Here is a 230,686-nt window from a genome sequence, read left to right on the forward strand (position 1 = left end):
CACCTGGTACCCAAACGACGGTAATGTTGTCATCTTTAACCTGGCCGATACGTTTCAGGGCGTCAACCGCACCTTCCAGCAGGCTATCGTTGATGAAGTTGTTGAAACGCGCAATGGTGATGGCGACGCGAGCGTCCGGGGTAGCTACAGCAGCTTCAATAATGTTCATACTCTTCCTTTACGGGTTCATTTGGCCCCGCAGGGGGGCGGATTTTATCATAATACTTTGCGCACTGCTTCCCTATTTCAGGAGCAATTACGCTGTCGTTAAATGGAGGCAGACATCCGGGCCTACCGGACGAATCTCGCTGAATGAGAGTTGCGGCGCATCGGCCAGTTTTTCAAGGCCGGGCAGCACAAACAGGCCGCGCGCGTCATTACCTAACAGTTTAGGCGCAACGTAGACGAGAAGCTCATCCACCAGCCCCGCCTGAAGCAGTGCGCCGGCGAGCGTCGGACCGGCTTCAACCCAGATGCTGTTGACCTGCTGTTTGCCGAGCAACATCATCAGCACCACGAGATCGAGATGCCCGTTATGTTCCGGCACCATAATGCTGCGCACGCCTTCCGGCCACTCGCGCGTATCTTCTTTGGTGCGGGCAATCCAGGTTTCACCCGGCTGCTGCACGATGCGGTGCTCCGGCGTCACGCGGTTCTGGCTATCAACAATAATGCGCAGCGGCTGACGCAGATTCTCCTGCGGATAGAGCGCCTGCGTATCCGCATTCAGCTCTTCCCAGCGCACGGTCATGGCCGGATCGTCAGCCAGTACCGTTTCACTGCTGGTGAGAATAGCATGGCTTTGCGCGCGCAGACGTTGCACATCGCGCCTTGCCTGCGGCGAGGTGATCCACTGGCTCTCGCCGTTCGCCATCGCCGTGCGGCCATCCAGTGACGCGCCAAGCTTAAGCTGGATAAACGGGAAGCCGGTGCGCATACGCTTCAGGAAGCCTTTGTTGATGTTTTCGGCATCCTGCATCATCAGGCCGTGGCTGACGTCGATGCCTTCCTGTTGCAGACGATACAGCCCGCGGCCCGCCACCTGCGGATTAGGATCCTGCATGGCGGCGACAACGCGCGAGACGCCCGCCGCAATCAGCGCCTCACAGCACGGCGGCGTACGTCCGTGATGGCTGCATGGCTCCAGCGTCACATAGGCCGTCGCGCCACGCGCTTTCTCACCCGCCATGCGCAGGGCATGCACTTCAGCATGCGGCTCGCCTGCGCGGTAGTGAAAACCTTCCCCCACGATCTCGCCATCTTTAACAATGACGCACCCGACATTGGGGTTAGGGTGAGTGGTAAACCGGCCGCGCTGCGCCAGCTTCATGGCGCGCGCCATGTACATCTCATCGTGCATGGGCTTAATCCTGTAAGCGGGCGATCTCTTCGCCAAACTCTTTAATGTCTTCGAAGCTGCGGTAAACGGAGGCAAAGCGGATATAGGCGACTTTATCGAGCTTCTTCAGCTGTTCCATCACCAGATTGCCGATCATTTTGCTCGGCACTTCGCGCTCGCCTAACCCCCGCAGATAAGATTTAATATGGTTTAACGCCATTTCGACGTCATCGGAGCTGACGGGCCGTTTTTCCAGCGCCTTGAGCATCCCGCTACGCAGTTTCTCTTCATTGAACGGTTCGCGCACATCGTTACTTTTTACCACGCGCGGCATTACCAGCTCTGCCACCTCAAAGGTGGTAAAACGCTCGTTGCACACCAGACACTGCCGACGACGACGCACGGAAGACCCTTCGCCTACAAGACGCGAGTCGATGACTTTGGTATCCACAGCGGAGCAAAATGGGCAATGCATACGATGTCCCTGTTATCTGGTTAACTGATTTCTATTTTACCCTGAACTGGCCCGACAACAAAGGAAGAGCTTTTTGAGACAAAGGATCTATGCCTGACGGCACTATCCTGTCTACCATTGCAGCAATCTGTGATTTCAAGGAATTAAACGCAATGACAAGACGTTACCTGAAAATAGTGCTGGTGGGGAGCCTGTTCACGCTCAGCGCCTGCGCACAGCAAAGCGAAGTCCGCGAGATGAAACAAAGCGTGAATACGCTTAACGTGGCGATGGACAAACTTAACAAAGAAACCGTGAAGATCACCCAGCAGAACGCGCTCAATGCCAAATCCAGCAATGGCGTTTATTTATTGCCAGGTGCAAACACGCCCGCGCGTCTGAACAGCCAGATTGGCATGCTAAAGATGTCTGTGGTGAATGTTGCAGCGAATGCCGATGGTACTCGCGCAACATTACGCATTCAGGGTGAGTCCAACGATCCGCTTCCCGCGTTCAGCGGCACCGTAGAGTGGGGCCAGATTCAGGGCACCACGGAGAGCTATCAGGAAGTGAACGTGAAGAATCAGCTCTTCACCGCCCCCGCCAGCACGCTGGCGCCGAGCGATGTTGATATCCCGCTCCAGCTGAGCGGACTGACCCCAGAACAGCTGGGCTTTATCCGTATTCACGACATTCAACCCGCCGCGCAATAACCCGCCCTTCTAGCGGAGTGAAATGTCACTCCGCTAACATTTACATTTCGTATGGATTGGCAACATAAATGATTGCCGCTACAATCCCGCCCGTCTAAAGTACGCAAACGTGAACGCAATCGATTACGTATGTGAGAGATATGTGAAACAACACATATTTTTGTGAGCAAGGATTCCTATAATAGGCTCCGCAGAAATACGAAATATTTAGAAACGCAATTCGCGCATTTTTCACTCCCGGAAGGGAATTTCAATCAGTGGCATGATTATGAAAAAAACATTACTCGCAGCCGGTGCAGTTCTGGCACTCTCCACCTCTTTCACTGTTAACGCAGCGGAAAACGACAAACCACAATACCTCTCCGACTGGTGGCATCAGAGCGTTAACGTTGTAGGCAGCTACCATACCCGTTTCGGACCGCAGATCCGTAACGATACCTACCTCGAGTACGAAGCATTCGCTAAAAAAGACTGGTTTGATTTCTATGGCTACATGGACGCACCGGTATTCTTCGGCGGTAATACCGACGCGAAAGGTATCTGGAACCACGGTTCCCCACTGTTCATGGAGATCGAACCCCGCTTCTCTATTGATAAACTGACCGGTACCAGTCTGGCGTTTGGTCCGTTCAAAGAGTGGTATTTCGCAAACAACTACATCTACGACATGGGTCGCAACAAGTCCGGTCGCCAGAGCACCTGGTACATGGGTCTGGGTACAGACATTGAGACTGGCCTGCCGATGAGCCTGTCCATGAACGTCTACGCAAAATACCAGTGGCAGAACTACGGCGCCGCGAACGAGAACGAGTGGGACGGCTACCGTTTCAAAGTGAAATACTTCGTGCCAATTACCCAACTGTGGGGCGGCAACCTGAGCTATATCGGCTTCACCAACTTTGACTGGGGTTCAGACCTGGGCGATAACGATTTCCGCGACCTGAACGGCAGAAAAGCGCGCACTAACGACTCCATCGCGTCCAGCCACATCCTGGCGCTGAACTACGATCACTGGCACTACTCTGTTGTTGCGCGTTACTGGCACAACGGTGGCCAGTGGAACGACGACGCCAGCCTGAACTTTGGCAACGGCGACTTCAGCGTTCGCTCTACCGGTTGGGGTGGTTACCTGGTCGTGGGTTACAACTTCTAATCAGTGCGGATTCCGCCCGGTGGTGCTACGCTTACCGGGCCTACGATCCGAATGTAGGCCGGGTAAGGCGTAGCCGCCCCCCGGCTTTTTACTGCCTCACCTTGCGCAAAAAATCTGCCAATGACCTGTCCGCACTCTCGCTAAACCGCCTCTCCGTCTGCACAATATTGAGGCATCGGTCGAGCCGGAAACAGCGGTAGTCATCGCGTCGCTCGCACCACGCAGCCAACAGCCAGTGCTCCCCCCAGAAGAACAGCCCAAGCGGCTGCACCTCACGCCAGGTTAACTGCCCGGCCTCATCACGATAATGCAGCGCCAGCACGCGCTGCGCAGATATCGCCTGATGAATCACATCAAATCCGCTGCGGGAATGGGGCTGAAGCGCAATATCCGGCGCATATATACGCGTCTGCTCCGCCTTGCGGCGGCTCTCTTCTGGCAGGATCGCCAGCACTTTTTCCTGGGCCGACTCCAGCTCGCGCGACAGCGATTCCCCGCCCCAGGTTTTGAGCAGGCGAATCGCCACCATCAGCGCCTCGGACTCTTTGTTGGTCAGCATCAGCGGGGGTAAATCAAAACCCGACATCAGCCGATATCCGCTTCCCGCCTCGCCTTCCACCGGCACGCCGGAAAGCGACAGGTCGCGGATATCGCGGTACACCGTGCGCTCGGACACGCCAAGCCTTTCCGCCAGATGCGCTGCCGTTGTCAGACGCCTGCCCCGAAGGATCTGCACAATCTGGAACAAACGGTCAGCGCGTCGGGTCATCGGTTTACTCTCATACCGGTTGATGGAGGCCGACGCGATTACCTTCGCTGTCGGTAAACAGGGCTATAGTGCCAATGCCTTGCGGCAGTTCCAGCGGGCCAAACACGCACTCACCGCCCGCAGAAGCAATACGATCGAGCGTGGCCGCCAGATTGTCAGTATGCAGGTAAATAATAGCGCCCTGCGAAGACGGTGTAACGCCGTCAAATTTCGCCAGCGCGCCGCCGGTGGCCGGATCCTCGTGCGGGAAAATCGCCAGATCAGCCACGTCCATCTTCTCGCGCCGCAGCGCGACCTGCATCACCGACTCATAAAATTTGATGGCGCGATCCATATCGGCGACCGGAATTTCAAACCAGTTAATAACACTTTTCATACGTCCTCCTGCCTGTTGTTAGGGTTCAGAAGGAGTCTACGACAGGGCTCCTGACAGCATACTGTCAGGAGTGTTTGTGAGATGCAGACAAAAAAAATCCCGGCCAACAGGCCGGGATTTCGATACTACATAAGACTCTTACGGCAGAATGGACGGCTGATCCGCCCCTTCTTTCTCGACTTTCTGCTGGATCAGATGCTCGCGCTTCATGCCCAGCTTCAGCGCCAGTGCGGACGCGACGTAGATAGACGAGGCCGTACCGATAGACACACCGATCAGCATGGTCAGCGAGAAGCCTTCCAGCACCGGGCCACCGAACAGGAACAGCATCAGGATCACCATCAGGGTGGTGCCGGAGGTGATCAACGTACGGTGCAACGTCTGGGTCAACGACACGTTAAAGATTTCGTACGGCGTGCCGCGACGGATCTTACGGAAGTTTTCACGAATACGGTCAGATACCACGATACTGTCGTTCAGTGAGTAACCGATAACGGACATCAGGGATGCCACAATCGTCAGGTCAATCTCAATGTGGAACAGAGACAGTATGCCCATAGTGATCACCACGTCGTGCGCCAGGGCGATAACCACGCCTGCCGCCAGTCGCCACTCAAAGCGGAAACCGACGTAAATCAGGATCGAGATCAGCGCCACCAGCAGCGCCATCGCACCGGTCTGCGCCAGGTCAGCACCAACGCTCGGGCCGACAAACTCAATACGCTTAACCGTTGCATCCTGGCTGGTCGTTTCGTTAATAACCTGGACGACCTTGCTGCCCAGCTCCTGGCTGCCGTTGGCATCGTGTACCGGCGGCATACGCACCATGATGTCGCGGCTGCTGCCGAAGTTCTGTAGCAGCGGCTCTTCAAAGCCCGCTTTTTGCAGAGACTCACGCATCTGGTCCATATCGACCGGTTTTTCCAGGGTAATTTCAATCACCGTACCACCGGTGAAATCCAGACCCCAGTTAAAGCCTTTCACGCCCATAATGACGATGGACAAGATCAGCAGAAAACCTGAAATGCCGAAGGCCCAGTAGTCCCAGCGCATAAAGTCCCAGACTTTACGGCCGTGGTTCAATTGTTCAACAGTATATTCCTGTGCCACAACGCACTCCTCAGATAGACAGCTTTTTGACGCGCTTGCCGCCGTACAGCAGGTTCACGATGGCACGGGTGCCGACAATAGCGGTAAACATCGACGTTGCGACACCGATACCGGTAGTAATCGCAAAGCCTTTGATCGCGCCAGTACCCACTGCATACAGGATAAGAACCTTAATCAGTGTTGTTACGTTCGCATCGAAGATGGAGCTGAACGCCCCTTTGTAGCCTTCTTCAATCGCCTGCTGTACAGAACGACCGTTGCTCAGCTCTTCTTTGATACGTTCGTTTATCAGTACGTTGGCGTCGACCGCCACCGCAAGGGTTAGAACGATACCCGCAATCCCCGGCATGGTCAGCGTCGCCCCCGGCAGCAGGGACATGATACCGATGATCAGCACCAGGTTGGCAATCAGCGCGGAGGTCGCAATCAGGCCGAACTTCTTATAGAAGAAGATCATGAAGATGATGGACACCGCCAGACCGGCCAGACACGCTTCCAGACCCTGTTTGATGTTCTGCATACCCAGGGTTGGACCAATGGTACGTTCTTCAACAATCTGGATTGGCGCAATCAGCGCACCGGCACGCAGCAGCAGAGAGAGCTGACGCGCTTCGTTCGGGTTGCTGATACCGGTAATACGGAAGCTGTTACCCAGACGAGACTGGATGTTGGCGATGTTAATCACCTCTTCCTCTTTCACCAGCACGGCACGGCCATTGGCGTCTTTCTTACCGCTGTCTTTGTACTCCACGAACAGGGTCGCCATCGGCTTGCCGATGTTGTCCTTGGTGAAGTTAGACATGATGTTACCACCCGCGCTATCAAGCGAGATGTTAACCTGCGGCTGGTTGTATTCGTCCTGGCTGGAAGTGGAGTCGGTGATATGGTCACCGGTCAGGATCACGCGTTTGTACAGCACAACGGGCTGGCCTTCGCGGGTCTGTTTCACTTCAGAATCGCCCGGCACACGGCCTGAAGCCGCAGAAGCCTGGTCGACATTGGAGTTAACCAGACGGAACTCCAGGGTCGCCGTCGCGCCCAGAATCTCTTTCGCACGGGCGGTATCCTGGATACCCGGCAGTTCGACCACGATACGGTCAGCACCCTGACGCTGTACCAGTGGCTCAGCCACGCCCAGCTGGTTTACACGGTTACGCAGAATGTTAATGTTCTGCTGAACGGCGTATTCACGTGCTTCACTCAGACGCGCGTCGGTCATTACCGCACGCAGCTGGTTGCTGCCCTGAGAGGTGATCACCAGATCGCGGTGACGCTGAGACAGATACGTCACAGCCTGATCGCGTGCCGCGCTGTCGCGGAACGTGATGCTCAGGCCGTAGTTATCTTCTTTACGTACGGTGGTGTACGGAATGCCCTTATCGCGCAGATCGCTGCGCAGGCTGTCGATGTTCTGTTCCTGTAGCTTGCCGAGCGCGGTATCCATATCCACTTCCATCAGGAAGTGAACGCCGCCACGCAGGTCAAGACCCAGTTTCATTGGCTCTGCGTTCAGCGCAGCCAGCCAGCGTGGGGTTGCAGGAGCAAGGTTAAGCGCCACGACATATTTATCACCCAGCACGCCCATCAGCGCTTCACGTGCGCGGAGCTGCGTGTCGGTGGTGTCGAAGCGAGCAAGAATTGCGCCCTCTTCCAGTGCCACAGACTTAGCGGTAATTTTTTCTTCTTGTAACGTTTTCTGGACCTGGATCAGCGTTTGCTCACTGGCGGCGACACCGCGCGCGCCAGTGATTTGAACGGCCGGATCCTCACCATACAGGTTGGGAAGCGCGTACAGCAGGCCGACGATAATCACGACGACCAGCATGATGTACTTCCACAAAGGATAACGGTTTAACACGGCAGTTCCCTTTGGGAAAAGTTGGGATTACAGCGCCTTCATGGTGCCTTTCGGCAGAACGGCAGCTACGAAGTCACGTTTGATAACCACTTCAGTGGTGTCGTTGAGGGCGATAGCAATGTAGCCGTTTTCCGCTACTTTGGTTACGCGACCCACCAGGCCACCATTGGTCAGGACTTCATCGCCCTTCGCGATGGAGTTCATCAGGTTTTTGTGCTCTTTAGTACGCTTCTGCTGTGGACGCAGGATCATGAAGTAGAAGATCAGGCCGAACACAACCAGCATCAGAATCAGAGACATCGGGCTGCCCTGCGCTGGTGCACCCGTTGCTGCTACCGCATCAGAAATAAAAAAGCTCATTCAAATTCCCTCATTATTAAAATTAATCAACGTTCAACGGTGGAACATCCCGCCCCTGACGTTGGTAGAAATCGGTCACGAAGCTCTCTAATTTACCCTCTTCGATAGCCTTACGTAAACCAGCCATTAAGCGCTGATAATAACGAAGATTATGAATGGTATTGAGACGCGCCCCCAAAATCTCGTTGCAACGATCGAGATGATGCAGATACGCGCGAGAATAATTGCGACAGGTATAGCAATCGCACTCGGAATCGAGCGGGCTGGTGTCACTTTTATGCTTCGCGTTACGGATTTTCACCACGCCATCGGTAACGAACAGATGACCGTTACGCGCGTTTCGGGTTGGCATAACGCAGTCGAACATATCAATGCCGCGACGTACGCCTTCCACCAGATCTTCTGGTTTACCCACACCCATCAGGTATCGTGGTTTATCCGCCGGGATTTGCGGGCAGACATGCTCCAGAATGCGGTGCATATCTTCCTTCGGCTCACCCACAGCCAAACCGCCGACAGCGTAGCCATCAAAGCCTATCTCTACCAGACCTTTAACCGAGATATCGCGTAAATCTTCGTAAACGCTGCCCTGGATAATGCCGAACAGCGCATTTTTGTTTTGCAGGGCGTCAAAACGGTCGCGGCTACGCTTCGCCCAACGCAGGGACATCTCCATAGAACGCTTGGCGTAGTCCCAGTCCGCCGGGTATGGCGTACATTCGTCGAAGATCATCACGATATCGGAGCCGAGATCGTACTGAATCTCCATGGATTTTTCCGGATCGAGGAAGATTGGATCGCCGTTGATCGGGTTGCGGAAGTGTACGCCCTGCTCGGTGATCTTACGGATATCGCCCAGGCTGAAGACCTGGAAACCGCCGGAGTCGGTGAGGATCGGGCCTTTCCACTGCATGAAATCGTGCAGGTCGCCGTGGAGTTTCATGATCTCCTGGCCCGGACGCAGCCACAGGTGGAAGGTGTTGCCGAGGATAATCTGTGCGCCAGTGGCTTCAACTTCTTCCGGCGTCATTCCTTTTACGGTGCCGTACGTGCCCACAGGCATAAACGCGGGGGTTTCTACCACGCCGCGATCAAACACCAGACGACCGCGACGCGCGCGGCCATCGGTGGTATCAAGTTCAAATTTCATTTTTTCTCCGACGTCAGAAAAACAGTCCAACGTTGTAACACGGTGCCGCGGACTTATTCCCCGACACGCTCATTCAAAGCCTGCGGATTGTACGTGATAAACATCGCGTCACCGTAGCTAAAAAAGCGATATTTTTGTTCTACCGCAGACTTGTAGGCGTTCATCGTATGCTGATACCCCGCAAACGCGGAAACCAGCATAATCAACGTTGATTCAGGCAGATGGAAGTTGGTCACCAGCGCATCAATGACTTTGTACTGATAGCCCGGGTAGATAAAGATCTGCGTATCGCCAAAGAACGGCTCAATCAGCCCGCTTTTCGCGGCCTGCGCAGCGCTCTCAAGGGAACGTACCGACGTTGTACCGACGGCCACGACGCGATTGCCGCGCGCTTTCGCCGCCAGCACCGCATCCACAACCTCCTGTGGCACTTCGGCATACTCAGAGTGCATGATGTGGTCTTCGATGCTGTCCACGCGCACCGGCTGGAAGGTCCCCGCGCCGACGTGCAGCGTCACGAACGCCATCTCAATGCCCTTCGCGCGCAGTTTTTCCAGCAGCGGCTCATCAAAGTGCAGACCTGCCGTTGGGGCCGCCACCGCGCCAGGCTTCTGGCTGTAGACGGTCTGATACAGCTCGCGGTCGGCCTCTTCGTCCGGGCGCTCAATATACGGCGGCAGCGGCATGTGGCCGATAGCGTTCAGGATGTCGAGCACCGTGCGCTCGTCGTTGAATTCCACTTCAAATAGCGCGTCGTGGCGCGCGGTCATGGTCGCTTTGATGCTCTCGTCATCGCCCAGCAGCAGCTCAGCGCCCGGCTTCGGCGCTTTGGAGGCGCGAATATGTGCCAGAATACGTTTATCATCGAGCATACGTTCGACCAGCACCTCGATCTTGCCGCCGCTGGCTTTACGGCCAAACAGACGCGCCGGGATCACGCGGGTATTGTTAAAGACCAGCAGATCGCCAGGGTTGAGCTTGTCGAGCAGATCGGTGAAAGTACCGTGCGTCAGCGCGCCCGTTGGCCCGTCCAGTGACAGCAAGCGACAGCTGCTACGCTCAGGCATGGGGTAGTGAGCAATCAGGGATTCAGGTAGTTCAAAGGAGAAATCGGCGACGCGCATGACGTATACTCGTGACTTAAAAACAGGCGGCATAGTCTAGTGCTCACACCCTTTTGCTGCAACAACTAGCCGCCACCGGACAACGAAAACGCATGAATTTTCTCGCTCACCTGCATCTCGCTCATCTCGCGGACAGCTCCCTCTCCGGTAATTTGCTGGCCGATTTTGTACGCGGTAACCCCGCGGAAGCGTACTCCCCTGAGGTTGTCGACGGGATTTTTATGCACCGCCGCATCGACGTGCTGACCGATAACCTGCCGGAAGTGACGGAAGCCAAAGCCTGGTTCCGCCCCGAAACGCGACGCGTGGCGCCGATCACGCTCGACGTCATGTGGGATCATTTCCTGTCGCGCCACTGGTCCCGGCTGTCGCCTGATATGTCGCTGCCTGAGTTTGTGCGCTACGCCCACGCGCAGGTGTCGATCATTTTGCCGGACTCCCCGCCGCGCTTTGTGAATCTGAATAACTATCTCTGGTCTGAACGCTGGCTGGAGCGATACCGCGAGATGGATTTCATTCAGAACGTCCTGAACGGCATGGCGAGCCGTCGACCGCGTCTGGACGCGCTGCGCGACTCATGGCATGACCTGGATGAACATTATGATGCGCTGGAAACCCGCTTCTGGCAGTTCTACCCGCGTATGATGACGCAGGCGAAAAATAAAGAACTGTGAAGTCGGTTCGATTGATAGGTAAAAGCTGGTGGAACGATTGTTACCACCTCTTTGTCTTATTCCCGTACTGCCTCTATACTGGCCCGCGTTGCGTTCCAAATAACCTTAGTATCTACAGGAGAATCATATGGTTCTGGTAACTCGTCCGGCTCCGGATTTTACAGCTGCCGCCGTTCTGGGCAATGGTGAAATCGTTGAAAACTTCAACTTCAAACAGCACACCAACGGTAAAGCGACCGTTCTGTTCTTCTGGCCAATGGACTTCACTTTCGTTTGCCCGTCTGAGCTGATCGCGTTCGACAAACGTTACGAAGAATTCCAGAAGCGTGGCGTGGAAGTGGTTGGCGTCTCCTTCGACTCTGAATTTGTACACAACGCATGGCGTAACACCCCTGTCGAAAACGGCGGCATCGGTGCAGTGAAATACGCGATGGTTGCGGACATCAAACGCGAAATCCAGCAGGCTTACGGTATCGAACATCCGGACGCTGGCGTTGCACTGCGTGGTTCTTTCCTGATCGACGCGAACGGCATCGTTCGTCACCAGGTTGTGAACGATCTGCCGCTGGGTCGTAACATCGACGAAATGCTGCGCATGGTTGACGCGCTCCAGTTCCACGAAGAGCACGGTGAAGTGTGCCCGGCTCAGTGGGAAAAAGGTAAAGAAGGTATGGCGGCTTCCCCAGACGGCGTAGCTAAATACCTGTCTGAGAACGTATCCAGCCTGTAATCGGCACGGTTTACGAAAAAACCCGCGAATACGCGGGTTTTTTTATGGCTTATGCTGCGCCGTCTTTTTTTACCTCGCGCCAGATACGCCATGCCATACCCGCAAGCACCATCACCCCCGCAATCAGTACGCCCCAGACCATCAGCGTTTTCATTCTGCTTTCCTGCTCAGCCGCAGACGTCGCGGTTAAACGCGCCTCGCCACCCAGCGGGACAGGTTCCAGCGTATCCGCCATCGGCAGGGCTGCCAGATCGTAGGTTTTACGCAGTTCGGTCGGGATCAGCATATCCGTCTCCACGCTCGCCGGTTTCGCAGCCCCGTTCCCCCACGCGAGCAGGTACGGCCCCTTCCCCTGCGCGTTAAACACCAGATCGTAGCGCACGCGTTGCCCGGTCACGCCAGGCAGGTTCTCAGGCAAACGCGCATTGAGGGTCTTGATTTTTACCGCCTCGACCAGTCCGCCAGGGAGCGGAACAGGTTCAGACGTTTTGCCGCCGAGCTGGTAGATCACCTCTTTTTTCAGCGTATGCCACCGATCCTTATCCGCCTCCCGCCAGGCTATTTCTGCCGGGAGAACACCGTCGCCATTCAGCATGAAGCCGATCGCACTCAGAGGCTGCGGATGTTTCCAGCGCCACACGGCTTCGCTTTCGGATAACCGCTCCCCCTCTCCCGCCAGGCTAATGTGCTCAGATTCCGGCTGTTCAGTCGCGTTAATCGCGTTGACGCCGGTTAACGTCAGGGCAGAACGCCCCGTGTTCAGCACCAGCAGCAGATAACGATTCGCCTCAGGCGATAACACCAGATCGGTATCGATGCGGTCGAGCTTCAGGCGATCCTGTCCACTCATCACGTCCAGCAGGGGCATCTCTTCGCGCAGGGTATACCAGTTTTTCAGATCCTCGCTGTAATAGACCGATGCCGTCCCCTGCCACGAGCCCTGCGGCGTGTCCCAGAAAAGCTGGAGCTGAGAGAGCGGAACCTCCGTCGCGTTTTCCGGCAGGGTCAGCAGATAGTGCTGTCCGGCAGCCGCTGCGTGTTGCCCTTCCAGCACAATTTCCACGCCGTTTCTGGCCCGTAGCATAATTTTATCGCCGCTGTCCTCTTCTCCGCCCGGCGAGGCGTTAAGCGCAAAGAGGCGCAGCGCCGTGGTGGTCGGTGCCGGCTGCGGACGCGTCGTGGTAACCAGGCTGAACGGTACCGGCTCGCCCGACTGATTAAACACGCGCACGTCGCGCAGATCGGGCGATGTGCTCTGCTGATAAACCGCCAGCGGCAGCATGACCCGATACCACGGCGAAGAGGCAGAGGTATCAAGGGACAGGCCATAGGCATAATCCCGCGGGGATTCCGCTGGCGCGCCCTCGCAGAATGCCGGACCGGCCACGGCCAGCAGTGCCGTACAAATAACCGCGTTCATCCATTTCATTTTTCTTCTCCTGCTTTAGGCGGTAGCGGCGAGAAATAGCCCACAATCAGGACCAGGATCGCCACGCCAATAAACGCGACGGCGCGCGCCAGGCCGCCACCGCCCGCGCTGTCCACCAGCATCAGTTTGAGCATGACCACCCCCAGTAGCGCCGCACCGCCAAGCCACTGCTGACGGGAGGCGTGACGGGTGGCGCGGATCATGACCACCAGCGCGCACAACATCCAGAACAGGGCAAAGGTGGTCTGGATAAGCCGCGAATGCCACAACGACTCCCAATTCCAGGCCACCTCGCCGTACCACGCCAGCGCGCGCAGCAATGCGCCGTTAAGCCACCAGAAACCCAGGGCCATCAGCACAACGGCGGGCCACGGACGGGACTGCGCAAACGATGCCGGATAGTAGCGATCCACTTCCCGATAAAACACCACCAGCCCCAGCAGCGCGAACGCCGCCCCTTCCTCAAGCGGGTTCACCAGCGGCAGCCATGTCTGTTGATAGACCACACCGTCCTGCAAATTGGTCACGACCAGCAATACCACCAGCGCCACAACCACAGGGATCGCGGCAAGGCAGGCGTAGAGCGCAGGCCATACCCGGAACGGCCACCCGCGACGCCGTACGGCCGCGGAGAGCGCCATAATCACCCCACCGCCAACAGCCATCGCAATGCCGCTTCCCCAGGCCGCCATGCCCCACGGCAGGGAGCGGGCAAACCAGTAAAGCTCGGCGGCTATGGCGAGTAAAATCATCCACACCAGCGACAGATGCAGTCCCATTGAGATGCGCGGCAGAAGTTTATCTTCGTCGCGCCGCAGCAGCATCAGGGCGGCAGGCAGCGCAATAGCCCAGGCCAGATTTGCCCAGCTGGCCGCCAGGATTTGCTGTTGCCAGATCTGATACAGCACCATCAGCAGCATCACCGGCCACAGCAGCCATTTGCTGGCATCCAGCTCCCGCCACGCCAGACGAGCGGCGGCCTGCCGCCATCCCCAGGCCGACGCCGCCGTCAGCGCCAGCACGCCTGCCAGAACCGATAACTCCTGCTTCAGGAACAGCTGAGATGCGCCCAGCTGCGCCACTAACCAGAACAGCAGCCCACCGCCCAGCAATGCCCAACTGCCCGGCTGCGCGATTTTCTGCCACAGCCAGGCCGCAGCAAGCCAGCAAAGACTGAGCACTGCGAAAATAAGCAGCAGGCTCAACGAGGTGACGCCGTCCATTTGCGCCCATATCGCGCTGCCGAGCGCCAGCACCAGCAGCGCCGTCCCGCTATAGCTCATGCGCCGCTGCTGCTGTTGCACGCCCAGCCAGAGAATACCCAGCCCTTCCAGCGCCCAGGCCATCGCCGTCCAGCGCGCTGAAAGCGCCAGCGGAATGGCAAGCGTGGCAAACCCGCCGCCGATCGCCAGCGCCGCCATAACCAGTGGCCGCCCGACAGACGGATAACGTCGCAGTGCGAGAAACGCCAGTGAGAGATAAAACGCACCATAGCCCAGCGCGCTGAGCGCCGGGCCGTACGTCCAGTGAGACGTCATGCCATACTGCATCCCAAAACCAATCAGCGGCGGAGCAAACAGCAGTACGCCGTCAATAATCTGTTTGCCTTTTTCCTGCGCCCGCAGCGACAGCGCCACGCTAAACACGCCAAAAATAAGCGTATTGGCAATCAGGAACAGCTGACAGATAACATAGTCTTCAGGCTGGTAGTCGCTCAGCCCCCATACCCCGCCAACGCCAAACGTGAAGAGCAGCCCGAGCAGGTTGAGCTCGCGCCAGTGCTGCCAGATGCTGATGGCGAGAATGCCGATGGAAAGCATGAGATAGAAGGAGAACAGCGCCACAACGCTGCCGCCTCCGGTAGACAACAGCAGCGGCGCAAGGTATCCGCCGAGGCTCGCCAGCATGGCAAGGCTCAGCGCCTTTTGCAGCACGGCCAGCCCGACGCTCGCCGCGCAAATCACCACCAGCAGCGCAAACGCCAGCGTCATCGGCAGCATTTGCCACAGCCGGAATGCGCCAAAGACGGTCAGATAAAGCACGCCGGTCGCCCCGCCCTGGAGGATCAGCGCGTAGATCCGCTGCCTATGCCGCAGCCGCCATCCAACGGCCAGCAGAACCATGGCAAACAGCGCCGTGGCGGCAAGACGCAGCTCAATCGGAAACAGTGAATGTTCAACGGTATAGCGCAGCAGGAAAGAGAGGCCGAGGAAGAGCAGTACAATCCCCAGTTTTGCCAGCGGATTGCCCTGCATAAACCAGCGCGTCAGCGAGGACAGGATGCCGCCAAAGGCGGAAGGCCGTTTTGCCGCCGGTACAAGCGCTGGTTCTGCTTCAGTGACGGGCGGTTCGGGACGCCAGGGATCGACAGGTGGGGTAACGGCTTCTGCCACCGACGCTGGCGTCTCCACTGGCGCGGCGGTCTGCACCGGCTCCGGCGCTTTCTCAGCGACACCGCGCTGCTCAAGCGCCTCAATGCGCTGGCGAAGCCGGGCAATCTCCTGCCGCGCCGCCGTGCTTCGGTTAAAGCCTATCACCGCGAGCACGGGTGCCACGACCAGCGCAAAAACCAGGAACAAACAGCCAAGGATGTAAAGCTCGTCCATGTTTCCACCTTCACCGTAAACGATCCGCTAAGATTGACACAAATCGTTGCATTTGTGCCATCTTAAAAGGTGAAAACCATTCTGCCTGCGCTTAGCTGCCGAACCAGACCGCAGCGGAAATCGCGGGCAGCGTGAGCACGCTCTCCTGGAACGTCGCTTTACCCTCTTTGATCTTCCACGTTTTACCGGCCAGCAGTGGTGAATCTTCCAGCACCACTTCACACGCCTCGCCCCGGTTGATCGCCACCAGCACGCGCTGCTGGTTATAGACGCGGACAAAGACCACTACGTTATCGTGGGCATACATCACCTGGCAGCCCCCGTAGCGCAGGGCCTGACTCTGCCTGCGCAGCTTCGCCAGCCGCTGGTACAGGCTGAACAGATCCTGATCCTGCTTTTCAGGCTCCCACGGGAAGGTTTTGCGGCAGAACGGATCGTTGTTGCCGTCCAGCCCCACTTCATCGCCATAGTAGATGCAGGGTACGCCCGGCCAGGTAAAGAGCCAGGTCACCGCCAGCGGCAGACGTGCCACATCCTTACCCAGTAACGATTTAAAGCGCGCGGTATCGTGGCTGTCGAGCTGGTTAAACATCCGCAACTGCTGCTGATGTGAGAGGCCAGCGCGATAGTTTTCCATCCACGCCATGCAGGTTTCGGCGTCAATATGCTGCGGATCGTAAGAGATATCGGTGTTAGCGAGGAACCCCCACAGCGGGAAGGTGAAGCCGCGATAGTTCATCGCCGCGTCTTCTGCATCAGCCTGCAACCACTGACGCGCGTCGCCAAAGTGCTCCCCGAAGACGAATGCTTCCGACCGGGCCGCTTTTGCCGACCGGGTAATGGCGGCGACATGCTGAAGGTTATTCCGCGCCCCGCCTGCTTCACCCAGCATATGCACCACGTCCAGCCGCCAGCCGTCCATGCTCCACGGCGCTTTCAGCCAGTGGCGCACGATGCTGTCGTCGCCGCCGTAGATCTCATTCACCAGCGATGGCGACTGGAAATCGAGCTTCGGCAGACTCGGATAGCCCAGCCAGTCCAGGGCGCGGCCATGCTCGTCAAAACTGTACCAGTCACGCTGCGGTGAGTCCGGATTATGGCATGCGCCGCCCATCGACTGATTGTGACGGTCAAACCACGCGTGAGAATCACCGCTGTGATTGAACACGCCATCAAGGATCAGGCGCATACCCTCTTTTTGCGTGTTGTGCCGCAGCCGCAGCAGCGCCTCGTCACCGCCAAATTGCTCGTCAACGTGGCGGTAGTCCTGCGTATCGTATTTGTGCACGCTTGGCGCTTTAAACACCGGGTTCAGGTACAGCGCCGTGACGCCGAGCTTTTTCAGGTACGGCAGCTTTTCGCTGATACCGTCGAGATCGCCGCCGTAAAAGGTCGATCCCCCCGCCTGGGCGGTCAGCGGCTCGTCCCATTTTTTTAGAATGATGTCGTGACCGACCGCATGATGGTAATAAACCTTGTCCTGATCGGCGGTGCGCTTTTCGCTGCGCGCAAAGCGGTCCGGGAAAATCTGGTAAAAGACCTGATCGTTAACCCACTGCGGGCCGTTATCCGGGTGATCCACGGCAAACTGCTCCAGCCTGGCCGGAGGGAATCGGCTGAAGCCCTGCGGGGTAAACCACAGCTGGCGGTCGTTCCACAGCAGCTTGAAGCCGTAGCGGCGACGCGGCTGCCCACTGCGCAAATCGATATTTGCCCGCCACGCCGTGACGCCCGGCTGCGGCTGACTGCGCACTTTGTGCATTTTCAGCGACGTTTCTTCGTTATCCACTTCGGCGCGCAGGGTCACGCGTTCAGGCTGATTGTCCCCTGCCAGCCAGAGCGTAATCACAAGGTTGTCTTTGTTTTGCTTAACAAATGGGGCAACCGGAAGGTGCCAGGCGTTTAACATCACGAATCCCCTTTGATGAAATTGACGTCACCTTGCCACAGGGTGATTAAAGATAGCTCATCGTGTTCGGGATTATTGGGGGAGGAGAACGGAGGAGGAGATTTTTTCCAGGGCAAAAGGGAGTGTAGGCCGGGTAAGCGCAGCGCCACCCGGCATTTTTACCTTACTGTGCTTCCGCCAGCTGACGATCGCGGCGACATTTAAACATCCAGCCCACCAGCAGCAGGACGATCCACGCGAAGCCCACGTACAGGGAAATACGGGTATCCGGGTGATAACCAATCAGGCCAATGATGAAGACCAGGAAGATGAGACCGACAATGGTCGTTGGCACGCCGCCCGGCACTTTAAACTTCAGCGCTTTGGCCTCTTCTGGCGACAGGCGGCGACGGAACGCAATCTGCGACAGCAGGATCATGATCCACACCCACACCGTCGCAAAGGTCGCCAGTGACGCAATCACCAGGAAGACGTTCTCCGGCATGATGTAATTCAGGTAAACCGAGAACAGCAGCGCCACGGTCATGACCAGCACCGTTACCCACGGGGTGCCGCGACGCGACGTTTTGGCAAACACCTTCGGCGCACTGCCCTGCTCCGCCATGCCATGCAGCATACGACCCACGCCGAACACGTCACTGTTGATGGCCGACAGCGAGGCGGTCAGTACCACAAAGTTGAGAATGCTGGCGGCAAACGCAATGCCCATATGCTGGAAAGTCAGGACAAACGGGCTGCCGTTGGTGCCCACCTGGTTCCACGGGTAGATGGACATAATCACAAACAGCGTGCCCACGTAGAACACCAGAATACGCATCGGCACCGAGTTGATGGCGCGCGGAATGGACTTCTCCGGATCTTTCGCTTCCCCGGCGGTGATGCCGATAATCTCAATACCGCCATAGGCGAACATGACCATCTGAAGCGACATGACCATCCCGAGCCAGCCGTTGCTGAAGAAGCCGCCGTTGCTCCACAGGTTATGGATGCCGGTTGGCTGCCCACCGTTGCCGATACCCCAGATGATGATGCCGAAACCGGCGAGGATCATGATGATAATGGTCGCGACCTTGAAGAAGGAGAACCAGAACTCCAGCTCGCCAAACACCTTCACGCTCATCAGGTTGACGGCGCAGATGATCAGCACCACGCTCAGTACCCAGATCCAGTGCGGCACGGCGGGGAACCAGACCCCCATATAGATGCCAAACGCCGTCACATCGGCAATGGCGACAATCAGGATTTCGAAGCAGTAAGTCCAGCCGGTGATAAACCCGGCCAGCGGGCCTAAGTTCTCTTGTGCGTAGCGGGAGAAGGAACTGGCAGACGGGTTGTGAACCGACATCTCCCCCAGCGCACGCATGATGATATAGGCCGCCACGCCGCCGATGATGTAGGCCAGCAGAACGCTTGGACCGGCCATTTTGATGGCATCTGCCGAGCCATAAAAAAGACCGGTGCCGATAGCCGAGCCCAGCGCCATAAAGCGGATGTGGCGGGTGCTCAATCCACGTTTAAGTTTGTTAGTGCTTTCCATTAAAATCTTGCCATTCAACACGAAAAAAACAAAAAACCACGGGGCCTTAAGCCCCGTGGTTAAACAATTTGTTGCCGTTGATTAATGGGCGTTGGATGTCACCTGACGCCCTGCCGCACGGTCCCAGATAATCGCCAGAACCAGCGCTACAACGGAAGGCATCAGCCAGGCCAGGCCCTGCTCGGACAGCGGCAGACGCTGTGTCCAGGCTGGCAGGATTTCTGCAAATGCTGATGCTTTGATCCCATCAAGGATACCAAAAATCAGGCTGATAAACATGGCCGGCGCAATAATTCGCGTCGAGTTATGCCACCACGGGCGGGTGAAGCTCAGCACCACCAGCACGATACATGGCGGATAGATCGCCGTCAGCACCGGAATTGACACCTGAATCAGGTGGCTCAGACCGAGGTTTGACACCGCCATGGAGAAGATGCCGAGGATAAACACCAGCGTGCGGTAAGAGAGCGGCAGATACTGAGCGAAGAACTCCGCGCAGGCGCAGGTCAAACCCACCGCCGTCACCAGACAGGCCAGGAAAATCAGCGCCGCCAGCAGCATGCTGCCTGCACCACCAAAGGTATGCTGCACGTAAGCATGCAGGATTGCCGCGCCGTTTGCGCTCTGATCGACCAGCGTTGCGCTATCTGAACCCAGACGGAACAGCGCCAGATACAGCAGCGTCAGGCCGACACCGGCCATCAGGCCAGCCCAGATGGTGTAGCGAGTCAGCAGACGCGCTTCGGTCACCCCGCGGGAACGCGCGGCGTTAACGATAACGATACCAAACACCATCGCACCCAGCGTATCCATTGTCAGATAGCCGTTCACGAAACCGTTTGAGAACGCCGCGTTCTGATAAGCGTCCATCGCGGAGCTGATGGGCCCCGCAGGCCAGACGATGGCCGCAACCGCCAGCACGATCAGCGCCACAATTTTCAGCGGAGCCAGGAAGTTACCCACGGTATCCAGCAGTTTGCCGGGATAGAGAGAAACCAGAATCACGATGGCGAAGTAAATGAGGCTGTAAATAAACAGCGGCATCGCGCCGTCACCGGTCAGCGGGGCGATACCCACTTCAAAGGAGACGGTCGCCGTACGCGGGGTCGCGAACAGCGGGCCAACGGCCAGATAGCAGACGGTTGCCAGCAGAACGCCAGCCACTTTGCCAATCGGGGTGCTGAGGCTGTCCACACCGCCACCGACTTTCGCCAGCGCGATAACGGTCAGTACCGGCAGGCCCACGGCAGTAAGCAGGAAGCCAAACGCAGCCGTCCAGACGTGTTCACCCGCCTGTAAGCCAACCATTGGAGGAAAAATGATGTTACCTGCGCCAACGAACAGCGCAAATGTCATAAAGCCCAGCGCGATAATGTCACGCGATTTCAAGTGATGGGTCATAAAACCTTACTGCCTGTGGATGTGGTGTTGAATACGTTGAGATTTTCGCCATCCCGCACGGGACGATACAGCGGAAAATTTGCTCAATTTCAGCGGGATATGCTCCCGTCCTGGCGTGGCGAAGAATAGTTTTTCGATTTACCACGCAAATACAGTCGGTCTGACAGTATATGGGGGGCAATTTAAACGCTTATAACGTTTAAAGGCAAGAAGGGATCGTAAAACCAGAACAATATGCCAGCATGAAAATTCAGACCAAAATAATATGCCATGTATAAGAAAAACTCATGGCTAATCATGCGAACAAAAAAGCACCAGCCGTATAATATTCATCCGCGTTTCGCTTGACTGCAAAGCAAACGGGCCAGCAATCGCTGGCCCGTGGAAAGGTAGCCTGACACATCTGCCGTCAGGCGCTTTTTTTGGCAATTAATCGTTCCGGAATCACGAAGCTAAAGCGCGTGCCCTTACCCAGGGTGCTTTCGATATTGAGCCGGCTTTCGTGGTGGCTGACGGCATGCTTCACAATTGCCAGTCCCAGTCCGCTCCCGCCGGTCTGCCGCGAGCGCGCCTTATCCACCCGGTAGAATCGTTCGGTGAGACGCGGGAGGTGCTCGGGCCCAATCCCCGGCCCGTTGTCCTCGACGCTAAACTCAGCGCCCGCCGGGGTATGCTGCCAGCACACCGCGATATGCGTCCCTTTCGGGGTATGATTCACGGCGTTATAGACCAGGTTTGAGATAGCGCTTCGCAGCTCATCTTCACTGCCGAGCACTTTCAGCGTGTTATCAACGTCAAAACTCAGGGTGTGCTGATTATGACTCAGCGTTTGGGCTTCGCGCTCCACCACCCGCAACATCATCGGCACATCAATGATGTCGTTTAGCGCCAGCGACGGGGCAGCCTCAATCTTTGAAAGCGTCAGCAGCTGTTTGACCAGCCCTTCCATGCGGAACGTCTGCTCCCGCATGGTATGCAGTGCTTTCTCACGCGGCGCCCCCTCAAGCGTTTGCTCCTGCATCATCTCCAGGTAGCCCTGAAGCACCGTCAACGGCGTACGCAGCTCGTGGCTGACGTTGGCAAAGAAGTTACGTCTCGCGCCCTCAAGCTGGTGCATCTGGGTAACGTCCCGCGCCACCATCAGCCACTGCCGATCGCTGTAGGGCATCACGCGGATTTCCAGATGGCGACCGTTATTGAGCTTCAGATTGTGCGGGCGCGAAAAATCCCGCTTTTTCAGATACAGCGTGAACTCGGGATAACGCAGAAGGTTCAGGATGTTCTGACCATTATCATCCGGCCAGCGCAGGCCCAGCAGCTGTTGCGCGAGGCCATTACACCAGAAGATTGTCCCTTCTTCTGTCGTCAGGATCACCGCGTCCGGCAGCGACTCCGCACCGCTACGAAAGCGTTTGATCAGGCTTCCCAGCTCACGACGGCGCTTTTTGTTACGCATCTGCATCTGGTGCAGGCCGTAGAGTAGCGGTTCCCAGCTCCCGCTTCCCGGCGGGGGTGTCATACTTCTGTCGACCCACAGCCACCAGGAGAGACGCAGTAAATTCCAGAAATGCCAGACGAGCAATCCCGTCACGGCCACCAGTAAAAACCACGGCAGATAGCCAAAGATAGCCCCCAGAATGAGGGCCGGAATACAACATAAGATCAGTTCAAAGACGAGCCTTTTCCATGACAGACGTTCCAGCACGCGTCACACTCCTGTCATTGTTCAGAAACGGGTCGAGAAACGATAACCCGTGCCGCGGACCGTCTGTACCATGCGATCGTGGCCGCTCAGTTCCAGTGCTTTACGCAGGCGGCGAATATGGACGTCAACCGTTCGGTCTTCGACATAGACGTTAGTTCCCCAGACGTTATTCAGCAACTGTTCGCGGCTGTAAACGCGCTCCGGGTGGGTCATAAAGAAGTGCAGGAGTTTAAATTCGGTCGGTCCCATATCGAGGGGATTTTCACCGGTCATGACCCGGTGTGAGGTAGGATCCAGGCTCAGCCCCTGCATCTCAATCACCTCTTCCACCGCCATCGGTGAAATACGGCGCATCACGGCTTTGATACGCGCCACCAGCTCTTTCGGGGAGAACGGTTTAGTGATGTAATCGTCCGCGCCGGTTTCCAGACCGCGCACGCGATCCTCTTCCTCGCCGCGCGCCGTCAGCATTACCACCGGGATATCGCGGGTCATCGCCTCGCGTTTGATATGCTTGATAAACTGCAATCCGGAACCGCCAGGCAGCATCCAGTCCAGCAGGATCAGATCGGGCCAGGGTTCATTCAGCTGGTTCACCGCGCTGTCATAATCTTCCGCTTCAACCGGCTGGAAGCCATTTTGTTCAAGCACGAAGCACACCATTTCACGGATCGGAGCTTCATCTTCTACGACCAGAATACGTCTCGCCATACTTTGCCCTGTCTTATCGTATTTAAGTTACAAGTCTGTAATGCGGCGTCATTATGCGTCAGATTTATGACAGATTTATGAAAAACATTACCACTATAAATAGCAAACTGTTGTTTTATTACAGCGGTTATTTTCCGTTCCCCGAACGTTTATAATCCTGCTTTCTTATTATTGCCACGGATCTTTTATGCGCATACTTCACACCTCAGACTGGCACCTGGGTCAAAATTTTTACAGCAAAAGCCGCGCCGCGGAACATGAAGCGTTCCTGAACTGGCTGCTGGAGACGGCTCAGGCTCACGAGGTGGACGCGATTATTGTGGCGGGCGACATTTTTGATACCGGATCGCCGCCGAGCTATGCGCGTGAGCTGTACAACCGTTTTGTGGTCAACCTCCAGCAAACCGGTTGTCACCTTGTGATTGTCGCCGGAAACCATGACTCGGTGGCGACGCTGAATGAATCCCGCGATATTCTGGCGTTCCTCAATACCACCGTGGTGGCCAGCGCCGGACACGCGCCGCAGATCCTGAAAAAACGCGACGGCACGCCGGGCGCAGTGCTGTGCCCAATTCCGTTTTTACGCCCGCGCGATATCGTGCAAAGCCAGGCAGGTCTGTCCGGCAGCGAAAAACAGCAACATCTGTTGCAGGCCATCACCCGCTATTATCACCAGCAACATACGGAAGCCTGCGCCCTGCGCGGCGATCAGGCCATTCCGATCATTGCCACCGGACACCTCACCACCGTCGGAGCCAGTAAGAGTGATGCGGTGCGCGAGATCTATATCGGTACGCTGGACGCGTTTCCGGCGCAAAACTTCCCCCCCGCCGACTACATTGCCCTCGGGCATATTCACCGGGCGCAGATCATCGGCGGCTGCGAGCATATCCGCTACTGCGGCTCGCCCATTTCGCTCAGTTTTGACGAAACGGGCAAAGCCAAATCCGTGCATCTGGTGAGCTTCACCGGAGGCAAACTCAGCGCCGTTGAGACGCTTGAGGTGCCGGTCACCCAGCCGCTGGCGGTGCTGAAAGGCGATCTGGCCGCCATTACCGCTCAGCTTGAGCAGTGGCGCGGCGCAGCGCTTAATCCCCCCGTCTGGCTCGATATCGAAATCACCACCGACGACTACCTGTACGATATGCAGCGTAAAATACAGACGCTGACGGAAGACCTTCCCGTGGAGGTGCTGCTGGTACGCCGCAGCCGCGAGCAGCGCGAGAAAATACTGCTCAACGCCCAGCGTGAAACGCTTAGCGAACTTCGGGTTGAAGAGGTGTTCGCGCGGCGGCTTGCGCATGAAGAGGTGGACGAGGCCAGACGCACCAGGCTTAACGAGCTGTTTGCCCAGACCCTGCATTCCCTCCATGACGAGGACGAAAACGCATGAAAATTCTGAGCCTGCGTCTGAAAAATCTGAATTCGCTAAAGGGTGAGTGGAAAATTGATTTCACCGCGGAGCCGTTCGCCAGCAACGGGCTGTTTGCCATCACCGGCGCAACCGGCGCGGGTAAAACCACGCTGCTGGATGCCATCTGCCTGGCGCTTTACCACGAAACGCCGCGTCTTAATAAGGTCTCTCAGGCGCAAAACGACCTGATGACGCGCGATACCGCCGAATGCCTGGCGGAAGTAGAATTTGAGGTCAAAGGTGTTGCTTATCGCGCTTTCTGGAGCCAGAACCGCGCCCGCAACCAGCCGGACGGGAACTTACAGGCACCGCGCGTTGAGCTGGCCCGCTGCGAAGACGGCAAAATTCTGGCCGACAAAGTCACGGATAAGCTGGAACAAACCGCCACGCTTACCGGGCTGGACTATGGTCGCTTTACCCGTTCGATGTTGCTCTCTCAGGGGCAGTTTGCCGCCTTCCTGAATGCTAAACCGAGCGATCGCGCAGAGCTGCTGGAGGAACTGACCGGCACGGAAATTTACGGCCAGATTTCCGCCATGGTTTTTGAAAAACACAAAGCGGCACGTAACGCGCTGGAGATGTGCGAAGCGCAGGCCGCAGGGGTTGTGCTGCTGAGCGAGGAACAGCAGCAGCACTTGCAGCAAAGTTTGCAGGCACTTACTGACGAAGAAAAAGTCCTGCTGGCACAGCAGCAAAGCCAACAGAAAGATTTTCAGTGGCTTACGCGTAACGACGAACTGATACGTGAGCAGCAGCGTTCAGCCGCTTCGCAGCAGCAGGCGCAACAGGCTCTGACAGACGCCGCGCCCCAACTGGCGAAACTCCAGCTGGCGCAGCCCGCCGCCCAGCTACGTCCGCTATGGGAGTATCAGCAGGAGCAGACCACCCGCCTGGCGCAGACAACAGAGCGAATTGTTGAAGTAAATACTCGCTTACTCGACAGAGCGGTGCAGCGCTCGCGTATTCGCAACGGTGCACTGCGCAACCGTGAACAGTTGCAGACAGAGCACAAGGCACTGACGCAGTGGCTGACCGAACACGATCGTTTCCGTCAGTGGGGGCAGGAAATTGCCGGCTGGCGGGCGCATTTTACGCAACTGGGTCGCGATAAAAATCAGCTTGTTGCCCAGTCAGCGCGCATGGCTGAGCTTCGTCAGAAGCTGGCTGAGATGCCTGAAAGTACGTTGACGCTGACGGCTGAGGATCTCGCGACGGCAATGGAGCAACAGGCACAATCGCGGGCGCTCCGCCAGCGTCTGACAGCGCTTCACGCTCGCTTTCAGCCGCTGCAAAAACGGCTGCGCCAGAATGCGGAAAGCGTGCAGAAAGCGCAGGCTGAGCAGGCTAAGCTCAATGAAACGCTGATCCTGCGGCGTCAGCAGTTCAAAGAGAAAAATCAGCACTATGCCGACCTGAAAGCGCTCTGTGAGCGTGAGGCGACAATCAAGGATCTTGAGAACTATCGTGCACAGCTCGAAGCGGGTAAGCCTTGCCCGCTCTGCGGTTCACGCGAACATCCGGCAGTTGTGCAGTATCAGGCGCTTGAACTGACTGACAATCAGCGCCGCCGCGACGCGCTGGAGAAAGAGGTTGCCGCGCTAAAAGAGGAAGGATTGCTGGTGCTCGGGCAGGTGAATGCGCTGACCCAACAGATCCAGCGCGAGACTGAGGAAGCACAGGCTCTCTCTGAGGAAGAGCAAGCACTTACTAAGGAGTGGCTGGAGGTCTGCGCCTCCCTGAACATAGCGCTGAATATTCAGGATGATATAGCCCACTGGATGAGCGAACAGGAACAGTATGAACGCCAGCTGTATCAGCTCAGCCAGCGTCTGACGCTGCAAAACCAGCTCAATGAACAGGAAGGTCAGGCGCGCCAGTACCAGCAGCAGCTGACGGCGACGCGTCAGGCGCTGGCGGCCTCGTTACAATCGCTGTCGCTTAGCGTGCCCGATGAAGGGGCTGAAAGCGCCTGGCTGAGCGCGCGCGAAAGCGAATATACCCTGTGGCAGGAAAAACAGGCCCAGCACGGTACGATTCAGGAAGGTATTAACGCCCTGATGCCCATTCTGGAGACGCTGCCGGTTACCAATGATGCAGAAGCCGACGCGGTTATCCCTGAGAACTGGCGCGGCATCCACAACGAATGCGTGTCGCTGCAAAGTCAGCTCACCACCCTACAGCAACAGGAGACGCTTGAGCGTGAACGGCTCCAGCAATCACAGGCTCAGTTCAACGCCGCGCTGACCGCGAGCTGCTTTGCCGATCGGGACGCATTTCTCTCCGCCCTGCTGGATGAAACGTCGATCCGCCAGCTTGAACAACAAAAGCAGACGCTGGAAAACCAGCTCCAGCAGGCCACGGCGCTTTCGGTGCAGGCAAGCATGCAGCTTCAGGCGCATCAGGCACAGCGCCCCGAGGGGCTGGAAACCGATGCCGCAACGCTTCAGGCGCAGTTACACCAGCTGGCGCAACAGCTTCGGGACAACACCACGCATCAGGGGGAGATCCGCCAGCAGCTCAAACAGGACGCCGATAACCGTCTGCACCAGCAGGCGCTTATGCAGCAGATTGAGGAGGCGGCGCGTCAGGCCGACGACTGGGGCTATCTCAACGCGCTGATAGGCTCCAGCACCGGCGATAAATTCCGTAAATTCGCCCAGGGGCTGACGCTGGATAATCTGGTGTGGCTTGCCAACCAGCAGCTCAACCGTCTGCATGGCCGCTATCTGCTTCAGCGTAAAGCCAGCGACGCGCTGGAGCTGGAAGTGGTCGATACCTGGCAGGCCGATGCGGTACGCGATACCCGTACCCTTTCCGGCGGGGAGAGTTTCCTGGTCAGTCTGGCGCTGGCTTTAGCGCTTTCCGATCTGGTCAGTCACAAAACGCGCATTGACTCGCTGTTCCTGGATGAAGGATTCGGCACGCTCGACAGCGAAACGCTGGACACCGCGCTGGACGCGCTCGACGCGCTGAACGCCACCGGGAAAACTATCGGCGTGATCAGTCACGTAGAGGCAATGAAAGAGCGCATTCCGGTGCAGATCAAAGTGAAGAAGATCAACGGGCTGGGATATAGCAGGCTGGACAGGGAGTTTGCGGTGCAGTAAATGGGGGGATGATGCGCTCTGGTGCCCTCACCCTGGCCCTCTCCCACGGGGAGAGGGCACAAACATCAAAAACGGTTTTGCGTTTATTCCGGCCAGAGCCACGCCGCGCCGCGCACTCCGCTGGAATCTCCGTGGACGGCTTTGCGGATCGGCGTTTCGCACTCGCCGCCAAATACCCACTGTTTCACCAGCGTTGGCACCGTGGCGTACAGCCGGTCGACGTTGCTCATGCCGCCGCCCAGTACAATCACGTCGGGATCAAGAATATTGATCACATGCGCCAGTGACTTAGCCAGCCGCATTTCGTAGCGGCTGAGCGCCAGTTCAGCCACCGGATCCTGCTCCTCAACCAGACGCATAATCTCGTTACCTTTCAGCGGCTGACCGCTCAGACGATGATAATCGGTGGCAAACCCCGTGCCGGAAATAAAGGTCTCAATACAGCCCTGCTTGCCACAGTAGCACGGTACTTCGGCGCGGTATTTGAATTCATCTTGATCCATCCACGGCAACGGATTGTGCCCCCACTCGCCCGCGGTGCCGTTGCCGCCAATATGCGAGCGCCCACCGAACGCCACGCCCGCCCCGCAGCCGGTGCCGATAATGACCGCAAATACGGTCTGCGCGCCAGCCGCTGCGCCATCCACGGCCTCAGAGACCGCAAGGCAGTTAGCGTCATTCGCCAGACGCACCTCCCGGTTCAGGCGTTGGCTTAAGTCTTTATCAAACGGCTGACCGTTGAGCCAGGTGGAGTTGGCGTTTTTCACCACGCCGGTATACGGCGAAATGGAGCCGGGGATCCCCATCCCGACCGTGCCCGTCTCGCCCGTTGCCTGCTCTGCCATATCGACCAGGCGGGCAATCGTCTCTATGGTCTGGTGATAATCATCGCGCGGCGTAGGCAGACGGTGGCGAAACAGTTGCTCCCCCTGCTCGCTCAGCGCAATAACTTCTGTTTTGGTGCCGCCCAAATCAATCCCAATACGCACAAGACACTCCTCATTATTTTGATTATCAACAGAGTAGAAGCCCGCTTCCCGATTAGCAATGCAAGCGATGCGACAATTCGTTATCATGCCCGCTGATTTAACGACAAGGCCGTGGAAATTATCATGCTGTGGTTCAAAAATTTGATGGTTTACCGTCTCAGCCGCGACGTTTCGCTGCGTGCAGAAGAGATGGAAAAACAGTTAGCCGCTTACTCCTTTACCCCTTGCGGTAGCCAGGATATGGCAAAAACCGGCTGGGTTCCGCCAATGGGTTCTCAAAGCGATGCGCTGACCCACGCCAGCAGCACGGGGCAAATCATCGTTTGCGCCCGTAAAGAAGAGAAGATCCTGCCGACGCCCGTGGTTAAGCAGGCGCTCGAAGCGAAGATCTTCAAGCTGGAAGCTGAACAGGGCCGTAAGCTTAAAAAAACCGAAAAAGATTCGCTGAAGGATGAAGTGCTGCACTCGCTGCTGCCGCGCGCTTTTAGCCGCTTTAGCCAGACCATGATGTGGATCGACACTGTTAACGGGCTGATCATGGTGGACTGCGCCAGCGCCAAAAAAGCGGAAGATACGCTGGCGCTGCTGCGTAAGAGCCTTGGCTCATTACCGGTGGTACCGCTGGCGCTGGAAACGCCGATTGAGCTGACCCTGACCGAGTGGGTGCGCAGCGGGACTGCCGCGCAGGGCTTCCAGATCCTTGATGAAGCAGAGCTGAAAGCGCTGCTGGAAGATGGCGGCGTGATCCGCGCGAAGAAACAGGATCTGGTGAGCGACGAAATCGCCGTGCACATTGAAGCGGGCAAAGTGGTGACCAAACTGGCACTCGACTGGCAGCAGCGCATTCAGTTTGTGATGTGTGATGACGGCTCCGTGAAGCGCCTTAAGTTCTGCGATGAACTGCGCGATCAGAACGAAGATATCGACCGCGAAGATTATGCTCAGCGCTTTGACGCAGACTTTATCCTGATGACCGGCGAGCTGGCGGCGCTGATTCAGAACCTGGTGGAAGGTCTCGGCGGCGAAGCGCAGCGCTGACAGGCAAAACGTAGGCCGGGTAAGCGAATGCGCCACCCGGCATGCTTTTATTTCAGATAGCGGCACAGATAAGAGGTTGGCTCTGCAACCTGTAAATGGAACTCGCTGTGGCCCGGCACGTTGAAGACCTGCCCGGCACTATAGACTTTCCACTCCGTTTCACCCGGCAGCAGGACGTTCAGCGCGCCGCTGACCACCGTCATCTCTTCCGCTTCTGCGGTGCCAAAGGTGTATTCCCCTTCCGCCATTACGCCGACACTGGCGCGGCCAGTGCTGCTGCTGGTAAAACCAATGGATTTCACTTTACCGGAAAAGTATTCGTTACTTTGAAGCATGAACTGGCCCTTATATTTATTGAGAAAAATCCACTATAGGGGCCATGCTCATGACCTGTCACGCAAAATCATTACACCAGTAATTCTGACGCCAGGCGCGCCATCAGGACGTTAGAGAGCAGCACCGGAACATCCAGCGCCTTTTGCAGTAAATCACGATGCCGCTGATGGAAGCCCAGGCAGTCGAGCATCAGGACATCCGCCCCTCTGTCGATCAACTCCTGCCCGGCCGCAATCAGCTTCGCTTCGCTGTCCCAGAACGGGTTTGCCAGCGCGTACAGCGGGGTGTGCTCCAGCGCGGCCCACTTCACCGTCTGGTTATCCAGCAGTTCCTCAACGGGAACGATGACCCCAACCTGATGACCATCAACAATTGAGGCCACCAGCGGGGGGATAATCCGCATCGGTTCGAGCAGAATGGCATTACGCGCGCTGAGGCCTTTAACGGGTGCCGTGCTCATCAGCAAAATAACGTCATAGTCCTGATTGTCGAGCACTTCGATCACGCCCTGTAGCGCGCGTTCGATTTTCTGGCGCGACACATGCGCCAGTTTACCGTCACTGAGTAACGTTGCCAGGGGATCTTCCCCCTCTCCGACCGCGTAGTCTTCCATGACCTCTTCCCGACTGAGCTTCCCTAACAGACTGAGATGCGTAATTTGTTGTTCAGAGACATGCTCGGTTAAGAGCGGTAATACTTCGCTTACAGGCACCACACCAATCGTGAGGATCGCCAACGTCGCCTTCATTTTGATCGCCTTCCGTTACTACCACAACTGCCACATAAGTACAGGCTCACTACGCTGCACTGTTCATTTTTTCAACAAAACAGCACCAAGGGTAGCAGGGGATCTCTACACCGTAATGTAAAGATCGACTGGCCTTTCCGAATCCACCTGTAATAACTAAATATTAACTGCTGCTTAACATCAGCGATATGTTAAAAGTGTGATTCAGGCACGGTTGTAACGAATTCGGATTCCTGTCAGGACTTCTCAGGATCCTCATAGCGCCGTTTCGCATCCAGCGCTTCCTGTTCGGTTTCATGTTCGCTGATCAGCGAATCAGGTTTAGGGTGATCGGCACGCAGCTGGTACCAGGTTACGGTCTGATCGCCGTTACCTTTTTCAACGGTAACGATGCGGGCTTCACGTGGATAGGGAGGTCTGGTTGGCATAGCTCATCCTTTTTTATGTCTGAGCTATGAGTATAGACGGCTGTTAGCTGGCGCAAGCCAAACGCAGGGCGGTAATAATCTGAATCGCAACTTTCTCGGGTGACGCCGACGCATCCACAACGTGGTGTGCCGCCTCACGGTACAGTGCATCGCGTTCGGCGAGGACGTCGCTGACCTCTTCACTCAGCGGTTTCGCGGTCAGCGCCGGGCGCTGTCCCTCTTCCGGAAACGCCTCCAGCCGCCCCACCAGCGTAGAGACCGGGGCACAGAGGTAGATCACGACACCCTTTTCGCGCATAAACTGGCGGTTATACGGTGCCAGAATAATGCCCCCACCGGTCGCGATCACGGTTGACGGCACGGTCACCGCTTCCAGCGTGGCCGTTTCACGCGCACGAAAGCTCTCCCAACCCTCATCTTCAACGATATCGGCGATGGTCTTACCGGCATTCTCCTGGAGCCAGTGGTCAGTATCGACAAACTGACTCTGGCACAGACGCGCCAGCTCCAGACCAACGGTGGTTTTCCCACAGCCGCGAGGGCCAACTAAAAAGATGGGTGGGTTCATAACCAGGTGTTCCCCTTGCTGCCGGATAACTGAAGGCTGTAAAGAAATGATTGCAGTAGATGTTGCGCTAACTTTACTGCAAAGCGGTACGGAATGACAAGCCTGTGGAAGCCACACTGTACCACAAAACCGCCCGGAGGTGGGCTACGCCGGGCGGCGCTTCACTTCCAGCAGCCATTTATCCAGCTCGGCGGCAAACTGCTGGCGATCGCGCTGCGACAGGCTGTCCGGCCCACCGGTTTGCACGCCGCTGGAACGAAGCGTATCCATAAAATCACGCATGGTGAGCTTCTCGCGGATCGTTGCCGGCGAATAGCGTTCTCCGCGCGGGTTCAGCGCCGCCGCCCCTTTCGCCAGTACATCGGCAGCCAGCGGGATATCCGCGGTGATCACCAGATCTCCTGCGTCACACAGGCGTACTATCTCGTTATCCGCCACGTCAAACCCGGCCGGAACGCGCAGAGAACGGATGTATCTGGAGGGCGGCACGCGGATATTCTGGTTCGCCACCAGCGTCAGCGGCATCTGCACGCGCTCGGCAGCACGAAATAAAATCTCTTTGATGACATTCGGACACGCGTCCGCATCAACCCAAATCGCCATAGTCTCTCCCCATTATGATTCTGGTGACTATTGTCGCCTGCATTTCGTTGTTAAGCTATCAATGAGAGATAACAACGCATAATAACGGAGAGACGTGATGGATAAGAAAATCGGGTTTATCGGCTGCGGAAATATGGGCAAAGCTATCCTCGGCGGACTGATTGCCAGCGGGCAGGTGCTGCCGGGGCAGATTTGGGTCTATACCCCATCCCCGGATAAAGTCGCGGCGCTGCGTGATGAGTATGGTGTCAACGCTGCCGAAAGCGCACAGGACGTGGCTCAGGTGGCGGATATTGTCTTTGGCGCCGTTAAGCCGAATATCATGATTAAAGTCCTGAGCGAGATCACCTCCAGCCTTAACAAAGAGACCCTGGTGGTATCGATTGCCGCAGGCGTGACCCTCGATCAGCTCGCCCGCGCGCTGGGCCACGACCGTAAGATTGTTCGCGCCATGCCAAACACCCCGTCGCTGGTGAATGCCGGTATGACATCCGTTACCCCGAACGCGCTGGTCACATCTGAAGACGTGGCGGATGTACTGAATATTTTCCGCTGCTTCGGCGAAGCGGAAGTGATTGCCGAACCGATGATCCACCCGGTAGTCGGCGTGAGCGGCTCTGCCCCGGCGTATGTCTTTATGTTTATCGAAGCCATGGCCGATGCCGCCGTACTGGGTGGAATGCCGCGCGCGCAGGCCTACAAATTCGCAGCGCAGGCGGTGATGGGTTCGGCCAAAATGGTGCTGGAAACGGGTAAACATCCGGGCGAACTGAAAGATATGGTGTGCTCACCGGGGGGCACAACCATTGAAGCCGTGCGCGTGCTGGAAGATCGCGGGTTCCGCTCCGCCGTGATCGAGGCGATGGAAAAATGCATGGAAAAATCAGAGAAGCTCAGTAAGTCCTGATGCGCTACGCCGGGCGTCAGGCGGCCACTTCGGTGCGGCCCCGTCCGGCATTTTTGGCTTTATAGAGGGCCACGTCCGCCGCCTTTAGCCATTCACGATAGTGGGTGAACTGCGCCCCCCAGGGGGCAACCCCAACGCTGATACACAACCTCGCCATAGGTGCTCCGTGCAGCGGCATGTTGACCAGCCGTTCGTGGACGCGCGACATCGCTGCAATCGCGCTGTCGGCAGGCGTGCCGGACATGATCACCGCGAACTCATCCCCGCCAAAACGGCCAATATAATCGCCTGAGCGCAGGGTCAGCTGAAGCTGGCGCGTGATGGCGACAATCGCTTCATCCCCCACGTCATGCCCCCAGGTGTCGTTGATCGTCTTGAAGTGATCGATATCGATGAGCAGTATCGTCGCCTGTCGATGGCTGCGACGGCAGGCCTCAAATTCGTTACGCAGCAGCGTTTCCCAGTGACGGCGATTGAACACGCCGGTCATTCCGTCGCGGGTACTCATCAGCTCAAGCCGACGCTTATGCTCTGCCAGACGGATCGCCGTGCGGTGGCTGAGCCAGGCAAACAGTATGGGATAGACCACCAGCACGGGGAGCGTCAGCCACAACGCCAGCGGTTCAGAGGTCAATACCACAGGAGTACCCATGGATTGCACGGTCAACAGGGCAGACAGGGCAAGTAGCGCGAGTCCTGTCAGAAATAACCGACATCCCCCCGATCCCATCATATTCATGCCAATCATCACGATCAGCGCCGCCGTTGGTAGCGCATTGAACCCTGTTAGCCCCATCCAGACACCGGCAATAATGGCATCGATTTTCAGATTAACAATTTCACTGCTGTGGGGTTCAGCCGAACGAAAAGCCAGCTGCCAGGCCAGATGGGGCCAGACAAAGACCCAGCCCACCAGCAATAACCACCAGACGCCGGAAAGAAACTGGCTCACCAGAACGCTGGCAAGCGGAACAAATAGCGCCGCCAGACCAACGATGCGTGCCAGCCGTATTCGCCGGGCAAATCGCAGACCGGAACGGTATGAATCATCCTGAGAAAGCTGCTGGTGCCACGCTTCCCGAATGTTCTCGTGATTGTCATAAAACTCATCATTCATCATTTTTGGGAATATTCTGAAACATTTTCCCAAATTATAGAGAGGGGGGTAGCGGGGAAAGTATGAAATTTTGGGTGAGCCACAGCCGTGACTCACCCGTTAGCACTACGCCTGTTTTTTGAGGCACGCGCTCATAAACTTGCTGCGATCGTCGCCTTTCAGCATCTGCTGTGTCGCCTGGGCGTTGCACTCACGCATTTTTTGCTGCTGTGGGGTCAGGCTTTTTTCACCGGGTTTAGCCGCACCATTTTTAAGGCAGTCGCTCATGTACGTTTTACGGGCATCCCCTTTCAGGCTTTGCGATGTCGCCTGTTGGTTACAGGTCGTCATGCGCTGCTGCTGGGGCGTTAACGTTTTCTCTTCCGCGTGTGCTGAGGCGATCAGACACAGGCCAGAGAGCAGGGTAACCAGTATTGTTGTTTTCATTGCACCATCCTTTATGTGAAGTTCCACGTTAAGTCTGGCTCGTTACGGGAAAAAAACCACCCTGCGACTCTGATTTTCGCCGGGCTCTGCGGTTATTTCAGCCCTGTATCGGCACAATATTCATTAACCGGTTTGGCCGGGTGGGAGGCGGTAATTAATAACAGAAATTATGCGGTGAAAGGTGTGCTCTGTCTCAATTTAATTTTCCCTGCATAAATGTGTAAAAATAAAAACAGAGCGACGCCAGGCATCCTGCATGACAATTCTGTGACACGTCATTTCACCTCAGGCAGGTTAGCTGCGAGGATGCCTTAAAAGCTTCTTTACGTATTGCTGAAGCAGCTCCGCATCTTCCGCAGGCACCTGGGAATCAGGACGCGCTTTTTCCAGCGCACCTTCAACGTTGTCGATCAACGCCTCCTGCTCCGGTTTTGCCATCTGTCGCAGCAGCGCCGTCACAACGATTTCCAGCGCCTCGACCTGGGCAACCAGCTCTTTCGACTCTTCTTCCTTTTGGGCAAGCTTAACCAACAACTCAGCAATGAGATTTTTCATGGTGCTATTTCCTTATGTGATTTCCCCTGAAATTAACACCCTCTCTGAATAATGAAAAGCATGGATTAGCTTTATCTTATGCAAAAGTGACATCGCTGCCAAAAAAGATATTTCAGCGCGAAAGCGAAACGTTTTCCTGAAAGAAAGGCGCCGCATTTCGTTATATAAAAATGCGGCGTTCATAAGAATAAATAATATATTATCGTGTTTACCGGGCCGACTTTGCCTCAGCGATTCGCCTGCGGCGTCGCAAGGCAAAGGCCAGTTGAATAATATTCAGCAGGACCACCACCGCCGTCGCGGCAAATACCCAGCGGAAACCCGCCATCGCCGAGACCGAGGCGCCGATAAGCGGGCCCGCTACGTTGCCTAAATACATGAACGACTGGTTGTAGCCAAAAATGCGGCCGGTTACCTGGTCACTGGAATATTTCACCAGCAGCGTCTGAACAGCGGGCAGCATGGCGCCATCTGCGAAGCCAAGCAGGAAGCGCAGGATGCCGAGCTGAAGAGGTGTGGTGACGAATGACATGGCAAAGAAAAGGATCACCGCAATGATGAGCGTTGCCATCAGAATACGTGCCGTACCGATCCTGTCGCCCAGTTTCCCCAGACGCGGAGCAGACATCAGCGCCGACACGCCCGGCACCGCGGCAATCATCCCGCTCAGAAAAGCAATGTTGCTGCTGTCCGGCGCCATCGACTTGATAAACAGCGCCAGAATCGGCCCTACCGAACCGTTACAGAGCTGGATCACCATCGTCGTCACAAAGAGGCTAATCATCAGGCCAGGATAAGGCAGCGAGGCGAAAACCGCTTTTCCGCTCAGGCGTTCGGATTTACTGACAACAGGCCGCCCGCCCTCTTTAATCAGAAAAAGGGTGACCAGAAAGCTGATCGTTAGCAGGATCGCGGTAATGATAAAGACCGCACGCAGCCCGACATGGTCCGCCAGGAAGCCGCCGAGCAGCGGGCCGCCAATGACCCCGCTGATCTGGGCCGTGGAAAGCGTGCTGAGCGCCCAGCCGCTTCGCTCACGCGGTACCTGTGAGGCCACCAGCGCCATGGCATTCGGAATGTAACCGGAGGTCAGCCCCATTATCGCCCGCAGAATAAACAGCTGCCAGACGTTGGTGGCGAAGGCCTGGAGCAAAATGGCTATCGCCATCCCCAGCGAGGCGCGGAGCAGCATCAACTTGCGCCCCTTGCGATCCGCCAGGCTGCCCCACATCGGCGACACAATGGCGGAGACCAGAAACGTCACGCTGAACGTCAGGCCGGACCACATCGAGAGCGCTTCATGGGAAGTCACTCCCAGCTGCGACACATACAGCGGCAGGAAGGGCAATATTTGGCTGATAGCCAGTCCGGTGAAGAAGCAGCCGAACCAGACTGAAATGAGATTAACTTTCCAGGATTCCATAACAGAAATAGTCTTCATTTTTAGGCGAATTCGCCGACAGATTAGCAAGTTACGCGCAATGACATAGCGCCAGAGATGCGGCCTTGCAGACTTTGGTGTTTTATCTTCCCAGTCATCATATTTGTGAAATAAGTCACAATTTATCCAATTTTTGGCGGAAGATTATGCTTCATCGACATAATCCATAGCCGCGCATCCCCAGATGGAAATGGTTGGCATGGGCGGCATTATAGTCCGGCCCCAGACCGTTACCGTAATAGCCACAGCTTGCCGAGAGCAGGGCCTGTAGCCAGGGCTGCGTCTTTTCCGCTTTCCAGCCGTTCAGGACGGTAACGCGCTGTCCATTTGCCAGCCTGAAAGCGCTGATATCCAGCGCATCCGCCGTGGCATGTTCGCTGCGCCGCGCATCCGGGCGGCTGTAGATATTGCGGCAGGCGAAGCTGCCCAGATGTTCAATACGCGTAAGCTCGCTTCCGGTCCAGGTTTTGGTGAGCGGTCGGGCCTGCTGGCTGACAAACAGCGCCGAACTTAACGCCAGCGGACAACTGGCCAGAAAGCTGCTGTTCAGGCTCACCGGGCCAAAATCGCGCACGCGCACCACGTTACTCAGCGGACACTCACCGGCGCTGTCAGCGACAGCCTGGGTACGGATAAGCTGGCGTTGATTCGCCTGCGCTAACAGGCTTTCGCATGCCTGCGGTGTTAAACGTCGAAGTTTAAACTGGGTTATTTTTCCGGGCGGATCGTCAAGCGTAAGCGGCACGAAAGGATTGTAATACGGCGGCAACCAGCGGTAGCCCACCGTGGCGATCCCGGCAATAACAATAAGAATAAGCAGACCTTTTCCTTTCACGCGCCCCCCTTCAGCATCCCCAAAACATTATGGCAGAAGGCCGCGAAACCCGCCGGGCATCGTGGTATGTTATGGGCTTTTCGTCAGACTGGAAGAGAGTGAGATGGCAAAGCAGCGCGTAGGTATTGTCTTTGGGGGAAAATCGGCAGAGCACGAGGTGTCATTGCAATCGGCTAAAAATATCGTTGATGCGATTGATAAAAGCCGTTTTGACGTGGTGCTGCTGGGCATTGATAAACAGGGCCAGTGGCATGTTAACGATGCCAGCCAGTATCTGTTACACGCTGACGATCCGGCGCACATTGCCCTTAATCCTTCTGATGTCAGCGTCGCAACGGTTCCAGGCGTGGAACAGGGACAGCTTATCGATGCCGGGAACGCGCAGGCGCTGGCACAGATTGACGTAGTATTCCCTATCGTTCACGGCACGCTGGGCGAAGACGGCTCCCTGCAAGGCATGTTGCGGATGGCGAACCTGCCATTTGTCGGTTCCGATGTGCTGGGCTCTGCCGCCTGCATGGATAAAGACGTTACAAAACGTCTCCTGCGCGACGCCGGTCTGAATATTGCGCCGTTCGTGACGCTCACTCGCGCCAACCGCGATAAACACAGCTTCGCGCAGATCCAGGCGCAACTCGGCCTGCCGCTGTTTGTGAAACCGGCGAATCAGGGCTCGTCCGTCGGCGTCAGCAAAGTCACCAGCGAAGCGCAGTTTAACGATGCCGTTCGTCTGGCCTTTGAATTTGACCATAAGGTGGTGGTTGAGCAGGGAATTAACGGTCGTGAAATTGAGTGCGCCGTACTGGGCAACGACTTCCCGCAGGCGAGTACCTGTGGTGAAGTGGTACTGAACAGTGACTTCTATTCCTACGACACCAAATATATTGACGACAAAGGTGCCCAGGTTGTGGTTCCCGCCGCGCTCGATCCTGACGTTAACGACAAGATCCGGGCGATCGCCGTTGAAGCCTATCAGGCGCTGGGATGCTGTGGGATGGCGCGCGTCGACGTGTTTCTGACGCCGGATAACGAGGTGGTGATTAACGAAATCAACACTCTGCCGGGCTTTACCAATATCAGCATGTACCCGAAGCTGTGGCAGGCCAGCGGGATAAGCTATCCGGAACTGATCACCCGCCTGATTGAACTGGCGCTGGAACGTCACGCCGCTGACAGCGCCCTGAAAAGTTCCGTTAACTAACGGTTAGTCAGCTTTCTCTGCCGTCGTCGTCTCATCGGGACGACGGCGGATAATAAATCCCGCCAGCCAGAAACTGATTACCCAGGTTACCAGCCCAACCGCATAGGTTTGCCAGCCTTTCGCTTCAAATCCCAGCAGCCCGACAACACCGTTGAGAATAAAGATCAGCCCGATCGCAAAGGCGTAGTAATGCCAGTCACGGCGTAATTTGGAAGTGAGCTTCATGACAACTCCGGCAGAAAAAAACTATCCTCTCACAGTTTGATAATGGCGTCTGTGGCGGATACGTAAATTCTGAAATGCAGCGCAGTTTCACTTATGTTATCAATTTGTGACATGATGCAGAAATCGACAATCCAGGAGAAATCCTGAGCCGAATTTCCCACGATTCTGATATTGACAAATGCTATGACCTGTCACACTCACCCTGTACGACGCGTATTAAAACAGAGTGATATTTTCGGGAGGTCTTATGGCAGACTTTACATTGTCGAAACCGATTTTTGGCGGAAAACAACCAAAAACCTCCACGGCGGGGAATATTGCCTATGCCCTGTTTGTTCTGTTTTGTTTCTGGGCAGGAACCCAACTGCTGAATATGCTGGTGCATGCCCCTGGCGTGTATGAGCATCTGATGCAGGTGCAGGATACAGGCCGCCCGCGCGTTGAAATCGGTTTAGGCGTGAGCACCGTATTTGGACTCATTCCCTTCCTCGCGGGCAGCATGGTTCTGGGCGTGATTGCCCTTGTCCTGCGCTGGCGCAACCGCCACTGATTACAGTCCCATACAGCGTGCCCGACGATCGTCAACGCGTTTCGCGAACCAGGCGGTCGTCAGGTTACGCGTGATCTTCGGGCTTTCCAGCTGAATGCCTGGCAGAATGGCTCTGGGTAATGCCTTTCCACTTTTCTTCTCGGCCAGCGCAAAGACCTGCTTATACAGATCCGTTTTCTCAAACGCCAGGCTGTCGCCCTTCTCCAGCTGTCGGCGAATGTCGCTGTTGCTCATCTCCAGCTTCGTCGAGAGTTTTCGCACCGCACGTTCGGTGGTCCCGGCCTCACTGCTGCCGTAAGCAATGAGATCGCCGTCCAAAGCGAGCTTCACACCGCTGGCGCGGCTTACCGCATTCTGGAAGGCTGCATTTCGGCTGGCATACCAGCCCGCGTTAAAGTCGGCAAAGCGATACAGCGGTTTATCGTAGTTGGCCGGATAATTCAGCAGGTGATACGTCCCAAACCACAGCCCACCGCGCAGGGAGAAGACCTCCTGACGTACCGTACCGTCGATATCCCACGGATAGCCGTCGGTATGCTTTTCCGCAAATGCGATACTGACCTGCATCGGACCGCCGGTATGCACCGGATTCAGTGAGCCAAACAGCTTCTGCCCCATCGGCACCATATTGATGAAATCATCGAAAATGGCGCTAAGCTGTTTCTCGGTTTTCACCGTATCCAGCCGTTCACTGTAGCTTTTACCGTTTGGCGAGGTGATTTTAAGGGCGGTATGCACCAGGAAAACCGGGATATGCATCGATTCGGCCCGGCGGTCGATCTCCTTCCAGGCGATTTTGTTCAGGCCAGGCACTACAGGATCTGACTGATACATCGATTCCTGCTGCGCCACCGCGAGCACCGAGCAGATATTCTCCTCGGTAGGCGCGATCTTCTGGCTTTTGAAGGTCGCTGCCAGCGCATCAGCCCACTCACTGCGATCCTTCACGCTGGCGGGCATCTTTTGCCGCACCACGCTCGCCACATCAACGGGCTTCTCCCCTTCTTTGAGCGGGGCAGCCCCTTTTTCGGCACAGCCCGCCAGCACAAAAGCGGCGAGTAACGTCAGCGGTAATGCACGTGGTACGGCAAATGGCATAGCAATTCCTTTTTAACCTAATGTATGGGTGACTTCCTGCACGTCCTTATCGTCCAGCTCACGCTCGAAACTGCGTAAACGTTTGTAGATGGACATCAGCTCCACCAGCGTAGTCCAGGAGCTGATCAGATACTGGAACGAACCGCGAACCTGACCAAAGACGTTGGTGATTTGGGTCATCAGACCGAGCGTAATCGTACCCGCAACGATGGACGGGAACAGCAGGAACAACCCGAAAACGTTATCAACCTGAAGATAAAGAATGCGCGCGATATTGAAATACATGTAATGGAAATAGAGGCGGAAATAGTTACGACGTACGGCGCCGAACAGCTCACGCACGGTAGGCGGTGACGCACGGTTGGCATCGTCTTCGCCATACACCAGTTCTTTACGGTAGGCCGCTTCCACGCGCTGGTTTTTAAACTCCAGCCCCGGCAGCTTGATCCCCACCACCGCCAGCAGCCCCGTTCCCATCAGCGACCAGACAATCGCAGCAATCACCAGGCCGTATGGCAGATGGCCGACAATCGGCAGCTCCGGAACGTGCGACGAGAGCGTCACCAGCACCGGCAGGAAGGCGATCAGCGTCATGATGGCGTTGATAAAGCTCACGCCCATATCTTCCAGAGTAGAGGCAAAACGCATGGTGTCTTCCTGCACACGCTGTGCGGCACCTTCGATATGCCGCAGGTGCTGCCAGTGCGCCATATAGTGTTCGTTCATCGCGGTACGCCAGCGGAATACATAGTGGCTGACGAAAAAGTTATTCATCACGCCAATCACCACGGCGATGAGGGCGATGCCGAGGAAGATCCCCACCTCATGGTAGAACTGGTTAATGGTCACTTTATGCGGCGAACTCAGCGCCGTCTGGATCAGATCGTAAAACGGCGCATACCAGGCATTGACCGCTACGCCCACTTCCACCAGGAACCAGGTGACAAAGATGATTAACGACGTGCCGAGAATCGACCAGTATTGCCAGCGGTGAGGAGAATAGACGAACCAGAACATGGCGAAAAGCCCTACGCAGAGCACGTAATAAGCGTAGAAAAGCAGATAGCTCATGGACCAGAAGCGCGCTGCGCTAATGGGAATATCGCCCGTTGCCCCCGTAAGACGGGTCAGCCACGCGCCGCCACCGGCCTGCCAGAAAATGACAGCCAGCAGTGCCCAAATAAATGCCGACAGGAAAAAGGGCCCCGGCTTTGGGAAAAAAGACTTAAACATTGTGCTTCCTTCTTGTTGTTATGGCTGTTGCTGTGTTCAACATATCGCCACACGAAACCTTGCCTGTGCCAGCCTCCCGGCTCAGGCAAAAAAGTGAGACCTGCGGGTGAATTATTAGTTCGCTTCACAGTTTTCAGGAATTGTTTCGGTGCGTTTCATTCGCAACAGCGATCGTAGCGTCTATCATACGGTCGATGTCACAAAATGGGAGCCACGCCGCAAGTAAATTGTTCAAATTTACCCACGGTTACGTTTTTCTCGCTATCGTTATGCAAATCGGGCCATTGCCCGACGCCGATTAGTAGTATAACTACCCGTAACTTTCCTTATTCACTTGATGGATGCTTTTCGTTGAAACGTTGTCTGCTCTCTATCGCCGCGCTGTGTGCGGTGAGCCTGTCCACCGCCCAGGCAGCACAGCCTCTGACGGCCCCGGTTCTGGCCTCTGACATTGCCGATCGCTACGCGAACCTTATTTATTACGGCAGCGGTGCGACGGGAATGGCGCTGGTCGTGATCGACGGTAACCAGCGGGTGTTTCGCAGCTTCGGTGAAACACGACCGGGAAATAACGTTCGTCCGCAGCTGGATTCCGTTATCCGTGTCGCATCGATAACCAAGCTGATGACCAGCGAAATGCTGGTGAAACTGCTCGATCAGGGCGTGGTGAAACTCGACGATCCACTCAGCAAATATGCACCGCCCGGCGCTCGCGTTCCGACATATCAGGGAACGCCGATCAGACTGGTGAATCTGGCGACCCATACCAGCGCCCTGCCGCGAGAACAGCCCGGTGGCGCTGCGCATCGCCCTGTCTTTGTCTGGCCAACCCGCGAGCAACGCTGGAACTACCTGAGCACAGCAACCCTGAAATCGGCCCCGGGCTCGCAGGCCGGCTATTCTAACCTGGCGTTTGATCTGCTGGCCGACGCTTTAGCGACGGCGTCGGGTAAGCCCTACCCTCAACTGTTTGAAGAGCAGATCACGCGTCCGCTCGGGATGAAAGATACCACTTACACCCCCTCCCCGGACCAGTGCAAGCGTCTGATGGTGGCGGAAAAAGGGGCCAGCCCGTGCAATAACACGCTGGCCGCCATTGGCAGCGGTGGCGTTTACTCTACGCCTGGCGACATGATGCGCTGGATGCAACAGTTCCTCTCATCGGATTTTTACGCGCGCAGCAATCAGGCCGACCGAATGCAGACGCTCATCTACCAGCGTGCTCAGCTACGACGCGTCATTGGCATGGATGTTCCAGGTAAAGCCGATGCCCTCGGCATGGGCTGGGTGTATATGGCGCCAAAAGATGGCCGACCGGGGATTATTCAAAAAACCGGTGGAGGTGGCGGGTTCATCACCTACATGGCGATGATTCCGCAATCAAACGTAGGCGCTTTTGTGGTGGTCACCCGGTCGCCAAATACACGCTTCGTGAATATGAGTGATGGCGTAAATAATCTGGTGGCCGAGCTGAGCGCCAATAAAGCGCAGGTGCTTACGGCCTCTAACTGATCTCAATAGTCCGTGGGCAAACGGTTGATACTGATCAGTTTGCCCCGGCTCATATTGATGTAGTTCCCCTGTCGCAGCGCCGCCAGAACCTCAGCAACGACCGAACGAGAAATACGAGTGCTACGCTGAATATGATTCATAACACCAATTTTTGAACGTAGCGTGTCATCCCACTCGGCCATATTGATCAGCATCGCCCGGATTTGGCTATAGGAATTATTTCCGACCAATTGCATGTCACGTTTTCCCAATAAATGGTTAAGCCATGACAGCCAGCAGAAAGCCTCTTGCCAAAGTTGCGCGTCCTGAATAAGCTGGTACGCGTCAGATGCCGGTAAATAAAATCCGGTACAAGGCGTCTGTGCCATCAAAGAATATTCAAGATAGTTTTCATTTATCCATGCGCTTAAACCGTGGATATACGGTGCCCGCGCAATACCCATAAGTAATTCGTCTGATTTACGGTGGACGGCCGTCAGGCCGGATTGTATGACAACGGTCAATGGTTCATCATCATTATTGCCGGTAGTTATTAATTGTTGTGGTTCGATCTTAAATGGGGTACCGGCGACTTCCAGACACTTTATGAGCCGGCTTAATTCAGAAAGTGGCTTCGCATTAACGTTCATGCATACCTCAAGTCATCTGTATATGTCGGTTCTTTATAATTTTTAAAACACATAAAAAAGCGGGGGAAAAATCCCCCGCGCTTTCTATATTACCAGGTGTATTTCACACCCAGGTTTGCTCCCCAGTTCTGGTCAACGTCGCCGCCGCCCAGATAAGTCGCATCAGTGTAAGCACTGAAGTTTTTCGTGAAGCTGAACTGAGTGCCCAGTCCCACGCGAACCGCAGAGCCTTCCACGCCGTTATCAATGCTGTCATTGTTGATATCAGCATTGTTGTCGGCATCGTCATACACGTAAGCCAGTTTGAAGTAAGGCGTTAATGCCTGCTCGCCGCCGTAGTTGAAGGTATAACCTGCATCCACGCCGAGTTCATAACGCATACTGTCGTAAGACTGACCATCGATACGCATGTCGTTGCTTAGCTGGTAGTCATCACCGGACTGGAACAGGCCAGAGATCGCCGCGTAAGGCGTGACGTAGCCAGACAGGTTTGGTTTCCAGTCATAGCCCAGTTTCATCCCGAAACCAACGGCGTCAGTCGTGGTATTACCGTCAACATACTGACCGTTGCTCATGGTAGCAGAGAGGTCGTTGTTGAAGCGGGTGTAGCTCAGGGAGCTGTCGAGGAAGATGTCGTTCATGAACTTCGCCGACGCGTAGATCATCGCAGTCTGGCTGTCCTGATCGACCTGACCAGTACGATCGCTGATATCACCCTTCGCGAAACCAGCCGCACCACCGACAATCCACTTCGCGTTATTACCGTCGATCTGAGTATCCAGACCTACCATAATGCCGCTTACGTCCTGATCGTAGCTAACGGTGCCATTATCCGCGTCAAAGTTGCCGCCGAAATAGCTCACCCATGCGCCGCCGTTATCTGCCAGGCCATGACGGCTGTTGGTCAGACGGGTACCCACGGTATCCTGTTGCAGATTCCAGATGTTGGTATTAGCAGAAGGAATGCTCAGCGCCATATTGGCGTAATCAGTCAGCTCTTCCTGCTGGAGAACAACGGTGTCGCCCTTCTGCTGCGCCTGATAGGTGTATGCACCTAAATCAGCTTTGTTTGCCGCAGTAAAGCTGGCAGCGGTATCCGCGTTATTGTCATAGACGCGAACGATCTCTTTGTTTTCGTAGTCAGCTACGGAGCCTGCGCCGGTCGCATCGTCGATGCGCACTTTATAGTTACCGGCAACGTCACCGTTCACCGCCAGATGGCCGTCAGAGTTCAGCGCGACAACACCATAGTCGTAATCCGCTTTAGAGCGATCGTTGGTGATATAGCGTGCGTTGTTCAGGTCGCTGTTCAGCACATAATCACGGCTGGCAACGTTAAGCACACCGCCATCGGTCAGCACCATATTGTGCGTATCAACCTGTCCCAGACCCAGCGCCAGCTCTGCACCGTTGTCCACGGTAATGGTGTTGGCATACAGCTCAGCTGTCTCTTCAGTGAGTGCAGCACGGCTGTAGCTATCCAGATACAGGCTGTCGGTAGCCACACCACCGCTGTCGCCAATATTCAGGCTAGACGCATTGGTCAGGGTGATGGAATCTGCCAGCAGGCCGGAGTTTTCAACATTGACCTGAGACTGGTTGTTCACCGTCAGCGCGTCGATGTTGGAGATCTTACGGGTATCCCACTCGGAACCGTTATCCAGCGCCACGTTGAACAGGCCGCTCTGATAAACTTCTTCACCTGCAACATGACCGTTGCTGTCAAAGGTAGAATCAGGCCAGATGCTGTTTGGAGAAAGCGTGTGCCAGTCTACATCGCTGTAGCCTTCACCATACATCTGCGCCGTGCCGATGGCTTCAACGCTGGACTGCGCGGCACCCACCCATTTACTGCCGTTGGTCAGCGTGACATCCAGCTTGTCGGTATCATCCCAGCCGTTGGTAGTTGGGTTATAGACGCCGTCATCGGTGGTATCCGTTGCCGGATCGCCATTCTCGTAGAAGTTGTTATCAAAGGTGCTGGCGAAAAGGATGTCGCCGGTAATGGTAGAGTGATCGAAGGTAGCGGTGGTCTGCATAGCGTTATCAGACGCGCCAGCAACAACGATCAGCGCCGCATCATCCGCAGCCGTGGCGTTGGTTTCACCGTAGTCGCTCGGCTTCGCCGTTTGACCGTAGAAGCCACTGGTACCCAGATCGCTGTACGCACCAGAGGTCAGCACAGAATCTTTCACCACCAGCGTATCGGTAAAGATATTGCTGCTGTTAGCAACGCCTTCAACACCGTCGTATGGCGTGTTATCCAGCTCCTGATAACCCTGCGTCAGCGTGATGCCCGCGATATGGGAGTTGTTCTGAATAACGATGTCAGATTCAACGTCCAGCGTGATCGCGTTACCCAGACCATAGGTGTCCAGATAATGCGTTTCAGTGGTTTCACCATTGACGACATCGTAGGCGTAATGCTCGTAGGTATCGTTGATGGTGGAGTTATCAACAGTCAGGCTAAAACGATCATACTGGGTATGAGTGGTACCGTCAGTATCCACACCATCTGCACACGTCGTGGTCATACACTCTGACGTGATCATGCCGTTAATGGTGCTGTTAGAAATACTCAACGCGTTCGCACGGCCATTGACACCATCATCCAGATAGTATGTCGAAATAACTCCGTTTACGGTTGATTTATTGATGACTGGATAAATGTCACCATCATGTGTGGCATCTGAATAATCCCAGTCAGCATAACCATAATACCAGGGCGTGGACGCGGTATTGTCATAGCCAAAAGTATTATATGTTGTGCCGGATATATCTTTCGCATTGGCCTGAGAAGCGATAGCCAGTGTGCAGGCTAATGCAAGTTGTGATACAACCAGTTTCTTTTTCCATGTTTGCATTGGGTCATCCCTCCTCAGGGACGTAAGCAAGTTTGTCCATCAAATCATTTAGCAACATTAAATTGCGGAAGGAATTATGCAGTTTCACTTCGAAAAGGTTCAATGAATGATTCCATTAAGTCCGTATTCAGACAAATAAGCTTGTAAACCCAGGGCAATATCAATCATTATGAATAAATATTATAAATCCAACTGATTGCAAACCACTTTAGTTGCTTCGGCACATATAATAAAAAGCAATAAATCATTTATATTTATAATCCCGAACCAACATAGAAACCTCACCAATATTAAACACCACGCTGAACACCATAATAAGTTTTATAATATAGACAAAATACATACAGCGAATATTAGTCGATTTCGAAAATCTAAAAGACAACTTTAGTAAAACACCGCTCCCCGCTTTCAGGTACACTATACCTCTTTGTTCCACAAACATCAGGCATACCATGACCGATTTAATTGCACGTCCCCGTCGCCTGCGCAAGTCTCCCGCACTGCGCGCCATGTTTGAAGAGACAACACTGACCTTAAACGATCTGGTGTTGCCGATTTTTGTTGAAGAAGAGATCGATGACTACAAAGCCATCGACGCGATGCCGGGCGTGATGCGCATTCCTGAAAAGCATCTGGCCCGCGAGATCGAACGCATCGCGAATGCGGGCATCCGCTCGGTAATGACGTTCGGTATCTCCCACCACACTGACGCGACCGGCAGTGATGCCTGGAAAGAAGACGGCCTCGTCGCCCGCATGTCGCGCATCTGCAAAGAGAGTGTGCCGGAGATGATCGTCATGTCCGATACCTGCTTCTGCGAATACACCTCTCATGGCCACTGCGGTGTGCTGTGCGATCACGGCGTGGACAACGATGCGACCCTGCTGAATCTGGGCAAGCAGGCAGTGGTTGCCGCCGCTGCGGGTGCGGATTTCATTGCGCCTTCTGCGGCAATGGATGGGCAGGTACAGGCGATCCGCCAGGCGCTGGACGCTGCGGGCTTCACCGACACCGCCATCATGTCCTATTCCACCAAATTCGCCTCCTCTTTCTACGGCCCGTTCCGTGAAGCAGCCGGCACGGCGCTGAAAGGCGATCGTAAAACCTATCAGATGAACCCGCTGAACCGCCGCGAAGCGATTCGTGAGTCTCTGCTGGATGAAGCCCAGGGTGCTGACTGCCTGATGGTGAAACCGGCTGGCGCATACCTGGATATCCTGCGCGACATTCGCGAACGCACCGAACTGCCGCTAGGCGCCTACCAGGTGAGCGGCGAGTACGCGATGATCAAATTCGCCGCGCAGGCGGGTGCCATCGACGAAGAGAAAGTGATCCTCGAAAGCCTGGGGGCGATCAAACGCGCGGGCGCGGATCTGATCTTCAGCTATTTTGCGCTGGATCTGGCTGAGAAGAAAATTCTGCGTTAATCCGCTTTAGCGCCGGGTGGCGGCTTCGCCTTACCCGGCCTGCTCTCTGCGCTAATCTTCACCAAACTGCAATACAAACGACATCTCCTCCTTCTACTGTCTGGGCAAGACGGCAGGAGGAGTGATCAATGTTTAGTCTCGACAGCGTTCTTGATGACCTTTGGCCTCAGGCGAGGCCCGCACCCTGGCAAAAAAGTCTGTTAAAAAGACTGCTTCACGAAGACGAATTTCAGCAGTTTGCCGCCAGCCACCGTCACCTGAAAGGGCTGGATATGGTGGAGCAGGTTCTGGAACACCTTGATATTCACTGCTCCGTTTCCGCCCGCGACCTCGAACAAATCCCCGAACACGGCCCACTCATTGTGATAGCGAACCACCCCACCGGCACCCTGGATGGGCTGGCGCTGCTGTATGCCGTTTCCCGCGTGCGCCGCGACGTCAGGGTTGTTACCAACAGGATGCTGTCCCACCTTGAGCCCCTCAGCTCATTATTTATTCCCGTGGATAATATGGGCGGCAGAACCGCAAAAGCCTCGCTGATACAGATGGAGCAGCACCTGCAAAACGCCGGCGTGCTGATCTTCTTTCCGGCGGGCGAAGTTTCCCGCCCAACGCGCAAAGGCATCCGCGATAAAAAATGGCATCCGGGCTTTATCAAGCTGGCCGGCAAACTACGGGTGCCGCTACTCCCGGTACATATCCAGGCGCACAACAGCCTGCTGTTTTATGCCAGTACCCTGGTCTCGCCAACGGTATCCATGCTGCTGCTGATGCAACAGATGTTTCGCCGCCGTCACAGTCAGTTGCCGATCAAAATCGGCCAGCAGATTGCCTGGAATGACCGGTTTAGTTCTACCCTTTCATCGCGTGAGATGGCCGAGCAGTGTCGTCAGCACGTGATACGTCTTGGCAAGGGATTGCCTGGCGTCTTTAAAACCCAGTGCGCCATTGCCCGCCCGGAAGACAGGGCGACGCTCAAGCGCGAACTGGCGCAGGCCGAGTGTCTGGGCAAAACCAGCGATGGTAAGGCCATCTATCTTTGGCAGCGCAACGGGCAGGAAGAGGCGCCTCTGCTGCGCGAGCTTGGGCGGCTGCGCGAGATTGCCTTTCGTGCCGTGGAGGAAGGCAGCGGGAAGCGCCGGGATACCGACAGCTACGATGATGACTATCTGCACCTTATTCTGTGGGATGACGATGACCTGGAGATTGTCGGCGCGTACCGCTTTATGCCAACGGCCATGCAGGTGGAAAAGCGCGGCGTCGAGGGGTTGTACAGCTACAGCCTGTTCCACTACGACGAAAAAATGCAGGACATACTTGAGCACGGTATTGAGCTGGGGCGCAGCTTTATACAGCCGCGCTACTGGGGGCGTCGCGGTCTGGACTATCTGTGGTCAGGCATTGGCGCCTATCTGGCACGCTATCCCCATTACCGTTACCTGTTTGGTCCGGTGTCCATCTCCGGCGGCTTACCGCCTGCCGCACGGGATCTGCTGGTGGCGTTTTATCGTCTCTGGTTTCCGGCCAGCCATCCCTTAGCCGCCTCGCGTCAACCCTACCCGGCCTCACTTCCGGACGTGCTGGCACAGTTTGGCGGAGTGGATTACGTGGATGACCTGACAAAGCTGAAATCCCTGCTCGGCAACCTGGGTTGCGGCATCCCACCGCTCTACAAACAGTATTCCGAGCTATGCGAGCCAGGCGGCGTGCAGTTTATCGATTTCGGCAGCGATCCGGCGTTCAATAACTGTATCGACGGGCTGGTGCTGGTGGATCTGTGTTATCTGAAGGCAAACCGCTATCAGCGGTATATAGAAGCACACCTCTAGCTCCGTTGCCCGGTGGCGCTGCGCTTACCGGGCCTACAATTAAACGTAGGCCGGGTAAGGCAACGCCGCCACCCGGCAATCAAGGCGCACGGTAAAACGGCTTATCCCCCAGGATCGTCGCCCGCTGCATAATCCTTCGCTGCGGCAGGTAATCCGCATTAGCGTAATGCTGCGTGACGCGGTTATCCCAGATCGCCAGATCGTTCTCCTGCCAGCGCCAGCGCACCTGGAACTCCGGTTTGGTGATGTGCGCGAACAGGAAGCCGAGCAGCGCCTCACTCTCTTTTTCCGCTACGTCCACGATGCGCGTGGTGAACCCTTCATTCACAAACAGCGCCTGCTTTCCGGTCACCGGATGGGTACGCACCACCGGGTGCAGCAGCGGGGGATGTTTTGCGACCGCATCCAGCCAGCGCTGGTGCTCCTCTTCGCTTTTGCGGTACTTGTACTCCGGGAACGATTTTTTGAAGTCATGCTCCGCCCGCAGGCCGCTCAGCAGAGTCTGGAGCGGCGCGGAGAGCGCCTCAAACGCGGCAATCCCGCTGGCCCACAGCGTATCCCCACCCGTCTCCGGCAGCTGTTTTGCTGCCAGAATCGCCCCGGCTGGCGGTGTGTCGATAAAGGTAACGTCCGTGTGCCAGTTGTCATTATCGGGCGGGTTATCGTTATGGGTGTCCAGCACGATAATTTCCTCCACCCCTTCCGCATGCGGGTAGACCGGGTGGATATGCAGGTCGCCAAAACGCAGGGCCAGCGCGCGCTGCTGCTGCGGGGTAATGGCCTGTTCACGCAGGAATACCACCTGATGACGCAGCACCGCGTGGTACAGCTGCTCAAACTGGTTATCGCTCAGCGGACGGGTTACGTTCAGGCCCGACACCTGCGCGCCAATATATGGCCCCAGCGGGGTAATGGTCAGTCGTTCACTCATTGTATTTCTCCATGCCAGGGCGTCAGGCGACGCTGTAGCGCGCGCAGTCCCAGTTCTAATCCAAAGGCAATCGCGGCGATCACCGCGATCCCTGCCAGTACCACGTCAGTCGCCAGGAACTCTCCCGCCGACTGCACCATAAACCCAAGGCCGCGCGTGGCGGCTATCAGCTCTGCCGCCACCAGCGTAGACCAGCCCACCCCAAGGCCGATGCGCAGCCCGGTCAGTATCTCCGGCAGCGCGCCTGGTAAAATGACGAACAGCAGTATCTGCGCGCGGCTGGCGCCGAGCGACTGCGCCGCACGTATGCGTACCTGCTGCGCACTTTTTACGCCAGCCAGGGCCGACATGGCTACCGGCGCAAATATCGCCAGGTATATCAGTAAGATCTTTGACGTCTCGCCGATGCCAAACCAGATCACCATCAGGGGCAGGTAAGCCAGCGGCGGGACGGGACGGTAAAGCTCTATCAGCGGGTCGAGAATGCCGCGTACCGTCGGGCTCAGTCCCATCGCGATCCCCACCGGAACGCCAATAATGACCGCCGCCAGCAGCGCCACCAGAATACGCATCAGACTGGCGCCTAAATGCTGCCAGAGCGTGGCATCCATAAAGCCCTGCGGCCCGGCGATAGTAATTAGTTTTTCCAGAACCTGGCCTGGCGGGGGCAGAAACAGCGGGCTGACCCACTGCTGCGCGGCAACCGCCCACCATACCGCCAGCAGCACCACCAGCGTGCTGAGGCTTAAGGTGAGCTGGCGAGAGAACGGCCAGCGTAAGGCAAGGCGCGTCCGCCGCGTTTTTTCACTGAAAACAATGCTCATGAGAACGCCTCCCGTTGCTCAAACACGCGGCTTAAGACGTATTCACGCTGTTCAATAAACAGCGGATCGGATTTGATGCTGCGTACCGGCTCTCCCGCCACATAGCGGCGGGCAAACTCAAGCGGCAGGCGCTCCAGCACGCGTCCCGGCCCCGGTGAGAGCAGCACCAGCTCCGTCGCCATAAACACGGCCTCTTCGATATCGTGGGTGATTAACAGCACCTGCTTGCCGGTTTCGTGCCACAGGCGCAGCAGCAGGGTTTGCATCTGCTCGCGGGTGAAGGCATCCAGCGCCCCGAAAGGTTCGTCCAGCAACAGCAGCTGTGGGTTAGCCGCCAGCGCGCGGGCGATCCCGACGCGCTGACGCTGCCCGCCTGAAAGCTGCCAGATAAAGCGTTTTTCAGCTCCCTCCAGCCCGACTTTTTTCAGCATATCGCGCGCCGTATTCAGGCGCTGTTCACGCGCTACACCTGCCAGTTGCAGACCAAACGCAACGTTTTCCTGAACGTTTCGCCACGGGAGTAATCCTTCATTCTGAAAGACCACGCCGCGCTCTGCGCCCGGCCCCGTTACCCGTTTTCCTTCCAGCTGGATCGTGCCGTGCTGATACAGTACAAACCCCGCGATCAGGTTCAGCAGCGTCGTTTTCCCGCAGCCGGACGGCCCCAGCACCACCAGCAGTTCACCGCTGTCCAGCGTCAGGTTGATCTCTTCCAGGGCGGGTTTGCCGCCGTAATCGGCAGACAGGTTTGTAATGTTCAGCATTGCAGCCCCCTTATTTCACAAAGCGATCGGTCACGAACTGGCTGTAATCCGCCGCCACCGCAGGCACTTTGCCCTGCTCTTTCAGGAACGTGGCAGTGTCGACAATCGCTTTGCTCACCGGCCCGTTCAACTGCTGGACCTGCTGCGCAGGCGTCAGATAGGTGTTGCCTTTTACCAGCCCCGGCACGTCAGCTTCCGGCACGCCGCTCAGACGTGAGAGCTTCTCCAGGTTGGCGGGATGTTTCAGCCATTCATCCGGGTTGCTGATGTATGGCTGCTGTGCGTCGATGGCGCTTTTGGCGAAGGCTTTCACCACTTCAGGGTGTTTCTCGGCAAAGTCCTTCCGTACGACCCAGACGTCAAGGGTTGGCGCGCCCCACTGCCCCACTTTTTCGGAGTCGGTCAGCACGGTGCCCTCTTTTTCCAGCTCGTTGACGGCGGGCGCCCAGACGTATGCTCCGTCGATGTCGCCACGCTGCCAGGCGGCAATAATCGCCGGAGGTTGCAGGTTAATGATCTGCACCTGGCCCGGCTTAATGCCCCAGTGTTTCAGCGCTGCCAGCAGGCTGTAATGCGTGGTGGAGATAAACGGCACCGCGATGCGTTTGCCGATCAAATCTTCGGGTTTCGTGATGCTTTTCTTCACCACCAGCGCTTCGGAATTTCCGAGCTGCGACGCCAGCAGGAAGACTTCAATCGGCACCTGCTGGCTGGCGGCCACCGCCAGCGGGCTGGAGCCCAGGTTGCCAATCTGCACGTCGCCCGAGGCTAACGCCCGCACAATCGCCGCGCCGCTGTCGAACTTGCGCCAGTCGACGTTCGCCCCGCTCGCTTTGGCAAAGGTGTTGTCCGCCTGCGCAACTTTCGCCGGCTCAGCGGAAGTCTGATACGCGACGGTGACGTCCACCGCCTGCGCCTGAAATGCCCACAGCGCCAGTGCGCCGAGAAGTGTGATTCGCGATGAAATTGCCATAGTGCCTGCTCCCCTTGTTGTTATAAGGGCAGTATTTCCGGCGCGAGAAATTTGATAAAGGAATAAAAAAGAATCGCTAATGACGATTCGTTTTTAGAAAAAAAGCGGGAAAGGATAGTGAATTTTGTGCGGTTGTTTCTCCGGGTGGCGCTGCGCTTACCCGGCCTACGGTTCGTGCAATTTGTAGGCCGGGTAAGGCGCAGCCGCCACCCGGCAAAGACCTCAGCGCTGAACCGTCAGCGCAGCAATATCCTGCGGCGTGGTGCGACAGCAGCCGCCAATCAGCTTCGCACCGGCATCCAGCCACTGCGGTAAATACCCCGCCAGCGTCTCGCAGGCTTCACCGTGGTGATGCCAGGTTTTGCTCACCGCATCATAATGCTCGCCGGAATTCGGATAGACCACCAGCGGCAGCGACGTCAGGCTGTGCAGATGCGTCAGCGCCGCGGTGGTGTTTTCCAGCGCGATACAGTTGATCCCCAGCGCGACAACCTGCGAGTAGTTTTCCAGCGCAGAAACGACATCCCGCAGCGGCGTCCCGTCACTCAGGTGCTCGCTGTCACGCAGGGTAAATGAGAACCATGCCCGGGCGCGAGGATACGCCGTCAGCATCGCCGCCAGCGCCTTAATCTCCGGGAAAGAAGGCAGCGTTTCACAGGCCAGCAGATCCGCGCCCGCATCCAGCAGCGCCTCCACGCGGGGACGGTGGAACGCGGTGAACTCTTCAGCGCGACGCACATAATCGCCGCGATATTCAGATCCATCGGCAAGGTACGCGCCGTACGGCCCTACCGACCCCGCCACCAGCAGCGTGCCCGCCTGCGCATTCTCTGCCAGGTACGCTTCCCGCGCTTTGCGTGCCAGCTCTACGCTTTTGCCAATCAACGCCCGGGATTGCGCCTCGTCCAGCCCGCGTGCGGCAAAGCCCGCAGGCGTGGCCTGATAGCTGGCGGTGATCGCCACCTGTGCCCCCGCGCGGTAATAGTCGAGGTGCACGTCCCGGATCAGCTCCGGGTTTTCCATCAGCACTTTGGCCGACCAGAGGCTGTCGGCAAGGTTACAACCGCGCGCTTCCAGCTCCGTTGCCATCGCCCCATCCAGCACGACAAACGGCTGGTTTTCAAGGAGGGCGGTAAGCGGATTATTCTGCGACATGTTCAGGCTCCTGCGTGGTCATGTTTCGGGTCAGGTAGTACGCACCATAACACAGGGCGACAAACGGAAGCCCGCAATAAAGGGCAATACGCTGGCTGGGGTCAAACCACAGGCCGACGCAGGCCACCAGACAGAGGATAAAGCCAAGCACGGGCACCAGCGGATACCATGGCGCGCGATACTGCAACGCCGAAAGTGGCTGCCCGGACTGCACGTGACGGCGACGAAACACGAAGTGTGACGCGCAGATGCTGATCCACACCGCCACCACCGCAAAACCGGAAATGGCTGACAGGGCCACAAACACCGTATCCGGCGCGACCACGCTGGAGAACAGCGCCAGCACGCCACCCAGCATGGAAACGGAGAGCGCCGTCAGCGGCACGCCGTTTTTGTTGACGCGGGCAAAGCAGCGCGGCAGCGTTTTCTCGTTAGACAGAGACCACAGCATACGGCCAGAGGCGTACAGACCCGAGTTCGCCGCCGAGAGGATCGCCGTCAGGATCACGAAGTTAAAGATATCCGCCGCATACGGAATGCCGACCTTTTCAAACACCAGCACGAACGGGCTTTTCTCCACGCCAGCCTGCTGCATCGGGATCAGCGCCGCCAGCACAAATACGGTGCCAATAAAGAAGATGATGAGCCGGGCGATGGTGGTGCGAATAGCAACCGGAATAACCTTGTGTGGGTTTTCCGTTTCTCCTGCCGCGATGCCGATAAGCTCCGTTCCGGAGAAGGCAAAGTTGACCGCCACCATGGTCATCAGGATCGGCAGACCGCCGTGCGGGAACCAGCCTTCGGCAGTAAGGTTGCTTAAGCCCGGCGCCGGTGAACCGTCCTGCATCGGGATAAAACCGAAGATCGCCGCCCCGCCGAGAATAATGAAGGCGATGATGGTGATGACTTTCACCAGCGAGAACCAGAATTCCCCTTCGGCGAAGAAGCGCGTGGAAATGACGTTAAGAGCAAAAATCACCACGCAAAAGACGACGCACCACGTCCAGACGGGAACCTGCGGGAACCAGTACTGCATACAGAACCCGGCTGCGGTAAAGCTCGATCCCAGCGCCACTGTCCACGTTAGCCAGTAGAGCCACGCCACGGTATACCCTGTCGCCGGGCCGAGATAACGAGCGGCGTAGACGTGGAACGCGCCGGTTTCCGGCATCGCCACGGAAAGTTCCCCCAGGCATTGCATAACCAGCCAGACCACCAGCGCACCAATAAGATACGCCAGCAGCGTGCCCGCCGCGCCGGTTGTCGAAATGATGTATCCGGTATTGAAGAATAACCCTGTGCCGATAACGCCCCCCAGCGAGAGCATAATCAGGTGACGGGTTTTCATGATGCGCTTAAGCTGCCCGTTTTGTTGTTCTGTTTGCATATTACCTTCTAAACGTATGGACATCTAAACATCCAAAGAAGTGTGTTATACCGCGATTGTTAACAAAAAGCCACCCGGCACGACTTCGGCGCAATTATTGGTAAATCTTTAAATCAGTTCTATAGTCGACACAGTTTCTTCTTCACCTGGACTCACTATGCGATTTAACGGACTGACCAAAGGTTTCTTTATTCTCATCCTGGCCCTTGTTACCTGGGCTTTCTTTGACGTGCTGTCACCCTATTTCTCGGCGATTCTGTGGGCCGCGATCCTGACCATCATTTTCAACCCGGTGAAAAACAAATTGCGTACCGCGCTGGGCGATCGCAACGGGCTGGCTTCCCTCCTTACACTCGGCATTATCTGCCTGATCGTGTTTATTCCGTTGATGGTGATCCTTTCCTCGCTCGCGGTGGAACTGAACATGGTTTACACCAAGCTGCAACAGAACAACACGCAGTTCCCGGAAGTCATCGCCGGTATTTTCAACCGACTGCCGGACTGGGCCAGCGGCTTCCTGGCGGATCACAACCTGACCAACGCCGCGCAGATTCAGAAAAAGCTTTCCGATGTCGCGTTACAGGGTGGACAGTATCTGGCGGGAAGCGCGTTCCTGATTGGTAAAGGGACGTTCGGCTTTGCTATTAGCTTCGGCATTATGCTGTACCTGCTGTTTTTCCTGCTCAAAGACGGGCCCTATCTGGTGCGCCAGATCCTCGACTCGCTGCCGCTGTCTGACTTCGCCAAACAGCATCTGTTCGCTAAGTTTGTCGGCGTCTCACGAGCCACGGTAAAAGGTACGGCGGTCGTGGCAGTGGTTCAGGGTACGCTTGGCGGTATCGCCTTTGCCATCGTCGGTATTGACGGTAGCGTACTGTGGGGAGCGCTGATGGCGTTCCTCTCCCTGGTGCCCGCCGTCGGCTCGGCTATCGTCTGGGTTCCCGCCGCGATCTTCCTGTTTGCCACTCACCAGCTGTGGCAGGGTCTGTTCATTGTGGGCTTTTTTGTCATTATCGTCGGGCTGGTGGACAACCTTTTACGTCCGCTGCTGGTGGGCAAAGACACCAAAATGCCGGACTACCTGATACTGATCACCACGCTCGGCGGTATGGAGCTGTACGGCATTAACGGTTTTGTTATTGGGCCGCTGATTGCCGCCCTGTTTATCGCCTGCTGGAACCTCTTCTCCGGCCGCGACCACGCAGGCAACGCCGAGGAGCTGGACGCAGACTTTATTGAAGAGGGAAAAAACCCTCCGGATCTCTAACGAAACGCGTTTTGTCAGGCGGCCCTGTGCCGCCTTTTTTTTCGCGATAAATCAGGGGTTTTCTATAATCTGAAATGAACGCTCTTCCACATTTGTCGTAGAAGGATCCAACAGGTGCGAATCGCCACGATCACAAACTGGGCCTATGGTGTCACGGTGTGCCTGACCATTGCCTCCGGTATCGTCATGCTGATGGCTTCCCATGCCGACAACGTAGAGCGTCAGGCTGTTAAGCAACGACAAATTTTTGACCAGCTTACGGAAGAGATTGAGGCAGAAACCTGGATGCTCTCCGATTTAGCGCGCCTTTACGCCATCAAAAAAGAGCCCGATGTGCTGAAAGCGTACCAGGCGAAAGAAGGTGAACTGAAGAATATTGAACACAAAGTGGGACAGTTAAAAGATACGGGCGCAACGGGCGAAGAGCTGGCGCTGCTGTATGAAGGGCTGAAGATTGTTGATGGCCTACAGGATGAACAGCAGGCAGCAATTGCCAGCGTCGCCCGGGGTGAGGAACAACAGGCCATTGCGTTACTCTTCGGCAAAATCTACGAACTTGAAACGGAACGTGCCCAGAGCAAGATTGACCATTTTCGTATGCTGCTGGATAAGCGCATTATTGCCGATGTCCAGGCAGCGACCAACACGTCGAAAACGCTGCGTACCGCCTCAGAGGTGATGGTCGGCCTGACCGCCCTGCTCTTCTTATTCGTGATGGGCTTTATTCTCAAGCACCGCGTGCTGCGCCCGGTAGTGCGCCTCAGCGATGTGGTTCACCGCCTGGCCTCACAGGATTACGGCGTCGAAACGCCCAATTTCAACCAGGTCGATGAGATAGGCGATATGGCGCAGGCCATTCGCATTTTCCGCGAGAACGGGCTGGCAAGGCAGCGGCTTGAAAAAGAACGCGACGCAGACTGGGCCATCCGCGAGCTGCTCGCGCGAATGACCCAGCGCTTGCAGGGGTGCGAGAACGTCAGCGACGTGATTGAGGTGGCAGAGCTGTTTGCTCCCAACATTGCGCCGGGTATCGCCGGACGTCTGTATATCCTGGATCGAAACCCGTGGGAGATGCGCTGTGCGGCGGAATGGTTATCTCCACAGGGAGAAAAAAATGCTTTCCACCCCGATCAATGCTGGGCCATACGCCGTGGTCAGAGCCATCCACCGGTCAACGGCGAGCCGGATATCGGTTGCCAGCATCTGCCTGAATCACAAAAAGACAGCTCACTGTGCGTGCCGCTCATTGCGCAGGGGGAAGCCATTGGTTTGCTGTCGTTTCAAAACATCACGCCTGAAACGGCACCGTCCCGCGCATATCTCGAATTAATGGCGGAAGCCCTGGGTCTGGCGCTGGCCAACCAGCGTCTGCGCGATGCCCTGCTGGAAAAAGCGCTATTCGACCCGCTCACCGGCTTGCGTAACCGTCACCACCTGGAAGATACCCTGCGCACTCAGATAGCTCAGGCAATGCGCAATGATGAGCCGGTGAGCTGCATGATGATCGACATCGATCACTTTAAAAGCATTAACGATCGCTTCGGCCATGAGGCTGGCGATCATGTGATTAAGAGCGTGGCGACAATTGTTCAGCGTGCCGTGCACGATGCCGGCCTGGCCTTCCGCTTTGGTGGCGAAGAGTTTCTGGTGCTGCTAACGGGTGCGGATGAGGAAGCGGCTCACGCCTGCGCAACGGAGATTTATAACGGCGTCCATACGCTGTCGCTGCGCTATGGGCTTGCTGAGATTGGCCCGGTGGATGTGTCGATCGGGATCGCCAGTTACCCGCAGCACGCCCAAAGCGACGACCTGCTGCGCGCAGCAGATGTGGCGCTTTACCGGGCGAAAGAGCTGGGGCGCTCGCGGATCGTCAGTTTCAGTATGCTGGAGACGGGTTAACCGAAAATCCCTGCCAACGACGTCAGAGGTATGCGCACTCTCTTATTCCCTCACATTGAGGGTGCGTTATCATTCTTTGTACAAATAAATTCATCTTAACGATGCCACCATTGATAAAAAATGGGGGTGCGTAAATATATCAATAAATCAAAGCGATCATTTTTTAAACCCGGGTGGCTAATTACACTGAGTTTTTATGTTTTAAAAAACCTAAACTCCAGCCAGAGGTCTGCAATCACGGGGCAAACAACGATTATCCATTTGATTTTAATACATTTAATGAAGTATCGTTTGCAAAAAGCCATGGCGTTCAACAAAATAGACAAACTTATAGGATAAATAACTTATAATTCTTATACTTCTGTTAAAAAGAGGAGGCCAATATGCGAATAATCCTAATGCTGTGCTGCTTTTTGGTACAAAGTTTAAGCTGGGCTGGCGAACTGCCAAAGCCTGTGGGCAAACCCATCTTAACCATTACCGGTAATATAGAAAATACGAACGAAAATGGAAAAGCCGTTTTTGATATTGCCAGCCTGGAAAAACTGGGGATGGTGAGTTTCCAGACGACCTCTCCCTGGTATAATGGCCGCACGAAGTTTGAGGGTATCCCGATGCGCAAACTCATGGAGTATGTGGGGGCTAAGGGTTCTGTTCTGAATGTGGTTGCACTCAATGATTATACTACCGTCATCCCTCTCAGCGACTTCCAGAAATACAACGCCATCCTGGCGTTAAAGGTCAATGGCGAATATATGCGCATCCGCGATAAAGGTCCGTCATTCATCGTCTACCCTTATGACAGTCTTCCTGAACTCAATAATCAGATTTATTACTCGCGATCGGCCTGGCAGGTCAGCAAAATGAAGATTGAATAGTAGTTCAGGAGAACATAATGAACAGGATACTGGTTGGTATCATTTTTTCTCTTTTTATCACTACGGGATATATAGCCTTTCTTGTCTACGACCGTCAGCAGGAGTTGCAAAAATTGACTCACTACACTGAGTCCTGGTCTGTAGCCCAACTGGTATCTGAATATTACCGATTTGAATCATGGATTGGACTGTACGCAACCGAGACTGATGACGTTACGGTAGACCAGGTTCGCATGCGCCTGGAAATCATGCTGAGCCAGAATGATTTATTGAAAGAGGGCGGCCTGGGTCGTTATATAAACAGCGCGAAAGCGCATCAGGCGCTCGCCTTACGCCTGGAAAATATACTGAACTATCTGGATGGTCATCTTGAGAAAATGAGCCGTTCAGAGTTAAAGCTCTATCTGAAAAATATGCATTCACTGGATGCCCCGCTAAGCCAGCTTTCATCAACGGCTTTAACAAAAGATGTTAATACAATCAATGAAACTAACCTAAAAATACAGGTTCTGTATTATATTTATTCAGCACTTTCGCTGTTACTGGTTATTTTAAGCTTCATACTGGGCTTTTTGATTATCTATCAAAATAAAAACATCCTCAAAGCACATACACAGGTTAAAACGTTGGCTGAAGAACTTCAGCTGTCCAAAGAAACCCTGCAAATCCAGAATACAAAACTGGAATACGATGTTTATCATGACTCCCTTACCGGCATGAAAAACCGTCTTTTCTTCTGGGATGATCTCAATAAACTTAATCTACAGGCTGAGGAAAAACATATTTCGGTCACGGTGATGTTATTCGATTTAGACCGGTTCAAAGAGGTGAATGATACCTACGGTCATGATGCTGGCGATTTACTGTTACGTGAGGTATCCACGCGCCTTAACGCTTTGAGCCGCTTTTCAGAGACATTTTATCGTTTGGGCGGCGACGAATTTGCGTTTCTCTCCAGTGGCTTAACCGAAGCCGCAGCCGTTTCACGCGCGCGAGAAATCAGTGATAGCATCAGCAAGCCCTATACAATTAATAATCAACTTATAAAAATAGCCACCTGTGTGGGTATTGTTTTATCGGATAACGAACGACGTTCAGATTACCTTTATAAATTTGCCGATCTGGCGCTCTATGAAGCCAAAAAAGAAGGTTCTCAGCAAATCAAAGTCTTCCGCCAGCGAATGCTACAGAAGTTGCAGGAAAGCAGAACCCTTGAAAATGATATGGCAAGAGCAATAGAGAATGATGAGTTTATTGTTTATTACCAGCCTATTGTGAATTCAGTCAGCAAGGAAATTTACGGCTATGAAGCGCTTATTCGCTGGATGCACCCCGTCAAGGGGATGCTCTCCCCGGATAGCTTTATTTTCGCCGCTGAAAAAACAGGCATGATCAACGAGATAGGTAAAACTGTACTTAAACTGGCGTGTAGGGAGGCGGTCTCCTGGGCTGTTCCGGCCAGGATCTCCGTCAACGTCTCGCCTGTTCAATTGGGCAGCAAATCATTTATTAATACGGTGCAGTCCGTTCTGGCTGAGACCGGGCTCCCGGCTAACCGTCTTGAGTTAGAGGTCACAGAGTCTTCCCTCTTCAGTGACAGAAATAACCCCATTGCGATCCTCAAAAAACTACGCTCACTGGGCGTAAGAATTTCTATTGATGATTTTGGCACGGGTTATTCGTCGCTCTCCAGACTCAGCGAACTGAATTTTGATAAAATCAAGATCGATAAATCTTTTGTCAATCCGATATCTACGCAGGAAGATGCGCTTAATATTGTGAAGCTGATTACCGGTATGGCTAAAAGCCTTAATATGGGCGTCATAGCCGAGGGCGTTGAGACCGAAGAGCAGCTTGAGCGGCTTCAGGCTCTGGGTTGCGAGCTTGTGCAGGGATATCTTTTCAGCAAACCACAGCCTCAGGTCGACAGCAAAATTAAGAGCGGCCAGGAATGATCCCCTCTCCTCAGCCCGATACCAACCGGGATCACATTTTTCACCCCTGGGTATTCACTGACAATAACCAGGTGTTATCATTCACCCCGTAAATACCTATCAACTCAAACCGAGGCTTTGATGCTGGAGAATGTAATCATCCGATAATCAGCTTCCCGACCTTTCCAGGCCGGACTGATTATCAATGCGCCGAAATCGTATGCGGACACCGCTGTGTGTTTGCACGTTTTGCACATGATGATTAAACAGGTTTTCCAGTATGAATTTATCCCGTCAGGAACAACGTACCTTACACGTTCTCGCCAAAGGTGGCCGTATTGTGCACGTCCGCGATAACTCTGGCCGCGTCACCGCCGTTGAATGCTATAGCCGCGAAGGGCTACTGCTGGCTGACTGCACGCTCGCCGTTTTCAAAAAGCTCAAAACCAAAAAGCTGATCAAATCCGTTAACGGTCAGCCCTACCGCATTAACGCCACCGGGCTGAACAATGTTCGCGCTCAGCCTGATAATCGTTAAGGAGAGGATGATGGATATCCCACGTATTTTTACTGTTAGCGAAAGCGAACACCGCATTCATAACCCCTTTACACCAGAGAAGTACGCGACGCTGGGCCGCGTGTTACGCATGAAGCCAGGCACACGCATTCTCGATCTCGGCAGCGGCTCGGGAGAGATGCTTTGTACCTGGGCACGTGATTACGGTATTACCGGTACCGGCATCGACATGAGCCCGCTCTTCACCACGCAGGCCACGCGGCGCGCAGAGGAACTCGGCGTCAGCGAACGCGTCCATTTCATTCATAACGACGCGGCCGGCTACGTCGCGAATGAAAAATGTGACGTGGCGGCCTGCGTTGGCGCAACCTGGATTGCGGGGGGCGTAGCCGGGACAATGGATCTGCTGGCAAAAAGTCTCAAGCCCGGGGGAATAATGCTCATCGGCGAACCGTACTGGCGTCAGGTACCTGCGACGGAGGAGACAGCCCAGGCCTGCGGCGTCTCGTCGATCGCAGACTTTCTCACTCTGCCCGGTCTGGTTGCGTCTTTCGATCAACAGGGCTATGACCTGGTTGAAATGGTGCTGGCTGATCAGGAAGGCTGGGACAGGTACGAAGCCGCAAAATGGATGACCATGCGGCGCTGGCTGGAGGAAAACCCAGATGATGACTTCGCGCAGGAGGTTCGGGCGGAGCTGACGATAGCGCCTGAACGTCATGTGACGTACACGCGGGAGTACTTTGGCTGGGGGGTGTTTGCGTTAATGGCGCGATAATATGGCGCTGGCGGTATAGCCTTTAGGGTTATGCCGCCGTTCAACTTCTTTGAGGTACAAAACGATGACGCGAAAATGTGCAGCCATTAGCAATATTTGCTGCCATGATCTGAGAATGAGATTTACTGGAATGGAGGATAATAGGAACACAACAAGACATATAAAACCTCTGAAAATAATAAACTTTTTCATATTCGACCTTCAAACATGCCCCCTTTAATGCCCCCACATTGATTTTTACCACTTCAGCAGGGGCTTTTTCGTGGATATCTTGCACAACGAATCACCAATCGAAATGCTCCACTCCAGGCAGCACATCTCCCGCAGCATCGAGATGGATAGAGGTGATCGCATACTGGTGGGATAACATCAGGATCAATCGACGACACGCTTTCGACAGGCCTAGTCGTTTCAATCTGAGCACTGGGTATTGCCAGGCACTGAGCCGGAGCAAGTAGCCCGTTCCGGTAAAGTGAATCCACTCCGCATCACTGTATTCAGTCTGATCATGCGACAGTTGATAAAACCGTTCGTTGTCCTGATCCGTTATGTGAGCAGTACTGCACTGTATGCTGGTAAAGATGCAGTGCAGCGGGACGATGCAAGAGCCAACCGACTTAGTAGTCGGTTCAGTTAAAAACTGCATAAAATTAACTCCTGTTTAAATAAAGTTAAATACAGCTAATTCGGATTTTTACCCGTAAAGTTTGCAGGCAACCACGAAATCTTTATTACTGGTTTCAAACCAGGTCCAGATATCGAAAACAGGTGTTCCGGCGGGGAAGTGAATAAAAGGCTCGCTGATGACCAGCGTCCCCTCTTCTTCCCTGACGGCCATGTTTCCCAGTTCCCGCCATAAGCTATTCAGGCGTTCCACATGTACAGGCATCGCTGCCTCCTTTATGCTGACGGCGGAGTTGGATAAACGGAGAGGTACACGTAGCCACAACTCTGGACTGACCCCGCCCCGGTAGACGATCCTGCCCTATAGTTGGACTGACCCCGCCCCGGTAGACGATCCTGCCCTATAGTTTGAGCATAGGAGGAGCGTATGGGCACACCACGATTTACACCTGAATTTAAGGAAGAAGCCGTCCGTCAGATAACGGAGCGCGGTTATTCCGTTGCCGAAGTATCCGACCGTCTGGGCGTTTCTGCGCACAGCCTCTACAAGTGGCTACGGGCTATCAAGCCTGATAACAGCGAACAGCATGCCCGGGATTTACTGGAAGCCAAAAGCGAGATCCTGAAGCTCAGGGCACAGCTGAAGCGCACTGAGGAAGAACGGGACATTCTGAAAAAGGCCGCGCGGTACTTTGCAAGGGAGCCCGACTGAAGTACCGCTTTATCAATGAGCACCGCACTGTATGGGGTGTCATGACGATGTGTCGGGTGTTGTGCGTTGCCCGGGCCGGGTTTTATGCGTGGCTGCATAATCCGGTCTCTGCGCGGGATAAAGATAACCAGCGTCTGCTGACGCTCATCCGCGATTCATATTCCCTGAGCGGTGGCGTATATGGCTATCGTCGGGTTCATGGCGATCTGAATGAAATCGGTGAAACCTGCGGCAAAAACCGGGTGGGTCGTATTATGCAACTGAACCGAATTAAAGCCGTACGTGGCTATAAAGCACCGCGTCGTATCGCCGGCCGACCTTCAGTGGTTGCCCCTAATCGCGTGCAGCGGCAGTTTACTGTTGTCCGGGCCAATCAGGTCTGGGTCACCGATATTACTTATATCCGCACCTGGCAGGGCTGGCTGTATCTGGCGGTGGTTATCGATCTCTTCGCCCGTAATGTGGTCGGCTGGTCGATGAAACCTACGTTGTCGCGGGAGCTGGCGCTGGATGCGCTGATGATGGCAGTCTGGCGACGTAAACCCGACGGCGAGGTTATCGTACACTCAGACCAGGGCAGTCAGTACGGCAGCGACGACTGGCAACGGTTCTGTCGCGCCAATAATCTGGCACCCAGTATGAGCCGACGTGGCAACTGCTGGGATAATGCGGTGGCCGAATCGTTCTTCAGTTCACTGAAAAAAGAACGGATCAGAAAACGCATCTATAAAACCCGGGATCTGGCCCGGGCCGATATCTTCGATTACATTGAAGTCTTCTATAACCGGTCCCGGCGTCACAGTCATCTCGGCGGCGTCAGTCCGGAGGCCTTTGAACAGGTCTCGTCGTGAGGACAGAATTTGTCTATGGGCGTGGGGTCAGTCCAACTATAGGGCAGGATCGTCTACCGGGGCGGGGTCAGTCCATAATGTCGGTTGGTTTTTCTTCATATTTCCCGTTTCGCCAGCCCGCCGCAAATTCAGCCGGAGTCTGGTAGTTCAGCGATGAATGTGGGCGACACTCGTTATAATCCAGCCGCCAGTCATTAATCGTTTTCCTGTGAGCAGCTCCCCGTTTATCAATATAGTCTGAAATTAGCAACTTCCGCTTATGGCACAGAACGGACAAGCTAACTGAGTTGAAGGTCCGCTGTGAGCGAAAAGCGGAAGTTAAACTAAAATCAAAAATGGCATGGATGCAGCCCAACTAACGAAATGCATTTATATTGAAGTAATGCTTATTTGGATTTTTGCGAGATAATCTATATTTTTCATTGTGTTATTTTCTTTAGCGGGTACCAAAATAATTACATCCCATTCCAGAAAATCTCTCGACGACGATAACAGTTATGAGTTAAAATCACTGTGCAATTTAATAGTTAAAATGCAAACTAAACACTCAGTTAAGATTACTGAATAAATATTGCTGTTGAAAAAATTGACGATACGGATACTAATATGAACAAATATAAAGAATTGGATCGTAGATATAGTGAACTTTTTGAAAAACATAATTTAATGATTAATGAACAAGCAATGAAAAGCAAGGGCAGAAAACATCAAATTGTAGCGATGTATAATCAACTGAATCTAATATTCAAAGCTGTCTTAAATAAAAGCTCACCATTTCTATTTAAATATGAAAGTGAAAAAATAGAATTTAAACCCTCCATACTGAGCGAGGGGGTTATTGTTTCTTTTCCAGTGATTACTCATGGGGAAATATCATTAAGCATCAAACCACAAGTCTCTCCAAAAAATACCTCATCCATGTGTATTACATGCAACGGTAAAGAGTCTGAACATATTAACTCTTTCTTTAAATTGAAATACGACACCCTTGAAAAAGATAGATGTGGCGATAAATACTGGCAATTAAAGGCCGACCCTGATTCTGGTAGTTTGTATACCAAACTTGATGAATATGCAGTAAAAAGAATATTAAGCTATGTGATTAAAAATCACACAGATCTTGAGAATTAATACCAGCCAAAAGGATTTATAGCCTAAATTATTTTTATACATATAAAAATTATTAACCTAATGAAGTCTTTTACTTATGTGGTTTCAAAAGGAAATTTAGTATATAAATAATTTAATATTTCTTCTTGTAGCACTCATCTGACTTAGATGCGGTTTGATGTTAGATTCTAGCAAAGTGGAAGTGTCTTTCTGGATTGTATGGAATCCAGAAAGACACTGATCCGTTTAAAGCTAGTAAGTACTGGAGCTGTTGTTAAATATTATACATTTGAATAGTTTGGATGACTTCGAACCAATGAAGAGAAATGGTCGTTAATCTTCTCTAAAATAGATGTCTTTAGTATTTTTGAAATATTATTAATTGTTTGAGGATTGACCCCATCGACATGGGCACTTAACTCACCATGGCCAAAAGCATGGCGAATACTCGATAAAAGATAGATAGGGTTGTAATTATTTCCACTCAAAAATCTTGAACATTCGTTCGGTGTTTGACTTCAACATTAGGACTAGAAGAAATATATGTATAAAACCTTAAAAGGTCAGAGCCATTTTTTTTAAGCGTAGTAGTTAAAGCATTTTCTTCTGAAAAAGCGTAACTTAAATAGTTATATTTCCCACCAGATCCTGTTGGTAATACGTAGTAATAACTCTCTACTGCACTCCAAACAAGTAAGGACCTCATTAATGCTTCATAACCGAGGTTTGTTTGTTTAGTAGAGTTCTTTATCATAACTCCCTCGAAGTCCGCAGCCAAGGCATATCTGGCGGCGAATCGGTTCAGATCGCCAATAGTGATTCCGGCTCTGAATCTATAATGAGTAAAGCCACCATAATTTCTTTCAATTTTGCAAAACTTATCCCATGAATCTGGATATTCTCGTCCCATTAGTCTAAATCCTTATTTATGAATATGGTGTAATCTACTACCTTCTAGACAAAATATCATGATAGGCTTGATGTCTGCTATTGGCACGAAGGGGACGTCCTAGCTGGGCTAAAGGTCCGTTGTGAGCGAGGAGCGGACATTGGTAGCCTCGACAACATGATTCGCATTGAGGTGTATTAATCAGCGAGAAACAGGTCAGTTTATTGCGCCAGCCCGACCTTTACGAAAGGGCTGCCATGACTACGCGATTTTTTGATTAGTTTGCCTACGTATAATTCTCTGATTTCTGGTGATGCGATTCGTCCAACAAACTCTGAACGGTTGGTTTTAGGGGGGATAACCAGTTCCCGGGTAAAGTACTGCTGAGAGCCTGCCTTTAACCAGCACTGTATCTCATAAACTTCCATCACCAAACCGCCGTAGGTGGCGTATGCAAATTGTAGGTTTTCATCTTTTGGTACTTTTGCCCAGACGCCACGCGTAGCTTCATATAATGCAAGAGCACTCATGCCAGACTTGTAGGTGCTGTTTAGCAGAAAAGCGAGCCCGGCATGTTCAGGTGCGATTTCCGTCTCTTGCTTAAGAAGGAGATGGTTGAGCTCATCCAGAGTAATTCGCCCCATAAGGGAGCTGCTTCCTCGTACTTTGTTGGTCAGTTCTCCAACACCTAAGAGATCAATACATGTTGCTTCAACAAGCTTCGCGGTTGCCTCATCCATGCCATGGCGTAGTATGTCGATACCCAGATTTCCTGTTTTTAACAGATGATTAATTCGTTCTGATTTCTGAGAGCCATCATTATACTTTATATGATCAAGGCAGCGTTCTGACTTGCCTTTGCCTATATAAAACGGCTTTTTATCTGCATCTTCAGTGTCATAAAATGCATAAACATAGAACTTAGCCATACCTAACGCTTTTGAGTATTTTGAATATTCTTTCAAACCTTGCTTCCTTAAGGCAAAAGTACTTAATTTTATTATCGGCACTATGGCTCAGAACTTAAGCGCAAAACAATTAGCGTATAGATTGCTCTGCGCCCATCGATGAAAATGGGCCAAAGTTAGCAAAGACAACTATTGGCAGGGTTGCTGTTGCAACCCTGCCAACCTTCCTTAGACTTCAATCGATTCAGAGATCTCTAACGCATCATCGACTTCAATGGCCAGATAACGGACTGTGCTTTCCAATTTCTTATGGCCCAACAGAAGTTGGCATACCCGGAGATTTTTGGTTTTCTTGTATATCAGGTAAGCTTTCGTTCTTCTAATGGAATATGTGCTGTAAAGCGAAGCTTCGAGACCAAGCTTTTCTACCCACCCATGAAAACTTCGGCTGTATTGCCTAGTTGATTTGTGCCGGTTAGTTCCAATTCGAGACTGAAACAAGAAGTCTTTACTATTCAAATTGCCAAGCTTTATCAATGCTGACCTGCCCCCAAGATTGATACTACCATCACCCAGTAATGTCGGTTGTTTTTTCTCCATATTTCCCGTTTCTCCAGTCCGCTGCAAATTCAGCCGGAGTCTGGTAGTTCTGCGAAGAATGAGGACGGCACTCGTTATAATCCTGTCGCCAGTCATTAATCGTTTTCTTGGCATGAACAATATCGCTGAACCAGTGCTCGTTCAGGCACTCATCTCTGAATCGTCCAAAACTCTCATTAAATCCGTTCTGAGTCCGCTTGCCCGGCTGTATAAGCCGTAGGACCACACCATGCTCAAGGCCCATTGTTCGAGTGCGCGGCAAATGAACTCCGGTCCCTGATCGGTTCTTATCGTAGTAGGATAACCACGAAACAGCGCGATACTGTCCAGAAAACACGTGACCTGCACGCCTGAAATCCCAAATGCGGCGGTAATCGTCAGGCACTCCTTCGTGAAATCATCCACGCAGGTCAGGCTCTTGATTCTGCGACCGTTGGCCAGAGCGTCCATGACGAAATCCATCGACCAGGTCAGGTTCGGCGCATCCAGGCGAAGAAGCGGAAACCGTTCGGTCGCCAGCCCTTTACGGCGTCGTCTGCGTTTTACGCCCAGCCCTCTCAGATGATAAAGGCGGTACACGCGCTTGTGATTAACATGAAGGCCTTCACGGCGCAGTAACTGCCAGATACGGCGGTAGCCAAAACGTCTGCGTTCAGGTGCATGCTCAATAATACGCCCTGATAAATGTGCATCAGCAGCTGGGCGCTGAGCATCATAACGGCAGGTCGACAGGGACAAACCTGTAAGCCAGCAGGCACGACGTTGCGACAGATCTGTCACATCACACATCAACACCACGGCTTCCCGCTTCTGGCATGTCGTCAGTACTTTCGCCCCAGAGCCAGCTGAAACGCCTTCTCATCCAACATGGCTTCGGCAAGCAGCTTCTTGAGCCTGGCGTTATCTTCCTCAGGCGACTTCAGGCGCTTAACCTCGGGCACCTCCATACCGCCATACTTCTTACGTCAGGTGTAAAAGGTAGCGTCGGAAATGGCGTGCTTACGGCAGATTTCCCGGGCAGAAACCCCGGCTTCAGCCTCACGGAGAATACTGATGATCTGTCCATCGGAAAAACGCTTCTTCATAGGCATGCCCTCACGTTGCTGATGAAAACATTACTAACATCACGGTGTATTCATCAAGGGGGAACAGTCATCTACGCCGTCACGATGCGGCATCACAGCCTGGAATCCCAGAACGTCAGGCATGACGGCTATCAATCGTTACCAGGTTTCAGGTGCCGAAGGACTTGTCATCCGCAAATGCGGTCAGCCCACCAACCGCCGATTTACCGAATCTCTCAAACTTGAAGCAACCCAAGGCATGTTAAAAATCTGCATAGGATCACGTTGAACTGTTACTCCACTCATTCACACCATCACTAACTCAACTGGCTGATTCATAAATTAGTAACCTGCATGTTTCACACTTTTCAAAAATGCTTTCATATTTTCATTAGGTTGCTCAATTTCGAAGTTACTTCCGTATCGCTCTTGTAATTTTGGCCATAACTTACTTAATAACCCTCCCCTGCGATAAAATGGATGTATCCAAACGGTAGATAGGTACGGGTAATTTGCGTTTGAAATGTTTATTGTGACTAGCCCAACTAAACATTGGCGATAACCACTATTATCAAGTGATTGTATTTCTTTGATGAACGGATACGCAACAACATCAATCCAGCCATTATTGGTTGTATCCCATTGCATTCCGTCATGACATTCTTTTGACTGATAGCGGCGTAACGCTACACACGCGAGCTTCTGCCAATATGGAGAATTAATTTTGATCTCTTCATCATATGACTCGCCTACTGGAGCGGGTATTGGTCTGATTAAACCAGCATGGCATTCATCATAGAACTTCATGTCTGCCTCAACAACGTTGTTTGCGTTGGATTGCTCCGTGTGCGCGCCATTCAAAAATAGTTCTGATAGTAGTGTGTCTACGCTGTACTCTTTATTGATGATCGTCGGCTGAGAGTTTTTCTTATTAAGGCCGCGAGTGACGGTTTTTTGATCAATGTTAACAACATGGAATAACCCGTCGGGGAGGCTAGCAAACCACGATGGGGCATCTGACCAGAATAATATGCCTTTTGTAACTCTTAAGAGTTTAATTAAATTAATACAGGCTTCTTCACTAGTTCTACCGTTAATGTGAAGCATGTTAGGAATAAAGTAATATTTATCCGTATCAGGGTACGCAGCTTCACAAAATTCCTGTACATACTTCAGCACCTGGTTCCTACAGAAGTCATCATAGCTGGTAATAACTAAGGGGGTATCCTCACTACTATTATCATTATCAATCATGCAATCTATAGCAAGACTTACTGCTTTGCGTATCACTTCAGTTGAATCTAACGAATCTAAAAAATTTTTCTTGCGTGAACGAATATCCATGTATGACCTGCGCTATTAAAATTCAAGTATGAACGGATTGTGATCTTCTTTTAACATGGTGGTTTTATTCGTTGCTATAATGATTTTTGCAACAATTGTACCACGGCGGAATACAGGGCATGACCTGCACCTTTTAACTAACATACCATGTGCCATCAATGTCCGCTATTGGCACAAAACGGACGCCCATTCTCACGCGCAACCCTTCAAAACATTCATCACGAGAATGCTCTGCCCTTCCCTCGCCAGCAACCAAACAGCTCACACAACAGATTATGCTGGTGTCATGCACGCTACCCTGCCCTGGTTTATTGAACCTAACCCGTCCGCCCGTTGTACGGGATCTTAATTCCGCTATCCTTCACACCGTTTACAATTTGCCATGAAACGCCCGACAGAGTCGCTGGAGGTATTCCGGACACGAATCAACGCTGCAGCAGAGACAAGTGATGTATCATCGGCATCGGGGAGCGACAACAACTGGCTTCTGGTGTACCGCCAGCGTCATAAAGGGTCTTTGAATCAGGATATCTGGCGAGGCACTGCTGGCGAACTGCGGTTACCTCGCCGTTTACCCGGACTAGGGCTGATGGAAAACACCACATTATTTAAAACACATGATTCTGAAGCGTGATACGCCGTGCCGGTCTGCGGACGCCGATTAAATGTCTTCACTCAAATCGCTGTTCACCTTTACGATCTTCCTGCTGTTCCCGATCCCGTTGACGCTCAATCATAAGCATTAAGCGCTCATGGATGTCTCTTGCAGCGTCTGAAATGCCAGCCCGCGGGTGATGGATGAGTTCACCGAAAGCGTCAGCACGTGCTTGCCATATGTTTGCAAGGCTGCCACTCCAGCTTGTGGGGCTCGTTAAGTCAGCAAAGGATTCAAGGACCACGGAAGGGTCAGGTGCAGCCTCGAGGAACTTGACTGCATTTTTGTGTAAGACCGTCCCGCCTGAGTCAGAAACACTTACCCAGAGTTCTAACCCCTGCGGTACAGATGCCCACACGCCCGGATCGTCACTGCAGGAGCACCAGTTAATCAGGGTTTCGATGTCAACGCCTGAAAGCAGCGGAGTATCCCGAAGGCTTCCTCGCATAAAGAACAAGCGCATAACCCTTTGGTCTTCAGAACCGGCAAAGAGACGGGAGAGAAACGCTTCAGGGATAAGTTCCACGGTTGTCTGTATTGTTTTACGATAATCATGCATATAGCTGTAGTGTTTATCAATCGCAGCGAAGACAGCATCCAGCCACTGATGTTTGAGCCCGTCGTGATCGTCTGACTGCAGTGCCGCCGCCACGACCGATTCCATATCGACATCAACGAGGCTGCCAATGATGTCAGACCCTTTCTGTAAAACCAGTATGGCGGCCCTGAGACCGATGTGAAGAAGCTCGGGACCGGGCATGTCCTCTGTCGTCTTTATGTCAAAAAGTCTCATTCCAAGCCCGTTCAGAATCGCTGCCTCGCCGCTTTCCAGAGCCAGTAGTCGTTCGGCCAGTTCGAGCACCCGGGAGGCTGGCAGATACTGGCATTTTTTATCCCACAAAAAGGTGTCAAACATAAATGGGCGGATATCCGGTTTATCCAGAAGCGACATGCATCGATTCAAATCCGTTTCGGTAAAATCGCGCTGAGGATGAATTTTAACCAGGACCCGACTCAGTGATGGATGCACTGCGCACTGATCCAGAAACTCATGGGCCAGGGGTTCATTAATACGATCCACACCGTCGATAAAGCCCAGAAATACCGAAAAATCCTTATTTTCAGTAGTGTCCTGGTCCAGCTCGCTTAAAAGTAAATGCCAGTGCTCACGAGGATCCACAGCGCCCTGAGCCAGCCCCTGCCCGAATGCGCGCCGGTAAGGCATCCACTCAGAAGAAAACAGATTGGGTCTCAGATCAGAAAGACAAAGCCTTGATGCGGCAAACTCACGCCCCAGTTGCTCTGCTCTGGCCGTCAGTCGCTGCTCTGCCTCAGCGTATCGGTCATGGCCATGTCGGTTAAATTCGTCATCAAGCACCCAGTTGTGCTGGCCTTTGCTCAGGACATAAAGCCGTATGGCAGAAAGCAAATCATTCGGCCTGAGCTCCTTTTCAAGTGCATCAAGCGTGTCCAGCAGCAGGTGCGAGACCTGAGGATCCTTTCGCAGAAAGTGCAGTCGGGTCCGAATCGCCTTCCAGCCCTCTCCCCAGGGAAGACGGGTATGCAGTGCACGGGCGGCATCAACCAGCACGGAGCCCATCTTCTTGTCGCTCCACAGGCCGCTGAGTGAATTTGCCAGAATAGTCCGTGCACCGCTGGCAAGATGACTCTCGCTGTCGTTTCCTGCGCGAACGGCAATCGCAATGAACGCACGTCGCCACGTCATCAACGCCTCATAGTCTGGTTCTGCCCCGTAATCCCTCGGGCGGGCACCAAACTCACAGATCCCCGAGCCTGTCCACGTCGAACCGCTAAGTCCGGCAGATAGCATTTTCAGTCCGAGCGCCCGACGCTGTGGCACAGTTGATAAGAGGCATTTTTCCAGAAGCGTAATCCGCTGTTCAAGAGACGCATGTGTGCCTGACAGGTAGGGCTGACAGAACAGGGTCAGTTTGTCCCGTGCATTCTGCTGACCAGACTTATCCGTTTCGTGATCGGCGATGTGCAGAAGAAGGCTGGCGCACCGGTCAAAGTATGATGCCTCCCAGGCCAGAGCCTGCAAGAGGTTGAGGATAGTGTTCCAGCGCGGATCGTAATGTCTCTCCCGGCTTTTAAAGTCTGAGCTCCTGAGGACCTCGTCAATCCGGTTAAGCAAAACGTCCGGCACCACCGGCGCAATGTACTCCAGCATACGAACCGGCTCATCCTCTAAAGCCAGCAGATTACCCAACAATGCTTCAGGCTGAAGCCACGCGGCAGAAATCGCCTCTGCCACCGGATGATCGTGTAAAAGCCCCAGCCGGTGAGCAAAGGACATAAGCAGGCGCTCGCGTCCCGGCGCTTCAAAGGCAGACCTGAGACACGCGACCGGAAAGCTTTCCAGCGCGGAGGCGGCCAGCCTGTTCGCAATAGCATGGGGTAAGATGGCCCGCCAGTGCGACCTGGCCTGAAGAATGTGGCGATAGGTCAGCTTGTTAAGCGTCCGGTAGAGCTGGTGATGTGAATAACCCGCGAGCGAGCCCAGGATCCCCAGCTCACTGTCGCTGGCTTCAGAAACGTCACTCGAAAATGAGTAGACCAGCGAAAGGAGTTCGGCCTGCTCCCGTAATCCCTCGTCCGGCCCGTGTCGCTGTTCAAAAAGCCGGTTGAAGAGTTGTGCATCAGACAGAACGGCCAGCGACTCTCCCTCCTCCACTCTCTCGGCGATAGCCAGTGAGACTCTGGCATTCCCGTCAGCGAATTGCGCGATCCGACGGGCTTTCAACTGTCCGATACCGGGGAAACGGCGCAGCAGAAGTTTTTCCGCAACGTCCGGCCCTACCGCCTCGATGTGGATCACTTCTGTGGTCTGGGGTTTGTCTTCCCGAATATCATACTCAACGGTGATAAGTTTGATCCTGCTTCCGTGAGAGGTGACTTTTGCCGCGAGGGAGGCATGAAGTTCAGGCGGGCAGTTATCGAGAACCATTATTGCGCTGCGCTGGTCAGCGATGAGGCGTTCCAGCATGGCTGCGGCAGAAGGGTTCGGATCGTCACCGGTATCGGCATACACCGCCAGGGTGCGGTCCAGGGCATCAGTACCGATGGATCTCTCAAACAAGGCCTGAACGATCCTCGTTTTACCCACGCCCGATAAACCGGTAATACGCACGGCTTTCCGGGTGGTCCGGATAAGCTGACGTATCGGCCCGATGGCATCCTGAATACTCAGAGGGCGAGCTTGCTCCGACGGAAGTGAGATCGTGATACCGGAGGCGGTAATCAGGGTATCGTCCGCCCCCTCAGGAGGGCAACTCCATGCGCCATAGGGCTGCCAGCCGGAATATCCCCGCCCCAGTATTCTGTTCACCCAGAGCATCACCGACGGATATTGACGTATCCACTGCGCGAGTTTAGCGCGATCATAGAAGGCCAGATGAAGATCTGCATGACAGGGATCGTGCCTGACAGCCTCCTGCATCGCTCTGACGCGTTCGGCAAGCATGGAGGGGGAGCAGTCCTCGTCCAGACTGACAATGATATAGCTTCCCCCCTTTGCGGCCTGCACGGATATCATGGAAGAAAGGACGCCAGAAGGTGCCATCTCTCGCAGAATATCTGCCCTTCGCATCTTATGCTTTTTGGCCTGGAAGACGGTATCCGGTCGTTCTATATATCCGGAGCTGAATTGTTCGACCGGCAGCTGCACGTGGACATCCACTCCCCCATCAGGTGCATTGATCGATCCTGCCCAGCGCACCCGCGCCGGGCTGTGACCGCAGGCCGCCACGTCGGCCTCAGCAAGGCGAGCAATTAACTCTTCGAGAAGAGTATCCGAAAGTCCGAGTAATTCATCTTTTTCGATATCAAAGATCGCCATAGCGCATCGTCCTGAGAAACAGTCAAATGATTTACAACCGTTGTTCAGGATATTATGCAATCTGAGCCAGATTGTCCCGGACTAGCCGCCCGTTAGCATAAGCCAGGCGCGAGTCTTCTCTGGTTTGGATACCGTGCCTTTTGCGTTGTTCCGGGAGGCCATCACTGATTTGTGCAATTTATTCTTCCAGACGACTCCAGTCAGGGCCGATGACAGCCAGCAGATGGTCGCAGTCAGTGATCCTCAACGTTTTTCCTTGCCGCAATGACCGAATTAATTTCCTGGCTTCACGGCTGGGCCGGATATTTAAGTTACCCGTGACGTTCTCTCGTCCGGTGTAACACTTCAGACCCTCTAACGTTGCCAGCATTTCAAATCGCACATGATGACCTTCGGACAGAAAAGCGGCGTGTCGCAAAGGACTGCTCCAGTAAAGCGTCTCAAGAATATCTTCCCAGGCCCGGCGCAGAAGATGCAGCGACGCGTTCAGCCCATAAACGGGGCGACTGTAATCGGGGGCTCCCCGGGCGTTACGCTCCTGAAACTTCCATACCGCCTCGTGATGAGCCAGACGGTTTCGCATATCACGAATGCGACTGAACTTCTGCTCAATATGATGGCGCTTTACGTGTGCAGGACGTGAGGGAAAGACGTCGGAGGTCAGGTGTGGCCATAGCAGAGAGAGCTTCCTTGATTCTTCATATTCGGCCGTAAGCAGATTTGTCCAGAATCCAAAGTCCAGGCCGGAGATCACGCGCTCAGGGGTCAACGGTTTACCAGCATCGATAATACGCTTCGAGACCTTGCGTACACAGATCTCTTCCCAAGCGGTGAAATGATACATCGGGCTGCCGTCGGGAAATGTCCGGGGGTTTCCCTGCCCGTCCGTTTTGAATCGCTTACCCTGCCGGATGTACGTTTTGTCTCCGATATAACGAGGCAGGTCATAGATCCAGTAAGCATCCGTTCGCCATAAGCCTGTTGCTCCCGGCGGCGGATTGTGGCGGATGGCATAATCAATGGCGTTTCGGAATGTGACTTCAAGGCAATGGAGCAACGGCTGCATCGCAGCTGACAGAGCCTTATTTCAGTTATATCCGCCGAGCATCTCTTCAGGCTTTAACTTGAGAATGTTCGTATAAATATTCAGGCGCTCGGATGAAATGTAGTCTTACAGTTGCATGTCGCCCTTCTCGACGCTTTGCTGCATAAGGTTGACGCTTTTGTCAGATATAGGTACTTTGTCATTGTCCAAGCGCGGATTTCTTCGGACCCGTGCGTTTAAGTTAGTACCGGAAAAGCCATCCTACAGGGTGGCTTTTCTCGTTTCAGCGTCCGATCATGCATAAACGCTTTCTCCTGGCACACGATGACATTGACGCCATGGTAATCCTGTCATGGCCAGCAAGACAAAATCTCATGGATGGCCTGAGCAATCATCGTCCATCACTGCCAGCAATATTATCCAACAACAATGCTGTCAGATACGAGCTTCGGTGAATCAGAACCTACTCTTAGACGGTGATCTAATAATCGAAGTGGCATTTTTCAGTGCCAATGCTCAATGCTTCGGTTAACCGAGTTGAGTGCATTCGCTGAATCATTTACCCAACAGTGAGATAAGGCTTACTTTCGCTGACAGCAGGGCACCAATAGCGGCCGGATATAACAAAATGGAAAGTTGTAAACGTCTCACCTTGTTAGTTGACGCGACGACTTTAATGACTCTGGCCACGCTAAAAATGCACAAGAAGAATCCCACCGTAGCAACCAGGGCTGCCGCTAACATAAACCAGTACTGTACGCCGGTTTGCTGTGACAGACTGGTGACGGCCCCTGCCATGACCAGGCACTGTATCAGTCCAAACGATAAGGCCCCCGAACTGCCCTCTACCACTTTGCCAAAGTCTTTCAGAAAATCGTCCATCCACTTCTCCCTCATCGCGAAATCGAACAGCAACATTATACCGCTTAGAATCACGGGTTAACATGGCAGTTGCAGCGCCCTCTCCCACAGGTTAATGCAACAGGAGATTGTGCCTGCCGGGAATCTGAACGAAGGGGTTAAACGTTTTCAACGCCGAAAATTCATCGGTTTAACACTTTGCACATTACGAGCCTGAGCACCAGCCTCATCTCTTTTCCTAACCCCTCCCACAATAATTTGAGGTTCTCTCTGGTGGGACGTTTCAGCAGATATGCCATCCGCATGACTAAGGGACAATGGTCGGCATCATGCATTCAAACCATATTTGGATAGCCTGGTTTCCACTTTCTTTCTCTATCCCATGCACATAATTCACCAATAAATCTTAAGAAACCCTGCAGGCTTATGTCCCGATGATATGAGTGACTGGTATGAGTGACTAAGAATAGGAATATCCGAATATGATCAAAAAGAAAGTGGTTATGGTAAAACTGGATGGATTAAAGAAGTTGTTCTTAACAGATATGCGGCCTTACGGCCGCATCAGGCGCATATTTACTACAAAATCATGGATAACACGATTATCCCCAACATCACAGTTGCAAAGATCACAGTCAAAACCTGTGTAACCACTGGTGCTTTTAGAAAAGCGCCAAAAACTTCTGCCATAAGTGCTCCTTTACTAAAAGGCGTAGGAACACCGCCGTACAATCGGTTGACGCGGAATTACCCCACGGGTAATATCTGATTTGACTTTTATGTCACCAATTTTCAAGCGGTGCATAATTCCGGGAACATGAGTTGTTGTTCTCGAAGTTGAAAAAGAATCTGATTGCCCTCAGGTTCTTTTTTTTCGCCTTAACGTAATATTAAGGACGTCATTCATCGACACTTTAACGCTTAGTCGAGGAATGAGCAGAGTTTACCATTTCCCATTCTGCTGATGCATTGCCAAAACAACGTAAAACAAGCATAGCCACCATAACCCATTAATAAACAAGAATTTTATTAATGTTATTTTTATACACCTTGCGAGTTTTAGTGTTAATTTCCTTTAGGTTTGCCATTTATCCGTGGTCAAATGGCCTCAATAGTCAGCTTGTTGATTAGTTTTGCCAGAGACTTCAACTCACAGTTATTAGGCATACGGAAACCAGGGAGCCGGGTCTTCATCATCTTAAAAGCCATCGGCCTCGGCTCTCGCTACAAATTGGCAGCAACGCTGCGGAAAGGATTAATGCTGGAGATGGATCCGCCCGTAAATGAAATTTCATACCGGCGAAAAGGGCTTTTGAAGTATGCGTATACCACATCCAGGGTTATGGAGCCGACCCCGTCTGTCGTTGGGACCACGTCTGAACCCAGCACTTCTTTGAACCGTTCAGGGTTTTCAAGAAACGTCACAGGAAGCTGCAGGAGGCATTTAGAGGGGCGTATTAACGGCGCCACAGAAGGAGCGAGGCTGTTTAATCGAAAAATATGGCTCACGGTTTGCAAACAGCGACAAAAAGTAACTTTGGATGAAGATATCTGGCGGGACACTGCGGCATAACAGGCAAACTGCGGGGGCCTCCCCGTTTCCCGGGCCAGGGCAGGTGGAAAACACGACGCGTTCTGGAACGCTATGCTTCTGAAGCGCGCTAACAGCCTCATCCTCTCCGTTCAGCTGCCAGAAATTTAACAGCCGCCCCCACCTGTCTGTTATCTGATAAAGCAGCCTTTACTCATCAGTTCGGCAGACAGGAGCGAGAGCACATGCACGTACCATCAGATTTTTTCCTCTCGGAAGACGCTTTTTTGGTAGCATTACCCGTAAATATTTCAGGGCTATTTTTTCCAGCTACGGGATTGATACCCGTGCCCCACTTTTTCAGGGACGATAATTCATGAACATGCTCCACCTGTCCGTCGCGGCGGCTATTGTTGCCGTAATGGCTGTCTTTACCATTTTCGTTTTACTCTCCAGATTGCGCGTACTGAAACGCGCAGACGCCAACAAAGCAGCTCAACTCCAGCGTTACGCGGTAATTACGGATGCCGAAGCCGAGGCCACACGACTTAGGCAGGAAGCTGAGCAGCAGGCCCGGGCAACAACCGAAAATGCCCGTGTGGTGGCCAACGCCCTGGAAGAGGAAGCCACCGCCTTACTGAGTGAGGCGCAGTCAACCTCTCTCTCGCTGCAGGAACAGATAGCCACATTGCGCACATCGTATTCAGAGAAAAAAGGAATCTATGATGCGCTGGAAAAAGCGATTGCCGTGTATCGCGAGGAGGAAGCGTTTACAGAGATGGGCATGTTTGAACCCCATTTTGATTTCGATACCTCAGAAGAATTTAAAGACGCCGTAAAAGCTAACCGGGCGGAACAGAAGGCGCTGCTGCGGATCAAGACCCGGAGCGGCGCAATCTGGTGCGGCACGGACTGGACGGTTCACAACTCGCGTGCTGAAGGAAAAAAAATGACAACCCGCGCCATTAATCTGACCGCCCGGGCTTTCAACGGCGAATGTGACGCAGCAATCGCTAACTGTACGTTCCGAAACTGGTCCGTTATGCACGATCGCATTCAGGCCGCGTTTGATAAGATCAACGCCCTGAATGAGGTGAATGATGTCCATATCAGTCACGATTATCTGACCCTGAAGCTCAAAGAGCTCGACCTCGTACATGCATACCGTATAAAAAAACAGGCAGAGAAAGATGAGCAGCGTGAAATCCGCGCTCAGATGGCCGAAGAACGTAAAGCGCAACAGGAGATAGAGCGAGCCATCAGAGAGGCGGAAGCGGAAGAGTTGCGGGCGCAAAAAGCACTGGATAAAGCCCGTAAGGAGATGGACGCAAAACTCGCGCAGATGACAGCCGAACAGGCGGCTCTCTATCAGACGAAAATTGATACCTTACAGGAAGCATTAACGGAAGCAGAACTTAAGGGCCAGAAAGCCCTGAGCATGGCGCAGCAGACCAAACGTGGCCATGTCTACATTATCTCGAATGTGGGCTCATTTGGTGAAAATGTTTACAAAATTGGCATGACGCGTCGCCTTGACCCCCAGTACCGCGTGGATGAACTCGGCAGCGCTTCCGTTCCGTTCCTGTTTGATGTGCATGCCATGATCCACAGCGAGGATGCACCGGCCCTGGAGACGGCACTCCATCAGGCCTTTGACGCCAGACGAACGAATCTCGTGAACCGTCGTAAGGAGTTTTTCAGCGTCAGTCTCCAGGACATAAAAAAAGCCGTATTTGAGCTGGCGGGCAACGATGTCGATTTTGTTGAAACAGTCACCGCACAGCATTACTACGAGACGCTGGCGCTGCGTAAGAAACAAAGCGGAAATACGAGCACCGAAAAGTCCGTGATTGTCAGCCAGCCACGGTTTGCCGAATCACTTTAAGTCACTGACAGCATTCAGGAACGTGGTGACTTAGCGGCTCAGTAGTAAGCGTATAGCTACCACAATACGTATACTACTGAGCCGCTCCTTGATGAAGGCACCGCGATGCGTTTTTCTTGTTCTGTTGGTGCGCCTGGAGCGGGCTCTCCCACAGGGTTATAACTTAATCCCCGCCCTCTTCCCTCAGATCGAGCCATACACATTTGTGTTCAAAGCACCAGGTATTCAATAGCAGGCAATACTGTCATTCATACCGCATTTCAAGGGCGTCAACATTATGACCGAACACTCCGTTCAAAGACCGGCTGTTCACAAGCACCAGAGACCCAAACGTCTCCTTCTAACTGCGAACCAATCCTCTCATGCATCCATTTTATATGGCCGTTTTGCGCGAGTAGCAGACGCTAACAACTCAATAACCACGAGGATTAGTGATATTTCGACAGTGAATGAACAAAGCGCAGATTAGCCATACTAAGGGGTGGCCCACAATGCCTCTTCTTGCGCGATGAGTGCCCTTAATGCATCAGGCTGTAGGTTTTTTGCGGCCAAACGGCGCTTCTCGATCATTTCAGGTGTCATACAGGAACGTAGTTCCCCCTCGAGGCATTCGATGAAGATCGCTCTAAACTCTTTTTCATTCTGGCGAGCAACTTGTACTCGGTGCTCCCGGTCATCAATGACCATCATCTTTACCGGGCTGAGCTGTAATAATTCACGCCAGCGACCATCATTAGTGACGAAATAGGGAATAAAGAAGGATCCATTCTGAGTCGCGGTAGCAGCCTGCTCTAGCAGACGCAGCAAAACCATATCCCATGCCATGCCGCGAATTGCCTTAAGCATGTCGCGAGACTTTCCTGTTACAGGGCCAAAAAAGGGCGCTACTGGCGATGAGGTCATGCCTCTCCAGATGAGCTGCAACTCCGTGAGCGGTATCGCCCCAAGTTTCTTAACAGAATAGATGAAGAGCTCACGCATGATCAGCTTGTAATCAGGCTTGCTATCACGGTGCCAGAGTGTGGCAAAGCGTAACAATAGAGCCTGATTGAATATGCTCTTAGCTTCCTGCTGTGCTATGAAGCCGTTACTGTAGAGTTTTTGCATAAACGCTTTCGCATCTTCAAGAAGTTCGGACCGAAGAGTTTCTGCAGGCTTACTAAAAACAAATGTGCCTGGCGATTCTCTGAAACGCTCCCAGTTCAGGTAATCGAGCATGCGGAAGGCAATAAGCGTATTAAGCGGACGTATGTTCTGCGGATTATCACGCGAAAGGCGAACATTTTCGATGAGAAATGGCATCAAATCAAACTGCACTCTGGGGTTGTATGCCTTCAACATCAATATTTCGATAACGCGTTTTCGTTCAATTTCCTGAATATTCTCTCCTGATACGACTGCGCGCATTTTTTCAGCAAAATTGGAATCAAAGCTGAGTGAATAATCAAACAATACGTTGCTTTTTCCGCCCGTCAAATATGCCTGAAGACTCGCACCTGCAGACATAAAGTAGGCGCGGGGGCCTTCAAAAAAAGAAATAATCTGTTCGTTCTCTGCCAGTCCTGGCCCAAGTCCGAGATTAATATCAACCGCTCCAGGTTCATTGGTGCAAAGGATAGTGCGTAAGTGAATCATGTCCTCTGGTCTCTCTTTACCGATGGCATCCAGCGCTGCCAGATCGCCGTGAAGAAGGGCAAAGTAAAGAACATCAGATATAGGGGGGCGCAACATGCTGACTCCTTTATTTTTATACTGGTAAGACCTTTTCTGGCTGGTGGTCTGTATCTGAATCATCATAGTGTCAGGCCGCATATACCCGAGATCATAATGTGTGATTGCAAGAAGTTGATGGCCTGCTGTTAGCCGCTCGATACGCCTCTGCGCGTTCTTTTTTCTAAGCCATATCGTACTTCAGATCGCGTCTTCATAATGGTAAAAGCTTTACCGTCCGGAATTGAATAGACTGTGCGAAAAAGGATCATTCACGACCACGTTCTTAGCCGGTGCTTCATCTTCAAAATATCACACTATCAGATTCTGTTAGTGACTGTCTCTTATTTGCCTCTCGCTTAATCACCATTGCTCCCGAATCACCGGTTTCACTTTGTAGAACACCCTCAGGCAGACTGACCAGAAAGCTGGCCATACGGACGATGAACGGGATACAGGTTTGTCCTTCAGGATTGGCCTCACATAGCCAGAAATGCTTCCTTGCTCCCCGAAGGCGGACACTTCAGTACTTTTGGTCGCGACAGGCTGAACTTCCTGCTCCAGCGAAAGTTGATCCTCAGCAGCGATGTTGTCGCCCTCTGCTTCTGTCTCATCCTGGAGTTGAATCCCCTGCGTCCCGAGCCATGAGATATCCAGTTGCCAGGCATGACGAGAGCGTTCCCGCCACACGTCAAAGGCCTCACCCACATAGCCAAATGCGCCCTGAAGAGACCAGCCGTTGGCGAGCGCCAGATGAGCCACCGCTTCGTCCTTTTTACCCCGTAGCTCGCTGAACCCCATGTGTTTGACTTCATGGCATGAAGGGCATAACGCGATGAGCCCTGTGAGGGTCTGACACTGACTGTCATCATCGTAATGCCATATTTCATGGCACTCCACAGGCCATCGGGGGCCCCTTTCCGCCGCAGATCTGGCATTTCCACCCTGCTGCTCTGGCCGTTTGTTTATATAACCGTACTTTGTTCGATAAAGAGAACGCACTTCTGATTTCCTCAGGCCTCTCTCAAACCCGCTGATGGTTTACAGCCAGGATAAAGCGGGTAAACTAAAGGTTCTATTACTGTTCACCTGAAAACCTGTGTCACAGCTTGATTTTGGTAACCAGAACCCTTTTGAACGTGCGATTTCTCCTTTTGAAGAAATGGCGGCGTAAGAAGCGCTGTGGGCCGAAAAAGGGGCGACGTTCAAGACCATTGCCGATAAGTTTCGCCAGGCTCCGGAAGGTGCAGTGCCTTCTGATTTAGTCTCCGGCAAAACGATTGCAACCTTCAAGACCAGACTGAAAGAAATCATGTCCCGCTACGCTGTCGAAAATATCGGTGTCCGGGTTCATGGTGCCGGTGAGTATCCCGAGAAGCTGAGAGATGCCCGTCACCCGCTCGAAGTCCTCTATTATCAGGGATGGTGGGATCTGGTTAACACCCGCTCAGTCGCAGTTGTCGGCTCAAGAAAAGTATCGGAAGACGGCGCTCGTCGTACCCGTCGACTGGTAAAATGCTTAGTGGAAGATGGCTTTACTATTGTCTCAGGGCTTGCCGAAGGCGTGGACACTAACGCTCACCAGACCGCACTGGCGCTTGGTGGCAAGACTATTGCTGTGATCGGTACACCGCTCTCCCACAATTACCCGAAGCAGAACAGCGAGCTTCAGCGCACTATTCGTGATAATTTCCTGCTCATCAGTCAGGTGCCATTCCAGCGCTATCTGGACCAGGATTACCGTAGCAACCGAATTTTCTTCCCGGAACGGAATATCACCATGTCCGCGCTGACTGAAGCGACGATCATAATCGAAGCCTCCGAAACGTCAGGTACGCTGACTCAGGCTCGCGCAGCTCTCGCTCAGGGCCGTAAGCTGTTCATCCTCGAATCCTGTTTCCAGAACCCGTCTATTACATGGCCTGCAAAATTTGAGGCATTGGGAGCTATACGAGTGAAGGATTACGAAGACATCATGAAAAACCTGGGATGACATTCAGGCTGACGCAGATTGATGAGTTGAATAGGGTCCGGGAGCAACACCTTTCCCCTGAAGAAGCGAATGGGTTTTATTTACTCGACGCATACCCAGGCAAGGTTATGGTTACAGTGACCCTTTTCGGCTGATTTACAATCTCAACAACGGTAATGACCAACATGGACTCGCCGGATAACGCTACAAAGAGGCTGCTATTAAGGACGTAGTACCCTTCGTGACTGAGACCATAAGAAACCTGATCGTTTGATTGCATAACCGTTCCTTGTCCGCTGAGGAGACCACACTTCTGATGTTATCGAACCAGCGTATCCGGGGCACCAGCTCAACCGTCAGTCATGGTGGGTAAAAGCTGACCTCAGATGCACCTTCCAGAGCGCTCCGTACTCCCCGGGGAAGGCAATACTGATGGACATCAAAAAGGTAATTTTCCTGCACGTCTCTGAAAACTATTTAAAGTGACGCTGAAAGCTCATTTAAATCCCTGGCGATTCAGTTCACACAGGGACTACATCAGGATTGTTCTCCGTAACGTCGCAAATTTCATGAATTTTCCCGAAGGAGGTGTAATCTAGGCGGAAAAATGAGTTATGTTACTGTCAAACAAAACTACAATACTCGTGGCATGGATTACCTATGAAACCAGAGCTTGAAACCATTTTGCCTGAATTTGGTGAAGCAATTCGCCCACACGTTTATAGTTACGTTACAGCCAATAAACACGCAACCGCGAAGCAAGTTTTGTTCATGGCCGGGTCGCCTGCTGCAGGTAAAACCGAACTCTTGAATCGTCTTATCGAACAACATGGTCTTACCAATATTGTACGAATTGATGCCGATGATTTTCGTTGGTGGTTTCCCTACTACAATGAAGAGAATTCTGTTGAATACCAGAAACCAGCGTCAAAGATGGTTGATTTTATTTATAAAAAGGCTCTATCTGAAGGATATCCAATCGTTATGGACTCCACGTTTTCCAGTATAGGAATTGCCGAGCAAAACTTTGATCGCGCCCTTAGAGCGGGTTATCAGGTGATGCTGAATTATGTCTATTTCGACCCTACGCATGCATGGGTTTATGCTCAGGCACGTTCACGTAAGGTACCGCTGGAAGTCCTTAAGAAGAATTTTTTCAAGAGCAGAGAAACCATTGAACATATGCTCACGAAGTATGCAGGTCAATTTACGCTGAATGTTTATCATCGGCGGGAAGACCCTGAAAATGTGGGACAGTTCCTGGTTGACTATACTTCCAACGTTACATTAGCAACCTGGACGACCTCCCATCATTGCCCATATTCAGACGTTAGCGATCTTGCTCACATAGGTGTATAATAAATGTCCGATTTGAGGAGTGCATATGTCTGTTAAAACTGAAGCCAAAAAACCAGCCGCTGAAATTTCGTTGTTCGATGCATTCGGACCAGACGTTAGCGAGCAGGTTCAAGCTATCAACCTGAGAGCCGCTGAGCTTTCCATGGATGATATGGCTCGGGTAATGTGTGTTGCAGACAGGAGCATTGAAAAGAACGTAAAAGTTGGAGCGCTTTGCACTGCTGAATTTCCTGAAATTACGCCCCCTCTGATTGAACATGGTGAAGAGATCTTGAGGCAACTCGAAGGTATCAGAAGTGGATATTATGGTTTACCTGATCATAATGACCACCTCGTTCAACCTAAAGGTCTGAATATACACCCGACCAGGATTGCACCATTGTGGCTTTCTCATGCATCAAAAGCCACGAGTAAGATTCAGGATGCTATCGAATCTGCCTCATCGAACATGAGGCGCTTACTTGATGTTGGCGTTGATGAGCGAACAATGGTCATTGCAATTAAATACAGTGACCCGCAGACGGGTGTCCAGCGTACTCTCACGCTTGACGATGAAGTAACGTCTGGGTCACGAAGTACAGTTAGGGTTGTTACAGGCAATAGATTACGGTTCAAAAAAACACGCAGAAGTGTCCGTGAGACACCCTTCATGGCCGTCACTAGCAAAAAATAGTCTTCCACAAACCTCGCTATCACAGCGGGGTTTTTGTTTTTACGCGTAAGACGCTAAAGGAATAGATAGGGGCACCGTATTTAGATGCCGCCTCATAACTTTTCTCAAATAGCTGCTTTCGTCAGATTGTCTGTGATTATGACACTTCTCAGTACAAAAAAAGTCTAAAACTAATGGGTAGCAGGCTTGTGTTGCTTAAAGATCGCTAATAACAAATCCTTTATCCCGCATGCAGGAAACCCAAGCTGATTTAGGAACCCCTTGGTCAGCTTTTACTGAAGTGGAAAAAGTAATTTCTGTTCCATCGAGACCATTCAATTCAGTTACATTACCATTAATGATCATACTCACCTTAGGTGAACCATTAGTAATCTTTGTATTAAACTGGCCGCTTGCATTCCCGTTATTTCCAGCTTTCAAAGGTACTGATATAATCGACGAAGCGCATTCAGACGCAGACGATTTTAGCAATACCTTTTGTTGTTCATTGCCATTTTTTGATGAGCATCCTGAGATGATGAGGAGGGAAGCCAAACTAAAAAATAAAACGCAAGATTTTTTCATCATTATTCCTGATAATTATTCTAAGGGAAAGAGGATCAATTATATCCATTAAGCGTGCGCATTAATCAAAGTTTTTTTACTCGAATGAGTTTATCATCACATAAACGCCTTATCGCTGTGATGCTCAACTTTTTAGCTTTCAGAATTTTTGACTTCAGAGTGAGATCTCAGTAATTACAGCAAATATCTTCAAATATCTTGACTATCATGTATACCACCTCACGCGATGATTGGCAGAGTGAACGTCTCTTTTCCAATGATACCAAGCTCATACCACGCTAAGGACCATTGGACCTCCTTCTGAAGCAGATTCGGCATACCCACCTTGCTTTTCTGAGCGCTGTTTTATGTAATCAAGCTAGGTTCGAAAACGAGACCGAACTCTAGCATTGTCGAACCAGCTTGTCTTGGACACGATTTAAATCACAAGACGAGTGGGTAAAACCAGAAATCTGATTCACCTTGCAGGGCATACAGTACTTCCTGCAAAGTAATCCTTAACGACATTGACCTGCTCCCCATAAATTGATGCAGATACATGTTAGCAACGTCTGCTCCTGGCACACTTCTGCCGCTGCCCCTTCAGCCTCACGACTCCTTCAAAATCAATGTTGGTAGGTTGAAGATTTAAGCGATACTAATCTAAGCTAGCCTTCGGGATTTTAAATATAGGGATTTTGCTATGCCAGTATCGAGGCATCTTGGCTGGGGCGGGATTGTCATGTTTGGTGCCGTGCTGTTGGGAGGATGTATTCCGTATCCACGGGAAAGGCCCGGGTATATCGACCTTTGTGAAAGCGAGTATACATTCACTGTCAATAGCCCAAACGGAAAGCAAGAAATTGTGCTGGAAACCTATCTCTATGATCACGGTATGCCTGGTAACTATATCCCTGCAAAACGAAGCAGCTTCACTATTCCGCATGTCCAGGGGCCTGAGGCGAGGCCGGAATTTTATATCCAGTTGATTGCCTATAACAAAGGACGTCAGCGCCCTTCTCGACCGGGAACTACCGGGCTGCCAGCAGTACCGATTTTTATCGACACTCGTAATGCCTATATCGACTTGGGCGATGGTAACCAGGTTAGCGCGAGGCCAGAAATTTATCTCGGAACCACATCCTTCCCTTATGATTTCCCGGAAGACAGAAAGGAATATGCAAGGCCATCGCCTTACGACCTCAATAGTGATGAGATACATCGCAACGTCCCCCGAATTACGAATAACGATGACTACGGTTCAGCGTACGTGGTCTTTAAAATTTATGACGGCAACGCGAATACGAAATGGTCTGTACATTTAGGCGATCTTGACGTTAATGGGGTGAAAGTGGCAGTACCCCCGATGAGACTTTGTTATCAGCCAACGCTGAAGTGGATTGGTATTGAGCCGCTCATGCGCCCATAAATATCAAACAGGATAACTGGATGATATCCGCTAGTGTTTCAGGGATGTCCACTTCCACAAGGCATTTCCCGATTTTGCGACCGTGCGGATCCTGGCATAAAGCAGATAGGCTAACTGAACTAAAGGTCCGCTGCGAGCGATCAGCGGACGTTCCTAATTCCTTTAAAAAATCCTCCAGGGAGGATATGATAAAAATATACAGCTATAAAGCCTAAAGGGAGTGGACATGACATTGTTTGAGGAATGTAAGGAGCTGCTCAAGACAGATTTTAATGTTATGGAAGGGGATGATTTGAGTGCGGTAATGGATATTTTTCATCAATATCCATGGCATAGCGGTGATCTCAAATGGGCGGAAATGGACTTTAGCGATTATGAACTTAGTCATGAGATGTTTAACTTGAGCGACTTAGGCAATGAAACTGTATTTGTCGTAGCGGATGATGCGAATGTGCCCGTGTTCAGAACCCATCTACAACTCATTGTCGATAATATCTACGATGTCATCGCCCTGTCACCTAAACTATTTATTTTTAACGATAAGATAATGATTAAGCCTTTATTCCCTCATGATCTTATAAGGGTTGGTCTGCGAAAGTGATGAGTAGATATGCTAACCAGCTCCCCGTTGCTCAACTAAGACTGTTGTTCTCCACGTCCGCTCCTGGTACGGAGCGGACTAACTGACTGACTGAGCAAAAGGTCCGCTGTGAGCGAGCCGCGGGGTTAGCAATGCATACTTATAACAAGATGCCTTGAGACATAGAGAGCTGGCCACCTCAATACAAGCCAAGACTAGTCAGGTATGATGATTTTAATTATGTCTTCGTGCTAAATTAAAATATATTGCAAAAAGACAACTTAAGTAATTGGTGTTTGGAAATATAAGTACTTTTACCTAGTCATAATCATATGGAATTGTACCAATTTTGGGAGAATCGGCAAATGTATTTTGTTCGAAAGATACAAATCCTGGTCTATTAATTGTACTACCTCTTGAGGTATCATAGTGAACCGATAATATGCTCTGAAGTATTCTCTGCAACGTGATATGAGGTCTTTTTGTACAATCCACACCCACATATTGAGCATGACCTTCTACAGTCGTGTTGTCCTTTCTAAGTTTAAATATACAAGTCTTATTTGCAACTATAACTTCGTTAATAAGAGTGGAAAAAGACCCTCCATTCTCCTTTGAAATGCTTGAGAATATTTTCGCATTGAGACCTTTCAATGTTTTGATGTCACTATCAAAAGAAAAAATAGCTGTGTGAGGCGTTCTCTTTTTATTTCCAGAGCATAAGTTGGCAGCATCTCTTAATGCTTTAACCTCATGGTGAATGTCATTTGTCTTTAATTTCTTTTTTACGGATATTATACTCACAACACCTTCAGGTGGGACAATACAGAATTCTTCAAATTTTTCATAGATTGGATAATTGGCAACATCATACACTATAATATCTAATTGCCTTGAATGACGATCTGGAAAGTTTTCAACACGAGTAATATCCTCTATTCCTGTTTTAGTTGAGGGGCTAAGAATAAATCCTGACATGGCTTTTAGATTAGAGGGAAGATGGCTATTAAGAAACGATCTTAACAAGGATTCAATATAACGCCCTTCCTCACCTCGGTGATAAGCACCTTTGGAATTTGTATTAGGCAATAAAGTTTCTATCACACGATATCTTTCCATGATTTCTTTAGCTTCTATATCAAAAAAATTACGAACCCTTAGACCTTTACTATTTTTTTCCACAGTGCGTTACTCCTTTCAAAAAAGTGGTTAATAATATCAAATTATAAATCGTCCATTTCACTCAATGTGACTATACAAAGAGTGGGATACGAAAGCAATAATCATTCAAATTGATTCGTATAAAATATAAATCCCCAGACATAACTTAGATAGTTTTGCCTTTATTAATAATATTGACCTTCTCCCCTTAGATTGACACAGTATAGAGTTAGAACATCAGCTTCTGGCACATAGCGGATGGACATGTGTGGAATGTTCGCTATGAGTGGAGTGAGGGAAAAGTTGATGCTGCGCAACATATCATCCCATAATGATTGAAAGGTAACGACACCAGGCGTATCAAAAGAGACGGCAACTTTGCCATTCTTTAAGGAAACAGATATATGGCGGACAGAAGGCCTCTTAATCCAGGCGTAGTTGTTCCTAAACCCGGCGGTGGTACGCAGCCCCGTGATCGTAACAATGATGGTAGAGTTCGAGAGAAACGCTCGGATGCCGGGAAGCCACGCAAATAATGACAAGCCGCCTCAGGGCGGCTTAATCCGCCATACCGTGTTGTCTAACCGGTGCCTGTCGCACCAGTAGGCTCTGAACGTTTTGAGATAACAACACCTAACTTTGCAGATACGCATCGTCAGTTCAGTAATGAGCATCCAGAAGACATTCATAATTAGGTCGCCATGGATGTCGCTAAAAGCGCCGTTTGTCAATCAACGGAGAACAGGTCAGGCGCTCTATGTCATATATGCTATACGTGAATATTTCCTTATTTAGATCCTTTCATTACAATACGTTTAGTCAGTTTTTTGTATCTCGATTGAGGTAAGTAGTTATTTTCTTTATAGCAGACCAATACATACCCGCAAAGTTATCATCAATCACATCAACTGTAATAACCTCAACACCGAATGCTTCAAGCAGTCCTTTTTTCTCATCACTGATAGCATGAGTGTAAAAATATATTTTGTTATTAATTGTTGCTTCAGATAAAAAGCGAGCACGCTTATTTAGCACCCACCAGATGTCAGTCTCGCTATAGTCTAATGAAAATCCGATAATGTGTACATTGCTTGAGAAAAATAGATCCACCCATGATGTGAGACAAAATGAAGCATCTCTAAGTTTTTCTAACATAGGTTTAACAGAAACGTCAGCACCATTAATTTTATGCGAGTAGTTACCTTTGACATATGCATCGATTTTGCTCACTGAACCACAATAATGATCTAAACCAAGCATAATAGATTTGGGGTTGTCTATTTCACCGTGTATATTCCACAGGAATTTTGTATTATTCTGTGATTCATACATTCGTTTTCTTCTCAAGCTATAAATATCTTCTGAACTTAGCTTTACTGGCGAGATATCAAGCGCCTTTTCTAAGGCGTAATCATAATTAGTAGTAAGATAATGCTTGAAAGGTAGCGATGCTAACTCCTCAAGAACATCATTTGATCCTTGTTCTCGTAGTTCGTTAGCTATAACTTTTTTTATTTCAAGCTCATCTTTTTTTTCGCTTCTATCTGGTGCATGTTTTTCTAGATAGATTCGCTCATACACCATAGTGTTTGGCAACTGCCCGCTTTCGAACTTATTGATACCTTTTATGTTATCGAGTAAATTACTCCAGGTGACGTGATTTTCAGAAAGTCTGTTTATTCCATTACCAAAAAAAAGAGTGTTTGTCATATGTACCATTTGATTTTAACTCGTAAAATATATTGTTAATTTTATGTGCTAAAACTCATTCACGATCATTGTTGCTCATTTGTAGAGTGAAGAGATCGAGTGCTCGTTCGTAATTAATTATATGTTTTGCGTGTGGTGTCGCCTCGATGAACATCCGCATCTCCTGAGGAGAGAAAGAGAATTTCTTCGGCAGTTTAAGCCTCCTTTTTACTGTTCCATCCGCAGAATTACACTGACCACAAATTAGTGTTTCAGGATACCGAGGCTCTCCTAAGTTCATGTAATCATTAGAATGGTCGTGATGTTTGTGCAATGCAGCAACCCAATCCATAAAGGCGTCCGGCGTATTCGGGAACCGGAGGGTCCATCTCATGATCTGAAATTTGCTGCGTCCACATCCTGGGCAGATCCAGGTATCTCCCGTTGCTTTCCAGAGTTTATGATAATGGAGTCCTGTGTGGTTCAGATATTCTTCATATGTAGGCGTTTTTTTCATGAAAATTTCACGTGCTCCATTCTACGGCACTCCTGCAGTTAGGGTGCTATTGAGGATGGCTTAATCTGTATCAATAACCCACATGTGAAAACAATTATGACGACTCCAGAACCGTCCTAATTTATCATCTATTATGGCTATACACTCGATGACATTGAGCAAGACGGGCCTCTTTGCTACCAATTGAAACCCACAATACTATAAATTGCGGCTCTTCCTGGGCAAGGATTTGTCCCGGGTTAACGATACGCATCCAACTAGTCAGTGGTTTTTTACATAGGTAGCGAATAGGTATAGCAAAATTTTATGTCGGTTTCACTATAGCTATACAAATCGACCACTGAAACGATCGCGTCTGTATTGGACCTGCTTGCAAAGGCAGCTTCCCTTGCCAACAACCAAACCGTTTGCCCTGGAGGCAGCGCGGGTGTAAAACATGGCGCACTTTGAACCGCTATGTTTCGGAAACAGCCCCATCACTCCCGGCATATGTGCTCTTAGTAAAGCAAACCATATTTCCATCTGAAAAAATCGGTGTGCACATGCCTGAATGATTCGCTACCGAAAAATTCAAACGCGAATACCACGAAGTACATTAAGGAGCGCAGGCTCACGCTCAATAAGCCACAGCATTTTTAATGCAATACCTGAAGGTACGCGCCGCTGTTGTTCCCAGCTACGAACCAAATCGACACTGGTGCCCACAGCCTCAGCAAATTCTGCCTGCTTCATCCCCGCATGTTTGCGGATGGCCTTCACGTCCGGCAAGGGGTGACGGTGAACATTTTCAGCTGCAGGCTGGATCTGACCGCTTTCTATGGCCACCATTTCCTGCATACTGTTGATCAAAGCGTCAAAAAGTTTCTTTTCCATAAATTTATCCTCGTTACGGAGAGGCCTGCCATCGCAGGGTTACGACTATTTTAGTTGCTGCGCTAGTGCCTTCATCACAGCTTTTTCATTCTCGCTAAGATCGTCTTTAGCGTTCTTTGGATATATCAGCAACAGGTATAACCTGCCGCTGGCAAGGCGAAGGTAGTAAATAACCCTTACCCCACCCCGCTTTCCCATTCCAGGGCGACTCCAGCGGATCTTTCTGCATCCCCCGGTATGACTGATTGTGTCTCCACGATCATGAGCTTCCAGCAAATATGTCTGCAACTCCCGGAATTCATCATCATCCATGAGATCCTTACGCAACATACTGAAAGCGCTGGTTTCGATAAACTCCAGATAGTTCATTCCACAGGCCCCTTATGTTTTCTGAAGACAGAATACTCGTACTACGTACTACAAGCAATATGCGTTTAGTACCCTGTACGAAAAGAATCCGCCATACGGTGTTGTCTAATCGGTACCCGTCGCACCAAAAGACTCTAAACGTCTTGAGATAACAACACTTAACTTTGCAAGTACGCATCGCCAGTTCAGTAATTAGCGTCCTCCTGACGTTAATAATTAAGGTGCCATGGATGACGCTAACAACGCCGTATGTCAATCAACGGGAAACAGGTCAGGTGCATAAGGTTCTATATCTGCTGGCTGCGATGATACAATTCGGCAATCCAAGGTGAATGTTTACCCTTTTCATAGACCATGTGCAGCTCTTTTCGGGGACGGGTGACACCTACATAAAAGAGTCGACGGGCCTCGCGAAGGGCATTATCTGAAGCTAGATCTAGCTTACTCGGGAAGTCATATTTATTTACCCCAAACATTATGGCTACATCAAATTCTCGGCCTTTTGCACTATGAAGAGTGCTAAGGGTGATGCGTCCAGTTCCCTCTACTTTCCCAGCGAATATATCCAGAGCCACATCCAGTCCCCTAAGGGGATCGGTTCGTTTCAGTAACTCAGAGATGACATCCCATTCCTGCTGAGTGTTCTGTGAGATAGCCATCCAGCCGGTGATGATCTCATCATTTAAACGTCTCAGCCACTCGTGGGCACTTTCCGCTTTATCAATTCCGTTTCGTAAAACAATGATCAGCTGTACGGTCAGTAATTGTTCTTCAGCACGGCTTGCGCGGCGGCCATAAACAAGAAAGAGCGCCTGACTCAGTAAGAGGTTAAATGGTGGAGAGGCTTCTTTCCATCCCCCAGTTACCCACTGACTGCAGGCTTCGATGAAACGGGCAAGACGAGAATTGCGCTTAATGAGAGCATTACTGTCAGCACGTATTATGGCAATATTTCTGGCCTTGAACTCATCCGCAACTTTATCGCCAAGCCAGGCTGCCCGGTAAAGAACCCCGATGCGTTCAGGCTGAAACCCTCTTTCAAACAACGAGGGAGTTAGATCATCAGCGATAAAATGCGCCTGTGCGTCATAATCGCCTTTAATTCCATGGAATCCTAACTCTCCCTCAGGATTACCATCGCAGCCAATATAATCGCGGTCTTCTCCCAGCGCCCCTAGTGATGCCCTGATAATTTTCGCGCCAGATCGATAGTTGAAGCGAAGACGGAACGGTCTTACATCTGCCCGTGAAACAAGACTATCCAGTAGCCCTGGATTTGCACCATTAAATCCGTAAATGGACTGATCTGCATCACCTACCGCAAATAATCGAATTCCACCATTAAAGCACAGCAGCAGAACCAACTCATGAAGAGCGTGGCCCAGATCCTGGTATTCATCAACAAACAAAACAGGATAGCGCGACCGGATAGCACTACGTACCCATTCATGCTCGCTAATAATACGAAAAGCGATGAGTGGCATATCATCAAAGTCAATCAGTCCTAAACGCCTAAGTTCTGCCTCATAACCATCAATAAAATCTGCCAGCTCTGGATTGTTATTCCGCCAAGCCGGTAGGAGTCGGCTCACATCCCGGCGTCGTTTCTCTTCTGCAAATTTCCACCGAGCATGAGGATCTCCGACAGCTCCGAATCTAGCGCGGTAAGCCACTTCAACAGCTGCGCGAATCTCCTCTATTGTCGCCACACGAAAATCATCCGGCAGCAAACCGGGTATACATCGTGAATATGGGATTAAAACCTGATTTAATGCAAAGCTATGCACGGTACCAATAAAGTTCCGATCATCGCCAGTGACGTTAAAGCATGCCAGACGCCCTTCAAGTTCAGAAGCGCATTCATTGTTGTAAGTAATACAGGCCACGCCTCGGGGGTCAGGGACATCTTCAATCAGGGCACGTGCCATAGCAGTCGTCAGTGTTTTGGTTTTCCCGCTGCCTGGCCCAGCAATAACTACGCAGTGGCCGGGATATGTGGCCGCAGCGTACTGCTCTCTGTTCGGCAATAGCTCATTCAGAGCCTCTGAAAGTGCGCGCCGGTCAGACATTCGACACCACATACTGAATAGCTGAAGCAATATACCCCGGCGGCGCAAGCCCAGGTGCTTTTTGCTTCAGCTTGCCAGCCAATCGTCCTTTACCTATGTCAGATATCATCGCGAGAAGTTGCGTCGGGTCTGGAACCATACCGGCACGCCATGAAGCAATCCTTGATGAACGTAACACGCCAAATCCCTGTTCATCGAGGATATCCAGCAGCGCTTCTTTGAGGCCAGTCGTATTGGCCACGGCGACTTCAAACGTCTGATCGTTTAAAAAAATGCCTATCCTTTCAAATACAGGCTTACATGCTTCATAAGAACTGTTATTCAACCAAATAATATTAACAGGGAGCAGTTTTTTCAGTTTTCCCGATACCTCGCTAAATGCCTGCCAGATACCAATTGAACGTGTTTTACCCATCGGTTGTTTCGTGCCATCCAGTGGGTCCCAGTCGGTTACGACGGAAAAGGGTAGTCCGAGGCTGGCTGCCAGCTTCACGTATGGTTCAAAATTAACTCCCGCTACGTTACATACTGTAATCCCAAGCTGGTCGAGATTGATCCCCATGGCCTGTGCGAAACCCGGAAGTAAAACCTCCTCAGCATCGCCCTCAACAAAAATTACACCGTTAGCAAAAAGCAGTTCGGATCTGGTTGCTGTTAAATACCGTTCAATGTCGTCGAGTTCTTCACTGGTTACTGGCAGTTCAGCCAGGGAAAAAGCTCGCGATCGCCCTTCGGGATCCCTGCAAATGCGAACGATAGAACGAAGAGGAGCAATGGTTGCCAGTGTGGGAGAATGGCTCGTTACAATCAATGACTGATCTTTGTCGGCATTATGGAAGAGTTTGTCAAAAACAGCGCGCTGAAGCTGTGGGTGAAGGTGTGCTTCGGGTTCTTCAATACAAAGCAGGGAGAAATTACGTTCGTTTTTTTCACGTCGCCATGCAAACTCTGCTAGCTTGAGTGATATCAGAGCCACGTTCGCAGAACCTAGGCTAGCTTCAATAATGCCTCTCTTTCCATCATCAATGAACATAGAGATAGAACGCATCAATCTGAGCGGGTCAGCAGGTGCAAAACGGAGGCGGGCATCTAAATCGTGAGCAGTTCCAGCCAGGTCAAGAATACCATCGCGCAGAGAATCTTCGAGCTCCTTAATTGATGGGAACTTCTCCATGGTTTCCGTTGCTGTCTGAAGCTCAGTTGCTACGCGATCCAAATCGGCTCGGCTTAGTGAAGAGAATGCATCTTCCAATAAGGGACGTAGCGGGGAGTTTCGCCAGGAAGCAAGTTGTGCTTCTGCATCGCGTAACGCGTCCAGCATATCAATGGAGATCCGTCGCCTTACGCGTCCAGGAATGGTTCGCGATTCCTGACCTCCGCCAAAAACAATAAATTCGCAGTCCTCACCCGAACGTGGAGCCCCATCTACTTCTTCTTTTTTACGAAAAATGTAGCTCAACCTTGCTACGGTAGGATCCTCTGCTATATGAAAATCGGTCAACAGAGCTTCGAGGGAAGGGTCACTGTCGAAATCGGTAAATTCAAGGTGCACCTCAATTTGAGGGTTTGATTCAAGGCCACAGCCATCCCAGAAATCTGACAGCTTAAGCTGCCTGGCTGAATCAGGCAGAGTGGGATCAATAACCAGTCGAATTGCGAAAAGCAGATTACTTTTACCGACACGACTTTCCCCTAATAACACAACATTACCTGCAAGGGGAATATCAACCGCCTCAAAATTTCTGAAGTTGCGGATTCCGAGTTTTGATAAATACATAAAACTCCCTCTTAATGCATTACATAGACTTTGGAAAGGCGTCTTCTGGCAAAAAGTTCATAAAATTTAACAGCGAAGGCTCTGCGCAATTTTACTTTATTCTTTTCTTATCGTCGGCCGTTAATTGCAAGAGTTCAACACTTGCATTTAAAACTTACTGTAGTGGGAGCAGCTCACTACACCTGCTTTTGGCACAAAGCGTACAGCCTAAAACACCGTAAGGTCTGTTCAGAGCGATCTGCGGACATAGCTAAAAGCATTCAAAGGGGAGCAAGTCACAAGGCTGTCTAACCTTATACACAACTCAAAAAATAATGGCTCTGTCGCGTTAGACGCCACGCAATTTCGCCCTGTCAGGGAGTTAAATTTTTCCAGATGTCATAGCCGATATAAGCTAGCGTTGAGGTAGCAAACAGGGCAAAAATGATGACAACGTAGCGGAATCTACCCTGACTTGCGGCAATTTGCGCCTCCAGATAGCTCTTTTGCTGGCTCACTGCCTCGGTCAACGCCTGCTGGCTGGTTTGCAGAGACTCAATTGCCTGGGTTAGTGGGGTCAAATGCTGCACCAGTGCTGCCGGGACGTCGGAAGACAACGTTTCAAGGCTGCTTAATACTTGCCTCCGATCGCTTTCCTGCCGTTCCGCGAGCATGGTTCGCGTCGTTTGCACTCCTTGGCTCACGCCCTTGAGCTGCTGGTCAAGTTCGCTTATCGACTGCTTTATTTGCTGCTGGGCCTGCATGATACTTTCCAGCCGTTCAGCCAACCGCTGGTCACGCTCTCGCGTCGACTGTTGCTCGCTGGCATTCGCAGCGCAGGTTTCCTCCAGGAAGCGGTTAGCATTCAGCAGTTGCTGCAATAAGGCCTCAGCACTGTCGATACCCGTTTGCTGATACTGCTGTATTGCTGCCTGGACACTCTCATTTTGCTGGCCAAGAACATCCGACAGTTTTTCAAAGACCTCACCGGTCGCGGCTTTCAGCTGGCTATCATAGTGTGCCGATTGTTGGCTAAGCGCGGCACTAATATTCTGTTTTTTTTCTTCAACCTGCGTCGAAATAAAATCTCTCAGCTTACTTATCGCCCCAGGGACATCGTCGTCTTGCAGCTCACGTAACGATTTTTTCAGTGGATTAATGATTTCTTCGGTGTTTGCACCTACCGCGTTAATGGCATCATTGATTTCTTCAACCTTATCTTTGGTGTCCAGAACCTCTGTGTTGAGTTTTATTAACGAACTCTCAAGGGGATTGAGCGGCTCCTTGAGTATTTTTACCATTAACTCGGCGAGCGATTTTTCTTTATTTTTTATTTCACTGGTCACGTTCATGCCTTATCCAGAATACTTTTCAGTTAAATTCATTAAATCTTCCCGCTGATTTTTCAACGCAACGCAGGAGAAAACTTGTAATAACGCATCACAATCATCACGTTCCTGAAAGACTGAATCCAGACGCGTACTTAATGTTTTGAGATACTCTTCATCAAGAAAGTGAACAAACTGCTCGCAGCGGACAAGATCCTCTTGTGATTCAACGGCAATTTTCTTTAACTCGTCTTCCCACGATACGGCCTGTTCCTTAAGTGATATCTGTTTCTGAAGGGATTTATTCTGCTCTACCCGCAACTCCTCGAGAATTACCCCATCTTTGGTGAGTTCGCTTTTGTATTGATTATGGACGTTCTCTGCGGCAGCCATCCATTGTGAGGTCCACAACCGAATGACTTCCACTTTGGCATTATCAGCGGCATGGATGACACTGTTTTTATCCGATAAATAATTCGCAGAACTAAGATAGGTGTCGATCCAGTAGTCATTGAGCCTATAGCGAATAGCACTGAAGTTTTCATCAAGAATATCCTGAACCGCCTGTCTCGTAGGTTCAACTTTGTTGCGGGCCACTTTTTTCCAGTAGACCGTCTTATTTTTCACAACCAGCTGGATATTCTTAATTTTAGAGCAATAGTGGGCGATCATGCTATGTAAAGTGGTACATTTTTCGCTGCTGTAACTTCCCTTCAATTTAAAGTTTGCGGCCTCTTCCGCAGCTTTATCGATAAGCCGTCGGCTGACAGGTAAAGCGTTATCTTTTAATAACCTCTCCGTTTTTTTTAATTTCTGCTGCGTCTGAGTAATAGCGTTTTTCCAGACTGTCAGTTTATCTTTTGTCTCTTGTTGCTGTTTTTTTAGCCCCAGCAGTTCTCTTTCGATTGCCGCCGTTTTTTCATCCTGGATATATTTAACGCTGAGGTGAGTATCCAGGGTACTTCGCAGCCGTCCGAGTGGGCTTGTCGATGTTGCAATTTGTTCCAACAGTTCGCTACGCAAGCGGCTGACCATGGGGGCAACGCGGGCATAAAGGGCGGTATCGTTTTCGGCCGTACTCAGCCAACTGCTGCCAAACTCGAGCGGAAAGTAGAGGTTCCGCTCTTTCGCCGCGTCGCTCAGGTTGCTAAAGCGTTCAATTTGTTCAATAAGGCGCTGACGTAACTGCGCGATATCGAAAGCCGGATCGTTGCGAATCAGCGTCTTAACCGACTGCGCTGAGTAAGAATAGGTCGTCACGATACGAAACCGATGCGGCATCGCCTGCCAGTCCTCAATACCCGGCAGGGTGATAACCTGTGGCTGCAGGAAGCTCAAATCGTCGCCACGACCAATCAGCAGGACCAAATCAGCGAAGGGAAGATAGGTCTTCGCCATGTGATTTACATGCTTTTGCTCTTCCATATTGGCGGGATTATCACCAGGCAGATCCAGAATACGCACGCCGGGCGCTCCCGAAGTTTTTATCCTGAAAAAACGCCTCGGAATATGCACAATACAGGGAGAATCAACAACCAGTTCACCCCGTTCCATCTGCTTTCTGAGCTGCGCTAAGGTCTCTGTCATATCGTCGTCAGAGGCAAACCAGTGCGTTTTCGATTGCACAAACAATCCCCAGCGCTGGTCCGTTGAACGACGATATTCCATGGCGGTGGCGGTGGATGATTTTCCGGCTTCCCGCCCGCCGCGTAGCACGTGCGATAGCGTTGCCATCTGCTGCAGATCGATATCCATCAGATCGAGCAGTAAGGTTGTTTTGCCGACCTGCGTCTTACCAAATATGACCACGTACGGTTCGGCATCGCTTTCCTTAAGTTGTATCCTTTCCTGAACGTCATGACTTAATGTCTTAATCAGCCGATCGTAGGCGCGAAAAGCCCACTCCGACTGCCGTGACTCTAACCGCTGCCAATAATCAATAACTTTCCCGGACGTCATCTCACTCACCACGGCTGGTGATTAATACTTGCAGGCCCGTAGCCGATGAACCCAGCTCAGTGCGCAGGTCGTCGATAAGGGCATTCACATCGGCGATGGCTTTCGCGAGCCGATCCTTGCGCATCAGCATTTCGTCCATGTGATAACGCGCACGTAACGTTTCGCTAATCCGCTTACGCGCCGCGCTCATCGTGTCATCGAATTGATTGCGTAAATGCTCAATATGGTGGTCATGAACACTGGCAAGCATGACGTGTGCCTGGCTGCTCGCTTTTTTCTCAAAGGTACGCATTCGCGTTACTGCAGCCGCGGTCACGTAGGCCGCCGCCACAACAGCTGTTACCGCAACGGCAGCAGGATGCATCATCACCGGTGCGGGGGGAAGAGGTGAACCCGTCGGGTCAGCAGAAGGCTTATCCTGGCCAAAGAGCGCGCCGAGGATATCGGAATCGCCATCGCTGACAACGTCAATCGCCAGCACCGCGGCCAGTGATTTTATTGCGGTCTTGCCAAGATCAACCCCTGCGTTGAGAGTTTGAACCCCTTCTGCCGCGACGTTACCCGCGGATGTCTCGCCATCGTCCTGCTCAAGCGTGACGTAGGGCCGCAACTCTTTGCAAATCTCAGGCATGGCGTACACAAGGCGGGTGTACTCTAGCGAGAGCACCGGGATCAATTCCACGCTCTTCCTCAGCTGTTTATTCACCACTGGGGTGTTTTCCGCATTCGACGTGGCACCATGATTTAGCAACATTTTGATATTACTGATTTTTTCCGCATCCAGCTGTTCGTGTTGTACGGGCTGCCCGGCGCTATTCATATAGCCAAGTGCTACCAGCTTCTCCAGCTTCGGTGATGCAGGCAAGTTTGGGCGATCGTTGCCGTTTGGAATGGGCTTGAGTTTCGCCGCCGTCAATTGTTGCAGACTGTTCACATAGTCGTCGAAGAAATCAGCTGATGCGTCCTGCCATGAATCCTGAACCAGTTGCTGCAATTTGCCTTTTGTCTCACTGGTGGTATCAAATGCATTCGATATCCAGTTGGCAAATCCCTCATGCTCCTTGACCAGCCTGCGGTCCATATTAGCCTTCGCCGCCTCAAAAGTTTTAGCGATGCACATTTTTACCTTTTTGGTATGCTCCTCCCGCAGTTCCTGCACGGCAGTGTCAAACACTTCCAGAGCTTCGGTCAGCACCTGGCTGCCATCGTCCTGGCCGCCTTTGTCACTGTGGTAATACAGACGTGACTGGGTGCGGATCATATTCATGACGCGCGGCAGAGCCTTACTAACAATCCCAGTAAGGTGGGTTAACTGGAGATAACGGTTGGTTTGTCCGGAAAAGTTAAGGTCGTCAATGGCCCGACGAAGGTGCGGCATCCATTCTGTTACGTATTCCGGATCGTCGGTGCCGGTTAAAATAATGTTGTTATCGGCATATTCGGCAGCGACATTGAAGGTTTCGGCCGCGCTTTTTCTTAATTCAGCCTGACGTTGCGGATTGTGGCGAAACGCTTCTGTCTTGGAGATAACAATATAAGGTTTACAATTCTTAAGCTCTTTTTCCAGCATATCTTTGACGATTTCGAGCTGCTGCTGGTTTGCCAGTCGCGTCTCATCGGTCACGATAATACAACCGCCTGCCGCTATCATCGCCTGACGCATCAGTTCCTGCCACTCACGATTTTCACGCTCTTGTTTTTCATAACCAGGAAGCAGTAACCAGGCCTGGTTATTGCGGGTAAAATAACGCTGCGGTACCTTCAGTATCGGCAGTAAATCCCCGGCATCAGGATCGCAGACCGCGCGCTGAAACTCGTTGACGTCGACGCCGATATCATCCAGCGTCAAACCATTTCCAGTTTCGACCAGGCGGCGGACATAACCCTGCGCTACTTTAGTCTCACGACTCTCGAGGATCAGTACCGGCATTTTCTCGCCGCGTCCTTCATTACTGCGTAACCAGCCGCTATTGTCATGATGCAGGTTATACAGGCTCGCCATCAGCGTCGTTTTACCTGCCCCCTGCGAGCCACCTATCGCCACAATCCAGGTATCGGCGAGCACCTCAGCAAGCAGCAGTCGTCGCATGACCTCAAGTAATTTTTCATCAAGCTCCTCACCGTCCAGTGCGGAACAGGCCCCACGTAAACGACGCAAAGCATTATTCAGAGCCTTGAGCTGAATTTCAGGTGATTCCATCGGCATTTCTTATCCTCAGCAGGTCTTAATTTTCCATCCTTATCGGTCGGCCCGGAGCCTGGTAGGATAAGAACAACGGCGGTTGGTTTTGAAGTTGGAGTGAGTAACGCCCCTTTCAAAGAACCTTTTGGCCCAGCAGCATCCACGACAGTTTCGGAAAAGGTCACCGGTACAGCCGCCAGTCGTACAAATGTACACGCGCTTAAAAAAGCAATGGAGGCGGTAATATGTATCGGTGATGTTCCTGTAAAAATTAGTGCACCAGTCAATTTATATTAAAAATATGACCTGCTCTTCATGGATTAATACATCAGCGGCGTTAGTAAAGTCCGCTCCTGGCACACGTCAAAGGTCTCATCCACATAGTCAAATGCACCTAGAAGGGACCAGTCGCTCACAGGCTATAATTAGAAGCTTGTGTGTAGTCACTGTAGTTGCTTCAACGGATAAGCATTGGAGTTGCTGGAACCGTCGCTGTAGGCCTCAGTAATAATGATTTTTTTACCCTCAACAGCATATCTGACCGTGCTGTCTGCCGGATCATCCCGCCAGCGACCGGTACTGTCAGGGTTGTCAGATGCCCACATCACTTGATTGCCGATAAGTTTGCACTTGATGGCCCAGCGGGTGCCATCGTTCTGTCGGATATAATGTACGTAAGCAATACCTGACTCGACTTTGTCCAGCTGCATGATTTTGTGGTCACGACCGAACATTGCCGCAGAAGCAGCCTTGCAAACCTGACCCACCGTCACTTCAGAAGCCTGCACCGGAGCAGCAAACACGAGCGGAACAAAAAGCAGCAGTTTCTTCATATGGATCCATCCCTTTTAGTTATGTTCATGAATAACGCTTATCGTATATTTCGGCAACCTGAAGCATTTCTTGACGAATATTTAGCATTAGGATGACAGGACTGACTAATAAAATCCCTGACGCAATCTCAAGCACTCCCTGACGGTTAGCCCTGCTCCTGCTGTACATCCTCAGCGAGGTACGCGAATAAAACATCTGGCATGAGACCCGTTTTTTCTACCATCGCCAGCACGGACTGCGTTGAAGCCTCGGAGATGACCTTCATCGCCTCATCACGAATTTCGACATACGCTGGGTCTTCACGGGGCACGAAAGGCTCAAGGAGGTGGGCAATGGCTTTACCATTAACAGACAGGCTGAACGTGCCAGTGGCACGATCCACATTCCAGATGTAGATGAGCGGCCATAAACCCAGATCGTCGCATTCGGCCTCACTGCGGATCCCCGGCAGGTACACGGGCATAGACAGCTTTTCATCACTCAGCGTCAACGCGATAAACTGTTTTGCCGTCAGTCGGGAACCCTGCCCGGGCTCAGCGTCAGTTTTTTTCTTTTTAAAGAATCCGAACATGCCTTTTCCTTATAAGTGATGAGTAAGAGAGGCAATCAGCAATCTCGTAATGCTAAACATTCTGTGCTACCAGTCACTAAAATAGCTCCAGCCTCTGTCTTTTGCGATACCTCTCTTCTCTCCGGTACTTTTACACATTTAATACCCTCTATAACAAGCGCGGGTTAACGTTTTCTCTTGTCAGATAACCCATTGAGACTCAGAAAATTGATGCCGCGTCCATTGGTAATGAATCTACTGACAAAAAGTGTCATCCATTAGTAACACTTGCGCTAAATGACGTGCCTTTAGTGGTCTATCGCGAATACTGGTGAAACACTATTTATACTTCTTATTGACCTTAATCGGCGACTCTTGCGCATCGTATTTACCTACAATACCTTCTAGCGTTAGTCTCTCGAGCAGTGCCAGATCTGCAGGAGTATTTGGAATTCGGGGTTTGTCATAACCAACGTTCGTCAAGCTAGGGTAATCCCCATCAAGTAATCGCAGCATAGAAAACAGCTGTTGGCGGCTAATCGATTCCAGGTGCGGTTGTAAGAGAGGGATAACCAGCTCCGCCACCATCCCCTCCTCTGCCATCTTCTGAACTACTGACAGATCACAGGCATAACCATGGTGTGTTACATATTTTGCCAGTTGATTAAGACCAGCAAAATCTGCTAATCCTACGTATAATGTTGCGTCATCTACTATTTTTGATTTTATCGATGCATTGATAACATCGCTGGCCAAAATCTCTGCCAAGTCAGCGCAGACAAGTTCAGGCGCCATATATTTTTCAAAATCCGCTGACTCACTAATGAATGCCTGCCGGGTCGGCCAGTCAGTCCCAGCAAGATGTTCGTATGATTCCGAGTCATCCTTAATGAGGTTGTGCCTGAGCAATAGCGCGAAAAGATCCCCTACTTCCGCGAAAACATTACTGATATCAAGGTAATTCTCAAGGTTTAAACTGTTCACCAGCTCTACCCGCAGAGATGCAGGAGAAAGATATTCTCTGGCTGCGAGGATTGCTGTCGCCAGGGACGTCTTTTGTTCTTCTTCCGCTGCTTCAGCCTCAATAATCGTGCCGCATGAAGAAAGCACATGGGACAGGTGCGCATCGACAGCACCAAAGACTGCAAGATAGCGACTGACATTATTAAATGTTGCGGGGAACCGGCAAAGTTCAGCGAGTGGCTGCCAGGCAGCCTCTGACACCTGCGTAAGATCTCTTACATGACAATCAGTATGAGCATGCCGAATTACGTCATTAAGATGAGATGCATCCTGAGCAAGCACCTCTTCGATTATGGTGATAAAAGAATCGGGGACATCAATTGTAAAAGATTTGCCTTCAATGGCCTTAAGATACGTGCCCAGATTTGTAAGAACGTAGCTAAAGACTGTCTTACTCGCAGTGTTTATTTTGTCCAGCGCGACACTTTTTGCACTATCAATAGCAGTTAACAGATTCTCATAGGTGATCTCATAAATACTTTGGGACTGGAAAGCCTGACAAACCTGTCTACCCAGAGGCTGCAAACGAGGCACTATAATATGTGCTTCTTTGAAAAGCGTTCCAATGCGTTCTGCCTGAGACATAGAAATGGCATCTGAGGTAAGGGCAGTGAGCTCAGCGTAATGAGTTAAGAGGTACATAGATGAAACTGAATCAGTCCGTTGTTTAAGTTTTGGAAGATGAGTCAGGGCAATATCTACAAACTCCAAGCGGGAGACGTCATCCAGAGCCGTCTGGTTCACCACATAAGGAATGATCTCTGGAAACCTATTAGTTAACCTCTCAATAAAACGGGGTCGCTGTCGCCCCGAAGAAAGGTATGCTTGTATGAACTTTTCTGCATTCTCTCTGAAATCTAATAACGAATGAACCATAATGTCAGCTAAGTTGATATCTTTAACAAGTAGGCGGTCCAGAATATCGATATTGTACAAGGCTGACTCTTTCAGAGCTTCTTTGCCTCGCTCACGAACGATGGCATCAACATCCTTAGTTGATAATTTGAAATAAACATCCATCAGGTCACGTTCAACATGATGAATAATGAAGTTTGTGGCAGTCGGGCTCACACGCGTGCCATGAAACGTTGACGTGTAAAGGGTAAAATTACGGTTAATGTATCCTGCGCGAACCAGTTGGTAGGCCATACCTGACTTCAACAGAGACCGTGCAATTAACTCAAGAGGTTGATCATTATTTTCATACGTCACCAGAAACTCCGGGCGTTTAATAAGATCATTGAGATCTGCGCTTCGCAGAAATTGGATATCGGAACTTTTTACTTGAACGTTATTTTTGAGAGATTCGCGTTCTGCCTCGCTCCATAACTCCGCATCCAAAGGATCCCCAAGGGCATCAGCAAGGTTATCTCGAGTAAAATCCATAGTATAGTTATACCGATTACGAACCTGTAATACGGTATCACCGTCAGCTAATGCCAAGTCTTGCCAGAAAGACTCTCCTTTGAGATCGTCTTCAGAAAATCCCTGCCCATTGAAAATATAAGTAGCGGACTGTAACTGGAAATTAACTGCTTTTGCTGTTCTCTTGACATGGGCAAGTAGTCTCTCACCTAATTGTTCGCATTCTAAGGCCACACCATTGATATGTTGCAGCTTCCTACGAATAGTGTTGCGTTCATCCTCAAGCTTTTTGATGTTGCTGGCCACCAACTCACGGCTGATTTTATATAATTCATCGAGTTTGCTCTTGCCTATCCTGATTGTCTCAAAATCGGTAAGGTGGGTATTTTTATAGAGCATCATCGCAAACAAATCGGTTTTATTAAGATTGAGCTGTTCTCCATCACCAGAAAAAATTCTGTCATGAAAAACTATATACTCGTTGCGAATATTTTTGAGCAACCTCATATCCGGGACATACTGAGATGCCAGGTCGATAAGTTCAGATGATATCTGGTTCTTCATGTTCCCAAGCTGTTTCAGCACGAGATTACGTGCACTTCTGTGAGTAATGAAGGGAACAACCGGGATGATGAGGTCGAAGAACTTTGTCCGGTTCGCACGAACCACCTCAGCGAGCGCTGGGTCGCCGTTTTCAAGTATCGCCTTTTCAATCTTACGCCCTTCCTCATTCAGGGCAATATTGTCGAAGATACTGTCTTTGACGGCATAAATGAAACAGACCGGCCTTTTGATCTGAGGCGATGCATTGAGTAATGTATTCAGTGCACGTAGCGTTTCAAATATGTGCGAATCGTTAAAACGGTCAATATCCTCAAAAATGACGATATTGCGATCAGAAACTTCAAAAAAATACACGATCTCATCTAAATACTGGTCGAAGTACGATACCGAATTGTCATCGAGTGTGACCGTCGCGGCACCAGCTGAAAATTGCTTAATATGAAGCTTACCGTAGAACCGCCAGCGAATCAGAAAGGCAATACCTGATGCCACACTAAAGGTCCCTGCATGTATCCAGGCACCAAGAGCTTTCAAGGAAGGGATCGCTGATACAATTTGGGTCGTCCATCCCGACAAGAGAAAAATGACAGCGACAGCGAATCCCAGCAAGCAAGCCGACACTGTTTCCCATTGCCATCGAAACCGCTCAATTCGTTTAAAGCGAGAGCCCGGTGTTTTACTCGGTTCTTCGCGGTAAAGCAGTTGTTTAACGATTTCCTGCTGAATGCGGTTCGTTGGCGTCGTTGCCTGCTTTGGTACCGATTCGTCCAGCTTTGATACTTCAATAGGTGACAGGGTTGATAAAGAAATTTCGACTACATGATCTTCCTTTCTTCGAGCAACTTCTTGCAAGATGCTACTCTTACCCACTCCGTAGTTACCCGAAAGAGCGATGTTACGGATCTGCTTATCAGCAAGAGCAGCTTCAATTGCCAGAACATACCCAACATGTTCTTCCTCGATATACTCCGGTGTAAGCGATACGAGTCTCGAGTTCTCATCAACATCAATAGGCTGATTTTCGATCATATGGATCTATTCTCTCCCTGTAAAAAATAGTGTTGTACTACTTTTTCGATACACAGCACTATCATAGCGCGTCGTCAACAATGATTCATTGCAGTTCATTTCATTCCGGCATAAAAATATTGCCCCATAAAGGACTTTTATTCATCAAAAAGGGACGAATATTTGATTGATGTCATTTACGTTCTGACTCCAAAATTTCTTCTACAGATACCATCCATAGACAAAGGAGTTGAGTCAATGAGACAATAAAATGGATACAACAACCTATTCCATTTAAATCATTGTTGGCGTAAACGCCTGCTGTCAGATTCTGCCAGGTAGTAATCCTCACCTCACTCATGGTGATTCACCACTGCTCCCATACCACCTTTTTCACCTGATAAAACACCCTCTGGCAGACTGACCAGAACGCTGGCCATACGGACGATGAGCGGGATACAGGGTTGTCCTTCAGGATTTGCCGCACATCACCGGAAATGCTTTCTCGCTCCACGATGGCGGGCACTGCAGTGCTGTCCGCCGCGACAGGCGGAACCTCAAGCTCCAGCGAAAGCTGATTGTCCGCAGGAATGTTCTCGCCCTCTGCTGCTGTCTCATCCTGGCGTTTAATCCCCTGCGCTTCGAGCCACGAGATATACAGCTGCCAGGCATGACGAGAGCGTTCCCGCCACACGTCAAAGGCCTCATCCACATAGTCAAATGCGCCCATATCTCTTCTTGATGCCAGCTAATTCAGTCATCCATCCATTTCATATGGCAACTTTGAGCGAGGAGCGGATGTTCACAACTGTCATCGCCATTGATAATGCTCAGCTCATCTTCCCGTGTGTTAACCGACAGAGAGCAGGTCAGTTATTCCACAGTGGTATATCCAGGAGTGAAGGGAGAGGGAACGGTTCAGGATTTTGTTTGATGATGCCGCGCCGCAGTATTATAGTGTTGTATCCCACGGGTGTTAAGTCATGCCCGAGTTAATTACTAACAAAAGGAATATCGATTGTTTAATATGATAATGGAAAGTCATAATACTGACTGGATAATGGTTGAGGGCGACCGGGGGAGTTCAAATTTCCCGCTATCTCGTTTTCTTGAATCAACACCTTCAGATATTTCGCAGAAAATAGTCCCTGTTACAGACGACTCACTGAAAATACTGGAGGAAACATATGTATTATTTATCAGCGAACTTCACAGTAGACAAATAGAGGAATCGGAAGAATATTTTGATTACATTGATATCAAAATCGGGAAAATACATAGATTAAGCCTTTCCAATAAAATGGTGCATTACGAGTTTACATTACTTCAAGATTACGGCGAAAGAAATGTGTGTAGTGAAAGTAAGCTTAGCGAAGCTTTAGATGTCGATATTAACAACTTCGGACTTACCAGAACTCATTGGTCCATAAAGAATAAAAACCTTCGTGAAGTTTTAGATAAAGTAAATGAATCTCTTGAGCTACCAATAGATATCCCTCTCGCCCTAGTGATTACAAACACCAAGTTAGATACGATTGGGAGTACAAGAAAGAATGAAGAAAGCATAGACAATCTCCAGGATTATATTAAGTTAATTCTGGAAATTGAATCCAGTGATGAAGAAGAAACATTTTATCGTGGACATTCAAATCACGAATACCGGCTCGAGCCTTCTATTTTGAGGAAGGATAAGAAGACAGGCGAATACACGCATTATTTTAACGAAAGAAATTTAAACAGTGAAATGCTAACCGTTCAACCCGGCGAGTTTTCATCAGATAAATACATGTTGGATAAGTTAGTGAGGATGCAGCATTTCGGGCTTCCTACCAGACTGCTAGATTTGACTTACAACCCCCTAGTCGCTCTGTATTTTGCATGCTCTTCAATAAAGAAAGATAAAGATGGAAAGGAAATAGATGGTGAGGTCATCATTCTAAAAACTAATAAATCACAGGTTAAATTTTTTGATTCTGATACGGTCAGCTGCATTACGAACTTATCAAATCTGAGTAAAGAGCAGAAGAATGAGTTGACCAAGGCTATTGATATATCGAAGGATAAGGTTAAAGCTCACTACATCGGCCGAGAAAAAACCGACACTTATCGTGAGGACGTTATAGACAAATTTAATGAGATAGGAGTCTGTGGTCATCTTCTTCATTGTATTAAAGATGAGAAGCCTTACTTTAAAGATATAATAAACCCATTAGATTTAGGAAGGATATTATTTGTACGCGGTAAAATTTCGAATACGCGCATTGCATCCCAGTCGGGTGCATTTTTACTTTTCGGAATGGATGCTGCATTACAGGAATCTGGGGACAGTGAGGTTTCCGTGAGGAGGATACCTGTAACCAACAAAAAACACATTATGGAACAATTGAGCATCCTTAATATACACGCCAGCACAATTTACCCGAGTCTTGAAAAATCTGCCGAAGAGATCAAAAACAAGTACCATATGAAATAATTAATTTAAGTCGGAGCGGTCTGTCTGATTTATTATTATGATTTTTGTAGGAACATGACAGAAATAATAATAATTACGAGTGTGAACATGATCAAACCTACAACCAATGAAATTTATGACTTCCTTAATGAAGTATCTGGATTAGTGGTTCATTTTTCAGGGTGTCCAAAAGGTATAGGGCGTGGAAGAGGTCTTTATTACCCCGATGATTTAAATAAAATAATCAAGGGTGAAGTGCATGGCGGAATATCATGTTCATTAATTATACCAGGAGATAATTACTGTTTTTTCTCGGATGAAACCAAAGCTATCGGGGCTATTGGTGTCATCGTCGGCTTTGATGAGGATGGGTTAGTAGCAGTATCGTCTAAAGATTGTGGAAGTTATACAGATGATGATTACATCCGACATACTGATAAAAAAGATATAAGGATAGAAGATCTTAGAAATTCTTTGACTGAACGTCAAACTTACAACGAATGGATCATCCAACAAAATAAAATACTCGGTATATTTGTATTTAATACTACAGACGTTCCTGTTACCGGATATGAGAAAATTGAAGGGTGTGATGAATGTGAAAATGTAATCATGTATCCACAATTTGATGAAATAAAAGTTACATTCTTAAGTTTGAAAATATATACATTTTTAAATGGGAGTATTGTACAGCTAGACCGCGACACCGGAGAGTTTATTAAGATAAATCAGGAAAAAATTTATCGTTAACTGCGGCATTCTAGTAATTACGAGGATTTTCTTCAAGTTCGAAGACGGTATTGTTCCACTGTCGTTAGCAGGTATTGTTACATTATTCTGCCCGAATCGGGCTGGGCCGGTGAACGTGGCCCGCCTGACGGAGGAGCAGTGTGATTTGTTGTTCACGCACAGAAAAACCTCACACTGATGGTGTTCGGCTCGGTCAGTAGCATATTTTAAGATGCTTCCGTGCAGCCCGTTCATAAGGTCAGAAAACTCACGCTGCTATATCAACCGGTCAGTCATTTTAGTTCCTTTTGATGAATGAATTTCGCTATCCATTATATCGGTAACGTCCGGCTCAGCATAGTGCGCCTGTGCGTCAGAATACATAGTTTATGCATAATAGGCGTTTTACCGAATACTCGCAAAAAGGGAGAAAAAGCCACCTCGCGGTGGTATTAAAGCAAAGTACAATCGCTAGTGTCCGCTCCTGGCACTAAGCAGACAGTCAGACGCAAATGTAAATCATTACAAAAATTACTGGGGTTGAACTCCTCCAAAAAGGAGGAGCCTAGCTTTAGATTTCACGCTACCTACTAATAAAGGACCAATATAAGGTTCGTATCATAAGGCCATGATTATCTTATATTTTCCAATGTTATCAATATAATCCGCATACCACTGCATCATCTCCCTACGCCCTTCCAAATATAACGCATGGTTATACGTCCCACGAATCGCATTCTTATCGACATGCGCAAGTTGGGTTTCAATCCATGCCGTATTGAACCCTTCTTCATGCAAAATCGTACTCATCGTGTGCCGAAAACCATGTCCAGTAACCTTTCCCGTATACCCAATCCGTTTGAATACCTGATTAATACTCGCTTCACTCATCGTCTTGCGGGGATCATTACGCCCTGGGAACACAAGAGGATATTGCCCAGACATCACTTTGAGTTGCTGTACGATTTCCAGCGCTTGGGTAGAGAGGGGCACCAGGTGAGGCCGTTTCATCTTCATACGCTCTGCAGGTATTTCCCACACCGCTTTTTCAAGATCAAACTCACTCCAGAAAGCACCTCGAAGCTCACCGGTACGAACTCCCGTAAGGATCAGCAAACGTGCGGCAAGAACAACTAACGGGCTCCCTGTATAGCCAGAGAGAGCTTTAAAGAAGTCTGGTAACTCCTCAACGGTAAGGAAGGGATAATGCTTCGATTCATGCCCTGACATAGCACTGGTTAGATCCGCTGCAGGATTGTATTCCGCACGGCCGGTAACTATGGCGTAACGAAAGACTTCACTGCAGCGCTGGCGAACCTTCTTGGCCTTCTCTGTCGCGCCACGGCTTTCCATTCGACGCAGCACATTCAGCAGAACCAGCGGTTTAATTTCATTTACCGGCTGCTGGCCGATATAGGGAAAAATATCTTTATTGAATGCTTCGATGATATCGGAGGCATAGCCTTCTGACCATCGGCTCACCTTCGTTCCGTGCCATTCAAGCGCAACTGCCTGAAACGTATTATTGAGCTGCACATCGCGAACCAGTTTTTCTTCTTTCTTGGCAAAGGATGGATCGATACCCTCGGCCAGCTTTTTCTTGGCTTCATCACGCAGTGCCCTCGCTTGTGCAAGAGACACTGCTGGATAAACACCAAAAGCCATACGCTTCTCTTTTCCATTGAAGCGATATTTCATTCGCCAGTATCGAGAACCAGAGGGAACGACTTCAAGATACAAACCAGCACCATCTGCCAGCTTGTAGGCCTTCTCTCTGGGTTTAGCGGCGTCTACCTGTCGTGCATTTAGCTTCATTGGGGGCATCTCCCTGGACCGAACACAGAATGCCCCCACTTATGCCCCCAACTGTAACTTGATTCCGGTTGAGTCCAGTTGATAAAAGGAGATAAAATACGGGCCATAAACCGCAGTATACGGGCTTTAAGTTGATTTCGGTAGACTTGAGAAGAGTTTGAAATGGTGCCGATAATAGGAGTCGAACCTACGACCTTCGCATTACGAATGCGCTGCTCTACCAACTGAGCTATATCGGCCCTGAAAGGCCGGTTACGAGCGTAACCACGGGGCAAAAGAGTAGATCTAACCGGGTGATGCGTCAATGCCCTTTTGAATCAAACGGCTATTTTTGCATCACCCGTGATTATTTACCCACGGATCGTATCATCACCGAAGCCGATCCACTTGTAGGTGGTCAGCGCTTCAAGCCCCATCGGACCCCGGGCGTGCAGCTTCTGAGTGCTCACAGCCACCTCCGCGCCCAGACCAAACTGGCCGCCATCGGTGAAGCGCGTCGAGGCATTCACGTAAACCGCAGACGAATCCACTTCATTCACAAAACGATCGGCATTGCGCAGGGTGCGCGTCAGGATCGCGTCAGAATGCTGGGTTCCGTGTTCACGAATGTGCGCAATAGCGTCATCGAGATCCGCAACCACCTTCACGTTCAGATCCAGCGACAAATACTCATCGTCGTACTGCTCCGCGTTAACCGGAACGACCTTCGCCGGACCGTCTTTCAGCAGGGCGAGAGACTTCTCGTCCGCATGCAGCGTGACGCCACTTTCCGCCATCTGCTTGCTCAGCGCTGGCAGGAAGGTACTGGCGATGCCCTGATGCACCAGCAGCGTTTCTACCGTATTACAGGTGCTTGGACGCTGTGTTTTAGCGTTGACGATAATCTTCAGCGCAGGTTCTACCTCCGCGGTGTCATCCACCACGATATGGCATACGCCAATACCACCGGTGATCACCGGAATGGTAGATTGCTCACGGCACAGCTTGTGCAAGCCCGCGCCGCCGCGTGGGATGAGCATGTCGATGTATTTGTCCATGCGCAGCATCTCGTTGACCAGCGCACGGTCGGGGCTTTCAATCGCCTGCACGGCACCCGCCGGTAAACCACACTCCTCCAGCGCCTGCTGAATGACGTTTACCGTCGCGGCGTTGGTGCGCCAGGTCTCCTTCCCGCCACGCAGGATCGCGGCATTACCGGTCTTCAGGCACAGGGAGGCGACATCCACCGTCACGTTTGGACGCGCTTCGTAAATCACCCCAATGACGCCAAGCGGCACGCGGCGACGCTCAAGGCGTAATCCGCTGTCGAGCACCCCACCGTCAATCACCTGCCCTACCGGGTCGGCGAGGTTGCACACCTGACGGACGTCGTCGGCAATACCTTTCAGACGCGCCGGGGTCAGCGCCAGACGATCGAGCATCGCTTCACTCAAGCCGTTGCGACGCGCTTCCAGCAGATCCTGCTCGTTGGCGAGCAAAATTTCCTGCGACTGAGATTCCAGATAATCAGCGATTTTTTCCAGCACGCGATTTTTCTCGCGGCTGGAAAGGAGCGCCAGTTTATAAGAGGCGGCTTTCGCGGCTGCGCCCATTTGTTCCAGCATGTTCTGGCTCCTTAACGAATAATCATGTCGTCACGATGCACGGCAACCGGGCCATATTCATAGCCCAGGATGGCGTCGATCTGCTGGGAATGGTGACCAGCAATCCGACGCAGCGCGTCGCTGTTATAACGACTTACGCCATGAGCGATGTCGCGACCTTCAAGATTACGGATTCGGATCACTTCACCACGCGAGAAGTTGCCTGTCACGCTTTTAATTCCTTTTGGAAGTAACGAGCTTCCTCTTTCCAGAATAGCGGCGGTCGCGCCTTCATCCACGGTCAGTTCGCCAGCCGGGGGCGCACCAAAGATCCAGCGTTTTCGGTTTTCCAGCGGGGACGCCTGGGCGTGGAAGCGAGTGCCCACAGAGATGCCTTCCATCACATCACCGATCACGCCCGGACGGCTGCCCGCGGCGATGATGGTGTCGATACCGGCCCGGCACGCCACGTCCGCGGCCTGTAACTTGGTGCCCATGCCGCCGGTCCCCAGACCAGAAACGCTGTCACCCGCAATGGCACGCAGCGCATCGTCAATGCCGTGAACGTCTTTGATCAGTTCAGCCTGTGGATTAGAGCGCGGGTCAGCGGTAAACAGCCCCTGCTGATCGGTCAGAAGCAGCAGCTTATCGGCCCCTGCCAGGATCGCCGCCAGCGCAGAGAGGTTATCGTTGTCGCCCACTTTGATTTCAGCGGTGGCAACAGCGTCGTTTTCGTTAATGACCGGAACGATATGGTTATCCAGCAGGGCACGCAGCGTATCGCGGGCGTTCAGGAAACGTTCTCTGTCTTCCATATCCGCACGCGTCAGCAGCATCTGCCCGACGTGAATGCCGTAGATGGAGAACAGTTGTTCCCAGAGCTGTATGAGTCGGCTTTGTCCCACGGCGGCCAGCAGCTGTTTGGAGGCGATCGTCGCGGGGAGTTCGGGGTAGCCCAGGTGTTCACGCCCGGCGGCAATCGCCCCGGAAGTCACAATCACAATACGATGCCCTGCGGCATGCAACTGAGCGCACTGACGTACAAGCTCAACGATATGGGCACGATTCAGGCGGCGCGATCCGCCTGTTAACACACTGGTACCGAGTTTTACCACCAGCGTCTGGCTGTCACTCATGATTCTCTGCCGTTCAACAATAAGGGAAAATGATGTCAGTCAGACGTTTTAACAGGTGTCAGCTCCGTTGCCAACTGCCTTAGCGTATGACCCGTCACTTTGTTGCGCGGGATCAGGAAGCGTAGCGGCAGATTTTGACAATTTTATTACCGAAAAATTAAAACATACTTTTTTAGACATATTCTTACTTTGTCATAAAACTTTCACCCACGAACGATAAAACCCTTCCTGTTTTTCACGGGGTAATAAGTCGAATCTTATTACTCAGCGAATATTAGCGCGTTTTTATAAAATCAGGATTGAAAATGAAAAAGAGCACTCTGGCATTAGTGGTAATGGGCGTAGTTGCTTCCGCATCTGTTCAGGCAGCAGAAGTTTATAATAAAAACGGGAATAAACTGGACGTGTACGGCAAAGTAAAAGCAATGCACTACATCAGTGATGATGACGCTAAGGATGGTGACCAGACTTACGTTCGTTTCGGCTTTAAGGGTGAAACGCAGATTAACGATCAGCTGACGGGCTACGGACGTTGGGAAGCTGAGTTCGCAGGTAACAAAGCTGAGAGCGACTCTTCTCAAAAAACACGTCTGGCATTTGCCGGGCTGAAACTGAAAGACTTCGGCTCACTGGATTACGGCCGTAACCTGGGCGCGCTGTATGACGTCGCCGCATACACCGATATGTTCCCGGAGTTCGGCGGTGACGGCCTGGCGCAGACCGATAACTTCATGACGAAACGCGCCTCCGGTCTGGCCACATACCGTAATACCGATTTCTTTGGCCTGGTTGACGGCCTGAACATGACCCTGCAATACCAGGGCAAAAATGAAAACCGCGACGTGAAGAAGCAAAACGGTGACGGCTTCGGTACCTCCCTGAGCTATGACTTCGGCGGCAGCGATTTTTCTGTGATTGGTGCGTATGCCAGCTCCGATCGCACTAACGATCAAAACCTTCAGGCACGCGGCGAAGGTAAAAAAGCAGAAGGCTGGGCAACCGGTTTGAAATATGATGCCAACGATATTTATCTGGCCACTATCTATTCCGAAACCCGCAATATGGCCCCTATTTCCGGTGGCTTTGCAAATAAAGCGCAAAACTTCGAAGTGGTCGCGCAATATCAATTTGACTTTGGTCTGCGTCCATCTCTGGGTTACGTGCAGTCTAAAGGCAAAGATATCGAAGGTATCGGCGATGAAGATATCGTGAAATACATCGACGTAGGTGCGACATATTATTTCAACAAAAATATGTCTGCGTTTGTTGATTATAAGATCAACCAGATCGATGACGATAATAAACTGGGCGTAAGCAGCGATGATATCGTTGCGCTGGGCATGACCTACCAGTTCTGATGTTGTGGTAATAAAAAACCGGCGCTGAGCCGGTTTTTTTGTGCCCGGTGACGCTATGCTTACCGGGCGTACGGGATAGTAAATTTTTCATGCCGGGTAAGGCGTAGCCGCCACCCGGCGCTGTGACATCATCAGGCTCTCAGTTTCACCGCTTCGCTGGAAAAATCGTCCGCAGGCTCCAGCTTCAGATCCAGCGTTGCCAGCAGGTCGCGAGCTTTGCCGTGAAATTCTTTTAGCGTATGCTCCAGGCGATCGATCACTTCCTGATCTTTGATGCTCGTCGCCTGCCAGTGCCCGTCTTTATTAAACAGGCCAAACTGATAGCTATAGGTAAAACGGTTTTCCTGTGCTTCCATTTCCATCCACCAGCCCCAGAACTCACGTTTTTCGGGTGCAGGCTTCACGTTGACGCAAACAGCCAGGCAGTCGAAAAAAAAGCGATTCTCTTCACACTGCTCTTCTCGAATATACGGGCCAAGAGCCATGAACTTCTTAATCAGTCTACTTTTCGGGTGTCCACTCGGTAACGTCATTGCGATCTCCTTTTGTGAAGCACTGTTTTACCAAACCAACGAAATTTAGCAAACTATTAACACAATCTCTGCGTGATCCAGCGTGTGATCTCTTTCAGCGCTTTGTCAAAATTCTGGTACACCGGGCTGAAGGGTACCTCCAGCAATTTACCATCAGAAGATGACGACGTGATTAAGCGTGACTCCTCTTCCGGGCTAAACGGATCGTTCTCCCAGAAACCGGACATCATCGGGGTTGGGCAGCGGCGGCCGAGTAAGCCCTGCGTTTTTAATGAATAACGATTAAGTTCAATGCGCAACGCTTCGTCTGAAGCATCATGCATGCCAAGTCGGCTCGCCAGCACGTCCAGATACATCTCAGGAACGCTACCCTGACGCGCAGGATCGCTTAACAGAGCATGCACCACCGGGCCAAGACAGGCGACGGCCTTCAGGCGTGAAGATTCAAGGTAGGCAAGCCGTACCGCGACGTTAGCGCCAAAGCGGAAGCCAAACGCGCCTACCCGGGTGTGGTCAACCCAGGGGATATTCTCCAGCGCTTTTAAAGCATGCTGGTGCAGCAGGCTGGAGTCTTGCGTAAGTTTCCATTTGGATGAAAAACCAATGGAAGGCATATCAAGCGTCAGCATGGCGATTCCGTTTGGGGCAAAGTAGCGCTCATACAGGCTGTAATAGTCAATTTGTAACGAGTCCAGTCCACCGCACATCAGAACCGCCGGGAACGGCCCTTCCCCCTCCGGCATATGCAGGAATCCGGTCACCGGGCTGCCACCGGGAATGGCGAACTCAATTTCACGCATCCGGCCAGGCAACCGCTGGGCGGCCTCTTCATAAGCCCGGTTTGCCAGCGCCTGGGCCTGCTCTGCCAGTTCGTCGCCTTTCAGATGCGGGTATGCAGCGATGCTGTAAAGGTTTGCCGCATGCAGCCAGTGCTTGCCGCTGAGAGTGGCATCTTCTTCCTGGCTCGCTTTTTGCTGCCAGGGCATGGCCTGCTTTGACCATTCGTAGATCCAGTTTCCACCACGGTAGCCCACCACCGTATCGTAGAGATCGCTGTCGGTACGCTCGGACTCGCTCATCACGATACGCGCCTGCACGTCGAGGATTTCACGCGGATCGATGCCGCGCCAGATCCACATCAGGCGGTTAATCATTCGATACCAGTGCGGCACGTTCTTACCGTCTAACGCTGACTGAACGGCAGGCATTGTCCCCGGATTAAACCGACGCACCAGCGTCGACGTTTCAGGGTGCTTGAAACGGGGTTTGAAGAGAGTTTCGGTCAGATTCGCCTGCGTCATTGCGTTGCCTCCATGGATACGTCATATGAAGACCATTGTAACGCGTGGCAGGCTAAAAAGAACAACGCCCGGCATAACCGGGCGTGTAAAGTTACGTACTGAAATTAACGGCCAGAGATAGGCGGTACGAAGACCACGCCCATATCCCATGGCTGTTCAATCCAGGTATCCTGCGGGATATCAATAACGTAATCATCAACCAGTGGGCGACCCGCTGGTTTCGCAAAGATAGTGACGAAGTGCGCTTTTGGATACATTTCGCGGATAGCCACCGCGGTACCGCCGGTATCCACCAGATCGTCGATAACGATAAAGCCTTCACCGTCGCCTTCCGCGCGTTTCAGCACTTTCAGTTCGCGCTGGTTGTCGTGATCGTAGCTGGAGATACATACGGTATCGACATGACGAATACCCAGCTCACGTGCCAGCAGCGCCCCCGGTACCAGACCGCCACGGCTGACGGCAATAATGCCTTTCCACTGTTCGGAAGGCATCAGACGCGCAGCCAGTTTGCGTGCGTGAATCTGCAACATGTCCCAGGTGACGACGTATTTTTCGCTCATGTGAAGTGTCCCAGCCTGTTTATATACGGCTTAAAAAAATGAGGGTGAACCAGGTTGCGCGAGATTATAGAGATCTGACGCACTAAAAACCAGTGTTACGCGCCATGAGCCTGAGTTTTTACATGCTTAATGCTACCAGCCACGGGAGAAAGTGGTATTCTCAGTTGCATCTCGCAAGCCTGACTTGTGGTAACAATCAACCTGCTAACCCTGTGACCTGCAACATTGTTTTGCAGCGCATCGACAAGGAGACCTATCGTGTCTGAACTGTCTCAATTATCTCCACAGCCATTGTGGGATATTTTTGCCAAAATCTGCTCCATTCCGCACCCTTCCTATCACGAAGAACAGCTTGCCGAACATATTATGGGCTGGGCAAAGGAAAAAGGTCTGCACGCTGAGCGCGACCAGGTTGGCAATATTCTTATCCGCAAACCTGCCACCGCAGGTATGGAAAACCGTAAGCCAGTGGTATTGCAGGCGCACCTGGATATGGTTCCGCAGAAAAACAACGACACCGTTCACGACTTCACAAAAGACCCGATCCAGCCGTACATCGACGGTGAGTGGGTGAAGGCGCGCGGCACGACTCTGGGCGCAGATAACGGCATTGGTATGGCTTCCGCGCTGGCCGTGCTGGCTGACGACAGCGTTGAACACGGTCCGCTGGAAGTGCTGCTGACCATGACTGAAGAAGCGGGCATGGATGGCGCGTTCGGTCTCCAGGCAAACTGGCTGCAAGCGGACATTCTGATCAACACCGACTCCGAAGAAGAGGGTGAGATCTACATGGGCTGCGCGGGCGGGATCGATTTTATCTCTACCCTGCCGCTGTCCCGCGAAGCGATCCCTGCCGGATTCGAGACCTTTAAGCTGACGCTGAAAGGGCTGAAAGGCGGTCACTCCGGCGGTGATATTCACCTGGGCCTGGGCAACGCCAACAAACTGCTGGCGCGTTTCCTGGCGGGCCATGCCGCTGAACTGGATCTGCGTCTGGTGGACTTCAACGGCGGTACTCTGCGTAACGCGATCCCTCGCGAAGCCTTCGCTACCGTGGCGGTGCCTGCGTCGAAAGCGGACGAGCTGAAAAACCTCTCCAGCGTGTATCTGGAGATCCTGAAAAACGAACTGTCTGCAAAAGAGAAAAACCTGACGGTGGTGCTGGAGTCCGTTACGACGGATAAAGCCGCGCTGACCGCACAGTCTCGTGACACGTTCGTCCAGCTGCTGAACGCAACGCCAAACGGCGTTATTCGCAACTCTGACGTGGCGAAAGGCGTGGTGGAAACCTCCCTGAACGTGGGCGTGGTGACCATGGGTGACGACAGCGCAGAGATCATCTGCCTGATCCGTTCCCTGATCGACAGCGGTAAAGAGTACGTTGTGAGCATGCTGGAATCTCTGGGTACCCTGGCGGGCGCGAAAACGTCTGCAAAAGGCAGCTACCCGGGCTGGCAGCCGGATGCAAGTTCTCCGGTCATGGCACTGGTGCGTGAAACTTATCAGCGACTGTTCAACAGCACCCCGAACATTCAGGTTATTCATGCGGGTCTGGAGTGTGGTCTGTTCAAGAAACCGTATCCGGATATGGACATGGTCTCCATCGGGCCAACCATCACCGGGCCACACTCCCCGGATGAGCAGGTTCACATTGAAAGCGTCGGTCACTACTGGACGCTGCTGACTGAGCTGCTGAAAGCAATTCCTGTTAAGTAATTAGCCGTTTGATGCCCGGTGGCGCTACGCTTGCCGGGCCTACGATTAGCGTAATCTACAGTCCCAACACCAGTTGACGCTCCAGCTGCGGATCCAGCAAGGTGACGTGCAGCCCCACCAGCCTCACCCCTCGTCCGCCCCGCCGTTCTTCCCACGCCTTTTTCGCCGTCGCGATAAGATCCTCTTTGTTGAGGCGTGGCCAGACGTGCTCCTGCGTCGTCTGCTGAAAATCGTTAAATTTCAGTTTGATGCCCTGTCGGGCAATAAGCAGATCCGGTTTGACCTTCAGTAAGCGTCGTTCAAGCTCAGGATAAAGCTGTTCCGTAATAATGGTTTCACACTCGGTCCAGTCATGGATATCTTCGCTCAGCGTGCGTTCAACGCCGACCGATTTACGCAGCCGTTCGTTGTTCACATCCCGGTCATCAATGCCCTGACTGCGTTCCCACAGTACGCGGCCAAACTTGCCAAAACGCTTAAGCAGCAGCGCCAGATCGCTGCGCTGAACGTCTTCGCAGGTGCGTAGCCCCATATTTTCCAGCTTCGCGGCGGAGACTTTGCCCACGCCGGGGATTTTGCTGAGCGGCAGCGTCTTTAAAAACGCCGGAACCTCTTCCGGAGTGATGACGTACTGGCCGTTGGGCTTATTTAAATCGGAGGCGATTTTGGCGAGAAATTTGACCGGCGCGACGCCTGCCGATGCCGTCAGGTTCAGCTCGTTAAAAATAGTCTGGCGGATCTCCTGCGCCATGAGGGTGGCGGAGCCGTGGCAGTGCACGCTGTGGGTGACATCCAGATAGGCTTCATCCAGCGATAACGGTTCAATCAGTGAGGTGTAGCGGGAGAAGATCTCCCGAATGTGGCTCGATGCTTCTTTATAGGCATCAAAACGTCCGGGCAAAAGAGTGAGATGCGGGCACAGTTTCAGCGCCATCGCTGTCGGCATGGCGCTGCGTACACCGTATTTGCGAGCAGGATAGTTGGCGGTGCTGATGACACCGCGCTGAACCCGGCTGCCGCCAATGGCGATCGGAATATCCCGCAGCGCCGGGTTGTCACGCATCTCCACTGCGGCAAAAAAGCAGTCCATATCGACATGGATTATTTTGCGCATAGTAAGCCCTCACTTATTACTGGATAAGTATACAGTAAACAAATGAGGGTTGAGAAGTGCGCGCAGGAATTGTCGGGTGGCGGCGTTGCCTTACCCGACCTGGAAGACTAAATAATGCGTTGCTGCTCGCGAGCCATCCGCTTTTTCCGCGCATCGCACGGTTCCGGACAATCGCACACTTTTTCCATTCCGATGGAAGAGATGCCTCCGCAACTGCCTTGAATGCTTTTACGCTTGATGATCCAGCCTAAGGACATGCCGAAGATCACCAGCACAAACACCGCAAAGGTCGCCAGAAAAGTCAGCATAATCAGCCTCCGAAATCATCAAGCATGATGTTCTCATCTTCCACGCCAAGATCTTTTAGCATCTTAATCACGGCGGCGTTCATCATTGGTGGACCACACATATAGAACTCGCAGTCTTCCGGTGCCGGGTGCTGTTTGAGGTAATTTTCATACAGCACGTTGTGGATGAAGCCCGTATAGCCTGTCCAGTTATCTTCCGGCTGCGGATCGGATAGCGCCACATGGAAGGTAAAGTTAGGGTTATCACGCGCCAGTTGTTCAAACTCATCGTCATAGAACATTTCGCGCAGTGAACGCGCCCCGTACCAGAAGCTGATCTTACGCTTGCTGCCAAGTCGTTTGAGCTGGTCAAAAATATGCGAACGCATCGGCGCCATACCCGCACCGCCGCCGATAAAGACCATCTCCGCGTCAGTATCTTTGGCAAAGAATTCGCCGAACGGGCCGGAAATCGTCACTTTGTCGCCAGGCTTGAGGGACCAGATATACGACGACATGACGCCAGGAGGGGCATCAGGCACATTCGGTGGCGGCGTGGCGATACGCACGTTGAGCATAATAATGCCCTTCTCTTCCGGATAGTTAGCCATGGAATAGGCGCGAAGCGCGGGCTCTTTTACCTCGGAAACAAAGCGGAAGAGGTTAAATTTATCCCAGTCTGCCCGGTACTCCTCAGGCACATCGAAGTCAGCATACGCGACGGTGTGTGCCGGACAATCAATCTGGATATACCCACCCGCACGGAACGGGACGCTCTCCCCTTCAGGGACACGCAGCTTGAGCTCTTTGATGAACGTGGCTTTGTTATCGTTAGAGATAACTTCGCATTCCCATTTTTTCACGCCGAAGATCTCCTCCGGCAGCTCAATCTTCATGTTCTGGCGCACAGCGACCTGGCACGCCAGACGGCATCCCTCTTTCGCTTCACGCTTCGTGATATGCGACAGTTCCGTTGGCAGAATATCACCGCCGCCCTCTTTGACCGTCACACGGCACTGGCCACAGGAGCCACCGCCGCCACAGGCAGACGAGACAAAAATCCCGTTGCCGGAGAGCGTGTTAAGCAGCTTATCCCCTGCCGGGGTACGGATCTGATTCTGCGGATCGTCATTGATATCAATGATCACATCCCCGGAATTGACCAGCTTCGCACGCGCCGCCAGGATCAGCCCTGACAGCACCAGTACTATCAGCGTGAACATCACCACGCCAAGAATAATTTCCATCTGTTAGCCCTTATAGCTGCACACCGGAGAAGGACATAAAGCCCAACGCCATCAGGCCGGTGGTGATAAAGGTGATCCCTAAGCCACGAAGCCCCGCAGGTACGTTGGCATATTTCATTTTTTCACGGATCCCCGCCATGGTGACAATCGCCAGCATCCAGCCGATACCGGAACCGAAGCCATACACAACCGATTCACTGAAGTTGTAATCGCGCTGAACCATAAACGAGACGCCACCGAAGATGGCGCAGTTCACGGCGATCAGCGGCAGGAAGATCCCCAGCGCGTTGTACAGCGACGGGAAGTATTTATCGAGGATCATCTCAAGGATCTGAACAAGCGCTGCAATCACTCCGATAAAGGTGATGAAGTTCAGGAAGCTAAGATCAACCCCCTCCACCAGCGCGCCATCGCGCAGCACGAAGTTGAATACCAGGTTGTTAATCGGAACGGAAAGCCCCAGCACAACGGTAACTGCCACGCCCAGACCAAATGCCGTCGATACCTTTTTAGAAACGGCAAGGAACGTACACATGCCCAGGAAGAAAGCGAGCGCCATGTTTTCAACAAACACCGCGCGCACAAATAAACTCAGGTAATGAGCCATTGTCGGTTACTCCTTTTCCTGCTGTTCAGGCTTCAACGTACGAATCAGCCAGATCAGCAAACCGATAATGAAAAATGCGCTTGGGGCCAGCAGGAACAGGCCGTTCGGCAGATACCAGCCGCCGTTCTGTACCGTATCCAGCACCGGAATGCCAAACAGCTTGCCGCTGCCAATAAGTTCGCGCAGGAAACCAACCGTCAACAGGATCACGCCGTAACCCAGACCGTTGCCGATACCGTCCATAAAGCTCGCCAGCGGTGGCATTTTCATCGCATAGGCTTCAGCACGCCCCATCACGATGCAGTTGGTGATTATCAGGCCGACAAACACCGAAAGCTGCTTCGAGGTTTCATAGGCGAAGGCGCGCAGGAGCTGATCGACCACGATCACCAGCGAGGCGATAATCGCCATCTGCACGATGATCCTCACGCTGTTGGGTATGTGGTGGCGGATCATTGAGATAAACATGCTGGAAAACGCTGTCACCAGCGTTACCGCCAGCGTCATGACCACCGCCGTTTCCAGCTTGGTGGTCACCGCCAGCGCCGAGCACACCCCCAGCACCTGTAGCGTTATCGGGTTATTGGCTAACAGCGGGCCAATCAGCACCTTTTTAACTTCTTTCAGTTCACCCGTATCAGCCATTATTCAGCGCTCCTTCACGTACATTCTTCAGGAAGGGACCAAAGCCCAGTTCACCCATCCAGAAATCAAAGCTGTGCTGCACACCGTTAGAGGTGAGCGTGGCGCCGGAAAGGCCATCAACGGCAAATTCATCGCCGGGACGCGCGCCCCCTTTCACCACCTTCAGCGCAGGCTGGCCGTTGTCGTCGAGCACTTTTTTACCAACAAACTGTGCCCGCCAGTTAGGGTTCTCAACTTCGCCTCCCAGCCCTGGTGTTTCGCCCTGATCGTAATAAGTAATGCCTTTGACCGTACGACCATCGGTATCCAACGCCACAAAGGCGTACATCATTGACCATAAACCGTTGCCATAGATGGGCAACACGATTTCCTGGATGCGCTTTTGCTCGTCACGGACGAGGTAAATCTCCGCGACATTGCTGCGGCGCTTAATGCCTGCCGGATCCTGCGAGGCGTCAAGCGTGGTGCTCATCTGCGGATCTTTTAGCGCCAGCGCCTGGTTGTATTTCGCCGGGTCTTTATCCATTAACTCCCCGGTTTTTATATCCACCAGCCGTGCGGTAATACGTTCGGCAAACACCGCTGCGACGTCATCCTTCGTCATGCCTTCCTGCATCAGCCCGGCCACGGCCAGGATGTTACGCTGTTTATCCAGCGCTCGTTGCTCCTGCTGTAGCGGTTTTAACCCTACGGCAGAACCGGCCACGACAATGGAACAGACCAGACACAGTACCAGCACCACCAGCAGCGTTTTGCTGATGCTGTCGTTATTTTTGATCTCAGCCACGCGCCTTCCTCCGCTTAATGTTGGCGCGCACGACCAGGTAGTCGAACAGCGGCGCAAACAGATTGGCAAACAGAATGGCCAACATCATCCCTTCCGGATAAGCCGGGTTGACCACGCGAATCAGTACACACATCACCCCAATGAGCGCGCCGTAACACCATTTACCTCTGTCGGTAAACGAAGCCGAGACCGGATCGGTGGCCATGAACATCATGCCAAACGCAAAGCCTCCCAGCACGAGGTGCCAGTACCACGGCATGGAGAACATCGGGTTTGTGTCTGAACCAATGAAGTTGAAAAGCGTGGCGGTGAGTACCATCCCGAGCATGACGCCTGCGACAATGCGCCAGGACGCCACGCGGCCAAAGAGGATGATGGCCCCGCCGATCAAAATCATCAGGGTAGACACTTCACCGATGGAGCCTGGAATATTGCCGATAAACGCATCAAACCAGGTGACAGGCTGTCCGGTTGCATTATTGACCAGCGTTTCGCCGCCGCCAGCCGCCCACTGTGAAAGTGGCGTCGCGCCGGAGAATCCGTCTGCTGCCGTCCACACCAGGTCGCCCGAGATTTGCGCCGGATAAGCAAAGAACAGGAACGCGCGCCCTGCCAGCGCCGGATTGAGGAAGTTGCGTCCGGTCCCGCCGAAGATCTCCTTGGCAATCACCACGCCAAAGCTGATCCCCATCGCCGCCTGCCAGAGCGGCAGCGTTGACGGAACAATCAGCGCAAACAGAATAGAGGTAACAAAGAAGCCCTCGTTGATCTCATGTTTGCGAATAATAGCGAACAGCACCTCCCAGAAACCGCCGACGATAAAGACAGTCATATAGATGGGGAGGAAGAAGACAGCGCCCAGCGTCATCATGCTGATCCAGCCGGCATCTGCCGCAAAGCTCACCCCCAGCGACTGCGCCAGACGATAGTGCCAGTCAGACTGAATCACCTGCGCCAGCTGCTCTGCATTGTACATATGGTGCAGCGCCGGAATAGTTTGCAACCCAACGTTATACATCCCCCAGAACATGGCCGGGAAGACCGCAAACCAGACCAGAATCATCATTCGCTTGAGGTCGATGGCGTCGCGAACGTGCGCCGCCCCTTTCGTCACCAGACCCGGCGTGTAGAAAATGGTCGTTGTCGCTTCATACAGCGGGTAGTACTTTTTGAGCTTCCCTTCGGTAAAGTGCGGCTCAATTTTTTCAAAGAGGTGTTTTAAGCCCATGGTTATCCTTCCTGCTCAATGCGGGTTAACACCTCGCGCAATACGGGTCCATATTCGTATTTACCTGGACACACATAGGTACACAGCGCCAGATCTTCTTCGTCCAGCTCCAGACAGCCCAGCGCCTGGGCACCGTCGGTATCGCCGGCCAGGAGATCGCGCAGCAGCACGGTGGGCAGAATATCCAGCGGCATCACGCGTTCGTAGTTGCCAATCGGAACCATGGCGCGCTCACCGCCGTTGGTACTGGTGGAGAAGTTAAACAGCTTACGACGCAGGAAGTGGCCGAGCGTGGTGCGTGTTACCGAGTATTTTTCTGCGCCAGGCAGCACCCAGCCGAACAGCTCTTTCTCGCGTCCTTCAAGCACCACGCTCACCTGAAGATGGAAACGACCCAGCCAGGCCATCGGGCCTGTTGCGTGCCTGCCGCTCAGCACCGAACCGGAAATAATACGGTTTTCACCCTCTTTCGTTTCGCCAGCCAACAGCGCCGTCAGGTCTGCCCCAAGCAGCGTGCGAACCAGACGCGGTTGGGTTGCCTGAGGGCCGCCGATGGCAATAATGCGTTCTGCGCACAGCTCACCCGTGGTGAACAGCTTACCGATAGCGATCACGTCCTGATAATTAAGATGCCAGACCTGTTTCGTCAGGCTTACCGGCTCCAGGAAATGAATATGCGTTCCCACCAGCCCGGCCGGATGCGGGCCGGCAAATTCATTAAAGGCCACCTGCCCTTGCGGATGCCCGCCCAGCTTACCGCCGCTGGCCTGGCAGACATGCACTTTGCCCGGCGTCAGTCGCGTTAACACGGTGAGGCCGGCATCGAAAGCGTTTCGTTCCGCCAGGATAAGAGGCTGCGGATCTGCGCTGAGCGGGTTGGTGTCGATGGCCGTGACGAAGATAGCGGCCGGCACAGTGCCAGGCACGGGCGTTTTGCTATAGGGGCGCGTGCGAAGCGCCGTCCACAGTCCCGACTCCAGCAGTTGCGTCTGCACCGCGTCGTGGCTGAGGGTGGCAAGATCGGCGGCGTCAAAACGCGCAAATTCGCGTTTCTCATCGCCTTCAATTTGAATAACAACCGATTGCAGGACGCGACGCTCACCACGATGGATGGCGACAACGGTGCCGCTGGCTGGGGCTGTAAACATAACGCCAGGATTTTTTTTATCCTCGAAGAGCGCCTGGCCTTTTATTACGCGATCGCCTTCCTGTACCAGCATCGCGGGACGCATGCCCACGTAATCATCACCTACAATAGCGACATGATGAATACTGGCGCCGGTGGTAACGTGCTGTTCAGGCACGCCAGAGATTGGCAGATCGAGTCCTTTTCTGATTCTAAACATGTGGTTAGCAGGTATCCATGAACAACAATCCAGAGAGGCCGGAGTGTATCATTTTCGGCCCTGCCAGGGGCAGCAAATCCGCCGACTGGCGCGCCGAAATGCGAGCTATTGCGCAAAGTTCCTGGAGTCAGGACAATGTGAATGGGTTATAAAGTAAAACTAATTTGTAAACGCAAAGGTTGGCTCTTGCGAAAATCTCCATCGGTGCTAATGTGAGCGCTCCTGTCCAGATTAGTCTGATTTCGGGTGTCTTTTGCCGTTCTGGCAAGTTGGTCATTGTTTTATCAAGGAACCAGTAGTATGCGTAAAATCGCATTGTTCATTGCGATGCTTCTGATACCGTGCATGTCGTTTGCCGGGCTGCTTGGCAGTAATAGTTCAACGACGCCGGTCAGCAAAGAGTATAAACAGCAGTTGATGGGATCCCCGGTTTATATTCAAATCTTCAAGGAAGAGCGCACACTCGATCTGTTTGTCAAAATGGGCGAGACGTATCAGCTGCTCGATAGCTACAAAATCTGTAACTATTCTGGCGGGCTGGGGCCGAAACAGCGCCAGGGTGACTTCAAAAGTCCGGAAGGGTTTTACAACGTTCAGCGTAACCAGCTAAAACCGGACAGCCGCTTCTATAAAGCGATTAACATCGGTTTCCCCAATGCCTTCGACCGTGCGCACGGTTACGAAGGGAAATACCTGATGATTCACGGTGCCTGCGTGTCAGTCGGTTGTTATGCGATGACGGATTCCGGCATTGATGAAATCTTCCAGTTTGTCACGGGCGCACTGGTCTTCGGCCAGCCGAATGTTCAGGTCAGCATCTATCCGTTCCGTATGACGGATGCGAACATGGCGCGCCATAAGTACTCTGTTTACACAGATTTCTGGAAACAGCTAAAACCGGGCTATGACTACTTCGAGCAGACCCATAAGCCGCCGGTGGTGTCCATCGTCAATGGCCGTTACGTGGTGAGTAAACCGCTCAGCCATGAAGTGGTTCAGCCGCAGCTGGCGTCAAATTACGCGGTCCCCGAGACAAAATAGCGCCCACTCGCCTGGCATGATCTTTTGCCAGGTTTCGTTGCCGGTCAGCGGCTGCGTTGCAATGACAGTGACCACATCGTTCGGTGTGGTCTCCTTCTGAAAATCAATTTCCACATCCTGATCGAGCAGCGTGGCGACGCCAAACGGCGCACGTCGGGTGATCCAGAACAGATTCGTCGAGCAGAACGCCATCACGTAGCGCCCGTCAGACAGCAGCATATTAAAGACGCCCTTCTCGCGTAACTCAGACGCCAGTGACGCTATGTACTTAAAAACGGCGGTCATGTTACCGGGCGTACGGGGGTAGCGCTCAGTCAGCTTGTGCAGCAGCCAGCAAAATGCTTTTTCGCTGTCCGTTTCACCGACAGGACGAAAATTGCCGGTTTCCAGTGATTTATAGCCCGAGAGCTGCCCGTTGTGCGCATAGGTCCAGTTACGGCCCCACAGTTCACGGGTAAACGGATGGGTATTTTCCAGCGCCACTTCGCCGCGATTGGCCTGGCGGATATGGGCGATCACCGAACAGGATTTAATAGGATAGTCCTGCACCAGTCTGGCAATGGGTGAGTTAAAGCTGGGTTGTGGATCTTTAAACGTGCGACATCCTTTGCCTTCGTAGAAGGTAATACCCCAGCCGTCTTTATGCGGCCCGGTTCCTCCACCGCGCTGAACCAGTCCGGTAAAACTAAAGCAGATATCGGTTGGCACATTGGCGCTCATCCCGAGCAGTTCGCACATAGATCACCTCCACAACAGCGGGGGGCACCGGCGCCCCCCAGCGAAGTCTTACTTAACCATCTCTTTTTCGATCAGTTGGATCAGGATGTGGATCACTTTGATGTGAATTTCCTGAACGCGATCCGCATAACCGAAGTGTGGTACACGGATTTCAATGTCCGCTGTACCGTCCATCTTACCGCCATCTTTCCCGGTCAGGGTGATCACTTTCATGCCCTTCTCACGCGCGGCGGCGATCGCTTTGATCACGTTAGCAGAGTTACCGGACGTGGAGATCCCCAGCAGCACGTCGCCTTCACGGCCTACGGCTTCAACGTAGCGGGAAAAGATATGGTCGTAACCGAAGTCGTTGCCTACACAGGAGATGTGGCTCACGTCGGAAATCGCAATCGCCGGGTAGCCCGGACGGTTTTCACGATAGCGTCCGGTCAGCTCTTCGGCGAAGTGCATGGCGTCACAGTGGGAACCGCCGTTACCGCAGGAGAGCACTTTACCGCCGGCTTTGAAGCTGTCGGCAAGCAGGACCGCCGCGCGCTGAATAGCGTGAATATTGGCATCATCTTTCAGAAAATTCGCCAGCGTTTCCGCCGCTTCGTTCAGTTCGTTACGAATAAGATCCTGGTACATGAGGATAATCCTTCAGTATTGATGAAATAACACAGTGGAGTGTACCGGATAGCAGTAAAAGCGAGAAGCTAAAGCCATGCGAATCGTCCGGCGTTTTGATTTTTTGTGCCGGCTAAAACGCGAACAATGTGAACCAGGTTGTAATTATTTTGTAAACACATTGCTAAAGGAAATGACATCAACTACAACCATATCATCACAAGTGGTCAGACCTCCTACAAGCAAGGGAGCTTTTCTTTATGATGATTTTGAGCATTTTCGCAACCGTTGTGCTGCTCAGTGTGTTGTTCTATCACCGTGTCAGTTTATTCCTGAGTAGCCTGATTCTTCTGGCCTGGACGGCTGCACTTGGCGTCGCTGGTCTGTGGAATATCTGGGTCCTTGTTCCCCTGGCCATCATTTTGCTGCCGTTCAACCTGACGCCGATGCGTAAGTCGATGATCTCTGCGCCGGTGTTCAGGGGATTCCGTAAAGTGATGCCGCCGATGTCGCGTACAGAGAAAGAAGCGATTGACGCCGGTACAACCTGGTGGGAAGGCGATCTGTTCCAGGGCAACCCTGACTGGAAAAAGCTTCACAACTATCCGCAGCCGCGTCTGACCGCCGAAGAACAAGCCTTTATTGATGGTCCGGTAGAAGAAGCGTGCCGCATGGCAAACGACTTTGCCATCACTCACGAAATGGCCGACCTGCCGCCTGAGCTGTGGGCATACCTGAAAGAGCATCGCTTCTTCGCGATGATCATTAAGAAAGAGTATGGCGGTCTGGAATTCTCCGCTTACGCTCAGGCTCGCGTGCTGCAAAAACTGGCGGGTGTCTCCGGGATCCTGGCGATCACCGTTGGCGTGCCAAACTCCTTAGGCCCGGGCGAGCTGTTACAGCATTACGGTACGGAAGAGCAGAAAGATCACTACCTGCCGCGTCTGGCGCGTGGTCAGGAAATTCCGTGCTTCGCGCTGACCAGCCCGGAGGCGGGCTCCGATGCCGGCGCAATCCCTGATACCGGCGTGGTTTGCATGGGCGAATGGCAGGGCCAGCAGGTGCTGGGTATGCGCCTGACCTGGAACAAACGTTATATCACCCTCGCACCTATCGCCACGGTGCTGGGCCTGGCGTTCAAACTCTCTGACCCGGAAAAACTGCTGGGCGGTGAAGAAGAGCTGGGTATTACCTGTGCGCTGATCCCAACCTCGACTCCGGGCGTTGAAATTGGTCGCCGTCACTTCCCGCTGAACGTGCCGTTCCAGAACGGTCCTACCCGCGGTCAGGATATCTTTGTCCCGATTGACTACATCATCGGTGGCCCGAAAATGGCCGGGCAGGGCTGGCGTATGCTGGTGGAATGTCTGTCTGTGGGCCGCGGCATTACCCTGCCGTCGAACTCAACAGGCGGTCTGAAATCGGTGGCGATGGGGATTGGGGCTTACGCGCATATCCGCCGTCAGTTCAAAATCTCCATCGGCAAGATGGAAGGTATCGAAGAGCCGCTGGCGCGTATTGCGGGCAATGCCTACGTGATGGACGCCGCAGCCTCGCTGATTACCTACGGCATTATGCTGGGCGAAAAACCCGCCGTGCTGTCAGCGATTGTGAAGTATCACTGTACCCACCGCGCACAGCAGTCAATTATTGATGCAATGGATATCGCAGGCGGTAAAGGTATCATGCTCGGCGAAGGCAACTTCCTGGCGCGCGGCTATCAGGGTGCGCCGATTGCCATCACCGTGGAAGGGGCAAACATCCTGACCCGCAGCATGATGATCTTCGGCCAGGGTGCGATTCGTTGCCATCCGTACGTGCTGGAAGAGATGGCTGCCGCGCAGAATAATGATGTGGATGCCTTCGACAAGCTGCTGTTCAAACATATCGGTCACGTCGGCAGCAACAAGGTGCGCAGCTTCTGGCTGGGCCTGACGCGCGGGCTGACCAGCGCGACGCCAACCGGCGATGCGACCAAACGTTACTACCAGCATCTGAACCGTCTGAGCGCCAACCTGGCCCTGCTGTCTGACGTCTCAATGGCCGTCCTGGGCGGTAGCCTGAAGCGTCGCGAACGCATCTCCGCCCGTCTGGGTGATGTGCTGAGCCAGATCTTCCTGGCCTCTGCGGTGCTGAAACGCTACGACGATGAAGGCCGTCAGGAAGCGGATCTGCCGCTGGTGCACTGGGGCGTTCAGGATGCGATGTATCAGGCCGAACAGGCGATTGACGATCTGCTGGCGAACTTCCCGAACCGCTTCGTAGCGGGTGCCCTGCGCGCGGTGATCTTCCCGACCGGTCGTCATCACCTGGCGCCGTCCGACAAGCTGGATCACAAAGTGGCAAAAATCCTCCAGGTACCAAGCGCAACCCGCTCTCGTATTGGTCGGGGTCAATATCTGGCACCTACCCCCCATAACCCGGTAGGTTTGCTGGAAGAGGCGCTGCTTGACGTGATGGCCGCCGACCCGATTCACCAGAAGATCTGCAAACAGCTGGGCAAAAACCTGCCGTTTACACGACTGGATGAGCTGGCAAAACAGGCGCTGGCGGGTGGCATCATCGACAACAGCGAAGCTGCGATTCTGGTGAAAGCCGAAGAGAGCCGTCTGCGCAGTATTAATGTGGATGATTTCGAACCTGAAGAGCTGGCGACACAGCCGGTAAAGCTGCCAGAGAAGCACCGCAAACCTGAAGCGGCATAAGGCCTTTTGCTCCCACAAACCCCGCCCCGCGCGGGGTTTTTTATTGCCACATTTTCTGGTAATGACGTGCTACAGTGTCAAAAAGTGTTTATTAAGGAGCCTGTATCGTGCCTGGTTTAAAGATTTCTGTTTTGCAGCAACCTTTAGTGTGGATGGACGGCCCCGCCAACCTTCGCCATTTTGATCGCCAGCTGGAAGAGATTACCGGACGCGATGTGATTGTCCTGCCGGAGATGTTTACCACAGGTTTCGCGATGGAGGCAGCAAAACAGTCCATGCCGCAGGACGAGGTGGTGGCCTGGATGCACGCCAGGGCGCAGGAAACAAATGCGCTGATTGCCGGTAGCGTCGCACTCCAGACCGGGCGCGGACCGGTCAACCGCTTCCTGCTGGTTGAGCCGGAAGGAAAAGTCCATTTCTACGATAAGCGCCACCTGTTCCGCATGGCGGACGAACATCAACATTATGAAGCCGGAAGCGAACGCGTGGTATTTGAATGGCGCGGCTGGCGTATTCTGCCGCTGGTCTGCTATGACCTGCGCTTCCCGGTGTGGTCGCGCAACCGCAACGATTATGACCTGGCGTTGTACGTCGCCAACTGGCCCGCCCCACGCTCCCTGCACTGGCAGGCTTTACTGACCGCGCGCGCGATTGAAAATCAGGCTTATGTCGTTGGCTGTAACCGCGTGGGAACGGACGGCAACGGGCATCACTATCGCGGTGACAGCCGGGTGATAAGTCCGCAGGGTGAGATTATTGCCACCGCCGAGCCGCATCAGGCAACACGAATTGACGCTGAGATCTCGTTAACGGCGTTAAAGGAGTATCGGGAGAAGTTTCCGGCCTGGCAGGATGCAGATCCGTTTAGCATTGGTTGAAAAAAAGCCGGGTGACGGCTGCGCCTTACCCGGCCTACAAAAAGCACAGCGTAGGCCCGGTAAGCGCAGCGCCACCGGGCGTTAATTAACTCACCAGCGCCTGCCCGTCTTTGCGGCTTTCCGTCGCGGCCACGTAGTGCCCTTCCGGCATACGGTAAATCACCTGCGCACCGCCGAAGTTATAATCCTGAAGCGGATCTTCCACCACGATCTGATGCCCGCGCTCGCGCAGCGCCGCGATAGTATTGCGATCGAACGTTGATTCGACGATCACCTCCCTGCCCTGCACCACGCGCCAGCGCGGTGCATCGATTGCCGCCTGCGGGTTTTGCCCGTGCAGCATAATGCGCAGCGCCATCTGCATGTGCCCCTGCGCCTGCATCGGGCCGCCCATCACGCCGAAGGACATCAGCGGCTTGCCGTTGCCGTCCATCGCAAATCCCGGAATGATGGTGTGGAACGGGCGCTTGCTGCCCGCCAGCGCGTTCGGGTGCGCAGGATCCAGCACAAAGCCGCAGCCCCGGTTTTGCAGGCTGATCCCGGTATCCGGCACCACGATCCCTGAACCGAATCCCATATAGTTGGACTGAATAAACGAGACCATCATCCCACTCGCATCCGCGGTGCTGACGTAAACCGTCCCGCTCTGCGTCGGCGATCCATACACAAAATCAGAAGCTTTATCGTGGTTGATAAGCGCCGCGCGCGACTTCAGGTAATGGTCGCTCAGCAGTTCTTTCGCCGCGAAGGCCATGTGTTCTTCGTCCGCCACGTAGCGATCGAGATCTGCCAGCGCCAGCTTCATCGCCTCAATGGACAGGTGCAGAGACTGCACGGAGTCCGGGTGGTGCTTCTCAATGCCGCACTGCTCAAGAATGCCGAGCGCAATCAGCGTGGCGATCCCCTGACCGTTTGGCGGCAATTCCTGAACCGAGCCGCCCGCGAAGTCGCGCGACAGCAGGTCAACCCAGTCCACGCGGTGGTTTGCCAGATCCTCTGCCGTCAGATGCGCACCGTGTTCTTTGGCAAAGGCGGCAATTTTCTGCGCCAGCTCGCCGCGGTAAAACGCGTCGCCGTTGGTTTTCGCAATCAGCTCCAGCGAGTTCGCCTGCGCCGGGTTACGGAAGATTTCCCCCACGCGCGGGGCGCGGCCTTCCGGCGCGAAGCAGGCGCTGAAGCCCGGCTGATCTTTCAGCTTGCTATAGCCTCGCTGCCAGAGATGACCAATCAGCGGCGAGACGGGAAAGCCGTTGCGCGCGTAGTCAATGGCAGGCTGCGCCAGCGTGGTCAGCGGCAGCGTGCCGAAGCGCTCCGCCAGCGCGACCCAGCCGGATACCGCTCCCGGCACGGTCACCGCGTCCCAGCCAATTTCCGGCACTGCGCTTTTTCCGGCAAACAGATCCGCATGCCAGCTGGCCGGCGAGCGGCCTGATGCGTTGAGGCCGTGAAGCTTTTCACCGTCCCAGACGATGGCAAAGGCGTCGCTGCCGATCCCGTTGCCGGTCGGCTCAACCACCGTCAGCGCCATCGCGGTGGCAATGGCTGCATCGACGGCATTGCCGCCCAGTTGCAGCATCTTCATCCCCGCCTGCGCCGCCAGCGGCTGCGACGTGGCAACCGCGTTATGGCCCAGCATCGGCGGGCGGCGTGAATCGTAACCGGACGTAAAATCAAGCGCTTTGGTCATCATGACTCCTTAGTCGTGGCGCGGATCGAGCGCATCGCGCAGCCCGTCGCCGAGTAGATTAAAGCCCTGCACGGCAAGGAAAATCGCCACGCCGGGGAAAACGGACATCCACGGAGCCTGCTCCAGAAACCCTTTCGCGGTGTTGAGCATGGAGCCCCAGGACGGATTTGGCGGCTGCTGTCCCAGCCCCAAAAACGACAGGCTGGCTTCGGCGATAATCGCCGAGGCGATCGCCAGCGTGGCCTGCACGAGGATCGGCGACATCACGTTTGGCAGGACGTATTTAATGATGATCCAGCGATCCGGCAGGCCAATCGCCCGCGCGCCGTCGATATACTCTTCGTTGCGAATGGCGATCACCTGGCCGCGCGTCAGCCGGGCGAAAATCGGCATTGCCGAGAGACCAATGGCGATCATCGCATTCGTCAGGCTTGGGCCCAAAAATGCCCCCAGCGCGATCGCCATGATCAGGAACGGACAGGCCAGCAAGGCCTCAATAAAGCGCGAGATCACGCCGTCCCACATCTTCTGGAAGTAGCCCGCCACCAGCCCCAGCGGCACGCCGATGACCACGGCAATAATGACCGACATACAGCCCGCCATCAGCGAGGTGCGCGCCCCCCAAATAATGCGGGATAAGATGTCACGCCCCAGCTCGTCGGTGCCGAACCAGTACATCGCCGACGGCGCTTTGCGCACCGCCAGGAAGTTGGCTTTGACCGGGTCGAAGGGGGCGATCCACGGCGCCAGCAGCGCCACCAGGACAAAAAAGCCCACCACAAGCGCGCCAATCACCGCGCTTTTATTGCCGAGAAATTTCTTCAGCACCCGGTTCTGCGCGCGCGGCAGCGTGGGGGCAACGGTTTGCGTCGTCAGTTCCGCCATGGTTAACCTCGCATTTTCGGGTTGATAAGGACGTAGAGCACGTCGGCCAGCAGATTGAGCATCAGGAAGCCGATCGCCACGATCAGCACCACGCCCTGCACCACCGCATAGTCACGATTGAACACCGAGTCGACGATCATTTTGCCAAAGCCCGGAATGGTGAAGACCTGCTCGGTCAGCACCGCGCCGCCCAGTAGCTCGCCGAACAGAAGCGTGGTGAGGGTGATTACAGGCACCAGCGCGTTGCGAAAGGCGTGCTTCAGGATCACTGCTTTCGGCAGCAGCCCCTTAGCGCGCGCGGTGCGGATGTAATCCGCCTTCAGTACCGCAATCATCGACGCACGGGTATGGCGCATCAGCGTCGCCGCCAGTCCGGTTCCGAGCACGGACGCGGGTAGCAGCAGCGTGCGCAGGTTCTGGATCGGATCTTCACTGAATGGCACATAACCGGACGCAGGTAACCATTGCAAGTTCACCGAAAAGACCAGAATCAGCAGGATCCCCAGCCAGAAGTGCGGAATTGATATCCCCGAGATCGCCACAAAGTTCGCCCCGTGATCGACCCAGCTGTTTTTATTCACCGCCGCAAGGATCCCCATGCTGATGCCAAACACCAGCGCGATGATCATCGCCAGCAGAGAGAGCTCCAGCGTGACCGGCAGCTTGCTGGCAATCAGCTGCGTGACCGGTTCATGCGTGCGCAAGGAGACGCCCAGATCGCCCTGCAGCGCGCGCGTCAGCCAATGGAAATACTGCACGGGGATCGGCGCATCCAGATTAAGCTCAGCACGCAGTTGGGCAATGACCGCCGGATCGCGCTCCTCCCCGGCCATGGCGATCAGCGGGTCGCCGGGCAGCAGCTTTTGCAGCCCGAACACCATCATGCTCACCAGCAATAGCGTCGGGACGGCCAGCAGCAGACGTTTGCAAATCAGTTCCAGCATGGGTTCTCCTCAGGACGTTTATTTTGCCAGCGTCAAACCGGCCAGACGCACGATGCCGTCCGGGTACGGCTTAAAGCCCTGCACGTTCTTGTTCAGTCCAAAAATGCGCGGCTCGAAGTAGAGGTAGGCAATCGGCATGTCGGTCTGGAGCTGCTTCACCACCTTGTTGTACAGCGGCTGGCGTGCGGCCTGATCGGTGCTCTGACGCGCCTGAGTCAGCCATTCATTGATCTGCGCGTTGCTGTATCGGCCGTCGTTCAGGGTGCCTTTACTGTTGATAAAGCCGTAAATGCTGCCGTCCGGATCCGGGCGCCCCGACCAGCCGGAGAAGCTCAACTGGTAGTCACCGCTCTGCTGGCGATCCAGCAGCGTGGCGAACTCGGTCATTTGCAGGTTCAGGTTAAAGCCCGCCTCTGCCACCATCGCCTGCAATACCTGTCCCACCTGCTGCGAGGTTGGGTTGTTCGGCACCAGCAGATTGACGCTCAGCGGCGTGGTCACACCGGCGGCTTTCAGCAGCGCTTTGGCTTTATCGACGTCGCGCGGCGGGACCGGCAGGTTAACGTGGTACGGGCTGACCGGTGAAAACGCCTGATTTGCCGGGGTGTAGAGCCCTTCAAAGACCACCTGGTTTAACGCATCGCGATCGATTGCCTGAGAAAACGCCTCGCGCACGCGGGCATCTTTGAACGGATCGTTGGCCGGCACCTTGCCGTTGTTAATATTGAAGGTGATCCCCTGATACCCCAGACCGGTGACCTTCGCCAGCGCCAGCTTGCTGTCGGCTTCGACGGTTTTGACGTCGCTGGCGGCAATGCCCTCGGTCAGGTCAAGATCGCCCGCGCGCAGGTTCGCGAGACGCACGGAGGCATCCGGGATCGGCAGATAGATGATTTTGTCGAAGTGATAGGCGTCTTTGTTCCAGTAGTTGTCGAAGCGGGTCAGAACGATGCGGTCCTGCGACACGCGGCTGTCGAATTTGTATGGACCGGAGCAGACGGGATGGGCGGCAAAGTCAGGCTTTTTCGCCGCATCGGGTGCCATCATCGCGCCCGCGCGGTCGGTGAGCTGCATTAGCAGCGCGGCATCCGGTGTTTTCAGGTGCAGCGCAATCTGCATCGGGCCGGTGACCTCGACCGATTCAACGGATGAGATCTCGCTTTTACGCAGGGAGCCTTTGAGGGTCAGGGCGCGGTCGAGGTTGTATTTTGCCGCAGCGGCATCAAATTTTTCACCGTCGTGGAAGGTCACACCTTCGCGTAGATCCATAGTCAGCGTTTTGCCATCTTCGCTCCAGGCCCAGGATTTTGCCAGACCCGGCACCACTTTCAGGTGCTCGTCGACGTCCACCAGCCTGTCGCACAGGGAGGCAAACACGAAACGGCCATAGTAGGTGCGCGCCAGATGCGGGTCGAGCATATCCGGGTCGGCCCCCAGGCCGATCCGCAGCACGCTTTCAGAATGGGCGGGCAGCGCCGCGCCAAGCAACATAACACTTCCCAGTACGGTCAAAAGAGAATTACGCATTGTCATTATCATGAGTTCCTTGAAGGAAGGGAGGAGTGAGTGGCCGCGTGTTCAAACAGCGCGCGGCGGCGCAGAAAAGCGGCGGATGGCGGTGCGATCTGGATAACGCTGCGATCGCGATTGATCTCCTGCCAGCGATGGCAGGCAACCTGACGTCCGCCGTCGAGCACCTGATTAATCGGCTCGATCTGGCGGCATTCATCTGTAACGTAGGGGCAACGGGTGTGGAAACGGCAGCCGGACGGCGGGTTAGCCGGGTTCGGTAAATCACCCTGCAACAGCGGCGTATCCCGCGCTACGCCTGGCTGCATTTGCGGCGCTGAGGCAATCAACGCCTGGGTATAAGGATGCAACGGTGCGTCGAAGATGTCGTCGACGGTGGCCAGCTCGACGATTTGCCCAAGATACATTACCGCCACGCGGTCGCTCATATGACGGATAACCGCCAGCCCGTGGGCGACGATCATCATCGTTAGCCCCAACTGGTGCTTCAGGCTTTCCAGTAAATTAACCACCTGTGCCTGAACGGAAACGTCCAGCGCAGAAACCGGCTCATCACCCAGCAGCAGCTTTGGGCCTGACGCCAGCGCGCGCGCAATGCCGATACGCTGACGCTGCCCGCCGGAAAATTCGTGTGGATAACGCCCGGCCCAGGCTGAGGGCAAGCCGACCGTCCTGAGTAGCTCGGAGACGCGGTACTGGCGATCCGTTTTTTTCATGTTCTGGTGCAGCCACAGCGGCTCACCGACAATTTGCTCCACCGTCATGCGCGGGTTCAGCGAAGCGAAGGGATCCTGAAAGATGATCTGTAGTTCACGCCGGAGCTGGTTCAGACGGGCGCCCGAGGCGTGGGTGATCTCCTCACCCTGATAAAATACCCGCCCTTCGCTGGCGCCCAACAGGCGCAGCAGCAGACGACCAAGGGTGGATTTCCCGGAACCCGACTCGCCGACAATTGCCAGCGTTTCGCCAGGCATCACCGACATCGAAACTCGGTCGACAGCGGTGACAAAGCGGGCCGGCGTAAACAGTTTTTTCGGGCCGGGGAAAAGCTTGCTCAGATCGCGGGCTTCAAGAATGGGCATGGTCATGCGGTCTCTCCCAGGGCAATGTGGTGTTCGAGCGGCACGCGGAAGCAGGCAACCTGATGGCCCGTACCGAGCGTAGTGAGCGGTGGTTTTTCAGCATGACAGCGCGTCTGCGCGAAGGGACATCGGGTGGCAAAGCGGCAGCCTTGAGGCATGGATTCCGGCAGCGGGACCGATCCGGGAATAGTTGATAGCTGGCCTTTACGCGCACCCATAGAAGGAAGGGAACCCATAAGGCCAATGGTATAGGGGTGCTGCGGATCGGCAAACAGGGTTTCAACACTCCCCTGCTCCACTACCTGTCCGGCATACATCACTGCCACCTGCTGCGCGACTTCAGCCACCACGCCTAAATCGTGGGTGATCATCAGCACCGCCGTGCCCGTTTCTTCTTTTAAGGTATTGAGCAGGGAGAGAATTTGCGCCTGAATGGTCACGTCCAGAGCGGTAGTGGGTTCGTCAGCAATAAGTAGTTTGGGATGGTTTATCAGCGCCATCGCAATCATCACGCGCTGGCGCATACCGCCGGAAAGCTGATGCGGGTAAGCCTTAAGGCGCATCTCTGCGGCCGGGATCTGCACCTTCTCCAGGATCTGTAGCGCAACCGTCATCGCCTCAGCCCGGGAGATCGTTTGATGGCGCATCACCGCTTCACTGAGCTGATCGCCAAGCGTGAAGGCCGGGTTGAGCGAGGTCATGGGCTCCTGGAATATCATCGCCAGCTCGCTGCCGCGCAGATCGGCATACTCCCGCGGCGAGAGCTTGCGCAGATCCTGGCGGCGGAAATTCATCTCCCCGCTGACGATCCGGGCGCTGGCAGGTAATAACCCCATCAGCGCCAGGGAAGTGATGCTTTTACCGCAGCCGGACTCGCCTACCAGCGCCAGCGTTTCTCCCGCTCTGACCGTCAGCGAGATATCATCGAGCACGCTCACCGGCGAGCCCGCGAATTTAACGTTGAGGTTTTGCAGCCGCAGTACGGGCGTGGAGTCCTTAAAGGGTATCGTCGTCATAGCGTGGAATCGTCCTCAAGGTGGATAGCCTGAATCAGGGCGGTTTGCAGGCTGAGCAGGTGTTCGCGCATGGCGGCAGCTGCTTCGTTAGGCTGGCGATGAATAATCGCTGACATGATTTTGTGATGGTGGTCGTTGTAGCTATCGACACGTTCAGGGGTGCGGGCAAGTTCGCGTAAATGCTGCCAGCCAGGCTCCCGGCGGACGGCATCTATCGCATCAAAAAGCCCAAGCATCAGGCGGTTACCTGCTGCCTCCGCAATGGCGCGGTGGAAGGCGCTATCCCACAGTTCGTTGAGATCGCGGTCATCCGGGCTGACCTTATTAATGCGTTCCAGCATACGCTGCATGAGCGCGAGGTTTTCCCTGGTGGCACGCAGTGCCGCAAGTCGGGCTAAGCCGGGTTCGAGCTGTAGTCGAGCTTCCATGACTTCCAGCAGGTTGGTTTGCTGAACCAATCCCTGAAGCGCCAACGGCTCAACCGGGGCAGATGGACCAATGAAGGTACCCTTGCCCTGCTTGCGCCAGATACGCCCTTCCTCTTCCAGCACGTCCAGCGCGCGACGCACTTCACGTCGGCCTACGCCGAGAGTGTCCGACAGCTCACGTTCAGTGGGCAGCGGAATGCCTGGTGTTGACTCGTGCTGGTTGATAAGCCCGCGCAGCTGCTCAAGCGCGGTACTGGAATTAGCTAAAAACCGTGAAGGCTTTTCCATATTGGTTCGCTCGCTTTCATCATTGCTTTATTTTTATTAATAATAAGTTATTGATATGACGCAGAACTTAACGTGCTAGTAATTAAGCAATTAACGAACCAATAGCGTATTGGTTCGTTAATTTTCTGAAAAATGATCGGTAACCGAATGATTTCCTACCAATTATTTTACATAATTATTACATAAGAAGATGGGCGCGAAGGTAAGGATGGGCAAAAAACGCACAAAAACAGTGCAAATAATGCACTAAAATCGTGCATTTGTTAATAAAATGCACCGTACTTATTAACTTTTTGTTAATGGAAATAAAAAGAGGAATAAACAATATTCGAGGGACTATAAAACGACGAAAGCCTGAATCATTTCTGACTCAGGCTTTCTGAATAGTGGCGGAACGGACGGGACTCGAACCCGCGACCCCCTGCGTGACAGGCAGGTATTCTAACCGACTGAACTACCGCTCCACTGTTCCCGTTTGGGGAACGAGGCGAATATTACGGTTTGCCTCTGAACTCGTCAACGCTTTTTCTCAGGTTTTGAATCGTTTGCTGCAAAATTCACCCAAACGGTGATTTAACAAACGTTTCAGCACATTTTCACGTGCGCCACAGACAGCTTCCGCCCTTCTTCTGCACTAAATCGAGACGAGATTCATGGTTCATCAGTTCTTCATCACTGGCTAAAACAACCCGCAGGCGATTCGCCTGACGCACAATACGCTGAATTCCCCCTTCATCCCGCGTCTGCTGGGATTCATTTTCCATACTGAATTTCATCGACGTTTGCCCGCCGGTCATGGTCAGGTAGACATCGGCCAGGATCTGGGCATCGAGCAACGCGCCGTGCAGCGTTCGCTTGGTGTTGTCTATCTCATAGCGAGAGCACAGGGCATCAAGGCTGTTACGCTTGCCGGGGAACATCTTCCTTGCCAGCGCCAGGCTATCCGTGACTTTACAGAACGTATTCGTCTTCGGAATATCACGGTTGAGCTTGCTGAACTCATAGTCCATAAAGCCGATATCGAACGACGCGTTATGAATGACAAGTTCCGCACCTCTGATGTAGTCGAGAAATTCATCTGCGACGTCGGCAAAGGTGGGCTTATCCAGCAAAAACTCATCGGCAATTCCGTGAACACCGAACGCTTCCGGGTCCACCAGCCGATCGGGTTTAAGGTAAACGTGGAAGTTGTTGCCCGTAAGGCGACGGTTCACCACTTCAACGGCACCAATCTCAATGATTTTGTGCCCTTCGTAGTGGGCGCCAATCTGGTTCATACCGGTGGTTTCGGTATCAAGAACAATCTGGCGAGTAATTGCAGTGCTCATAGCGGTCATTTATGTCAGACTTATCGTTTTACTGAACGTTTCAAATACAGGAAGTCTACCAGAGATGCGTAAACAGGTAGAAATTTTCACCGATGGATCTTGTCTCGGTAACCCAGGGCCCGGCGGCTATGGCGCCATTATGCGCTATCGCCAGCATGAAAAAACATTTAGTGAAGGCTATTTCCTGACCACCAACAACCGCATGGAGTTGATGGCGGCCATCGTGGCGCTGGAAGCGTTAAAAGAACATTGTGACGTGGTGCTGAGTACCGACAGCCAGTATGTCCGCCAGGGCATTACCCAATGGATCCACAACTGGAAAAAGCGGGGCTGGAAAACGGCAGAGAAAAAACCCGTCAAGAATGTCGATCTCTGGAAGCGTCTTGATGCCGCCCTCGGTCAGCACGAAATCAAATGGGAGTGGGTAAAGGGGCACGCCGGTCATCCTGAAAACGAACGCTGTGACGAGCTGGCTCGCGCGGCGGCATCCAACCCGACCCATGAGGATGCAGGTTATCAACCTGAATCCTGATCACGGTTTTTTGTACTGCCGCGTGGCCCCCACGGTCTGGCGGATCCGCGTTTTTGATTTGCTTTGCTTCATCGGGTTGAGCGTAAGGGGGATCGTCCTCTTACGCGCGACAATAAATTGCATGCAGCCCAGCGCGGGTAAATGGGTGCTTAATAAGACCCCGCCTTTACGCGTCCAGGGGATGACCTGAAAACCCCCGTAGCTTAGCACTTCGAAATTTAACAGTGAAAGCCAGTCCAGCTGGCGCATCATGGTAAACATCCTGCTGTTATAAGGCGGCGTGCGACGCAGAACGGGCGTCAGTTTACGTAGCCCCATCAGACTCAGCGGATTAAAACCGCTCAGGATCAGCCAGCCGTCATCAATCAAAACGCGGTCTGCTTCCCGCAGCAGACGATGGGGATCGCTACACCAGGGCAGCGTGTGGGCGAGCAGACAGGCATCAATGGATTTTTCCGCAAACGGCAAATGCAGCGGATCCGCTTTCACCTGAACCGGGGAGCCATTAAGCGATACGCTGACCTGATGCGAGATAGCGCAGCTTTCGGTATTGATTTCTGCGCTCAGATTGCCAATCTTAAGCAGGTGAAAACCATACATTTTCGCGAGCCAGGGTTTAAGCTGAAATTCTAAGGCCTCGCGATAATATTCACCCCAGGGCAACTCTGCCCAACGTTCCGGTGGTGCGACAGTCTGAGGTATCCTTGCCGGTTTCATCAAAACACCCGCCACGCTATAAGAGGTAATGCATGAATCTTATCAGTATTTCCGCCTTTCAGGACAATTACATCTGGGTTTTAGTCGACGACGATCGCAGATGCATCATTGTTGATCCAGGCGAATCCGCACCGATCCTGCACGCGATTAAAGAAAACGGCTGGCAGCCGGAGGCGATCCTTCTTACCCATCACCATCACGATCATGTCGGCGGTGTTCCCGATCTCCTTGCACGCTATCCCCATCTACCCGTCTACGGACCAGCAGAGACACAGGATAAGGGTACAACGCAAGTTGTCGAAGAAGGCGAAAGTATCCTCATCCTCGGGTGGGAGTTTTCCGTATTTGCTACGCCAGGTCACACTTCCGGGCATCTCTGTTTCTACAGCAAACCTTATCTGTTTTGTGGCGACACGCTGTTTTCTGGCGGCTGTGGAAGGCTGTTTGAAGGCACGCCAGAACAGATGTATCAATCTTTACAAAAAATTAATGCGCTGCCAGCCGAAACCGTAATTTGTTGCGCACATGAGTATACATTAGGGAATATGAAGTTTGCTGCAAGCGTGCTGCCTGAGGATCGGGCGATTCAGGATTATTACCAGAAAGTGAAGGAGTTACGTGCAAAAAACCAAAAAACACTCCCCGTAATTCTGAAAAATGAGCGACAAATAAATTTATTTTTAAGAACTGATGATGTTGATTTAATTAATAAAATTAATCAAGAAACAAATTTGTTACAACCTGAAGCGCGATTTGCATGGTTAAGGTCAAAGAAAGATAACTTCAGATAATTGCGGGTTGCCTTTTCAAAATTTCGCCGTTATCATCGCTCGTCTTTTAAGCAACTATTGACACACACATGAAGGCAAAAGCGATATTACTCGCCTCTGTCCTGCTTGTAGGTTGCCAGTCACAAAACGGCAGCAACGTACAACAGCACGCACAGAGCCTTTCTGCGGCTGGTCAAGGGGAAGCAGGGAAGTTTACGAGTCAGGCGCGATGGTTGGACGATGGGACATCCTTCGCGCAGGAACAAGACTTGTGGGCCTCTATTGGCGACGAGCTAAAGATGGGAATTCCGGAAAACAGCCGGATTCGCGAACAGAAACAGAAGTATTTGAGAAATAAGAGCTATCTCCACGATGTAACATTACGGGCAGAGCCGTATATGTACTGGATAGCCGGGCAAGTTAAGAAACGTAACATGCCTATGGAACTGGTACTACTACCCATAGTGGAGAGCGCTTTTGACCCGCACGCGACGTCTGGCGCCAATGCAGCAGGCATCTGGCAGATCATTCCGAGCACAGGGCGAAATTATGGTTTAAAGCAGACCCGCAACTACGATGCGCGTCGTGATGTTGTCGCTTCAACGACAGCCGCTCTCGACATGATGCAACGTCTGAACAAGATGTTTGACGGCGACTGGTTATTGACCGTCGCGGCGTATAACAGTGGTGAAGGTCGTGTACTGAAGGCAATGAAAGCGAATAAAGCGCGTGGAAAATCCACAGACTTCTGGTCGCTCTCACTGCCACAGGAAACAAAGATTTACGTACCGAAAATGCTGGCACTGGGCGATATTCTCAAGAACAGCAAACGTTACGGTGTACAACTGCCAACACCAGACGAAAGTCGTGCACTGGCGCGTGTCCGCCTCAGCAGCCCGGTTGATATTCAACAGGTTGCAGATATGACGGGTATGTCGGTAAGTAAGCTTAAAACCTTTAATGCAGGTGTTAAAGGCTCCACGCTGGGCGCTAGTGGCCCTGGCTATGTGATGGTTCCGCAGAAACATGCGGAACAGTTACGAGAGTCTTTAGCTTCGGGTGAAATTGCAGCCGTTCAGTCCACGCTGATCGCTGATACGTCGCCTGTAAGCAGCCGCAGCTATAAGGTGCGTTCAGGTGATACGCTTTCAGGTATTGCATCACGTCTTGGCGTGAATGCGAAAGATCTCCAGCAGTGGAATAATCTGCGCGGATCTGGTCTGAAAGTGGGTCAAACGCTGTCCGTAGGTGCAGGTAGCAGCGCACAGCGTCTCGCTAAAAACAGCGATAGCATTACCTATCGCGTACGTAAAGGCGACTCGCTGTCCAGTATTGCTAAGCGTCACGGCGTAAACATCAAAGATGTGATGCGCTGGAACAACGATACTGACAACCTGCAACCTGGCGACCAGCTGACGTTGTTTGTGAAAAACAGCGCTACGCCAGATTCCTGATAGTACGATCGCTTGTTAAAAAGGCACCGATTCCCCTCGGTGCCTTTTTTATTTATCCCGCTTTTTGCGCTTCAGCCATAATGGTGTCGCTGGTAAACGAACCATCATCATGCAGTTCAAAGTACGCCTTCACGTCAGCAGAGGCGCTCTCCTGATACAATCGGATCGCCTGAGTCAATGCCTCGGGTGTGCGCATCCGTGCAATCCATGATGTGAACTCCAGCGGCAAACGGTCGGTTATCAATGAGCGTGAAATCAAGCCGGCTTCGGTGATAAACGTAAGCCACTCTCCACTGGAGTAGTTTTGCACGTGCGAGGTATCACGCAGCGCTTCAACCGTCTGGAGCCAGATATTTCGTACTGGATGTCCGGGAGACATCACGTCCATGATGATGAAGATTCCGCCCGGTTTGAGCACGCGTTTCACTTCCCGTAATGCCTGCCCCACATCATGCCAGTGGTGTGCAGAGTAACGGCTAATCACAACCTCAAACGACGCATCCTCAAAGGGTAAAGATTCAGCGTAGCCCTGGCGCGTCGTGACGTTATTCAGCCCTTTCGCTTTCGCCGCTTCAGCAACCACATCCAGCATCTGGCTCGATAAGTCATATGCCGTCACCTGAGCAACCTGCTGTGCGGCGGTAAAACTGGCGTGCCCCGCCCCGCAGCCTAAGTCCAGCACGTGCGCGTCAGGAAACGCGGCGAGCCGTTCGCCGAGACGTACCAGATCGCGGCCAGAGGCGTGCACGGCGCTGCTCAGGTAGGCACTTGCCTGAGAACCAAACTGTTTTTCGACGTTGTCATGATGGGAGTGTGTTGTTGTCATGTTGCTGTCCTTTTATGGGTTAAAAAATAAAGGGCAGCACCCGCACAGGCCTGCCCCACGGCAGACCTGACGCACCATTATTTATCAGGTTTGCCGGGACTGAATTCAACTAGTAGAGGATTATGATCGGAGGCGCGCGTCACCAGAACGGAGGCGTCGTGCACGCTTAAACCCCGATAGAAGACAAAATCGAGAGGACGACCAAACGCTTTCTTGCGCTGGTCATCGTTAAAACGAACTTCACGCAGCGACATTTCACGCGCGAAGCGGTACAACGCGTTCATACGTGGACGGCTCCAGGCATTGAAGTCCCCGGCCATAATGATCGGCCCACTGTGATGAGCAATCTGATCGCCAATGGGTAGTAACTGCTTACTGTACACATCAACACCCAGGCTGAAGTTCACCGCATGAATGTTTACCACCATCAGCAGACGGGTGTCGGGCAACGGATAGACCGTGACCAGCGCCGATTTTGCCAGACGCAGGATTGGCTCACGTTCACGCAGCGGGCAGCAATAGACCGGATGTGCGGCTGAAAGGGTCATCACCCCAGAAGGATGCTGTGGCAGAACAAAGGCAGGCACCTGATCGGCTGCAAGATAGTTTGTCGTTGCAAACCTGACCAGCTCAGGCGTGGTTTGCGCCTCCTGTAACAGAACCAGATGCGCATCTTTACCAAAATTTTTAAGTACGGATAACCACTCCGCACGCTGTTGTTTAAAGATGTTCCACACCAGTACGCGAATTTTTTCGTCACTGCTTAATGGCGTGCCCGCTGGTAATGCCTGACCCAGGCTCGCAAACGACCCCGGAGGCAAGATCCTCTCCGCGGGCATTCCGGCAACATAACGCATGGCATAGGTATTTTTTCGCACTTTTGGAAACGACCTCTGTAACATGAACCAGCCCGGAAAACGGACTGGTTCTAATGTTATAGGGATTTTAGGTCACACTTTCAACGCAATTACTGAGAAACCGCTTTCCAGTTTTGTAAGCAAGCACTTACTGACACTTATCCAAGCGCGATACGAGCGGGTTTATCAAGCCGTCCACTCAGACCAATAAGCAGGAAAGCGACAAGCACAATTACCGCACCAATCCATGGCGTTTGGGTTAATCCAACGTGTTCAACCGTCTGCCCGCCGATAACCGATCCGAGTGCGATACCGATATTGAATGCGGCGATATTCAGGCCGGATGCGACATCCACCGCATTGGGCGTATAGCGTTCGGCTTTCTGTACAACATAGACCTGCAATCCCGGTACGTTACCAAACGCGAATATTCCCATAACCAACACAGTTACCAGCGCTGCGTATTGTATCGACGCGGTGAACTGGAAAATCATCAGCAGGACAACCAGCGCGGCGAAGATAAATTTTAGCGCCGGTACCGCACCATGCTTATCCGCAAGCTTGCCGCCCCAGATATTGCCGATTGCAACGGAGATACCGTAGCCCAGTAAAATCCAGCTCACTGCGCCCGGAGAAAAACCAGCCAGCTCCTGCATCATCGGTGCAAGGAAAGTGAACGCAGTGAACACACCTCCATAACCCAGAGCCGTAACGGCATAGATCAGCAGCAGGCGCGGGTGTGTCAGAACCTTAACCTGATCGCTCAGGCTGGCGCTCGCGCGCCCCGGAATACTGGAGGGCACCAGCAGCAGGCTGGCTACCAGAGCAATCACGCCCAACAGCGATACCGCGAGGAAGGTTTCTCGCCAGCCAAAATGTTGCCCAATAAACGTTCCTAACGGTACGCCGGTGACCAGCGCGACGGTTAAGCCGCCAAACATAATCGCAATGGCTGACGCCGCTTTCTCTTTTGGCACCAGGCTGGTTGCAATCGTAGAGCCGATGGAGAAGAAGACACCGTGCGCGAGGCCAGACAGCAAACGGGCAATGACCAGGGTAGTGTAGTCCGGAGCCTGCCACGCCAGAATATTGCCGGCGGTGAAGAGCACCATCAGGGCAACTAACAGTTGTTTACGTGGAAAGCGTCCAGTCAGTGCGGTCAGCACAGGCGCCCCAACAGCGACGCCTAACGCGTAAATAGATACCAGCAGCCCGGCAGAAGGCAGCGAAATGGCGAGTTGTTCAGCAATAGTGGGAACAAGTCCTACAATAACAAATTCGGTCGTGCCAATTGCGAAGGCACTGATCGTCAGGGCAAGAAGCGCCAGTGGCATAAATACTCCGTCTCTTCAGGATTAAGATGACAGGCAGTATGCGCCAGTGTTTAAATAACAAAAATGGTTAGAATCTCAATAGAATTTTGCGGATGATGCAATAATGAAAGCCACATCGGAAGAACTGACTATCTTTGTTGCCGTTGTTGAAAGCGGCAGCTTCAGCCGTGCGGCCGAACAGCTCGGGCAGGCGAACTCCGCCATCAGCCGCTCGGTGAAAAAGCTGGAGATGAAGCTCGGGGTAAGTCTGCTCAACAGAACAACGCGGCAGCTCAGCCTGACGGAAGAAGGTGAACGTTATTTTCGCCGCGTACAATCCGTTTTGCAGGAGATGGCGGCAGCTGAGACGGAAATAATGGAGTCGCGTAGCACTCCGCGTGGATTGCTACGCATTGATGCGGCGACGCCGGTCGTGCTTCATTTTCTGATGCCGTTAATCAAGCCATTCCGGGAACGTTATCCGGAGATGACTCTGTCCCTGGTCTCTTCAGAGACGTTTATTAACCTGATTGAGCGTAAAGTTGATGTGGCGATCCGCGCGGGAACCCTGACGGATTCAAGTTTACGCGCTCGCCCACTGTTCACCAGCTACCGCAAAATTATCGCGTCACCGCAATATATTGCAGAGCATGGCAAACCGGAGACCGTTGAGGAGCTGAAGCAGCACCTGTGCCTGGGCTTTACGGAACCTGTCTCGCTGAACACCTGGCCCGTGGCCTGTCATGACGGACAACTTCATGAGATCACTTGCGGACTTTCGTCTAATAGCGGAGAAACGCTGAAACAGCTTTGTCTTGAAGGAAATGGGATCGCCTGTTTATCAGACTATATGATTGATAAGGAAATAGCTGCGGGTCAGCTTGTAGAACTGATGGCTGACAAACGCTTACCTGTAGAGATGCCTTTTAGCGCAGTGTATTACAGTGACAGAGCGGTAAGTACGCGCATACGCGCTTTTATCGACTTCCTTAGCGAACATATAAAAACAGCTCCCGGAGGAGCTGTGTGAGGGTTTAAGGGTACAGAGGAAGGGCTTTTATTAATCCCAGTCTGGTGCTAACCCTTCCGGGCTGACCAGACGATCGTTGCATTCCAGTGCAGCGATCGCGTTTTTATCTTCATCATCAAGCTGGAGATCCCGCGCTAACAGGTTACTTGCCAGGTTTTCACGTTTGGTTGAAGACGGGATCACGGCATAGCCCTCACCCATCGCCCATGCCAGGATCACCTGTGCGGCTGTCGCATTGTGTTTTTCAGCGATGCGTGCAATCACTTCATCTTTCAGCGCCTTACCATATGCCAGCGTCATGTACGAGGTGATGTGAATACCATGCTGTTTCGCCCAGTCCACGACTTTGTGGTTTTGCAGGTAAGGAGAGAGTTCAATCTGGTTGGTGGCAATATTTTCTTTACCCACTGCGGCAATAGCCCTTTCCATCAACGGGATGGTGAAGTTAGAGATGCCAATTTTACGCGTTAAGCCCTGCTCTTTCGCTTCCAGCAGCGCCTGCATGAACTCCTCCACAGAGACGGCATCGTCAGGTGATGGCCAGTGGATCAGCGTCAGATCAACATAGTCAGTACGCAGCTTTTTCAGACTTTCCTTCAGGCTTGGGATCAGCTTGTCTTGGCCGAGATTCTCAATCCAGATTTTAGTGGTGATGAAAAGTTCGTCGCGCGGTACGCCACTCTCTTCGATGGCCTGGCCTACGGCAGCTTCGTTATCATAAATCTGCGCCGTATCAATAGCACGATAGCCCAACTCAAGTGCGGTTTTAACAGATGCGATAACAACGTCGTCTTTCAGGCGGAAAGTGCCCAGACCCAGTGCAGGGATAGTCATATGATTCCTCAATCGTTATGTTCATAAACTGAGGAGAATTATCGCTGTAGTTGTTATGCCGAAAAAGATCGTGAACCGCAGAGGATTTTTGCTAATTTCGCAACAATCAAACGACAGATAAGAAAAAAGCCCTGAGCGTTAGCTCAGGGCTTTTAATAAGTGGCGGAACGGACGGGACTCGAACCCGCGACCCCCTGCGTGACAGGCAGGTATTCTAACCGACTGAACTACCGCTCCACCGAATACTTCTGTAACCACCGGATTAATGCACCGGCTTACTACTTAATTTGATGCCTGGCAGTTCCCTACTCTCACATGGGGAGACCCCACACTACCATCGGCGCTACGGCGTTTCACTTCTGAGTTCGGCATGGGGTCAGGTGGGACCACCGCGCTACAGCCGCCAGGCAAATTCTTGTGCTCTGTCCTGTGTCTTTCGCACTGATACTGCGTTGGCTGCTCTCGTAAAGTCAGTCACATACCTCAGTATGCTCCTTCCTTTCCTTCGTTTGCCGCCTTGTCTCAGCGCAAAATCCTTCGGACTCTGAATCTAAGCTGAAAATCGTGTCTGTCTCTTCGCCAAAACACCTTCGGCGTTGTAAGGTTAAGCCTCACGGTTCATTAGTATCGGTTAGCTCAACGCATCGCTGCGCTTACACACCCGACCTATCAACGTCGTCGTCTTCAACGTTCCTTCAGGAGACTCAAGGTCTCAGGGAGAACTCATCTCGGGGCAAGTTTCGTGCTTAGATGCTTTCAGCACTTATCTCTTCCGCATTTAGCTACCGGGCAGTGCCATTGGCATGACAACCCGAACACCAGTGATGCGTCCACTCCGGTCCTCTCGTACTAGGAGCAGCCCCCCTCAATTCTCCAGCGCCCACGGCAGATAGGGACCGAACTGTCTCACGACGTTCTAAACCCAGCTCGCGTACCACTTTAAATGGCGAACAGCCATACCCTTGGGACCTACTTCAGCCCCAGGATGTGATGAGCCGACATCGAGGTGCCAAACACCGCCGTCGATATGAACTCTTGGGCGGTATCAGCCTGTTATCCCCGGAGTACCTTTTATCCGTTGAGCGATGGCCCTTCCATTCAGAACCACCGGATCACTATGACCTGCTTTCGCACCTGCTCGCGCCGTCACGCTCGCAGTCAAGCTGGCTTATGCCATTGCACTAACCTCCTGATGTCCGACCAGGATTAGCCAACCTTCGTGCTCCTCCGTTACTCTTTGGGAGGAGACCGCCCCAGTCAAACTACCCACCAGACACTGTCCGCAACCCGGATTACGGGTCTACGTTAGAACACCAGCCATTAAAGGGTGGTATTTCAAGGTTGGCTCCACGCAGACTGGCGTCCACGCTTCAAAGCCTCCCACCTATCCTACACATCAAGGACCAGTGTTCAGTGTCAAGCTATAGTAAAGGTTCACGGGGTCTTTCCGTCTTGCCGCGGGTACACTGCATCTTCACAGCGAGTTCAATTTCACTGAGTCTCGGGTGGAGACAGCCTGGCCATCATTACGCCATTCGTGCAGGTCGGAACTTACCCGACAAGGAATTTCGCTACCTTAGGACCGTTATAGTTACGGCCGCCGTTTACCGGGGCTTCGATCAAGAGCTTCGCGTTGCCGCTAACCCCATCAATTAACCTTCCGGCACCGGGCAGGCGTCACACCGTATACGTCCACTTTCGTGTTTGCACAGTGCTGTGTTTTTAATAAACAGTTGCAGCCAGCTGGTATCTTCGACTGATTTCAGCTCCGCCCGCAGGGGCTTCACCTACACATCAGCGTGCCTTCTCCCGAAGTTACGGCACCATTTTGCCTAGTTCCTTCACCCGAGTTCTCTCAAGCGCCTTGGTATTCTCTACCTGACCACCTGTGTCGGTTTGGGGTACGATTTCGTGTTACCTGATGCTTAGAGGCTTTTCCTGGAAGCAGGGCATTTATCACTTCAGCACCGTAGTGCCTCGTCATCACACCTCAGCGTTAAAAGGTACCGGATTTACCTGGAACCTCCGCCTACATGCTTAAACCGGGACAACCGTCGCCCGGCTGACATAGCCTTCTCCGTCCCCCCTTCGCAGTAACACCAAGTACAGGAATATTAACCTGTTTCCCATCGACTACGCCTTTCGGCCTCGCCTTAGGGGTCGACTCACCCTGCCCCGATTAACGTTGGACAGGAACCCTTGGTCTTCCGGCGAGCGGGCTTTTCACCCGCTTTATCGTTACTTATGTCAGCATTCGCACTTCTGATACCTCCAGCATGCCTCACAGCACACCTTCAACGGCTTACAGAACGCTCCCCTACCCAACAACACATAGTGTCGCTGCCGCAGCTTCGGTGCATGGTTTAGCCCCGTTACATCTTCCGCGCAGGCCGACTCGACCAGTGAGCTATTACGCTTTCTTTAAATGATGGCTGCTTCTAAGCCAACATCCTGGCTGTCTGTGCCTTCCCACATCGTTTCCCACTTAACCATGACTTTGGGACCTTAGCTGGCGGTCTGGGTTGTTTCCCTCTTCACGACGGACGTTAGCACCCGCCGTGTGTCTCCCGTGATAACATTCTTCGGTATTCGTAGTTTGCATCGGGTTGGTAAGCCGGGATGGCCCCCTAGCCGAAACAGTGCTCTACCCCCGAAGATGAGTTCACGAGGCGCTACCTAAATAGCTTTCGGGGAGAACCAGCTATCTCCCGGTTTGATTGGCCTTTCACCCCCAGCCACAGGTCATCCGCTAATTTTTCAACATTAGTCGGTTCGGTCCTCCAGTTAGTGTTACCCAACCTTCAACCTGCCCATGGCTAGATCACCGGGTTTCGGGTCTATACCCTGCAACTTAACGCCCAGTTAAGACTCGGTTTCCCTTCGGCTCCCCTATACGGTTAACCTTGCTACAGAATATAAGTCGCTGACCCATTATACAAAAGGTACGCAGTCACCCCATAAAAGAGGCTCCCACTGCTTGTACGTACACGGTTTCAGGTTCTTTTTCACTCCCCTCGCCGGGGTTCTTTTCGCCTTTCCCTCACGGTACTGGTTCACTATCGGTCAGTCAGGAGTATTTAGCCTTGGAGGATGGTCCCCCCATATTCAGACAGGATACCACGTGTCCCGCCCTACTCTTCGAGTTCACAGCATGTGTGCTTTCGTGTACGGGACTATCACCCTGTACCGTCGGACTTTCCAGACCGTTCCACTAACACACAAGCTGATTCAGACTCCGGGCTGCTCCCCGTTCGCTCGCCGCTACTGGGGGAATCTCGGTTGATTTCTTTTCCTCGGGGTACTTAGATGTTTCAGTTCCCCCGGTTCGCCTCGTTAACCTATGTATTCAGTTAACGATAGTGCAACGGATTGCACTGGGTTTCCCCATTCGGACATCGCCGGGTCAAGGGTTCATATCACCTCGCCGGCGCTTTTCGCAGATTAGCACGTCCTTCATCGCCTCTGACTGCCAGGGCATCCACCGTGTACGCTTAGTCGCTTAACCTCACAACCCGAAGATGTTTCTTTCGATTCATCACCGACTTGCGAAAATTTGAGAGACTCGAACACACATGAGCTGTGTGTCGTTTCAATTTTCAGCTTGATCCAGATTTTTAAAGAGCAAAACTTCGCAGTGCACCTTTTCAGGTTCACTCTGAAGTTTTCTTGTGTTCGCAGTAAAAGATGGTGGAGCTATGCGGGATCGAACCGCAGACCTCCTGCGTGCAAGGCAGGCGCTCTCCCAGCTGAGCTATAGCCCCATCGAAGTCACCTCTGTACCGGTAATTTTTGTTGAGGCAAGGCGTGGTGACACGAAGCATACTTATGTATGTGAGTGTCGCCGCAACGCAGCATCAGCAAAAATTTGGTAGGCCTGAGTGGACTTGAACCACCGACCTCACCCTTATCAGGGGTGCGCTCTAACCACCTGAGCTACAAGCCTGTAGAGGTTTTTTACTGCTGTTTTCATCAGACAATCTGTGTGGACACTACAAAGGCAGGTTCTTTAAGGTAAGGAGGTGATCCAACCGCAGGTTCCCCTACGGTTACCTTGTTACGACTTCACCCCAGTCATGAATCACAAAGTGGTAAGCGCCCTCCCGAAGGTTAAGCTACCTACTTCTTTTGCAACCCACTCCCATGGTGTGACGGGCGGTGTGTACAAGGCCCGGGAACGTATTCACCGTGGCATTCTGATCCACGATTACTAGCGATTCCGACTTCATGGAGTCGAGTTGCAGACTCCAATCCGGACTACGACGCACTTTATGAGGTCCGCTTGCTCTCGCGAGGTCGCTTCTCTTTGTATGCGCCATTGTAGCACGTGTGTAGCCCTACTCGTAAGGGCCATGATGACTTGACGTCATCCCCACCTTCCTCCAGTTTATCACTGGCAGTCTCCTTTGAGTTCCCGGCCTAACCGCTGGCAACAAAGGATAAGGGTTGCGCTCGTTGCGGGACTTAACCCAACATTTCACAACACGAGCTGACGACAGCCATGCAGCACCTGTCTCAGAGTTCCCGAAGGCACCAAAGCATCTCTGCTAAGTTCTCTGGATGTCAAGAGTAGGTAAGGTTCTTCGCGTTGCATCGAATTAAACCACATGCTCCACCGCTTGTGCGGGCCCCCGTCAATTCATTTGAGTTTTAACCTTGCGGCCGTACTCCCCAGGCGGTCGACTTAACGCGTTAGCTCCGGAAGCCACGCCTCAAGGGCACAACCTCCAAGTCGACATCGTTTACGGCGTGGACTACCAGGGTATCTAATCCTGTTTGCTCCCCACGCTTTCGCACCTGAGCGTCAGTCTTTGTCCAGGGGGCCGCCTTCGCCACCGGTATTCCTCCAGATCTCTACGCATTTCACCGCTACACCTGGAATTCTACCCCCCTCTACAAGACTCTAGCCTGCCAGTTTCGAATGCAGTTCCCAGGTTGAGCCCGGGGATTTCACATCCGACTTGACAGACCGCCTGCGTGCGCTTTACGCCCAGTAATTCCGATTAACGCTTGCACCCTCCGTATTACCGCGGCTGCTGGCACGGAGTTAGCCGGTGCTTCTTCTGCGGGTAACGTCAATCGACAAGGTTATTAACCTTATCGCCTTCCTCCCCGCTGAAAGTACTTTACAACCCGAAGGCCTTCTTCATACACGCGGCATGGCTGCATCAGGCTTGCGCCCATTGTGCAATATTCCCCACTGCTGCCTCCCGTAGGAGTCTGGACCGTGTCTCAGTTCCAGTGTGGCTGGTCATCCTCTCAGACCAGCTAGGGATCGTCGCCTAGGTGAGCCGTTACCCCACCTACTAGCTAATCCCATCTGGGCACATCCGATGGCAAGAGGCCCGAAGGTCCCCCTCTTTGGTCTTGCGACATTATGCGGTATTAGCTACCGTTTCCAGTAGTTATCCCCCTCCATCAGGCAGTTTCCCAGACATTACTCACCCGTCCGCCACTCGTCAGCAAAGCAGCAAGCTGCTTCCTGTTACCGTTCGACTTGCATGTGTTAGGCCTGCCGCCAGCGTTCAATCTGAGCCATGATCAAACTCTTCAATTTAAAAGTTTGATGCTCAATGAATTAAACTTCGTAATGAATTACGTGTTCACTCGTTGAGACTTGGTATTCATTTAGTGTCCGAAGACATTAAGAATCCATGTCACTTTGAGTGCCCACACAGATTGTCTGATAAATTGTTAAAGAGCAGTTGCGACGCGCTTCAGCGCGCTGTCGCGAGGTGGCGTATATTACGCTTTCCTCTTTCAGAGTCAACCCGTTATTTCAGGATTTTTTCTCTTCAACCGACCGGGTTATCTGTGAAGTGATTCACATCCGCCGTGTCGATGGAGGCGCATTATAGGGAGCCGCCGAGGAATGACAAGCGGAAAAATGCATTTTTATTTCAACCGCTCACCTTTTCGCCAAAACGCCTATTTTTGGTGCTTTTTAATCTCTTTTGGCAGTTCTGCCAGACTAGTTATCACCCAGTCGGCTGCATTTTCTGCTTCTGGGGTGACCGGTTTACCGGTACGCACTAATACTTTGGTACCTACACCTGCCGCCGCTGCTGCCTGCATATCTTCCAGTTTATCGCCCACCATATAAGATGCGGCCATATCAATGTGCAGGAATTCCTGTGCAGAGATAAACATGCCCGGGTGTGGCTTACGGCAATCACAGGTCTGACGATACGCCTCTACACTTCCCTGCGGGTGATGCGGACAATAATAGATGCCATCAAGATCGACGCCACGATCGGCCAGAGACCAGTCCATCCATTCCGTCAGCGTCTCGAATTGCGCTTCGGTGAATTTACCCCGGGCGATACCGGACTGGTTAGTTACCACCACCAGCGCATAGCCCATCTCTTTCAACTGGCGCATGGCATCTATTACGCCCTCGATAAACTCGAACTCATCAATCTCATGGACGTAACCGTGATCCACATTAATAGTGCCGTCACGATCGAGAAAAATTGCGGGTACAGATTTTGCCACCGGTTTGCTCCTGAAAAAGTCTTGTTCAGCTAGTATCTCATGAATCGCAGCGCAATAAAGTGCTCATCGCACAGAGGTGGATTGATTTAGACGTCTGGATGCCTTAACATCCATTTTGTTTACGGTCATTCCCCGTATCTGGCAGAAGAAAATGCCACGGCTAACTTACTTACGATAAAAATAATCTAATGATTAAACTTTCCAATATCACCAAAGTGTTCCAGCAGGGGAACCGAACCATTCAGGCGCTGAACAACGTCAGCCTGCATGTGCCTGCTGGTCAGATTTATGGCGTCATTGGCGCATCGGGTGCGGGTAAAAGTACGCTGATCCGTTGTGTTAACCTGCTTGAGCGCCCAACCCAAGGCAGCGTAGAAGTTGGCGGCCAGGAGCTTACCGCTCTCTCAGAAAAAGAACTCACCAAAGCGCGTCGCCAGATTGGCATGATTTTCCAGCACTTTAACCTGCTGGCATCCCGCACCGTGTTCGGCAACGTTGCCCTGCCGCTTGAGCTGGATAACACGCCGAAAGAAGAAGTTACGCGTCGCGTCACCGAACTGCTCGACCTTGTTGGTCTGGGCGACAAGCATGATAGCTACCCGGCAAATCTGTCCGGTGGGCAAAAACAGCGTGTGGCCATTGCCCGCGCGCTGGCAAGCAATCCTAAGGTGCTGCTGTGCGATGAAGCCACCAGCGCGTTAGACCCGGCCACCACGCGCTCTATTCTGGAACTGTTAAAAGACATTAACCGTCGCCTGGGCCTGACGATTCTCCTTATTACGCATGAAATGGATGTAGTGAAACGCATCTGCGACTGCGTGGCGGTCATCAGCAACGGTGAGCTGATTGAGCAGGACACGGTGAGTGAAGTCTTCTCGCACCCGAAAACGCCGCTGGCTCAGCAGTTCATTCAGTCCACACTGCATCTGGATATTCCGGAAGATTATCTGGAACGTTTAAAAACAGACGCAACGCCTGACAGCGTCCCGATGCTGCGCATGGAGTTCACGGGCCAGTCCGTTGACGCACCGCTGCTGTCCGAAACCGCGCGTCGCTTTAACGTGAATAACAACATTATTAGCGCGCAGATGGACTACGCCGGTGGCGTGAAGTTCGGCATTATGCTGACGGAAATGCACGGCACACAGGAAGAAACCCAGGCGGCAATTGCCTGGCTGCAAGAACATCACGTAAAAGTAGAGGTACTGGGTTATGTCTGAGCCGATGATGTGGCTACTGGTTCGCGGCGTTTGGGAAACGCTGGCAATGACCTTCGTATCGGGCTTCTTTGGTTTTGTGATTGGGCTGCCGGTCGGCGTGCTGCTGTACGTTACGCGCCCGGGTCAAATTATTGAAAACGCGAAGCTGTATCGCACGCTCTCTGCGCTGGTGAACATTTTCCGGTCTATTCCGTTCATTATTCTGCTGGTGTGGATGATTCCATTTACTCGCGTGATCGTCGGGACGTCGATTGGTTTGCAGGCAGCTATTGTCCCGCTGACCGTTGGCGCGGCACCGTTTATCGCCCGTATGGTGGAAAACGCCCTGCTGGAAATCCCAACCGGCCTGATCGAAGCTTCCCGCGCTATGGGTGCGACGCCAATGCAGATCGTTCGCAAAGTTCTGCTGCCAGAGGCGCTGCCTGGGCTGGTGAACGCAGCAACCATCACGCTTATCACCCTGGTCGGTTATTCCGCAATGGGCGGCGCCGTAGGTGCTGGCGGTTTAGGCCAGATTGGATATCAGTACGGCTATATTGGCTATAACGCTACCGTAATGAATACCGTTCTGGTATTGCTGGTTGTGCTGGTTTACTTAATTCAATTCTCTGGCGATCGTATCGTCCGGGCTGTTACGCATAAATAACGTTACAAACAACACAAACTCGACGAGTTAAGGATATAACATGGCGTTTAAATTTAAGACCTTCGCAGCAGTAGGCGCACTGATTGGCTCGCTGGCACTGGTGGGTTGCGGTCAGGACGAAAAAGATCCAAACCACATCAAAGTAGGCGTTATCGTCGGTGCAGAACAGCAGGTTGCTGAGGCCGCGCAGAAAATCGCTAAAGAGAAATATGGCCTGGACGTTGAACTGGTGACCTTCAACGATTACGTTCTGCCGAACGAAGCGCTGAGCAAAGGCGACATTGACGCTAACGCCTTTCAGCATAAACCGTACCTGGATCAGCAGATCAAAGATCGCGGCTACAAACTGGTTGCTGTCGGTAACACCTTCGTTTACCCGATTGCCGGTTACTCCAAGAAAATTAAATCTCTGGATGAACTCCAGCCGGGTTCACAGGTTGCCGTCCCTAATGACCCAACCAACCTTGGCCGTTCCCTGCTTCTGCTACAGAAAGTGGGCCTGATTAAACTGAAAGAAGGCGTTGGCCTGTTACCGACCGTTCTGGACGTAACCGAAAACCCGAAAAATCTGAAAATTGTTGAGCTGGAAGCACCACAGCTGCCACGTTCTCTGGACGATGCGCAGATCGCCCTGGCCGTGATTAACACCACTTACGCCAGCCAGATCGGCCTGACCCCAGCGAAAGATGGCATCTTCGTTGAAGATAAAGATTCCCCGTACGTCAACCTGATCGTGACTCGCGAAGACAACAAAGACGCGGAGAATGTGAAGAAATTCATACAGGCATATCAGTCTGAAGAAGTGTACCAGGAAGCCAATAAGGTGTTTAACGGCGGCGCGGTTAAAGGCTGGTAATCTCCCGGCAGTGTAATATCATCAAGACGGGCATTTGCCCGTCTTGTCATTTGTGCGGTCAACTGCTTCAATATCTGACGTTTTGATTATCCACTGAGGAATTATTATGCGTGCTTTACCGATCTGTCTTTTAGCACTGATGCTGAGCGGCTGTTCTATGCTAAGCAGATCTCCTGTTGAACCTGTTCAAAGCACTGCAACCCCGCCAAAAGCGGAGCCAGCAAAACCGAAAGCGCCTCGCGCTGCGCCGGTACGTATTATTACCAAAGCCGACGAGCTGGTCGGTAAGCCATTCCGTGAACTGGGCGAAGTGAGCGGCGAATCCTGCCAGGCAACGAATCAGGACTCCCCACCCAATATTCCGACAGCCCGCAAGCGTATGCAAATCAACGCGTCGAAAATGAAAGCCAACGCGGTGCTGCTGCACAGCTGCGAAGTCACCAGCGGCACACCAGGTTGCTATCGCCAGGCGGTATGTATCGGTTCTGCGCTTAACATTACGGCGAAATGAGTTCATTTCAGTTCGAGCAGATAGGCGTTATCCGCTCCCCTTATAAAGAAAAGTTCGCCGTGCCGCGTCAGCCGGGTCTGGTCATTAACGGCGGCGGCGAGCTTCATCTTGTGGCGCCGTATAATCAGGCCGATGCAGTGCGCGGGCTTGAGGCGTTCAGCCATTTATGGGTGGTCTTTGTGTTTCACCAGACCATGGAAGGCGGCTGGCGTCCTACCGTGCGTCCGCCTCGTCTGGGCGGAAATGCCAGAATGGGTGTCTTTGCCACCCGCTCAACCTTTCGTCCCAACCCCATCGGGATGTCGCTGGTCGAGCTGAAAGGCATACGTTGTCAGAAAGATCAGGTGATCCTGGAGTTAGGTAGCCTTGACCTGGTTGATGGCACGCCGGTCATAGATATTAAGCCTTACCTGCCCTTCGCCGAAGCGCTGCCGGATGCCCGGGCAAGCTATGCTCAGGACGCACCGCAGGCAGATATGGCGGTTCACTTCACGTCTGAAATTACAACGCAAATCAGCGAGCTGGAAAAGCGTTATCCTCGCCTGCGTGACTTTATCGTTGAAGTGCTGGCCCAGGACCCCCGTCCCGCCTACCGCAAAGAAGAGGAAGCCGGTAATACGTACGCCGTCTGGCTGCTGGACTTTAACGTGCGCTGGCGCGTGACTGCGGCGGGTTTTGAAGTGTTTGCCCTGGAACCCAGGTAATTTTGTTCTCCTCTCTTTTGGCATCTTTGCCACACTGGTAAACTAAACCACTTTTTTTGTGTCAGGCTGGTGTTTCAGCCTGTTCCAATCGTCGAAATGGAACCGTAACAACATGCGTACTAGCCAATATCTGCTCTCCACTCTGAAGGAGACACCTGCCGACGCCGAGGTGATCAGCCACCAGCTGATGCTGCGCGCCGGGATGATCCGCAAGCTGGCCTCCGGGTTATACACCTGGCTGCCGACCGGCGTGCGCGTCCTGAAAAAAGTCGAAAACATCGTGCGTGAAGAGATGAACAACTCCGGTGCTATCGAGGTGTTAATGCCGGTCGTTCAGCCCTCTGAACTGTGGCAGGAGAGCGGTCGCTGGGAGCAGTACGGTCCTGAACTGCTGCGTATTGCCGATCGTGGCGATCGTCCATTCGTTCTCGGCCCAACGCATGAAGAAGTGATCACCGACCTGATCCGTAACGAGCTGAGCTCTTACAAACAGCTGCCGCTGAACTTCTTCCAGATCCAGACTAAGTTCCGTGACGAAGTGCGTCCACGCTTTGGCGTCATGCGTTCTCGCGAGTTCCTGATGAAAGATGCTTACTCTTTCCATACTTCTCAGGAATCGCTGCAAGAGACCTACGACAAAATGTACGCGGCCTACAGCAAAATCTTCTCCCGCATGGGGCTGGATTTCCGTGCTGTACAGGCTGATACCGGTTCAATCGGCGGTAGCGCCTCCCATGAATTCCAGGTTCTGGCGCAGAGCGGCGAAGACGATGTGATCTTCTCTGACTCCTCTGATTACGCCGCGAACATCGAATTTGCAGAAGCGCTGGCACCAAAAGAACCACGCGGCGCGGCAACGCAAGAGATGACGCTGGTTGATACGCCAAACGCGAAAACTATCGCCGAGCTGGTTGAGCAGTTTACTCTGCCGATCGAAAAAACCGTGAAAACCCTGCTGGTGAAATCGGCTGAAGGTAGCGCTTATCCACTGGTTGCCCTGCTGGTACGAGGCGATCACGAGCTGAACGAAGTGAAAGCCGAGAAGCTGCCGCAGGTTGCCAGCCCGCTGACCTTCGCAACGGAAGCAGAGATCCGCGCCGTGGTGAATGCTGGTCCTGGTTCTCTGGGTCCGGTGAACATGCCTGTTCCGGTGGTCATTGACCGCACCGTTGCGGCGATGAGCGACTTCGCTGCGGGCGCAAACATCGACGGTAAACACTTCTTCGGCATCAACTGGGATCGTGACGTGGCGACGCCGGAAGTGGCTGACATCCGTAACGTGGTCGCAGGCGATCCAAGCCCGGACGGCAAGGGTACTCTGATGATCAAACGCGGTATCGAAGTAGGCCACATCTTCCAGCTGGGCGATAAGTACTCGCGCGCAATGAACGCTGCCGTTCAGGGCGAAGATGGCCGTAACCAGGTTCTGACCATGGGCTGCTACGGCATTGGCGTAACGCGCGTTGTTGCTGCCGCTATCGAGCAGAACTATGACGAACGCGGAATCGTCTGGCCGGATAACATCGCGCCGTTCCAGGTGGCGATCCTGCCAATGAACATGCACAAGTCTTACCGCGTGCAGGAGCTGGCTGAGAAACTCTACGCTGAGCTGAGCGCGAAAGGTATCGACGTGCTGATGGATGACCGTAAAGAGCGTCCTGGCGTGATGTTTGCTGACATGGAACTGATCGGTATTCCACACACCATCGTCATTGGCGACCGTAACCTCGACAGCGACGAGATTGAATACAAATACCGTCGCAACGGCGAAAAACAGATGATCAAGACGGGAGATATTCTTGATTACCTGGTGAAAGCCATCAAAGGTTAAGAAACAAAAAACCCCGCCAGTGCGGGGTTTTTTAATGGCTATATCTTATTTGCTTTCGCAGTCTTTCCCCGCAGCAAACTTCGCATCTTTATCTGCCACCAGCGTTTTCACCAGCTCGCCGCTATCCGGGTTTGGCTCCAGCGTAAAATGCCCTTCAACCGTCAGCAACACTGGCTTACTGTCGTTGCCGCGCGCGACGGCATAGTCTCGCTCCAGCTGGGCATTGTTCGCCACGCTGACTTTCTTCCCGGTTGCACAGTCAGTGAAGATCGCCGCATCCGCCATGTAGAAATACATCCCTCGCATCGCCATTGGGGTGGCTGGCAGGGTCGCTTTCACCGGGGCCAACGTGTAGTTGAACTGGGATTCAATCGGATTGCCTTCGCGATCGAGCATCTCCATCCCCTCGCCTTTGGCGCGGAAGAAGGTTTTATCGCCCGTGGTATCCGTCAATACCAGCTTCTCAGCCGTACGCGCCCATGTTCCGTAAGATGCAAAAGAAGACGGTTCTTTCGCCCCCTGGTAACGCTGGTTCATGACCCAGGTGCCATCTTTTTGCAGGAACAGAGAGGTTTCGATGCCCTCGCAATCTGCACACGGTAATACGCCGCGCCAGCTTTGCTGCATCGGCTTTAATTCTTCATTTTGCGTTGGCTGTAGTACCTGCGTTTCTGAACGGTTATTACAGCCAAAAAGCGCGAACAGGCTTGTCACGGCCAGCGCTGATAATAATGCTTTTTTCACAATACTTTCCTTATGAAAAAGGGTATCCCTTTCGTCACATTATGGGTGACGGACTTTGCCACGCAGTGATTTTACAGTGGATTTCTGCGCCTTCGATGACAACCGACGTTCTTTCGATGCCCGCGTTGGAAGTGTTGCCCGGCGACTTTTTTGTACAGCCGTCAGCTCTTTGATGACCGCGACCAGCCGGGCTATTGCCGCTTCCCGGTTAAGCTCCTGGCTGCGATACTCCTGCGCTTTAATCACCATCACACCCTCGCTGGTGATCAGGTGATGGCTGGCGGCAAGCAGGCTTTCTTTATAATACTCTGGCAGGCTGGAGGCCCGAATGTCAAAGCGCAAATGGATAGCCGTTGAGGCCTTGTTAACGTGCTGTCCCCCTGCTCCCTGGGCCCGGATGGCGGTGATCTCCAGCTCGTTATCAGGGATGCTGACGTTTCGGGACAATACAATCATGATGCGGGCTGCCAGGCCGCGAGATGAATTTCCAGATTATTCTGAGAATCGGAAAGCCAGATGGCGCCGTCCTGAATCGTCGCCTGTAGCGCCATCGTCCGGCTGGCGAACGCACTCAGCTGCGCCAGCTGTTCATCATCCAGATACCAGACGGTAAGATTTTTGAACTGCGCACATTTATTTTTATTTTGTTGCCACCAGATCTCCGCCGCTCGCTGGTTATAGGCAAACAACGCAACTTCAGCAGACTGGGTGCAGGCCTTTTTGATCCGGCGTTCATCCGGCAGGCCAAGCTCAATCCATAAATCGATACCCAGATGATCGTTGCGCAGCCAGGCTTCCGGTTCATCTTCCGCGCTTAAACCACGGGTAAATTGCAGACGCTCGTCGGCATACTTAATCCACGCCAGCAGGCGCAGCATCATGCGCTCCTGGGTTTCAGAAGGGTGACGCGCCAGCGTCAATGACGCATCCAGAAACTGGTTACGGTCAAGATCCGCCACATTGACCACAGCTTTATAAATTGTCGCTTTCAGCGCCATGAGAGAACTCCTTTCGAATCAGGCATACATTGTAGCGAAAACCGCGGCAAAAGGCTGTTACGAGGTGGTGGCTTCCTCTTATCAAGGCGCTGATAATGCTTAAATGAGTATGGTATAGTCACCTTGCTAAACCGAGTTTAACTTCGTAGGCTTAATGATATCTCACAGTAAGTCAGTACGCTGGCAGGAGGTGATGTGAATAATTATTGTGAGTTGATTCGCAGACGGTATGCGGAGATCGCCAGCGGAGATCTGGGGTACATTCCGGATGCGTTGGGCTGTGTATTGAACGTGCTAAATGAAGTGGCCTCTGATGAGAGCCTTTCTGAATCGGTCAGGGAAAAAGCAGCGTATGCTGCGGCGAATTTACTGGTGAGCGATTATGTCGATGAATGATACCTATCAACCCATCAATTGTGATGACTATGACAACCTCGAACTCGCCTGCCAGCATCATTTAATACTGACGCTGGAGCTAAAAGATGGCGAAGTGCTAAAGGCAAAGGCCAGCGATCTGGTTTCCCGTAAAAATGTGGAATACCTGGTTGTGGAAGATGCAGGTGCAACGCGTGAGCTACGCCTCGACAAAATTGCCAGTTTCAGCCATCCGGAAATCGGCACCGTTGTGGTGAGCGAATCCTGATAACCAACGGGCAGCCAGGCTGCCCGTTACGCTTTCCATTCAAAATTAACACCCGCTTCAGCCCACCCCTCTTCAGTGATGAAAACCCCTGCCGCCGCGATGAGCGTGTCGCCGTAAAACAGAAGCGGCGTGGTATCACGTCGCCAGGGCGGAACGTTCTGTTCCTGCCAGATTTTCTTCAGCTTACGCCCGCCGTTACGACCGACGATATGCAGCATGCCGCTGGTCCTGAAGCGTATGGTAACGTTCTCGTCCGGCTCAGGTAGACGCACATTGCCCGAATGGCTTAACGCAACGACACCGGCATTCATCGGTAGCGTTAATGCTTTTTCCGGCGACGGCCAGTCGAGCACAACGTCAGCCAGCGACGGCACAGATTTCACACACCAGAGTTGCCCTTTATAGCGCCTGACGTCATAACCATTCAGGTGTATACACGGGGCGGCATCTTCCCTCGCCTGTGCAACTTCCTCCCAGATACGGTTGAGCATCGCCCGGGACGGCATAACCGCACGGTGGTAAGCCAGCCAGCGACGAATCAGAGCAGCCCGGCGCACGGGGCTCATCACCTTCAACGGCGCAATGTTCAGGGCACCGTCAGCGGTAGTCAGCGTATCCAGCTCCTCGCTCAGCAACTCATCCAGCAAGCTTTCCTGTTCAGCACACAGCATGGCGCTTCTGGCCGCCGCTTCGGAAAAATGCGCCCAGCGCTCACTCAGCAGCGGTAAGACGCGCAGGCGCAGGAAGTTACGGTCGTAACTGTCGTCCTGATTGCTCTCGTCTTCAATCCAGCACAGATGATGCTGCTGCGCCCAGGCTTCCAGTGATGCGCGCGTCTCACCCAGCAGCGGGCGGATGAGCTCTGTTTCAGCAAAATCAGCGCGCTCAGGCATGGCAGATAACCCCGCAGGCCCGCTGCCCCTCTTGAGCGCCAGTAAAAACGTCTCGCACTGGTCGTCCAGATGCTGCGCGGTGACCAACGCTTCCCCTTGCTGTAATGCGCCGGAAAACGCGGCGTAGCGGGCTTTCCGCGCCTGCGCCTCAATACCCAGCCCCTCATCCTCAAGCGTGACGCGTTCAACGATCAGCGGAATCGCCCACTCTGAACACACCGCTTCGCAGTGCGCTACCCAGTCGTCGGCATGAGGGCTTAAGCCGTGATGGATATGCATCGCCCGCAGCTGGACGTCAGGCTCACGGTCGCGCCAGAGCTTAAGGCGGTGCAGCAAAACGGTGGAATCCAGGCCACCGCTGAACCCCACCAGCAGTTGGCGATAGGGTGAAACGGCGTGCGCGATAGCAGGTAAGGTCATAGGAAATTACACATAAAAAAACGCCCGAACTGAACGGGCATTATCACACATGACGGCGATTACTGCTGGTAAAGCTCCAGCGGCAGCCCGTCCGGATCGTTGAAAAAAGTGAAACGTTTATCGGTAAAGGGATCGACACGAATCGCTTCGCAGGCCACGCCGTGGGCTTCCAGATGTTTTACCGCGCTGTCCAGGTCATCGACGCTGAAGGCCAGGTGGCGCAGGCCGCAGGCTTCCGGGCGTGAAGGACGCGCTGGCGGGAAAGGAAAAGAGAACAGTTCAATCACATATTGTCCGTTTAACGCCAGATCGCCTTTCCAGGAGTCGCGCTCCTCACGGTAAGCCTCGCTCAACAGCGTAAAGCCGAGAACGTCGCAGTAGAATGCCTTACTTTTCGCGTAATCGGTGGCAATGATCGCAATATGATGAACCGCTTTTAAACCCAGCATAGTTTCTCCTTTTTATGATGCTCTGAACGTTACAACCGACAACCCGCCCCTGGCAAGCAGACCCTTTTATTTTAGGACTCTCACCCAGTACACGCCGTTATCATCGCGTTTCGCGCCATGAATGTCCGTTTCAAAGCCCGGATAGTGGCGCCCTACCGAACAGAGCATCAGCAGGAAATCGAGCACCGCCCGGCTCTCCTCGGTGATCATTTCACCCGGCATCAGCAGCGGCACGCCCGGCGGATAAGGCAGGATCATGTTGGCCGATACCCGCCCGACCAGGTTTTCCAGCTCAACGGTTTCAACCTCCCCTTTCACCTGGCGCTGCCACGCCCTGTGCGGCGTCAGCTTCATTTCAGGCAGAACATCAAATGCCTGCAACATCAGGCGCGGCAGATCGTGCTGGCGGATCAGCCTGTGGATCCCCTGGGCCAGATCCTGAATACGCATATTGCGATAGAAGTCAGGATCTTCCGCGTAGAGATCCGGCAGCATATTCTTCACCCGCAGGTTCAGATCATATGCACGCTTAAACTCCATCAGTCCGCGCAACAGCCCCATCGCGCGGGTTTTATCGATCCCGATGCTGAACAGGAACAGCAAATTATAGGGGCCGGTTTTCTCCACCACCACGCCGCGCTCATCAAGGAACTTCGCCACCAGCGCAGCCGGGATCCCTTCCTCACCCATCACGCCCTGCTCATCCATGCCCGGCGTCAGGATCGTCACCTTAACCGGATCGAGGAACATGTGGTCCGCATCGGCATCCCGGAAACCGTGCCAGCTCTCCCCCGGCGCGACGGGCCAGCATTCTGCCTCATCAATCTCTTCCGGCTGCCAGATATCAAAGAACCAGCCGTCCGCTTCATCTTTAAGTCGCTGAACCTCTTTTCGGAAATGCAGCGCCCGTTCCACCGAACGATTGATCAGGCGTTTACCCGGATTACCGCGCAGCATCGCCGCCGCCGTTTCGATGGACGCCACCAGCGGGTAGCTCGGCGACGTGGTCGTGTGCATCATAAAGGCTTCGTTGAAGGTGTCCTCGTCGTACTCGCCCTTGATGTGAATAAGAGACGCCTGGGAAAACGCGGCCAGCATTTTGTGCGTCGACTGCGTTTCGAAGAACACCTTGCCCGGCACCCGCTCGCCGCTCATCCCACTTTTACCCGAGTAAATCGGGTGGAAATTGGTGTAAGGCACCCACGCGGAGTCAAAGTGGATCGACGGCACGTCGAGCGTCTGCTTGATCCAGTTCGTGTTGTAAAGCAGCCCGTCATAGGTGGAGTTGGTGATCACCGCGTGCACAGGCCAGCTTGCCTCGGGGATCGCCGCGATCTTATTTTCAATGGCTTCATGCGCGAATTCACGGCGAGGAATGCCGCCGAGAATACCCAGCGCATTACGCGTAGGCGACAGCCAGAGCGGCACCACGTCGCTCATCATCAGCAAATGCGCCAGTGATTTATGGCAGTTGCGGTCAATCAGCAGCGTACTGCCGGCAGGCGCGGCGTACATCCCGACGATTTTGTTCGAGGTTGAGGTACCGTTGGTCACCATGTAGCTTTGCTCGGCGCCAAAGGTCCGGGCGATGTACTCTTCGGCTTCCAGATGCGGGCCGGTATGATCCAGCAGAGAGCCTAACTCGGTGACCGAAATCGACACATCCGCCTTCAGCGTGTTACCGCCGAAGAAATCGTAGAACAGACATCCCACCGGGCTTTTTTGATAGGCTGTTCCCGCCATGTGGCCTGGCGTACAAAAGGTGTACTTCCCTTCATTCACATAGGTGAACAGCGCGCGCGTGAACGGCGGTGTGATGTTATCGAGGTATTCACCGGTGTACTGCTGAATGCGGGTCGCAATGTCCTCGGCAACGCCGAGTGAGTATTCGAAGAACCACAGCGCCATACGCATATCATGCGCGCTCACGTCCATGGTCGAGTGAGTGTTGATAAACGCGTACAGCGGAAGATATTCGTTGAGCTTATTGATATCGCTGCACAACTCCATGTCGTATTCGTCCCAGTCGAATATCACGCCACAGATGCGCGGATTGTGTTCGATAAATTTCAGCAGGTCGGCGCTGTTTTGCGGCCAGATCAGCTGGTATCCGCGTGCTTTAAGGGCTTGCTCCAGCTCCTTGATGGGTTCGTCTTTATAAAAGACGCCGTGTGGCCCCATGATGGCAATGATGTTCATGGTTTACCTCCTTGAAAAACATCAGATAAGCATAGTTAAGGTAAACGGCAGGTATAAAAAAAGCCGCAACAATGTGCGGCTTTTAGGATAATTGTGAGGCTTACGCGTAACCGTAGGTCATCAGACGCTGATAACGACGGTTGAGCAGATCTTCTGTGCTCAGCACGTCCAGGTCCGCCAGATCTGCCAGCAGCTGCGCTTTCAGGGAAGCAGCCATCACTTCCGGCTTACGATGCGCGCCACCCAGCGGTTCAGGGATAACGGTGTCGATCAGCTTCAGCTCTTTCAGACGTGGGGCAATGATGCCCATCGCTTCAGCAGCCAGCGGCGCTTTATCGGCACTTTTCCACAGAATGGAGGCACAGCCTTCCGGAGAGATAACGGAATAGGTACTGTACTGTAGCATATTCACTTTATCGCCCACGCCAATTGCCAGCGCACCGCCGGACCCACCTTCACCGATAACGGTACAGATAACCGGCACTTTCAGGCGAGACATCTCACGCAGGTTGCGTGCGATGGCTTCAGACTGACCGCGCTCTTCAGCGCCAACACCCGGGTAAGCACCCGGCGTGTCGATGAAGGTGATGATAGGCATATTGAAACGCTCAGCCATCTCCATCAGACGCAGGGCCTTACGGTAGCCTTCTGGCGCTGGCATACCGAAGTTACGACGGATTTTCTCTTTGGTTTCACGGCCTTTCTGATGACCAATAATCATCACCGGACGTCCATCCAGACGCGCGATACCGCCGACGATAGCTTTATCGTCAGCGTATGCGCGGTCGCCTGCCAGTTCGTCAAATTCGTCAAACGCCAGGCGGACATAATCCAGGGTGTACGGACGCTGTGGATGACGCGCCAGCTGGGCGATCTGCCATGCGCCGAGATCGGCAAAGATTTTGCGCGTCAGTTCTACGCTTTTTTCGCGCAGACGATGCACTTCTTCGTCGATGTTAATATCCAGTTTTTCATCCTGACGGCTCACGGCTGTCAGAGAATCGATTTTCGCTTCCAGCTCTGCAATCGGCTGTTCGAAATCAAGGAAATTCAGACTCATAGTATTCCTGTATTAGTCAAACTCCAGTTCCACCTGCTCCGAACCAATGAGGCCACGGAGATCGTTCAGTAAACGATCGCTCGGAGAGACACGCCACGTTGCACCAAAGCGCAACCGCGCACGTGCATCCGCCCTCTGATAGTAGAGATGTACTGGAATGGTCCCCGAGCGGTGGGGTTCCAGAGACTGACGGAGTCGGTTTAAAAGCTGGTCATCAATTTGCCTGTCCGTCAGCGAGATAGCAAGCCCGCGAGCATATTTTTCCCGGGCTTCGTCAATGTCCATCACTTCGCGGGCGGTCATTTTAAGCCCCCCGCTGAAGTCATCAAAGCTGACCTGTCCGCTGACGATAAGTATGCGGTCTTTTTCCAGCAATTGCTGGTATTTATCCAGCGCGTCGGTGAACAACATCACCTCCAGACGCCCGGAACGGTCATCCAGGGTACAGATGCCGATACGATTGCCGCGCTTGGTGACCATTACCCTTGCAGCAATCACGAGCCCCGCAGCCGTGGTGATTTTACCACGTTCTGTCGGATGCATGTCTTTAAGCCTGTGGCCGCCGACATAGCGCTCAATTTCTTTCAGATACTGGTTGATCGGGTGCCCCGTCAGGTACAGGCCTAACGTCTCACGCTCCCCATCCAGCACCACCTGTTCTGGCCAGGGCTGGCAGTTGGAATAAGACTGCTCAATCTGCTCTGGCTCTTCCGCCAGCACGCCGAACATATCTGCCTGGCCAATGGCTTCCGCTTTCGCGTGCTGATCGGCTGCTTTCAGCGCATCGCCGAGCGAGTTCATCAGCGCGGCGCGGTGTGGCCCCAGCCGATCAAACGCGCCGGACATGATCAGTTTTTCCAGCACGCGGCGGTTCAGTTTTTTGGTATCGGTGCGGGCGCACAGATCGAACAGCTCGCGGAAATAGCCGCCGTTGTTACGCGCTTCGATGATCGCCTCGATCGGCCCCTCACCTACGCCCTTGATCGCGCCGATCCCATAGACGATTTCCCCGTCATCGTTAACGTGGAAATGGTACAGGCCAGAGTTAATATCCGGCGGCAGGATCTTCAGCCCCATGCGCCAGCACTCGTCCACCAGGCCAACCACCTTCTCGGTGTTGTCCATATCGGCGGTCATTACCGCCGCCATAAACTCAGCGGGATAGTGAGCCTTCAGCCACAGCGTTTGATACGAAACCAAAGCATAGGCGGCGGAGTGGGATTTGTTAAATCCGTACCCGGCGAATTTCTCCACCAGGTCGAAGATTTTCATCGCCAGTTCGCCATCGACGCCGTTTTTCTTCGCCCCATCCTCAAAGATGGAACGCTGCTTGGCCATCTCTTCCGGCTTTTTCTTACCCATCGCACGACGCAGCATGTCTGCGCCGCCAAGGGTATAACCAGAAAGCACCTGGGCGATCTGCATGACTTGTTCCTGATACAGGATGATGCCATAGGTTGGCTCCAGTACCGGTTTCAGGCTTTCATGCTGCCACTGCACGTCCGGGTAGGAAATCTCTTCGCGCCCATGTTTACGGTCGATAAAGTTATCTACCATCCCCGACTGCAACGGCCCCGGACGGAACAGGGCCACCAGCGCGATCATATCTTCGAAGCAGTCTGGTTGCAGACGCTTAATCAAATCTTTCATGCCGCGGGATTCAAGCTGGAAGACGGCTGTCGTCTCCGAGCGTTGCAGCATGTCGAAACTTTTCTTGTCATCAAGCGGGATAGCCGCGATATCCAGCGGCGGCTCGCCGTTCTTCTCGCGACGGGCGTTGATCATCTCCAGCGCCCAGTTGATGATGGTCAGCGTACGCAGGCCGAGGAAGTCGAACTTCACCAGCCCGGCGTATTCTACGTCGTTCTTGTCGAACTGGGTGACCGGATGCTGGCCCGCTTCATCGCAGTACAGCGGCGCAAAGTCGGTGATTTTGGTCGGGGCGATAACCACACCCCCCGCATGCTTACCGGCGTTACGCGTGACGCCTTCCAGCTTGCGCGCCATGTCGATCAGCGCTTTGACCTCTTCGTCGGCTTCGTAGATTTCCGGCAGCTGAGGTTCAGCTTCAAAGGCTTTCGCCAGAGTCATGCCCGGATCGGGCGGCACCAGCTTAGAGATACGATCGACAAAACCGTACGGGTGGCCCAGAACGCGGCCCACATCGCGGATAACCGCTTTCGCGGCCATCGTACCGAAGGTGATGATCTGCGAAACCGCATCACGACCGTACATATCGGCCACGTGCTCAATCACCTGGTCGCGTTTTTCCATGCAGAAGTCGACGTCAAAGTCGGGCATGGAGACACGTTCCGGGTTGAGAAAACGTTCGAACAGCAGGTCAAATTCCAGCGGATCGAGATCGGTGATTTTCAGAGCATACGCCACCAGCGAGCCGGCACCAGAACCACGGCCCGGACCTACCGGCACGCCGTTATCTTTCGACCACTGGATGAACTCCATCACGATCAGGAAGTAGCCTGGGAACCCCATCTGGTTGATCACCTGGAGTTCAATATCCAGGCGCTCGTCATATTCAGGACGTTTCTCTTTACGGACCGCTTCATCCGGGAAGAGGAATTCCAGACGCTCTTCCAGACCCTCTTTCGATTTCATGACCAGGAAATCTTCGGTGGTCATGTCTCCCGTCGGGAACTGCGGCAGGAAGTATTCGCCGAGACGCACGGTGACGTTACAGCGCTTGGCAATCTCTACGCTGTTTTCCAGCGCTTCCGGGATGTCCGAGAAGAGCTCACACATCTCCTCTTCGCTGCGCATGTACTGCTGCGATGAGTAGTTGCGCGGACGTTTCGGATCGTCGAGGGTGAAGCCGTCGTGGATGGCGACGCGAATTTCATGCGCGTCAAAATCACCCGCCTCAAGGAAGCGCACATCGTTGGTGGCCACCACAGGCAGGCCACGCGCTTCCGCCAGGGCGACGGCCGCATGCAGGTAGCTCTCTTCATCCGCACGCCCGGTACGGATCAGCTCCAGGTAATAACGATCCGGGAAATACTCTTCGTAGAACGAGACGCACTGATCCACCAGCGCGTTGTTACCGCGCAGCAGACATTTGCCGACATCCCCCATACGGCCACCGGAGATCAGCAGCAGACCTTCGTTCAGCTCCGCCAGCCAGTCGCGGTCAATCCATGGACCCAGTGCGCCGTAACCGCGTTGGTAGGCTTTTGAGATCAGCAGAGTGAGGTTCTGATAACCCGTGTTATTCATAGCTAACACGGAAATCTGCGTCATCTCATCGCCGAGCAGCTCGCTCTGCACATGAAAATCCGCGCCGACGATGGGCTTTAATCCTGCGCCATGCGCCGTTCCGTAGAACTTCACCAGGCCACACAGGTTGGTAAAATCGGTGATCGCCAGCGCAGGCATGCCAAGCGAGGCCGCCTTTTTTACCAGCGGCCCGGTCTTTGCCAGCCCATCGATCATGGAGTAGTCGCTATGCACCCGCAGGTGTACGAAACGTGGTTCAGCCATCTTCAGATCCCGCGTTACTTAATTGCTTGCGTCTTGATTCAGGACACCAGTCCCAGCGCGCGTTTCACCGGGCCAAAGCTGCGCCGATGATGTTCAGTTGCGCCATGTTCAGCCAGCTTTTCCAGATGGAAAGCCGTTGGATATCCCTTGTGCTGGGCGAAACCATACGCGGGATAAGTGAGGTCCAGCGCGGCCATTTCGGCATCGCGCGTCACTTTGGCAATGATTGACGCCGCACTGATTTCTGCGACGCGGCTATCGCCTTTAACAACAGCCATGGAAGGCATCGGCAGCGCCGGGCAACGGTTACCGTCGATCAGCACATACTCAGGCACAATCTTCAGGCCAGCAACGGCACGCTGCATCGCCAGCATGGTGGCGTGCAGAATGTTCAGATCGTCGATCTCATCCGGCTCTGCGCGCCCGAGACTCCAGGCCAGCGCCTTTTCTTTAATTTCATCGAACAGCGCCAGGCGACGCTTTTCACTCAGTTTTTTCGAGTCGTTCAGGCCAACGATCGGGCGGGCTGGATCGAGGATCACCGCCGCGGTCACAACGGCACCCACTAACGGGCCACGACCGACTTCATCCACACCTGCAACGAGGTGGGTATGGGGATAAATAAATTCCATCATTGTGCTAACTCCAGCACCGCATCGGCCGCCTGCTCATCAGCATTACAGCGGATCAGTTGATGCAGTTCACGGAAGGTATCATGCATCTGGTGGCTGGTTTTACCGTTGGCCAGCAGCGGCAGTAATGCATCAGCCAGTGCCTGCGGCTGGCATTCATCCTGCAAGAGCTCTTTCACCAGTTCGCGACCCGCAAGCAGGTTTGGCAGGGATACGTAATCTGTTTTTACCAGACGTTTTGCCAGCCAGAAGGTAAACGGCTTCATGCGATAACCGACCACCATTGGGCATTTTGCCAGCATACACTCCAGCGCAGCCGTGCCGGAAGCCAGTAGTGCGGCATCGCTCGCAAACATGGCTTGCCGCCCTTTCCCGTCCAGCAGGCGGACGTGAAGATCCGGGGCGACGTCAGCTTTGATACGCTCAAACTGCTCGCGGCGTTTGGCATTCACCAGCGGCACGACCACTTCAAGATCGGGATAAGTCTTGCGAAGAATTTGCGCCGTTTTCAGGAAATCGGCACTGAGCATTTCAACTTCCGCACCCCGGCTCCCTGGCAGCAGCGCCAGACAGTGCACATCATGCGGGATGCCCAGTTCGTCACGCGCCGCGTTTTTATCCGGATCCAGCGGCATGGCATCCGCCATGGTATGACCGATAAAACGGCACGGGACATTAAATCTGTCGTAAAACGCTTTTTCGAAAGGCAGAAAAGCCAGCACCAGATTAGTGGATCGTCCGATTTTGAAAACGCGTTTCTGTCGCCACGCCCACACGGACGGACTGACGTAATGGATAGTTTTGATCCCCTGCTTTTTCAGGTTCCCTTCAAGGGTAATATTGAAATCAGGCGCATCAATGCCGACAAATACATCGGGCTTAAGGTCGGTAAAGCGGCGGGTAAGGTCGGCGCGAATATGCAGCAGGCGACGCAAGCGCCCCAACACCTCGACGATGCCCATCACAGCCAGCTCTTCCATTTCATACCAGGCTTCACAGCCTTCGGCCTGCATCAGCGGCCCAGCCACGCCCACAAAGCGGGCATTGGGTACACGGGCTTTAAGCGCGCGGATAAGACCTGCACCAAGAATATCGCCGGAGGTTTCTCCGGCGACCAGGGCGATGGTAAGCGGACGACTGTCGACCATTAACGAATCAGACCACGGGTTGAACGTTCAAAGAATTCCATGAACGTTTTCACTTCAGGGTGCTTATTCGCCAGCTCGGCAATTTCCGGCTTAGCCTCTTCCAGCGTTTTACCGCTACGGTACAGCAGTTTGTACGCGTTGCGGATGGCAGTAATCGCTTCGCGACTAAAACCACGACGCTTGAGACCTTCGATGTTCACGCCAAACGGCGTGGCATGGTTGCCCTGCGCAATCACAAACGGTGGGACGTCCTGCGCCACACCGGAGCATCCGCCGACCATCACGTGTGCACCAATGATGCAGAACTGATGGACTGCGGTCATGCCGCCAATAATGGCGAAATCATCAACCGATACGTGTCCCGCCAGCGTTGCGTTGTTGGCGAGAATACAGCGGCTACCCACGGTACAGTCGTGCGCAATATGCGCATTAACCATAAACAGGTTGTCGCTGCCCACCTTCGTCAATCCACCGCCTTGCGTTGTACCACGATGAATGGTGACGCTTTCGCGAATGCGGTTACGATCGCCGATTTCCACGCGGGTCGGTTCGCCAGCATACTTGAGATCCTGGTTAACTTCGCCGATGGAGGCGAACTGATAGATCTCATTGTTGCAGCCAATGGTGGTATGACCATTCACGACAACGTGAGATTTCAGTACTGTACCCTCACCAATTTCGACATGGGGTCCAACAATACAAAACGGGCCGATGTGGACATTGGCACCAATGATGGCACCCGTTTCCACAATGGCGGTAGGATGAATAAAGGCGGATTTATCAATCACGTATCAGGCCTCCCGGCTACGCGCACACATCATTGTCGCTTCGCAAACAACTTTGCCGTCAACCATAGCTACGCCTTTGAAGCGAGTCAGGCCGCGACGCGTTTTTTCAAAAGTGACTTCCATGATCATTTGATCACCAGGCACGACCGGACGCTTGAAGCGCGCTTCATCGATACCCGCGAAGTAATAGAGTTCACCCGGTTCCAGTTTACCTACGCTTTTAAACGCCAGAATACCGGTAGCCTGTGCCATCGCTTCCAGGATCAATACACCCGGGAAGATAGGCTTACCAGGGAAGTGCCCCTGGAAGAACGGCTCGTTAACGGAGACATTTTTCACTGCGCGCAGAAAACGACCTTCTTCAAAATCCAGCACACGGTCTACCAGTAAAAACGGATAGCGGTGCGGCAGAAGTTCTAAAATCTCTTCAATATGCAGAGTATGAGTGTCAGTAGTCAAAATACTCTTCCTGTCAAATGTACTAAGTAGCAATAATAACACGGCCTGCCGGTTTATAAACAAAGCCGACAGGCCGGGAAATTTAGCGTTAAACGGATGAACGCTTAGTCTTGTTGATCGATTTTGCGCTCAATCGCTTTGAGTCGCTTGCTCATATCATCAATATTCATCACCAGTGCAGCTGTTTTACGCCAGACCTTGTTCGGTTGCAGCGGAATACCTGAGGAATAAACGCCAGGCTCAGTGATTGGACGCATCACCATACCCATCCCCGTCACCGTGACTTTGTCGCATATTTCCATATGGCCATTGATCACGCTGGCACCGCCAATCATGCAGTAACGGCCAATTTTCAGGCTGCCTGCCATGATAACACCACCCGCAACTGCGGTATTGTCGCCAATCACAACGTTATGTGCAATCTGGCACTGGTTGTCTATGATAACACCGTTACCAATAATGGTGTCGTCAAGCGCACCGCGGTCGATAGTTGTACAAGCGCCGATCTCCACACGATCGCCGATAATCACGCGACCCAGCTGAGGGATCTTAACCCAGTTACCCCGATCGTTGGCGTAACCAAATCCGTCAGAACCAATCACCGTGCTGGACTGTACGAGACAATTCTCGCCAATCTCAACCTCATGGTAGACAGAGACATTGGCCCACAGACGAGACCCTGCGCCAATTTTCGTATTTTTTCCAACAAAGCAGCCAGGGCCAATCACCACGTTATCACCCAAAACAACGCCGGATTCGATAACGGCGTTTGCGCCGACTGATACGTTGTTACCCAGCTGAGCCGTCGGATCAATCGCAGCACTGGCTGCAATGTTCTGTGCCGGCTGCGGCGTGGTATCAAGAATTTGGGCCATGCGCGCATAGGTCAGGTAGGGATTTTTCACTACCAGTGCAGCGCTAGTGGCAAACGGAAGATCGTCCTGCGTCAGCACAACGGCAGACGCCTGGCACTGGGCCAGGTGTTCACGGTACTTAGGGCTTACCATGAAGGTAATAGTGCCTGCTTTAGCAGATTGCATGGACGCAACAGCGGTGATGACGATATCGCCATCACCGTGTAATTCTGCATCCAACTGCTGAGCTAAATCAGCCAGTCGAATTGAAGGCATTACTTATTTAACCTGTTTCAGAACATCAGCGGTGATGTCTTTAACATCGCTGCTGTTGAATGCAACGGCGTTCGCATCAACAACCAGATCGATGCTCTGATCGGCTGCTACTGCTTTAACGGCAGACTGAATACGCGTCACCAGTTTGCCACGCTCTTCGTTAGAACGACGCTGACGATCCTGCTCGAAAGCCTGTGCTTTCTGAGAGAAGGTCTGGCGCTGAGACATGACGTCTTTTTCCAGTTTGCTGCGCTCGCTCGCTTTCATGGTAGAACCATCACGCTGAAGACGCTGCATCTTGGACTGAAGATCACCTTCCATACGTTGCAGTTCGCTCGCACGGCCTTTGAATTCGTTTTCCAGCGTTGCAGAAACACCGGTTTTCTGTGCAACCTGCTGGAACAAATTACCCATGTTGACGATTGCAATTTTATCCGCTGCCTGAGCAGAAGTTGCCATCGCTAAACCGAGACCTGCAGCTAATAACCACTTTTTCACAATTAACTCCTTACCATCCCATTGGCACCCGAGGGGTACCGTTCTTTGCGTGGCAAGGCGACCGTGTTACCGATCGCCGGTTGTCAGCGCTACACTGCCAACGCATTCCATTGCAGCGGATTATTACCAGGTTTTACCAATGTTAAACTGGAACTGCTCCGCTTTGTCTCCATCGTATTTCTTAAACGGCTGGGCGTAAGAGAAGACCAACGGCCCCAGCGGTGACATCCATTGTAATGCGATACCTGCGGACATGCGAATGTTGCTCGGATCGCTGTAGTCCGGAACCCCCGCCGCACGCATCTGGGCGGTGTTCTCCCAGTTGGTGTCCCACACCGTACCTGCATCCATAAAGAAGGAGGTACGCACGGAGTTCGCATACTTATCACTGATAAACGGCGTAGGCGTGATGAACTCGAGGCTCGCCACGGCCATAGCGTTACCACCTACTGCGTCATCAGAGCTACATACTTGCTTAGGATCACGGCTTGCGCAGTTATCTTCGTCATTACCGCCGTAATAAACCGCTTTCGGACCAATGTTATTGGACTGGAAGCCACGCACGGTGCTTGAACCACCGGCGTAGAAGTTTTCATAGAACGGCAGTTCTTTGCTCCCAATACCGTCACCATAACCCCAACGGGTACGACCCAGAACAACCCATTTGTGATCTTCATCAATTGGGAAGTAGGACGCCGTATCCAGCGTGACCTTGTAGAACTCGTTATCCGAGCCCGGGATAGTCACTTTACCGTTCAGGTTGACGCGTGAACCTTCCGTCGGGAAGTAGCCACGGTCAAGACGGTTGTAGGTCCAACCGTAGTTGAAGGTGAAGTCATCCGCGGCGAAACCGTTATCATCGCTGGACGTACTCGCCGACTGACCGATGGAGTCCAGGTAACGCCACATCGCCACCTGCGGTTGCATGTTGGACAGGTCGTTATGCACGTACCCTAAACCTGCGCGCAAGGTGTTGTATTCGTTAACCGGGAAGCCGAGCGTACCATCCAGACCGTAACTCTTGTTGGTATACGAGGAGAGGTCCGCGTCGTCCGCTTTAAAGTCGTTATAGAAGATACGACCGCCCAGGCTTACACCGTCAACGGTGAAGTATGGGTTGGTAACGGAGAACTCAGAGTAGGTCTGGTAGTCGTTTTTCGTCCCGTTGATACCGACAGAGTAGCCCGTACCCAGCCAGTTATCCTGCTGAACACCGACCTGGAAGCTCACGCCACTTTCAGTACCGTAACCAATACCGAAGTTGAAGCTACCGGTATTACGTTCTTTAACTTTATAAACAACATCAACCTGATCCGGACGACCTGGTACACGCTGAGTATCGGTATCGACCGTTTCGAAGTAGCCCAGACGGTTCAGACGCTCTTTACCCTGATCTACCAGATCGCTTCCCAGCCATGCCCCTTCCATCTGGCGCATTTCACGGCGCAGAACGGAGTCTTTAGAGGTATCGTTACCTTCGAAGCGGATCTTACGCACGTAGAAGCGGTTGCCCGCATCAACGTTAACGTGCAGCTTAACGGTTTTATCCGTGTCGTTAATTTCCGGCTGCGTTTGCACACGCGGATACGCATAACCATAACGGCCGAGCAGCTTCTTAATGCTGTCTTCCATTTTGGTGACTTTAGATCCGCTGTACAGATCGCCCGGCTGAATTTTGGTCAGAGATTCAATTTCAGCTGAATGTCCTGCCAGGTTGCCGCTGACTTCAACACCCGAAAGCGTGTACTTATCGCCTTCTGTGATGTTAACGGTAATGTAGATACCTTTCTTGTCCGGAGTCAGACTCACCTGAGTTGAATCGATGTTGAAACGGGCGTAACCGCGATCCAGATAGTAGCTGCGCAGGGTTTCAAGGTCACCCGCCAGTTTCTGTTTCTGGTATTTACGATCGCCTACCACGTTCCACCACGGCACTTCGTCACGCAGCTGGAAGTTGGAGATCAGTTCGTCGGTGCTGAACGCGTGGTTACCCACGATGTTGATCTGCTGGATCTTCGCAGAAACACCTTCCTGGAAGACCAGTTTCAGGTCAACACGGTTACGTGGCAGCGGTGTAACAACCGCTTTAACGCTCGCGCTGTATTTACCGACGCTGTAGTAGAAATCTTCCAGACCTTTTTCAATGTCTGCAAGGGTTGTGCGGTCCAGAGATTCCCCCACACGAACACCCGATGCCTCAAGGTTCTGCTTGAGCATGTCGTCTTTCACCGATTTGTTACCGGAGAAAGTGATGCTGGCAATCGTTGGACGTTCTTTTACCTGAACCACCAGCGTATCACCATCGCGCAGGACGCGGACATCCTCAAAGTTGCCAGTGGCAAACAGAGCACGGATGGTGTTACTGATATCTTCATCATTAACCGTATCGCCGGGGCGCACAGGCATACTGAGGAGGGCCGCACCAACGGCGACACGCTGAAGGCCTTCGAAATGAATATCTTTCACTACGAACCCGTCAGCACCGTATACGGTCGCGCTGCTAAACAGCAGCGACGCTATGAGCAACTTTTTCATCGCCATCGTTATTATGCGTTCTTCCTAACTAACTCTCTTACAACCGAGAGAAATCATTGAAAAGTGCAAGCCCCATTAACAGCACCAGCAAAATCGAGCCAATGCGATAACTAAAGTCTTGAACTCGCTCGGATACCGGTCCGCCTTTTAGCTTTTCAATCGCTAAAAACAGCAGATGGCCCCCATCTAATACGGGAAGCGGGAACAGGTTGATTATCCCCAGGTTCACGCTAATCAGCGCAAGGAACATGAGATAGTAAATCACCCCGAACTCCGCTGACATCCCAGCCCCCTGAGCAATCGAAATTGGCCCACTGAGGTTGTTCAGTTTCACATCACCGGTTATCAATTTCCCCAACATGTTGACCGTAAGCTTCATCAGCTGCCATGTTTTATCCGTGGCCTCAACGATGGCGCTAAACGGCCCATACTGGCGTATTGTCTTGTACTCATCTGGCAGTGGGATCACTTTCGGCACAACGCCTGCAAACCCTTCCGCCTTACCGCCGCCCGATTTGGTATCCGGGGTGAGAGTCAGTGAGAGCGAACTCCCCTGCCTTTCCACTTCCAGCGCGAGCGGCTTGCCTGGATTATCGCGCACCAGAGTAACAAAGGTCATCCATTGTGTTAATGGCTGACCATCGACTTTAACGATCCTGTCACCCGCTTGTAAACCTGCTTTACTCGCTGCCGATTTGGCCTGTACTTCGGCTAATACCGGCTCGATCTGCGCGCCGCGCGGTCGAATCCCGAGTGCGGCGACAGGGTCCTCTTTGTCTGGCTCAAAGCGCCAGTGGCGTAAATCCAGCACTTTTTCCTGCCGCTGGTCGGAACCAAATGGCGATACGCTGACGGTTGTCTGCTCATCACCAATTTTGGCAACCAGTTGTAACCTCACGGCATCCCAATCAGGGGTTTCGATACCATCAATCGCTTTAAGTTCCATTCCCGGTGTAATTTGCGCCGTTGCCGCAATAGAACCCGTGGTGATTTCGCCCACGACCGGGCGCACGCCAGGCACGCCGATGATAAACACCAGCCAGTAGGCGAAGATAGCGAAGATGAAATTGGCTACCGGGCCGGCAGCGATGATGGCAGCACGTTGTCCAACAGTTTTATTGTTAAACGCGCGATGGCGAAGTTCCGGGGCGACAGGCTCAACGCGTTCGTCGAGCATTTTGACATAGCCGCCCAGGGGAATCAGAGCAATGACAAACTCGGTGCCATGCTTATCGGTGCGCTTCCAGAGCGATTTGCCAAAGCCAATCGAGAATCGCTCCACCCGCACACCACAGCGCCGGGCAACCCAGAAATGGCCAAATTCATGCACGGTAATCAGTACACCCAGTGCAACAATGAACGCCGCCAGATTCCAGAGAATGCTCAGCATAAAACCTTCCGTTATATCGTCCCAAACACCAGTAAAAGCAGGCAAGCAAATACGGGAACAGCCGCGGTAAGGCTGTCAATGCGATCCAGTATTCCGCCATGTCCTGGAATCAGGTGACCACTGTCCTTAATCCCTGCTTCACGCTTAAACATACTCTCGGTTAAATCACCCAGCACCGATGCCAGCGCCGCGAAAATCGAACATACCAGCAGCGTGGAGGGGGCAACCTCAAGATTCGCCCAGACGCCATAGCCCCAGGAGATAATCGCTGCCGTAAACAGGCCGCCGATGAAGCCTTGCCAGGTTTTGCCCGGAGAAACCTTTGGCGCCAGTTTATGTTTGCCGAACAGTTTACCAAACATATAGGCCCCGGAGTCAGCCCCCCAGACGAGAATCATCACATAAAGCAGCCATATCGCGCCGCTGTAGTGGTTTTCGTCATAGTGCCAGGCGCGCAACGCAACCATACCCCAGAAAAACGGAACAATCGTGAGCAGACCAAAAATAAGGCGCAACACTTTAGAGTTACGCCAGATCGCCGCAGAGCCCGGATAGAAAAGCACTAAAACAAGCGCAGCAATCCACCAGGCCAGCGATATCCATAAGGATCCGGCAACCAGCGGCTGGTGAACATCATGATGATATTCAGGCAAGGTATACAGCATCAGGGCCAGTAAAAAACCACAGAGTACCGCCAGCCATACCCGCTGAGTGCGCGAGGTAAAGCCGCTAAGCTGCCCCCATTCCCACGCGGCGAGCATACACACCACCAGCGTAACAATAGCGAATCCCACCGGAGGCAGTAAAAACAGCGCTGCGATGACGACGGGTATTAATACAAAAGCGGAAATCAGGCGATACTTCAGCAAAAGCTACCCCCATCAGGCGTTATCGCCACCAGGCTCGGTGCCGCCGAAACGACGCTCTCGATTGGCAAAGGCATGCAGCGCACCTTCAAAGTCTTGTTCATCAAAATCTGGCCAAAGAACATCCGTAAAGTAAAGTTCGGCGTAGGCAATTTGCCACAGCAAAAAGTTACTTATGCGATGTTCCCCCCCTGTCCTTATAACCAAATCCACGGGTGCCAGTTCATTCATGCAGATTTGCTGACTCAGCGCCTCTTCATCAATCTGGTCGGGTCTTAACAGCCCTTCCTGAACCTGCTCAGCCAAATGCCGAACCCCCTGGATAATATCCCAGCGTCCGCCGTAATTCGCCGCGATATTGAGCGTCAGGCCGGTATTATTTTCCGTCAGCGCTTCTGCTTTGCGAATCCGTTCCTGCAAACGTGAGTTAAAACGACTGGTTTCGCCAATAATACGCAAGCGGACGTTGTGGCGGTGCAGGCTTTTTACTTCACTATCGAGCGCCCACACGAACAGTTCCATCAACGCAGTCACTTCCTGCGCAGGTCGATTCCAGTTCTCACTGCTAAAAGCATAGAGCGTTAACGCATCAATGCCGTTATTGGCGGCAAAAGAGACGGCGCGGCGAACAGATTTCGCCCCAGCTTTATGCCCAAAGGCTCGTATCTTCCCTTGTCTTTTCGCCCAGCGGCCATTGCCATCCATGATGATTGCAACATGGCGACAGCCATGTGCTGGCAAGTTTTCGCTTATTGGTTGATTCGCAGACAACATAACGCGTTTTTAGTCCCTGAAAGGATTTAACGGTACACAGGAATACTGAAGCCTATACATAAAAAAGCCGTGTCAAACCACGGCTTACCTGACCACTTAAAGCCAAATACCTGCGATCAGGTGGCGCAGACTATATCACTGAAGCCCAACGCTAACAAATAGCACGACGACTAGTGCTTGCTTTATCACCAGCCTGCGAGACGTGTCACCTGTTTACGCGCAACAATGCGTGCCTGTTCATCCACGGCCAGCACCTCTTCGACGCTCTGCGGCTCACGCAAATCCATCATCTCCAGCACGGATAAATTCAACGCGGCGATGTCAGTAAAGCGGATCTGCTGATTCAGGAATGCTTCAACGGTCACTTCATTGGCTGCATTAAGCGCCGTTGTCGCCGCCTGCCCCTGATCGAAGGCCGTCATCGCCAGTTTCAGACAGGGATAACGGTCGTAATCAGGCTCGCTAAACGTCAGTGAACTCAGCTTACAAAAATCGAGAGGCTTAACGCCCGATTTTACGCGGTTTGGCCACGCCATCGTATGAGCAATAGGCGTACGCATATCCGGTTCGCCCAGCTGGGCCAGCACGCTGCCGTCCTGATAGCGCACCATCGAGTGAATCACCGACTGCGGGTGTATCAGCACTTCCATCTGTTTCGCCGACGCATTGAACAGCCAGCGAGCTTCAATGTATTCCAGACCTTTGTTCATCATGGTGGCCGAATCGACGGAGATCTTACGCCCCATTGACCAGTTCGGATGACGACACGCCTGATCCGGCGTCATTGCGCTCAATTCAGACAGTGGCGTTTCACGGAACGGGCCACCAGACCCGGTAAGCAGAATCGACACAACGCCATTCTGCTCCAGGTCAGCGTACCCCAGGTTTTGTTGAAAAGGTTGAGGCAAACTCTGAAAAATCGCGTTGTGTTCGCTATCGACCGGCAAAAGACGCGCCCCACGCTGTTTTACCGCCTCCATAAAGAGGCGTCCGCAGGTGACCAGCGACTCTTTGTTCGCAAGCAGGACATCTTTACCCGCATCAATAGCGGCAAGCGTCGGCAGAAGACCCGCCGCCCCGACGATTGCCGCCATGACCTGATCAACTTCATCAAGCGCGGCCATATCGCACGCCGCCTGTTGCCCGCTGAGTACCTCGGTACGGCAGCCCTTCTCCTGCAACAGCGCTTTCACCTGGCGGGCGCTCTCTTCGTCATCCATCACCGCAAAACGGGGGGTAAACTCCAGGCACTGTTCGACCATTCGCTGCACGTTTTTTCCGGCCACAAGCGCGGCCACGGTGTAGCTGTCAGGATTATGACGTACAACGTCGAGAGTGCTGCAACCGATAGAGCCGGTCGAGCCGAGGAGAGTGAGATGCTTCATGAGATGCCCAAAAGTTAGACCAGATAAAAGCAAAACGCCGCCAGCAAGACTCAATGTCCTTCTGAACGGCGTTTATCAGTGTACAGCGAAAATCAGAACTGCATCAGTTCCGCTTCTTTTTCTGCCAGCGCCGCATCAATTTTCTTGATGGCCGCGTCGGTCATTTTCTGAATGTCGTCCTGAGAACGACGATCGTCGTCTTCGCTGATCTCTTTTTCTTTCAGCAGGGCTTTCACTTTATCGTTCGCATCGCGACGCACGTTACGTACGGAAACACGACCCTGCTCAGCTTCACCACGAACTACTTTGATCAGGTCTTTACGACGCTCTTCCGTCAGCGGAGGCAGTGGAACGCGAATATCCGCGCCGGCTGAGCTTGGGTTCAGACCCAGGTCAGATGCCATGATCGCTTTTTCAACGGCCGGGCTCATTGAGCGGTCGAACACGTTGATTTTCAGGGTACGGGTATCTTCTACCGTCACGCTCGCCAGCTGACGCAGAGGCGTTGGCGTACCGTAATATTCTACGATGATGCCATCCAGCAGGCTTGGGGAAGCACGGCCAGTACGGATTTTGCTGATTTGGTTTTTGAACGCTTCTACGCATTTTTCCATGCGTACTTCAGCATCTTTTCTGATGTCGTTAATCACGTTACGGATCCTTGAAAACTTGTCTCAGGCAGACTATCCGCCAGCACAGCGCTACAGGTGTGCTAAGTATAGTCGCGTTTAATTCATGACAACGCCAAAGGCGCGCCCGGGTAAGATACCACGTCGAAATAAAGCGGAATCTTACCTGTATTTATCGCCGACGGAAATTATTCCGTGATCAAAGTGCCTTCTTTTTCGCCCATAACAACGCGACGCAGTGCGCCAGGCTTGTTCATATTGAAGACACGGATCGGTAGTTTGTGGTCACGAGCCAGCGTAAAGGCGGCAAGATCCATCACTTTCAGCTCTTTTTCCAGCACTTCGCTGTAGGTCAGCTGATCGTACATGGTCGCTGAAGGATCTTTTGCCGGGTCGGCAGTAAACACGCCATCTACTTTGGTCGCTTTCAGCACCACATCGGCTTCGATTTCGATACCGCGCAGGCAGGCTGCGGAATCGGTGGTAAAGAACGGGTTACCCGTACCGGCGGAGAGGATCACCACGCGGTTGTTGCGCAGCAGGCTGATGGCCTCTGCCCAGCTGTAGTTATCGCATACGCCATTCAAAGGAATAGCGGACATCAGGCGAGCGTTCACATAGGCGCGATGAAGCGCATCACGCATCGCCAGGCCATTCATCACGGTTGCCAGCATACCCATGTGGTCGCCCACTACGCGGTTCATCCCCGCTTTCGCCAGACCAGCACCACGGAAAAGGTTGCCACCGCCAATGACCACGCCAACCTGAATACCCAGTTCGACCAGTTCTTTGATTTCCTGTGCCATGCGATCAAGGATGCTTGCGTCAATACCGAAGCCTTCCGATCCTTGCAGCGCTTCGCCACTCAGCTTAAGCAGAATGCGTTTGTACACGGGTTTTGCATTGGTAGCCATGTTTCTTTCCTGAGACTGTCAACGATTAAGATGGGGTTAATTCTGGCGACATGATATGTCGCAAATCAGCACAGCGATACTGGAGCCTGTCTGATTTCGTGAGACGGGTGACAAAAAGAAGCCGCCCTCAGGCGGCTCCTTTTCAATCATTAAGACTGCTTGGACATTGCAGCAACTTCTGCTGCGAAGTCAGTCTCAACTTTCTCGATGCCTTCGCCCACTTCGAAGCGGATGAAGCCAGTTACATCAGCGTTGTGCTCTTTCAGCAGCTGAGCAACAGACTTGCTTGGATCCATTACGAAAGGCTGGCCAGTCAGAGAAACTTCGCCGGTGAATTTCTTCATGCGGCCTTCAACCATTTTCTCTGCGATTTCTTTTGGCTTACCAGACTGCATCGCGATGTCCAGCTGAACCTGGTACTCTTTCTCTACCACTTCAGCAGACACGTCTTCTGGCTTAACGAATTCTGGTTTGCTTGCAGCGATGTGCATTGCCAGCTGTTTAACCAGCTCTTCGTCAGCGCCTTTAGCCGCAACCAGAACACCGATACGCGCGCCGTGCTGGTAAGAGCCCAGAACATCGCCTTCCAGGGAAGAAACGCGACGGATGTTGATGTTCTCACCGATTTTAGCAACCAGCGCTACACGCTCTTCTTCGAACTGTGCTTTCAGAATTTCAACGTCAGTGATTTTGCCTGCAACCGCTGCGTCCAGAACTTTGTTAGCAAATGCCTGGAAACCAGCATCTTTAGCAACGAAGTCAGTCTGGCAGTTAACTTCCAGGATGATGCCGTAGTTGCCGTCGATTTTGGTGATGATCACGCCGTCAGCAGCAACGTTGCCTGCTTTCTTAGCTGCTTTGATCGCACCGGATTTACGCATGTTTTCGATTGCCAGCTCGATGTCGCCGTTCGCTTCGGTCAGCGCTTTTTTGCAATCCATCATGCCTGCGCCAGTACGCTCACGCAGCTCTTTTACCAGGGATGCGGTAATTTCAGCCATTCTTAAATCCTCGGGAGATGTGAACTGCCCGGCCGGGAGCCAAACAGTATAAATTGAAAAAAGGGGCCGATAATGGGCCCCTATTCATACACGGTACTAATAAGGGGTAAAACCTTATTATTCAGCTTCTACGAAGCTTTCTTCCGCCTGAGAAGCCAGATCCTGGGAACGGCCTTCACGAACGGTAGCAGCTACAGCGCTCAGGTACAGGCTAACAGCACGGATTGCGTCGTCGTTACCCGGGATAACGAAGTCAACACCGTCCGGATCGGAGTTGGTATCAACGATAGCGAATACCGGGATACCCAGGTTGTTAGCTTCTTTGATTGCGATGTGCTCGTGGTCTGCATCGATTACGAACAGCGCGTCTGGCAGGCCGCCCATATCTTTGATACCGCCCAGGCTGTTTTCCAGCTTGTCCAGTTCACGAGTACGCATCAGCGCTTCTTTCTTAGTCAGCTTATCGAAAGTACCGTCCTGAGACTGGGTTTCCAGATCTTTCAGGCGCTTGATGGACTGACGAACAGTTTTCCAGTTGGTCAGCATGCCGCCCAACCAGCGATGGTTCACGAAGAACTGGTCGCAGCTGTTAGCAGCATCTTTCACAGCTTCGCTTGCAGCGCGCTTAGTACCAACGAACAGAATCTTACCTTTACGGGAAGAGATCTTGTTCAGCTCAGCCAGGGCTTCGTTGAACATTGGTACAGTCTTCTCAAGGTTGATGATGTGAACTTTGTTACGTGCGCCGAAGATGAAAGGCTTCATTTTCGGGTTCCAGTAACGGGTCTGGTGACCGAAGTGAACACCAGCCTTGAGCATGTCGCGCATGGAAACAGTTGCCATGTTTAAAACCTCTATATTGAAAGTTGGGGTTATGCCTCCACGTATCCCATATTACCGACCCCGAAGGGCACCCCGGAATATGTGCCGATACGTGTGTGTTGTTACACAAAGTGAGATTTGTCGCTCCCGTCCAGCCTGTGTATCTGAGATGGATCGGAAGTCCGGCGCGCTTTATATCACAAAACACGGCCAGAAACCAATAATTGTTGGCGGAGTGTGCTGTTAATGATTCTCAATTTGGCACGGGGTGCGCCTGACTGATACCATTGACAACACTTACACTAGTATTGTCGAAAAAATCGACACCGATGGACAGATTACATGGCTATCTCTATTAAGACACCTGAAGAAATTGAAAAGATGCGCGTCGCCGGTCGTCTGGCCGCGGACGTGCTGGAAATGATCGAGCCGTTTGTGAAACCGGGCGTCAGCACTGGCGAACTGGATCGCATCTGTAACGACTATATCGTCAACGAGCAGCACGCGGTCTCCGCCTGCCTTGGCTATCACGGTTTCCCGAAATCCGTCTGCATCTCTATTAATGAAGTGGTTTGCCACGGCATTCCGGATGACGAGAAGCTGCTGAAAGATGGCGACATCGTCAACATCGACGTGACCGTGATTAAAGACGAGTACCACGGCGACACTTCTAAGATGTTCATCGTTGGCAAGCCAACGATTCTGGGCGAGCGTCTGTGCAAAGTGACGCAAGAGAGCCTCTACCTGGCGCTGAAAATGGTGAAGCCGGGCATCCGCCTGCGCACCATCGGCGCCGCAATCCAGAAATTTGTGGAAGCGGAAGGTTTCTCCGTGGTGCGCGAATATTGCGGTCACGGTATTGGTCGTGTGTTCCATGAAGAACCGCAGGTTCTGCACTACGATGCAGACGACGGCGGCGTAGTGCTGCAAAAGGGCATGACCTTCACTATCGAACCAATGGTCAACGCGGGTGATTACCGCATCCGTACCATGAAAGATGGCTGGACGGTAAAAACCAAAGACAGAAGCTTGTCTGCTCAGTACGAGCATACTATTGTGGTTACAGACAACGGCTGCGAAATTATGACGTTGCGCAAGGATGACACCATCCCGGCGATACTGACGAACATTGAGTGATAAGAAGCCGGCGAATGCCGGCTTTTTTAATGGCGATAGCTTTTTCTTATGGGTGGCGCACGATGAGTAATCTCTTACCCGAACAGTATGCTAACACAGCACTTCCCACCCTCCCCGACCAGCCTGATAACCCGGGCGTCTGGCCACCGCATGAGCTGACCTGCGCGCATATCAAAGCCCACATGGAGGTTTTCCATCGCTGGCTGGGTAGCGCATTTGACGCAGGCGTTTCGGCCGAGCAGCTCATTGAAGCGCGCACCGAATTTATCGACCAGCTCCTGCAACGTCTGTGGATCGACTACGGTTTCGGACAGGTGAGCGACGTCGCGCTGGTTGCGGTCGGCGGCTATGGCCGGGGTGAACTACATCCGCTCTCTGATATCGACCTGCTGATCTTAAGCCGTAAAAAACTGCCGGACGATCGGGCGCAGAAAATCGGTGAACTGTTGACCCTGCTCTGGGACGTAAAGCTGGAAGTGGGCCACAGCGTACGCACGCTGGAAGAGTGTCTGCTGGAAGGGTTATCCGACCTGACCGTCGCCACCAACCTGATTGAAACCCGCCTGCTGATTGGCGACGTGGCGCTGTTCCTCGAACTGCAAAAGCACATCTTTAGCGATGGCTTCTGGCCTTCGGAAAAATTCTTCGCCGCGAAAGTCGAAGAACAAAACCAGCGCCACCAGCGCTATCACGGTACCAGCTATAATCTCGAACCGGATATTAAAAGCAGCCCCGGTGGCCTGCGCGATATCCACACGCTGCAATGGGTCGCCCGTCGCCATTTTGGGGCAACATCGCTGGACGAAATGGTCGGGTTTGGTTTTCTGACCGAAGCCGAACGTAACGAACTCAATGAGTGTCTGCATCTGCTGTGGCGCATCCGTTTTGCCCTGCACCTGGAAGTCACCCGCTACGATAATCGCCTGCTGTTTGACCGACAGCTCAGCGTGGCGCAGCGCCTGAATTACCAGGGCGAGGGCAACGAGCCGGTCGAGCAAATGATGAAGGATTTCTTCCGCGTCACCCGCCGCGTCTCTGAACTGAACCAGATGCTGTTGCAGCTGTTCGATGAGGCGATCCTCGCGCTGACGGCAGACGAAAAACCGCGTCCGATTGATGACGAATTTCAGCTGCGCGGCACGCTTATCGATCTGCGCGACGAAACGCTGTTCATCCGCGAACCGGAAGCGATCCTGCGAATGTTCTACACCATGGTGCGCAACAGCACGATCACCGGGATCTACTCCACTACCCTGCGTCATCTGCGCCATGCACGACGTCATCTGAAGCAGCCGCTGTGTTACATCCCGGAGGCGCGCTCGCTGTTCCTGAGCATGCTTCGTCATCCGGGCGCCGTCAGCCGCGGTCTGCTGCCGATGCACCGTCACAGCGTATTGTGGGCCTATATGCCCCAGTGGTCGCATATTGTCGGACAGATGCAGTTCGACCTGTTTCACGCCTATACGGTGGATGAGCACACGATCCGCGTCATGCTGAAGCTGGAAAGCTTCGCTAAGGAAGAGACGCGATCCCGCCATCCGCTGTGCGTTGATCTGTGGCCACGTCTGGCGCACCCGGAGCTGATCCTGATCGCCGCCCTGTTCCATGATATCGCCAAAGGTCGCGGCGGCGACCACTCCGTACTCGGCGCCCAGGACGTGCTGAAATTTGCCGAGCTGCACGGCCTGAACTCGCGTGAAACGCAGCTTATCGCCTGGCTGGTTCGCCATCATCTGCTGATGTCAGTTACCGCTCAGCGTCGTGATATTCAGGATCCGGAAGTGATCAAGCAGTTCGCCGAGGAAGTGCAAACGGAGAACCGCCTGCGCTACCTGGTCTGCCTGACGGTAGCCGATATCTGCGCCACCAACGAAACCCTGTGGAACAGCTGGAAGCAGAGCCTGCTGCGCGAACTCTACTTCGCCACCGAAAAACAGCTGCGTCGCGGGATGCAGAACACCCCCGACATGCGTGAGCGTGTGCGCCACCATCAGTTGCAGGCGCTGGCTCTGCTGCGCATGGATAACATCAACGAAGAGGCGCTGCATCAGATTTGGGCGCGCTGTCGCGCCAACTACTTTGTGCGCCACAGCCCAAACCAGCTTGCCTGGCACGCCCGGCATCTGCTGAAGCACGACCTGACAAAACCGATGATTCTGCTCAGCCCGCAGGCCACGCGCGGCGGGACGGAAATTTTCATCTGGAGCCCGGACCGGCCTTATTTGTTTGCAGCGGTCTGTGCCGAGCTGGACAGGCGTAACCTGAGCGTGCACGACGCGCAGATTTTTACCACCCGCGACGGCATGGCGATGGACACCTTTATTGTGCTGGAGCCGGACGGCAGCCCGCTGTCGTCGGACAGGCATGAGGGGATACGCTTTGGCCTTGAGCAGGCCATTACCCAGCGCAGCTGGCAACCTCCGCAGCCGCGTCGTCAGGCGGCAAAACTGCGCCACTTTACCGTCGATACCGAGGTCAATTTCCTGCCGACCCATACCGACCGTAAATCGTTCCTTGAGCTGATTGCGCTCGACCAGCCAGGGCTGCTCGCCCGCGTCGGTCAGGTTTTTGCCGATCTGGGAATTTCGCTTCACGGCGCCCGAATTACAACCATTGGCGAACGAGTAGAAGATTTATTTATAATCGCGACGGCCGACCGGCGTGCCCTTAATAATGACCTGCAACTTGAAGTGCAACAACGGTTGACAGCAGCCCTCAATCCAAACGATAAAGGGTGACGTGTTTTTTAGTGAAATGGAAAGAGTAAACAATGCAGCAGTTACAGAACGTTATTGAGTCCGCTTTTGAGCGTCGCGCCGACATCACTCCGGCAAATGTGGATACCGTGACCCGTGAAGCGGTAAACCAGGTTATTTCCCTGCTGGATTCCGGCGCGCTGCGCGTGGCAGAAAAAATCGACGGTCAGTGGGTTACTCATCAATGGCTGAAGAAAGCTGTGCTGCTCTCTTTCCGCATCAACGATAACCAGGTTATCGACGGAGCAGAAAGCCGCTACTTCGATAAAGTGCCAATGAAATTTGCGGATTACGACGAAGCGCGCTTCCAGAAAGAGGGCTTCCGCGTAGTACCACCGGCGGCCGTTCGTCAGGGTGCCTTCATCGCACGCAACACCGTGCTGATGCCATCCTACGTGAACATCGGCGCCTACGTTGACGAAGGCACCATGGTGGACACCTGGGCTACCGTCGGCTCCTGCGCGCAGATCGGTAAAAACGTTCACCTGTCCGGCGGTGTGGGCATCGGTGGCGTTCTGGAGCCACTTCAGGCTAACCCAACCATCATCGAAGACAACTGCTTCATCGGCGCACGTTCCGAAGTGGTTGAAGGCGTGATCGTCGAAGAAGGTTCTGTGATCTCCATGGGCGTTTATATTGGCCAGAGCACCCGTATTTACGATCGCGAAACCGGTGAAATTCACTACGGCCGCGTTCCAGCCGGTTCCGTTGTGGTTTCCGGCAACCTGCCGTCTAAAGATGGCAAATACAGCCTGTATTGCGCGGTCATCGTGAAAAAAGTGGACGCGAAAACGCGCGGTAAAGTGGGCATCAATGAACTGCTGCGCACCATCGATTAATCGGGTATAACAAAAAGCGGGGGCAACCCCGCTTTTTTTATATCCGAAGGTGGCGAAAATAGATTTTTTCGTTAATTATTCATAGGTTATGTTGAGATCAAGGGTACCGCTATGTACGATAATCTGAAAAGTCTGGGCATTACCAATCCTGATGAAATTGATCGTTATAGTCTCCGCCAGGAAGCCAATAACGATATTTTGAAAATCTATTTTCACAAGGACAAAGGAGAGTTCTTCGCCAAAAGCGTGAAGTTTAAATACCCTCGCCAGCGTAAGACCGTTGTCGCTGACGGTATCGGTCAGGGATATAAAGAAGTACAGGAAATCAGCCCTAACCTGCGCTACGTGATCGACGAACTCGATCAAATCTGCCAGCGCGATCGCAGCGAAGTCGATCTGAAACGTAAGATCCTTGACGACCTGCGTCACCTGGAAAGCGTAGTCACCAATAAGATCAGCGAGATTGAAGCGGATCTTGAGAAATTGACGCGTAACAAATGAGCCGTTTTATTGCCCGGTGGCGCTTCGCTTACCGGGCCTACGAACACATGTAGGCCGGGTAAGGCGAAGCCGCCACCCGGCAAACAGCATCATCTCTGTTCATCCAGCTGCAACGCCACATACAGCAGTAGCCGGTCGTCAAAATTCCCTAAATCCAGCCCCGTCAGTTCCGAGATCCGGTTTAGCCTATACTCCAGCGTATTACGGTGAATAAACAGCGCTTTTGACGTTGCCAGCGGCTGCACGTTATGCCGGAACCACGCCTGCAACGTGCGGCGCAGCAGCCCGTTGTTGTCCATTGCTTTCAGACGCACCAGCGGACGCGCCAGCTCGTTGGCCTGCCAGCCGCCGCGCAGGCTGTCGAGCAGGACCGGCAGCATCAGATCCTGATAGAAATAACTGCGGCTCTCCGGCATGCGCTGTTTACCCACCATCATGGTGGTGCGCGCCGTTCGCCATGAACGAGCGATGCTTCCCGGCCCGGTAAAGTAATTTCCCAGCGCGACGCGAAAACGGAGCTGTCCGTTCTCCTTCATGCGCTCGATTAGCAGCTCAACGCGGCGACGATGATCTTCCGCGTCCCAGCGACCAAACTGATTAAGCGCAGGCTTGAGCACCACCATTTCCGTCAAAGAGACAATCGCCACCAGGTTGTTACGCTCCGGCGTCGCCAGCATGTTTTGCAGCTGCTGTAGCTCCACCATGGCGCTGTCCACACCAAGCTGGCCGCTATCCACCTCAATAACGGCGACCACGCGCGGCTGATTCAGGTCGATACCCAGACGCTGCGCCCATTCGCTCAGGGCAGGCGTGTGCTCCTCAGCCTGAATCAAATTCATCACCAGCTCTTCACGCAGGCGGCTGTCCTGGGCGAGCAGGTGCATCAGACGCGACTGCTCCAGCATCATCTCCGCCGTCATGCAGACCAGCTCGCCGTATTTACGCAGCGATTCAGGGTCGCCGGTCAGACCGATAACGCCAACAATCTCTCCTTCCAGACGCAGCGGCAGGTTGATCCCCTGACGGACCCCGTGCAGATGTTTCGCCACGGCGTCATCGATGTCGACCACGCGCCCCTGAGAGAGCACCAGCAACGCCCCTTCGTGCAATTCCCCAATACGCTCACGATCGCCGCTGCCGATAATGCGCCCGCGGGCATCCATTACGTTGATATTGGTATCAATGATGCGCATGGTTCGCGCCACGATATCCTGCGCCATTTTGGTATCAAGATGCCAGCCAGCCATATAACCCTCCCGTGAGCAGAGCTCAAGCATAGGGAAGTTCAGCTAAGGCTGCATTGTGCAGATGCCCAGAGGCAGAGAGAGATGTATGGAGTTGTGGGAAAGGTCACAGAAAAGAGAAAGCCCCTGCGAACAGGGGTTTAAGAAGATTACTGCATCAGGAGATAAATAGAGGTATCACCACGCTGAATATTCAGTGCCAGCACAGAAGGCTTGCTGTCGAGAATTTTGCGCAGTTCAGCGATGTTTTTCACCGGCTGCTGGTTAGCGCCCATGATCACATCACCTTTTTTCAGGCCGATACGGGCAGCAGGTGAGTTCGCTTTCACGTTGTTCACCACCACGCCTTTATCTGCCCCTTTGTTGCTCATCTCGGCACCTTCAATACCGCTGAAGATGGTGCTGGAATCGACCTGATTCTGACTGCTTTGTTGCAGTTCCAGGCTCACGTTAACCGGCTTACCTTCACGCAGCAGGCCGAGGGTCACTTTACTGCCGATTGGCATAGAACCCACTTCCGCACGCAGGGCGGCAAAGCTGCTGATCGGCTTACCGTTCAGAGAGGTGATCACGTCACCCGCTTTAATGCCGGCTTTCGCCGCCGAAGAGTTCGGCATGACCTGGCTTACGAATGCGCCGCGCTGAGCGTCCACTTTCATCGCTTTCGCCAGCTCGGAGTTCAGTTCGGTACCCATGATCCCCAGCTCACCGCGTTTCACCTGTCCATATTGCACCATCTGCGCAGTCAGGTTTTTCACCATGTTGCTCGGGATAGCAAAGCCGATACCGATGTTGCCACCGTCCGGTGCCAGGATAGCGGTGTTGATACCGATCAGCTCACCGTTCAGGTTAACCAGCGCACCGCCGGAGTTACCACGGTTAATGGCCGCATCCGTCTGAATGAAGTTTTCATAGTTTTCCGCATTCAGGCCGCTACGTCCCAGCGCAGAGACGATACCCGAGGTCACGGTTTCGCCCAGACCAAATGGGTTACCGATGGCGACGGTGTAGTCACCCACGCGCAGCGCGTCAGAGTCGGCAAGCTTAATCGCCGTCAGGTTCTTCGGATCCTGGATTTGAATCAGCGCGATGTCGGAGCGCGGGTCTTTACCAACCACTTTGGCATCGAATTTACGGCCATCGCTCATCTGCACCTTAATGGTGTTAGCATTATCTACCACGTGGTTATTGGTCACCACGTAGCCTTTCGCTGCATCAATAATCACGCCCGAGCCGAGTGCCATGAATTTCTGCTGCTGGCCGCCGCCCATGCCGTCATCCCCTGCGCCGCCGCCCTGACAGAACGGGGAGCTCTGGAATGGCGAACCGTCCTGGCAGAATGGCGAATTATCGCCGAAGAACTGCTGGAAATTACGCGGCATACGCGGCGTATTGACGGTCGTGCTGCCCTCAACGTTAATACTCACCACCGATGGCATCACTTTTTCGAGCATCGGGGCCAGGCTTGGCATCTGCTGCGCAGTCGCTGCCGAGGAAGCTGTCTCGGCCGCCATCGCCAGAGGGGACAGCGCTAAACCTAAACTCAGAGCCAGTGCACTCATTGCTAATGTGGTTTTTTTCATGTTTCTCAATCTCGATTTACCAGATAACGCAAAATTGCTGTGTAACTCAGATTCGTTTTATACCGCTTAGTTCCGGGATTAAGTTTATGGAAAAAGTAAAAATTTATTGGTCGTCTTTACAAAACTCATGGCTTATTCAACGGCCATAAGCTTGCGGTATTCATCCCAGGCATACAAATCTGTCATCCCGCTGATATAGTCCTGGATAAGACGACAGCGATAATAATATTCCATGACTGGCCATTGGGAAGAATGGCGTTCTATTTTACTGACGGCTTCAATGTATGCCAGCCGGTGGCGGGTTGAAAGCTTCTGATAGAGACGAGATTCAATCGGCAGGCGGCGAACACGTTCATTTTCGACCAGCTCACTGAACTCATCGACCGTCAGCTGGAGCAGCGGGCCATAAATCTCCAGCAACCCGCTGATAACCCGGTATCCTTGCAGCTCCAGCTGTTCGACATCCGGGTGGCTGAAAACATGGCGAACAGCCACGTTTTTATATAATTCAAGAAGCTGACTAAAACTGCTCTCATCTTCCAGCAGGGCGTGATTAAATTCCCCGCTAAATATCATCGGCAAATTATCAATGAAACGGGCGGCCGCATACGGCACCAGTTTATTCAGCGTGTTCACCCGCAAATACATAAAGAACTGATCTTCGGTACTGCGGCTCAGCGAATTTGAACGCGATTTATCCCAGGCATTCTCGACGACCTGCGCAAACAGAGAACCTTTTTCATGCTCTCCCCAGGCATCATGAAGATGCTGATACAGCTCCTCGACGCTGAATATTCTTTTTTCCACCGCGTCTTCCAGATCGGCCACGCAATAAGAAATGTCATCAGCCGCTTCCATAATCCATGTCAATGGAAAACGGCCATTAGGGGTCAGAGACAGTTCTTTACGCAACCGCGCGATGTATGCTTCTTCCGATAAGTAATAGCCCGGTTTTTTCATCAGGTAGCTATGCGTGGCGGGCGTTTCTCCGGTCCACCATGCGGGACGCGTGTATTTAAGAATACAGCCCACCTGGGCCCAGGTCAGATTCATCCGCATCAGGGAGTGCACCAGACGGATCCCCTGCGCGTTACCTTCGAAATGACACAGATCCTGGCGCACCTTACGGCGCAGATCGTTCAGGCTATCTTCGCCTTCACGCAGGCATAAATCGCGTACCACACAGCGGTCATCGCTGAGCGGCTGGCTTATGGCGTCAGAGGGAAAAAGCCGCTGTTTAAACCAGTCATTGATGGCGGCCTCGCCGAAATGACCAAAGGGAGGATTGCCGATATCGTGCATCAGGCAGGCCATCTCAACGATGCTTTCGAACGGCCCGGTCAGTTCATCCAGTCCGTAGGTTTCCAGCAGACGTTGCTCTTTAAGGCGACTGAGGATCTCTTTCGCAATGTAGCGCCCCACCTGCTGCACTTCCATGGAGTGCGTTAACCGCGTACGCACCGCGGCGTTACGCTCCAGCGGGAACACCTGGGTTTTTTGCTGTAACCGACGGATAGCGGGCGAGTTGATGATGCGTCCGCGATCGCTTTCGAAAATGCGCAGGATCTCATGTTCGCTCTTATCGCCCTGTGGCGAACGGAAACGTCGGTGCCAGTTAATTTTGGTGCGAAAATCGATTGGTGCCATGTGCTCCCCCGCGTGAGAATGCGTTTCCCCTTAACCGCATGATAGACTATGCATCTTAACAAGGCACATCGCGAGTAAATCTATGAAAATCGGCATTATTGGTGCAATGGAAGAAGAAGTTACGCTGCTGCGTGACAAAATTGAGAACCGTCAGACCCTCTCCCTCGGTGGCTGTGAGATCTACACCGGCCAGTTGAACGGTGTTGACGTGGCTCTGCTGAAATCAGGCATCGGTAAAGTTGCAGCGGCACTGGGCGCGACCCTGCTGCTTGAGCGCTGCAAGCCTGACGTTATCATTAATACGGGTTCTGCGGGCGGTCTGGCGCCGACGCTGAAAGTGGGCGATATCGTGGTTTCCGACGAAGCGCGTTATCACGATGCAGATGTCACCGCATTCGGCTACGAATATGGTCAGCTTCCGGGCTGCCCGGCCGGGTTTAAAGCGGATGATAAGCTGATTGCCGCCGCTGAAAGCTGCATTAACGAGCTGAACCTCAATGCGGTGCGTGGCCTGATCGTCAGCGGCGATGCCTTTATCAACGGCTCTGTCGGTCTGGCGAAAATCCGTCATAACTTCCCGCAGGCTGTGGCCGTGGAGATGGAAGCCACAGCCATCGCGCACGTATGCCATAACTTCAGCGTGCCGTTCGTGGTCGTTCGCGCGATCTCTGACGTGGCGGACCAGCAGTCCCACATCAGCTTCGACGAATTCTTGGCCGTTGCGGCCAAACAGTCCACCGTGATGGTGGAAACCCTGGTGCAGAAACTGGCGCGTGGGTAAGGTGTCATTCAGGGCGCTGGTCGCCCTGCTTCTGCTCGCTCCGGCCTGGCTCATCGCCGCGCCGCGGGTGATCACTCTCTCCCCTGCCAATACGGAACTGGCGTTTGCCGCCGGGATCACGCCCGTTGCGGTGAGCAGCTTTTCCGATTATCCACCGCAGGCCGCCCATATCGAACAGGTTGCCACCTGGCAGGGAATGAACCTGGAACGCATCGTGGCGCTAAAGCCCGATCTGGTCCTCGCCTGGCGCGGCGGTAATGCCGAACGGCAGGTGAACCAGCTCTCTTCGCTGGGAATAACGGTGAAATGGGTGGACGCGGTGAGCATCGAACAGGTGGCGCAAACCCTCCGTGACCTCGCGCCTTTCAGCCCTACCCCCCAACGCGCCGGGCAGGCTGCACAGCAGATGCTCAACGACTATGCCGCGCTAAAAGCCCGATACGGCACGCAACCGAAACAACGCGTTTTTCTGCAATTTGGCAGTCAGCCGCTGTTCACTACCGGGAAAGGCTCGATCCAGAACCAGGTGCTTGAAACCTGTGGAGGTGAAAATATCTTTGCAGAAAGCCGGGTTCCCTGGCCCCAGGTCAGTCGTGAGCAGGTTCTTGCGCGACAACCGCAGGCCATTGTGGTGGTCGGAAATGCGAGCGAGATTCCTAAAATAGAACAATTCTGGCATCGGCAGCTTAAAATTCCGGTCATCGCACTCAACAGCGACTGGTTTGAACGCGCCAGCCCGCGTATTATCCTCGCCGCAAAACAACTCTGCGCCGAACTGGCAGAGAGTCACTCAAACAGATAAATACCCCCTTCGAGGATTTAACGATGCTCGTGTATTGGCTGGATATTCTTGGCACAGCCGTTTTTGCTATCTCCGGCGTTTTGCTTGCCGGAAAACTGCGCATGGACCCTTTTGGCGTACTGGTACTCGGCGTCGTTACGGCAGTGGGAGGCGGAACGATCCGCGATATGGCGCTGGCAAATGGCCCGGTATTTTGGGTAAAAGATCCCACGGATCTGGTGGTGGCGATGGTCACCTGCCTGTTAACCATCGTGCTGGTTCGTCAGCCTCGCAGACTGCCAAAATGGATATTACCGGTGCTGGATGCCGTCGGTCTGGCAGTCTTTGTGGGGATAGGGGTGAATAAAGCCTTTATTGCCGGGACTGGCCCGCTGGTGGCGATCTGTATGGGCGTGTTAACCGGCGTGGGCGGAGGGATTATTCGCGACATACTGGCGCGAGAAGTCCCGATGATCCTGCGAACGGAAATCTACGCGACGGCCTGTATCATCGGGGGGATTGTTCACGCCACGGCGTATTACACCTTTGCTGTCCCGCTGGAGAATGCGGCGATGCTGGGGATGGTGGTCACGCTGGTGATCCGTTTAGCGGCGATACGCTGGCACCTGAAGCTGCCGACGTTTGCGCTGGATGAAAATTCAAGATAGGCGTCGTTTATAAGCCCGGTAGCGCTTCGCTTACCGGGCCTACAATCTGCATTCAGGCTTAAATACTGAACGAAGAACCACACCCGCAGGTGCTGGTCGCATTCGGGTTAGTCACCACAAAGCGCGAACCTTCCAGACCTTCAGTGTAGTCCACTGAACCGCCCACCAGATATTGCAGGCTCATCGGGTCAACCACCAGCGCGACGCCCTGTTTCTCGATAGTCATATCACCATCGTTAACCTGATCGTCAAAGGTAAAACCATACTGGAAGCCACTACAGCCGCCGCCGGTAATATAAACACGCAGTTTCAGATCCGGATTGTCCTCGTCGGCAATCAGGGTTTTCACTTTTTTCGCTGCTGCTTCGGTAAATTCCAGCGGCAACGCTACGTCATCACTCATCTTATGCTCCCATGAATACTGCGACTGCTATTGGGCAAAAATCACCCAATTCTTTTTGTCATTATCTAATACCCTGGTAATTCATTCAAGTATTCTGCTTCAGGGCCTGTTCAGCTTCCTGTTTCGCCAGGGTACGGGCAAGAATGGTGGAGTATAGCGGTTTTCCACCCAGGAATTGGGCTAATAGTGTCGCGCCGAGACAGGTAATGATCATTGGCAAAATGAGCTGGTAATTGTCGGTCATTTCCAGCACCAGTACGATCCCGGTCAGCGGCGCGCGCAGGGAGGCCGCCAGCAGCGCCCCCATTCCCGCAACCGCAAACGTCCCCGCCTCCAGATGGTAGGCCGGGAAACCTGCCGCCGCCGCCATCCCGAACGCCGTACCCAGCAGCGTCCCCAGTGCCAGCATCGGAGCAAAAATGCCGCCCGGGGCGCCAGAGGAGAAGCACAATACCGTGGTGATGACGCGTGAAATAAACATAAACAGCAGCAGGCCTACGCTGAAATTCCCCGCCGCGGCAATGGGAATCAGGCCGAAACCGCCGCCCGCCGCATTCGGTTCGATGAAGCCGAGGATCCCGCACACGCCGCCAAGCAGGCCTCCCACCAGCACCCATTTCGTGGTATTTCCGCCATGGATGCGCTGAAACATATCCTGCGCCCGTAAAATCAGGGTGTTAAAAAGCGGGCCGACGACGCCAAAAATCATCCCAAGAACCAGATACAGCCATAAAGTATTGACCGGCGCATTGGTCAGCTTGCCAACTTCAATCACCGCTCCTTCGCCGTTAAAGACGCGAAAGACAATGCTCGACATAATCACGCCGGTAAACACCGCTTTAATGGAGATCAGGTTGTAGCGGAACTGGGCACGCATCTCTTCAATGATAAACAGGATACCCGCCAGCGGCGCGTTAAACGCCGCAGACAGCCCCGCTGCGGCCCCCGTCGCCAGCAGCGTATGCCGTGCTTCGGCGCTGCGCATACGGAGCAGATCGCCGACCATGCGCCCGACGTTACCGCCCAGCTGTACCGTTGGCCCTTCCCGACCGAGCACCATGCCCGCCCCGAGGGTTCCCATCCCGCCGATAAATTTCACAGGAAGCACCCGCCACCAGCGAACCGGGCGTAGCTCCTCCAGCGCCCCCTCAATTTCAGGGATCCCCGAGCCACCTGCTTCAGGTGCGAATTTACGCACCAGAAAATACCCCACCATGGCAAACAGCGCCGAAAGGCCAAAGGCCCACACCCAGACCAGCCATTCCCGATCGGCAAAGCTGGCGACGGTACCTATGCGCCAGTTGAGCACCGCGTTGACCGCTTTCTCGAATGCGACCCCCACCAGCCCGGCCAGCGTACCGACCACGGCGGCTGCCAGCAGAATGGCTAACGGGGTTTTGTCACGGTTGAGCAGCCGCCGGATACTGACCCGGTGCTTCGCGCGCGTAAACTGTTGTTGTTCAAAAGAAGGTGTGTTCTCGTTCATTACCTGTTCTGTTTCGTCATACAAAAGGCGCAGGGATTCTACCAGAGACAATCCCCTCGTCCCCTGAAAAATACTTAACAATTGTTAAGCCTTCTGAGGGGCAAAAATTTTATAACCTCTTCCGAATCACTTAGAATAGTTGCCTTAACTTATTTCTACGAACCAGGAACGACGCCATGAGCAAGTCTGAAAACCTCTACAGCGCAGCCCGCGAGCTTATCCCAGGCGGCGTGAATTCACCCGTGCGCGCCTTTACCGGCGTGGGTGGCACCCCGCTGTTTATCGAACGTGCGGATGGGGCATATCTGTATGATGTGGATGGTAAAGCCTATGTCGATTACGTCGGCTCCTGGGGCCCGATGGTACTGGGGCACAACCACCCGGCGATCCGCAACGCGGTGATTGAAGCCGCTCAGCGCGGCCTGAGCTTCGGCGCGCCAACCGAGATGGAAGTCAAAATGGCGGAGTTGGTCACCGAGCTGGTGCCAACGATGGACATGGTGCGTATGGTGAACTCCGGTACCGAAGCGACCATGAGCGCTATCCGTCTGGCGCGCGGTTTTACCGGTCGTGACAAGATCATCAAGTTCGAAGGTTGTTATCACGGCCACGCCGACTGCCTGCTGGTAAAAGCCGGTTCCGGCGCGCTGACGCTCGGTCAACCGAACTCCCCGGGGGTGCCGGCTGATTTCGCGAAACACACGCTGACCTGCACCTATAACGATCTGAACACCGTTCGCGCCGCGTTCGAGCAGTATCCGCAGGAGATCGCCTGCATCATCGTTGAACCGGTGGCGGGCAACATGAACTGTATTCCACCGCAGCCGGATTTCCTGCCGGGCCTGCGCGCGCTGTGCGATGAGTTCGGCGCGCTGCTGATCATCGACGAAGTGATGACCGGTTTCCGCGTCGCGCTGGCGGGGGCGCAGTCATACTACGGCGTTGAGCCGGATCTGACCTGCCTCGGCAAAATCATTGGCGGCGGCATGCCTGTCGGCGCGTTTGGCGGCCGTAAGGACGTGATGGACGCGCTGGCGCCAACCGGTCCGGTTTACCAGGCGGGTACGCTCTCCGGTAACCCGATTGCGATGGCGGCGGGCTTTGCCTGTCTGACCGAAGTGGCGCAGCCGGGTATCCACGAAACCCTGACGGACCGGACGACGCAGCTGGCAAACGGCCTGCTGGAAGCCGCAGAAGACGCGGGTATTCCGCTGGTGGTAAACCACGTCGGCGGGATGTTCGGGATTTTCTTCACCGATGCGAAAACCGTGACCTGCTATCAGGACGTGGTGAAATGCGACGTGGAACGCTTCAAACGCTTCTTCCATCTGATGCTGGAAGAAGGCGTGTATCTTGCGCCGTCAGCGTTTGAAGCGGGCTTTATGTCCGTGGCGCACAGCGAAGAAGATATCAATAACACCATCGACGCAGCGCGTAAGGTGTTTGCGAAGCTCTAAGGGCATTGCCGGGTGGCGCTAACGCTTACCCGGCCTACGATGTTCTCCATCTTCCCTTGGGAGAGGGAGCAAACACGAAAACGGCAATCTAAGGATTGCCGTTTACTTTTATTACCGACTCTGCTTTCTCAACAGATATATAAAGTACGGCGCGCCGATAAAGGTCGACAGCAGGCCCGCCGGGATCTGATACGGGAACAGCACCATCCTTCCGCACCAGTCAGCAAAAACCAGGATCGCTCCGCCCGTCAGCGCAGAGATCACGATATGCGGCAAAGTCCTGCGGAAGCCCATCATACGGGCGATGTGCGGCGCCATTAATCCGACAAAACTGAGCGGGCCGATAGTCATGGTGGCCGTCGCCGTCAGGCACGCGGCCAGCAGCAACAGGGCGATACGCGTTGGCGTCAGCGCCACCCCGACCGCGCGGGCGGTATCTCCACCCAGCGGCAGAATGGTCATCCAGCGACGGCACAGCGGCACAATCGCCAGCAGCACGATCATCACAATCCCGGTATGCACCACCTGACTGCCGGTGGCGTTGTACGTTGAACCGGAAATCCAGGTCAGGATCTGCGCCATGCGCGGATCGCCGCTCGCCTGCAACATCATCAGCAGCATAGTAAACGCGGTGCTGAGCGCCATCCCGGCCAGCAGCATGCGGTGAGGTGAGAACCCCCCTCGCCCGGAGGCGATCAGGATAATCATCAGCGTGACTGCCGCGCCGATACTCCCGGCAGGCATCAGCCAGCCGAACGCATTTCCCGGCACGAGGAACAACATTAACACTACGCCAAACGCGGCTCCGGAGCTGATCCCTAATACTTCCGGGCTTGCCATCGGGTTGCCGGTGAGACGCTGGATAATACAGCCGGCCACCGCCAGCATGACGCCCGCAATCAGCGCGGAGAAGATCCGCGGCCAGCGCCACTGCATGAGTTCATGCAGCAAATCCCCCGTCGCCCAGTGCCAGCCCGTGGCGTCACGTCCCAGCGAGAGTGCGGCAAACGAGGCGATAACCAGCACCGCCAGCCCGGCAAGGCTGAACCACACCACCGACTGACGTTCGGCATGTACTTTATCGCCGGCATCCATTGCCGGGGCGCTAATGCTGCGCAGGCGCGGCAACAGCCACAGCAGCAGCGGCGCGCCGATCAGGGCCGTCACCGAGCCCGTGGAAACTTCCATCCAGACGCGCGCCAGCCAGAGAATGAGTTGGTCGGAAAGCCAGAGGATCAGCGCGCCAATCAGCGGAGCCAGCATCAGCCGCGCCAGCAGACGGCGTGCGCCGAGCATTTTTGCCAGCAACGGCGCAAACAGGCCGATAAAACCGATGATGCCGACGGCGTTAACCAGTAACGCACTCAGCACAATCGCCAGGGTCAGGGCCGCCAGACGCGCCAGCGACAGCGCCAGCCCCAGATTGCGCGCCACGCCGTCATCGAGGCCCATCAACGTCAGCGGACGCAGCAGCAGCAGCGTCAGCACCACGCCGCCGAACAGCTGCGGCCACAGGCGCTGGACGATACTCCAGTCGGTCTGGGTGAGCGTGCCGGTACTCCACATAAACATGCTTTGCAGCTGGTCGTGGTGAAACAGCACCAGCAGCTGGTTGATCGCCCCACAGTAGAGGCTGACGACCAGCCCCGCGAGGATCAGCGTGACCGGCGAGAGACGTTTTCCCCAGGCCACGCCAAAGACCAGCGCACCGACCACACATGCGCCTGCCAGCGCGGCAAACTGCGAGGTTAACGCTCCCGGCAGGGTCCAGAGAGTGGTGATGGTGATCCCCAGCTGAGCCCCCGTCGCCACGCCCAGCGTGGTCGGCTCTGCCAGCGGGTTACGCAGCACCTGCTGAAACAGTACGCCCACCAGTCCCAGTCCCGCCCCGACCAGCAGGGAGATAGCCAGACGCGGCAGCAGGCTGTAGTGGAACAGCATTTGCTGAATATTATCGATATCCGGTGCGGCAAACGCGGCTGCCCATTGATCGCGCGGTAACGCCGTGCTCAGGTTAAAGCCGGTTAACATCAGGGCAGCCAGAAAAATGAGCGCTAACAGCAACATTGGGAAACGAGCCATACGCGTGCTCATGCCTTGCCTCCCAGTGCATTGTCCAGCACGCGGGCAAAATGCATTGCCGACAGCGTCGCGCCGTAGAACCATACCGCTGGCGCGCGCAGGAAGCGCTGCTCGCGGACGAACGGCATTGCCTGCCAGAGCGGGGTCGCCATCAGGGTTTGCATCTCGCGCTCGTTCCCGTGATCGAAGCACAGCACGTCCACATCACGAAACGCCGCCAGACGGTCAATACCCACGGCGGTACTGCCCCAGAATGTCATCTCGCCTTCCCAGGCATTGCGAATGCCAAAGCTGTCGAGCACTTCCTGGAACAGACAGTTATTTCCAAAGACAAGCATATGGCGGGCATCCAGCAGGGTTACCATCAGCAAAGGCCGATCGCCACGGTGGGCAAAGCGCGGCTTGAGGGAATCAATCAGCGCATCAAATTCATCGAGATGTTTTTTCGCCTGAGCCTCACGGTTGAGAAACTGCGCCATCTCGTGGATGGAATTTTTTGCCATGGTCAGCGGCTTTTTGCCGTCGCTAAAGGAAAAGCCCCGTCCGGGCGCAATCTTCGCCATGGTCTCTTCCGACGGGCCATACCCCGCAGACCAGAATAAATAAGACGGTTTCATCTGGGTGAGAAGCTCAAGGTTCGGCTCCGTACGCAGGCCAATGTCGATGACGGAGTCCGGCAGTTTTGGCTCATTCACCCACAGGGTGTAGTTGGGAATATCGGCCACGCCGTAAGGCGTCACGCCAAGCGCCATCATCAGTTCGACGGGCAACCACTCCAGCGCCACGATGCGGTGCGGATCGATAGCGGCAGCGCGGGCCGGGCCCATCTTTAACAGCAGCGGTGAGAGCGCCATGGCCGTCAGCAGGCGACGGCGGCTAATGAATGTTAAATCCAGCATCAGTAGACAAAGCTCACGGGTGCAGCCCCGGCTGGGTGAGACAGGATGCCCATAGGAATACCGTAGATATGTTCCAGCGTTTCGCTGCGCATCAGTTCGGCAGGGGTACCCTGAGCGATCATTTCACCGCCGCGCAGCGCTACCAGGTAGTCGCAATAGCGTGCCGCCATGTTGATATCATGCAGAACGGCAATCACCGTCAGGCCGCGCTGCTGACTTAAGCGATGCACCAACGCCAGGACGTCAACCTGATGAGCAATATCCAGCGCCGAAGTGGGTTCGTCGAGCAGCAGGCAGCGGCTGTCCTGCGCCACCAGCATCGCGATCCATGCGCGCTGACGCTCGCCACCGGACAGGCTATCCACCAGACGGTGCGCCAGCGGTTTTAACCCAACCAGCGCGATCGCCTCTTCCACTTTCTCTCTGTCAGCGACGCCAAAACGCCCGAGCGCACCGTGCCACGGATAACGTCCAATCGCCACCAGCTCGCGCACCGTCATCCCCTCAGCCTGCGGCAACTGCTGCGGCAGATAGGCCACCTTGCGGGCAAAGGCCTTACTGCTCCAGCTCGCCAGCGGCTGGTCATCCAGCAATATGTCGCCCTCGGACGGCGGCTGATGACGACCCAGCATCTTCAGCAGCGTCGATTTACCGGAACCATTGTGCCCGATTAAACCGGTCACTTTACCTGCGGGAAACGTCAAAGAGAGCGGATGCAGCAAGGTGCGCCCGGGTACGCGAAAGGAGAGATTGTTAAGCGTGAAGGTGGAGTCGGATTGCGTTTTATTATCCTGCATGTCAGCCAACTTAAATAAAAAGGGCACGGCGAACCGTGCCCATAAAGAGGTTAGAAGCGGAAGGTCGCGGTGGCAACAACCTGGCGTCCTGCTCCCCAGTAGCATGCATACTCGCTGTAGCAGCTGGAGACGTATTCACGGTCAAAGATGTTGTTCACGTTGACGCCGACGGAAGATCCCGGCAGACCGAAGCGCGCCAGATCGTATTTCACGGTCGCATCCGCCAGGGCATAACCCGCGACGTTAAAGGACTCATAGGCTTTAGGCGACGCTGAGGAGTAGTACGTCACCGTGTTACCGATGTAACGCGCGCCCGCACCGACGGTCAGGCCACTCAGCGCCGTCTCGTGGAAGGTGTAATCCGCCCACAGGGATGCCATGTTGCGCGGTACTTCTGCCGGACGACGACCTTCATACCAGGTATCATGGGTATATTCCGCATCGGTGTAGCTGTAGGCCGCCGTTACGTTCACGTTAGCCGACACCGCCGCTTTCGCTTCCAGCTCAAAGCCACGGGAGCGAATTTCACCGCCCTGCACGCTAAAGCCGCTGGTCGGGTTCGCCGGATCGGCGGTCAGGTTGTTGTTCTTGGTCAGCTGATATACCGCGGCCGTCACCACAACAGGCAGATCTTTCGGAACATACTTCACGCCCGCTTCATACTGCTTGCCGCGCGCCGGATCGAACGGTTTGCCGCCCTGGGTGGTGCCAGAGAGCGGTTCAAAGGATTCACTGTAGCTGAAGTATGGGGTAATCCCGTTGTCGAACAGGTAGTTAATCCCCCCGCGCCAGGTAAATGCCTGATCGTTAATTTCCGCGGTGGTCCCGTTATTACGGTTAAAGGCAGACGTTTTTGCAAAGTCATAGCGGCCACCCATGGTGAGTACCCACTTATCCCATTCCGCCTGATCCTGCGCATAGAGCCCGGTCTGCTCCTGACGATTGAGCATGGCATACGGGAAGTTCACATTGACGTTCGCATTGCCGTGCTGCGGATTGTTCATGCTGATCGGATCGGCGGTACCGTAGTCAGCATCAATATCATTGCGCATACGAAGGTAATCCACCCCCGTCAGCAGCGTATGGTCAACGGCACCGGTCGCGAATTTCGACTGGAGCTGTGTATCAACCGTGAACGAGTTGAGGTCTTCATCTGAGCGCACGTACGCACGGCTGATCTGGGCCGGAGCGATATAGCCATTACCGTAAACTGAACGGTAAAGCGTATTGATTTTGGTATAACGCAGGTTCTGACGCACGGTGAAGGTGTCGTTGAATTCATGCGCGAAGCTGTAACCCACCATTTTCTGACGACGGGAGATCTTATTGTCTTCATCGCCTTCGTTGAAATCGGTCGGCAGTTTGTGCGCCTTTCCGTTAGCATCATAGTAAGGCACAACGGTACCTTCACGCGGCAGCCAGCCGTAGTAACCCGCATCCGGATCGCTCTGGAAGTTGCTCAGGAAAGTGAAATCGGTTTTATCATCAGGACGCCAGCTGAAAGACGGCGCAATCGCGTAACGAGTAGACTTCACCATCTCCTGCTGCGCATTTTCACTGCGTCCCAGGCCGGTCAGACGGTAGGACCACACGCCGTTATCATCAATCGCGTCGCTGAAGTCAAACCCAGTCTGCCACAGGTTATCCGTCCCCATTTTGAACTGAATTTCTTTTAACGGTTCCGTGGTTGGACGCTTGCTGACCATACTCACTACGCCGCCAGGGTGGCTTTTTCCATACAGTACGGACGTCGGGCCTCGCAGCAGCTCTACGCGCTCCAGGAAGTATGGGTCCATCGACGCTTCAGAGTAGTTATCCCCTTGCAGCTTCATACCGTCCAGATACTGGTTGGTGTTCACTGTACTGGAGGTCGTAAAACCACGAATAGAAACCACGTCATAGGTCGTGGAGGCGCCGCGCGTTGCGAAAACGCTCGGCGTGTAGGCCAGCGCCTGTTTAACCGTCCCCGGCTGTTTCATGTCCATCTCTTCACGTGTGACCACGGAAATGGACTGCGGGGTTTTCTCGATCGGTGTATCGGTTTTCGTCGCCGTTGCAGTGCGCTTTGCTGCAATCGTCGGTGCAGGCCCCCAGGCACTCTCCTGCGCAGCCGGTGCGGCAGTAACAGTAATGGTTTCTTCTTTTTTCGGGGTTTCGGCGGCATGAGCATAAGCAGACATGCCGGCAACCGCTGTGGCTACGACGACCGCGATTTTACGCAGCGACGTGTTAATTGGCTGAGCAGTATTGGAAAGCGCCATGATGGATCTCTGATGGAAAAGTGAATGATAACGTAAACGAGAATTATTATTATGACCGCAGAATAATATGCGAAACGTTGGCTGCATAGCAAGCAGTATGCGGCCCTACAAGATTTAAGGGTTTAAGAATTAACCAGATGAAAATAGAGGGTTAATGAAGTTAGCGAAATGATCGCTAAAGCCCGCCGAAACGGGCCGGTGGGCTTAACGATAGAAGAGTTCGAAAGTCGCGACGGCGTCGACTTTCCCGGCTTTAACCTCTCCCGTTTTGATGTAACGGGCTTTGAGTGGGATCTCAACCGGGACGTTGTCCTGGCTACGGGTTATTGCCGTGTAGCTCTGGTCGAACTGTAACACCGCATCGTTCTTGTCGAGGATTTGAATGCCTACGCCGCTTGCAGCGTTGTCTCCGGTAGCAATATTGAGGATATTGCCATCCGTTACGCCAGTCGACCCTGCACTGGTGAACTGATAATCAATTTTTGTCCCGGCGGCGCAGTCCGTAATATCAATCCTGAAACGACTGTCGGTCAGGATGTCAGAATACTGACCGTTAAAATCGTGCGCATTGACCGTTTCCAGCGGCACGTAGATGTTTTTATCCGCCAGGTTACAGGTGTTTGTCGTAATGTGCACACTGGTTGGTGAAAAGCGAATTTCGCCTATCACGTCGTTATCGTAAGTTTCATGTGAGGTTAACAGGGACGTATTAAGATCGCCCTCTTCGACTTCACCAATAACGATCAACTGAGCGGTAGCCCGGAAATTGTAATTCGTTGAAAAGCTTCTGATCGTGCCAAGATAAGTTTCCGGCCTGATAATGTCTTCTTCGGTATAGCTGGGGAACTGGGTTGTAGACGCTGCAACGCGAATGCCAATCCCGGCCACGTTGGTTTTATACACTCCGGGTAAAACATCTTCACGTGCATCAGCATCACTCAATGAGAGATAGCCTCTACGTACCCGAACGGAATCACCATCACATCTTTGCGCAATTTCACCTGATTCCACACTGGCGTCATAAATAATGGTACCGACCTGAACGTCTGGCTCAAGCTGGATGACAGCGGGAATGTTGAAGGTAACAATTCCCCCGCTACTTCCGCCTCCCGTAAATGTACAAGTTGCGAATGCCGGAGCTGAAAACAGCATGATTAGGCCAGCCATTGCGCTGATGAATAGTTCTTTGCTACGCCTCATTGGCAATTTACCGTCATTTTCAAAATAGTTGCTGAGCGCCCGGGAGGGAGATCCCCCGCCCACGCACACCGTTGATCGCGCCCGTCACCCCACTGCACATTCAGGGAAACCGCTTCATGCAGACCGGTAAGCCAGACTTCTCCTTCATCACCGACGATAGCCGTTGCACTTTCCTGCGTGACAATGGCGCCGAAAGGTACCGGCTTGCCGTGGAAAAGCAGCGTGATAAGCGCACGCTTCCCCACTCGTGCATCAAAATTCGCTGAGATGGCCGCACCTTTTGTTGGGACAACATCCTGGGTAGCGGCGGCAATTTCAATATCTTCACGATCCTGGGTGTTGACCGTAATACCGTTTTTCCGGTAGGCCGTCAGGGAAGGGACAATCGCGTTACCAAAGCGATCGGTGTAGATCCCTCGCCCGTTCTGTACTTTGACGTTATCGCCATCTTTGATATGGACAATGGCAAAGGCGTCGCGGACGGATTGCCCCAGGGTTACTCCATGTTCATGCGCAACAATTGAACCCTGCGCGCTGTAGTTCCACTGTCGGTTATCGCCCCCGTAGTTATACCCCAGCCCGACATCACCGGCAGATCCCCGGTAGCGCCCGGATACACTGCCACCATAGCCAGTATCGTGACTGGCATAGGTCTGCTGGAGGTTATAGCTGAGGTTATTGTTCTCAAGTGCCGTGCCGCCGATCCCTACCTGATGCGAAACGAATCCACCGCTGGCAGTGTTGGCGCTGTAAGTTGACCATGCGTTCGCTAGCCAGCGTGAAAGAGGTACGTTGACCATCAACGCCATTTGCCGATCGGTATTGGCGTCCGGCGTACGCGTCAGGCTGTAGCTTACCGACCAGGTTATACCGCGCCAGCCGGAGCTTAGCCCCGCACTGACGCTGCGCTCGTGTCCCGCCATGTTCCAGTAATCCTGCTGATAGCCATTAAGGTAAGCCGATCCCCAGTCCGAAACGCGTTGGGAAAGATTAACCTGCATGCGGCTGCGCCGATTATTGGTTCGCCGATAGGTATAAATCCCATCGTCAATCTCGCTGTCACGCTGGTCGACAGCTTCCTGAAAGGTATAAAACCCTGAGGTGGAATAACGGTAGCTGGCAAGCGTCACGGTGGTGTCTGTATCCGGAATATCCCTGGAATACTGCGCACGCCATGACATCCCGCGGGCATCATCTCGTCCATCATCAAAAGCCGTACGGGCGGCGGTCACATCCACGGATGCCGATCCGAAACGGCCAAGATCGGCCCCTGTTCCCGCCAGCATAGCCTGATACGACGATGCAAGGAGCGCGCCGGCGTATGTTGTTACGCCATAAGGCAGGCCGTAAATGACCGTCCCTTGCAGAAAAGGGGGCTCGTCCTCACCTTCATTACCGCGATAACGCCCTGCCGCCAGCGAATATTTAAATGCTCCTTCCCGCTGTAGCACCGGAACCGATGCACTGGCCTGGATGAAGCTGTGTTCGCTGCCGTCGGCCTCTTCCACCGTCACCTCCAGATCCGCGCCGGATGTGACCTGGCTTAAATCGCGGATCTCAAATGGCCCCGGGGAGACGTTGCTTTGATAAATGGTGTAGCCGTTTTGCCTGATGGTGACTTTTGCATCGCTATTTGCGATACCACGCACCACGGGGGCAAACCCCTGCTGGCTGGTGGGCAGCATGGAAGTATCCGTTTCCAGCTTCACGCCGGTCATTTGGACGCTGTCGAAAAGCTCGCCGTTAGTGTACGTCTGGCCTATCTCAAGCTGGCTTTGCAGGGTTTTGATATCACGTTGCAGCGTACTGGCGATTGCATCCCAACCGGCGTTGTCACTCCAGGTGCTGTTGTTACGCAACCGCCACGCCCCGAGGTTGATCCCCGACTCCAGACCAAGCCATACAGATGACGTTTCACCAGAACGGTAGTGCTGCTGAGAGCCGCTAAACTGGTAGCTTGTCCAGGCGGCGGGAGCACCGTCATCCCAGAATTTCGGCTCGATAGCCCCGGCCGCAGCCTGATCGCGGTATTTTTGCGGGATCACCAGCTTGAGGGTCTGATTATCCTGGTCGTAATCGTAGCGGGCATTATCAATAAAATGGGAGATGTCATCGATTATCGCCGCATCATCCAGATCTTTCATGTCCGGGATCGTGTCGACTTTTACCCCTAATGCACGCAGATCCGCTTTGGTCAGCTCCGGTAACAGGCGCTGCTTATCGTCAGACAAGATCCAACTCACCGTGCGTTTATCCAGAACATCCCGATCCCACATAATGGTCGTCAGAAAGTTTCCCGGCAGTAAGCCATTATCATTGATGAAATTTTTTAGCGTTGAGGTGTTTTCCAGCGGAGTGTCCATCTCAAGGATCCGCAGGTTAAATTCGTCATCTGCACTCACAGGCTGGATCATCGCGAGCAGCGCTAACGCGATTCCCTTCAGAACCTGTTTGTAGAGTGGAGATGACGACATAGGGTACCAGCATTGTGTGTTTAAAGAGCCTGCTTGCGCTGGGAGGTTTGCGCGCCGAAATCGCTAATAGCAGTCCACGTCACGGGCCCGTTTGCAGATTGAGGCACAGAAAAATATTGCTCGCTGAAAGGTGCGACCATCATTGAAATTGCCCCCGGCGTGGTTTTTGTGTCAGTCACAGGGACACTTTTCCCGCCCACGGCCAGCTCGCCAAAGGAGACGTAAAACGGCGTTGGGTTTTTCGCAATGAGCCTGTTACCCTGGCGGCGGAAGGTGATTTTTTCATAGGCCTGAAGGGCATCGGCTTCTTTCAAATCAGCAGGGCGCCAGAACAGCTTCAGACGCGTTTTCATCGCGAATTGCAGCGTATTCTTGTCTTTTAAGTCAGGTGATAACGCCGAGACGGATTTCACATTCGCCAGAAATAAAGATTCGCGATCTGCGGGCAGATTTTTTTTATCGCCGGTAAAAATGATGTGCAAAAGGGTCTGACGATTTTCCTGTAATTTATAGACAGGCGGCGTAATGATGAAAGGTGCTTTTGCATCATTGGGGTAACTCACCCAGCTTTGCACCAGATATCGAGTATGAGGGTCTTTATTTTTTAGTGCTATTTGTACTTCGGATTTATTCGATGGATAAATAATTCGCGTGCCACCGAGAACCACACTTGCCTGTACTGAACAGCAAGAGATAATCAAACATCCACCTAACAATTTTAATAAATAATTCATACTACGTTCCAGAAGGCAGCCCTTTCAGGCTGCCAAAATAGATTTAGCGATAAACAACCTCGAACGTTGCAGATGAGGAGTAGTGACCTGCTGTTGGTTTGTTATCACCAACCTGAATAACTTTCGCGGTGTAATTAAAGACAGATGCTGTGGCGCCAGTGGCATCGTTCGCAACATCGGTACCGGCTTCCGGTTCTGATCCGTTGAAAACCACGTCCCCCTTAGTCCCATTTTCATTACTGACAATGATGCCAACGTTGGTCGCATTGCCAGCGCCGGAAAGATCGTTCTTCAGGCGCTTGTATTCCGCATCCGTTGTGGTGCCGCTGAACTTGAGGTTCAGTTTGGCAACCAGCGGATCGCATTTTTTCACTTCAATCTTAAAGGCCTTCGACGTCCCGACCTGACCGTCAGTGCCAAAATCAGAAGGATAAGTATCTGCAAATGTGACGGTGGAAGTATTGGACCCCGAGCCATCAACATCAATTTCACAGGTATCCGCCACAATTTTTCCGGCGAAATTTACCGTACCAGAATCATTCGCTGCAAATACCGGCAGAGAGAGTGCAGCCATAAGCGTGCTGGCCAACACCGTTGAAACAACATATTTACTCATAACAATATCCTTATATGTGATGATGAAGATATCCATTCTTGATATATACAAAAATGTTGGGAAGTCCTCTAAGGAATATCCTGTGAGGTCAGTAAATTTCTGGAGAGGATTTAATCAGATTATTCTTCATCACGTCTAGATCGCAAAATGATAACACCCGAATAATCGGACACAACTTTCTGTTTTAGATGAAAAAAAGCAAAAATTAATAATTCTACATTTTAAATTTAATAATTTTAAATATAAATGAATGTAAACATAAAAAAAGGCCGCTTAATCATTAAGCGGCCTTTTATTCAGGAAACTAATTAGTTTCCGCCAAACATGTCCTTGATCCAGCCGGCGACACCGTCGCTGTCTTTCTTCTCATTCTGCTGCTGCGGCTGTTGCTGCTGCGGCTGCTGAGGTTGAGAAGACTGATCGAACGGGTTACCTGTCGGTTCTTCTGGCTGACTTTGCTGACACAGCGCATCCGGGTTAGTCGTCCAGACCGGCAGCGTACGCATCCCGCCACCGCAAATAAAGTTGCCCGATGCGTCCACGCCCATATCAACGATATCTTCCGGGGCAACCAGGTTCAGCGGCACCGGAGACTGGTTGGCCAGGTAGCGCTGGTAAATCGACATCGCACCGCTCGCGCCATACAGTTTGGTCGGCTGGTTGTTATCGCGCCCCACCCAGGTGATGACCACTTCACGACCATCAATACCGGCGAACCAGGTATCGACGTTGTTGTTGGTGGTCCCGGTTTTACCCGCCAGATGCAGGCCCGGATACTTCGCTCCCAGCTGACGGCCTGTACCGCGCTGGACAACCTGCTGCATGGTCCACAGCGTCATATAGGCCGCCTGCGCCGGAACTGCACGTTCTGCCTGCGGGAAGCTCTGATACAGCACGGAGCCATCTTCGGCAATCACCGAACGCAGAGCGGAAAGCGGAGCACGGTTACCGCCGCTGGCGATGGTCTGGAACGCCTGCGCCACTTCGATTGGCGTCAGGTTAAGCGCCCCCAGAATCATCGCTGGCACCGGGTGCAGCTGATCTTTCGGTACCCCCAGCTTCTGCCAGGTGTCGGTAATGGCCGGCAGGCCCAGCGCCATTCCGAGGTTAACCGTTGGCACGTTCATCGAGCGGGTTAACGCATCCACCAGCATGACCTGGCCGCTGAACTGTCTGTCATCGTTCTGCGGTGACCAAACCTGGCCGTTAGGCTGGCGCAGGGAAATTGGCGCATCGGCAATCCAGGTATTCAGGCGATAAAGATTCGGCTGGCTCAGCGCGGTCAGATAGGTCGCCGGTTTTGCCAGTGAACCAATTGAACGACGCGCCTGCATGGCACGGTTATAGCCCGCAAACTGCGGCTCAGCGCCACCCACCATGGCACGAACTTCGCCGGTGTTACGGTCAACCACTACCATCGCGGTTTCCAGATCGCTCAGCTTACGCTGCTTTTTCAGCGCCGGAATACCTTCTACCGCCGCTTTTTCTGCGGCGTCCTGTGCCACGGAGTCAAAGGTGGTAAAGATCTTCACGCCGGAGAGATCTTTCACTTTATCCCCGAGCTTAGACTGCAACTCCTGACGCACCATCTGCATAAAGGCTGGCTGCGGAGAAATCACCCCACCACGCGGCTGAACGCCCAGCGGACGCGCGCTCAGCATGTCGTACAGCTCCTGGTCAATCACCTGCTGTTGTTGCAGCAGACGCAGCACCAGGTTACGACGCTCCAGCGCCAGTTTCGGGTTACGCCACGGGTTGTAGATCGACGCGCCTTTCACCATGCCCACCAGCAGTGCCTGCTGGTCAAGGCTCAGCTCTTCTACCGGACGACCAAAGTAGTACAGGCTCGCCAGCGGGAAGCCGCGGATCTCGTTGTCACCGCTCTGACCGAGGTACACCTCGTTCATGTACAGCTCAAGAATACGATCCTTGCTGTAGCGTGCATCCATCAGCACGGCCATGTACGCTTCATTGGCTTTACGCCAGTAAGAGCGTTCGCTGGAGAGGAACAGGTTTTTCACCAGCTGCTGGGTCAGGGTACTCGCCCCCTGCACCGTACGCCCGGCGGTCAGGTTCGCCAGTACCGCACGACCAATGGAGTAAAGGCTAATACCGTCGTGCTCGTAGAAGTGGCGGTCTTCGGTTGCCAGCAGGGTATCTACCAGCAGATCCGGGAAGCCATTACGCGCCACGAACAGGCGCTGTTCGCCGTTTGCGGACGACAGCATGGTGATGAGGCGCGGATCGAGACGGAAGAAACCGAACTGGCGATCGTTATCCATGTTCTCAATGGTTTCCAGACGATCGCCGTCAAAGGTCAGACGCGCGCGCACCTGCCCTTCTTTACTGTCCGGGAAGTCGAACGGACGGCGGATCATCTCAATGCTTTTCGCCTGGACGGTAAATTCACCCGGACGGGTCATTTTCGTGACCTGACGATACTGCGTGGCTTGCAGCAGCTTCACCATCTCGTTCTTGCTGATGGACATGTCCGGCTCAAGGTTCACCATGCGACCGTACACTGCCGCAGGCAATTGCCAGACTTTCCCGTCGATACGGCTGCGGATCTTCTGATCCAGATAAACGCCGTAAATCGCGATCAGGACAACAAAAACAATGAACAGCTTCAGCAGCAACCAGAACCAGCCGCGCTTACCACGAGGCTTACGCCCTTTGCCTTTCCCTTTACGTGGCATCGGTTCTTCATCCTCATAATCGTCTTCATAGTCATCGTCATACTCCTCATCTCTGAGGCGACGACGGCTTACCTTTTCTTTCGCCGGACGCGTCGGCTTTCCCTTACGTCCTATTGGCTCGCGGTCATTCCCCGCCATGCTTTTTCTCCGCAACATTCAGGCGCAAAGGCCAGATTTTCTTATCTTGCACAGGTCAGTGAAAGAAGAAATCTCTCAAAGTTTGTTTCTCCCTCTCCCTGTGGGAGAGGGCCGGGGTGAGGGCATCAGGCCGCACTCCCCTTTTCGATCCATTACGAATATTTCTTCGTGCGCCGTGTCGGCGCGGTATTCGCCGGATCGTCCGGCCAGACGTGTTTGGGATATCGCCCTTTCATCTCTTTCTGCACTTCACGATAGCTCCCCGCCCAGAACGCCCCCAGATCGCGGGTGATCTGCAAGGGACGATGCGCAGGCGAAAGCAGCTCAAGCACTAACGGCACGCGCCCTTCAGCGATGGACGGCGTGGTGGCCTCACCAAACATCTCCTGCATCCGAACCGCCAGCGCCGGCGGATTATCCTCATGATAACGAATGGCAATCCGGCTCCCGGTTGGCACAGTGTAATGCCCAGGCAGTTCACTATCCAGACGTTGACGTAACGACCAGTCCAGTAAATTCTGTAACGCTGCCTTAACATCAAGCGCCTTCAGGGCGCGCAGCGAGTGTACGCCGTTCATCTGCGGCAACAGCCATTGTTCAAGCGTCGCGAGCAGCGTCTCATCATCCACCGCAGGCCACCCCTGTTCCGGCAGCCACTTCGCGGCGCAATGCAGGCGAATGCGATACTGTTCGGCCTCCGGCGTCCAGTTCAGTACGCTCAGCCCTTTTTCCCGAATGCCGTTCAGCATCGCCTGGTGTAACTCTTCCTCCGACGGCTTCGCCAGCGGTTTCGTCCCGAGCGTCAATTTGCCAATCTGGCTACGACGGAACGCCTTCAGCGTGCCCTGGGCATCATCCCATTCCACGATGTCAGATTGCTGAAGCAGCTGCGGGCAGGCACGCGTCAGCGCGTCAATATCCACGGCAACCGCCTGTAAAATACGCGCGTCCGGGGAGTGGCTGCCCTGGAGCAAGAGCGGCGCGATCAGCCATTCGTGACGCGTCAGGGCGTCATCGCTGTCCAGCAACGCGCCCATCCCATTTGCCAGCTGATAGCGACCATCCAGCCCGCGACGGCGAGCGATCCTGTCCGGGAAGGCCTGGGCCAGCAGAGGGATAACTTTATCGCTGTCAGGCGAACCGCCCCGGCAATTCAGGCGTTTACACAGCTGCTGCGCGCGTTGTTGCCAGTTTCCCTGATGGCGAGAAAAGGCCTGTCCCAGATCGCTGCTGCCACCGCGCGGCGGCTCCTCAAGAATAGCCGCCAGTTTTGCCGCCGTGGCAATTTCATCGTCGCCCTGTGCTGCCACCAGCATTGCCGCCAGACGCGGATCGTTGCCCAGCGCCGCCATTTTCTGACCGCGCGCCGTCAGTCGCTCGCCTTCCAGCGCGCCAAGCTGGGTCAGCAGGCTGCGCGCGGCGGAAAGGTTCACGACAGGCGGAGGATTAAGCCAGGTGAGCTGGTCAGGGGCCGGGCAGCCCCACTGCATCAGATCCATCACCAGCCCGGAGAGATCGCTTTGTAAAATCTCAGGCGTGCTCTGCAATGCCGCACGCTCCGCCTGCTCGGCGCTGGTTAAATGCAGGCAAATACCCGGCTCAAGACGCCCTGCTCGCCCTGCGCGCTGCACCATTGAGGCCTGGCTGATGCGCTGCGTCAGTAGCCTGGTCAGCCCGGTACGCGGATCAAAACTGGCCACCCTCTCCTGCGTACTGTCCACCACCAGGCGAATGCCTTCGATGGTCAAACTGGTTTCCGCGATATTGGTTGCCAGCACCACTTTGCGCTGCCCCGCCGGTGCGGGAAGGATCGCCTTGCGCTGGTCAGCCAACGGCAGCGCGCCGTAGAGCGGGCACAGCATAACGTCACTGTTCACCCGGGATGCCAGCTGCTCCTGTACGCGCTGGATTTCGCCTACGCCGGGTAAAAACAGCAGCAGCGAGCCGGGTTCCTGACGGAGCAATTCGGCGGTGGCGATGGCAACCGCTTCGTCAAAACGCTGATGGGCAGGCAGCGGCTGATAGCGGCGCTCGACCGGGAACGCACGCCCTTCAGAGGAGATCATCGGCGCGTCAGGGAGCGTCTGCCGGAGCCGCTCGTTATCCAGCGTCGCCGACATAATCAGCAACCGAAGGTCGTCGCGCAGCCCCTGCTGAACGTCGAGCAGCAGCGCAAGGGCCAGATCGGCCTGGAGGCTGCGCTCGTGAAATTCATCAAGGATCACCAGCCCGACGCCGGTCAGCTCCGGATCATTTTGCAGCATACGGGTGAGAATACCTTCGGTGACCACCTCCAGCCGCGTGGACGGTCCAACGCAGGTTTCGGCGCGCATCCGGTACCCTACCGTCTCGCCCGGTTTTTCATTCAGCAGTTCAGCCAGGCGCTGCGCCACATTGCGCGCCGCCAGCCTGCGCGGCTCCAGCAGGATAATTTTCCCGCTGATGCTCCCCTCGCGCAGAATTTGCAGGGGCAGCCAGGTGGATTTACCCGCTCCGGTGGGCGCGCTGAGCAAAACCTGTGGCGCATGTTCTAAGGCTGCGAGTAGCTCAGGAAGGACGACGGCGACGGGCAAAGAGGACACTTACGGCTCCAGAGGGTTAACATTAATCGGCGTACATTGTAGCATCGGCGCATATCATTACCGAGTCTTGCGCATGTCTGAGTCAAAACGGCTATTCTTCGCCATTGAATTACCCACCACGCTTCAACGGCAGATTGTTCGCTGGCGCGCCAGCCACTTCCCCGCAGAAGCGGGCCGCCCCGTCGTCGCCGCCAATATGCACCTGACGTTAGCCTTTCTTGGTGAAGTAAGCGCTGAAAAGCAGCGCGCGTTAAGCGCAATGGCCGGACGCATTTCGCAGCCGGGGTTTACGCTGCATCTTGACGATGCCGGGCAATGGCTGCGCTCTCGGGTGGTCTGGCTGGGGACGCGGCAGCCCCCTCGCGGACTGCTACAGCTCGCCAACATGCTGCGGGCGCAGGCCGCGCGAAGCGGCTGTTATCAGAGCCCACAGCCGTTTCATCCCCACATTACCCTGCTGCGCGACGCGGGTCAGGCCGTTGCCATCCCGCCACCGGGCTTTCACTGGTCCTTTCAGGTGAATGAATTTGCGCTGTACGAATCTGCCTTTGTACAAGGACGCACCCGCTATACTCCGCTTCAGCGCTGGACGCTGGGCGACACGTTAAGGAATCCTGATGAAGTTTAGCCCTGCACTCCAGCCCGCCACGCTGATCCAGCGTTACAAACGCTTTCTCGCTGACGTGATCACCCCTGAGGGCGAAACGCTCACGCTGCACTGCCCTAACACCGGCGCCATGACCGGTTGCGCCACGCCGGGTGACACGGTCTGGTATTCCACATCAGAAAATACTAAACGCAAATATCCTCATACCTGGGAAATGACCGAGACGCAAAGCGGGGCATTTATTTGCGTGAATACCCTGCGCGCAAATCAGCTGGTTAAGGAAGCCCTGACAAATGGAATGCTTCCTGAACTGGTGGGTTACGGCACGCAAAAAAGCGAAGTGAAATATGGCAATGAAGGCAGCAGAATTGATTTTATGTTACAGGCGGAAGACCGCCCTGAGTGCTATATTGAAGTGAAATCAGTGACGTTAGCGGAACAGGAAAACGGCTTCTTTCCGGATGCGGTAACGCTACGTGGCCAGAAGCATCTGCGAGAGCTAATGAGTGTAGCGGCGGCGGGCAAGCGCGCCGTGTTGCTGTTTGCGGTTCTGCATTCAGCCATTGAACGGTTTTCCCCGGCCCGTCATATTGATCCTAAATACGCGCAATTGTTGAATGAGGCACAAAAGCAGGGGGTAGAGATTTTCGCTTATAAAGCGGAACTTTCTGCCGATAATATGACTCTGAGATCCTCTCTTCCCATTGTCTTATAAGGGATTAGACGATTGACTAATAAGTGTTCTGGCCGCGTGCGCAAATACGCTTTTCCTCACAGGGTTGTCAAGTGTTACGTTTAGATAATTGCCATACGGAAAAGCATCTGCTATTTATAGCGACCTGATTTTTCCCCCAACACGGGGATCGATAGTGCGTGTTAAGGAGAAGCAACATGCAAGAAGGGCAAAACCGTAAAACATCGTCCCTGAGTATTCTCGCCATCGCTGGGGTGGAGCCGTATCAAGAGAAGCCGGGCGAAGAGTATATGAACGAAGCCCAGCTGTCGCACTTCAAGCGTATTCTTGAAGCATGGCGTAATCAACTCAGGGATGAAGTCGATCGCACCGTTACACATATGCAGGATGAAGCTGCTAACTTCCCGGACCCGGTCGACCGTGCCGCTCAGGAAGAAGAGTTCAGCCTCGAACTGCGTAACCGTGACCGCGAGCGCAAACTGATCAAAAAGATCGAAAAAACGCTGAAGAAGGTCGAGGACGAAGATTTTGGCTACTGCGAATCCTGCGGTGTTGAAATCGGTATTCGTCGCCTGGAAGCGCGTCCAACAGCCGATCTGTGCATCGACTGTAAAACGCTGGCAGAAATCCGCGAAAAACAGATGGCCGGCTAACGCCCGCCCTCTCACTACTCAGCTAAGGCGGGAGTCTCTCCCGCCTTGTTACCGTTGATATGTCTGAATCTCACTATATCGGGCGCTTTGCGCCATCTCCCTCCGGTGAATTACACTTCGGCTCATTAATTGCCGCGCTCGGCAGCTACCTACAGGCTCGCGCCCGTCAGGGTCAATGGCTGGTCCGCATTGAAGATATCGATCCTCCACGTGAAGTTCCCGGTGCAGCAGAAACTATTCTGCGTCAGCTGGAACATTACGGTCTTCACTGGGACGGCGACATACTCTGGCAGTCTCAACGCCATGATGCCTACCGTGAACGTCTGGCGTGGCTTGCTGAACAGGGCCTTTCCTATAACTGCACCTGCACGCGGGCGCGAATTCAGAGCGTGGGTGGCGTTTACGACGGCCACTGCCGTACGCGGCACAACGGTCCTGAGAATGCCGCCGTGCGGCTGATACAGCGTTCTCCGGTGACGCAGTTTACCGACGTACTCTCAGGAACAATTCAGGCGGATGAACGCCTGGCGCGTGAAGATTTTATTATTCACCGTCGTGATGGTTTGTTTGCCTATAACCTGGCGGTGGTTGTCGATGACCATTTCCAGGGTGTTACGGAAATCGTGCGCGGGGCGGATCTGGTTGAGCCTACCGTGCGGCAAATATCGCTTTACCAGCAGTTTGGCTGGGCGGTGCCGGATTACATCCATCTGCCGCTGGCAGTCAATGAACAGGGAAATAAGCTATCGAAACAGAATCATGCCCCGGCGCTGCCTGACGGCGATCCGCGCCCGGTTTTGATCGACGCGCTGCGATTTCTCAACCAGAATGTAACGCAGGAATGGCAGGATCTGAGTCTGGATGAATTGCTGAAAACGGCCATTGCTGACTGGGCGCTTATGGCCGTGCCAAAAATCCAGCATTCTCAAATGCGTTGCGCTGAGCTATGATTAGCCGCTTTTTTGATAACAAAACACACTACGAGGTGTACTATTTTTACCCGAGTCGCTAATTTTTGCCGTAAAGTGCTGAGCCGCGAAGAGAGCATGGCGAACGACGCTATTGCACAGCCACACATGTCGGTCATTCCGCGTGAGCAGCACAATATTTCCCGCAAAGATATCAGTGAAAATGCCCTCAAGGTGCTCTATCGTCTGAATAAAGCAGGCTACGAGGCCTATCTCGTCGGCGGCGGGGTGCGCGATTTACTGCTGGGCAAAAAACCAAAAGATTTCGACGTGACGACCAGCGCCACGCCTGAGCAGGTGCGTAAATTATTCCGCAACTGCCGTCTGGTTGGCCGCCGTTTCCGTCTGGCGCACGTGATGTTTGGACCGGAAATTATTGAAGTGGCGACCTTCCGCGGTCACCACGAAGCGGGCGTTAACGATCGCACGACTTCCCAGCGCGGCCAAAACGGTATGCTGCTGCGCGACAACATCTTCGGCTCTATTGAAGAAGATGCTCAGCGTCGCGATTTCACCATCAACAGCCTTTACTACAGCGTGGCGGATTTTACCGTGCGCGATTACGTCGGCGGTATGCAGGATCTGAAAGATGGTCTGATTCGCCTGATCGGTACGCCGGAAACACGCTATCGCGAAGATCCGGTCCGAATGCTGCGCGCCGTGCGTTTCGCCGCCAAGCTGAACATGCGTATCAGCCCGGAAACCGCAGAGCCGATCCCGCGCCTGGCGACGCTGATCAACGACGTGCCCCCTGCCCGTCTGTTTGAGGAGTCGTTAAAGCTGCTCCAGGCAGGCTACGGGTTTGAAACCTACAACCTGCTGCGTGAATACAACCTGTTCCAGCCGCTGTTCCCGACCATTACCCGCTACTTCACCGAAAACGGTGACAGCGCAATGGAGCGGATAATTGCGCAGGTGCTGAAGAACACCGATACCCGTATTCATAACGATATGCGCGTGAATCCGGCGTTCCTGTTCGCGGCCATGTTCTGGTATCCGCTGCTGGAAACGGCGCAGCGCATTACCCAGGAGAGCGGTCTCGCCTATTATGATGCGTTCGCGCTGGCGGCAAACGACGTGCTGGACGAAGGCTGTCGCACGCTGGCGATCCCGAAACGTATTACCACGCTGGTGCGTGATATCTGGCAGCTTCAGCTGCGTATGTCCCGCCGTCAGGGTAAACGCGCCTGGAAGCTGATGGAGCATCCTAAGTTCCGCGCCGCGTTCGATCTGCTCTCTCTGCGTGCTGAAGTTGAAAGGAACCCGGAACTACAGCGCCTGGCGCAGTGGTGGGGCGAGTTTCAGGTTTCTGCGCCACCGGAGCAAAAAGATATGCTTACGGATCTGGATGATGAACCGGCACCGCGCCGTCGTCACCGTCGCCCGCGCAAACGCGCACCGCGTCGTGAAGGTACGGCATGACCCTTGCGTATATCGCCATCGGCAGCAATCTGGCCTCTCCGCTGGAGCAGGTTAACGCTGCCGTGCAGGCTCTGGGAGAGATCCCCCAAAGCCGCATCGTCGCGCTGTCCTCATTTTACCGTACGCCGCCGCTTGGCCCGCAGGATCAGCCTGATTATCTGAACGCCGCCGTGGTGCTGGAAACGACCCTTGACGCAGAAACGCTGCTGGATAATACCCAGCGTATTGAGCTACAGCAGGGTCGTGTCCGCAAAGCCGAACGCTGGGGACCGCGCACGCTCGATCTCGATATTATGCTTTTCGGTCACGAGGTGATTAACACCGAACGCCTCACCGTTCCGCATTACGACATGAAAAACCGTGGGTTTATGCTCTGGCCACTGTTTGAAGTCGCGCCCGATCTCACCTTCCCTGACGGCTCCTCGCTGCAAGCCGTTCTGCAAAATCTCAACGCGGATAAACCGGCCCGCTGGTAATCCCGCCTCCGCATCGATTAACCATTCCTTATTTGCGGTTAATCGATTGCCTAAAATCATTGTTCCCTCAAATGTTACTGTTAGAATGCGCAAAGATTCGCTTTTGGGCCATCAGGAAACAGTATGAAACCAACCACCATCTCCTTATTGCAGAAATGCAAACAGGAAAAAAAACGCTTCGCCACTATCACCGCGTATGACTACAGCTTCGCAAAACTGTTTGCCGAAGAAGGGATCAACGTCATGCTGGTCGGAGACTCGTTAGGGATGACGGTACAAGGACATGATTCCACTCTGCCGGTCACGGTCGAGGATATTGCTTACCATACCCGCGCCGTGCGCCGGGGTGCCCCCGCCTGCCTGCTGCTTTCCGATCTGCCGTTTATGGCGTATGCCACCCCGGAGCAGGCCTTCGAAAATGCGGCGACAGTGATGCGCGCCGGCGCCAATATGGTCAAAATCGAAGGCGGCGCCTGGCTGGTCGATACGGTGAAAATGCTCACCGACCGCGCCGTGCCGGTTTGTGGTCATTTGGGGCTGACGCCGCAGTCGGTCAACATCTTTGGTGGATATAAGGTGCAGGGCCGAGGCGATGCGGCGCAGACGCTGTTTGATGATGCCGTGGCGCTGGAAGCCGCGGGCGCGCAGCTGCTGGTGCTGGAGTGTGTGCCGGTTGAGCTGGCTAAGCGTATCACTGAGGCGCTGTCGATTCCGGTGATCGGCATCGGCGCGGGTAACGTCACCGATGGCCAGATTCTGGTCATGCACGACGCCTTCGGGATCACCGGCGGCCATATTCCAAAATTTGCTAAAAATTTCCTGTCAGAAGCAGGCGACATGCGTGCTGCTGTGCGGCAGTATATTGCCGAGGTTGAGTCCGGCGTTTATCCGGGCGAAGAACACAGTTTCCATTAAGGAGTCCAGGTGTGCTAATCATAGAAACCCTGCCGCTGCTGCGTCAGCATATTCGTCGGGCGCGTCATGAAGGTAAACGTATCGCCCTTGTCCCAACCATGGGCAACCTGCACGACGGCCATATGAAGCTGGTCGATGAAGCGAGAGCCCGGGCAGATATCGTGGTAGTTAGTATCTTCGTTAACCCGATGCAGTTCGATCGCGAAGACGATCTGGCGCGCTACCCACGTACCTTGCAGGAAGATTGCGAAAAGCTCAAAAAACGTCATGCGGATATCGTCTTCGCACCGGCACCCGCAGATGTGTATCCCCAGGGCACCACTGAATCGACCTACGTCGACGTGCCGGGTATTTCGACCATGCTGGAGGGCGCCAGCCGCCCGGGCCATTTCCGTGGCGTCTCCACCATCGTCAGCAAGCTGTTTAACCTGGTGCAGCCGGACATCGCCTGCTTTGGCGAGAAAGATTTCCAGCAGCTGGCGCTGATCCGCAAAATGGTTGCCGACATGGGCTACGACATCGAGATCGTCGGCGTGCCGATTGTACGCGCGAAAGATGGCCTGGCGCTCAGTTCCCGTAACGGCTATCTGACCGCCGAACAGCGTAAAATTGCGCCGGGCTTAAGCAAAGTCATGAATACCATGGCAGAGCAACTGCTGGCAAAAGAGTTAACAGCAGAAGAGATCATCGCCCTGGCTGAACAGGCGCTGAACGAGAAAGGTCTTCGTGCTGACGACGTTCAAATTCGGGATGCCGATACGCTTCTGGCACTTACAGAGACCAGCAAACGTGCGGTAATTCTGGTGGCGGCATGGCTCGGCCAGGCCCGCCTTATCGATAACAAAGTGGTTGAGCTGGCGTAGTTTTTCTACCCGGAAGATGAAAGGTAAACGTAATGATTCGCAAAATGCTGCAAGGTAAGCTTCACCGTGTGAAAGTCACTCAGGCCGACCTGCATTATGAAGGCTCCTGCGCGATCGACCAGGATTTTCTCGACGCGGCGGGTATTCTCGAAAACGAAGCCATTGATATCTGGAACGTAAATAACGGCAAACGCTTCTCTACCTACGCCATTGCCGCTGAGCGCGGGTCCAAAATCATCTCCGTCAACGGGGCGGCGGCGCACTGCGCGGACGTAGGCGATATCGTGATTATCGCCAGCTTTGTCATGATGTCTGACGAAGAAGCACGCCGCTGGCAGCCAAAAGTAGCGTACTTTGAAGGCGACAATGAGATGAAGCGTACCGCGAAGGCGATTCCGGTGCAGGTTGCCTGATAATATTTATCCCACGACCCATTCCTGCGCATTTATTAAATGAATGGGTCTTTAAAAAGCATTTATAGAATTAATATTCAAACTCTCCCCGCACAACCAGACAATCCCATCACATTGATAACAAATAATTTTAAATTTACTAAACTATTCATTTAGTTTAAATCACGCACAACATCTATATTTCATTGAGATTAACAATATAATTCGCCACGAAATTTAATTTCAAATAAAAGCTTTACGGGCACTTATTATTCACTCAACGAATATGGATATTTAAATGATTTCTAAAAAATATGGTTTGGCAATTGCTATGGCAAGCGTATTGGTTGCGGGTTCAGCGCTAGCAGCAGATCCTGACACCGGCACTATTACTTTCCACGGCATGGTTTCTAACAATACTTGCCAGGTCTCCCTTGACCAGAAAATCGATCAGAACGGTAACGATTTTGACGTGACTCTGGACACTGTATTTGTGCGTGATTTCGCAAACGCACTGGGTAGCACCAGCACCCTGGGTGAAAAGAAATTCAGCCTTACACTGACCGGTTGTGATACCGCAACTGTGAAGAAAGCATCTGCACAGTTCTCTTCCTGGGCTGGCTCCTCTTCTACCGAAGGCGGTCTGCTGGTTCCACCAAGCAATGCTCAGGGTTCAGCTAAGAACGTTAACCTGGTGCTGTCAAACGACGGTAACTCAGCTGTCGATCAGATCAAAATTGACCAGACTAACAACTCCCAGAAAGCAACCATCGATGAAACTTCTGGCGCAGGAAACCTGTACTACCGCGTAGCGTACACCCAGGGTCAGGGTTGGGATGCAACAAGTAATCCAGTTTCTGCTGGTACCGTGCAGGCACAGGTTGCCTTCACCATGATTTACGAATAAGAGATTCGTAAAC

197 protein-coding genes, 5 tRNA genes, 3 rRNA genes and 3 pseudogenes (1 of these 208 cut by a window edge) are annotated in these 230,686 nt (G+C 53.2%); 65 read left to right on the forward strand and 143 right to left on the reverse strand.

What is annotated here, in order from left to right:
* The 3 genes from ribE to nrdR form a co-directional block, all read right to left on the reverse strand.
* Positions 1-169 carry the 5' portion of a 6,7-dimethyl-8-ribityllumazine synthase gene (gene ribE / locus SK58_RS18950; protein ID WP_003859098.1) on the reverse strand. It extends 302 nt beyond the left edge of the window, so 169 of the gene's 471 nt are visible here — the first part of the coding sequence; it begins with the start codon at positions 167-169; the stop codon falls past the left edge of the window.
* 87 nt (positions 170-256) lie between these two features.
* Entirely contained in the window at positions 257-1,360 is a 1,104-nt protein-coding gene (gene ribD / locus SK58_RS18955) for a bifunctional diaminohydroxyphosphoribosylaminopyrimidine deaminase/5-amino-6-(5-phosphoribosylamino)uracil reductase RibD (RefSeq protein ID WP_017383169.1), read from the reverse strand.
* A 4-nt stretch (positions 1,361-1,364) separates the two neighbouring features.
* The gene (gene nrdR, locus SK58_RS18960; RefSeq protein ID WP_003859099.1) at positions 1,365-1,814 is read right to left on the reverse strand and encodes a transcriptional regulator NrdR; all 450 of its coding nucleotides are present in this window, start codon (positions 1,812-1,814) and stop codon (positions 1,365-1,367) included.
* Between the two features lie 152 nt (positions 1,815-1,966).
* Between nrdR and SK58_RS18965 the strand changes: the two genes are divergently transcribed.
* Positions 1,967-2,506: a SadB/YajI family lipoprotein gene (locus tag SK58_RS18965; RefSeq protein WP_026094391.1), complete on the forward strand. Its 540-nt coding sequence runs from the start codon at positions 1,967-1,969 to the stop codon at positions 2,504-2,506.
* A 268-nt stretch (positions 2,507-2,774) separates the two neighbouring features.
* The gene (locus SK58_RS18970) at positions 2,775-3,659 is read left to right on the forward strand and encodes a nucleoside-specific channel-forming protein Tsx (RefSeq protein WP_026080602.1); all 885 of its coding nucleotides are present in this window, start codon (positions 2,775-2,777) and stop codon (positions 3,657-3,659) included.
* A gap of 88 nt (positions 3,660-3,747) precedes the next feature.
* Here the strand turns inward: SK58_RS18970 and SK58_RS18975 are convergent, their stop codons facing one another.
* The 7 genes from SK58_RS18975 to queA all read right to left on the reverse strand — a co-directional run bounded on the left by SK58_RS18975 (position 3,748) and on the right by queA (position 10,406).
* The gene (locus SK58_RS18975; protein WP_017383166.1) at positions 3,748-4,428 is read right to left on the reverse strand and encodes a helix-turn-helix transcriptional regulator; all 681 of its coding nucleotides are present in this window, start codon (positions 4,426-4,428) and stop codon (positions 3,748-3,750) included.
* A gap of 10 nt (positions 4,429-4,438) precedes the next feature.
* Positions 4,439-4,804: a VOC family protein gene (locus SK58_RS18980; RefSeq protein ID WP_017383165.1), complete on the reverse strand. Its 366-nt coding sequence runs from the start codon at positions 4,802-4,804 to the stop codon at positions 4,439-4,441.
* 138 nt (positions 4,805-4,942) lie between these two features.
* Positions 4,943-5,914, reverse strand: coding sequence for a protein translocase subunit SecF (secF, locus tag SK58_RS18985; protein WP_003859105.1), 972 nt, complete (start codon positions 5,912-5,914; stop codon positions 4,943-4,945).
* Positions 5,915-5,924: 10 nt separating this feature from the next.
* Positions 5,925-7,772, reverse strand: a complete 1,848-nt coding sequence (gene secD / locus SK58_RS18990) for a protein translocase subunit SecD (protein WP_048220313.1) — start codon at positions 7,770-7,772, stop codon at positions 5,925-5,927.
* A gap of 27 nt (positions 7,773-7,799) precedes the next feature.
* Entirely contained in the window at positions 7,800-8,132 is a 333-nt protein-coding gene (gene yajC, locus SK58_RS18995) for a preprotein translocase subunit YajC (RefSeq protein WP_003859109.1), read from the reverse strand.
* Between the two features lie 22 nt (positions 8,133-8,154).
* Positions 8,155-9,282 carry a tRNA guanosine(34) transglycosylase Tgt gene (tgt, locus tag SK58_RS19000; RefSeq protein WP_015571303.1) on the reverse strand — a complete coding sequence of 376 codons (1,128 nt, stop codon included), beginning with the start codon at positions 9,280-9,282 and terminating at the stop codon, positions 8,155-8,157.
* A 53-nt stretch (positions 9,283-9,335) separates the two neighbouring features.
* Entirely contained in the window at positions 9,336-10,406 is a 1,071-nt protein-coding gene (queA, locus tag SK58_RS19005) for a tRNA preQ1(34) S-adenosylmethionine ribosyltransferase-isomerase QueA (RefSeq protein ID WP_047735180.1), read from the reverse strand.
* A gap of 92 nt (positions 10,407-10,498) precedes the next feature.
* Between queA and acpH the strand changes: the two genes are divergently transcribed.
* Positions 10,499-11,080 carry an ACP phosphodiesterase gene (gene acpH / locus SK58_RS19010; RefSeq protein WP_015571305.1) on the forward strand — a complete coding sequence of 194 codons (582 nt, stop codon included), beginning with the start codon at positions 10,499-10,501 and terminating at the stop codon, positions 11,078-11,080.
* Positions 11,081-11,207: 127 nt separating this feature from the next.
* On the forward strand, positions 11,208-11,810 hold the full coding sequence (locus tag SK58_RS19015) for a peroxiredoxin C (protein ID WP_003859113.1): 603 nt from the start codon (positions 11,208-11,210) through the stop codon (positions 11,808-11,810).
* Between the two features lie 49 nt (positions 11,811-11,859).
* On the opposite strand, the gene SK58_RS19020 is transcribed toward SK58_RS19015, so the two are convergent.
* The 7 genes from SK58_RS19020 to phoB all read right to left on the reverse strand — a co-directional run bounded on the left by SK58_RS19020 (position 11,860) and on the right by phoB (position 23,108).
* A complete protein-coding gene (locus SK58_RS19020; protein WP_048220314.1) occupies positions 11,860-13,239 on the reverse strand; it encodes a DUF3999 domain-containing protein in 1,380 nt (459 codons plus the stop codon).
* Positions 13,236-15,845: a DUF2339 domain-containing protein gene (locus SK58_RS19025; protein ID WP_048220315.1), complete on the reverse strand. Its 2,610-nt coding sequence runs from the start codon at positions 15,843-15,845 to the stop codon at positions 13,236-13,238. Before SK58_RS19025 ends, SK58_RS19020 begins: the two co-directional genes overlap by 4 nt.
* 91 nt (positions 15,846-15,936) lie before the next feature.
* Positions 15,937-17,754 carry a maltodextrin glucosidase gene (malZ, locus tag SK58_RS19030; RefSeq protein ID WP_048220316.1) on the reverse strand — a complete coding sequence of 606 codons (1,818 nt, stop codon included), beginning with the start codon at positions 17,752-17,754 and terminating at the stop codon, positions 15,937-15,939.
* Between the two features lie 163 nt (positions 17,755-17,917).
* The gene (gene proY / locus SK58_RS19035; protein WP_017383160.1) at positions 17,918-19,291 is read right to left on the reverse strand and encodes a proline-specific permease ProY; all 1,374 of its coding nucleotides are present in this window, start codon (positions 19,289-19,291) and stop codon (positions 17,918-17,920) included.
* A gap of 81 nt (positions 19,292-19,372) precedes the next feature.
* A complete protein-coding gene (gene brnQ, locus SK58_RS19040; protein WP_003859118.1) occupies positions 19,373-20,692 on the reverse strand; it encodes a branched-chain amino acid transporter carrier protein BrnQ in 1,320 nt (439 codons plus the stop codon).
* A 409-nt stretch (positions 20,693-21,101) separates the two neighbouring features.
* Positions 21,102-22,397 carry a phosphate regulon sensor histidine kinase PhoR gene (gene phoR, locus SK58_RS19045; protein WP_017383159.1) on the reverse strand — a complete coding sequence of 432 codons (1,296 nt, stop codon included), beginning with the start codon at positions 22,395-22,397 and terminating at the stop codon, positions 21,102-21,104.
* A gap of 21 nt (positions 22,398-22,418) precedes the next feature.
* Positions 22,419-23,108 carry a phosphate response regulator transcription factor PhoB gene (phoB, locus tag SK58_RS19050; protein WP_003859122.1) on the reverse strand — a complete coding sequence of 230 codons (690 nt, stop codon included), beginning with the start codon at positions 23,106-23,108 and terminating at the stop codon, positions 22,419-22,421.
* 187 nt (positions 23,109-23,295) lie between these two features.
* Here phoB and sbcD point away from each other — a divergent pair, with 187 nt between their 5' ends.
* Positions 23,296-24,501: an exonuclease subunit SbcD gene (gene sbcD, locus SK58_RS19055; protein WP_017694432.1), complete on the forward strand. Its 1,206-nt coding sequence runs from the start codon at positions 23,296-23,298 to the stop codon at positions 24,499-24,501.
* Positions 24,498-27,629, forward strand: a complete 3,132-nt coding sequence (gene sbcC / locus SK58_RS19060) for an exonuclease subunit SbcC (protein ID WP_048220317.1) — start codon at positions 24,498-24,500, stop codon at positions 27,627-27,629. Before sbcD ends, sbcC begins: the two co-directional genes overlap by 4 nt.
* A gap of 83 nt (positions 27,630-27,712) precedes the next feature.
* Here the strand turns inward: sbcC and mak are convergent, their stop codons facing one another.
* Positions 27,713-28,618, reverse strand: a complete 906-nt coding sequence (gene mak / locus SK58_RS19065) for a fructokinase (RefSeq protein WP_048220318.1) — start codon at positions 28,616-28,618, stop codon at positions 27,713-27,715.
* A 123-nt stretch (positions 28,619-28,741) separates the two neighbouring features.
* Here mak and rdgC point away from each other — a divergent pair, with 123 nt between their 5' ends.
* The gene (rdgC, locus tag SK58_RS19070; protein ID WP_006809928.1) at positions 28,742-29,656 is read left to right on the forward strand and encodes a recombination-associated protein RdgC; all 915 of its coding nucleotides are present in this window, start codon (positions 28,742-28,744) and stop codon (positions 29,654-29,656) included.
* A 47-nt stretch (positions 29,657-29,703) separates the two neighbouring features.
* On the opposite strand, the gene ppnP is transcribed toward rdgC, so the two are convergent.
* The 5 genes from ppnP to SK58_RS19095 form a co-directional block, all read right to left on the reverse strand.
* Positions 29,704-29,991 (reverse strand): pyrimidine/purine nucleoside phosphorylase, encoded by a 288-nt coding sequence (gene ppnP, locus SK58_RS19075; RefSeq protein ID WP_003859131.1) that lies wholly within the window; start codon positions 29,989-29,991, stop codon positions 29,704-29,706.
* A 71-nt stretch (positions 29,992-30,062) separates the two neighbouring features.
* Positions 30,063-30,740, reverse strand: coding sequence for an AroM family protein (locus tag SK58_RS19080; protein ID WP_003859133.1), 678 nt, complete (start codon positions 30,738-30,740; stop codon positions 30,063-30,065).
* 236 nt (positions 30,741-30,976) lie between these two features.
* The gene (gene yaiA, locus SK58_RS19085; RefSeq protein WP_003859135.1) at positions 30,977-31,168 is read right to left on the reverse strand and encodes a protein YaiA; all 192 of its coding nucleotides are present in this window, start codon (positions 31,166-31,168) and stop codon (positions 30,977-30,979) included.
* 43 nt (positions 31,169-31,211) lie between these two features.
* Positions 31,212-31,736, reverse strand: a complete 525-nt coding sequence (aroL, locus tag SK58_RS19090; RefSeq protein ID WP_048220319.1) for a shikimate kinase AroL — start codon at positions 31,734-31,736, stop codon at positions 31,212-31,214.
* A 144-nt stretch (positions 31,737-31,880) separates the two neighbouring features.
* The gene (locus tag SK58_RS19095) at positions 31,881-32,339 is read right to left on the reverse strand and encodes a YaiI/YqxD family protein (RefSeq protein ID WP_003859141.1); all 459 of its coding nucleotides are present in this window, start codon (positions 32,337-32,339) and stop codon (positions 31,881-31,883) included.
* A gap of 97 nt (positions 32,340-32,436) precedes the next feature.
* On the opposite strand from SK58_RS19095, the gene proC reads away from it, so the two are divergent.
* Complete coding sequence (proC, locus tag SK58_RS19100; protein WP_015571314.1) at positions 32,437-33,246, forward strand: pyrroline-5-carboxylate reductase; 810 nt, start codon at positions 32,437-32,439, stop codon at positions 33,244-33,246.
* A gap of 16 nt (positions 33,247-33,262) precedes the next feature.
* On the opposite strand, the gene adrA is transcribed toward proC, so the two are convergent.
* The 5 genes from adrA to SK58_RS19125 all read right to left on the reverse strand — a co-directional run bounded on the left by adrA (position 33,263) and on the right by SK58_RS19125 (position 37,620).
* Complete coding sequence (gene adrA, locus SK58_RS19105) at positions 33,263-34,366, reverse strand: diguanylate cyclase AdrA (RefSeq protein ID WP_015571315.1); 1,104 nt, start codon at positions 34,364-34,366, stop codon at positions 33,263-33,265.
* 102 nt (positions 34,367-34,468) lie between these two features.
* Positions 34,469-34,789: a phosphate starvation-inducible protein PsiF gene (psiF, locus tag SK58_RS19110; RefSeq protein ID WP_015571316.1), complete on the reverse strand. Its 321-nt coding sequence runs from the start codon at positions 34,787-34,789 to the stop codon at positions 34,469-34,471.
* A 294-nt stretch (positions 34,790-35,083) separates the two neighbouring features.
* Complete coding sequence (iraP, locus tag SK58_RS19115) at positions 35,084-35,344, reverse strand: anti-adapter protein IraP (protein WP_003859148.1); 261 nt, start codon at positions 35,342-35,344, stop codon at positions 35,084-35,086.
* A 208-nt stretch (positions 35,345-35,552) separates the two neighbouring features.
* Positions 35,553-36,767 carry a multidrug efflux MFS transporter gene (locus tag SK58_RS19120; RefSeq protein WP_015571317.1) on the reverse strand — a complete coding sequence of 405 codons (1,215 nt, stop codon included), beginning with the start codon at positions 36,765-36,767 and terminating at the stop codon, positions 35,553-35,555.
* 169 nt (positions 36,768-36,936) lie between these two features.
* The gene (locus SK58_RS19125) at positions 36,937-37,620 is read right to left on the reverse strand and encodes an extensin-like domain-containing protein (RefSeq protein ID WP_017383151.1); all 684 of its coding nucleotides are present in this window, start codon (positions 37,618-37,620) and stop codon (positions 36,937-36,939) included.
* Between the two features lie 103 nt (positions 37,621-37,723).
* Between SK58_RS19125 and ddlA the strand changes: the two genes are divergently transcribed.
* Complete coding sequence (gene ddlA / locus SK58_RS19130; RefSeq protein ID WP_017383150.1) at positions 37,724-38,821, forward strand: D-alanine--D-alanine ligase; 1,098 nt, start codon at positions 37,724-37,726, stop codon at positions 38,819-38,821.
* A gap of 3 nt (positions 38,822-38,824) precedes the next feature.
* Here the strand turns inward: ddlA and SK58_RS19135 are convergent, their stop codons facing one another.
* A complete protein-coding gene (locus SK58_RS19135) occupies positions 38,825-39,046 on the reverse strand; it encodes a DUF2754 domain-containing protein (protein ID WP_015571318.1) in 222 nt (73 codons plus the stop codon).
* Between the two features lie 247 nt (positions 39,047-39,293).
* Here SK58_RS19135 and SK58_RS19140 point away from each other — a divergent pair, with 247 nt between their 5' ends.
* A complete protein-coding gene (locus SK58_RS19140; protein ID WP_003859159.1) occupies positions 39,294-39,596 on the forward strand; it encodes a DUF2755 family protein in 303 nt (100 codons plus the stop codon).
* Here SK58_RS19140 and SK58_RS19145 read toward each other — a convergent pair whose 3' ends face one another.
* Together SK58_RS19145 and sbmA are read right to left on the reverse strand one after the other, a co-directional pair.
* Positions 39,597-40,694, reverse strand: coding sequence for a DUF1615 domain-containing protein (locus SK58_RS19145; RefSeq protein ID WP_017383149.1), 1,098 nt, complete (start codon positions 40,692-40,694; stop codon positions 39,597-39,599).
* Between the two features lie 12 nt (positions 40,695-40,706).
* A complete protein-coding gene (sbmA, locus tag SK58_RS19150; protein ID WP_003859162.1) occupies positions 40,707-41,927 on the reverse strand; it encodes a peptide antibiotic transporter SbmA in 1,221 nt (406 codons plus the stop codon).
* Between the two features lie 351 nt (positions 41,928-42,278).
* On the opposite strand from sbmA, the gene ampH reads away from it, so the two are divergent.
* Positions 42,279-43,439, forward strand: coding sequence for a D-alanyl-D-alanine-carboxypeptidase/endopeptidase AmpH (gene ampH / locus SK58_RS19155; protein WP_003859164.1), 1,161 nt, complete (start codon positions 42,279-42,281; stop codon positions 43,437-43,439).
* A 2-nt stretch (positions 43,440-43,441) separates the two neighbouring features.
* Here the strand turns inward: ampH and SK58_RS19160 are convergent, their stop codons facing one another.
* Together SK58_RS19160 and SK58_RS19165 are read right to left on the reverse strand one after the other, a co-directional pair.
* A complete protein-coding gene (locus tag SK58_RS19160; protein ID WP_015571320.1) occupies positions 43,442-44,068 on the reverse strand; it encodes a helix-turn-helix domain-containing protein in 627 nt (208 codons plus the stop codon).
* An 89-nt stretch (positions 44,069-44,157) separates the two neighbouring features.
* Positions 44,158-46,932, reverse strand: a complete 2,775-nt coding sequence (locus SK58_RS19165; protein WP_032652677.1) for an autotransporter outer membrane beta-barrel domain-containing protein — start codon at positions 46,930-46,932, stop codon at positions 44,158-44,160.
* A 452-nt stretch (positions 46,933-47,384) separates the two neighbouring features.
* Here SK58_RS19165 and hemB point away from each other — a divergent pair, with 452 nt between their 5' ends.
* Positions 47,385-48,359: a porphobilinogen synthase gene (hemB, locus tag SK58_RS19175; RefSeq protein ID WP_015571323.1), complete on the forward strand. Its 975-nt coding sequence runs from the start codon at positions 47,385-47,387 to the stop codon at positions 48,357-48,359.
* A 128-nt stretch (positions 48,360-48,487) separates the two neighbouring features.
* The gene (locus SK58_RS19180) at positions 48,488-50,188 is read left to right on the forward strand and encodes a bifunctional ornithine lipid synthase OlsF (protein ID WP_015571324.1); all 1,701 of its coding nucleotides are present in this window, start codon (positions 48,488-48,490) and stop codon (positions 50,186-50,188) included.
* A gap of 79 nt (positions 50,189-50,267) precedes the next feature.
* Here SK58_RS19180 and tauD read toward each other — a convergent pair whose 3' ends face one another.
* The 6 genes from tauD to mmuP form a co-directional block, all read right to left on the reverse strand.
* Positions 50,268-51,119, reverse strand: coding sequence for a taurine dioxygenase (gene tauD, locus SK58_RS19185; RefSeq protein ID WP_048220321.1), 852 nt, complete (start codon positions 51,117-51,119; stop codon positions 50,268-50,270).
* On the reverse strand, positions 51,116-51,943 hold the full coding sequence (gene tauC, locus SK58_RS19190; RefSeq protein WP_017383144.1) for a taurine ABC transporter permease TauC: 828 nt from the start codon (positions 51,941-51,943) through the stop codon (positions 51,116-51,118). Before tauC ends, tauD begins: the two co-directional genes overlap by 4 nt.
* The gene (gene tauB, locus SK58_RS19195; RefSeq protein WP_048220322.1) at positions 51,940-52,707 is read right to left on the reverse strand and encodes a taurine ABC transporter ATP-binding subunit; all 768 of its coding nucleotides are present in this window, start codon (positions 52,705-52,707) and stop codon (positions 51,940-51,942) included. The genes tauC and tauB overlap by 4 nt, the downstream gene beginning before the upstream one ends.
* Positions 52,708-52,717: 10 nt before the next feature.
* Positions 52,718-53,680 carry a taurine ABC transporter substrate-binding protein gene (gene tauA, locus SK58_RS19200; RefSeq protein WP_017383142.1) on the reverse strand — a complete coding sequence of 321 codons (963 nt, stop codon included), beginning with the start codon at positions 53,678-53,680 and terminating at the stop codon, positions 52,718-52,720.
* 222 nt (positions 53,681-53,902) lie between these two features.
* Positions 53,903-54,835 carry a homocysteine S-methyltransferase gene (mmuM, locus tag SK58_RS19205; RefSeq protein ID WP_032647373.1) on the reverse strand — a complete coding sequence of 311 codons (933 nt, stop codon included), beginning with the start codon at positions 54,833-54,835 and terminating at the stop codon, positions 53,903-53,905.
* On the reverse strand, positions 54,822-56,222 hold the full coding sequence (mmuP, locus tag SK58_RS19210) for an S-methylmethionine permease (protein WP_048220323.1): 1,401 nt from the start codon (positions 56,220-56,222) through the stop codon (positions 54,822-54,824). The genes mmuM and mmuP overlap by 14 nt, the downstream gene beginning before the upstream one ends.
* Before the next feature lie 157 nt (positions 56,223-56,379).
* On the opposite strand from mmuP, the gene SK58_RS19215 reads away from it, so the two are divergent.
* From SK58_RS19215 to SK58_RS19240, 6 genes are all read left to right on the forward strand, one after another.
* Positions 56,380-57,489: an AI-2E family transporter gene (locus tag SK58_RS19215; protein ID WP_017383139.1), complete on the forward strand. Its 1,110-nt coding sequence runs from the start codon at positions 56,380-56,382 to the stop codon at positions 57,487-57,489.
* A 114-nt stretch (positions 57,490-57,603) separates the two neighbouring features.
* The gene (locus SK58_RS19220; RefSeq protein WP_045334514.1) at positions 57,604-59,388 is read left to right on the forward strand and encodes a diguanylate cyclase; all 1,785 of its coding nucleotides are present in this window, start codon (positions 57,604-57,606) and stop codon (positions 59,386-59,388) included.
* 383 nt (positions 59,389-59,771) lie between these two features.
* Positions 59,772-60,266 carry a putative pterin-binding protein gene (locus tag SK58_RS19225; protein WP_023303170.1) on the forward strand — a complete coding sequence of 165 codons (495 nt, stop codon included), beginning with the start codon at positions 59,772-59,774 and terminating at the stop codon, positions 60,264-60,266.
* Positions 60,267-60,283: 17 nt separating this feature from the next.
* Positions 60,284-62,221 (forward strand): putative bifunctional diguanylate cyclase/phosphodiesterase, encoded by a 1,938-nt coding sequence (locus tag SK58_RS19230; protein WP_045347498.1) that lies wholly within the window; start codon positions 60,284-60,286, stop codon positions 62,219-62,221.
* A gap of 259 nt (positions 62,222-62,480) precedes the next feature.
* Positions 62,481-62,738 (forward strand): YjhX family toxin, encoded by a 258-nt coding sequence (locus SK58_RS19235; protein WP_047728885.1) that lies wholly within the window; start codon positions 62,481-62,483, stop codon positions 62,736-62,738.
* A 10-nt stretch (positions 62,739-62,748) separates the two neighbouring features.
* On the forward strand, positions 62,749-63,495 hold the full coding sequence (locus SK58_RS19240; RefSeq protein WP_047728883.1) for an SAM-dependent methyltransferase: 747 nt from the start codon (positions 62,749-62,751) through the stop codon (positions 63,493-63,495).
* Between the two features lie 283 nt (positions 63,496-63,778).
* On the opposite strand, the gene SK58_RS19245 is transcribed toward SK58_RS19240, so the two are convergent.
* Both SK58_RS19245 and SK58_RS19250 read right to left on the reverse strand, forming a co-directional pair.
* Positions 63,779-64,141: a DUF5983 family protein gene (locus tag SK58_RS19245; protein ID WP_053070233.1), complete on the reverse strand. Its 363-nt coding sequence runs from the start codon at positions 64,139-64,141 to the stop codon at positions 63,779-63,781.
* A gap of 48 nt (positions 64,142-64,189) precedes the next feature.
* A complete protein-coding gene (locus SK58_RS19250) occupies positions 64,190-64,384 on the reverse strand; it encodes a hypothetical protein (RefSeq protein ID WP_048220324.1) in 195 nt (64 codons plus the stop codon).
* 162 nt (positions 64,385-64,546) lie between these two features.
* Here SK58_RS19250 and SK58_RS19260 point away from each other — a divergent pair.
* Positions 64,547-65,682, forward strand: a protein-coding gene (locus SK58_RS19260; RefSeq protein WP_213812606.1) for an IS3 family transposase whose coding sequence is annotated in 2 segments (ribosomal slippage) — positions 64,547-64,793 and positions 64,793-65,682 — 1,137 coding nt in all. Because the reading frame shifts where the segments join, the coding sequence is not laid out codon by codon here.
* A 67-nt stretch (positions 65,683-65,749) separates the two neighbouring features.
* On the opposite strand, the gene SK58_RS22970 is transcribed toward SK58_RS19260, so the two are convergent.
* The gene (locus SK58_RS22970) at positions 65,750-66,037 is read right to left on the reverse strand and encodes an integrase core domain-containing protein (protein WP_082138481.1); all 288 of its coding nucleotides are present in this window, start codon (positions 66,035-66,037) and stop codon (positions 65,750-65,752) included.
* Positions 66,038-66,288: 251 nt separating this feature from the next.
* Here SK58_RS22970 and SK58_RS19265 point away from each other — a divergent pair, with 251 nt between their 5' ends.
* Complete coding sequence (locus tag SK58_RS19265) at positions 66,289-66,813, forward strand: hypothetical protein (RefSeq protein ID WP_048220326.1); 525 nt, start codon at positions 66,289-66,291, stop codon at positions 66,811-66,813.
* A 463-nt stretch (positions 66,814-67,276) separates the two neighbouring features.
* On the opposite strand, the gene SK58_RS22975 is transcribed toward SK58_RS19265, so the two are convergent.
* The 4 genes and pseudogenes from SK58_RS22975 to SK58_RS22980 form a co-directional block, all read right to left on the reverse strand.
* Positions 67,277-67,702: a hypothetical protein gene (locus SK58_RS22975; RefSeq protein WP_156175003.1), complete on the reverse strand. Its 426-nt coding sequence runs from the start codon at positions 67,700-67,702 to the stop codon at positions 67,277-67,279.
* A gap of 200 nt (positions 67,703-67,902) precedes the next feature.
* The gene (locus tag SK58_RS19270) at positions 67,903-68,646 is read right to left on the reverse strand and encodes an LEM-3-like GIY-YIG domain-containing protein (RefSeq protein WP_048220327.1); all 744 of its coding nucleotides are present in this window, start codon (positions 68,644-68,646) and stop codon (positions 67,903-67,905) included.
* A gap of 171 nt (positions 68,647-68,817) precedes the next feature.
* Positions 68,818-69,132 (reverse strand): annotated as a pseudogene (locus SK58_RS19275) (tyrosine-type recombinase/integrase); the annotation flags it as partial.
* Positions 69,133-69,157: 25 nt separating this feature from the next.
* A pseudogene (locus SK58_RS22980) lies at positions 69,158-70,274 on the reverse strand (IS3 family transposase).
* 29 nt (positions 70,275-70,303) lie between these two features.
* Here SK58_RS22980 and SK58_RS22985 point away from each other — a divergent pair.
* A pseudogene (locus SK58_RS22985) lies at positions 70,304-70,497 on the forward strand (hypothetical protein); the annotation flags it as partial.
* A 98-nt stretch (positions 70,498-70,595) separates the two neighbouring features.
* On the opposite strand, the gene SK58_RS19290 reads toward SK58_RS22985, so the two are convergent.
* From SK58_RS19290 to SK58_RS19305, 4 genes are all read right to left on the reverse strand, one after another.
* Positions 70,596-71,597 (reverse strand): hypothetical protein, encoded by a 1,002-nt coding sequence (locus SK58_RS19290; RefSeq protein WP_048220329.1) that lies wholly within the window; start codon positions 71,595-71,597, stop codon positions 70,596-70,598.
* Between the two features lie 671 nt (positions 71,598-72,268).
* On the reverse strand, positions 72,269-76,111 hold the full coding sequence (locus SK58_RS19295; protein WP_048220330.1) for a hypothetical protein: 3,843 nt from the start codon (positions 76,109-76,111) through the stop codon (positions 72,269-72,271).
* A gap of 178 nt (positions 76,112-76,289) precedes the next feature.
* Positions 76,290-77,177 carry a CAAX protease gene (locus SK58_RS19300; protein WP_255353782.1) on the reverse strand — a complete coding sequence of 296 codons (888 nt, stop codon included), beginning with the start codon at positions 77,175-77,177 and terminating at the stop codon, positions 76,290-76,292.
* 534 nt (positions 77,178-77,711) lie between these two features.
* Entirely contained in the window at positions 77,712-78,038 is a 327-nt protein-coding gene (locus SK58_RS19305) for a hypothetical protein (RefSeq protein WP_048220443.1), read from the reverse strand.
* 1,886 nt (positions 78,039-79,924) lie between these two features.
* Here SK58_RS19305 and SK58_RS19310 point away from each other — a divergent pair.
* Complete coding sequence (locus SK58_RS19310; protein WP_048220331.1) at positions 79,925-81,433, forward strand: SNIPE associated domain-containing protein; 1,509 nt, start codon at positions 79,925-79,927, stop codon at positions 81,431-81,433.
* Positions 81,434-81,907: 474 nt separating this feature from the next.
* On the opposite strand, the gene SK58_RS19315 is transcribed toward SK58_RS19310, so the two are convergent.
* Positions 81,908-83,164: a hypothetical protein gene (locus SK58_RS19315; protein ID WP_048220332.1), complete on the reverse strand. Its 1,257-nt coding sequence runs from the start codon at positions 83,162-83,164 to the stop codon at positions 81,908-81,910.
* Between the two features lie 342 nt (positions 83,165-83,506).
* The gene (locus SK58_RS19320; protein ID WP_255353784.1) at positions 83,507-83,944 is read right to left on the reverse strand and encodes a hypothetical protein; all 438 of its coding nucleotides are present in this window, start codon (positions 83,942-83,944) and stop codon (positions 83,507-83,509) included.
* 448 nt (positions 83,945-84,392) lie between these two features.
* Between SK58_RS19320 and SK58_RS19325 the strand changes: the two genes are divergently transcribed.
* From SK58_RS19325 to SK58_RS19340, 3 genes are all read left to right on the forward strand, one after another.
* On the forward strand, positions 84,393-85,136 hold the full coding sequence (locus SK58_RS19325; RefSeq protein WP_255353785.1) for a DNA-processing protein DprA: 744 nt from the start codon (positions 84,393-84,395) through the stop codon (positions 85,134-85,136).
* Positions 85,137-85,775: 639 nt separating this feature from the next.
* The gene (locus SK58_RS19335) at positions 85,776-86,474 is read left to right on the forward strand and encodes a zeta toxin family protein (RefSeq protein ID WP_048220334.1); all 699 of its coding nucleotides are present in this window, start codon (positions 85,776-85,778) and stop codon (positions 86,472-86,474) included.
* A 25-nt stretch (positions 86,475-86,499) separates the two neighbouring features.
* Positions 86,500-87,147 (forward strand): hypothetical protein, encoded by a 648-nt coding sequence (locus tag SK58_RS19340; RefSeq protein ID WP_053070235.1) that lies wholly within the window; start codon positions 86,500-86,502, stop codon positions 87,145-87,147.
* A gap of 195 nt (positions 87,148-87,342) precedes the next feature.
* Here SK58_RS19340 and SK58_RS22990 read toward each other — a convergent pair whose 3' ends face one another.
* Positions 87,343-87,714: a hypothetical protein gene (locus SK58_RS22990; protein ID WP_156175007.1), complete on the reverse strand. Its 372-nt coding sequence runs from the start codon at positions 87,712-87,714 to the stop codon at positions 87,343-87,345.
* A gap of 718 nt (positions 87,715-88,432) precedes the next feature.
* On the opposite strand from SK58_RS22990, the gene SK58_RS23235 reads away from it, so the two are divergent.
* Both SK58_RS23235 and SK58_RS19355 read left to right on the forward strand, forming a co-directional pair.
* Positions 88,433-89,119, forward strand: a complete 687-nt coding sequence (locus tag SK58_RS23235; protein ID WP_048220336.1) for a hypothetical protein — start codon at positions 88,433-88,435, stop codon at positions 89,117-89,119.
* 226 nt (positions 89,120-89,345) lie between these two features.
* A complete protein-coding gene (locus SK58_RS19355; RefSeq protein ID WP_048220337.1) occupies positions 89,346-89,720 on the forward strand; it encodes a CDI toxin immunity protein in 375 nt (124 codons plus the stop codon).
* A gap of 297 nt (positions 89,721-90,017) precedes the next feature.
* On the opposite strand, the gene SK58_RS22995 is transcribed toward SK58_RS19355, so the two are convergent.
* The 14 genes from SK58_RS22995 to SK58_RS19425 all read right to left on the reverse strand — a co-directional run bounded on the left by SK58_RS22995 (position 90,018) and on the right by SK58_RS19425 (position 109,676).
* The gene (locus SK58_RS22995) at positions 90,018-90,881 is read right to left on the reverse strand and encodes a DUF6602 domain-containing protein (protein ID WP_156175010.1); all 864 of its coding nucleotides are present in this window, start codon (positions 90,879-90,881) and stop codon (positions 90,018-90,020) included.
* Positions 90,882-91,679: 798 nt separating this feature from the next.
* The gene (locus tag SK58_RS19365; protein WP_048220339.1) at positions 91,680-92,570 is read right to left on the reverse strand and encodes an SIR2 family protein; all 891 of its coding nucleotides are present in this window, start codon (positions 92,568-92,570) and stop codon (positions 91,680-91,682) included.
* Positions 92,571-92,625: 55 nt separating this feature from the next.
* Entirely contained in the window at positions 92,626-93,066 is a 441-nt protein-coding gene (locus SK58_RS23145) for a hypothetical protein (RefSeq protein ID WP_213812603.1), read from the reverse strand.
* A gap of 570 nt (positions 93,067-93,636) precedes the next feature.
* Positions 93,637-93,939, reverse strand: a complete 303-nt coding sequence (gene nadS, locus SK58_RS19375; protein ID WP_048220340.1) for a NadS family protein — start codon at positions 93,937-93,939, stop codon at positions 93,637-93,639.
* A 45-nt stretch (positions 93,940-93,984) separates the two neighbouring features.
* Positions 93,985-94,308, reverse strand: a complete 324-nt coding sequence (locus SK58_RS19380) for a type II toxin-antitoxin system RelE/ParE family toxin (RefSeq protein WP_048220341.1) — start codon at positions 94,306-94,308, stop codon at positions 93,985-93,987.
* Between the two features lie 287 nt (positions 94,309-94,595).
* Positions 94,596-96,389: an ATP-dependent helicase gene (locus SK58_RS19385; protein ID WP_048220342.1), complete on the reverse strand. Its 1,794-nt coding sequence runs from the start codon at positions 96,387-96,389 to the stop codon at positions 94,596-94,598.
* The gene (locus tag SK58_RS19390) at positions 96,370-98,154 is read right to left on the reverse strand and encodes an ATP-dependent nuclease (protein ID WP_048220343.1); all 1,785 of its coding nucleotides are present in this window, start codon (positions 98,152-98,154) and stop codon (positions 96,370-96,372) included. Before SK58_RS19390 ends, SK58_RS19385 begins: the two co-directional genes overlap by 20 nt.
* Before the next feature lie 353 nt (positions 98,155-98,507).
* Entirely contained in the window at positions 98,508-99,485 is a 978-nt protein-coding gene (locus tag SK58_RS19395; protein WP_048220344.1) for a coiled-coil domain-containing protein, read from the reverse strand.
* Positions 99,486-99,488: 3 nt separating this feature from the next.
* Positions 99,489-101,420, reverse strand: coding sequence for a hypothetical protein (locus tag SK58_RS19400; RefSeq protein WP_048220345.1), 1,932 nt, complete (start codon positions 101,418-101,420; stop codon positions 99,489-99,491).
* A 1-nt stretch (position 101,421) separates the two neighbouring features.
* Positions 101,422-103,620 carry a hypothetical protein gene (locus tag SK58_RS19405; RefSeq protein WP_219810762.1) on the reverse strand — a complete coding sequence of 733 codons (2,199 nt, stop codon included), beginning with the start codon at positions 103,618-103,620 and terminating at the stop codon, positions 101,422-101,424.
* Positions 103,621-104,045: 425 nt separating this feature from the next.
* A complete protein-coding gene (locus SK58_RS19410) occupies positions 104,046-104,435 on the reverse strand; it encodes a hypothetical protein (RefSeq protein ID WP_048220347.1) in 390 nt (129 codons plus the stop codon).
* Positions 104,436-104,581: 146 nt separating this feature from the next.
* On the reverse strand, positions 104,582-105,007 hold the full coding sequence (locus tag SK58_RS19415) for a hypothetical protein (RefSeq protein WP_048220348.1): 426 nt from the start codon (positions 105,005-105,007) through the stop codon (positions 104,582-104,584).
* Between the two features lie 318 nt (positions 105,008-105,325).
* Positions 105,326-108,967, reverse strand: a complete 3,642-nt coding sequence (locus SK58_RS19420; RefSeq protein ID WP_048220349.1) for a YobI family P-loop NTPase — start codon at positions 108,965-108,967, stop codon at positions 105,326-105,328.
* Between the two features lie 346 nt (positions 108,968-109,313).
* The gene (locus tag SK58_RS19425; protein ID WP_255353786.1) at positions 109,314-109,676 is read right to left on the reverse strand and encodes a hypothetical protein; all 363 of its coding nucleotides are present in this window, start codon (positions 109,674-109,676) and stop codon (positions 109,314-109,316) included.
* 297 nt (positions 109,677-109,973) lie between these two features.
* On the opposite strand from SK58_RS19425, the gene SK58_RS19430 reads away from it, so the two are divergent.
* Both SK58_RS19430 and SK58_RS23000 read left to right on the forward strand, forming a co-directional pair.
* Complete coding sequence (locus SK58_RS19430; RefSeq protein ID WP_048220447.1) at positions 109,974-111,419, forward strand: FRG domain-containing protein; 1,446 nt, start codon at positions 109,974-109,976, stop codon at positions 111,417-111,419.
* A gap of 87 nt (positions 111,420-111,506) precedes the next feature.
* Positions 111,507-112,148 (forward strand): hypothetical protein, encoded by a 642-nt coding sequence (locus SK58_RS23000; RefSeq protein WP_048220350.1) that lies wholly within the window; start codon positions 111,507-111,509, stop codon positions 112,146-112,148.
* A gap of 597 nt (positions 112,149-112,745) precedes the next feature.
* On the opposite strand, the gene SK58_RS19440 is transcribed toward SK58_RS23000, so the two are convergent.
* The 4 genes from SK58_RS19440 to proB all read right to left on the reverse strand — a co-directional run bounded on the left by SK58_RS19440 (position 112,746) and on the right by proB (position 116,661).
* On the reverse strand, positions 112,746-113,942 hold the full coding sequence (locus SK58_RS19440; RefSeq protein ID WP_048220351.1) for a tyrosine-type recombinase/integrase: 1,197 nt from the start codon (positions 113,940-113,942) through the stop codon (positions 112,746-112,748).
* Positions 113,943-114,105: 163 nt separating this feature from the next.
* Positions 114,106-114,181: transfer RNA gene (locus tag SK58_RS19445), tRNA-Thr, on the reverse strand.
* 111 nt (positions 114,182-114,292) lie between these two features.
* Complete coding sequence (proA, locus tag SK58_RS19450) at positions 114,293-115,546, reverse strand: glutamate-5-semialdehyde dehydrogenase (protein ID WP_045339014.1); 1,254 nt, start codon at positions 115,544-115,546, stop codon at positions 114,293-114,295.
* Between the two features lie 11 nt (positions 115,547-115,557).
* Positions 115,558-116,661: a glutamate 5-kinase gene (gene proB / locus SK58_RS19455; protein WP_015571369.1), complete on the reverse strand. Its 1,104-nt coding sequence runs from the start codon at positions 116,659-116,661 to the stop codon at positions 115,558-115,560.
* Between the two features lie 305 nt (positions 116,662-116,966).
* Between proB and phoE the strand changes: the two genes are divergently transcribed.
* On the forward strand, positions 116,967-118,019 hold the full coding sequence (phoE, locus tag SK58_RS19460) for a phosphoporin PhoE (protein ID WP_017383128.1): 1,053 nt from the start codon (positions 116,967-116,969) through the stop codon (positions 118,017-118,019).
* A 131-nt stretch (positions 118,020-118,150) separates the two neighbouring features.
* Here phoE and crl read toward each other — a convergent pair whose 3' ends face one another.
* The 3 genes from crl to gpt form a co-directional block, all read right to left on the reverse strand.
* A complete protein-coding gene (crl, locus tag SK58_RS19465) occupies positions 118,151-118,552 on the reverse strand; it encodes a sigma factor-binding protein Crl (RefSeq protein ID WP_006809999.1) in 402 nt (133 codons plus the stop codon).
* 56 nt (positions 118,553-118,608) lie between these two features.
* On the reverse strand, positions 118,609-119,853 hold the full coding sequence (gene frsA, locus SK58_RS19470; RefSeq protein ID WP_048220352.1) for an esterase FrsA: 1,245 nt from the start codon (positions 119,851-119,853) through the stop codon (positions 118,609-118,611).
* Between the two features lie 104 nt (positions 119,854-119,957).
* The gene (gene gpt / locus SK58_RS19475) at positions 119,958-120,416 is read right to left on the reverse strand and encodes a xanthine phosphoribosyltransferase (RefSeq protein WP_003863205.1); all 459 of its coding nucleotides are present in this window, start codon (positions 120,414-120,416) and stop codon (positions 119,958-119,960) included.
* 258 nt (positions 120,417-120,674) lie between these two features.
* Here gpt and pepD point away from each other — a divergent pair, with 258 nt between their 5' ends.
* Positions 120,675-122,132, forward strand: a complete 1,458-nt coding sequence (pepD, locus tag SK58_RS19480; RefSeq protein WP_023295966.1) for a cytosol nonspecific dipeptidase — start codon at positions 120,675-120,677, stop codon at positions 122,130-122,132.
* A 55-nt stretch (positions 122,133-122,187) separates the two neighbouring features.
* Here pepD and dinB read toward each other — a convergent pair whose 3' ends face one another.
* From dinB to SK58_RS19520, 8 genes are all read right to left on the reverse strand, one after another.
* On the reverse strand, positions 122,188-123,246 hold the full coding sequence (gene dinB, locus SK58_RS19485; RefSeq protein ID WP_032652654.1) for a DNA polymerase IV: 1,059 nt from the start codon (positions 123,244-123,246) through the stop codon (positions 122,188-122,190).
* 107 nt (positions 123,247-123,353) lie between these two features.
* Complete coding sequence (gene nqrM / locus SK58_RS19490; RefSeq protein WP_003863212.1) at positions 123,354-123,554, reverse strand: (Na+)-NQR maturation NqrM; 201 nt, start codon at positions 123,552-123,554, stop codon at positions 123,354-123,356.
* 2 nt (positions 123,555-123,556) lie between these two features.
* The gene (gene nqrF, locus SK58_RS19495; protein WP_015571374.1) at positions 123,557-124,780 is read right to left on the reverse strand and encodes an NADH:ubiquinone reductase (Na(+)-transporting) subunit F; all 1,224 of its coding nucleotides are present in this window, start codon (positions 124,778-124,780) and stop codon (positions 123,557-123,559) included.
* A 10-nt stretch (positions 124,781-124,790) separates the two neighbouring features.
* Positions 124,791-125,387, reverse strand: a complete 597-nt coding sequence (gene nqrE / locus SK58_RS19500) for an NADH:ubiquinone reductase (Na(+)-transporting) subunit E (RefSeq protein ID WP_003863217.1) — start codon at positions 125,385-125,387, stop codon at positions 124,791-124,793.
* 6 nt (positions 125,388-125,393) lie between these two features.
* On the reverse strand, positions 125,394-126,032 hold the full coding sequence (locus SK58_RS19505) for an NADH:ubiquinone reductase (Na(+)-transporting) subunit D (RefSeq protein WP_003863219.1): 639 nt from the start codon (positions 126,030-126,032) through the stop codon (positions 125,394-125,396).
* Positions 126,025-126,819: a Na(+)-translocating NADH-quinone reductase subunit C gene (locus SK58_RS19510; protein WP_047052441.1), complete on the reverse strand. Its 795-nt coding sequence runs from the start codon at positions 126,817-126,819 to the stop codon at positions 126,025-126,027. Before SK58_RS19510 ends, SK58_RS19505 begins: the two co-directional genes overlap by 8 nt.
* Positions 126,812-128,047, reverse strand: a complete 1,236-nt coding sequence (locus SK58_RS19515) for an NADH:ubiquinone reductase (Na(+)-transporting) subunit B (protein WP_048220353.1) — start codon at positions 128,045-128,047, stop codon at positions 126,812-126,814. Before SK58_RS19515 ends, SK58_RS19510 begins: the two co-directional genes overlap by 8 nt.
* Positions 128,048-128,049: 2 nt before the next feature.
* Complete coding sequence (locus tag SK58_RS19520) at positions 128,050-129,393, reverse strand: Na(+)-translocating NADH-quinone reductase subunit A (protein WP_032647337.1); 1,344 nt, start codon at positions 129,391-129,393, stop codon at positions 128,050-128,052.
* Positions 129,394-129,693: 300 nt separating this feature from the next.
* Here SK58_RS19520 and dpaA point away from each other — a divergent pair, with 300 nt between their 5' ends.
* Positions 129,694-130,434: a peptidoglycan meso-diaminopimelic acid protein amidase gene (dpaA, locus tag SK58_RS19525; RefSeq protein ID WP_006810008.1), complete on the forward strand. Its 741-nt coding sequence runs from the start codon at positions 129,694-129,696 to the stop codon at positions 130,432-130,434.
* On the opposite strand, the gene SK58_RS19530 is transcribed toward dpaA, so the two are convergent.
* Positions 130,405-131,172: a class II glutamine amidotransferase gene (locus SK58_RS19530; protein ID WP_017383120.1), complete on the reverse strand. Its 768-nt coding sequence runs from the start codon at positions 131,170-131,172 to the stop codon at positions 130,405-130,407. The two genes, dpaA and SK58_RS19530, sit on opposite strands and share 30 nt — an antisense overlap.
* Before the next feature lie 48 nt (positions 131,173-131,220).
* A complete protein-coding gene (gene lpcA / locus SK58_RS19535) occupies positions 131,221-131,799 on the reverse strand; it encodes a D-sedoheptulose 7-phosphate isomerase (protein ID WP_003863232.1) in 579 nt (192 codons plus the stop codon).
* A 239-nt stretch (positions 131,800-132,038) separates the two neighbouring features.
* Here lpcA and fadE point away from each other — a divergent pair, with 239 nt between their 5' ends.
* Both fadE and SK58_RS19545 read left to right on the forward strand, forming a co-directional pair.
* The gene (fadE, locus tag SK58_RS19540) at positions 132,039-134,483 is read left to right on the forward strand and encodes an acyl-CoA dehydrogenase FadE (RefSeq protein ID WP_048220354.1); all 2,445 of its coding nucleotides are present in this window, start codon (positions 132,039-132,041) and stop codon (positions 134,481-134,483) included.
* A gap of 107 nt (positions 134,484-134,590) precedes the next feature.
* Positions 134,591-135,361 (forward strand): amidohydrolase, encoded by a 771-nt coding sequence (locus tag SK58_RS19545; RefSeq protein WP_017383119.1) that lies wholly within the window; start codon positions 134,591-134,593, stop codon positions 135,359-135,361.
* 85 nt (positions 135,362-135,446) lie between these two features.
* Here SK58_RS19545 and SK58_RS19550 read toward each other — a convergent pair whose 3' ends face one another.
* The 9 genes from SK58_RS19550 to dnaQ form a co-directional block, all read right to left on the reverse strand.
* Entirely contained in the window at positions 135,447-137,048 is a 1,602-nt protein-coding gene (locus tag SK58_RS19550; protein WP_023295960.1) for a gamma-glutamyltransferase family protein, read from the reverse strand.
* Between the two features lie 9 nt (positions 137,049-137,057).
* Positions 137,058-137,933 carry an ABC transporter permease gene (locus SK58_RS19555; RefSeq protein WP_015571381.1) on the reverse strand — a complete coding sequence of 292 codons (876 nt, stop codon included), beginning with the start codon at positions 137,931-137,933 and terminating at the stop codon, positions 137,058-137,060.
* Positions 137,934-137,935: 2 nt separating this feature from the next.
* On the reverse strand, positions 137,936-138,877 hold the full coding sequence (locus tag SK58_RS19560; protein ID WP_015571382.1) for an ABC transporter permease: 942 nt from the start codon (positions 138,875-138,877) through the stop codon (positions 137,936-137,938).
* Between the two features lie 18 nt (positions 138,878-138,895).
* Positions 138,896-140,410, reverse strand: a complete 1,515-nt coding sequence (locus SK58_RS19565; protein WP_072134596.1) for an ABC transporter substrate-binding protein — start codon at positions 140,408-140,410, stop codon at positions 138,896-138,898.
* Positions 140,411-140,412: 2 nt separating this feature from the next.
* A complete protein-coding gene (locus SK58_RS19570) occupies positions 140,413-141,495 on the reverse strand; it encodes an ABC transporter ATP-binding protein (RefSeq protein WP_048220355.1) in 1,083 nt (360 codons plus the stop codon).
* Positions 141,492-142,505, reverse strand: coding sequence for an ABC transporter ATP-binding protein (locus SK58_RS19575; RefSeq protein WP_048220356.1), 1,014 nt, complete (start codon positions 142,503-142,505; stop codon positions 141,492-141,494). Before SK58_RS19575 ends, SK58_RS19570 begins: the two co-directional genes overlap by 4 nt.
* Complete coding sequence (locus SK58_RS19580; RefSeq protein WP_015571386.1) at positions 142,502-143,221, reverse strand: FadR/GntR family transcriptional regulator; 720 nt, start codon at positions 143,219-143,221, stop codon at positions 142,502-142,504. The genes SK58_RS19575 and SK58_RS19580 overlap by 4 nt, the downstream gene beginning before the upstream one ends.
* Positions 143,222-143,608: 387 nt before the next feature.
* A tRNA-Asp gene (locus SK58_RS19585) sits at positions 143,609-143,685 on the reverse strand.
* A gap of 132 nt (positions 143,686-143,817) precedes the next feature.
* Positions 143,818-144,549 (reverse strand): DNA polymerase III subunit epsilon, encoded by a 732-nt coding sequence (gene dnaQ / locus SK58_RS19590; RefSeq protein ID WP_003863237.1) that lies wholly within the window; start codon positions 144,547-144,549, stop codon positions 143,818-143,820.
* On the opposite strand from dnaQ, the gene rnhA reads away from it, so the two are divergent.
* Complete coding sequence (gene rnhA, locus SK58_RS19595) at positions 144,503-145,081, forward strand: ribonuclease HI (protein ID WP_160840538.1); 579 nt, start codon at positions 144,503-144,505, stop codon at positions 145,079-145,081. The two genes, dnaQ and rnhA, sit on opposite strands and share 47 nt — an antisense overlap.
* Here the strand turns inward: rnhA and SK58_RS19600 are convergent, their stop codons facing one another.
* A complete protein-coding gene (locus SK58_RS19600; RefSeq protein ID WP_023303114.1) occupies positions 145,082-145,798 on the reverse strand; it encodes a class I SAM-dependent methyltransferase in 717 nt (238 codons plus the stop codon).
* 32 nt (positions 145,799-145,830) lie between these two features.
* Here SK58_RS19600 and gloB point away from each other — a divergent pair, with 32 nt between their 5' ends.
* Together gloB and mltD are read left to right on the forward strand one after the other, a co-directional pair.
* Positions 145,831-146,589, forward strand: a complete 759-nt coding sequence (gene gloB, locus SK58_RS19605; RefSeq protein WP_015571389.1) for a hydroxyacylglutathione hydrolase — start codon at positions 145,831-145,833, stop codon at positions 146,587-146,589.
* A gap of 68 nt (positions 146,590-146,657) precedes the next feature.
* Entirely contained in the window at positions 146,658-148,022 is a 1,365-nt protein-coding gene (gene mltD / locus SK58_RS19610; protein WP_045350015.1) for a murein transglycosylase D, read from the forward strand.
* Positions 148,023-148,074: 52 nt separating this feature from the next.
* On the opposite strand, the gene SK58_RS19615 is transcribed toward mltD, so the two are convergent.
* The 3 genes from SK58_RS19615 to SK58_RS19625 all read right to left on the reverse strand — a co-directional run bounded on the left by SK58_RS19615 (position 148,075) and on the right by SK58_RS19625 (position 151,039).
* Positions 148,075-148,848 carry a class I SAM-dependent methyltransferase gene (locus tag SK58_RS19615; protein ID WP_015571390.1) on the reverse strand — a complete coding sequence of 258 codons (774 nt, stop codon included), beginning with the start codon at positions 148,846-148,848 and terminating at the stop codon, positions 148,075-148,077.
* Positions 148,849-148,925: 77 nt separating this feature from the next.
* Positions 148,926-149,726 carry an endonuclease/exonuclease/phosphatase family protein gene (locus tag SK58_RS19620; protein WP_026080641.1) on the reverse strand — a complete coding sequence of 267 codons (801 nt, stop codon included), beginning with the start codon at positions 149,724-149,726 and terminating at the stop codon, positions 148,926-148,928.
* 137 nt (positions 149,727-149,863) lie between these two features.
* Entirely contained in the window at positions 149,864-151,039 is a 1,176-nt protein-coding gene (locus tag SK58_RS19625; protein WP_015571392.1) for an MFS transporter, read from the reverse strand.
* A 103-nt stretch (positions 151,040-151,142) separates the two neighbouring features.
* Here SK58_RS19625 and yafC point away from each other — a divergent pair, with 103 nt between their 5' ends.
* A complete protein-coding gene (yafC, locus tag SK58_RS19630; protein WP_015571393.1) occupies positions 151,143-152,048 on the forward strand; it encodes a DNA-binding transcriptional regulator YafC in 906 nt (301 codons plus the stop codon).
* A gap of 30 nt (positions 152,049-152,078) precedes the next feature.
* Here the strand turns inward: yafC and dkgB are convergent, their stop codons facing one another.
* From dkgB to gmhB, 8 genes are all read right to left on the reverse strand, one after another.
* Entirely contained in the window at positions 152,079-152,882 is an 804-nt protein-coding gene (dkgB, locus tag SK58_RS19635) for a 2,5-didehydrogluconate reductase DkgB (RefSeq protein WP_032620217.1), read from the reverse strand.
* A 160-nt stretch (positions 152,883-153,042) separates the two neighbouring features.
* Positions 153,043-153,119, reverse strand: a tRNA-Asp gene (locus SK58_RS19640).
* A gap of 55 nt (positions 153,120-153,174) precedes the next feature.
* Positions 153,175-153,290 (reverse strand): 5S ribosomal RNA (gene rrf, locus SK58_RS19645).
* Between the two features lie 192 nt (positions 153,291-153,482).
* Positions 153,483-156,387, reverse strand: a 23S ribosomal RNA gene (locus SK58_RS19650).
* A 180-nt stretch (positions 156,388-156,567) separates the two neighbouring features.
* A tRNA-Ala gene (locus SK58_RS19655) sits at positions 156,568-156,643 on the reverse strand.
* Positions 156,644-156,748: 105 nt separating this feature from the next.
* A tRNA-Ile gene (locus tag SK58_RS19660) sits at positions 156,749-156,825 on the reverse strand.
* Between the two features lie 69 nt (positions 156,826-156,894).
* Positions 156,895-158,436 (reverse strand): 16S ribosomal RNA (locus SK58_RS19665).
* Together the 16S, 23S and 5S rRNA genes with 3 tRNA genes alongside form the textbook arrangement of a ribosomal RNA operon.
* 371 nt (positions 158,437-158,807) lie before the next feature.
* The gene (gene gmhB, locus SK58_RS19670; protein ID WP_017383733.1) at positions 158,808-159,374 is read right to left on the reverse strand and encodes a D-glycero-beta-D-manno-heptose 1,7-bisphosphate 7-phosphatase; all 567 of its coding nucleotides are present in this window, start codon (positions 159,372-159,374) and stop codon (positions 158,808-158,810) included.
* Between the two features lie 188 nt (positions 159,375-159,562).
* Here gmhB and metN point away from each other — a divergent pair, with 188 nt between their 5' ends.
* From metN to proS, 6 genes are all read left to right on the forward strand, one after another.
* Entirely contained in the window at positions 159,563-160,594 is a 1,032-nt protein-coding gene (gene metN, locus SK58_RS19675; RefSeq protein WP_006810022.1) for a methionine ABC transporter ATP-binding protein MetN, read from the forward strand.
* A complete protein-coding gene (locus SK58_RS19680) occupies positions 160,587-161,240 on the forward strand; it encodes a methionine ABC transporter permease MetI (protein ID WP_003856130.1) in 654 nt (217 codons plus the stop codon). The genes metN and SK58_RS19680 overlap by 8 nt, the downstream gene beginning before the upstream one ends.
* A gap of 40 nt (positions 161,241-161,280) precedes the next feature.
* A complete protein-coding gene (gene metQ, locus SK58_RS19685) occupies positions 161,281-162,096 on the forward strand; it encodes a methionine ABC transporter substrate-binding lipoprotein MetQ (RefSeq protein WP_003856132.1) in 816 nt (271 codons plus the stop codon).
* 106 nt (positions 162,097-162,202) lie between these two features.
* Positions 162,203-162,607 (forward strand): Rcs stress response system protein RcsF, encoded by a 405-nt coding sequence (rcsF, locus tag SK58_RS19690; RefSeq protein ID WP_003856133.1) that lies wholly within the window; start codon positions 162,203-162,205, stop codon positions 162,605-162,607.
* Positions 162,604-163,311 carry a tRNA (N6-threonylcarbamoyladenosine(37)-N6)-methyltransferase TrmO gene (gene tsaA, locus SK58_RS19695; RefSeq protein ID WP_017694476.1) on the forward strand — a complete coding sequence of 236 codons (708 nt, stop codon included), beginning with the start codon at positions 162,604-162,606 and terminating at the stop codon, positions 163,309-163,311. Before rcsF ends, tsaA begins: the two co-directional genes overlap by 4 nt.
* Before the next feature lie 112 nt (positions 163,312-163,423).
* Positions 163,424-165,142, forward strand: coding sequence for a proline--tRNA ligase (proS, locus tag SK58_RS19700; RefSeq protein ID WP_048220357.1), 1,719 nt, complete (start codon positions 163,424-163,426; stop codon positions 165,140-165,142).
* 45 nt (positions 165,143-165,187) lie between these two features.
* Here proS and nlpE read toward each other — a convergent pair whose 3' ends face one another.
* The 3 genes from nlpE to SK58_RS19715 are packed head-to-tail and all read right to left on the reverse strand — an operon-like array spanning position 165,188 to position 166,884.
* Entirely contained in the window at positions 165,188-165,886 is a 699-nt protein-coding gene (gene nlpE / locus SK58_RS19705; RefSeq protein WP_017383734.1) for an envelope stress response activation lipoprotein NlpE, read from the reverse strand.
* A gap of 39 nt (positions 165,887-165,925) precedes the next feature.
* Positions 165,926-166,342, reverse strand: coding sequence for an alternative ribosome rescue aminoacyl-tRNA hydrolase ArfB (arfB, locus tag SK58_RS19710; RefSeq protein ID WP_045330093.1), 417 nt, complete (start codon positions 166,340-166,342; stop codon positions 165,926-165,928).
* On the reverse strand, positions 166,339-166,884 hold the full coding sequence (locus tag SK58_RS19715) for a YaeQ family protein (protein WP_045142236.1): 546 nt from the start codon (positions 166,882-166,884) through the stop codon (positions 166,339-166,341). The genes arfB and SK58_RS19715 overlap by 4 nt, the downstream gene beginning before the upstream one ends.
* Positions 166,885-167,079: 195 nt before the next feature.
* Here SK58_RS19715 and SK58_RS19720 point away from each other — a divergent pair, with 195 nt between their 5' ends.
* Together SK58_RS19720 and rof are read left to right on the forward strand one after the other, a co-directional pair.
* Entirely contained in the window at positions 167,080-167,280 is a 201-nt protein-coding gene (locus tag SK58_RS19720; protein WP_003856146.1) for a YaeP family protein, read from the forward strand.
* A complete protein-coding gene (rof, locus tag SK58_RS19725; RefSeq protein ID WP_003856148.1) occupies positions 167,267-167,527 on the forward strand; it encodes a Rho-binding antiterminator in 261 nt (86 codons plus the stop codon). The genes SK58_RS19720 and rof overlap by 14 nt, the downstream gene beginning before the upstream one ends.
* 26 nt (positions 167,528-167,553) lie before the next feature.
* Here the strand turns inward: rof and tilS are convergent, their stop codons facing one another.
* The 20 genes from tilS to rpsB all read right to left on the reverse strand — a co-directional run bounded on the left by tilS (position 167,554) and on the right by rpsB (position 191,035).
* On the reverse strand, positions 167,554-168,840 hold the full coding sequence (gene tilS / locus SK58_RS19730) for a tRNA lysidine(34) synthetase TilS (protein WP_048220358.1): 1,287 nt from the start codon (positions 168,838-168,840) through the stop codon (positions 167,554-167,556).
* 59 nt (positions 168,841-168,899) lie between these two features.
* Positions 168,900-169,289: a VOC family protein gene (locus tag SK58_RS19735; RefSeq protein ID WP_003856151.1), complete on the reverse strand. Its 390-nt coding sequence runs from the start codon at positions 169,287-169,289 to the stop codon at positions 168,900-168,902.
* Positions 169,290-169,355: 66 nt separating this feature from the next.
* On the reverse strand, positions 169,356-171,488 hold the full coding sequence (locus SK58_RS19740; protein WP_015572729.1) for a lysine decarboxylase LdcC: 2,133 nt from the start codon (positions 171,486-171,488) through the stop codon (positions 169,356-169,358).
* Positions 171,489-171,588: 100 nt separating this feature from the next.
* Entirely contained in the window at positions 171,589-172,548 is a 960-nt protein-coding gene (gene accA / locus SK58_RS19745; RefSeq protein WP_003856154.1) for an acetyl-CoA carboxylase carboxyl transferase subunit alpha, read from the reverse strand.
* Positions 172,549-172,560: 12 nt separating this feature from the next.
* The gene (dnaE, locus tag SK58_RS19750) at positions 172,561-176,043 is read right to left on the reverse strand and encodes a DNA polymerase III subunit alpha (protein WP_017383737.1); all 3,483 of its coding nucleotides are present in this window, start codon (positions 176,041-176,043) and stop codon (positions 172,561-172,563) included.
* A 38-nt stretch (positions 176,044-176,081) separates the two neighbouring features.
* Positions 176,082-176,678 carry a ribonuclease HII gene (gene rnhB / locus SK58_RS19755; protein WP_015572727.1) on the reverse strand — a complete coding sequence of 199 codons (597 nt, stop codon included), beginning with the start codon at positions 176,676-176,678 and terminating at the stop codon, positions 176,082-176,084.
* A complete protein-coding gene (gene lpxB / locus SK58_RS19760) occupies positions 176,675-177,823 on the reverse strand; it encodes a lipid-A-disaccharide synthase (RefSeq protein ID WP_003856161.1) in 1,149 nt (382 codons plus the stop codon). The genes rnhB and lpxB overlap by 4 nt, the downstream gene beginning before the upstream one ends.
* Positions 177,823-178,611, reverse strand: a complete 789-nt coding sequence (gene lpxA, locus SK58_RS19765) for an acyl-ACP--UDP-N-acetylglucosamine O-acyltransferase (RefSeq protein WP_003856164.1) — start codon at positions 178,609-178,611, stop codon at positions 177,823-177,825. The genes lpxB and lpxA overlap by 1 nt, the downstream gene beginning before the upstream one ends.
* Before the next feature lie 3 nt (positions 178,612-178,614).
* Positions 178,615-179,070, reverse strand: coding sequence for a 3-hydroxyacyl-ACP dehydratase FabZ (gene fabZ / locus SK58_RS19770; RefSeq protein WP_003856165.1), 456 nt, complete (start codon positions 179,068-179,070; stop codon positions 178,615-178,617).
* Positions 179,071-179,174: 104 nt separating this feature from the next.
* Positions 179,175-180,200 carry a UDP-3-O-(3-hydroxymyristoyl)glucosamine N-acyltransferase gene (lpxD, locus tag SK58_RS19775; RefSeq protein WP_015572726.1) on the reverse strand — a complete coding sequence of 342 codons (1,026 nt, stop codon included), beginning with the start codon at positions 180,198-180,200 and terminating at the stop codon, positions 179,175-179,177.
* Between the two features lie 3 nt (positions 180,201-180,203).
* Positions 180,204-180,698: a molecular chaperone Skp gene (skp, locus tag SK58_RS19780; RefSeq protein WP_006810039.1), complete on the reverse strand. Its 495-nt coding sequence runs from the start codon at positions 180,696-180,698 to the stop codon at positions 180,204-180,206.
* Between the two features lie 123 nt (positions 180,699-180,821).
* Positions 180,822-183,239: an outer membrane protein assembly factor BamA gene (bamA, locus tag SK58_RS19785; RefSeq protein ID WP_003856172.1), complete on the reverse strand. Its 2,418-nt coding sequence runs from the start codon at positions 183,237-183,239 to the stop codon at positions 180,822-180,824.
* 31 nt (positions 183,240-183,270) lie between these two features.
* The gene (gene rseP, locus SK58_RS19790) at positions 183,271-184,623 is read right to left on the reverse strand and encodes a sigma E protease regulator RseP (protein ID WP_003856174.1); all 1,353 of its coding nucleotides are present in this window, start codon (positions 184,621-184,623) and stop codon (positions 183,271-183,273) included.
* A gap of 11 nt (positions 184,624-184,634) precedes the next feature.
* Positions 184,635-185,492: a phosphatidate cytidylyltransferase gene (gene cdsA / locus SK58_RS19795; protein WP_003856175.1), complete on the reverse strand. Its 858-nt coding sequence runs from the start codon at positions 185,490-185,492 to the stop codon at positions 184,635-184,637.
* Positions 185,493-185,504: 12 nt separating this feature from the next.
* The gene (gene ispU, locus SK58_RS19800) at positions 185,505-186,263 is read right to left on the reverse strand and encodes a (2E,6E)-farnesyl-diphosphate-specific ditrans,polycis-undecaprenyl-diphosphate synthase (protein WP_003856176.1); all 759 of its coding nucleotides are present in this window, start codon (positions 186,261-186,263) and stop codon (positions 185,505-185,507) included.
* A gap of 185 nt (positions 186,264-186,448) precedes the next feature.
* Positions 186,449-187,648, reverse strand: coding sequence for a 1-deoxy-D-xylulose-5-phosphate reductoisomerase (ispC, locus tag SK58_RS19805; protein ID WP_023303107.1), 1,200 nt, complete (start codon positions 187,646-187,648; stop codon positions 186,449-186,451).
* A 92-nt stretch (positions 187,649-187,740) separates the two neighbouring features.
* Positions 187,741-188,298 (reverse strand): ribosome recycling factor, encoded by a 558-nt coding sequence (frr, locus tag SK58_RS19810; RefSeq protein ID WP_017383739.1) that lies wholly within the window; start codon positions 188,296-188,298, stop codon positions 187,741-187,743.
* A gap of 167 nt (positions 188,299-188,465) precedes the next feature.
* On the reverse strand, positions 188,466-189,191 hold the full coding sequence (gene pyrH, locus SK58_RS19815) for a UMP kinase (RefSeq protein ID WP_002889306.1): 726 nt from the start codon (positions 189,189-189,191) through the stop codon (positions 188,466-188,468).
* Positions 189,192-189,340: 149 nt separating this feature from the next.
* Complete coding sequence (gene tsf / locus SK58_RS19820; RefSeq protein ID WP_023303106.1) at positions 189,341-190,192, reverse strand: translation elongation factor Ts; 852 nt, start codon at positions 190,190-190,192, stop codon at positions 189,341-189,343.
* Positions 190,193-190,309: 117 nt separating this feature from the next.
* Positions 190,310-191,035: a 30S ribosomal protein S2 gene (gene rpsB, locus SK58_RS19825; RefSeq protein WP_003856207.1), complete on the reverse strand. Its 726-nt coding sequence runs from the start codon at positions 191,033-191,035 to the stop codon at positions 190,310-190,312.
* Positions 191,036-191,356: 321 nt separating this feature from the next.
* On the opposite strand from rpsB, the gene map reads away from it, so the two are divergent.
* The 4 genes from map (at position 191,357) to SK58_RS19845 (ending at position 196,247) form a co-directional block, all read left to right on the forward strand.
* Entirely contained in the window at positions 191,357-192,151 is a 795-nt protein-coding gene (gene map / locus SK58_RS19830) for a type I methionyl aminopeptidase (RefSeq protein ID WP_015572721.1), read from the forward strand.
* Between the two features lie 62 nt (positions 192,152-192,213).
* Positions 192,214-194,889, forward strand: coding sequence for a bifunctional uridylyltransferase/uridylyl-removing protein GlnD (gene glnD / locus SK58_RS19835; RefSeq protein ID WP_003856210.1), 2,676 nt, complete (start codon positions 192,214-192,216; stop codon positions 194,887-194,889).
* Between the two features lie 32 nt (positions 194,890-194,921).
* Positions 194,922-195,746, forward strand: coding sequence for a 2,3,4,5-tetrahydropyridine-2,6-dicarboxylate N-succinyltransferase (gene dapD, locus SK58_RS19840; protein WP_003856214.1), 825 nt, complete (start codon positions 194,922-194,924; stop codon positions 195,744-195,746).
* Between the two features lie 111 nt (positions 195,747-195,857).
* Entirely contained in the window at positions 195,858-196,247 is a 390-nt protein-coding gene (locus SK58_RS19845) for a DUF3461 family protein (protein ID WP_015572719.1), read from the forward strand.
* Between the two features lie 89 nt (positions 196,248-196,336).
* Here the strand turns inward: SK58_RS19845 and SK58_RS19850 are convergent, their stop codons facing one another.
* The 3 genes from SK58_RS19850 to dgt form a co-directional block, all read right to left on the reverse strand.
* Positions 196,337-197,494, reverse strand: a complete 1,158-nt coding sequence (locus SK58_RS19850; protein WP_003856217.1) for a CdaR family transcriptional regulator — start codon at positions 197,492-197,494, stop codon at positions 196,337-196,339.
* A gap of 146 nt (positions 197,495-197,640) precedes the next feature.
* The gene (gene degP, locus SK58_RS19855) at positions 197,641-199,074 is read right to left on the reverse strand and encodes a serine endoprotease DegP (protein ID WP_023303104.1); all 1,434 of its coding nucleotides are present in this window, start codon (positions 199,072-199,074) and stop codon (positions 197,641-197,643) included.
* 132 nt (positions 199,075-199,206) lie between these two features.
* The gene (dgt, locus tag SK58_RS19860) at positions 199,207-200,721 is read right to left on the reverse strand and encodes a dGTPase (protein WP_045344480.1); all 1,515 of its coding nucleotides are present in this window, start codon (positions 200,719-200,721) and stop codon (positions 199,207-199,209) included.
* Between the two features lie 82 nt (positions 200,722-200,803).
* Here dgt and mtnN point away from each other — a divergent pair, with 82 nt between their 5' ends.
* The 3 genes from mtnN to SK58_RS19875 are packed head-to-tail and all read left to right on the forward strand — an operon-like array spanning position 200,804 to position 202,951.
* A complete protein-coding gene (gene mtnN / locus SK58_RS19865; protein WP_003856223.1) occupies positions 200,804-201,502 on the forward strand; it encodes a 5'-methylthioadenosine/S-adenosylhomocysteine nucleosidase in 699 nt (232 codons plus the stop codon).
* On the forward strand, positions 201,495-202,304 hold the full coding sequence (gene btuF, locus SK58_RS19870; RefSeq protein WP_017383741.1) for a vitamin B12 ABC transporter substrate-binding protein BtuF: 810 nt from the start codon (positions 201,495-201,497) through the stop codon (positions 202,302-202,304). Before mtnN ends, btuF begins: the two co-directional genes overlap by 8 nt.
* A gap of 23 nt (positions 202,305-202,327) precedes the next feature.
* Complete coding sequence (locus SK58_RS19875) at positions 202,328-202,951, forward strand: TRIC cation channel family protein (RefSeq protein WP_003856227.1); 624 nt, start codon at positions 202,328-202,330, stop codon at positions 202,949-202,951.
* A 58-nt stretch (positions 202,952-203,009) separates the two neighbouring features.
* Here the strand turns inward: SK58_RS19875 and erpA are convergent, their stop codons facing one another.
* Positions 203,010-203,354 carry an iron-sulfur cluster insertion protein ErpA gene (gene erpA / locus SK58_RS19880; RefSeq protein WP_003856230.1) on the reverse strand — a complete coding sequence of 115 codons (345 nt, stop codon included), beginning with the start codon at positions 203,352-203,354 and terminating at the stop codon, positions 203,010-203,012.
* An 85-nt stretch (positions 203,355-203,439) separates the two neighbouring features.
* Positions 203,440-204,840 (reverse strand): H(+)/Cl(-) exchange transporter ClcA, encoded by a 1,401-nt coding sequence (gene clcA, locus SK58_RS19885; RefSeq protein ID WP_045142230.1) that lies wholly within the window; start codon positions 204,838-204,840, stop codon positions 203,440-203,442.
* Positions 204,841-205,016: 176 nt separating this feature from the next.
* On the opposite strand from clcA, the gene hemL reads away from it, so the two are divergent.
* Positions 205,017-206,297 (forward strand): glutamate-1-semialdehyde 2,1-aminomutase, encoded by a 1,281-nt coding sequence (gene hemL / locus SK58_RS19890; protein ID WP_015572714.1) that lies wholly within the window; start codon positions 205,017-205,019, stop codon positions 206,295-206,297.
* 111 nt (positions 206,298-206,408) lie between these two features.
* Here hemL and fhuB read toward each other — a convergent pair whose 3' ends face one another.
* The 10 genes from fhuB to hrpB all read right to left on the reverse strand — a co-directional run bounded on the left by fhuB (position 206,409) and on the right by hrpB (position 222,776).
* Complete coding sequence (fhuB, locus tag SK58_RS19895) at positions 206,409-208,391, reverse strand: Fe(3+)-hydroxamate ABC transporter permease FhuB (RefSeq protein WP_017383744.1); 1,983 nt, start codon at positions 208,389-208,391, stop codon at positions 206,409-206,411.
* On the reverse strand, positions 208,388-209,278 hold the full coding sequence (gene fhuD, locus SK58_RS19900; RefSeq protein WP_017383745.1) for a Fe(3+)-hydroxamate ABC transporter substrate-binding protein FhuD: 891 nt from the start codon (positions 209,276-209,278) through the stop codon (positions 208,388-208,390). Before fhuD ends, fhuB begins: the two co-directional genes overlap by 4 nt.
* A complete protein-coding gene (gene fhuC, locus SK58_RS19905; RefSeq protein ID WP_017383746.1) occupies positions 209,278-210,075 on the reverse strand; it encodes a Fe3+-hydroxamate ABC transporter ATP-binding protein FhuC in 798 nt (265 codons plus the stop codon). The genes fhuD and fhuC overlap by 1 nt, the downstream gene beginning before the upstream one ends.
* A gap of 50 nt (positions 210,076-210,125) precedes the next feature.
* Positions 210,126-212,336, reverse strand: coding sequence for a ferrichrome porin FhuA (gene fhuA, locus SK58_RS19910; RefSeq protein WP_015572711.1), 2,211 nt, complete (start codon positions 212,334-212,336; stop codon positions 210,126-210,128).
* A gap of 204 nt (positions 212,337-212,540) precedes the next feature.
* The gene (locus SK58_RS19915) at positions 212,541-213,488 is read right to left on the reverse strand and encodes a fimbrial protein (RefSeq protein ID WP_223826492.1); all 948 of its coding nucleotides are present in this window, start codon (positions 213,486-213,488) and stop codon (positions 212,541-212,543) included.
* Between the two features lie 44 nt (positions 213,489-213,532).
* A complete protein-coding gene (locus SK58_RS19920) occupies positions 213,533-216,010 on the reverse strand; it encodes a fimbria/pilus outer membrane usher protein (RefSeq protein WP_047728719.1) in 2,478 nt (825 codons plus the stop codon).
* Positions 216,011-216,030: 20 nt separating this feature from the next.
* Positions 216,031-216,744, reverse strand: a complete 714-nt coding sequence (locus tag SK58_RS19925; RefSeq protein ID WP_032682231.1) for a fimbrial biogenesis chaperone — start codon at positions 216,742-216,744, stop codon at positions 216,031-216,033.
* A 43-nt stretch (positions 216,745-216,787) separates the two neighbouring features.
* Complete coding sequence (locus SK58_RS19930; RefSeq protein WP_015572710.1) at positions 216,788-217,396, reverse strand: fimbrial protein; 609 nt, start codon at positions 217,394-217,396, stop codon at positions 216,788-216,790.
* A 272-nt stretch (positions 217,397-217,668) separates the two neighbouring features.
* On the reverse strand, positions 217,669-220,194 hold the full coding sequence (gene mrcB, locus SK58_RS19935; RefSeq protein ID WP_015572709.1) for a bifunctional glycosyl transferase/transpeptidase: 2,526 nt from the start codon (positions 220,192-220,194) through the stop codon (positions 217,669-217,671).
* A 152-nt stretch (positions 220,195-220,346) separates the two neighbouring features.
* Positions 220,347-222,776 (reverse strand): ATP-dependent helicase HrpB, encoded by a 2,430-nt coding sequence (gene hrpB / locus SK58_RS19940; protein WP_048220359.1) that lies wholly within the window; start codon positions 222,774-222,776, stop codon positions 220,347-220,349.
* 73 nt (positions 222,777-222,849) lie between these two features.
* Between hrpB and thpR the strand changes: the two genes are divergently transcribed.
* The 10 genes from thpR (at position 222,850) to SK58_RS19990 (ending at position 230,673) form a co-directional block, all read left to right on the forward strand.
* Positions 222,850-223,404, forward strand: coding sequence for an RNA 2',3'-cyclic phosphodiesterase (gene thpR, locus SK58_RS19945; RefSeq protein WP_003856249.1), 555 nt, complete (start codon positions 222,850-222,852; stop codon positions 223,402-223,404).
* Positions 223,394-224,098, forward strand: coding sequence for a DNA/RNA nuclease SfsA (sfsA, locus tag SK58_RS19950; RefSeq protein ID WP_048220360.1), 705 nt, complete (start codon positions 223,394-223,396; stop codon positions 224,096-224,098). Before thpR ends, sfsA begins: the two co-directional genes overlap by 11 nt.
* Positions 224,099-224,274: 176 nt before the next feature.
* Positions 224,275-224,730 (forward strand): RNA polymerase-binding protein DksA, encoded by a 456-nt coding sequence (dksA, locus tag SK58_RS19955; RefSeq protein ID WP_001155232.1) that lies wholly within the window; start codon positions 224,275-224,277, stop codon positions 224,728-224,730.
* Between the two features lie 59 nt (positions 224,731-224,789).
* Positions 224,790-225,680: a tRNA glutamyl-Q(34) synthetase GluQRS gene (gene gluQRS / locus SK58_RS19960; RefSeq protein WP_047731440.1), complete on the forward strand. Its 891-nt coding sequence runs from the start codon at positions 224,790-224,792 to the stop codon at positions 225,678-225,680.
* A gap of 42 nt (positions 225,681-225,722) precedes the next feature.
* Complete coding sequence (pcnB, locus tag SK58_RS19965; RefSeq protein ID WP_026080645.1) at positions 225,723-227,120, forward strand: polynucleotide adenylyltransferase PcnB; 1,398 nt, start codon at positions 225,723-225,725, stop codon at positions 227,118-227,120.
* On the forward strand, positions 227,117-227,596 hold the full coding sequence (gene folK / locus SK58_RS19970; protein ID WP_015572706.1) for a 2-amino-4-hydroxy-6-hydroxymethyldihydropteridine diphosphokinase: 480 nt from the start codon (positions 227,117-227,119) through the stop codon (positions 227,594-227,596). The genes pcnB and folK overlap by 4 nt, the downstream gene beginning before the upstream one ends.
* 123 nt (positions 227,597-227,719) lie before the next feature.
* On the forward strand, positions 227,720-228,511 hold the full coding sequence (gene panB, locus SK58_RS19975; protein WP_015572705.1) for a 3-methyl-2-oxobutanoate hydroxymethyltransferase: 792 nt from the start codon (positions 227,720-227,722) through the stop codon (positions 228,509-228,511).
* An 11-nt stretch (positions 228,512-228,522) separates the two neighbouring features.
* Positions 228,523-229,374, forward strand: coding sequence for a pantoate--beta-alanine ligase (gene panC, locus SK58_RS19980; protein ID WP_017694494.1), 852 nt, complete (start codon positions 228,523-228,525; stop codon positions 229,372-229,374).
* A 32-nt stretch (positions 229,375-229,406) separates the two neighbouring features.
* The gene (gene panD / locus SK58_RS19985; RefSeq protein ID WP_003856284.1) at positions 229,407-229,787 is read left to right on the forward strand and encodes an aspartate 1-decarboxylase; all 381 of its coding nucleotides are present in this window, start codon (positions 229,407-229,409) and stop codon (positions 229,785-229,787) included.
* A 277-nt stretch (positions 229,788-230,064) separates the two neighbouring features.
* Complete coding sequence (locus SK58_RS19990) at positions 230,065-230,673, forward strand: fimbrial protein (RefSeq protein WP_017694495.1); 609 nt, start codon at positions 230,065-230,067, stop codon at positions 230,671-230,673.
* Positions 230,674-230,686: the final 13 nt, after the last annotated feature.

It is taken from the genome of Enterobacter sp. BIDMC93 (assembly GCF_001037805.1).
Lineage (GTDB): Bacteria > Pseudomonadota > Gammaproteobacteria > Enterobacterales > Enterobacteriaceae > Enterobacter > Enterobacter hormaechei_C.

Bases quoted from the DNA above. Each gene is read 5' to 3' on its own strand.
- ribD (WP_017383169.1), bottom strand. From the start codon at position 1,360: ATGCACGATGAGATGTACATGGCGCGCGCCATGAAGCTGGCGCAGCGC.
- nrdR (WP_003859099.1), bottom strand. From the start codon at position 1,814: ATGCATTGCCCATTTTGCTCCGCTGTGGATACCAAAGTCATCGACTCG.
- SK58_RS18965 (WP_026094391.1), top strand. From the start codon at position 1,967: ATGACAAGACGTTACCTGAAAATAGTGCTGGTGGGGAGCCTGTTCACG.
- SK58_RS18970 (WP_026080602.1), top strand. From the start codon at position 2,775: ATGAAAAAAACATTACTCGCAGCCGGTGCAGTTCTGGCACTCTCCACC.
- SK58_RS18975 (WP_017383166.1), bottom strand. From the start codon at position 4,428: ATGACCCGACGCGCTGACCGTTTGTTCCAGATTGTGCAGATCCTTCGG.
- SK58_RS18980 (WP_017383165.1), bottom strand. From the start codon at position 4,804: ATGAAAAGTGTTATTAACTGGTTTGAAATTCCGGTCGCCGATATGGAT.
- yajC (WP_003859109.1), bottom strand. From the start codon at position 8,132: ATGAGCTTTTTTATTTCTGATGCGGTAGCAGCAACGGGTGCACCAGCG.
- tgt (WP_015571303.1), bottom strand. From the start codon at position 9,282: ATGAAATTTGAACTTGATACCACCGATGGCCGCGCGCGTCGCGGTCGT.
- queA (WP_047735180.1), bottom strand. From the start codon at position 10,406: ATGCGCGTCGCCGATTTCTCCTTTGAACTACCTGAATCCCTGATTGCT.
- acpH (WP_015571305.1), top strand. From the start codon at position 10,499: ATGAATTTTCTCGCTCACCTGCATCTCGCTCATCTCGCGGACAGCTCC.
- SK58_RS19015 (WP_003859113.1), top strand. From the start codon at position 11,208: ATGGTTCTGGTAACTCGTCCGGCTCCGGATTTTACAGCTGCCGCCGTT.
- SK58_RS19020 (WP_048220314.1), bottom strand. From the start codon at position 13,239: ATGAAATGGATGAACGCGGTTATTTGTACGGCACTGCTGGCCGTGGCC.
- SK58_RS19025 (WP_048220315.1), bottom strand. From the start codon at position 15,845: ATGGACGAGCTTTACATCCTTGGCTGTTTGTTCCTGGTTTTTGCGCTG.
- malZ (WP_048220316.1), bottom strand. From the start codon at position 17,754: ATGTTAAACGCCTGGCACCTTCCGGTTGCCCCATTTGTTAAGCAAAAC.
- proY (WP_017383160.1), bottom strand. From the start codon at position 19,291: ATGGAAAGCACTAACAAACTTAAACGTGGATTGAGCACCCGCCACATC.
- brnQ (WP_003859118.1), bottom strand. From the start codon at position 20,692: ATGACCCATCACTTGAAATCGCGTGACATTATCGCGCTGGGCTTTATG.
- phoB (WP_003859122.1), bottom strand. From the start codon at position 23,108: ATGGCGAGACGTATTCTGGTCGTAGAAGATGAAGCTCCGATCCGTGAA.
- sbcD (WP_017694432.1), top strand. From the start codon at position 23,296: ATGCGCATACTTCACACCTCAGACTGGCACCTGGGTCAAAATTTTTAC.
- sbcC (WP_048220317.1), top strand. From the start codon at position 24,498: ATGAAAATTCTGAGCCTGCGTCTGAAAAATCTGAATTCGCTAAAGGGT.
- rdgC (WP_006809928.1), top strand. From the start codon at position 28,742: ATGCTGTGGTTCAAAAATTTGATGGTTTACCGTCTCAGCCGCGACGTT.
- ppnP (WP_003859131.1), bottom strand. From the start codon at position 29,991: ATGCTTCAAAGTAACGAATACTTTTCCGGTAAAGTGAAATCCATTGGT.
- SK58_RS19080 (WP_003859133.1), bottom strand. From the start codon at position 30,740: ATGAAGGCGACGTTGGCGATCCTCACGATTGGTGTGGTGCCTGTAAGC.
- yaiA (WP_003859135.1), bottom strand. From the start codon at position 31,168: ATGCCAACCAGACCTCCCTATCCACGTGAAGCCCGCATCGTTACCGTT.
- aroL (WP_048220319.1), bottom strand. From the start codon at position 31,736: ATGAACCCACCCATCTTTTTAGTTGGCCCTCGCGGCTGTGGGAAAACC.
- SK58_RS19095 (WP_003859141.1), bottom strand. From the start codon at position 32,339: ATGGCGATTTGGGTTGATGCGGACGCGTGTCCGAATGTCATCAAAGAG.
- proC (WP_015571314.1), top strand. From the start codon at position 32,437: ATGGATAAGAAAATCGGGTTTATCGGCTGCGGAAATATGGGCAAAGCT.
- adrA (WP_015571315.1), bottom strand. From the start codon at position 34,366: ATGATGAATGATGAGTTTTATGACAATCACGAGAACATTCGGGAAGCG.
- psiF (WP_015571316.1), bottom strand. From the start codon at position 34,789: ATGAAAACAACAATACTGGTTACCCTGCTCTCTGGCCTGTGTCTGATC.
- iraP (WP_003859148.1), bottom strand. From the start codon at position 35,344: ATGAAAAATCTCATTGCTGAGTTGTTGGTTAAGCTTGCCCAAAAGGAA.
- SK58_RS19120 (WP_015571317.1), bottom strand. From the start codon at position 36,767: ATGGAATCCTGGAAAGTTAATCTCATTTCAGTCTGGTTCGGCTGCTTC.
- ddlA (WP_017383150.1), top strand. From the start codon at position 37,724: ATGGCAAAGCAGCGCGTAGGTATTGTCTTTGGGGGAAAATCGGCAGAG.
- SK58_RS19135 (WP_015571318.1), bottom strand. From the start codon at position 39,046: ATGAAGCTCACTTCCAAATTACGCCGTGACTGGCATTACTACGCCTTT.
- SK58_RS19140 (WP_003859159.1), top strand. From the start codon at position 39,294: ATGGCAGACTTTACATTGTCGAAACCGATTTTTGGCGGAAAACAACCA.
- SK58_RS19145 (WP_017383149.1), bottom strand. From the start codon at position 40,694: ATGCCATTTGCCGTACCACGTGCATTACCGCTGACGTTACTCGCCGCT.
- sbmA (WP_003859162.1), bottom strand. From the start codon at position 41,927: ATGTTTAAGTCTTTTTTCCCAAAGCCGGGGCCCTTTTTCCTGTCGGCA.
- SK58_RS19160 (WP_015571320.1), bottom strand. From the start codon at position 44,068: ATGAACGTTAATGCGAAGCCACTTTCTGAATTAAGCCGGCTCATAAAG.
- SK58_RS19165 (WP_032652677.1), bottom strand. From the start codon at position 46,932: ATGCAAACATGGAAAAAGAAACTGGTTGTATCACAACTTGCATTAGCC.
- hemB (WP_015571323.1), top strand. From the start codon at position 47,385: ATGACCGATTTAATTGCACGTCCCCGTCGCCTGCGCAAGTCTCCCGCA.
- SK58_RS19180 (WP_015571324.1), top strand. From the start codon at position 48,488: ATGTTTAGTCTCGACAGCGTTCTTGATGACCTTTGGCCTCAGGCGAGG.
- tauD (WP_048220321.1), bottom strand. From the start codon at position 51,119: ATGAGTGAACGACTGACCATTACCCCGCTGGGGCCATATATTGGCGCG.
- tauC (WP_017383144.1), bottom strand. From the start codon at position 51,943: ATGAGCATTGTTTTCAGTGAAAAAACGCGGCGGACGCGCCTTGCCTTA.
- tauB (WP_048220322.1), bottom strand. From the start codon at position 52,707: ATGCTGAACATTACAAACCTGTCTGCCGATTACGGCGGCAAACCCGCC.
- tauA (WP_017383142.1), bottom strand. From the start codon at position 53,680: ATGGCAATTTCATCGCGAATCACACTTCTCGGCGCACTGGCGCTGTGG.
- mmuM (WP_032647373.1), bottom strand. From the start codon at position 54,835: ATGTCGCAGAATAATCCGCTTACCGCCCTCCTTGAAAACCAGCCGTTT.
- mmuP (WP_048220323.1), bottom strand. From the start codon at position 56,222: ATGCAAACAGAACAACAAAACGGGCAGCTTAAGCGCATCATGAAAACC.
- SK58_RS19215 (WP_017383139.1), top strand. From the start codon at position 56,380: ATGCGATTTAACGGACTGACCAAAGGTTTCTTTATTCTCATCCTGGCC.
- SK58_RS19225 (WP_023303170.1), top strand. From the start codon at position 59,772: ATGCGAATAATCCTAATGCTGTGCTGCTTTTTGGTACAAAGTTTAAGC.
- SK58_RS19230 (WP_045347498.1), top strand. From the start codon at position 60,284: ATGAACAGGATACTGGTTGGTATCATTTTTTCTCTTTTTATCACTACG.
- SK58_RS19235 (WP_047728885.1), top strand. From the start codon at position 62,481: ATGAATTTATCCCGTCAGGAACAACGTACCTTACACGTTCTCGCCAAA.
- SK58_RS19240 (WP_047728883.1), top strand. From the start codon at position 62,749: ATGGATATCCCACGTATTTTTACTGTTAGCGAAAGCGAACACCGCATT.
- SK58_RS19245 (WP_053070233.1), bottom strand. From the start codon at position 64,141: ATGCAGTTTTTAACTGAACCGACTACTAAGTCGGTTGGCTCTTGCATC.
- SK58_RS19250 (WP_048220324.1), bottom strand. From the start codon at position 64,384: ATGCCTGTACATGTGGAACGCCTGAATAGCTTATGGCGGGAACTGGGA.
- SK58_RS19265 (WP_048220326.1), top strand. From the start codon at position 66,289: ATGAACAAATATAAAGAATTGGATCGTAGATATAGTGAACTTTTTGAA.
- SK58_RS22975 (WP_156175003.1), bottom strand. From the start codon at position 67,702: ATGGGACGAGAATATCCAGATTCATGGGATAAGTTTTGCAAAATTGAA.
- SK58_RS19290 (WP_048220329.1), bottom strand. From the start codon at position 71,597: ATGGATATTCGTTCACGCAAGAAAAATTTTTTAGATTCGTTAGATTCA.
- SK58_RS19295 (WP_048220330.1), bottom strand. From the start codon at position 76,111: ATGGCGATCTTTGATATCGAAAAAGATGAATTACTCGGACTTTCGGAT.
- SK58_RS19300 (WP_255353782.1), bottom strand. From the start codon at position 77,177: ATGCAGCCGTTGCTCCATTGCCTTGAAGTCACATTCCGAAACGCCATT.
- SK58_RS19305 (WP_048220443.1), bottom strand. From the start codon at position 78,038: ATGGACGATTTTCTGAAAGACTTTGGCAAAGTGGTAGAGGGCAGTTCG.
- SK58_RS19310 (WP_048220331.1), top strand. From the start codon at position 79,925: ATGAACATGCTCCACCTGTCCGTCGCGGCGGCTATTGTTGCCGTAATG.
- SK58_RS19315 (WP_048220332.1), bottom strand. From the start codon at position 83,164: ATGTTGCGCCCCCCTATATCTGATGTTCTTTACTTTGCCCTTCTTCAC.
- SK58_RS19320 (WP_255353784.1), bottom strand. From the start codon at position 83,944: ATGGGGTTCAGCGAGCTACGGGGTAAAAAGGACGAAGCGGTGGCTCAT.
- SK58_RS19335 (WP_048220334.1), top strand. From the start codon at position 85,776: ATGAAACCAGAGCTTGAAACCATTTTGCCTGAATTTGGTGAAGCAATT.
- SK58_RS19340 (WP_053070235.1), top strand. From the start codon at position 86,500: ATGTCTGTTAAAACTGAAGCCAAAAAACCAGCCGCTGAAATTTCGTTG.
- SK58_RS22990 (WP_156175007.1), bottom strand. From the start codon at position 87,714: ATGATGAAAAAATCTTGCGTTTTATTTTTTAGTTTGGCTTCCCTCCTC.
- SK58_RS23235 (WP_048220336.1), top strand. From the start codon at position 88,433: ATGTTTGGTGCCGTGCTGTTGGGAGGATGTATTCCGTATCCACGGGAA.
- SK58_RS19355 (WP_048220337.1), top strand. From the start codon at position 89,346: ATGACATTGTTTGAGGAATGTAAGGAGCTGCTCAAGACAGATTTTAAT.
- SK58_RS19365 (WP_048220339.1), bottom strand. From the start codon at position 92,570: ATGACAAACACTCTTTTTTTTGGTAATGGAATAAACAGACTTTCTGAA.
- SK58_RS23145 (WP_213812603.1), bottom strand. From the start codon at position 93,066: ATGAAAAAAACGCCTACATATGAAGAATATCTGAACCACACAGGACTC.
- nadS (WP_048220340.1), bottom strand. From the start codon at position 93,939: ATGGAAAAGAAACTTTTTGACGCTTTGATCAACAGTATGCAGGAAATG.
- SK58_RS19380 (WP_048220341.1), bottom strand. From the start codon at position 94,308: ATGAACTATCTGGAGTTTATCGAAACCAGCGCTTTCAGTATGTTGCGT.
- SK58_RS19385 (WP_048220342.1), bottom strand. From the start codon at position 96,389: ATGTGGTGTCGAATGTCTGACCGGCGCGCACTTTCAGAGGCTCTGAAT.
- SK58_RS19390 (WP_048220343.1), bottom strand. From the start codon at position 98,154: ATGTATTTATCAAAACTCGGAATCCGCAACTTCAGAAATTTTGAGGCG.
- SK58_RS19395 (WP_048220344.1), bottom strand. From the start codon at position 99,485: ATGAACGTGACCAGTGAAATAAAAAATAAAGAAAAATCGCTCGCCGAG.
- SK58_RS19400 (WP_048220345.1), bottom strand. From the start codon at position 101,420: ATGACGTCCGGGAAAGTTATTGATTATTGGCAGCGGTTAGAGTCACGG.
- SK58_RS19405 (WP_219810762.1), bottom strand. From the start codon at position 103,620: ATGGAATCACCTGAAATTCAGCTCAAGGCTCTGAATAATGCTTTGCGT.
- SK58_RS19410 (WP_048220347.1), bottom strand. From the start codon at position 104,435: ATGAAGAAACTGCTGCTTTTTGTTCCGCTCGTGTTTGCTGCTCCGGTG.
- SK58_RS19415 (WP_048220348.1), bottom strand. From the start codon at position 105,007: ATGTTCGGATTCTTTAAAAAGAAAAAAACTGACGCTGAGCCCGGGCAG.
- SK58_RS19420 (WP_048220349.1), bottom strand. From the start codon at position 108,967: ATGATCGAAAATCAGCCTATTGATGTTGATGAGAACTCGAGACTCGTA.
- SK58_RS19425 (WP_255353786.1), bottom strand. From the start codon at position 109,676: ATGGGCGCATTTGACTATGTGGATGAGGCCTTTGACGTGTGGCGGGAA.
- SK58_RS19430 (WP_048220447.1), top strand. From the start codon at position 109,974: ATGATAATGGAAAGTCATAATACTGACTGGATAATGGTTGAGGGCGAC.
- SK58_RS23000 (WP_048220350.1), top strand. From the start codon at position 111,507: ATGATCAAACCTACAACCAATGAAATTTATGACTTCCTTAATGAAGTA.
- SK58_RS19440 (WP_048220351.1), bottom strand. From the start codon at position 113,942: ATGAAGCTAAATGCACGACAGGTAGACGCCGCTAAACCCAGAGAGAAG.
- proA (WP_045339014.1), bottom strand. From the start codon at position 115,546: ATGCTGGAACAAATGGGCGCAGCCGCGAAAGCCGCCTCTTATAAACTG.
- proB (WP_015571369.1), bottom strand. From the start codon at position 116,661: ATGAGTGACAGCCAGACGCTGGTGGTAAAACTCGGTACCAGTGTGTTA.
- phoE (WP_017383128.1), top strand. From the start codon at position 116,967: ATGAAAAAGAGCACTCTGGCATTAGTGGTAATGGGCGTAGTTGCTTCC.
- crl (WP_006809999.1), bottom strand. From the start codon at position 118,552: ATGACGTTACCGAGTGGACACCCGAAAAGTAGACTGATTAAGAAGTTC.
- frsA (WP_048220352.1), bottom strand. From the start codon at position 119,853: ATGACGCAGGCGAATCTGACCGAAACTCTCTTCAAACCCCGTTTCAAG.
- gpt (WP_003863205.1), bottom strand. From the start codon at position 120,416: ATGAGCGAAAAATACGTCGTCACCTGGGACATGTTGCAGATTCACGCA.
- dinB (WP_032652654.1), bottom strand. From the start codon at position 123,246: ATGCGCAAAATAATCCATGTCGATATGGACTGCTTTTTTGCCGCAGTG.
- nqrM (WP_003863212.1), bottom strand. From the start codon at position 123,554: ATGCTGACTTTTCTGGCGACCTTTGCGGTGTTTGTGCTGGTGATCTTC.
- nqrF (WP_015571374.1), bottom strand. From the start codon at position 124,780: ATGGAAATTATTCTTGGCGTGGTGATGTTCACGCTGATAGTACTGGTG.
- nqrE (WP_003863217.1), bottom strand. From the start codon at position 125,387: ATGGCTCATTACCTGAGTTTATTTGTGCGCGCGGTGTTTGTTGAAAAC.
- SK58_RS19505 (WP_003863219.1), bottom strand. From the start codon at position 126,032: ATGGCTGATACGGGTGAACTGAAAGAAGTTAAAAAGGTGCTGATTGGC.
- SK58_RS19515 (WP_048220353.1), bottom strand. From the start codon at position 128,047: ATGGGCTTAAAACACCTCTTTGAAAAAATTGAGCCGCACTTTACCGAA.
- SK58_RS19520 (WP_032647337.1), bottom strand. From the start codon at position 129,393: ATGTTTAGAATCAGAAAAGGACTCGATCTGCCAATCTCTGGCGTGCCT.
- dpaA (WP_006810008.1), top strand. From the start codon at position 129,694: ATGCGTAAAATCGCATTGTTCATTGCGATGCTTCTGATACCGTGCATG.
- SK58_RS19530 (WP_017383120.1), bottom strand. From the start codon at position 131,172: ATGTGCGAACTGCTCGGGATGAGCGCCAATGTGCCAACCGATATCTGC.
- lpcA (WP_003863232.1), bottom strand. From the start codon at position 131,799: ATGTACCAGGATCTTATTCGTAACGAACTGAACGAAGCGGCGGAAACG.
- fadE (WP_048220354.1), top strand. From the start codon at position 132,039: ATGATGATTTTGAGCATTTTCGCAACCGTTGTGCTGCTCAGTGTGTTG.
- SK58_RS19550 (WP_023295960.1), bottom strand. From the start codon at position 137,048: ATGACCAAAGCGCTTGATTTTACGTCCGGTTACGATTCACGCCGCCCG.
- SK58_RS19555 (WP_015571381.1), bottom strand. From the start codon at position 137,933: ATGGCGGAACTGACGACGCAAACCGTTGCCCCCACGCTGCCGCGCGCG.
- SK58_RS19560 (WP_015571382.1), bottom strand. From the start codon at position 138,877: ATGCTGGAACTGATTTGCAAACGTCTGCTGCTGGCCGTCCCGACGCTA.
- SK58_RS19565 (WP_072134596.1), bottom strand. From the start codon at position 140,410: ATGACAATGCGTAATTCTCTTTTGACCGTACTGGGAAGTGTTATGTTG.
- SK58_RS19570 (WP_048220355.1), bottom strand. From the start codon at position 141,495: ATGACCATGCCCATTCTTGAAGCCCGCGATCTGAGCAAGCTTTTCCCC.
- SK58_RS19575 (WP_048220356.1), bottom strand. From the start codon at position 142,505: ATGACGACGATACCCTTTAAGGACTCCACGCCCGTACTGCGGCTGCAA.
- SK58_RS19580 (WP_015571386.1), bottom strand. From the start codon at position 143,221: ATGGAAAAGCCTTCACGGTTTTTAGCTAATTCCAGTACCGCGCTTGAG.
- dnaQ (WP_003863237.1), bottom strand. From the start codon at position 144,549: ATGAGCACTGCAATTACTCGCCAGATTGTTCTTGATACCGAAACCACC.
- SK58_RS19600 (WP_023303114.1), bottom strand. From the start codon at position 145,798: ATGAAACCGGCAAGGATACCTCAGACTGTCGCACCACCGGAACGTTGG.
- gloB (WP_015571389.1), top strand. From the start codon at position 145,831: ATGAATCTTATCAGTATTTCCGCCTTTCAGGACAATTACATCTGGGTT.
- mltD (WP_045350015.1), top strand. From the start codon at position 146,658: ATGAAGGCAAAAGCGATATTACTCGCCTCTGTCCTGCTTGTAGGTTGC.
- SK58_RS19615 (WP_015571390.1), bottom strand. From the start codon at position 148,848: ATGACAACAACACACTCCCATCATGACAACGTCGAAAAACAGTTTGGT.
- SK58_RS19625 (WP_015571392.1), bottom strand. From the start codon at position 151,039: ATGCCACTGGCGCTTCTTGCCCTGACGATCAGTGCCTTCGCAATTGGC.
- yafC (WP_015571393.1), top strand. From the start codon at position 151,143: ATGAAAGCCACATCGGAAGAACTGACTATCTTTGTTGCCGTTGTTGAA.
- dkgB (WP_032620217.1), bottom strand. From the start codon at position 152,882: ATGACTATCCCTGCACTGGGTCTGGGCACTTTCCGCCTGAAAGACGAC.
- metN (WP_006810022.1), top strand. From the start codon at position 159,563: ATGATTAAACTTTCCAATATCACCAAAGTGTTCCAGCAGGGGAACCGA.
- SK58_RS19680 (WP_003856130.1), top strand. From the start codon at position 160,587: ATGTCTGAGCCGATGATGTGGCTACTGGTTCGCGGCGTTTGGGAAACG.
- metQ (WP_003856132.1), top strand. From the start codon at position 161,281: ATGGCGTTTAAATTTAAGACCTTCGCAGCAGTAGGCGCACTGATTGGC.
- rcsF (WP_003856133.1), top strand. From the start codon at position 162,203: ATGCGTGCTTTACCGATCTGTCTTTTAGCACTGATGCTGAGCGGCTGT.
- tsaA (WP_017694476.1), top strand. From the start codon at position 162,604: ATGAGTTCATTTCAGTTCGAGCAGATAGGCGTTATCCGCTCCCCTTAT.
- proS (WP_048220357.1), top strand. From the start codon at position 163,424: ATGCGTACTAGCCAATATCTGCTCTCCACTCTGAAGGAGACACCTGCC.
- arfB (WP_045330093.1), bottom strand. From the start codon at position 166,342: ATGATTGTATTGTCCCGAAACGTCAGCATCCCTGATAACGAGCTGGAG.
- SK58_RS19715 (WP_045142236.1), bottom strand. From the start codon at position 166,884: ATGGCGCTGAAAGCGACAATTTATAAAGCTGTGGTCAATGTGGCGGAT.
- rof (WP_003856148.1), top strand. From the start codon at position 167,267: ATGTCGATGAATGATACCTATCAACCCATCAATTGTGATGACTATGAC.
- tilS (WP_048220358.1), bottom strand. From the start codon at position 168,840: ATGACCTTACCTGCTATCGCGCACGCCGTTTCACCCTATCGCCAACTG.
- SK58_RS19735 (WP_003856151.1), bottom strand. From the start codon at position 169,289: ATGCTGGGTTTAAAAGCGGTTCATCATATTGCGATCATTGCCACCGAT.
- SK58_RS19740 (WP_015572729.1), bottom strand. From the start codon at position 171,488: ATGAACATCATTGCCATCATGGGGCCACACGGCGTCTTTTATAAAGAC.
- accA (WP_003856154.1), bottom strand. From the start codon at position 172,548: ATGAGTCTGAATTTCCTTGATTTCGAACAGCCGATTGCAGAGCTGGAA.
- dnaE (WP_017383737.1), bottom strand. From the start codon at position 176,043: ATGGCTGAACCACGTTTCGTACACCTGCGGGTGCATAGCGACTACTCC.
- rnhB (WP_015572727.1), bottom strand. From the start codon at position 176,678: ATGATGGAATTTATTTATCCCCATACCCACCTCGTTGCAGGTGTGGAT.
- lpxB (WP_003856161.1), bottom strand. From the start codon at position 177,823: ATGGTCGACAGTCGTCCGCTTACCATCGCCCTGGTCGCCGGAGAAACC.
- lpxD (WP_015572726.1), bottom strand. From the start codon at position 180,200: ATGCCTTCAATTCGACTGGCTGATTTAGCTCAGCAGTTGGATGCAGAA.
- bamA (WP_003856172.1), bottom strand. From the start codon at position 183,239: ATGGCGATGAAAAAGTTGCTCATAGCGTCGCTGCTGTTTAGCAGCGCG.
- rseP (WP_003856174.1), bottom strand. From the start codon at position 184,623: ATGCTGAGCATTCTCTGGAATCTGGCGGCGTTCATTGTTGCACTGGGT.
- ispU (WP_003856176.1), bottom strand. From the start codon at position 186,263: ATGTTGTCTGCGAATCAACCAATAAGCGAAAACTTGCCAGCACATGGC.
- ispC (WP_023303107.1), bottom strand. From the start codon at position 187,648: ATGAAGCATCTCACTCTCCTCGGCTCGACCGGCTCTATCGGTTGCAGC.
- pyrH (WP_002889306.1), bottom strand. From the start codon at position 189,191: ATGGCTACCAATGCAAAACCCGTGTACAAACGCATTCTGCTTAAGCTG.
- tsf (WP_023303106.1), bottom strand. From the start codon at position 190,192: ATGGCTGAAATTACCGCATCCCTGGTAAAAGAGCTGCGTGAGCGTACT.
- rpsB (WP_003856207.1), bottom strand. From the start codon at position 191,035: ATGGCAACTGTTTCCATGCGCGACATGCTCAAGGCTGGTGTTCACTTC.
- map (WP_015572721.1), top strand. From the start codon at position 191,357: ATGGCTATCTCTATTAAGACACCTGAAGAAATTGAAAAGATGCGCGTC.
- glnD (WP_003856210.1), top strand. From the start codon at position 192,214: ATGAGTAATCTCTTACCCGAACAGTATGCTAACACAGCACTTCCCACC.
- dapD (WP_003856214.1), top strand. From the start codon at position 194,922: ATGCAGCAGTTACAGAACGTTATTGAGTCCGCTTTTGAGCGTCGCGCC.
- SK58_RS19845 (WP_015572719.1), top strand. From the start codon at position 195,858: ATGTACGATAATCTGAAAAGTCTGGGCATTACCAATCCTGATGAAATT.
- SK58_RS19850 (WP_003856217.1), bottom strand. From the start codon at position 197,494: ATGGCTGGCTGGCATCTTGATACCAAAATGGCGCAGGATATCGTGGCG.
- degP (WP_023303104.1), bottom strand. From the start codon at position 199,074: ATGAAAAAAACCACATTAGCAATGAGTGCACTGGCTCTGAGTTTAGGT.
- dgt (WP_045344480.1), bottom strand. From the start codon at position 200,721: ATGGCACCAATCGATTTTCGCACCAAAATTAACTGGCACCGACGTTTC.
- mtnN (WP_003856223.1), top strand. From the start codon at position 200,804: ATGAAAATCGGCATTATTGGTGCAATGGAAGAAGAAGTTACGCTGCTG.
- SK58_RS19875 (WP_003856227.1), top strand. From the start codon at position 202,328: ATGCTCGTGTATTGGCTGGATATTCTTGGCACAGCCGTTTTTGCTATC.
- erpA (WP_003856230.1), bottom strand. From the start codon at position 203,354: ATGAGTGATGACGTAGCGTTGCCGCTGGAATTTACCGAAGCAGCAGCG.
- clcA (WP_045142230.1), bottom strand. From the start codon at position 204,840: ATGAACGAGAACACACCTTCTTTTGAACAACAACAGTTTACGCGCGCG.
- hemL (WP_015572714.1), top strand. From the start codon at position 205,017: ATGAGCAAGTCTGAAAACCTCTACAGCGCAGCCCGCGAGCTTATCCCA.
- fhuB (WP_017383744.1), bottom strand. From the start codon at position 208,391: ATGAGCACGCGTATGGCTCGTTTCCCAATGTTGCTGTTAGCGCTCATT.
- fhuD (WP_017383745.1), bottom strand. From the start codon at position 209,278: ATGCTGGATTTAACATTCATTAGCCGCCGTCGCCTGCTGACGGCCATG.
- fhuC (WP_017383746.1), bottom strand. From the start codon at position 210,075: ATGCAGGATAATAAAACGCAATCCGACTCCACCTTCACGCTTAACAAT.
- fhuA (WP_015572711.1), bottom strand. From the start codon at position 212,336: ATGGCGCTTTCCAATACTGCTCAGCCAATTAACACGTCGCTGCGTAAA.
- SK58_RS19915 (WP_223826492.1), bottom strand. From the start codon at position 213,488: ATGCTGTTTTCAGCTCCGGCATTCGCAACTTGTACATTTACGGGAGGC.
- SK58_RS19920 (WP_047728719.1), bottom strand. From the start codon at position 216,010: ATGTCGTCATCTCCACTCTACAAACAGGTTCTGAAGGGAATCGCGTTA.
- SK58_RS19925 (WP_032682231.1), bottom strand. From the start codon at position 216,744: ATGAATTATTTATTAAAATTGTTAGGTGGATGTTTGATTATCTCTTGC.
- SK58_RS19930 (WP_015572710.1), bottom strand. From the start codon at position 217,396: ATGGATATCTTCATCATCACATATAAGGATATTGTTATGAGTAAATAT.
- mrcB (WP_015572709.1), bottom strand. From the start codon at position 220,194: ATGGCGGGGAATGACCGCGAGCCAATAGGACGTAAGGGAAAGCCGACG.
- thpR (WP_003856249.1), top strand. From the start codon at position 222,850: ATGTCTGAGTCAAAACGGCTATTCTTCGCCATTGAATTACCCACCACG.
- sfsA (WP_048220360.1), top strand. From the start codon at position 223,394: ATGAAGTTTAGCCCTGCACTCCAGCCCGCCACGCTGATCCAGCGTTAC.
- dksA (WP_001155232.1), top strand. From the start codon at position 224,275: ATGCAAGAAGGGCAAAACCGTAAAACATCGTCCCTGAGTATTCTCGCC.
- gluQRS (WP_047731440.1), top strand. From the start codon at position 224,790: ATGTCTGAATCTCACTATATCGGGCGCTTTGCGCCATCTCCCTCCGGT.
- folK (WP_015572706.1), top strand. From the start codon at position 227,117: ATGACCCTTGCGTATATCGCCATCGGCAGCAATCTGGCCTCTCCGCTG.
- panB (WP_015572705.1), top strand. From the start codon at position 227,720: ATGAAACCAACCACCATCTCCTTATTGCAGAAATGCAAACAGGAAAAA.
- panD (WP_003856284.1), top strand. From the start codon at position 229,407: ATGATTCGCAAAATGCTGCAAGGTAAGCTTCACCGTGTGAAAGTCACT.
- SK58_RS19990 (WP_017694495.1), top strand. From the start codon at position 230,065: ATGATTTCTAAAAAATATGGTTTGGCAATTGCTATGGCAAGCGTATTG.